The organism is Pseudomonas sp. TH04 (genome assembly GCF_016651355.1).
GTDB classification, from domain to species: domain Bacteria; phylum Pseudomonadota; class Gammaproteobacteria; order Pseudomonadales; family Pseudomonadaceae; genus Aquipseudomonas; species Aquipseudomonas fluorescens.
In genome coordinates, this window is the sequence record NZ_JAEKEA010000001.1 from 57,672 (window position 1) to 286,785 (window position 229,114).

204 protein-coding genes and 2 pseudogenes (2 of these 206 only partly in view) are annotated in these 229,114 nt (G+C 59.5%); 115 read left to right on the top strand and 91 right to left on the bottom strand.

All coding sequences use genetic code 11. The features are described 5' to 3' along the window. Positions 1-1,014: the 3' portion of an Ldh family oxidoreductase gene (locus tag JFT85_RS00195; protein WP_201228713.1), read on the top strand. The gene continues 24 nt to the left of window position 1, outside the view; only the last 1,014 of its 1,038 coding nucleotides appear in the window; its start codon lies off the left edge, out of view; its stop codon occupies positions 1,012-1,014. 38 nt (positions 1,015-1,052) lie between these two features. On the opposite strand, the gene JFT85_RS00200 is transcribed toward JFT85_RS00195, so the two are convergent. Beyond that, positions 1,053-1,373, bottom strand: a complete 321-nt coding sequence (locus tag JFT85_RS00200; protein ID WP_032887039.1) for a DUF883 family protein — start codon at positions 1,371-1,373, stop codon at positions 1,053-1,055. A 164-nt stretch (positions 1,374-1,537) separates the two neighbouring features. Between JFT85_RS00200 and JFT85_RS00205 the strand changes: the two genes are divergently transcribed. Further along, positions 1,538-1,792 (top strand): hypothetical protein, encoded by a 255-nt coding sequence (locus JFT85_RS00205; protein ID WP_003190904.1) that lies wholly within the window; start codon positions 1,538-1,540, stop codon positions 1,790-1,792. Here the strand turns inward: JFT85_RS00205 and JFT85_RS00210 are convergent. Continuing rightward, a complete protein-coding gene (locus JFT85_RS00210) occupies positions 1,764-2,684 on the bottom strand; it encodes a LysR family transcriptional regulator (RefSeq protein ID WP_053256788.1) in 921 nt (306 codons plus the stop codon). The genes JFT85_RS00205 and JFT85_RS00210 overlap by 29 nt on opposite strands. A gap of 90 nt (positions 2,685-2,774) precedes the next feature. Between JFT85_RS00210 and JFT85_RS00215 the strand changes: the two genes are divergently transcribed. Continuing rightward, positions 2,775-3,701, top strand: a complete 927-nt coding sequence (locus tag JFT85_RS00215) for a carbon-nitrogen hydrolase family protein (RefSeq protein ID WP_053256557.1) — start codon at positions 2,775-2,777, stop codon at positions 3,699-3,701. Between the two features lie 49 nt (positions 3,702-3,750). Here JFT85_RS00215 and JFT85_RS00220 read toward each other — a convergent pair whose 3' ends face one another. Genes JFT85_RS00220 through JFT85_RS00230 form a run of 3 tightly spaced genes read right to left on the bottom strand, consistent with a single transcriptional unit; the run spans position 3,751 to position 6,209 of the window. Beyond that, the gene (locus JFT85_RS00220) at positions 3,751-4,302 is read right to left on the bottom strand and encodes a GNAT family N-acetyltransferase (protein WP_053256556.1); all 552 of its coding nucleotides are present in this window, start codon (positions 4,300-4,302) and stop codon (positions 3,751-3,753) included. A gap of 5 nt (positions 4,303-4,307) precedes the next feature. Continuing rightward, on the bottom strand, positions 4,308-4,769 hold the full coding sequence (locus tag JFT85_RS00225) for an LEA type 2 family protein (protein ID WP_053256555.1): 462 nt from the start codon (positions 4,767-4,769) through the stop codon (positions 4,308-4,310). A gap of 12 nt (positions 4,770-4,781) precedes the next feature. Beyond that, the gene (locus JFT85_RS00230; RefSeq protein ID WP_053256554.1) at positions 4,782-6,209 is read right to left on the bottom strand and encodes a nucleobase:cation symporter-2 family protein; all 1,428 of its coding nucleotides are present in this window, start codon (positions 6,207-6,209) and stop codon (positions 4,782-4,784) included. Positions 6,210-6,443: 234 nt separating this feature from the next. Here JFT85_RS00230 and JFT85_RS00235 point away from each other — a divergent pair, with 234 nt between their 5' ends. Next, on the top strand, positions 6,444-8,069 hold the full coding sequence (locus JFT85_RS00235; RefSeq protein WP_187602385.1) for a methyl-accepting chemotaxis protein: 1,626 nt from the start codon (positions 6,444-6,446) through the stop codon (positions 8,067-8,069). Between the two features lie 35 nt (positions 8,070-8,104). On the opposite strand, the gene JFT85_RS00240 is transcribed toward JFT85_RS00235, so the two are convergent. After that, positions 8,105-9,220: a Gfo/Idh/MocA family protein gene (locus tag JFT85_RS00240; protein WP_201228715.1), complete on the bottom strand. Its 1,116-nt coding sequence runs from the start codon at positions 9,218-9,220 to the stop codon at positions 8,105-8,107. A gap of 285 nt (positions 9,221-9,505) precedes the next feature. Between JFT85_RS00240 and JFT85_RS00245 the strand changes: the two genes are divergently transcribed. Both JFT85_RS00245 and JFT85_RS00250 read left to right on the top strand, forming a co-directional pair. Continuing rightward, the gene (locus tag JFT85_RS00245; RefSeq protein ID WP_242486507.1) at positions 9,506-10,555 is read left to right on the top strand and encodes a YCF48-related protein; all 1,050 of its coding nucleotides are present in this window, start codon (positions 9,506-9,508) and stop codon (positions 10,553-10,555) included. A 15-nt stretch (positions 10,556-10,570) separates the two neighbouring features. Continuing rightward, positions 10,571-12,946 carry an efflux RND transporter permease subunit gene (locus JFT85_RS00250; protein ID WP_053256550.1) on the top strand — a complete coding sequence of 792 codons (2,376 nt, stop codon included), beginning with the start codon at positions 10,571-10,573 and terminating at the stop codon, positions 12,944-12,946. Between the two features lie 62 nt (positions 12,947-13,008). On the opposite strand, the gene JFT85_RS00255 is transcribed toward JFT85_RS00250, so the two are convergent. Beyond that, positions 13,009-17,310, bottom strand: a complete 4,302-nt coding sequence (locus tag JFT85_RS00255; protein ID WP_242486508.1) for a dermonecrotic toxin domain-containing protein — start codon at positions 17,308-17,310, stop codon at positions 13,009-13,011. A gap of 117 nt (positions 17,311-17,427) precedes the next feature. On the opposite strand from JFT85_RS00255, the gene JFT85_RS28355 reads away from it, so the two are divergent. The 4 genes from JFT85_RS28355 (at position 17,428) to JFT85_RS00270 (ending at position 20,162) form a co-directional block, all read left to right on the top strand. After that, positions 17,428-17,751: a hypothetical protein gene (locus JFT85_RS28355; RefSeq protein ID WP_242486509.1), complete on the top strand. Its 324-nt coding sequence runs from the start codon at positions 17,428-17,430 to the stop codon at positions 17,749-17,751. Between the two features lie 617 nt (positions 17,752-18,368). Further along, positions 18,369-18,665: a DUF5629 family protein gene (locus tag JFT85_RS00260; RefSeq protein ID WP_073638667.1), complete on the top strand. Its 297-nt coding sequence runs from the start codon at positions 18,369-18,371 to the stop codon at positions 18,663-18,665. Next, positions 18,652-19,827 carry a lactonase family protein gene (locus JFT85_RS00265; RefSeq protein ID WP_053256547.1) on the top strand — a complete coding sequence of 392 codons (1,176 nt, stop codon included), beginning with the start codon at positions 18,652-18,654 and terminating at the stop codon, positions 19,825-19,827. The genes JFT85_RS00260 and JFT85_RS00265 overlap by 14 nt, the downstream gene beginning before the upstream one ends. A gap of 155 nt (positions 19,828-19,982) precedes the next feature. Beyond that, complete coding sequence (locus JFT85_RS00270; RefSeq protein ID WP_073638665.1) at positions 19,983-20,162, top strand: hypothetical protein; 180 nt, start codon at positions 19,983-19,985, stop codon at positions 20,160-20,162. Positions 20,163-20,288: 126 nt separating this feature from the next. Here JFT85_RS00270 and JFT85_RS00275 read toward each other — a convergent pair whose 3' ends face one another. The 11 genes from JFT85_RS00275 to JFT85_RS00325 form a co-directional block, all read right to left on the bottom strand. Then, positions 20,289-20,882: a glutathione S-transferase N-terminal domain-containing protein gene (locus tag JFT85_RS00275; protein ID WP_201228719.1), complete on the bottom strand. Its 594-nt coding sequence runs from the start codon at positions 20,880-20,882 to the stop codon at positions 20,289-20,291. Further along, positions 20,879-24,517, bottom strand: a complete 3,639-nt coding sequence (locus JFT85_RS00280) for an AAA family ATPase (RefSeq protein ID WP_201228721.1) — start codon at positions 24,515-24,517, stop codon at positions 20,879-20,881. The genes JFT85_RS00275 and JFT85_RS00280 overlap by 4 nt, the downstream gene beginning before the upstream one ends. Then, on the bottom strand, positions 24,514-25,755 hold the full coding sequence (locus JFT85_RS00285; protein WP_201228723.1) for an exonuclease SbcCD subunit D C-terminal domain-containing protein: 1,242 nt from the start codon (positions 25,753-25,755) through the stop codon (positions 24,514-24,516). The genes JFT85_RS00280 and JFT85_RS00285 overlap by 4 nt, the downstream gene beginning before the upstream one ends. Before the next feature lie 173 nt (positions 25,756-25,928). After that, positions 25,929-26,228: a DUF6124 family protein gene (locus tag JFT85_RS00290; RefSeq protein WP_078828442.1), complete on the bottom strand. Its 300-nt coding sequence runs from the start codon at positions 26,226-26,228 to the stop codon at positions 25,929-25,931. 1,241 nt (positions 26,229-27,469) lie between these two features. After that, the gene (locus JFT85_RS00295) at positions 27,470-29,110 is read right to left on the bottom strand and encodes a BatD family protein (RefSeq protein ID WP_053255769.1); all 1,641 of its coding nucleotides are present in this window, start codon (positions 29,108-29,110) and stop codon (positions 27,470-27,472) included. Continuing rightward, positions 29,107-30,846: a tetratricopeptide repeat protein gene (locus JFT85_RS00300; protein ID WP_069553372.1), complete on the bottom strand. Its 1,740-nt coding sequence runs from the start codon at positions 30,844-30,846 to the stop codon at positions 29,107-29,109. Before JFT85_RS00300 ends, JFT85_RS00295 begins: the two co-directional genes overlap by 4 nt. Next, a complete protein-coding gene (locus JFT85_RS00305) occupies positions 30,843-31,931 on the bottom strand; it encodes a vWA domain-containing protein (RefSeq protein WP_069553373.1) in 1,089 nt (362 codons plus the stop codon). The genes JFT85_RS00300 and JFT85_RS00305 overlap by 4 nt, the downstream gene beginning before the upstream one ends. Continuing rightward, a complete protein-coding gene (locus JFT85_RS00310) occupies positions 31,924-32,418 on the bottom strand; it encodes a DUF4381 domain-containing protein (RefSeq protein ID WP_064452692.1) in 495 nt (164 codons plus the stop codon). The genes JFT85_RS00305 and JFT85_RS00310 overlap by 8 nt, the downstream gene beginning before the upstream one ends. Further along, positions 32,415-33,347 (bottom strand): DUF58 domain-containing protein, encoded by a 933-nt coding sequence (locus JFT85_RS00315; RefSeq protein WP_201228725.1) that lies wholly within the window; start codon positions 33,345-33,347, stop codon positions 32,415-32,417. Before JFT85_RS00315 ends, JFT85_RS00310 begins: the two co-directional genes overlap by 4 nt. Positions 33,348-33,352: 5 nt before the next feature. Further along, the gene (locus JFT85_RS00320) at positions 33,353-34,312 is read right to left on the bottom strand and encodes an AAA family ATPase (protein ID WP_003174327.1); all 960 of its coding nucleotides are present in this window, start codon (positions 34,310-34,312) and stop codon (positions 33,353-33,355) included. Between the two features lie 192 nt (positions 34,313-34,504). Further along, positions 34,505-34,858, bottom strand: coding sequence for a hypothetical protein (locus tag JFT85_RS00325; RefSeq protein WP_069553376.1), 354 nt, complete (start codon positions 34,856-34,858; stop codon positions 34,505-34,507). A 491-nt stretch (positions 34,859-35,349) separates the two neighbouring features. Between JFT85_RS00325 and JFT85_RS00330 the strand changes: the two genes are divergently transcribed. Further along, the gene (locus JFT85_RS00330) at positions 35,350-40,218 is read left to right on the top strand and encodes an NAD-glutamate dehydrogenase (RefSeq protein WP_201228727.1); all 4,869 of its coding nucleotides are present in this window, start codon (positions 35,350-35,352) and stop codon (positions 40,216-40,218) included. Positions 40,219-40,347: 129 nt separating this feature from the next. Here the strand turns inward: JFT85_RS00330 and JFT85_RS00335 are convergent, their stop codons facing one another. The 4 genes from JFT85_RS00335 to JFT85_RS00350 all read right to left on the bottom strand — a co-directional run bounded on the left by JFT85_RS00335 (position 40,348) and on the right by JFT85_RS00350 (position 43,980). Continuing rightward, entirely contained in the window at positions 40,348-40,977 is a 630-nt protein-coding gene (locus JFT85_RS00335; RefSeq protein WP_069553378.1) for a hypothetical protein, read from the bottom strand. Positions 40,978-41,046: 69 nt separating this feature from the next. Then, positions 41,047-41,763, bottom strand: a complete 717-nt coding sequence (locus tag JFT85_RS00340; RefSeq protein ID WP_053255776.1) for a GntR family transcriptional regulator — start codon at positions 41,761-41,763, stop codon at positions 41,047-41,049. Between the two features lie 18 nt (positions 41,764-41,781). After that, positions 41,782-42,483 (bottom strand): FadR/GntR family transcriptional regulator, encoded by a 702-nt coding sequence (locus JFT85_RS00345; RefSeq protein WP_053255777.1) that lies wholly within the window; start codon positions 42,481-42,483, stop codon positions 41,782-41,784. Positions 42,484-42,654: 171 nt separating this feature from the next. Then, a complete protein-coding gene (locus JFT85_RS00350; protein ID WP_232005473.1) occupies positions 42,655-43,980 on the bottom strand; it encodes a C4-dicarboxylate transporter DctA in 1,326 nt (441 codons plus the stop codon). A gap of 217 nt (positions 43,981-44,197) precedes the next feature. On the opposite strand from JFT85_RS00350, the gene JFT85_RS00355 reads away from it, so the two are divergent. Further along, entirely contained in the window at positions 44,198-44,827 is a 630-nt protein-coding gene (locus tag JFT85_RS00355) for a DNA-3-methyladenine glycosylase I (RefSeq protein ID WP_053255779.1), read from the top strand. A gap of 112 nt (positions 44,828-44,939) precedes the next feature. Here JFT85_RS00355 and JFT85_RS00360 read toward each other — a convergent pair whose 3' ends face one another. The 7 genes from JFT85_RS00360 to JFT85_RS00390 form a co-directional block, all read right to left on the bottom strand. Next, entirely contained in the window at positions 44,940-45,707 is a 768-nt protein-coding gene (locus JFT85_RS00360) for an SDR family oxidoreductase (protein ID WP_053255780.1), read from the bottom strand. A 10-nt stretch (positions 45,708-45,717) separates the two neighbouring features. After that, the gene (locus JFT85_RS00365) at positions 45,718-46,785 is read right to left on the bottom strand and encodes a phosphotransferase family protein (protein WP_053255781.1); all 1,068 of its coding nucleotides are present in this window, start codon (positions 46,783-46,785) and stop codon (positions 45,718-45,720) included. A 130-nt stretch (positions 46,786-46,915) separates the two neighbouring features. Further along, positions 46,916-48,772, bottom strand: coding sequence for a pilus assembly protein TadG-related protein (locus tag JFT85_RS00370; protein ID WP_053255782.1), 1,857 nt, complete (start codon positions 48,770-48,772; stop codon positions 46,916-46,918). 90 nt (positions 48,773-48,862) lie between these two features. Further along, on the bottom strand, positions 48,863-49,813 hold the full coding sequence (locus JFT85_RS00375; protein ID WP_053255783.1) for a 2-hydroxyacid dehydrogenase: 951 nt from the start codon (positions 49,811-49,813) through the stop codon (positions 48,863-48,865). A 93-nt stretch (positions 49,814-49,906) separates the two neighbouring features. After that, complete coding sequence (locus JFT85_RS00380; protein ID WP_053255784.1) at positions 49,907-50,434, bottom strand: cysteine hydrolase family protein; 528 nt, start codon at positions 50,432-50,434, stop codon at positions 49,907-49,909. A 309-nt stretch (positions 50,435-50,743) separates the two neighbouring features. Further along, a complete protein-coding gene (locus JFT85_RS00385; protein ID WP_201228729.1) occupies positions 50,744-51,190 on the bottom strand; it encodes a hypothetical protein in 447 nt (148 codons plus the stop codon). A gap of 71 nt (positions 51,191-51,261) precedes the next feature. Further along, positions 51,262-51,762 (bottom strand): DUF4822 domain-containing protein, encoded by a 501-nt coding sequence (locus JFT85_RS00390; protein ID WP_069553383.1) that lies wholly within the window; start codon positions 51,760-51,762, stop codon positions 51,262-51,264. 413 nt (positions 51,763-52,175) lie between these two features. On the opposite strand from JFT85_RS00390, the gene JFT85_RS00395 reads away from it, so the two are divergent. The 3 genes from JFT85_RS00395 (at position 52,176) to JFT85_RS00405 (ending at position 55,840) form a co-directional block, all read left to right on the top strand. Next, positions 52,176-53,453: a serine/threonine transporter gene (locus JFT85_RS00395; protein WP_053255786.1), complete on the top strand. Its 1,278-nt coding sequence runs from the start codon at positions 52,176-52,178 to the stop codon at positions 53,451-53,453. A 127-nt stretch (positions 53,454-53,580) separates the two neighbouring features. Continuing rightward, positions 53,581-54,198, top strand: a complete 618-nt coding sequence (locus JFT85_RS00400; protein ID WP_053255787.1) for a ParB-like protein — start codon at positions 53,581-53,583, stop codon at positions 54,196-54,198. Further along, a complete protein-coding gene (locus JFT85_RS00405; protein ID WP_073638630.1) occupies positions 54,188-55,840 on the top strand; it encodes a SulP family inorganic anion transporter in 1,653 nt (550 codons plus the stop codon). Before JFT85_RS00400 ends, JFT85_RS00405 begins: the two co-directional genes overlap by 11 nt. A gap of 50 nt (positions 55,841-55,890) precedes the next feature. Here JFT85_RS00405 and acnB read toward each other — a convergent pair whose 3' ends face one another. Beyond that, the gene (gene acnB, locus JFT85_RS00410) at positions 55,891-58,500 is read right to left on the bottom strand and encodes a bifunctional aconitate hydratase 2/2-methylisocitrate dehydratase (RefSeq protein ID WP_053255789.1); all 2,610 of its coding nucleotides are present in this window, start codon (positions 58,498-58,500) and stop codon (positions 55,891-55,893) included. A gap of 395 nt (positions 58,501-58,895) precedes the next feature. On the opposite strand from acnB, the gene JFT85_RS00415 reads away from it, so the two are divergent. After that, positions 58,896-59,366 (top strand): DUF1289 domain-containing protein, encoded by a 471-nt coding sequence (locus JFT85_RS00415; RefSeq protein ID WP_053255790.1) that lies wholly within the window; start codon positions 58,896-58,898, stop codon positions 59,364-59,366. Positions 59,367-61,010: 1,644 nt separating this feature from the next. Here JFT85_RS00415 and JFT85_RS00420 read toward each other — a convergent pair. The 5 genes from JFT85_RS00420 to JFT85_RS00440 all read right to left on the bottom strand — a co-directional run bounded on the left by JFT85_RS00420 (position 61,011) and on the right by JFT85_RS00440 (position 67,157). After that, a complete protein-coding gene (locus tag JFT85_RS00420) occupies positions 61,011-64,358 on the bottom strand; it encodes a hypothetical protein (protein WP_201228731.1) in 3,348 nt (1,115 codons plus the stop codon). A gap of 94 nt (positions 64,359-64,452) precedes the next feature. Further along, on the bottom strand, positions 64,453-65,598 hold the full coding sequence (locus tag JFT85_RS00425; RefSeq protein WP_053256251.1) for a MalY/PatB family protein: 1,146 nt from the start codon (positions 65,596-65,598) through the stop codon (positions 64,453-64,455). A 59-nt stretch (positions 65,599-65,657) separates the two neighbouring features. Further along, on the bottom strand, positions 65,658-66,251 hold the full coding sequence (locus JFT85_RS00430) for an FMN-dependent NADH-azoreductase (RefSeq protein WP_053256250.1): 594 nt from the start codon (positions 66,249-66,251) through the stop codon (positions 65,658-65,660). Next, complete coding sequence (locus JFT85_RS00435) at positions 66,248-66,688, bottom strand: GNAT family N-acetyltransferase (protein WP_201228733.1); 441 nt, start codon at positions 66,686-66,688, stop codon at positions 66,248-66,250. Before JFT85_RS00435 ends, JFT85_RS00430 begins: the two co-directional genes overlap by 4 nt. Continuing rightward, entirely contained in the window at positions 66,681-67,157 is a 477-nt protein-coding gene (locus JFT85_RS00440; protein WP_201228735.1) for a carboxymuconolactone decarboxylase family protein, read from the bottom strand. Before JFT85_RS00440 ends, JFT85_RS00435 begins: the two co-directional genes overlap by 8 nt. Before the next feature lie 131 nt (positions 67,158-67,288). On the opposite strand from JFT85_RS00440, the gene pdxR reads away from it, so the two are divergent. After that, positions 67,289-68,674, top strand: coding sequence for a MocR-like pyridoxine biosynthesis transcription factor PdxR (gene pdxR / locus JFT85_RS00445; protein ID WP_187602514.1), 1,386 nt, complete (start codon positions 67,289-67,291; stop codon positions 68,672-68,674). 45 nt (positions 68,675-68,719) lie between these two features. Here pdxR and JFT85_RS00450 read toward each other — a convergent pair whose 3' ends face one another. From JFT85_RS00450 to JFT85_RS00475, 6 genes are all read right to left on the bottom strand, one after another. Continuing rightward, on the bottom strand, positions 68,720-69,796 hold the full coding sequence (locus JFT85_RS00450) for a nucleoside hydrolase (RefSeq protein WP_069553398.1): 1,077 nt from the start codon (positions 69,794-69,796) through the stop codon (positions 68,720-68,722). A 28-nt stretch (positions 69,797-69,824) separates the two neighbouring features. Then, positions 69,825-71,135, bottom strand: coding sequence for an MFS transporter (locus JFT85_RS00455; protein ID WP_069553399.1), 1,311 nt, complete (start codon positions 71,133-71,135; stop codon positions 69,825-69,827). 323 nt (positions 71,136-71,458) lie between these two features. Continuing rightward, a complete protein-coding gene (locus JFT85_RS00460) occupies positions 71,459-72,091 on the bottom strand; it encodes an N-carbamoylsarcosine amidohydrolase (protein WP_078828180.1) in 633 nt (210 codons plus the stop codon). 11 nt (positions 72,092-72,102) lie between these two features. After that, positions 72,103-72,855, bottom strand: coding sequence for a maleate cis-trans isomerase family protein (locus tag JFT85_RS00465; protein ID WP_069553401.1), 753 nt, complete (start codon positions 72,853-72,855; stop codon positions 72,103-72,105). A gap of 14 nt (positions 72,856-72,869) precedes the next feature. Beyond that, entirely contained in the window at positions 72,870-73,667 is a 798-nt protein-coding gene (locus tag JFT85_RS00470; protein WP_078828181.1) for an alpha/beta fold hydrolase, read from the bottom strand. Continuing rightward, a complete protein-coding gene (locus tag JFT85_RS00475; protein ID WP_053256242.1) occupies positions 73,664-74,797 on the bottom strand; it encodes an FAD-dependent monooxygenase in 1,134 nt (377 codons plus the stop codon). The genes JFT85_RS00470 and JFT85_RS00475 overlap by 4 nt, the downstream gene beginning before the upstream one ends. Positions 74,798-75,102: 305 nt before the next feature. Between JFT85_RS00475 and JFT85_RS00480 the strand changes: the two genes are divergently transcribed. The 4 genes from JFT85_RS00480 (at position 75,103) to JFT85_RS00495 (ending at position 81,086) form a co-directional block, all read left to right on the top strand. Further along, positions 75,103-76,155, top strand: a complete 1,053-nt coding sequence (locus tag JFT85_RS00480; protein ID WP_078828182.1) for a 2,5-dihydroxypyridine 5,6-dioxygenase — start codon at positions 75,103-75,105, stop codon at positions 76,153-76,155. A 189-nt stretch (positions 76,156-76,344) separates the two neighbouring features. Further along, on the top strand, positions 76,345-76,779 hold the full coding sequence (locus JFT85_RS00485; protein ID WP_053256240.1) for a MarR family winged helix-turn-helix transcriptional regulator: 435 nt from the start codon (positions 76,345-76,347) through the stop codon (positions 76,777-76,779). Between the two features lie 291 nt (positions 76,780-77,070). Continuing rightward, positions 77,071-77,562 (top strand): (2Fe-2S)-binding protein, encoded by a 492-nt coding sequence (locus tag JFT85_RS00490; protein WP_053256239.1) that lies wholly within the window; start codon positions 77,071-77,073, stop codon positions 77,560-77,562. Further along, positions 77,559-81,086, top strand: a complete 3,528-nt coding sequence (locus JFT85_RS00495) for a molybdopterin cofactor-binding domain-containing protein (RefSeq protein ID WP_201228737.1) — start codon at positions 77,559-77,561, stop codon at positions 81,084-81,086. The genes JFT85_RS00490 and JFT85_RS00495 overlap by 4 nt, the downstream gene beginning before the upstream one ends. 658 nt (positions 81,087-81,744) lie before the next feature. Here JFT85_RS00495 and JFT85_RS00500 read toward each other — a convergent pair. Continuing rightward, on the bottom strand, positions 81,745-82,392 hold the full coding sequence (locus JFT85_RS00500; protein WP_053256237.1) for a TetR family transcriptional regulator: 648 nt from the start codon (positions 82,390-82,392) through the stop codon (positions 81,745-81,747). A gap of 159 nt (positions 82,393-82,551) precedes the next feature. On the opposite strand from JFT85_RS00500, the gene ggt reads away from it, so the two are divergent. Continuing rightward, positions 82,552-84,276, top strand: coding sequence for a gamma-glutamyltransferase (gene ggt, locus JFT85_RS00505; protein WP_053256236.1), 1,725 nt, complete (start codon positions 82,552-82,554; stop codon positions 84,274-84,276). 10 nt (positions 84,277-84,286) lie between these two features. On the opposite strand, the gene JFT85_RS00510 is transcribed toward ggt, so the two are convergent. From JFT85_RS00510 to JFT85_RS00520, 3 genes are all read right to left on the bottom strand, one after another. After that, positions 84,287-84,832 (bottom strand): AAA family ATPase, encoded by a 546-nt coding sequence (locus JFT85_RS00510; protein ID WP_169875506.1) that lies wholly within the window; start codon positions 84,830-84,832, stop codon positions 84,287-84,289. Then, positions 84,829-85,392 (bottom strand): nicotinamide riboside transporter PnuC, encoded by a 564-nt coding sequence (gene pnuC / locus JFT85_RS00515; RefSeq protein ID WP_053256234.1) that lies wholly within the window; start codon positions 85,390-85,392, stop codon positions 84,829-84,831. Before pnuC ends, JFT85_RS00510 begins: the two co-directional genes overlap by 4 nt. A 102-nt stretch (positions 85,393-85,494) precedes the next feature. After that, a complete protein-coding gene (locus tag JFT85_RS00520) occupies positions 85,495-87,129 on the bottom strand; it encodes a methyl-accepting chemotaxis protein (protein WP_053256233.1) in 1,635 nt (544 codons plus the stop codon). Between the two features lie 229 nt (positions 87,130-87,358). Here JFT85_RS00520 and JFT85_RS00525 point away from each other — a divergent pair, with 229 nt between their 5' ends. The 3 genes from JFT85_RS00525 to JFT85_RS00535 all read left to right on the top strand — a co-directional run bounded on the left by JFT85_RS00525 (position 87,359) and on the right by JFT85_RS00535 (position 89,976). Next, the gene (locus tag JFT85_RS00525; protein ID WP_053256232.1) at positions 87,359-88,189 is read left to right on the top strand and encodes an undecaprenyl-diphosphate phosphatase; all 831 of its coding nucleotides are present in this window, start codon (positions 87,359-87,361) and stop codon (positions 88,187-88,189) included. Further along, complete coding sequence (locus JFT85_RS00530; RefSeq protein WP_053256231.1) at positions 88,186-88,569, top strand: DUF1294 domain-containing protein; 384 nt, start codon at positions 88,186-88,188, stop codon at positions 88,567-88,569. Before JFT85_RS00525 ends, JFT85_RS00530 begins: the two co-directional genes overlap by 4 nt. Positions 88,570-88,689: 120 nt before the next feature. After that, complete coding sequence (locus JFT85_RS00535; protein ID WP_201228739.1) at positions 88,690-89,976, top strand: amidase; 1,287 nt, start codon at positions 88,690-88,692, stop codon at positions 89,974-89,976. Positions 89,977-89,980: 4 nt separating this feature from the next. Here the strand turns inward: JFT85_RS00535 and JFT85_RS00540 are convergent, their stop codons facing one another. From JFT85_RS00540 to JFT85_RS00550, 3 genes are all read right to left on the bottom strand, one after another. After that, on the bottom strand, positions 89,981-90,334 hold the full coding sequence (locus JFT85_RS00540) for an MmcQ/YjbR family DNA-binding protein (protein WP_053256229.1): 354 nt from the start codon (positions 90,332-90,334) through the stop codon (positions 89,981-89,983). Beyond that, complete coding sequence (locus JFT85_RS00545; RefSeq protein ID WP_201228741.1) at positions 90,331-91,239, bottom strand: LysR substrate-binding domain-containing protein; 909 nt, start codon at positions 91,237-91,239, stop codon at positions 90,331-90,333. The genes JFT85_RS00540 and JFT85_RS00545 overlap by 4 nt, the downstream gene beginning before the upstream one ends. 139 nt (positions 91,240-91,378) lie before the next feature. Further along, positions 91,379-92,551, bottom strand: coding sequence for an MFS transporter (locus JFT85_RS00550; RefSeq protein ID WP_201228743.1), 1,173 nt, complete (start codon positions 92,549-92,551; stop codon positions 91,379-91,381). 232 nt (positions 92,552-92,783) lie between these two features. Here JFT85_RS00550 and JFT85_RS00555 point away from each other — a divergent pair, with 232 nt between their 5' ends. Next, a complete protein-coding gene (locus JFT85_RS00555; RefSeq protein ID WP_053256227.1) occupies positions 92,784-93,395 on the top strand; it encodes an FMN-dependent NADH-azoreductase in 612 nt (203 codons plus the stop codon). Positions 93,396-93,635: 240 nt separating this feature from the next. Beyond that, entirely contained in the window at positions 93,636-94,673 is a 1,038-nt protein-coding gene (locus JFT85_RS00560; protein ID WP_053256226.1) for an alpha/beta hydrolase family protein, read from the top strand. Here the strand turns inward: JFT85_RS00560 and JFT85_RS00565 are convergent. The 6 genes from JFT85_RS00565 to JFT85_RS00590 form a co-directional block, all read right to left on the bottom strand. Further along, positions 94,667-95,842, bottom strand: a complete 1,176-nt coding sequence (locus JFT85_RS00565; RefSeq protein WP_053256225.1) for an MFS transporter — start codon at positions 95,840-95,842, stop codon at positions 94,667-94,669. The genes JFT85_RS00560 and JFT85_RS00565 overlap by 7 nt on opposite strands. A gap of 251 nt (positions 95,843-96,093) precedes the next feature. Continuing rightward, positions 96,094-97,680 (bottom strand): ABC-F family ATPase, encoded by a 1,587-nt coding sequence (locus JFT85_RS00570; RefSeq protein WP_073637695.1) that lies wholly within the window; start codon positions 97,678-97,680, stop codon positions 96,094-96,096. Between the two features lie 20 nt (positions 97,681-97,700). Beyond that, a complete protein-coding gene (locus tag JFT85_RS00575; RefSeq protein WP_201228745.1) occupies positions 97,701-98,894 on the bottom strand; it encodes a tyrosine-type recombinase/integrase in 1,194 nt (397 codons plus the stop codon). A gap of 271 nt (positions 98,895-99,165) precedes the next feature. Next, the gene (locus tag JFT85_RS00580) at positions 99,166-99,414 is read right to left on the bottom strand and encodes a hypothetical protein (protein ID WP_201228747.1); all 249 of its coding nucleotides are present in this window, start codon (positions 99,412-99,414) and stop codon (positions 99,166-99,168) included. Between the two features lie 49 nt (positions 99,415-99,463). After that, entirely contained in the window at positions 99,464-99,643 is a 180-nt protein-coding gene (locus JFT85_RS00585; protein ID WP_201228749.1) for a hypothetical protein, read from the bottom strand. Positions 99,644-99,692: 49 nt separating this feature from the next. Continuing rightward, positions 99,693-100,022, bottom strand: a complete 330-nt coding sequence (locus JFT85_RS00590) for a hypothetical protein (RefSeq protein WP_201228751.1) — start codon at positions 100,020-100,022, stop codon at positions 99,693-99,695. Between the two features lie 180 nt (positions 100,023-100,202). Between JFT85_RS00590 and JFT85_RS00595 the strand changes: the two genes are divergently transcribed. Further along, positions 100,203-100,928 (top strand): hypothetical protein, encoded by a 726-nt coding sequence (locus JFT85_RS00595; RefSeq protein ID WP_201228753.1) that lies wholly within the window; start codon positions 100,203-100,205, stop codon positions 100,926-100,928. A 306-nt stretch (positions 100,929-101,234) separates the two neighbouring features. Here JFT85_RS00595 and JFT85_RS00600 read toward each other — a convergent pair whose 3' ends face one another. Next, positions 101,235-103,283 (bottom strand): DNA cytosine methyltransferase, encoded by a 2,049-nt coding sequence (locus tag JFT85_RS00600; RefSeq protein ID WP_201228755.1) that lies wholly within the window; start codon positions 103,281-103,283, stop codon positions 101,235-101,237. Positions 103,284-103,338: 55 nt separating this feature from the next. On the opposite strand from JFT85_RS00600, the gene JFT85_RS00605 reads away from it, so the two are divergent. Beyond that, positions 103,339-103,980: a hypothetical protein gene (locus tag JFT85_RS00605; protein WP_201228757.1), complete on the top strand. Its 642-nt coding sequence runs from the start codon at positions 103,339-103,341 to the stop codon at positions 103,978-103,980. A gap of 356 nt (positions 103,981-104,336) precedes the next feature. Here JFT85_RS00605 and JFT85_RS00610 read toward each other — a convergent pair whose 3' ends face one another. Continuing rightward, entirely contained in the window at positions 104,337-105,368 is a 1,032-nt protein-coding gene (locus JFT85_RS00610; RefSeq protein WP_201228759.1) for a hypothetical protein, read from the bottom strand. Positions 105,369-105,466: 98 nt separating this feature from the next. Between JFT85_RS00610 and JFT85_RS00615 the strand changes: the two genes are divergently transcribed. Together JFT85_RS00615 and JFT85_RS00620 are read left to right on the top strand one after the other, a co-directional pair. Then, positions 105,467-105,838, top strand: coding sequence for a hypothetical protein (locus JFT85_RS00615; protein ID WP_242486510.1), 372 nt, complete (start codon positions 105,467-105,469; stop codon positions 105,836-105,838). A 195-nt stretch (positions 105,839-106,033) separates the two neighbouring features. Continuing rightward, positions 106,034-106,270 (top strand): hypothetical protein, encoded by a 237-nt coding sequence (locus tag JFT85_RS00620; RefSeq protein ID WP_201228761.1) that lies wholly within the window; start codon positions 106,034-106,036, stop codon positions 106,268-106,270. Here JFT85_RS00620 and JFT85_RS00625 read toward each other — a convergent pair. The 6 genes from JFT85_RS00625 to JFT85_RS00650 all read right to left on the bottom strand — a co-directional run bounded on the left by JFT85_RS00625 (position 106,259) and on the right by JFT85_RS00650 (position 110,246). Continuing rightward, complete coding sequence (locus JFT85_RS00625) at positions 106,259-106,600, bottom strand: hypothetical protein (RefSeq protein WP_201228763.1); 342 nt, start codon at positions 106,598-106,600, stop codon at positions 106,259-106,261. The genes JFT85_RS00620 and JFT85_RS00625 overlap by 12 nt on opposite strands. A 330-nt stretch (positions 106,601-106,930) precedes the next feature. Next, entirely contained in the window at positions 106,931-108,553 is a 1,623-nt protein-coding gene (locus tag JFT85_RS00630; protein WP_201228765.1) for a YqaJ viral recombinase family protein, read from the bottom strand. Beyond that, positions 108,550-109,356, bottom strand: coding sequence for a phage recombination protein Bet (gene bet, locus JFT85_RS00635; RefSeq protein WP_201230851.1), 807 nt, complete (start codon positions 109,354-109,356; stop codon positions 108,550-108,552). Before bet ends, JFT85_RS00630 begins: the two co-directional genes overlap by 4 nt. 91 nt (positions 109,357-109,447) lie before the next feature. Beyond that, positions 109,448-109,639 carry a hypothetical protein gene (locus JFT85_RS00640; RefSeq protein ID WP_201228767.1) on the bottom strand — a complete coding sequence of 64 codons (192 nt, stop codon included), beginning with the start codon at positions 109,637-109,639 and terminating at the stop codon, positions 109,448-109,450. Continuing rightward, complete coding sequence (locus tag JFT85_RS00645; RefSeq protein WP_094953501.1) at positions 109,636-109,827, bottom strand: hypothetical protein; 192 nt, start codon at positions 109,825-109,827, stop codon at positions 109,636-109,638. Before JFT85_RS00645 ends, JFT85_RS00640 begins: the two co-directional genes overlap by 4 nt. Next, positions 109,824-110,246 carry a hypothetical protein gene (locus JFT85_RS00650; RefSeq protein ID WP_201228775.1) on the bottom strand — a complete coding sequence of 141 codons (423 nt, stop codon included), beginning with the start codon at positions 110,244-110,246 and terminating at the stop codon, positions 109,824-109,826. Before JFT85_RS00650 ends, JFT85_RS00645 begins: the two co-directional genes overlap by 4 nt. 184 nt (positions 110,247-110,430) lie before the next feature. Between JFT85_RS00650 and JFT85_RS00655 the strand changes: the two genes are divergently transcribed. Next, positions 110,431-110,769, top strand: coding sequence for a hypothetical protein (locus tag JFT85_RS00655; RefSeq protein ID WP_201228777.1), 339 nt, complete (start codon positions 110,431-110,433; stop codon positions 110,767-110,769). Between the two features lie 48 nt (positions 110,770-110,817). Here the strand turns inward: JFT85_RS00655 and JFT85_RS00660 are convergent, their stop codons facing one another. From JFT85_RS00660 to JFT85_RS00680, 5 genes are all read right to left on the bottom strand, one after another. Then, a complete protein-coding gene (locus JFT85_RS00660) occupies positions 110,818-111,201 on the bottom strand; it encodes a response regulator transcription factor (protein WP_201228779.1) in 384 nt (127 codons plus the stop codon). Between the two features lie 659 nt (positions 111,202-111,860). Next, positions 111,861-112,112, bottom strand: a complete 252-nt coding sequence (locus JFT85_RS00665; protein ID WP_201228781.1) for a DUF1654 domain-containing protein — start codon at positions 112,110-112,112, stop codon at positions 111,861-111,863. A 163-nt stretch (positions 112,113-112,275) separates the two neighbouring features. Then, the gene (locus JFT85_RS00670) at positions 112,276-112,851 is read right to left on the bottom strand and encodes a hypothetical protein (protein ID WP_201228783.1); all 576 of its coding nucleotides are present in this window, start codon (positions 112,849-112,851) and stop codon (positions 112,276-112,278) included. Between the two features lie 125 nt (positions 112,852-112,976). Further along, on the bottom strand, positions 112,977-113,963 hold the full coding sequence (locus JFT85_RS00675) for a hypothetical protein (protein WP_058419782.1): 987 nt from the start codon (positions 113,961-113,963) through the stop codon (positions 112,977-112,979). Between the two features lie 107 nt (positions 113,964-114,070). Then, positions 114,071-114,739, bottom strand: coding sequence for a LexA family protein (locus JFT85_RS00680; RefSeq protein WP_201228785.1), 669 nt, complete (start codon positions 114,737-114,739; stop codon positions 114,071-114,073). Between the two features lie 87 nt (positions 114,740-114,826). Between JFT85_RS00680 and JFT85_RS00685 the strand changes: the two genes are divergently transcribed. From JFT85_RS00685 to JFT85_RS00735, 11 genes are all read left to right on the top strand, one after another. After that, the gene (locus JFT85_RS00685; protein WP_176992367.1) at positions 114,827-115,042 is read left to right on the top strand and encodes a YdaS family helix-turn-helix protein; all 216 of its coding nucleotides are present in this window, start codon (positions 114,827-114,829) and stop codon (positions 115,040-115,042) included. Positions 115,043-115,256: 214 nt separating this feature from the next. Continuing rightward, on the top strand, positions 115,257-116,114 hold the full coding sequence (locus JFT85_RS00690; RefSeq protein ID WP_201228787.1) for a replication protein: 858 nt from the start codon (positions 115,257-115,259) through the stop codon (positions 116,112-116,114). Next, entirely contained in the window at positions 116,104-116,910 is an 807-nt protein-coding gene (locus JFT85_RS00695; RefSeq protein ID WP_201228789.1) for an ATP-binding protein, read from the top strand. The genes JFT85_RS00690 and JFT85_RS00695 overlap by 11 nt, the downstream gene beginning before the upstream one ends. After that, positions 116,910-117,380, top strand: coding sequence for a hypothetical protein (locus tag JFT85_RS00700; RefSeq protein ID WP_201228791.1), 471 nt, complete (start codon positions 116,910-116,912; stop codon positions 117,378-117,380). Before JFT85_RS00695 ends, JFT85_RS00700 begins: the two co-directional genes overlap by 1 nt. After that, entirely contained in the window at positions 117,377-118,015 is a 639-nt protein-coding gene (locus JFT85_RS00705) for a recombination protein NinG (RefSeq protein WP_201228793.1), read from the top strand. The genes JFT85_RS00700 and JFT85_RS00705 overlap by 4 nt, the downstream gene beginning before the upstream one ends. Next, the gene (locus tag JFT85_RS00710; protein ID WP_201228795.1) at positions 118,012-118,557 is read left to right on the top strand and encodes a hypothetical protein; all 546 of its coding nucleotides are present in this window, start codon (positions 118,012-118,014) and stop codon (positions 118,555-118,557) included. Before JFT85_RS00705 ends, JFT85_RS00710 begins: the two co-directional genes overlap by 4 nt. A gap of 348 nt (positions 118,558-118,905) precedes the next feature. Then, positions 118,906-119,316, top strand: a complete 411-nt coding sequence (locus JFT85_RS00715) for a hypothetical protein (protein WP_207200999.1) — start codon at positions 118,906-118,908, stop codon at positions 119,314-119,316. A gap of 88 nt (positions 119,317-119,404) precedes the next feature. Next, positions 119,405-119,590, top strand: a complete 186-nt coding sequence (locus tag JFT85_RS00720) for a zinc finger domain-containing protein (protein ID WP_201228797.1) — start codon at positions 119,405-119,407, stop codon at positions 119,588-119,590. Between the two features lie 8 nt (positions 119,591-119,598). Further along, complete coding sequence (locus JFT85_RS00725) at positions 119,599-120,453, top strand: putidacin L1 family lectin-like bacteriocin (RefSeq protein ID WP_201228799.1); 855 nt, start codon at positions 119,599-119,601, stop codon at positions 120,451-120,453. Positions 120,454-120,576: 123 nt separating this feature from the next. Continuing rightward, the gene (locus JFT85_RS00730; RefSeq protein WP_099489835.1) at positions 120,577-120,912 is read left to right on the top strand and encodes an MFS transporter; all 336 of its coding nucleotides are present in this window, start codon (positions 120,577-120,579) and stop codon (positions 120,910-120,912) included. After that, positions 120,909-121,253: a hypothetical protein gene (locus JFT85_RS00735; RefSeq protein WP_201228800.1), complete on the top strand. Its 345-nt coding sequence runs from the start codon at positions 120,909-120,911 to the stop codon at positions 121,251-121,253. Before JFT85_RS00730 ends, JFT85_RS00735 begins: the two co-directional genes overlap by 4 nt. A gap of 50 nt (positions 121,254-121,303) precedes the next feature. Here the strand turns inward: JFT85_RS00735 and JFT85_RS00740 are convergent, their stop codons facing one another. Beyond that, positions 121,304-121,726: a hypothetical protein gene (locus JFT85_RS00740; RefSeq protein ID WP_201228801.1), complete on the bottom strand. Its 423-nt coding sequence runs from the start codon at positions 121,724-121,726 to the stop codon at positions 121,304-121,306. Between the two features lie 74 nt (positions 121,727-121,800). Between JFT85_RS00740 and JFT85_RS00745 the strand changes: the two genes are divergently transcribed. The 22 genes from JFT85_RS00745 to JFT85_RS00850 all read left to right on the top strand — a co-directional run bounded on the left by JFT85_RS00745 (position 121,801) and on the right by JFT85_RS00850 (position 138,671). Continuing rightward, positions 121,801-122,424, top strand: coding sequence for a putative metallopeptidase (locus tag JFT85_RS00745; RefSeq protein WP_201228803.1), 624 nt, complete (start codon positions 121,801-121,803; stop codon positions 122,422-122,424). A gap of 31 nt (positions 122,425-122,455) precedes the next feature. Beyond that, entirely contained in the window at positions 122,456-122,932 is a 477-nt protein-coding gene (locus JFT85_RS00750) for a DUF2280 domain-containing protein (protein WP_119739709.1), read from the top strand. Continuing rightward, the gene (locus tag JFT85_RS00755) at positions 122,907-124,229 is read left to right on the top strand and encodes a phage terminase large subunit family protein (protein WP_201228805.1); all 1,323 of its coding nucleotides are present in this window, start codon (positions 122,907-122,909) and stop codon (positions 124,227-124,229) included. Before JFT85_RS00750 ends, JFT85_RS00755 begins: the two co-directional genes overlap by 26 nt. Next, complete coding sequence (locus JFT85_RS00760) at positions 124,226-125,644, top strand: DUF4055 domain-containing protein (protein ID WP_201228807.1); 1,419 nt, start codon at positions 124,226-124,228, stop codon at positions 125,642-125,644. Before JFT85_RS00755 ends, JFT85_RS00760 begins: the two co-directional genes overlap by 4 nt. After that, entirely contained in the window at positions 125,619-126,704 is a 1,086-nt protein-coding gene (locus JFT85_RS00765; RefSeq protein ID WP_201228809.1) for a minor capsid protein, read from the top strand. Before JFT85_RS00760 ends, JFT85_RS00765 begins: the two co-directional genes overlap by 26 nt. 56 nt (positions 126,705-126,760) lie before the next feature. Next, positions 126,761-127,126, top strand: coding sequence for a phage protein NinX family protein (locus JFT85_RS00770; protein WP_201228811.1), 366 nt, complete (start codon positions 126,761-126,763; stop codon positions 127,124-127,126). Positions 127,127-127,209: 83 nt separating this feature from the next. Further along, complete coding sequence (locus tag JFT85_RS00775) at positions 127,210-127,938, top strand: hypothetical protein (RefSeq protein ID WP_201228813.1); 729 nt, start codon at positions 127,210-127,212, stop codon at positions 127,936-127,938. Positions 127,939-127,950: 12 nt separating this feature from the next. Further along, the gene (locus JFT85_RS00780; protein ID WP_201228815.1) at positions 127,951-128,916 is read left to right on the top strand and encodes a major capsid protein; all 966 of its coding nucleotides are present in this window, start codon (positions 127,951-127,953) and stop codon (positions 128,914-128,916) included. A gap of 47 nt (positions 128,917-128,963) precedes the next feature. Next, complete coding sequence (locus JFT85_RS00785; RefSeq protein WP_201228817.1) at positions 128,964-129,548, top strand: hypothetical protein; 585 nt, start codon at positions 128,964-128,966, stop codon at positions 129,546-129,548. 59 nt (positions 129,549-129,607) lie between these two features. After that, positions 129,608-130,111, top strand: a complete 504-nt coding sequence (locus JFT85_RS00790; protein ID WP_201228818.1) for a DnaT-like ssDNA-binding protein — start codon at positions 129,608-129,610, stop codon at positions 130,109-130,111. Between the two features lie 68 nt (positions 130,112-130,179). Beyond that, positions 130,180-130,506, top strand: coding sequence for a helix-turn-helix domain-containing protein (locus JFT85_RS00795; RefSeq protein ID WP_201228820.1), 327 nt, complete (start codon positions 130,180-130,182; stop codon positions 130,504-130,506). A 53-nt stretch (positions 130,507-130,559) separates the two neighbouring features. Next, positions 130,560-130,928: a hypothetical protein gene (locus tag JFT85_RS00800; RefSeq protein ID WP_201228823.1), complete on the top strand. Its 369-nt coding sequence runs from the start codon at positions 130,560-130,562 to the stop codon at positions 130,926-130,928. Beyond that, positions 130,925-131,521 (top strand): hypothetical protein, encoded by a 597-nt coding sequence (locus JFT85_RS00805; RefSeq protein ID WP_201228825.1) that lies wholly within the window; start codon positions 130,925-130,927, stop codon positions 131,519-131,521. Before JFT85_RS00800 ends, JFT85_RS00805 begins: the two co-directional genes overlap by 4 nt. Then, the gene (locus JFT85_RS00810; protein ID WP_201228827.1) at positions 131,518-131,934 is read left to right on the top strand and encodes a phage tail terminator-like protein; all 417 of its coding nucleotides are present in this window, start codon (positions 131,518-131,520) and stop codon (positions 131,932-131,934) included. Before JFT85_RS00805 ends, JFT85_RS00810 begins: the two co-directional genes overlap by 4 nt. A gap of 51 nt (positions 131,935-131,985) precedes the next feature. Further along, complete coding sequence (locus JFT85_RS00815) at positions 131,986-132,246, top strand: hypothetical protein (protein ID WP_080673241.1); 261 nt, start codon at positions 131,986-131,988, stop codon at positions 132,244-132,246. Between the two features lie 87 nt (positions 132,247-132,333). Then, the gene (locus JFT85_RS00820; protein ID WP_201228829.1) at positions 132,334-132,990 is read left to right on the top strand and encodes a phage tail protein; all 657 of its coding nucleotides are present in this window, start codon (positions 132,334-132,336) and stop codon (positions 132,988-132,990) included. Between the two features lie 3 nt (positions 132,991-132,993). Next, entirely contained in the window at positions 132,994-133,374 is a 381-nt protein-coding gene (locus JFT85_RS00825; RefSeq protein WP_053256732.1) for a phage tail assembly chaperone, read from the top strand. A gap of 47 nt (positions 133,375-133,421) precedes the next feature. Further along, on the top strand, positions 133,422-133,694 hold the full coding sequence (locus JFT85_RS00830) for a DUF1799 domain-containing protein (RefSeq protein ID WP_201228830.1): 273 nt from the start codon (positions 133,422-133,424) through the stop codon (positions 133,692-133,694). A 27-nt stretch (positions 133,695-133,721) separates the two neighbouring features. Continuing rightward, on the top strand, positions 133,722-136,796 hold the full coding sequence (locus JFT85_RS00835) for a phage tail tape measure protein (protein ID WP_201228832.1): 3,075 nt from the start codon (positions 133,722-133,724) through the stop codon (positions 136,794-136,796). After that, entirely contained in the window at positions 136,796-137,134 is a 339-nt protein-coding gene (locus JFT85_RS00840; RefSeq protein ID WP_201228834.1) for a phage tail protein, read from the top strand. Before JFT85_RS00835 ends, JFT85_RS00840 begins: the two co-directional genes overlap by 1 nt. An 11-nt stretch (positions 137,135-137,145) precedes the next feature. Beyond that, entirely contained in the window at positions 137,146-137,898 is a 753-nt protein-coding gene (locus tag JFT85_RS00845) for a phage minor tail protein L (RefSeq protein ID WP_201228836.1), read from the top strand. Positions 137,899-137,900: 2 nt separating this feature from the next. Beyond that, the gene (locus JFT85_RS00850) at positions 137,901-138,671 is read left to right on the top strand and encodes a C40 family peptidase (protein ID WP_201228838.1); all 771 of its coding nucleotides are present in this window, start codon (positions 137,901-137,903) and stop codon (positions 138,669-138,671) included. Here the strand turns inward: JFT85_RS00850 and JFT85_RS00855 are convergent. Continuing rightward, positions 138,658-139,122, bottom strand: a complete 465-nt coding sequence (locus tag JFT85_RS00855) for a hypothetical protein (RefSeq protein WP_201228839.1) — start codon at positions 139,120-139,122, stop codon at positions 138,658-138,660. The two genes, JFT85_RS00850 and JFT85_RS00855, sit on opposite strands and share 14 nt — an antisense overlap. A 509-nt stretch (positions 139,123-139,631) precedes the next feature. Between JFT85_RS00855 and dsr1 the strand changes: the two genes are divergently transcribed. Continuing rightward, positions 139,632-143,450, top strand: a complete 3,819-nt coding sequence (gene dsr1 / locus JFT85_RS00860) for an anti-phage defense-associated sirtuin Dsr1 (RefSeq protein WP_201228840.1) — start codon at positions 139,632-139,634, stop codon at positions 143,448-143,450. 428 nt (positions 143,451-143,878) lie between these two features. On the opposite strand, the gene JFT85_RS00865 is transcribed toward dsr1, so the two are convergent. Together JFT85_RS00865 and JFT85_RS00870 are read right to left on the bottom strand one after the other, a co-directional pair. Then, complete coding sequence (locus JFT85_RS00865) at positions 143,879-144,904, bottom strand: hypothetical protein (protein WP_201228841.1); 1,026 nt, start codon at positions 144,902-144,904, stop codon at positions 143,879-143,881. A 109-nt stretch (positions 144,905-145,013) separates the two neighbouring features. Next, positions 145,014-145,442 (bottom strand): Arc family DNA-binding protein, encoded by a 429-nt coding sequence (locus JFT85_RS00870; RefSeq protein ID WP_201228842.1) that lies wholly within the window; start codon positions 145,440-145,442, stop codon positions 145,014-145,016. Between the two features lie 121 nt (positions 145,443-145,563). Here JFT85_RS00870 and JFT85_RS00875 point away from each other — a divergent pair, with 121 nt between their 5' ends. From JFT85_RS00875 to JFT85_RS00935, 13 genes are all read left to right on the top strand, one after another. Then, the gene (locus JFT85_RS00875; RefSeq protein ID WP_201228843.1) at positions 145,564-145,725 is read left to right on the top strand and encodes a hypothetical protein; all 162 of its coding nucleotides are present in this window, start codon (positions 145,564-145,566) and stop codon (positions 145,723-145,725) included. Next, entirely contained in the window at positions 145,703-146,452 is a 750-nt protein-coding gene (locus JFT85_RS28360) for a phage antirepressor N-terminal domain-containing protein (RefSeq protein WP_242486512.1), read from the top strand. Before JFT85_RS00875 ends, JFT85_RS28360 begins: the two co-directional genes overlap by 23 nt. A gap of 1 nt (position 146,453) precedes the next feature. After that, positions 146,454-146,693 (top strand): hypothetical protein, encoded by a 240-nt coding sequence (locus JFT85_RS00885; protein WP_201228844.1) that lies wholly within the window; start codon positions 146,454-146,456, stop codon positions 146,691-146,693. After that, entirely contained in the window at positions 146,690-147,265 is a 576-nt protein-coding gene (locus JFT85_RS00890; protein WP_201228846.1) for a hypothetical protein, read from the top strand. The genes JFT85_RS00885 and JFT85_RS00890 overlap by 4 nt, the downstream gene beginning before the upstream one ends. After that, the gene (locus JFT85_RS00895) at positions 147,258-147,719 is read left to right on the top strand and encodes a hypothetical protein (protein ID WP_201228848.1); all 462 of its coding nucleotides are present in this window, start codon (positions 147,258-147,260) and stop codon (positions 147,717-147,719) included. Before JFT85_RS00890 ends, JFT85_RS00895 begins: the two co-directional genes overlap by 8 nt. Before the next feature lie 781 nt (positions 147,720-148,500). Further along, positions 148,501-149,103 (top strand): tail assembly protein, encoded by a 603-nt coding sequence (locus tag JFT85_RS00900; RefSeq protein ID WP_017528114.1) that lies wholly within the window; start codon positions 148,501-148,503, stop codon positions 149,101-149,103. 58 nt (positions 149,104-149,161) lie between these two features. Beyond that, positions 149,162-152,950 carry a TipJ family phage tail tip protein gene (gene gpJ / locus JFT85_RS00905; protein WP_201228850.1) on the top strand — a complete coding sequence of 1,263 codons (3,789 nt, stop codon included), beginning with the start codon at positions 149,162-149,164 and terminating at the stop codon, positions 152,948-152,950. A gap of 357 nt (positions 152,951-153,307) precedes the next feature. Beyond that, positions 153,308-153,970, top strand: coding sequence for a hypothetical protein (locus tag JFT85_RS00910; protein WP_207201000.1), 663 nt, complete (start codon positions 153,308-153,310; stop codon positions 153,968-153,970). Positions 153,971-153,992: 22 nt separating this feature from the next. Further along, positions 153,993-155,060: a pyocin knob domain-containing protein gene (locus JFT85_RS00915; RefSeq protein WP_201228854.1), complete on the top strand. Its 1,068-nt coding sequence runs from the start codon at positions 153,993-153,995 to the stop codon at positions 155,058-155,060. Continuing rightward, a complete protein-coding gene (locus JFT85_RS00920) occupies positions 155,060-155,389 on the top strand; it encodes a hypothetical protein (protein WP_201228856.1) in 330 nt (109 codons plus the stop codon). The genes JFT85_RS00915 and JFT85_RS00920 overlap by 1 nt, the downstream gene beginning before the upstream one ends. Then, positions 155,376-155,588, top strand: coding sequence for a hypothetical protein (locus JFT85_RS00925; RefSeq protein WP_201228858.1), 213 nt, complete (start codon positions 155,376-155,378; stop codon positions 155,586-155,588). The genes JFT85_RS00920 and JFT85_RS00925 overlap by 14 nt, the downstream gene beginning before the upstream one ends. 192 nt (positions 155,589-155,780) lie before the next feature. Then, positions 155,781-156,821 carry an acyltransferase family protein gene (locus tag JFT85_RS00930; RefSeq protein ID WP_201228861.1) on the top strand — a complete coding sequence of 347 codons (1,041 nt, stop codon included), beginning with the start codon at positions 155,781-155,783 and terminating at the stop codon, positions 156,819-156,821. Positions 156,822-156,875: 54 nt separating this feature from the next. Continuing rightward, positions 156,876-157,028 (top strand): hypothetical protein, encoded by a 153-nt coding sequence (locus JFT85_RS00935; protein WP_201228863.1) that lies wholly within the window; start codon positions 156,876-156,878, stop codon positions 157,026-157,028. A gap of 124 nt (positions 157,029-157,152) precedes the next feature. Here JFT85_RS00935 and JFT85_RS00940 read toward each other — a convergent pair whose 3' ends face one another. After that, a complete protein-coding gene (locus tag JFT85_RS00940) occupies positions 157,153-157,872 on the bottom strand; it encodes a class I SAM-dependent methyltransferase (protein ID WP_201228865.1) in 720 nt (239 codons plus the stop codon). Positions 157,873-158,074: 202 nt separating this feature from the next. Here JFT85_RS00940 and JFT85_RS00945 point away from each other — a divergent pair, with 202 nt between their 5' ends. Together JFT85_RS00945 and JFT85_RS00950 are read left to right on the top strand one after the other, a co-directional pair. After that, entirely contained in the window at positions 158,075-158,608 is a 534-nt protein-coding gene (locus JFT85_RS00945) for a glycoside hydrolase family 19 protein (RefSeq protein WP_201228867.1), read from the top strand. Further along, positions 158,605-159,120, top strand: coding sequence for a lysis system i-spanin subunit Rz (locus tag JFT85_RS00950; RefSeq protein ID WP_201228869.1), 516 nt, complete (start codon positions 158,605-158,607; stop codon positions 159,118-159,120). Before JFT85_RS00945 ends, JFT85_RS00950 begins: the two co-directional genes overlap by 4 nt. Here the strand turns inward: JFT85_RS00950 and JFT85_RS00955 are convergent. The 3 genes from JFT85_RS00955 to JFT85_RS00965 all read right to left on the bottom strand — a co-directional run bounded on the left by JFT85_RS00955 (position 159,101) and on the right by JFT85_RS00965 (position 161,387). Beyond that, positions 159,101-159,454, bottom strand: a complete 354-nt coding sequence (locus tag JFT85_RS00955; RefSeq protein WP_201228870.1) for a hypothetical protein — start codon at positions 159,452-159,454, stop codon at positions 159,101-159,103. The two genes, JFT85_RS00950 and JFT85_RS00955, sit on opposite strands and share 20 nt — an antisense overlap. A gap of 79 nt (positions 159,455-159,533) precedes the next feature. Beyond that, positions 159,534-159,743 carry a hypothetical protein gene (locus tag JFT85_RS00960; RefSeq protein ID WP_078826934.1) on the bottom strand — a complete coding sequence of 70 codons (210 nt, stop codon included), beginning with the start codon at positions 159,741-159,743 and terminating at the stop codon, positions 159,534-159,536. 405 nt (positions 159,744-160,148) lie between these two features. Next, the gene (locus JFT85_RS00965) at positions 160,149-161,387 is read right to left on the bottom strand and encodes an MFS transporter (protein WP_201230853.1); all 1,239 of its coding nucleotides are present in this window, start codon (positions 161,385-161,387) and stop codon (positions 160,149-160,151) included. Positions 161,388-161,541: 154 nt separating this feature from the next. Between JFT85_RS00965 and JFT85_RS00970 the strand changes: the two genes are divergently transcribed. Further along, positions 161,542-162,354, top strand: coding sequence for a class I SAM-dependent methyltransferase (locus JFT85_RS00970; RefSeq protein ID WP_201228872.1), 813 nt, complete (start codon positions 161,542-161,544; stop codon positions 162,352-162,354). Positions 162,355-162,489: 135 nt separating this feature from the next. Here JFT85_RS00970 and JFT85_RS00975 read toward each other — a convergent pair whose 3' ends face one another. After that, on the bottom strand, positions 162,490-162,876 hold the full coding sequence (locus JFT85_RS00975; protein ID WP_069552358.1) for a TIGR03067 domain-containing protein: 387 nt from the start codon (positions 162,874-162,876) through the stop codon (positions 162,490-162,492). Positions 162,877-163,251: 375 nt separating this feature from the next. Between JFT85_RS00975 and JFT85_RS00980 the strand changes: the two genes are divergently transcribed. Together JFT85_RS00980 and lpxO are read left to right on the top strand one after the other, a co-directional pair. After that, positions 163,252-164,595, top strand: a complete 1,344-nt coding sequence (locus JFT85_RS00980; RefSeq protein ID WP_201228874.1) for a Wzz/FepE/Etk N-terminal domain-containing protein — start codon at positions 163,252-163,254, stop codon at positions 164,593-164,595. A gap of 251 nt (positions 164,596-164,846) precedes the next feature. Further along, a complete protein-coding gene (lpxO, locus tag JFT85_RS00985) occupies positions 164,847-165,746 on the top strand; it encodes a lipid A hydroxylase LpxO (RefSeq protein WP_073637692.1) in 900 nt (299 codons plus the stop codon). Positions 165,747-165,764: 18 nt separating this feature from the next. On the opposite strand, the gene ligD is transcribed toward lpxO, so the two are convergent. Continuing rightward, a complete protein-coding gene (gene ligD / locus JFT85_RS00990; protein WP_201228876.1) occupies positions 165,765-168,239 on the bottom strand; it encodes a DNA ligase D in 2,475 nt (824 codons plus the stop codon). Positions 168,240-168,257: 18 nt separating this feature from the next. Beyond that, positions 168,258-169,133 carry a non-homologous end joining protein Ku gene (gene ku / locus JFT85_RS00995; protein WP_069552360.1) on the bottom strand — a complete coding sequence of 292 codons (876 nt, stop codon included), beginning with the start codon at positions 169,131-169,133 and terminating at the stop codon, positions 168,258-168,260. Positions 169,134-169,316: 183 nt separating this feature from the next. On the opposite strand from ku, the gene JFT85_RS01000 reads away from it, so the two are divergent. Together JFT85_RS01000 and JFT85_RS01005 are read left to right on the top strand one after the other, a co-directional pair. Further along, positions 169,317-169,631, top strand: coding sequence for a hypothetical protein (locus JFT85_RS01000; protein ID WP_201228878.1), 315 nt, complete (start codon positions 169,317-169,319; stop codon positions 169,629-169,631). A 12-nt stretch (positions 169,632-169,643) separates the two neighbouring features. Beyond that, entirely contained in the window at positions 169,644-170,801 is a 1,158-nt protein-coding gene (locus JFT85_RS01005; protein WP_053256216.1) for a PQQ-dependent sugar dehydrogenase, read from the top strand. 55 nt (positions 170,802-170,856) lie between these two features. Here JFT85_RS01005 and JFT85_RS01010 read toward each other — a convergent pair whose 3' ends face one another. After that, on the bottom strand, positions 170,857-171,336 hold the full coding sequence (locus JFT85_RS01010; protein WP_053256215.1) for a nuclear transport factor 2 family protein: 480 nt from the start codon (positions 171,334-171,336) through the stop codon (positions 170,857-170,859). Positions 171,337-171,389: 53 nt separating this feature from the next. Beyond that, the gene (locus JFT85_RS01015; RefSeq protein WP_069552363.1) at positions 171,390-171,953 is read right to left on the bottom strand and encodes a TetR/AcrR family transcriptional regulator; all 564 of its coding nucleotides are present in this window, start codon (positions 171,951-171,953) and stop codon (positions 171,390-171,392) included. Positions 171,954-172,077: 124 nt separating this feature from the next. Between JFT85_RS01015 and pssA the strand changes: the two genes are divergently transcribed. The 3 genes from pssA (at position 172,078) to JFT85_RS01030 (ending at position 181,037) form a co-directional block, all read left to right on the top strand. Further along, positions 172,078-173,421: a CDP-diacylglycerol--serine O-phosphatidyltransferase gene (pssA, locus tag JFT85_RS01020; RefSeq protein WP_187601687.1), complete on the top strand. Its 1,344-nt coding sequence runs from the start codon at positions 172,078-172,080 to the stop codon at positions 173,419-173,421. Between the two features lie 149 nt (positions 173,422-173,570). Next, complete coding sequence (locus JFT85_RS01025; RefSeq protein WP_201228880.1) at positions 173,571-177,047, top strand: hypothetical protein; 3,477 nt, start codon at positions 173,571-173,573, stop codon at positions 177,045-177,047. 411 nt (positions 177,048-177,458) lie between these two features. Continuing rightward, a complete protein-coding gene (locus JFT85_RS01030; RefSeq protein WP_342366869.1) occupies positions 177,459-181,037 on the top strand; it encodes a hypothetical protein in 3,579 nt (1,192 codons plus the stop codon). 57 nt (positions 181,038-181,094) lie between these two features. Here the strand turns inward: JFT85_RS01030 and efeO (JFT85_RS01035) are convergent, their stop codons facing one another. The 4 genes from efeO (JFT85_RS01035) to efeU are packed head-to-tail and all read right to left on the bottom strand — an operon-like array spanning position 181,095 to position 185,319. Further along, complete coding sequence (gene efeO / locus JFT85_RS01035) at positions 181,095-181,913, bottom strand: iron uptake system protein EfeO (protein ID WP_053256211.1); 819 nt, start codon at positions 181,911-181,913, stop codon at positions 181,095-181,097. Between the two features lie 25 nt (positions 181,914-181,938). Then, on the bottom strand, positions 181,939-183,246 hold the full coding sequence (gene efeB / locus JFT85_RS01040; RefSeq protein WP_053256210.1) for an iron uptake transporter deferrochelatase/peroxidase subunit: 1,308 nt from the start codon (positions 183,244-183,246) through the stop codon (positions 181,939-181,941). Between the two features lie 14 nt (positions 183,247-183,260). Next, positions 183,261-184,463 (bottom strand): iron uptake system protein EfeO, encoded by a 1,203-nt coding sequence (efeO, locus tag JFT85_RS01045; RefSeq protein WP_053256209.1) that lies wholly within the window; start codon positions 184,461-184,463, stop codon positions 183,261-183,263. A gap of 10 nt (positions 184,464-184,473) precedes the next feature. Further along, positions 184,474-185,319 (bottom strand): iron uptake transporter permease EfeU, encoded by an 846-nt coding sequence (gene efeU, locus JFT85_RS01050; protein WP_053256208.1) that lies wholly within the window; start codon positions 185,317-185,319, stop codon positions 184,474-184,476. 167 nt (positions 185,320-185,486) lie between these two features. On the opposite strand from efeU, the gene JFT85_RS01055 reads away from it, so the two are divergent. Further along, complete coding sequence (locus tag JFT85_RS01055; protein WP_201228882.1) at positions 185,487-186,512, top strand: AraC family transcriptional regulator; 1,026 nt, start codon at positions 185,487-185,489, stop codon at positions 186,510-186,512. A gap of 83 nt (positions 186,513-186,595) precedes the next feature. Beyond that, complete coding sequence (locus tag JFT85_RS01060) at positions 186,596-188,893, top strand: KAP family P-loop NTPase fold protein (RefSeq protein ID WP_201228884.1); 2,298 nt, start codon at positions 186,596-186,598, stop codon at positions 188,891-188,893. 140 nt (positions 188,894-189,033) lie between these two features. Here the strand turns inward: JFT85_RS01060 and JFT85_RS01065 are convergent, their stop codons facing one another. From JFT85_RS01065 to mexE, 3 genes are read right to left on the bottom strand one after another with little or no spacing between them, the layout of a single operon-like run. Next, positions 189,034-190,449: an efflux transporter outer membrane subunit gene (locus JFT85_RS01065; RefSeq protein ID WP_053256205.1), complete on the bottom strand. Its 1,416-nt coding sequence runs from the start codon at positions 190,447-190,449 to the stop codon at positions 189,034-189,036. After that, positions 190,446-193,625: an efflux RND transporter permease subunit gene (locus JFT85_RS01070; RefSeq protein ID WP_053256204.1), complete on the bottom strand. Its 3,180-nt coding sequence runs from the start codon at positions 193,623-193,625 to the stop codon at positions 190,446-190,448. Before JFT85_RS01070 ends, JFT85_RS01065 begins: the two co-directional genes overlap by 4 nt. A 15-nt stretch (positions 193,626-193,640) precedes the next feature. Beyond that, a complete protein-coding gene (gene mexE / locus JFT85_RS01075; RefSeq protein ID WP_069552373.1) occupies positions 193,641-194,882 on the bottom strand; it encodes a multidrug efflux RND transporter periplasmic adaptor subunit MexE in 1,242 nt (413 codons plus the stop codon). An 837-nt stretch (positions 194,883-195,719) separates the two neighbouring features. Between mexE and JFT85_RS01080 the strand changes: the two genes are divergently transcribed. The 10 genes from JFT85_RS01080 to JFT85_RS01125 all read left to right on the top strand — a co-directional run bounded on the left by JFT85_RS01080 (position 195,720) and on the right by JFT85_RS01125 (position 207,869). Then, on the top strand, positions 195,720-196,373 hold the full coding sequence (locus JFT85_RS01080; RefSeq protein WP_069552395.1) for a cysteine hydrolase family protein: 654 nt from the start codon (positions 195,720-195,722) through the stop codon (positions 196,371-196,373). Positions 196,374-196,409: 36 nt separating this feature from the next. Next, complete coding sequence (locus JFT85_RS01085; protein ID WP_201228886.1) at positions 196,410-197,321, top strand: LysR family transcriptional regulator; 912 nt, start codon at positions 196,410-196,412, stop codon at positions 197,319-197,321. Between the two features lie 32 nt (positions 197,322-197,353). After that, on the top strand, positions 197,354-199,423 hold the full coding sequence (locus JFT85_RS01090; protein ID WP_201228888.1) for a prolyl oligopeptidase family serine peptidase: 2,070 nt from the start codon (positions 197,354-197,356) through the stop codon (positions 199,421-199,423). A gap of 318 nt (positions 199,424-199,741) precedes the next feature. Next, a complete protein-coding gene (locus JFT85_RS01095; RefSeq protein ID WP_201230856.1) occupies positions 199,742-201,550 on the top strand; it encodes an ABC transporter ATP-binding protein in 1,809 nt (602 codons plus the stop codon). A gap of 208 nt (positions 201,551-201,758) precedes the next feature. Further along, the gene (locus tag JFT85_RS01100; RefSeq protein ID WP_201228890.1) at positions 201,759-202,706 is read left to right on the top strand and encodes an AraC family transcriptional regulator; all 948 of its coding nucleotides are present in this window, start codon (positions 201,759-201,761) and stop codon (positions 202,704-202,706) included. Positions 202,707-202,813: 107 nt separating this feature from the next. Then, a complete protein-coding gene (locus JFT85_RS01105; protein WP_053256199.1) occupies positions 202,814-204,190 on the top strand; it encodes a Rieske 2Fe-2S domain-containing protein in 1,377 nt (458 codons plus the stop codon). Then, positions 204,187-204,675 (top strand): benzoate 1,2-dioxygenase small subunit, encoded by a 489-nt coding sequence (benB, locus tag JFT85_RS01110; protein WP_053256198.1) that lies wholly within the window; start codon positions 204,187-204,189, stop codon positions 204,673-204,675. Before JFT85_RS01105 ends, benB begins: the two co-directional genes overlap by 4 nt. A 10-nt stretch (positions 204,676-204,685) precedes the next feature. Beyond that, entirely contained in the window at positions 204,686-205,708 is a 1,023-nt protein-coding gene (benC, locus tag JFT85_RS01115) for a benzoate 1,2-dioxygenase electron transfer component BenC (protein WP_053256197.1), read from the top strand. 10 nt (positions 205,709-205,718) lie between these two features. Next, positions 205,719-206,480 carry a 1,6-dihydroxycyclohexa-2,4-diene-1-carboxylate dehydrogenase gene (locus JFT85_RS01120; RefSeq protein ID WP_053256196.1) on the top strand — a complete coding sequence of 254 codons (762 nt, stop codon included), beginning with the start codon at positions 205,719-205,721 and terminating at the stop codon, positions 206,478-206,480. Between the two features lie 54 nt (positions 206,481-206,534). Continuing rightward, positions 206,535-207,869: an MFS transporter gene (locus JFT85_RS01125; RefSeq protein WP_201228898.1), complete on the top strand. Its 1,335-nt coding sequence runs from the start codon at positions 206,535-206,537 to the stop codon at positions 207,867-207,869. Positions 207,870-208,002: 133 nt separating this feature from the next. On the opposite strand, the pseudogene JFT85_RS01130 reads toward JFT85_RS01125, so the two are convergent. After that, positions 208,003-208,341, bottom strand: a pseudogene (locus JFT85_RS01130) (TetR/AcrR family transcriptional regulator); the annotation flags it as partial. 358 nt (positions 208,342-208,699) lie between these two features. Here JFT85_RS01130 and JFT85_RS01135 point away from each other — a divergent pair. From JFT85_RS01135 to JFT85_RS28365, 6 genes and pseudogenes are all read left to right on the top strand, one after another. After that, on the top strand, positions 208,700-209,368 hold the full coding sequence (locus JFT85_RS01135; RefSeq protein ID WP_053256194.1) for a GntR family transcriptional regulator: 669 nt from the start codon (positions 208,700-208,702) through the stop codon (positions 209,366-209,368). 77 nt (positions 209,369-209,445) lie between these two features. Next, entirely contained in the window at positions 209,446-210,255 is an 810-nt protein-coding gene (locus JFT85_RS01140; RefSeq protein WP_053256193.1) for an ABC transporter substrate-binding protein, read from the top strand. Positions 210,256-210,267: 12 nt separating this feature from the next. Beyond that, complete coding sequence (locus tag JFT85_RS01145; protein WP_053256192.1) at positions 210,268-211,044, top strand: amino acid ABC transporter permease; 777 nt, start codon at positions 210,268-210,270, stop codon at positions 211,042-211,044. A 2-nt stretch (positions 211,045-211,046) separates the two neighbouring features. Continuing rightward, positions 211,047-211,826, top strand: coding sequence for an amino acid ABC transporter ATP-binding protein (locus JFT85_RS01150; RefSeq protein ID WP_053256191.1), 780 nt, complete (start codon positions 211,047-211,049; stop codon positions 211,824-211,826). Between the two features lie 22 nt (positions 211,827-211,848). Further along, positions 211,849-213,459, top strand: a complete 1,611-nt coding sequence (locus tag JFT85_RS01155; RefSeq protein WP_069552381.1) for a gamma-glutamyltransferase family protein — start codon at positions 211,849-211,851, stop codon at positions 213,457-213,459. 152 nt (positions 213,460-213,611) lie between these two features. Then, positions 213,612-213,731 (top strand): annotated as a pseudogene (locus tag JFT85_RS28365) (SDR family NAD(P)-dependent oxidoreductase); the annotation flags it as partial. A gap of 124 nt (positions 213,732-213,855) precedes the next feature. On the opposite strand, the gene JFT85_RS01160 reads toward JFT85_RS28365, so the two are convergent. Next, positions 213,856-214,761, bottom strand: coding sequence for a LysR family transcriptional regulator (locus JFT85_RS01160; RefSeq protein WP_003236546.1), 906 nt, complete (start codon positions 214,759-214,761; stop codon positions 213,856-213,858). A gap of 96 nt (positions 214,762-214,857) precedes the next feature. Between JFT85_RS01160 and JFT85_RS01165 the strand changes: the two genes are divergently transcribed. The 3 genes from JFT85_RS01165 (at position 214,858) to JFT85_RS01175 (ending at position 218,656) form a co-directional block, all read left to right on the top strand. After that, on the top strand, positions 214,858-215,649 hold the full coding sequence (locus tag JFT85_RS01165) for an SDR family NAD(P)-dependent oxidoreductase (protein WP_169875379.1): 792 nt from the start codon (positions 214,858-214,860) through the stop codon (positions 215,647-215,649). A gap of 169 nt (positions 215,650-215,818) precedes the next feature. Then, positions 215,819-217,216 (top strand): aspartate aminotransferase family protein, encoded by a 1,398-nt coding sequence (locus JFT85_RS01170; protein WP_053256188.1) that lies wholly within the window; start codon positions 215,819-215,821, stop codon positions 217,214-217,216. A gap of 72 nt (positions 217,217-217,288) precedes the next feature. Next, positions 217,289-218,656 carry a glutamine synthetase family protein gene (locus JFT85_RS01175; protein ID WP_201228900.1) on the top strand — a complete coding sequence of 456 codons (1,368 nt, stop codon included), beginning with the start codon at positions 217,289-217,291 and terminating at the stop codon, positions 218,654-218,656. A gap of 265 nt (positions 218,657-218,921) precedes the next feature. On the opposite strand, the gene JFT85_RS01180 is transcribed toward JFT85_RS01175, so the two are convergent. Beyond that, the gene (locus JFT85_RS01180) at positions 218,922-219,836 is read right to left on the bottom strand and encodes a LysR family transcriptional regulator (protein WP_053256186.1); all 915 of its coding nucleotides are present in this window, start codon (positions 219,834-219,836) and stop codon (positions 218,922-218,924) included. A gap of 268 nt (positions 219,837-220,104) precedes the next feature. On the opposite strand from JFT85_RS01180, the gene JFT85_RS01185 reads away from it, so the two are divergent. The 4 genes from JFT85_RS01185 (at position 220,105) to pgm (ending at position 226,428) form a co-directional block, all read left to right on the top strand. Continuing rightward, complete coding sequence (locus JFT85_RS01185) at positions 220,105-221,127, top strand: zinc-dependent alcohol dehydrogenase family protein (RefSeq protein ID WP_053256185.1); 1,023 nt, start codon at positions 220,105-220,107, stop codon at positions 221,125-221,127. Between the two features lie 717 nt (positions 221,128-221,844). After that, positions 221,845-223,275 carry a hypothetical protein gene (locus JFT85_RS01190; protein WP_069551544.1) on the top strand — a complete coding sequence of 477 codons (1,431 nt, stop codon included), beginning with the start codon at positions 221,845-221,847 and terminating at the stop codon, positions 223,273-223,275. Continuing rightward, the gene (locus JFT85_RS01195; RefSeq protein ID WP_073637558.1) at positions 223,272-224,678 is read left to right on the top strand and encodes an aminotransferase-like domain-containing protein; all 1,407 of its coding nucleotides are present in this window, start codon (positions 223,272-223,274) and stop codon (positions 224,676-224,678) included. The genes JFT85_RS01190 and JFT85_RS01195 overlap by 4 nt, the downstream gene beginning before the upstream one ends. Before the next feature lie 106 nt (positions 224,679-224,784). After that, on the top strand, positions 224,785-226,428 hold the full coding sequence (pgm, locus tag JFT85_RS01200; protein ID WP_053256182.1) for a phosphoglucomutase (alpha-D-glucose-1,6-bisphosphate-dependent): 1,644 nt from the start codon (positions 224,785-224,787) through the stop codon (positions 226,426-226,428). Between the two features lie 68 nt (positions 226,429-226,496). Here pgm and JFT85_RS01205 read toward each other — a convergent pair whose 3' ends face one another. After that, entirely contained in the window at positions 226,497-227,192 is a 696-nt protein-coding gene (locus tag JFT85_RS01205) for a pirin family protein (protein WP_053256181.1), read from the bottom strand. A 218-nt stretch (positions 227,193-227,410) separates the two neighbouring features. Here JFT85_RS01205 and JFT85_RS01210 point away from each other — a divergent pair, with 218 nt between their 5' ends. Beyond that, a protein-coding gene (locus tag JFT85_RS01210; protein WP_069551547.1) for a UvrD-helicase domain-containing protein crosses the window boundary here: on the top strand, positions 227,411-229,114 show its 5' portion. The gene runs 747 nt beyond the window's last position; the window shows 1,704 of its 2,451 coding nt (coding positions 1-1,704); the start codon lies at positions 227,411-227,413; its stop codon lies beyond the right edge, outside the window.

Below are 229,114 nucleotides of genomic sequence, written 5' to 3' on the forward strand. Positions count from 1 at the left end.
GCCACGGCATCCACCTCAATCGGCTTCTCTGAGCTGGTGGCATTGCTACAACGGATTTTTATCAGGCATGGCACATCCCCGCAGGTGGCTGCCATCCTGGCGCACAACTGCGCCAGTGCTGAACGTGACGGTGCCCACAGTCATGGCATTTTCCGCATCCCTGGGTACCTGAGCACGCTGGCCAGCGGCTGGGTTGACGGCCAAGCCGTGCCGGTGGTCGCGGACGTCGCGTCCGGTTGCGTGCGGGTCGACGCCTGCAACGGCTTCGCCCAACCGGCGCTGGCAGCGGCCCGTTCACAGCTGGTAGCCAAGGCCCGCAGCGCCGGCATCGCATTGCTGGCTATTCACAACTCCCATCATTTCGCCGCGTTGTGGCCGGATGTCGAACCCTTCGCCGAAGAAGGGCTGGTGGCGCTGAGCGTGGTCAATAGCATGACCTGCGTGGTGCCCCATGGCGCCGATCGGCCGCTGTTCGGCACCAACCCGATTGCGTTTGCCGCACCCCGGGCGGACGGCGCGCCTATCGTGTTTGACCTCGCCACCAGTGCCATCGCCCACGGTGACGTGCAGATTGCCGCACGCAAGGGCGAGCGCCTTGCGCCGGGTATGGGCGTCGACAGCCTGGGCCAGCCGACCCAGGACCCCAAGGCCATTCTCGAGGGCGGAGCGTTGTTGCCGTTTGGCGGCCATAAAGGTTCGGCGCTGTCGATGATGGTCGAGTTGTTGGCGGCGGCACTCACCGGGGGCAACTTCTCGTTTGAATTCAATTGGTCGGATCACCCGGGCGCGCGCACGCCCTGGACCGGGCAGTTACTGATCCTGATCGACCCGAGCAAAACCGCCGGGCAACACTTCGCCGAGCGCAGCCAGGAGCTGGTGCGGCAGATGCATGCGGCGGGATTACGGCGGTTACCAGGGGATCGACGTCATCGCACACGGGCGAAGTCGCAGGAAACAGGTATTGAGCTTGACGCGAAGGACCTTCGGCAGTTGCAGGCATTAGCCGAGGGTTAAAAAAGGGGGCCGCTGCCTCAGGCAGCAGCCCCCGTCACTCAGTTGCGGCGACCGAGCAGCAGGCCGACCACCAGGCCAAAGCCTGCGGAAATCGCCACGGTCTGCCATGGATGGCCGCCGATGTAGGTTTCGGTGGCATCGACCACAGGCTTGCTGCGCTCGCGCACGTTGGACACCGAGTCCAGCGCTTGCTTGAGCTTGATGGCAACCTGCTCGCGCAAGGTTTCGCCTTCTTCGCCCACCAGGGCGGCGCTGCTCTTGAGCAGTTTGTCCGATTCTTCGATCAGCGCCGTCAGTTCACTGAAGGCTTGATCCTTGATTTGGTCTTCGACAGCTTGGGCGGCAGTTTTGCGGGCCATTGTGTGACTCCTTGCAGGTGAATGTGACAGTGAACAATGGAGTGTCGGGTGGCGGCAAAAGTTGCAGTTTTTTTGCCGGTAGCGTGGTCCCGAGCAAAATCCGAATCTGGAAGTTTCGACCTACCGTGTAAGATGTCACCTATTTGTGCAGCAGGTAATTCAACATGAGCTTCAATCTGGCCAACAAAACCCTCGCCGAACGCGCCGAGCTGGAAGATGAAAAGTCCCGCCTCTACGACCTGTGGCAAACCAACCTGGGCAAGGCCAAAGGCGAAGCGGCACGCTTGTTCGGCGAGCGCGCCAAGCGCAAGGGCAAGTGGGCTGAGTGGGTGCGTGCGGAACTCGACGGCATGTCGCCGCCGGAGTTTTCCAACATGGTACGCAGCGAAGTCAACAAGCTGATGGCTGCGGCCAAGTAAAGCACGCCACAATCGCCTCACGGACTTTAAGCAGCACCGGATCAAGCTGGGACTGGGTGCGCCAGCCCAGTTCCACCGGGTAGCGCGGCAATGCCAGCGGGCAGGGCAGCACGCGCAAACCGGTCATCTGCGCAATGGCCTCGGCGGCATGCCCGGGAATCGTCGCCAGCGCCTGGCTGCCCTTGAGCAAGTACGGCAGCGCGGCAAAATGGCTGGTGGATGCGCACACTTGGCGGCTCAGCCCTTGCGCCGCCAAACCTTCGTCGGTAATCCCGATAAACCCGCCCGACGACACCAGCACATGCTCGCGCGTGACGAATTCTTCCAAGGTGATGCCGTGCTGGCCTGGCGTCAGGCTTTGCGGGTCTATCAGGCAGCGGTAATCCCCGTCTCCCAGCACGTGCCGGCTCAGCCGGCGCTCGGCAAAGCCGCCAGCGGTAATCGCCAGGTCCAGGGTGCGGTCGAGCAGGGCGGCGGCGACGATTTGGCTATGGGTCTGGCGGAAAATCACCCGCAGTTTCGGCGCGCGTTGCGCTATTTCCGCCATCAGCCGACGGCCATGGGCGATCTCGAAATCATCGGACAAACCCAGCACCACCGACCGGCCCTGGTAGTTGGGATGGGTCGGATGGGTCATCGCCAGGCTCTGCCGACAGCGGTCCAGGGCCTCGCTGATGACCGGCTTCAGCTGATTGGCCCGCAAGGTTGGCGCCAAGCCCCGGCCGGTGCGCACGAACAGCTGATCGCCATACATTTCGCGTAGGCGCCGCAACCCCGCACTGATCGCCGACTGGGTAACACCCAGGCGCAATGCCGCGCGGCTGGCGCTCGACTCGTCGTGCAGGGCTTCGAAGGTTTTCAGCAGGTTCAGGTCAACCTGGGCGATATTCATCTGGTTCATATCATTCAGCACTGAAGTAGGCTTTATTCATGATCCAGGCTGGCCGGAGAATGGGCAACCCCCTTATTCGGAGAGTTCGTCATGCCTGTTTCTACCGTGGCTGCTTTGCAAATTGGCGCCCTGCCGGGTGGCAAGGCGCAAACCCTGGCGCAAATCCTGACCTATGAGCAAGAAATCCTGCGCAGTGGCGCGCAATTGGTGGTGATGCCCGAGGCCTTGCTCGGCGGCTACCCCAAGGGCGAAAGCTTCGGCACGCAGTTGGGTTACCGCCTGCCGGAAGGCCGCGAAGCGTTTGCGCGGTATTTTGCCAATGCCATCGACGTGCCGGGCATCGAAACCGAAGCACTGGCCGGGTTGTCGGCCCGTACCGGCGCGAGCCTGGTACTCGGTGTGATTGAGCGCAGTGGCAGCACGCTGTATTGCACACTGTTGTATTTCGAGCCGTCGGGCGGTTTGGTCGCCAAGCACCGCAAGCTGATGCCCACCGGCACCGAACGGCTGATCTGGGGCAAGGGCGATGGCTCGACCTTGCCGGTGATCGATGCAGCGGTAGGCCGCATTGGCGGCGCAGTCTGCTGGGAAAACATGATGCCGTTGCTGCGCACGGCGATGTACGCCAAGGGCGTGGAGGTGTGGTGCGCGCCTACGGTGGATGAGCGCGAGATGTGGCAAGTGAGCATGCGCCATATTGCCCACGAAGGCCGCTGCTTTGTGGTGAGTGCCTGCCAAGTGCAGGCTTCGCCCGAGGCGTTGGGGGTGGAGGTTGCCAACTGGCCGTCAGACCGCGCCTTGATCGCGGGCGGCAGCGTGATCATCGGGCCGATGGGCGACATCCTGGCCGGGCCGTTGCTGGGCGGGGCGGGGTTATTGACCGCGCAGATCAACACCGATGACCTGGTGCGCGCACGGTACGACTATGACGTGGTGGGGCATTATGCGCGGCCGGACATATTTGAGCTGGTAGTGGATGAGCGTGCCAAACCGGGCGTGCGCTTCATCACCGACTAAAACCCGTCGAGCACGCTGGGCGCAGGCAAGCCCGCGCCCAGCGTAAATTTCAGCGTGCGCGCGCGTGGGCTTCAAGCCATTCCTCGCGGGTCATCTCCCATAACTCGCGTGGCAAAGTCCCTTCTACAAACGCCCCGTAATCCGTGCGGATCAAGCGCATGCCGGTGCGCTCGGAAATCCGCCGTGACCCTCGGTTAGGCCCAGCCTTGGGCACGCGCAGCAGCGGGCGTTTGAGGGTATCGAACCAGTATTCGGTCACCGCCGCACTGGCTTCGCTCATCAAGCCCAGGCCGTGCCATTGCGGGCCGAGCCAAAAGCCACGGTTGTTGTCGTGTTCGTCCATCAGGCTGATAGTACCGATCAGTTGCTCAGGCGCGCTGTTGAGGCGGATCGACCAGTGCCACTCCTTGCCACGGGCCATGGCGGGCAGGGCGTGCTGTTGCAGATAAGTACGCGCGCCGTCGGCCGGGTAGGGCCAGGGCACCAAGGCATTGAGGTAGCGCACCACGGCCCAATGCGGGAATTGCTGCTGGATACCGTCGGCGTCGTCCAGGGTGAGTGGGCGCAGGATCAGCCGTTCAGTGAGCAATGTCGGTTGCATGGCCTTTACCAGGTCGCCGTGTTTGGCAGGTCCAACGTGCCGCGCTCCACAAAGCGCAGGGTGCCGAACAGCCCACCGGCCAGTTTGCCACGCAGTACGTACGGCAAGTTGTTCAAGCTCTGGGTCTGGCTCAGCCCCAGCGTTTGGCGTAATACCGAAAATGCGGAAACGCTGACTGGCACCATCAGCACCGCTTCGGAAAAGCGTGCAATGGAACCGGATTGATCACTCACCCCCGACGCCAGCGGCCGACCATTGACGTCCAGGTCCAAGGCTACGCCGCTGTAGTCGATTGCCGTTTCATTGGGGTTCTGCACCCGTAGCTTCACGGCGAAGCGTACTTCCAGGTCCTGGCTTTGCAGCGGCTCGATGCCGACCACCGTAATGTTGAGCGGGTCGCGGTTGGGGAACAGCGCGCAGGCGCTCAAGGTAAGCAGCAGTAGCGATAGAACCATGAGCTTGCGCATTAACAGATGCTCCTATTTCGTGACGTCCGGATCCTGCATGACCTTGAGGGTAGAGGACTCCGGATCAAATTCATCTTCTTCCAGCTCTAAGAACTCTTCCGGCAGGAAAATGTTCAGCACGATTGCACAGAACGCCCCCACGGTGATCGGCGATTCGAAGATGTTGTGCAGCGCCTTGGGCAAGTCGCGCAATACCTCCGGCACGGCGGCGACCCCCAGGCCCATGCCCAGGGAAATCGCCACGATCAGCACATTGCGCCGATGCAGCCCGGCTTCGGCAAGAATCTTGATCCCGGCCACGGCAACGGTGCCGAACATGATCAGGGTGGCGCCGCCGAGTACCGGTTTGGGCATCAGTTGCAGCACGGCGCCGATCATCGGGAACAGCCCCAGCAGCACCAGCAGGCCGGCGATAAAGTACGCCACGTAGCGACTGGCCACGCCGGTCAGCTGAATCACGCCATTGTTTTGCGCGAAGGTCACCATCGGCAGGCTGTTGAACGTCGCGGCCATCGCCGAGTTGAGGCCGTCGGCCAGCAGGCCCGACTTGATTCGCTTGATGTAGAGCGGGCCTTTGACCGGTTGCTGGGAAATCATCGAGTTGGCCGTCAAGTCACCGGCGGCTTCCAATGGCGAAATCAGAAAAATCACCGCCACCGGTATAAACGCCACCCAGTCGAACGAGAACCCGTACTTGAACGGCACCGGCACGCTGATTAACGGCACCTGCGGCAGCGCCGCCATATCGACACGTCCCATCCACCAGGCCACCACGAAGCCCAGGGTCAGGCCGATCACGATCGAACCCAGGCGCAGGAACGGGTTACTGAAGCGGTTGAGCACCACGATGGTCAGCAGCACCAGCGCCGCCAGCCCCATATTGCTTGCCGCGCCCAGATCGCTGGAACCGAAGCCCCCCGCCATGTCGGTGACCGCCACCTTGATCAACGACAAACCCATCAAGGTGATGATGGTGCCCGTCACTACCGGGGTGATCAGTTTGCGCAGCTTGCCGATGAACTGGCTGAGCACCACTTCGATAAAGGCTGCGAAAAAGCAGATGCCAAAGATCGTCGAGAGGATTTCATCAGTACCGCCGCCTCGGGCCTTGACCATGAACCCGGCACTCAAAATAACGCTGATAAACGAAAAACTGGTGCCCTGCAGGCACAGCAGGCCGGAACCGATCGGCCCGAACGTGCGCGCTTGCACAAACGTCCCGAGCCCGGACACGAACAGCGCCATGCTCACCAGGTACGGCACCTCGCTTTCCAGCCCCAGCACGCCGCCGACGATCAACGTGGGGGTGATGATGCCGACGAAACTCGCGAGCACATGTTGCAGCGCAGCAAAAATCGCTGCGGTGAAGTGCGGGCGGTCTTCCAGGCCGTAGATCAGGTCGGATTTATAGCGGGGGCGGGGCGCTTGAGCGTCAGACAAAATGCGGGCTCGGGTCAGAAAAGGGACGCGAAGGATGCCAGAAAGTGTTGGCTGTCAGAAGTGTGAAAAAATATTTCGAAATGTGCCCATTAATTTCTCAAGTCCGCCGATAGCCTGAATAGGCCCACACATCAATGACAACAGTGGCGCTTAGTGGTCCGAGTGGTGCGTTGACACCCGCGGATCGTGTCGCCGCAGGGATGCGCGCAAACACCCCTTTTTGAGAGCACCCCTATGTCCCTTCGTAATCTGAATATTGCCCCTCGCGCTTTTCTCGGTTTTGCGTTCATTGCGTTGCTGGTAGTAATCCTTGGCGTGTTTGCCGTCAACCGCATGACGACAATCCGCCAGGCATCCATGGACATGGGGGCCAACCAACTACCCAGTGTGAAATACCTCGGTAACCTCACAGAAAACGTTCTGCGCCTGCGCATTCTGTCCTTTCGGGTACTGATCAACCGCGAACCTGCGGCGCTCGAGGAAGCCAAGACGCGCATCGGCGTATTGATGGATAAGGTCAAGCAGGCTCAAAGCGCGTATTCGGTGATGCCGGCGGGTCCCGAGGAGGCGGCCTTGTACAAAACCTTCGCCGCGACCCTTGAGAGTTACTTCGCCGCTCAGGCCGAGATGCTGTCACTGTCCCAGCAAAACAACGTCGAGGCGATGCGCACCCTGATCAACACGCGAATCAAGAACGGTACCGACTTGATGGGCGAGCAACTCAACCAACTGATCGCGTTCAACGGCGCCGATGCCGACCAGGCCGGGCGTAATGCTGAGGCCAGTTACCAACAAGGCGTGACCGGGATCATCATCGTTTCAGTCGCAGCGGCGTTGTTGACCGTGTTGCTGGCCTGGCTGCTGACGCGCAGCATTGTTACGCCGCTGCGCAAAGCGGTGGAAGTGGCGCAAACCATTGCCGGTGGCAAGTTGACCAGCGTTATTGAAGACGATGGCAAGGACGAGCCGGCACGCTTGCTCAGTGCCCTGTCGGCCATGCAAGCCAACCTGCGCCAAACCATCCAGCACATCGCCGGTTCCGCCACCCAGCTTGCCTCGGCAGCGGAAGAACTCAGCGCGGTCACCGAGGAAGCCTCCAAAGGCCTGCAACAGCAGAACAACGAAATCGACCAGGCCGCCACCGCCGTCAACGAAATGACCGCTGCCGTGGAAGAGGTGGCGCGCAACGCGGTGTCCACCTCCGAAGCCTCCAGCCAATCCAACCTGGCAGCGCGTGAAGGGCGTGATCGCGTGGTGGAAACCGTCGGCGCGATTCAAACCATGACTCAGGATGTACAAAACACCTCGGTCATGATCGAAGGCTTGGCCACTCAGGGCCGCGACATTGGCAAGGTCCTCGACGTGATACGCGCAATTGCCGAACAGACCAACCTGCTCGCGCTCAACGCAGCGATTGAGGCGGCCCGCGCCGGTGAAGCCGGCCGAGGGTTTGCGGTGGTGGCCGATGAAGTCCGCGCCTTGGCTCATCGCACCGCGCAGTCGACCCAGGAAATCGAAAAAATGGTCGCCGGTATCCAGAGCGGCACCGGTGACGCGGTACAGTCGATGCAGCAGAGCAACCAGCGCACCCACGCCACCCTGGAAATGGCCCGCGCCGCCGGTGTGGCGCTGGAGCAGATCACCCAATCCATCAGCCTGATCAATGAGCGCAACCTGGTGATCGCCAGCGCCTCGGAAGAGCAGGCGCAGGTGTCCCGTGAAGTCGACCGCAACCTGGTGAACATCCGCGACCTGGCGACGCAGTCGGCGGCGGGCGCTAACCAGACCAGCGCGGCCAGCCACGAGCTGTCGCGCCTGGCGGTGGATTTGAACGGGATGGTCGCGCGTTTCGTGATCTAAGCCGAACGCGTGGGGAGCGCGCTGCTCCCCCGCATTTACACCTCGCTCACGTTGACCCAACGCGCCTCACGCGCGGCCAGGCGAATCGCCGTCGCCAGCCGCTCGACCTCCCACGCCTGGTCAAAGTCGGTGCCATCAACGCCCTGACCCGCCAGCGCCATGATCAATTCGTGTACTTCCAGCGTCTTCAACTCGTTGTAGCCCAATTGATGCCCGGCCGCCGGGCTGAACGCGGCATAGCCGGGCAGGGCGGGGCCCGCCAGCAACCGCTGGAAACCGTCCTGGCCGACACGGCACACACGCAGCTCGTTCAAGCGCTCCTGATCGAACGCAAGGGTGCCTTTCGTACCGCTGATTTCGAAACTCAGGTGGTTTTTGTAGCCATGCTTGAGCCAACTGCTGCTCACGGTGCCACGGGCGCCGTTGGCAAAGCGCAGCAGCGCATGCACCTGGTCATCCACGGCAATCGCGCGGTTCGTCGGGCTGCCGGCGGTGGCGGGGCGTTGCGCGTGGACGGTGTGGGTGTCGGCGCACACGCTGAGCACATCGCCCACCAGGTAGCGTGCCATCGACAGCAGGTGGCTACCGAGGTCCGCCAGCGCACCACCGGCATGGTCCACTTCACACCGCCACGACCAGGGCGAGGCCGGGTCGGCCATGAAGTCTTCGCTGAACTCGCCCTGGAAGCTGATGATCTCGCCCAGCTCTCCATTGGCAATCATCTGCCTTGCCAGGCTGATCATCGGGTTGTGCTGATAGTTATAGCCGACGCGCGTGACCACCCCGGCGGCACGGGCGGCGCGGCGCATCGCGTCGGCCTGCTCCAGGCTGACCGCTAGCGGCTTTTCGCAATACACCGCCTTGCCCGCCGCAATCGCAGCCATGGCCATGGGGTAATGCAGATGGTTGGGGGTGGTGATGGCCACCACGTCAACGCTGGGGTCGTTGATCAGCGCCTGCCAATCGCCATGGGCCTGGGCAAACCCCCACGCCGTCGCGCAACGCTGAGCGCGCGCGGTGTCGGCATCGGCCAGGGCCGCTAACGTGAGGCGTACCGGCAGTTCGAATACCGCCCGCGCATTATTGAACGCTAACGCATGGGCGCGCCCCATGAAGCCTGTGCCGATCAGGCCGATTCCGAGTTCACGCATAGCCGTGGTCCTTTGAATTATTGTTTTCAAGAACGCCATTAATGGAATAAAAATTCACTAAATTCAATAGATGGAATAAAAATTCATTAATCAGCCTGGGGAATGCAGCGATATTCAGGCCACGACCAAACGCCGTCAGTTAACAAAAGATAACGTAGCGCCGATTGTCAGACGATTCGAAAGCCCGATAGGATGGCCCTTGCTTCCTCCAGGCGCTCTAGAGTGCAGGTTTCAGAGCCCGGGAAGGCGAGACCACCTAACAATAATAAATGGGGAGAAAGGTCTATGAGTGAGCCTGTCATGGGTTGGGCTGTTTGCTGCCCGCGCGCCGCACGCAGGGTTGCGATGCTGGCCACAGCGCTCTCGCTGTTTGGAGTGTTATCGACTCCCACGTTCGCTGCCGGCGATACCCGTACGCAGCCGATATTCGCGATTGAATCCCCCAAGGCCAGCAAAGGCCTGATGATCGATGTGGTCCATGCCGGCAAACGTCTGGTGGCGGTCGGTGATCGTGGGCACATCCTCTATTCCGATGACCAGGGCAGCACCTGGACCCAGGCCAAAGTCCCCACCCGGCAACTGCTCACGGCAGTGTATTTCGTCGACGATAAACGCGGCTGGGCGGTCGGCCATGATGCGCAGATTCTGGCAAGCGTCGACGGCGGCGCTAGCTGGACCCAGCAATTTCAGGACCTCAAGCGCGAAGCACCGTTGCTCGACGTGTGGTTCAAGGATGCCGAACACGGTATCGCCGTGGGCGCCTACGGTGCGTTGATTGAAACCACCGACGCTGGCAAACACTGGGAAGACGTCAGCGACCGTCTCGATAACGAAGACCAGTTCCACCTCAACGCCATCGCCCACATCAAGGACGCCGGGCTGTTTATCGTCGGCGAGCAGGGCAGCATGTTCCGCTCCAGCGACGACGGCCAGACCTGGGAGAAGCTCGAAGGCCCCTACGAGGGCTCGCTGTTCGGGGTGATCAGCACCGCCCAGCCGCAAACCCTGTTGGTCTATGGCCTGCGCGGCAACCTGTATCGCTCCACGGATTTCGGTAGCACCTGGGAGCAAGTCCAATTGAATGCGGCGCGTGGCGCCCTGGAGTTCGGTTTGTCGGGCGCGAGTTTGCTCGATGACGGCTCGCTGGTCGTGGTCGGCAATGGCGGCAGCGTGGTGGTCAGTCACGATGATGGCCAGACCTTCAGCGTATTCAACCGCCCGGACCGCATCTCATTGTCGGCAGTCACTGCTGCAGGCAATGGCAACCTGATTCTGGTCGGGCAGGGCGGTGTACGCGTTGCTACGCCGGCCGGCGCTGAACTCGAAAAACAATAAGAAGGCGGGTAAAGAATGAGCAGTCATCACAACGATAAAGCGACCTTGCTTGAGCGCCTGATCTTCAACAATCGCCCGGCAGTCATCGTCATCTGCCTGCTGGTGAGTATTTTCCTGTTCTGGCAGGCGACGCTGATTCGCCCGTCGACCAGCTTTGAAAAGATGATCCCCCTCAAGCATCCCTTCATCGAAAAGATGATGGAGCACCGTAACGATCTGGCCAACCTGGGCAACACCGTGCGCATCTCGGTGGAGGCCAAGGACGGCGACATCTTCACCAAGGAGTACATGGAGACCCTGCGCCAGATCAACGACGAGGTGTTCTACATCTCGGGCGTTGACCGCTCGGGTCTCAAGTCGCTGTGGAGCCCCAGCGTACGCTGGACCGAAGTCACCGAAGAAGGCTTTGCCGGCGGTGAAGTGATCCCGCAAAGTTACAACGGCTCGCCGCAAAGCCTCGACCAGTTGCGCAACAATGTGCTCAAGTCCGGCCAGGTCGGGCGCCTGGTGGCCAACGACTTCAAGTCAAGCATCGTCGACATCCCGTTGCTGGAGTCCTACCCGGACCCGCAGGACCAGGGCAAATTGCTGGCCCTGGACTACCGCAAGTTCTCCCATGAACTCGAAGACAAGATCCGCGACAAGTTCGAAGCGCAGAACCCCAACGTCAAAATCCACATCGTCGGGTTTGCCAAGAAGGTCGGCGACCTGATTGATGGCCTGGTCATGGTGGTGATGTTCTTTGGTATCGCGTTCGTCATCACCCTGATTCTGCTGCTGTGGTTCACCAACTGCCTGCGCAGCACCGTCGCGGTGTTGAGCACGACGCTGGTGGCGGTGGTCTGGCAACTGGGGCTGATGCACTTTTTCGGTTTCGGCCTCGACCCGTATTCGATGCTGGTGCCGTTCCTGATTTTCGCCATCGGTATTTCCCATGGCGTGCAGAAGATCAACGGTATTGCGCTGCAATCCAGTGAGGCGGACAACGCGCTGACCGCTGCGCGCCGCACGTTCCGGCAACTGTTCCTGCCGGGGATGATCGCGATTCTCGCCGACGCCGTGGGCTTTATCACACTGCTGATCATCGACATCGGTGTCATCCGCGAGCTGGCCATCGGCGCCTCCATCGGCGTGGCGGTGATCGTGTTCACCAACCTGATCCTGCTGCCGGTGGCGATCTCCTACGTCGGTATCAGCAAGCGTGCCATCGCCAAGAGCAAAAAGGACGCGCACCGCGAACACCCGTTCTGGCGCCTGCTGTCCAAATTCGCCAGCCCCAAGGTCGCGCCGGTGTCTGTGTTGCTCGCGTTGATCGCCTTCGGTGGCGGCCTCTGGTACAGCCAGAACCTCAAGATCGGCGATCTGGACCAGGGTGCACCGGAACTGCGCCCGGACTCGCGCTATAACAAGGACAACAATTTCATCATCAGCAACTACTCCACCAGCTCCGACGTGCTGGTGGTGATGGTCAAGACCAAGGCCGAAGGCTGTTCGCGCTATGAAGCCATGGCGCCCATCGACCAACTGATGTGGAAGATGCAGAACACTGAAGGCGTGCAGTCGGCAATCTCGCTGGTGACCGTGTCCAAGCAAATGATCAAGGGGATGAACGAGGGCAACCTCAAATGGGAAACCTTGTCGCGCAACCCTGACGTCCTGAACAACTCCATCGCCCGTGCCGATGGCTTGTACAACAACAATTGCTCGCTGGCGCCGGTGCTGGTGTTCCTCAACGACCACAAGGCCGAAACCCTCGACCGCGCGGTGCACGCCGTGCAGGACTTCGCCAAGGAGAACAACAAGGATGGCCTGGAATTTATCCTTGCCGCCGGTAACGCCGGGATCGAAGCCGCCACCAACGAAGTCATCAAAGAGTCGGAGCTGACCATTCTGATCCTGGTCTACCTGTGCGTGGCCACGATGTGCATGATCACCTTCCGCTCTTGGGCCGCCACCCTGTGCATCGTGTTGCCGCTGGTGCTGACCTCGGTGCTGGGCAACGCGCTGATGGCGTTCATGGGCATCGGCGTCAAGGTCGCGACCTTGCCGGTGGTGGCGCTGGGCGTGGGGATTGGCGTGGATTACGGCATCTACATCTACAGCCGTCTGGAAAGCTTCCTGCGTGCCGGCCTGCCGTTGCAAGAGGCTTACTACCAAACGCTCAAGTCCACCGGCAAAGCCGTGCTGTTCACCGGCCTGTGCCTGGCAATCGGCGTGTGCACCTGGATCTTCTCGGCCATCAAGTTCCAGGCCGACATGGGCCTGATGCTCACCTTCATGCTGCTGTGGAACATGTTCGGTGCGCTATGGCTGTTGCCGGCGCTCGCACGGTTCCTGATCAAGCCTGAAAAACTGGCCGGGCAGAAAGGCAACTCGTTGTTTGCGCATTAAGTGCCATTAATCAAAAGCCGCACAGTGTGCGGCTTTTTTTTGCAGTGCTCAGCCTGTCAGTTTTACAGCTTCAGAAACAGCTTCTGATCCAACGGGGCGTTGATATCGGCGTTGATTATTTGCGCGACGACGCCGTTGCTTTTGGCTTCGGCAATCAAGTCTTTTTTGGTTTTGTAGCGTTGCGACGGGATTTTCAGATGCGCTGCTCTGTGATCATCCCGTGGCCAACCTTTCTGCGGGTAGTGGAAGTGGGCGTACCACACCACGTCGATCTTGCCTTTTTTACGCACCGCGTATTCGGTGAATACGTCGCCAGCTTTTGTGGGCACGTCCCGCCGTACCAGGTTGATATCGACAAACCCATGACGCCACAGGAAGTCGACATTTTCCGCTGTCGGCGGCTGAACCAGATAGCCATCTGCGGTGTGTTGTCGGGCCTTTTGCAGCATTTCATCTGCAGCGGTTCGCCAGCGCGCCACCAACTCGGCGGTTTCCGGCCTGCCACCGTGGTTGGCCTCGGCCTGCCGTGCGGTCTCCTTGAGTTGGTTAGCCACGGTCTCCAGCATCTCGTACCAATCCAGAGGGGAGACGGTGTCGCGTCGCTGGGGGTCGTCAAGTTTCTTTTTCTGGAAAAGAATCGATTGCTCGCGTCGCGTCGCGGCATCTATCGACTTTTGCGCATCGCTCTTATAGCTCGCCAAGGGCTTCGGCGAAGCGGCGGGAGACGTTTGCGTGGGCTGGCCGCGGATGATTTTCACCCATCCGCGCTCCTTGGCGTGTTCACTGTAGCTTGCGATAGGTTGGCCGCTTTGTGGGTCCAACACATCGATGATGTCGACGGTTCGGCCCGGCTCGGGCGCGCGTAATGTGCCAATCAAGGTCTCTTTATGTTCGGTCTTGAACACGCGCTGGTTCTGCGGTTTGGCCCTTTGGTCACTGCGCGCGGGCGCAGCCGGAATCAGAAACTGCTCCTCTTTGACGACCTGTGCCAATTCGGCCTGTGCATCGGCGATGAATTCACTCAGTAAAGCAGTGAACCGCTGGTGGTAGTCCGCCCGAAAGAGCTGTGGATACTCTTCCTGCAAGACAAGACTGTCGCTCAGGACCTGTTTGTATTTGGTGATAATGGTGTTTAGCGTCGCGTTTCGCTCGCCCAAGGTGAAGTCGTTGTATTGGCGTAGATCCTGGAGTGCTGAAGCTTCGGCTTTCAGATTGTCCTTTAAGAATCGCTCCATCTGACGGCGCGCGGCATCCTCTGGGAAGCGCGCACCCCATGTCGAGGTCAGTTGATGGAGAAACGACAGGTTGTTCAATTTCGTTGTAAGTTCATTGAGCGCGACAGTCGTGGTGTATCGCCTCTTGATGTAGCCCAACGCTTCCTTGTTGCCAAAAGGTGAATCGCTCTTCCACTCAGCCAACAGCGCGCCGACTGCCTGCCGCGACCGCAACAGTTGTTCATTGTTTTCATAGATTATTTTGTACGCTTCAGTCAATTGTTCGTAGGCTGGCTGTATGCCGCCATTGGCATGTGCTTCCAGCTCTGAGATTGAGGCGCCACGCACGCCGTACTGACGGGTGTCGTTAAACAGGCGAACGTAAAAGTTTTCTATTGCCGTCAAGGTGTGCAGCGTATTTTCGTACTCCACTGAACGGTTGTGCTTGAACTCCGATAGATCGTCTATCCCGCCCAACTTCCTCGGCGCAATGGTTTCAACAGTGGTTTTGCTGGCGGCCACGAGTGATTGCGTCAGGGGTTTGAGACGCTCAAGTTGTTGAGCAATCCTGTCCTTCAGCGCGTCGGTAATCTGCCGTTGCTGTGCATAAGGTTCGGCAAATCGAACGGCTGATGCCTCGGTGCTTGCCAGGTTGTAAAGGGTCTTGAGTTTCTTTCGGGCGCTTTCGTACTCGGTGAGGTCGGCCTCGATGTTTGCCATTGCAGTGTCATGTGTTTTTGAAACTTTCTTGCGCTCTTTCAGGTTGCGCCGATAGTCGGTCTCCGCCAGGCGCTTGGCTTGCATACTGTTCGCGAGTGAATCCAGTGGCCTGGCAGATTTTGGCATGCCGCCTCTGAGTTTGGGCGCCAGGTCAAAATGCCACTTACCCTGCGCGTCGCGTGTGATGGGCGGCGCTGTACGTGCCTTGTTGTGTTCATCGATGACGTAGGCGCCATCCAGGTCGTTTGCCACGCGGAACCAGTGATGGTCGATGTTGGCATAAAGCCGGTCATGAACGTTGTACAGGCCTTTTCTGGTGCCTTCGCCGATGGGCGATCCGGGATCCGTTGGCGCCGCTACTTTGAACGAGTCTATGTGCGCAAGCAGGCTTGGCGTTAACCCGCGTGGGCTCGATAATCGCACGTCAATGGCCGTGTTTTCGCCGCCAAAGCTGCCGGAGGCGGGCGCTGCCGGGGCCTGCCGGATGATGGCTTGGCGGGCAACGGGCTCATCGTCGTGACGGGGGCGTGGCCCGGCGCTGTCGGAATGGGCGTCTTGCTTGAATGGTTCAAAAGTGCGCGCGGGCTCGCCGGGCTCGGAGGCGGACGCGTGGCCCAGTGTCATGCCCAGGTTGACGAGCAGGTCGACCACCGCCGAAGACGGGTCCGGGTCGTTTGGTGTGGAAAGCCGCTTGATATCTTCTTCGCTGTTGGCCAGTTGCAGCAGCCAGCCCGCCATCGCCCCCGGCCCACGTAGCACCGGCAGCAGTGTGTTGAATAACAGCCAGCCAAGTTCCTTGTGCGAAGCCCAGCGGCTTTCCGCGTCGGAGGTGGATTGGCCTTCTGCCAGGGTGACCAGGCTGTCGGCATTGGTATGGAACCAGTGTTTCATCAGGTCGCCGTTGAGCACGTCCTGGCGTAGCGTGGTGGCGGTCGCATAACCGTCGACGGCAAGTGCGGTGGGGGTGGGCGTGGTGGGCGGGTCGAACTCATTGAATACCGAGTAGCGTGAAATATTGGGCGTTTGGAAGCCGCCGTTGCCATAGACTGCTCGGGCTTTGTCATCTTTCAGCCACGCCAGAATACTCTCCTGCAACGCGCCTGGCGTACGGATGGCCTCCAGCAGCGCGTCGCGGCTGGGGAACTCAAGCAGCGCCGGTTTCAGTAGGGGGCGATAGAGAATATGCGGGCCGCTGGTAGCGGCCAGCGGCTCGATCAGGAACATGTTTACGGCGACATCCGGTGTGGCCCCAGGCTTGCGCACAAAGGCCAGGGGCCGAACGGTAATCGCTTGGCCGTCCACCTGCTTGCTGCCTACGCCCGGGTGGGTAACCGCTTCGATAAAGCGATAACCCAGGTCGGTAATGCCAGCCTCGCCCTTGAGCTTGAGTTCCAGCGCCTGCATGGCGAGCTGGATCGGCACTTGCTCGATAAAGCGCGCGGTTCGGTCCCGAGCCGATGGGCTATCGCTTTGCAGCTCGCGGTTCAACAGTTGCGGGTAGTGGCTACCGATATCAACGCTGCTGACCAGGTTCTTGAGCATCTGCGGCATGTGCGGATCGCTGACCGGTTGCCCGCGCAGATAAACCTCCATCTGCCCCTTGGGCAAGCCCGCGAGGTTGTTCAGGGCCATGTCGACCAGGCTCATCTTCTCCCGTTCGATGTAGCCGCTGCCCAAGTCACCCACGGCGACCTTGAACACCACTTCCAGATCCTGCGCGGTGTAGCCTTTACCTGCCAATTGCTGGTCCAGCTGTTGCCGGGCAAAAGTGCGGATATCGGGGATGCCGTCGAGGAAGGTGCGCCCGTTGTTGCGCTGTACGCTGCTGGCCAGTGCCAGTGAATGATGCCGGTAGGTATCGCGTTCTGCATCACTCGCGTGACTGAGCCATGCCGGTAGATTGTCACGCAGCCGCCCAAGCTTGGTAGCGTTGGGGGTATAGCTCCCTGCAAACCATGGGCTTGGGTCGCTGGCCCGGGAAAATACCTGGTCCAGTTCATCAAGCGTGCCCGATGCCGGCAGTCGAATGGATGCGACGTTTTCCAACATGGCATTCAGGAGGGTCGCGGCTTGTATATCGAAAATATTCGCGTCGGGCGCCTGACGCTTCCAATCAAGGCTATCGAAGACGAACGCCTTCTCCAGATTTCGCCCCCAGGCTTCGCCGAAGGCTTGCAAGGAGTCATACGCGGTTACCACTCCGGCAGGCGTCGCATGCAGGACCTGCGTACGGCCGGCCACTTCTCGGGTGATCAGCAGGTCCGGGCTGAGCTGTGCGGATGCGCGATCGTCGTGGCGAACGGCGGCCTCAAGGATGAATACGCTGGCTGCCGTATCGCCTTTCGCGCGCACGCGTTGCGCTTGATTTGGGTAGCTGACGATTTGGTCAAGGGTGTCGCGTTGTTGCTCAGTCAGCCCGGGCTGTTTCAAGGCGGCGGTTCGCAGGGTGTCTCTGAGGGTGTCGCTGAGCCATAGCCATCGGTTGGTCTGTGCGTCGCCGGCACTTTGGGTGGTGTAGGCATTACCGGTGAAGTGACGAAGCAGTGCTTGCTCAAACCCACGCTTGAGGGCCGTACGCAGGCTGCGGATCGCCATCTCGATAGCCTGCATATCGATGCCGGGCACCAGTGCTCCCGCCAGGGGCGCCGGCTTGAGCGTATGACCGGTAGCTTGGTCGATCAACGTGCAGGCAATGCCTTCTTTATCGGTAAAGTCCAGTTCGCCGTCGGTCGTCAGGTGTTTGAGTGCGACGTCCAGCAGGGGCGTCAGGCAATATTGGGGCGGATTGCTCGAGATGGGTTCGGCCAGCGCGGTGTATTCGAGGTCGAACGCCAACGTGGGGTAGAGGGTTTTGAGCGCCTCGCTGAGTAAACCTGACACAACGGAGCGCAGTGTGGGGCGCTCGGCGAACTGCTGGGCGACCCTATTGGCGGTCAGCTCGGGTGAGCTGGCGGCGTTAACCGGCGCGGGCATTGCAAGTGTGGCAGCCGGGGCCGCGGAGAGTCGCGCAGCGGTCAGCCCGGCTGCTCGGCTGCGTCTGCGCAGGGGGTGCTCGTACTCTGCCTGGGACGAGGTCCCGGAGCCGCCCTCAATGGCTGCTTCACGGGCTTCACCCGGTTGGCGGGCACGAGGTGATGGCAATACAGGGCTCAAGGCGTAGTTGAACAGTGTTGGCGGGTGGTTTCCATGAATCATCGTGCAGCTTCCTTGTCGTTAAGATCTGGCTCGGTGTTGCGATTTAACCCTGGCCGCGCGAAGTGAGCAGGTGAGCAAAAGCTAACGATCGGTGCTTAGCCGTGAAATGAACAATGGGTAATAGCCTGTTTCCGAGGCCGCGCTATCCGCGCAAATCCTGATGGCGCCCAGGTCAGCAGGGGGCGCGGTAATTATGGCTGCATGTTAACGGGGCGAATCGATGAGCAGCGGGGTTTAGGTCGATGCAACAAATTGACCTATCATGACGTCTTTCCTTTTGATGATTGATGGTTATGACTGCCGACACCGCTACCTTGCTCGACGCGTTTAACAACTGCCAGATGGTCGAAATCGACGGGCTGCACACGTTCGATTTCGGCCTGGACGAGCATCAATTGCTGATCCGTTGCATGGACGGTCGTGCCGAGAAACGCTGGAGTTTCAGCCTGGAGCAAGTCAAGGCGGCGGTGTTTGATCAAACGCTGCAAAGTTGGACCCTTACCGGTGACTCGGGCGAGCATCGCCTGGTCTGCATGAACGGCGTCACCGGCAATAATAACGACGAGGATGAAGCGGATGATGATGCGTAAATTCTGGCCCCTGCTGATGGCGGGGAGTGTGGGGGCGATGTCGGTGCACGCCGCGCCGGTCGACACCTATGAACTGCTGGTGGGCAGCTACACGGCCGGCACCAGCGAAGGCATCTACCGCCTGCAATTTGACAGCCGTACGGGCCAGTTCAGTGGCAAGCCGGTGCTCGCGGCCAAGGCGGCCAACCCTTCGTGGCTGACGGTTTCCAAAGACCAGAAGCACCTGTTTGTAGTCAACGAGAACGGCCCGGGCCAGAAAGACCCGGTCGGGCGCGTCAGCAGCTACAGCATTGACCCGCACAGTCATCAGCTCACCCTGATCAACCAGGTGCAAAGCCTGGGCAATGAGCCGACCCATTCCAGCCTGGCCGCTGATGGGCGCTACCTGTTCGTCGCCAACTATTCGGTGCTGGAAGACCCGGGCGGTAGCCTGGCGGTTCTGCCGGTCGATGCCAACGGCAAGCTGTCGGCACCGGTACAACTGAGCGGGCACCCGGCGAGCCGCGTCAACCCTGAGCGCCAGGCGTCCAACCATGTGCACTCGGTGGTGTCGTCGCCGGATGGCAAGTACGTGTATGTGCAGGACTTGGGGGCAGACAAGATTTTTGCCTACCGCTACGACCCACAGGCCAACCACGAACTGCCACTCACTGCGGCTACCCCGGCCTCCGTGCCACTGCCACCGGGCAGCGGCCCACGCCACTTGCTGTTCAGCGCCGATGGCAAGCATGCCTGGCTGACCACCGAGATGAGCGCTCAGGTGGCGGTGTTTGATTACAAGGACGGCACGCTCAGCCAAACCCAGCTGGTGGATTTCGCTGCGGGGCAGCCGGTGTCCGACAAGGCGGGCGCGGCATTGCACGCCTCAAGCGACGGCAAATTCCTTTACGTGAGCAACCGTGGCACCACCAACCAGGTCCTGGTATTCAGCATTGACCCGGCCACCGCGCACCTCAAGGAGTTGCAGCGCCGTTCGGTCGAAGGTGACCATCCGCGCGAGTTCAGCCTGGACCCGAGCGGCAAGTTCCTGCTGATCGCCAACCAGAAGAGCAACGAAATCGTGGTGGTCGAACGTGACCCCAAGACCGGCCTGCTGGGTAAAACCGTGCAGAAATTGCCGATCGATGCCCCCAGCGACCTCAAGTTTCTGGTGCGTCAATAAGCCACAGGCCCCGCAGTGCGGGGCCTGACTCTTGTATTAATTCTATTAATAGCGGCTACTGTTTCAAAGCATTTCTAAGGCTCAGCCCTCGGGCGTAAGTTTGGTTTCAAGGCCTTCACCGGCCACCTAACCAAACGAACACAAGGGTTACCGACATGAACTTCAATCTCTTCTCGATCATCGCCGCTTCCGCTGTTTCCGCCACTGTGGCATTGCCTGCCGCTGCCAGCGTGGAAGTCTCCGGCAAAAAATCCAGCACCAGCGCCTACACCCAGAAATACCTGCAACAAAGCGCCAACTTCTATGCCGCACTGGACCACAAGACTCAGCACTGAGCTTGAGCTGAGCAACGGTCAAATGTGGGAGCTGGCTTGCCTGCGATGAAATCAACTCGGTGTATCAGTTGGACCGAGTTGTCGGCATCGCAGGCAAGCCAGCTCCCACATTTGATTGTGTTGGGCTCAGGGTTTTGCCATCACCGCAATAAACAGCGGCGACTCCAGAAAGCGCTGTAGCCAGGCTTGTAACTGGCGATATGGCGTCCCGGCAAACCACTCGCGATCCACATGGGCAAACTGGCGCACAAACGGCGCCAGTGCCACATCGGCCAGGCTCAACTGCTCGGCCAGCAAGTAGTCATTTTCCGCCAACAAACCTTCCAGCGTCTGCAAAAACACCTCCCCCTCGGCCCGGTAATGTTCCATCGGCTGCTCCGGGTAGCGTTCGGCGTACTTGTATCGATTCAAGTGATGTTTGAACACCTGATCGTTCTCGGCAATCAGCGCCAGCACCCTCGGGTCGCCTTGGCGCAACCAGCCATCCGGATCATGCTGCGCCAGCGCCCATTGCATGATTTCCAGGCTTTCCTCGATCACCCGGCCACCCACGCAGAGTACGGGCACCGTGCCCTTGGGCGACAGTGCGAGCATCTCGGCCGGCTTGGCCTTGAGGCTGACCTCGACAATCTGCACAGGCACGCCCGAGTAGCGCAACGCCAGACGCGCGCGCATCGCATACGGGCAGCGCCGAAACGAATACAGCAGCGCCTCGCTCACTTGACCTCCAGGGTGCTCAAGCCATTGCCCTGGCGCTTGACCTGGATCTGCACCGGGATGCGTTCGTGCATTTCCTGCACGTGGGAGATCACCGCCACCTTGCGGCCCTGGGCCTGCAGGCCGTCCAAGGCGTCCATCGCCAATTGCAGCGACTCGGGGTCGAGGCTGCCAAAGCCCTCGTCGATAAACAGCGACTCGATTTTCAGCGTGCTCGACGCCATCGACGCCAGGCCCAACGCCAGCGCCAGCGACACCAGGAACGTTTCGCCACCTGACAACGAGTGCACCGAGCGCAATTCATCGCCCATCTCGGTGTCCATCACCAGCAAGCCGAGCATGCTGCCGCCACGCTTGAGCCGGTAACGGCGCACCAGCTGGCGCAGTTGCACGTTGGCGTGGTGCACCAGCAGGTCGAGGTTGTAGGCCTGGGCGATCTTGCGGAAGGTGTCGCCGGTGGCCGAACCGATCAGCGCATTCAGGCGTGCCCAGCGCTGCCACTCGTCATAGGCCTTGGCGATGTGCTCGGCCAGTACATGGTTGGCCTCCTGGCGGCGCTGGTCTTCGGACTGGCGCGCACGCAATTCCGCGCAGGTTTTTTCAGCGTCAGCCAATTGCTGATTGAGCGCAGCCAGGGCGGCGTCCAGTTGTTCGGCTGCCAGGTTGCCATTGTGCAACGCCTGGTGTTCGGCCAGGCGTTGCTCGCGCTCCTGCAGCAGCACCTTGGCTTGTTCGACGGCTTTTTCGCTGTGCTGCACCTGCTGGCGCAATGCGTTGACGTGGCTGTCATCAAAGGCCAGCAAGCGCGTGAGCCCGTCGTCATGCAGTTCCGGGTGCAAGGCACGCCATTCGCTCAGGCGTTCGCCCAGGGTGTGTTGCTCGGCGGCCAACGCCTGTTGGCGATCCTGCTGCGCCTTGAGGTCGGCAGCCAATTGAATCAGGGCGTTGCGGGTCTCTTGCAACTGGTGGTTGGCGTCGGTCTCGCTCTGGCGTGACTGGGCCACCGCTTGGTCCAGTTGCTGTTGCCACTGTTCGGCACTGCTGTGCTCGCCGAGCAGCGCGCGGAGCGTGTCCTGGGCGGCCTGTTGCCGAGCAGACAGCTCGGTGACCTGCTGGAGCAAGGCGTCCAGTTGCTGCTGGCGATGCTGCTGATGGGTGTGTTCTTTCTCGATGGCCTGCTGGCGCTCGTGCTGCTCGGCCAGTTCATCGCGCTGGTGGCCCAGTTGCTCAAGGCGTTGGCTGACGTGCTGGTCCAACTGCATAAACGTCGCCGCCGGTTCGCGACGCAGACCTTCGAGGGTTTCTGCGGGCAACAGGCTGGCGAAGGCATGGAGTTCTTCGTCGAGGCGTTCGCGGTCGTTGGACAGCTCGCGCTGCTGGTCCACCAGCAACTGGCGGGCTTGCTGGCTCGCGTCCTGGGCGGCTTGCAGTTGTTGCTGCATGCGCCCGGCATTTTGCTGAAGGTTGAGCAGGGCGCCCTGGCGTTGTTCGTCCTGGCTGATGCTTTGCGTCAGCTGCGCCAGTTGCTGGGCCAGCCAGGTGCTGCGTTTGGCGGCATCCTGATTGAACAACGAGGCGGCCAATGGGTGCGCTTGCAGGCTGGGTGTCAGGCCGTGTTGCTGGGTTGCCAGCAGCTCCTGCTGCTGCAGGAACTCTTTTTGCTGGGCAATCAGGCCGCCGACTTCGCCACGCAGCTCGGTGAGTTTTTCCTTGAGCGTGTCGACCGCTTTCTGCGCTGTCGCTTCTTCGTTTTCATCATGGCGGCCGAGGCTGTGCAGCAACGCTTCGGGCTGGTGATACGGGTGCTCATGGCTGCCGCACACCGGGCACGGTTGGTCATCCTGTAACTGCGCGCGCAACTCTTCGACGCTGGCACTGCGGGCCAGGCGCTGGCGTTCCAGCAGTTGCTTGGTCACCGTCAGGGTCTGTTCGGCCACCGTCAGTTCGGCCTTGGCCTGCAGGCCGATCTGGTTCAGGTGTTCGCGTTGCTGTTGGGCGTGCGCGAGCTTTTGCGTCAATGCAGCCGCCTGTTGGTCCAGCTGTTGCTGGCTGTCCCACAGGCGAGTGAGGTCTTCGAAGGCGCGCTGTTGCTTGCGGTTGTCTTGCAACAGGCTGGCGAGTAATTGAATCTGCTCGGCGACCGCCTGCGGCTCGGCACCGGCTTCCTGGTACAGCAGGTCCAGCGCGTCGCGTTGCTGGGCGAATGTTTCGGCAGCGCTGCTGGCGCGCTGTTCGAGTTGCGGCAGCTCGCTCTGGCCCTTGTTGAGGCGGTTGCCGATCAGCATCAGCTGTTGCAGGCGGTCGCGGTAGGCGCTCCAGGCGTCGCTCAACGGTGCCAGCGCGGCACTGCGCTCAAGCTCGGCCGCCAGGCGTTGCAGGCGCCCGGCCACTTGGGTTTGCTTCTCCTGCAACCCCGTGAGCAAGGCCTGGCCTTCTTGGCAGGCGCTTTCCTGTTGCTGTTTGTCGTCGCTGCGCTTGGCCAGGTCTTGGGTCAGGTGGGCGAGGGTGCTTTGTTGTTCGAACGCCTGACGCAACAAGGGCACGGCGTCGGCCTGCTGTTTCAGGGCGTCAGCCAAGGCGGCCTGGGCGGCGGACTGCTGCTGTTGCGCCTGCTCCTGACGCGCTTGCAGCGCGGTCTGCTGCTCAAGGTGCTGCTGAATCTGCACGGCGAGCGGCGCCAGCAACGTGGCGAGTTCAGCCTGGCGCGCAAACTGATGGCGCTGCGGTGCCAATTGCTCCAGGCGGCTCAGGTCCTGACGCTGTTGGCCCTGGCCTGCCCAATCCGCTTGCGCTCGTTGCAATTGCTCAGTTGCATCTTGTTGGCGCTCCTGCCACTCGCGCAACTCCTTGAGCCAGGTGTGCTGCAACTCCAACTGCTTGAGCTGGGCCTGTTGGGTCTTGAGCTGTTGCTGAGCCTCGGCCAACTGCTGGTCGAGTTCGGCGCGGGCTTCGGCGGGCAACGGCACCACGCCGGTCGCCTGGTCTTGCAGCTGTTTATACGCGTCCTTGGCCTCCTTGGCCTTGTCGAAGGCGCGGCGGCCGAGCTGGGTGTAGAGCGCGGTGTCAGTGAGCTTTTCGAGCAGCTCGCTGCGCTCGTTATCGTTGGCCTTGAGGAAGGCACTGAATTCGCTCTGCGCCAGCAACACTGCACGGGTGAACTGTTCGAAATTCAGGCCCAGGGCCAGTTCCAGCTGGGTTTTGTATTCGGTCTTCTGGCTGGCCAGCAGTTGGTCGCTGTCGAGGTCGATCAGGCTCTGTCGGCTGTTCTGCAACTTGCCGCTGGCCTTGTCACGGGCGCGGTTGGCTTCCCAGCGCGCGCGGTAGCGACGGCCGCTGACGCCGACAAAATCCACCTCGGCATACCCACCGCCGGTGCCGCGCCGCAGCAGGGTGCGCGGGTCGCCGATGGAAATGTCGCTGTCGGCATCCGGCATTTTCGCCTGGCCGGTATCGCCAAGGCGCGGCACCGCGCCAAACAGCGCCAGGCACAAGGCATCCAGCAAGGTACTTTTGCCTGCGCCGGTCGGCCCGGTGATGGCGAACAACCCGGCGCTGGCCAAGGGCTCGGCGGTAAAGTCGATTTCAAACGGGCCCGCCAGTGAGGCGAGGTTTTTCAGGCGGATGGCGAGGATCTTCATGGCTGTTCGCCCTCCTGTTGCACTTCCTGGAGCAGCACGGCGAAGTCCTTCAAGGTTTGTTCATCCACTTCGCTGCCGTAGCTGTCCTGCCAGGCGCGGCTGAACAGTTCCTGGGGCGTGAGCTGGTCGAGTTCGATCAGGCGCTCGTCGTCAGTCTCGTCGCTGCCGCGTTTGCCGGCATATTCGGCGGCAATGCGCACCAGGCGAACGGCCTTGCCTTGCAAGGCGGTCTCGATTTGCTGGCGCAGGTCCGGTTGCGGCTCGTCGAGGCGCACGCGCACTTCCAGCCACGGGTGGCGCTGGGTTTCGGCGAGCAGGTCGATGTCGGGCAGGTCCGCCAATTGCTTGAGGATATCTGCCAGCGGCGCGGCTTCCAGGCGTTGCAGGTTGACCGAACGCGGAATCAGGCGTGGCTCGACACTCACCAGGCATTGGCCCTGAAAGGTCACATCGAGAATTTGGTGCTTGTAGCCGATTTCGGAAAACGACAAGGGAATCGGCGAGCCACTGTAGCGAATCCGTTCCTCACCATTCACCCGTTGCGGCTTGTGCAAATGGCCGAGGGCCACATAACTCACGCTGGCATCAAACAGGCTGGCGGGCAGCGCTTCGGCATTGCCGATGATCAGGCTGCGTTCGGAGTCTTCCGACACCGAACCACCCGCCATGTGGGCATGGCTGATGGCAATCAGCGCCTGGCCTTTTTTGCGTTTGGCATTGGCGGCGGCGATCAGCCATTCGTGCACCTGGCTAATGCCGCGCAAGTAATCATCGCCCAGGTGTGCGCCAGTGACTTCCGCCGGGCGCAAGAACGGCAGCGCCAGGCACCAGGCGGCGATCTTGCCTTTGGCGTCAGGCAGCGGGATCAGCAACCGCTCGGCATCCAGTTGGCCGTCATCCAGCCACAGCACTCGCCCCAGGGCATGCGTGCGCAAACGGCGCATCAACGGCGCCGGCAACTCGATACGCGAGCCGGAGTCGTGGTTGCCGGCGATCATCACAATCGTGAGTTTAGGGTTTTGTTCGTGGGCGCTGATGATGAAGTCATACAGGCGCTCCTGGGCCTTGAGCGGCGGGTTGACCGTGTCGAAAATATCCCCGGCGATCAGCAACACATCCGGTTGCTCGGCTTTTAATTGACTCAGCAGCCACGCGAGAAAGCAGGCGTGTTCGAAGTCGCGTTCCTGGCCATGCAGGTTTTGGCCGAGGTGCCAGTCGGAGGTGTGGAACAGACGCAAGGCGAACTCCGTGGAGAAGATGAAAAGGAGGGGAGTTTACCTGTAAAAGGCCACACCGTGCCCGCGGCTGACCCAGATCAACTGTGGGAGCTGGCTTGCCTGCGATGGCATCACCTCGGTGTGACAGAAAGACCGAGGTTGCTGTATCGCAGGCAAGCCAGCGCCAACAGGGGTTATGCGGCGTGCAGGCAGTTCAGGGCGCGGTCGGCGAGGGCTCTGGCGCTGTTGATCAGGTGCTCGGTGGCGCCGGCGATGTGGCGTTGATCGCCGTTCAATCCTTGGCTGGAGACGGCTGCGGTGGCGGCTGCACAGCGTAGCAAGTCGCAGATTTGGGCGAGGGCGTCTTCGAAGCTGAGGTCTGGATGTGGGGTGAAGGACGGCGGTGAGTCGGGTTGTAGGTAGTGGCTCAGGGCGCGTTCGAAGATTTCTCGGTCGAGGGTGAAGCGGGGTGGGTCTGGGACGATTTTTTTCATGAATGATTTACCTACTGGGTTGGGCGCCTTTCTTTTGCCGATCTCACACGTCAAAAGGGTGGCAGCTATGTACGGGGTGAGATACCGGAACCAGTAGGTAGGAGCACCCGGCCAGACCGAAGTCTGCCCGCACACAGCCGCCATAGAGCATATTGCTCGTGGCGCCTAAAGGTTCACGGGATCTCACACCCGATCGCTGATATGCAGCGACGGAGCGAAGGCTAGCCAGTGGACTGAGCAGGCGCAAGGCCAAAGGATTGTCTAGGAAACTTCCCGCAAATTAAAGGGATATGGATTGCTGGCCTTTAACAATGCATGTCGATCAGGCGTTTAGGTAGATATGAGTACATATCCGTTGCTGCGGTAACGGCGGCTTAGGGTTCCGCTCTTACAGCGGGTCACTTTTTTACAAGCGCCTAAAAAAGTAACCAAAAAACGCTTTGCTCCACCACTCGGTGCCTCGCTTAGGCTCGGCATGCCCTCACTCCGGCTTGAATCCGTGGGCCGCCGCAATGGGCCATCCCTGGCCCAGTGCGGCTAACCCGGCGTCCTGCCGGGTTACCCACGGATTCAAGCCTGCGTTCGGCCAGCGTGGTTAACGGGGCCTGTCAGATCAAGGTCAACAGCAGATCAAAAGCAGAGCACGGCGGCCTGACAGCCGACCTGAGTGGATGAAGCAAAAGCGGGGCAAAAGCACAGCAACAGCACTTTTACCGGATGAAATGAGTTCCAAATGTGGGAGCGGGCTTGCTCGCGAAAGCGGTGGGTCAGTCGGCTTATTTGTAACTGACCCACCGCTTTCGCGAGCAAGCCCGCTCCCACAATTTGATCGAGTTTAACTGCCAGGCCGCTGCGCTGTGCTTTTCTGTGGGAGCGGGCAAGCCCGGCTTCCAGACAAGCTCGCGCCCATAGAGGTTCTTTGGTGTGAGGCAGCCCGAGCGTTACTTGGGATACAACGGCGGCAAGCTGGTGGTATCCGTCGCCGGGTCTTGTTCGCGCAACACCACGTTTACCGGATGAAATGAGATCCAAATGTGGGAGCGGGCTTGCTCGCGAATGCGGTGGTTCAGTTACAAATGTGCTGACTGACCCACCGCATTCGCGAGCAAGCCCGCTCCCACAATTTGACCGAGTTTAGTTGCCAGGCCCGAGGCGCTGCGCTTTTCTGTGGGAGCGGGCAAGCCCGGCTTCCAGACAAGCTCGCGCCCATAGAGGTTCTTTGGTGTGAGGCAGCCCGAGCGTTACTTGGGATACAACGGCGGCAGGCTGGTGGTATCCGTCGCCGGGTCTTGTTCGCGTTCAGCGGTGGGAATGGCTTTTATCGCGCGCCATAGGTCTTCGCCCAGCCAATATTGGCCGCTTTCGCTGTACAGCGCGCCGTTCAGTCCGTCCAGCGCATCTGACAACGGCACAAACCGCGCGGCCATATCCGCCAGGGTTTCCGGCTGTTGCCGCGCCCAGGCGTCGAGGGCCTGGCGTGTGGCTTGCGGGTCGTTGGCCTGGGTGGCGCGCTTGAGGTCGTCGAGCAGTGTGCGTGGGCTTGGGCCGGTTTGCGCGGCACGTTGCACCGCCGGTTGCCGACGTGCACGCCACCACAGGCCGAAACCCAGCAGTGTGGTGCACACAAAGATCAGGGTGCTCAGTTGCCACAGCCACAGGCGGTCGTCGTCCGGCGCAGTGATCACCGTCGGCGTGGCGGGGGTGTCCACCACCAGGCTCGGGTTGGTCGCCACTTGAAGGGTGCGCGCGGGCAGGCTGGTGCGTTCGAGGTGGTCCTCGTGGGTGTTCCACCACACCACTTCCACGGCCGGCAGTTCCATGGCGCCGGCGCGGGTCGGCACCAGGGCTTCGCGGTCTTCGCGGCTGCCTGTCAGGCCGTGGTCGTTGCTCTGGTTGGCGAGCACCGGTTGGTCGGGGTAGCGGCGCAGGCCGTTGATGTCGGTGCTGGGCAGCGCCGGCAGTTGCGCGCTGGAAAGGCCCTCGGCCTTGACCGTGAGGCTGCGGGTCAGGGAGTCGCCGACTTGCACGTGATCAGGCTCGGGGTTCCAGGCTTCGCTCAGGCTCAGGCTGCGCGCAGGCAACCACGGCGCATCGGCGGGGTAGAACTCCGGCTTGGGTTTGACCGTCAATGGCAACTCGGCCGAACTGACATGAATCAACTTGCCCGGCTTGGTGCCTTGCAGCGTGTTCTCTTGAGGCGGGCGCGACTCCACCAGGGTCGCACTGAAAGTCTGTGCCGGAATCATCAACGCGCCGCTGTGCTGCGGGTAGATCGCGTAGCGGGTTTCGATCACGCCATGGCGAATGCTGTTGATGACTTTCTCGTAGGTGCGCGACTCGCCCAACTGCTCGATGCGTGCATCGGGAATCTGCAGCGGGGTCAGGCTGCTATCGTCATACAGCGACACCGAATGATAAACGCGCACCGTCAACAGGGCCTGGGCCTGCACGTACACAGTGCTTTGGTCGAGGTTGGTTTCGATGAACACCGGGGCCAATTCGGCGCTGGTGTTCTGGCTGGCAGTTTCGACCACTTGCAGGCTGATCGGCTGGGTCTTGAGCTCACCGACTTGCAGCGGCGGAATCACCACGGTGCCGTTTTCCTTGGGCAGCAGGGTGATGATCCAGCGCGTGGTGGCGTGGTTATCGCCGCCCAGGGTGGTGAGTTGGTTGATCTGGCGGGTGCCGCTGACTTCGAACTGTGCGTCGAGGGGCGACAGGTCGGGTTTGCCGAATTGGGTGACGTCGCTGGACTCCACCGTCAGTTCCACCGTTTCCCCGGAATTGACACGGCTGCGGTCGACGCTGGCGACGAGGTTCGCCGCCTGGGCGTGGCCTGCCGACAGCGCGAGCAGGAGCAGAAGGGTGGTGCGGCGGCTCATCGAGTCTTGTCCTGATGTTGTTGCTGTTCGTACCAGAATTTGCGGCGCAGCAGTTCGCCGGGGTTGTCCGGGATCTCCTGCAACCATTGCTCCAGAGCCTGACGGTGCTCACCGTCGATGCTGGCATCGGCAGGGCGCAAGGGCGGGGTGGTGGTTTGCTCATCCCCTAACTCGCTGCCCGGTACGTCGTTGCCGCCGGCCTTGGGTGCAGTGCCCGGCGGGGTCTCGCCGGTGCCGGTTTCACCCTGGTGTTGGGGCGATTGCTCGCCACCTGTGGCACTTTGCCCGGCGTTGCCCGGTTGCGCAGTTTGGCCGGGTTGGGTGGTTTCGTCATCTTCGTTTTTTGCCGGCTTGGTCGGTTCGGGCTGTGCCTGTTGCTGCATCAGGCTTTCCACCAAGGCTTTGTTTTTCAGCGCCGGTTGCAGGTCAGGCTGGGCTTCCAGCGCCTGTTCGTAGGCGTCGATGGCCGCTTCCAGTTCGCCGGATTTGGCCAGGGCATTACCCCGATTGTAGTGGGCGTAGGCGTCATTGCCTTGGGCAAAACGCTTGATGGCCTCGGCATAGTTACCGGCCTCGTACAGCGCGACGCCTTGCCATTGCGGGTCCTCGAAGCGCTCGGCCGCTTCGGCGGGGCGCTTGTGCTTGAGCAGGTACTGGCCCTGCTGGTCGGGGCGCAGCCACAGGTCCTGAAGTTCAAAGGCGTAACTCGGTTGCGGCGCCCCCAGTAACAGCAAAGGCAAGCAAAACAGCCAGCCACGGCGCCCGGCGCAGGCGGCGAGCAGTAACAGCGGCAGGAGCAGCCAGTAACCCTGGTCGGCCCAGGCGTCGAGGTGCAGCAGTTGGCCATCGTTGCGCAGGGTTTGCGGGCCGTCGAGCAGGTTGAGTTGACGCAGGTCTTTGTCGTCCAGGCGTGCGGCGCGGTAACGGCCGCCCATTTCAGTGGCGAAGGCCTTGAGGGTCGGGCTGTCGAGGCGCGGCACCAGAATCGCGCCTTGGTCATCCTTGAGGAACTCGCCGCTTTCCTGGGTCACCGGTGTGCCTTCGCGGCTGCCGATGCCGAGGATCGACAGCGTCGGCGCCTGTGCACTTTGCAACTGCAGCCGAATGCCTTGGCGTTCCTGTTTCGACAGCGATGAGCCCACCAGCAGCAGGCGGCCCTGACCGAGGCCGCCCTGCTTGAGCAAACCCAGCGCCTTTGCCACTGCCAGGTCGGCGCGATGGCCGGGCTCGGGCATGATTGAAGGGCGCAAGGCTTCGAGCAGGTTACGGCTGGTGGCCAGGTCATCCGACAGCGGCACCAGGGTGTGGGCGCTGCCGGCATACACGACGATTGCGGTCGGCGCATTGTCGCGGGCTTGCAGCAAGTCATACAGCTTGCGCCGCGCTTGCTCCAGGCGATTGGGCGGGCTGTCGGTGGCGAGCATTTCCGGGGTCAATTCCAGCAGCACCACGACCGGGTCGGAGGGTTTCTGGCTGGACTGTTCAACCCGTTGCCAGCTGGGCCCCAGCAACGCCAGCACAGCCAATAGCCAGCCGACACCCAGCAGCACCCACGGCGATTTGCTTTCGCGACCGCTGCCACCACTGAGCAGCACCGCATGAAAGGCCGGTGGCAGGATCATCTGCCAACGCCCGGCGCGTTTTTGCCGGTGCCACAGTTGCCACAGCAGCCAGCCGAGCAGCGGCAGCAGCAATAGCCACCAGGGGCGGAACCAATGCGGCCAGAGGTCGATCATCGACGCCTCCGCAAACGCAGGCGTTTAAGGCGTTGGCGCCATTCGGGGTGCTGTTGCAGGAAAATGCCCTTGGTCGAGAGTTTATTGAAAAAGCGTTGCAGCGCGTTGTTGGGCCAGCGTTCCTGGACCACCAGCAACAGGCTCAGGATCAAGGCCAGGGCCAAGGGTGCACTGTAAAGCGCCTGGGACGGGCGGGCTTGTGTCGGTTGTTGGGCGACGGGCTCTAGCTGGTCGAGGGTGTCCTTGATTTTTTGCAGTTCGTCGCCGTCACGGGCGCGGAAGTAGCGGCCACCGGTCGCCTCGGCAATCGCTTTCAGCGCGGGTTCGTCGAGGTCCAGGCTCGGGTTGACGCCCAGAATGCCCAGGGAGCCGGTTTGCTCGGGGTCGGCGCCAATGCCGATGGGGTAGATTTTCACGCCTTCTTCAGCCGCCAGGCGCGCGGCGGTCAACGGGTCGATTTGCCCGGCGTTGTTGGCGCCATCGGTGACCAGGATCAGCACGCGGCTTTGCGCCGGGCGCTGGCGCAGGCGTTTCAAGGCCAGGCCAATCGCATCACCAATGGCGGTGTTTTTGCCGGCGATGCCGATGCGCGCTTCGTCCAGCCACGCACGCACGGTGCGCCGGTCGAAGGTCAGCGGCGCTTGCAGGTAGGCCTGGCTGCCAAACAGGATCAGGCCGACGCGGTCACCTTCACGGCTTTCCAGGAAGTCGCCGAGCAGGTGTTGGACCAGGCTCAAGCGGCTGACCTCATCGTCTTGCCAGTGCATATCCGGGAAGTCCATGGAGCCGGACACGTCGACCGCCACCAGCAAGTCGCGGCCGCTGGCGGCAATCGGCAGGGGTTCGCCGAGCCATTCCGGGCGGGCGGCGGCGCTCAGCAGCAGCAGCCACAGCACCACGAAGGGCGCTTGCTGGCGCCAGCCCGGCAGGTTGACGCGCGCGCGACGGCGGGCCAGGCCTTCGAGGTCGGCCAGGTAGCTGACTTTCAAGGCGGGCTCGCCGCTGTCGGCCACGGGCAGGATCAGCCGCATCAGCCAGGGCAATGGCAACAGGGCAAAGATCCACGGCCAGGCGAACTCAAACATGTTTGCGAATCCAGGTGTCGACGGCTTGGGTCAGGCCGGCGATGGCCTTGTCGTCGAGTTTGCATTCGGGTTTGTAGGCGCCTTCCACCAGCACCATCCAGCGGGTCAGGCCGGCAGCAGGGCAGCGGTTGTCGAGGAACGCCAGCCATTTACGGCCGTTGAGGGTGTGGCTCTGGCTGTAAGGGTAGTCGTTGCGGCACAGGCGCTTGAGCAAACCGTTGAGCTGCTGCAGCCAGGCGCCGGCGGGGGCGCCGTCGTAGGGTTTGGGCATGAGCGCCAGTTCTGCCAGGGCGGTGATGCGCAGCGGGTCCAGCGGTTGTTCGGCACGCGCCACCGGGCGGCGCGCAGGCAGGAAACGGCGCAGCCACCACAGCCCCCAGGCGCAGAGCGGAATCACCAGCAGCAACAGCCACCAGCCCGGCGCAGGAGGCCAGAAACCAATGGCCGGAGGGGCGATCAGGGGTTGCAGTTGGTCGAGGCTGCTCATTGCTTTTTAACCGGGCGTTGCGGGTTGAGGTATTCGCGCAGCTGCTCGACCATTTCGCTCTGGGTGCTCAAGGGCATCAATAGAATCCGCAGCTTCTGTGCGAGCAGCTCCCAGCGGGCGATGCGCGCTTCGGCCTGGGCCTTGTAAGCCTGGCGTAAGTCAAAGTTAAGCGTGTCCAGCTCCAACTGCGCGCCGCGCTCGGCAAAGCGCAACAACCCCGCAGCGGGCAGGGCGTGGTCCAGCGGGTCGGAGATCGGCAGCAGCAACAGGTCGCAATGCCGGGACAGCAGGCTCAGCTGCTGTTCGGCACCTTCGGTGAGCGCGCGTTCATCGCAGATCACAATCACCAGGCTGCCCGGGCGCAACACTTCGCGACCACGCCGCAAGGCCATGCCGAGGGCGTCGGCTTCGGGGCGGCTTTCGGTGTTGAGGCTCTGATTGACGCGCACCAGGCGGTTAAGCAGTTGCAACAGGCTTTGTTTGCTGCGTCGGGGCTTGATTTCGTAGTGTTCGCTGTCGCCGAATACCAGCCCGCCAACGCGGTCGTTATGCCCCAGAGCTGCCCAGCCGAACAGGCTGGCGGCTTGTGCGGCCAGTACCGACTTGAACATCTGGCCAGAGCCGAAAAACAGCCGGCAGCTTTGCTCGACCATGATGAAAATCGGCCGCTCGCGTTCTTCGTGGAACAGTTTGGTGTGCGGTTCCTGGGTACGCGCCGTCACACGCCAGTCGATGGTGCGTACATCGTCCCCGGCCTGGTACACGCGCACCTGGTCAAAATCCACGCCACGCCCACGTAACTTGGAGTGGTGCAGGCCGATCAACGGGCTGCGCTGGCTCGGCGTGGAAAACAACTGCACTTCGCGCACACGGTGGCGCATCTCAATCAATTCGCTGAGTGTGACGCGGATTCCATCGCTGGCGTTCATGGGTTTCAAGCGACGGCAACGACGTCGAGAATGCGTTGCACCACGCGGTCCTGGTCAATGCCGGCCGCTTCGGCTTCGAACGACAAGATGATGCGGTGGCGCAGCACGTCGAACAGCACGGCCTGGATATCTTCCGGGCTGACGAAATCGCGGCCGGCCAGCCAGGCGTGGGCGCGGGCGCAGCGGTCCAGGGCGATAGAACCGCGCGGGCTGGCGCCGTAGGCGATCCACTCGGCCATTTCCGGGTCGAACTTGGCCGGCGTGCGCGTGGCCATCACCAGTTGCACCAGGTATTCCTCCACCGCATCGGCCATGTACAGGCCGAGGATTTCCTTGCGCGCGGCGAAAATCGCCTGCTGACTGACGCGGCGTTCGGGCTTGGTTTCACCGTTGAGCGCTTCGCCTCGGGCTTGTTGCAGGATGCGGCGCTCTACCGCTGCATCCGGGAAGCCGATCTTGACGTGCATCAGGAAGCGGTCGAGCTGGGCTTCGGGCAAGGGGTAGGTGCCTTCCTGCTCGATAGGGTTTTGCGTGGCCATCACCAGAAACAGCGGTGATAAGTCGTAGGTGCTGCGCCCGACGCTGACCTGACGCTCGGCCATGGCTTCGAGCAATGCCGACTGGACCTTGGCCGGCGCCCGGTTGATTTCGTCGGCCAGCACCAGGTTGTGGAAAATCGGCCCCTGCTGGAACACAAAGCTGCCGGTTTCCGGGCGATAGATCTCGGTGCCGGTGATGTCGGCAGGCAGCAGGTCGGGGGTGAACTGGATGCGATGGAACTGCGCCTCGATGCCTTCGGCCAACTCTTTGATGGCTTTGGTCTTGGCCAGGCCTGGTGCGCCCTCGACCAGCATATGGCCGTCGGCAAGCAGGGCGATCAGCAGGCGATCGATGAGTTTTTCCTGGCCGAGAATCTGCGTAGAAAGAAAGGTTCGCAGCGCGAGCAGCGCTTCACGATGTTCCATCGATGACGGTTCCTGGAGAGGTGAGCCTGGGCGTCGAGAAAAAACGCCGGGCCTGGGGCGCCTACTTTAATGCATCGAGGGGGGTGGCGACTAACGGCGTGACGGGTATTTTTGGCAAATCTTGTAGGAAATTTGTATGGGAACACGCTCAATGTGGGAGGGCCCCCTCCCACATTTGATCGTGGGTGCAGCTTAGATTCGGGCGAACGTACCCGTGCCCTTGAGGATGTTCTGCAAGGTTTCCTCAACTTCAGCCAAATCCGCCGCGGCGGTGCTGTGGATGATCTGCAACTGATCCTTGCCGCCCAGCGCGTCGGCATCGCCCGCCGCCAGTTCAATCAGCAACGTCGTGTCGCTCAGCGTGACCTTCAGCCCGTCCAGGGTCGACGGCTCGTAATCCCAGGTCAGTTCGACTTCATCTTCGTCCGGGTAACGGGTGAGCATGAACATCTCGCCGTTTTTACCGTGGCAGCACAGCATGGCCATGTTGTCTTCTTCGTCGTCGCACGGGGTGGCCATCAGCGCGTCGGTGTTCAGTTGCAGCATGGGAAATCCTGTTTGGGGGAGGGCGCAGCGGGGCAATTGTGCCATTGCGGCGAATTTTGTGCTGCATTCTGTGTCAGACCCAGGGTATGACTTGACGGACTGTATCAGTCATTTTCGGTACTCACGGGCCTGAAAATAGCCGGTTTTTCTGCGCAACAATACGGGTTGCTCAAGTCGTAACCCCAGGCCTGCGTACCGATGACCGAATATGTCGCAGCATCGCAAGCAGCCGTCTTCCTACACTCGTTAAGCTGCGCAACGGATGTGCCCTGTGCCGGGAGTCTGACCTGCCCGTCGTACCGTCGCCCAGCATGCGGCCTATCTTATGGGCGTTGTATGTGACCTCATTGTCTTGTCCAGCTTCACCCACCTGTCACCCTGATTCGTTTATGGTGCTATCAGCCGTATCGACGAACAGCGCTGACGGTCTCCCCGCAAGGGGATAACACGCGACGCTTCCATCAATAACAAGCCCAAGCGGAGTACCACAGATGGCGTTCTTCACCGCAGCCAGCAAGGCCGACTTCCAGCATCAACTGCAAGCGGCACTGGCGCAGCACATCAGTGAACAGGCACTGCCACAAGTGGCGCTGTTCGCTGAACAATTTTTCGGCATCATTTCCCTGGACGAACTGACCCAACGTCGTCTTTCCGACCTGGCTGGTTGCACCTTGTCTGCCTGGCGCCTGCTTGAGCGCTTTGATCACACCCAACCGCAAGTGCGGGTCTACAACCCCGATTACGAACGTCATGGCTGGCAGTCGACCCATACCGCCGTCGAAGTGCTGCACCATGACCTGCCCTTTCTGGTGGACTCGGTCCGTACCGAGCTGAACCGTCGCGGTTACAGCATCCACACCCTGCAGACCACCGTTCTCAGCGTGCGCCGTGGCAACAAGGGCGAGCTGCTGGAAATCCTGCCTAAGGGCACCCAGGGCGAAGGCATCCTGCAAGAATCGCTGATGTACCTGGAAATTGACCGCTGCGCCAATGCCGCCGAACTGAACGTGCTGAGCAAAGAGCTTGAGCAAGTGCTGGGCGAAGTGCGCGTGGCCGTGGCCGATTTCGAGCCGATGAAAGCCAAGGTCCAGGACCTGCTGGCCGGCATTGATGCGAGCCAGTTCAGCATCGACGGCGAAGAAAAAGCCGAGATCAAAAGCTTCCTGGAATGGCTGGTGGGCAACCACTTCACCTTCCTCGGCTATGAAGAGTTCGTGGTACGTGACGGGGCGGATGGCGGTCATATCGAATATGACGCCAATTCCTTCCTCGGTCTGACCAAGCTGCTGCGTGCCGGCCTCACCGCCGAAGACCTGCGTATCGAAGACTACGCCGTGGCTTACCTGAACGAGCCGGTTGTGCTGTCGTTCGCCAAGGCCGCGCACCCAAGCCGCGTGCATCGCCCGGCTTATCCGGACTATGTGTCGATCCGCGAGATCAGCGCCGACGGCAAAGTCATCAAGGAACACCGCTTCATGGGCCTCTACACCTCTTCGGTGTACGGCGAAAGCGTGCGGGTGATTCCTTATATCCGCCGCAAGGTTGCGGAAATCGAACGCCGTTCGGGCTTCCAGGCCAAGGCTCACCTGGGCAAGGAACTGGCACAAGTCGTTGAAGTGCTGCCGCGCGATGACCTGTTCCAGACCCCGGTCGACGAGCTGTTCAGCACCGTGATGTCGATCGTGCAGATCCAGGAACGCAACAAGATCCGCGTGTTCCTGCGCAAAGACCCCTACGGTCGTTTCTGCTACTGCCTGGCCTACGTGCCACGTGACATTTATTCCACCGAAGTGCGCCAGAAGATCCAGCAAGTGCTGATGGATCGCCTGAAAGCCTCGGACTGCGAGTTCTGGACCTTCTTCTCCGAATCCGTGCTGGCCCGTGTGCAACTGATTCTGCGGGTTGACCCGAAGAACCGCATCGCCATTGACCCGCTGCAACTCGAAAAAGAAGTGGTGCAGGCCTGCCGCAGCTGGCAGGACGACTACTCCAGCCTGGTCGTGGAAAGCTTCGGCGAAGCCCAAGGCACCAACGTGCTGGCGGATTTCCCGAAAGGCTTCCCCGCCGGTTACCGCGAGCGTTTTGCTGCGCATTCGGCAGTGGTCGATATGCAGCACCTGAACAGCCTGACCGAAGCCAACCCGCTGGTGATGAGCTTCTACCAACCGCTGGGTCAGGTCTCCGGCCAACGCGAGCTGCATTGCAAGCTCTACCACGCCGATACGCCGCTGGCGTTGTCGGACGTCTTGCCGATCCTGGAAAACCTCGGCCTGCGCGTGCTGGGTGAGTTCCCGTACCGCCTGCGCCATGCCAATGGCCGCGAGTTCTGGATCCATGACTTTGCGTTCATCGCCGCCGAAGGCGTGAACCTGGATATCCAGCAGCTCAACGACACCCTGCAGGACGCGTTCGTGCACATCGTTCACGGCGATGCCGAAAACGATGCGTTCAACCGCCTGGTGCTGACCGCCGGCCTGCCGTGGCGCGACGTGGCTTTGCTGCGTGCTTACGCGCGTTACCTCAAGCAGATCCGCCTGGGCTTCGACCTGGGTTACATCGCCAGCACCCTGAACAACCACACCGACATCGCCCGCGAGTTGACCCGGTTGTTCAAGACCCGCTTCTACCTGGCGCGCAAGCTCACCGCCGATGACCTGGAAGACAAGCAGCAACGTCTGGAACAAGCGATCCTCACCGCCCTGGACGACGTTCAGGTGCTCAACGAAGACCGCATCCTGCGTCGCTACCTGGACCTGATCAAGGCCACGCTGCGTACCAACTTCTACCAGACTGACGCCAACGGCCAGAACAAGTCGTACTTCAGCTTCAAGTTCGACCCGCGCGCCATTCCCGAGCTGCCCAAGCCGGTGCCGAAGTTTGAAATCTTCGTGTACTCGCCGCGTGTCGAAGGCGTGCACCTGCGCTTTGGTAACGTCGCGCGCGGCGGCCTGCGCTGGTCCGACCGTGAAGAGGATTACCGCACCGAAGTGCTCGGCCTGGTAAAAGCCCAGCAAGTGAAGAACTCAGTGATCGTGCCGGTGGGCGCCAAGGGCGGCTTCCTGCCACGACGCCTGCCATTGGGCGGCAGCCGGGACGAGATCGCGGCCGAGGGCATCGCCTGCTACCGCATCTTCATTTCCGGCCTATTGGACATCACCGACAACCTGAAAGACGGCGCCCTTGTGCCGCCGGTCAACGTGGTGCGGCATGACGACGATGATCCGTACCTGGTTGTGGCTGCGGACAAGGGCACTGCGACCTTCTCCGACATCGCCAACGGTATCGCCATCGACTACGGCTTCTGGCTGGGCGATGCGTTCGCGTCCGGTGGTTCTGCCGGTTACGACCACAAAAAAATGGGCATCACCGCCAAGGGTGCGTGGGTCGGTGTGCAGCGTCACTTCCGTGAGCGCGGCATCAACGTGCAGGAAGACAGCATCACGGTGGTGGGCGTCGGCGATATGGCCGGTGACGTGTTCGGTAACGGCCTGTTGATGTCCGACAAGCTGCAACTGGTCGCGGCCTTCAACCACTTGCACATCTTCATCGACCCGAACCCGAACCCGGCGACCAGCTTCGTCGAGCGTCAGCGCATGTTCGAGCTGCCGCGTTCGGCGTGGACCGACTACGACACCAGCATCATGTCCGAAGGCGGCGGTATCTTCTCGCGCAGCGCGAAGAGCATTGCCATCTCGCCACAGATGAAAGAACGCTTCGACATCCAGGCCGACAAGCTGACCCCGACCGAACTGCTGAATGCCTTGCTCAAGGCGCCAGTGGACCTGTTGTGGAACGGCGGCATCGGTACTTACGTCAAGGCCAGCACCGAAAGCCATGCCGACGTGGGCGACAAGGCCAACGACGCGCTGCGCGTCAACGGCAACGAGCTGCGCTGCAAGGTCGTGGGCGAGGGCGGTAACCTCGGCATGACGCAGCTGGGCCGTGTGGAATTCGGCCTCAATGGCGGCGGTTCCAACACCGACTTCATCGACAACGCCGGTGGCGTGGACTGCTCCGACCACGAAGTGAACATCAAGATCCTGCTCAACGAAGTGGTGCAGGCCGGTGACATGACCGACAAGCAGCGCAACCAGCTGCTGGCGAGCATGACCGACGAAGTCGGCAACCTGGTGTTGGGCAACAACTACAAGCAAACCCAGGCATTGTCGCTGGCCGCCCGTAAAGCCTACGAGCGCGCCGCTGAGTACAAGCGCCTGATGAGCGACCTGGAAGGCCGTGGCAAGCTGGACCGCGCCATCGAGTACCTGCCGACCGAGGAGCAGCTCTCCGAGCGCGCCGCGACCGGCAAGGGCCTGACCCGTCCGGAGCTGTCGGTGTTGATCTCCTACAGCAAGATCGACCTCAAGGAAGCACTGCTCAAGTCGCTGGTGCCGGATGACGACTACCTGACCCGTGACATGGAAACCGCGTTCCCACCGAGCCTGGTCGCCAAGTTCGGTGAGGCCATGCGTCGCCACCGCCTCAAGCGTGAGATCGTCAGCACCCAGATCGCCAACGACCTGGTGAACCACATGGGCATCACTTTCGTTCAACGACTCAAAGAGTCGACCGGCATGAGCCCGGCGAACGTAGCGGGCGCGTATGTGATTGTGCGTGACATCTTCCATCTCCCGCACTGGTTCCGTCAGATCGAAGCCCTGGACCACCAGGTCTCCGCCGACGTGCAATTGGAGCTGATGGACGAGCTGATGCGCCTGGGCCGCCGTGCTACGCGCTGGTTCCTGCGCAGCCGTCGCAACGAGCAGGACGCTGGCCGTGACACCGCGCATTTCGGTCCACACCTGGCCGCGCTGGGCCTCAAGCTCGACGAACTGCTGGAAGGCCCGACCCGCGAAGGCTGGCAGAACCGCTACCAGGCCTACACCGAAGCCGGCGTGCCGGAGTTGTTGGCGCGCATGGTTGCAGGCACGACTCACCTGTACACCTTGCTGCCGATCATCGAAGCCGCCGACGTCACCGGGCATGACGCCGCTGAAGTGGCCAAGGCCTACTTCGCCGTGGGCAGTGCCCTGGACTTGCCGTGGTACCTGCAGCAGATCAGCGATCTGCCGGTGGCCAACAACTGGCAGGCCCAGGCACGCGAAGCGTTCCGCGACGATGTGGACTGGCAGCAACGGGCGATCACCATCGCGGTCCTGCAAATGGCCGATGCGCCACAAGACATGGAAGCCCGCGTGGCCCTGTGGCTTGAGCAGCACCAGGACATGGCCGATCGCTGGCGTGCAATGATGGTGGAAATTCGTGCAGCGGTTGGCACGGACTACGCCATGTACGCGGTGGCTAACCGTGAGTTGTTGGACCTGGCATTGAGCGGCCAGTCGGTGCTCGCGCCGGCTTGATCCCGCGGTAAAACCAAAGCCCCCGTATCGTGAGATACGGGGGCTTTTTGTTGGCGGCCGATTTACCCAACACCTGGATTAATTGTGGGAGCAGGCAAGCCAGCTCCCACAGTGGTTTGCGCGCAAAAACTAGCGCAGCGTCGCGCTGGCGACACCCCGGCAAGCTCGGAGGATTTTGTTCAACCCGGTGTTGTTTTCTGGGAGTACGAACGTTGCGGTCAACGGCGCTGCACCTGCTGTGGCAGGTGCCAGCGACAGGGTCAGTGTTTGGCCCTGTGAAGCATCGCTGAGCCAGTAGGCTAATTCAGCGGGCGGAACAGCGGCGCTGAGCACAAAGAGTGTACCGATCTGGAAAGCCCCGCCGTCAGTCCAAACCCCATTTACCGGGAGTTCGATGCTTGCGCGTGTGCCGGTGGTAACACGCAACGGACCGTTTGCGCTGGCGTCTTTACCCTCAAACGGATCGCTGTCGAAACCGAGTGACTGCGGGGCGATCTGCAGCGCAAGGCTGGCCAGCGGGTTCTGCGGGTAACAGCTGATCTCCAGGCTGGCCTTGACGTGAAAGCCGCCGTAGGCGCTGACCCCGACGGTGCGTGCGGTGAGCTTCGGGCTGTCTGCGTAGGGTTGCTCGAGCAACCACACTGGGCGCGCTGGGGTGATGATCGCCGCGCCAAAACCTGACGCGTCGCCTGCCTGTGCGTCGGCATGAAGAGGTAGCGCGAAAAGGGCAGCGAACAAGGTAGAGGTGAAGGCTCGCATGGCAGTATTCATCCGTGTGTAAGGCGTTAGCTAAGGGATGAATGCATTCTGCCGCTCAGCCATAACCGATTATGTCGGCTTTTTCGCAAACGTATCGCGGTTCAGTAGCTTGGTTTCCAGGTGATCCAGATGCCGCGTCATCAGGCTGACTGCGCTGTGCGCATCCTGTTGCTCGACCGCGTCGACAATGGCTGCGTGCTCCTGCCACGCACAGTAAGTGCAGGCGTGCGCCTCATATTGGGCAATGATCAGCGAGGTTAGCGGCACCAGGCTGTTGAGAAACTGCGCCAGGGGCGCATTGCGCGCCATCGCGGCCAATTGCAGGTGGAACTCCCCGGACAGGCGAATCGCCGGCCCGCGTTGATCGCGATCGATGCACTCACGTTCGCGAGCGATCAGCTCACGCAAGTGGCGAACCTGCGTCGGTGTGGCGTGCGCACAGGCCAGTTGCACCACGGTGATTTCCGTCAGGCGCCGCGCTTCCAGAATCTGTTGGGTTTGCAGGGCGTCCGGCGCGGCCACTTGGGCGCGCTGGTTGGGGCGCAGAATGATGACTTGCTGGTGCGACAGCTTTGCCAGTACCCGGCGAATCACACTGCGGCTGACACCAAACGTTTCGCCGAGGCTTTCTTCGGTAAAACGGCTGGCGGGGGCGATGCGTTGTTCCAGAATGGCGTCGAACAGGCGCGGGTAGATGTCTTCCACCGACGGCTTTTTACCGGCTACCAGGCGCATCGCGGGCAGGGCGGTGAAGACTGATTTGCGGTGCAGCGCGTGAGCGGTCATGGCCTGTCTCCAAAAAAGTCAGCTGCCCAGATGGTCGTCCGGGATGTTCAAGCGAATGCCCATGCGCAGGCCTTCCTGGAGGATGTGCCGACGCATTTCGGCACTTGCCAGGGCGCTGTTCTTGTTGCGGATCGCGCGCACCACGGCCTCGTTTTCCTGCAGACGTTCGGCCAGGTGTTCGGGTGAGTTACGCAACACCTGGGCGCTCTGCTTGAGGGCGTTGCTGGTCTGTTGCACCACGTTCTGGAAGATCGGGTTGGAGGTGAGGGCGAACAGTTCTTCGTGGAAGCCGATGTAGGCGTTCATGCCCGCTTCGGCATCGCCTGCATCCAGGGCTTCGCGCATGTCCATGAGCGTCAGGCGCAGTTGGCCGACTTCCTTGCTGCTGATGGACTGGGCGACCAGGCCGACGATGAAGGGCTCGAGGGTGTAGCGCAGTTGCAGAATGTCTTCGAGGCTGGCGTCCGCCACGGCGTCGCTCGATTGCGGTTCGCTGAGGCTGGTTTCCAGCACTACCACGCCCTTGCCCGGCATCGAACGCACCAGGCCGAGGGTTTCCAGGACGATCACGGCTTCACGCAGGCTCGGGCGGCTGATGCCCATCTGCTCGGCCAGTTCGCGCTGGCCGGGCAGCATTTCGCCACGCCGCCACTGGCCCCGCGCCAGGGCGGCGCGCAGTTTTTCGACGACTGAGTTGACGACGGTTGAGGTGCTGATCACGTCTACGTCTCCTTGATAGTGCAAATACGGTGGCCAAACTGGCGACGATCAAACTGTGGGAGCGGGCTTGCTCGCGACGGCGTTGTGTCAGCTAAATAATAGGCTGACTGACACTCCGTATTCGCGAGCAAGCCCGCTCCCACAGTTGATCGGTCTCTCACATGGAATGGGTCAGAACTCCTGATGCGCCGGCAACACCGGCTTCTTGGTCTGAAAGGCATAGCCTTGCTCGCCGTGCAGCACCTTGTTGGCGCGCTGGATATCGATGTCTTTTTCCCAGCGTGCAATGGCCACGGTGGCGACACAGTTGCCGATCAGGTTGGTCAGCGCGCGGCCGATACCCATGAACCAGTCCACCGCCAGCACCAGCACCAGGCCCACCACCGGAATCGCCGGAATGGCCGTGAGGGTCGCCGCCAGAATCACCAGCGCCGAGCCTGGAATCCCATGGGCGCCTTTGGAGGTGATCAGTGACACCAGCAAAATGGTCAGCAGGTCGGTCATCGACAACGGCGTGCCGGTGGCATTGGCGATAAACACGATGGCCAGGGTCAGGTAGATCGAGAAGCCGTCGAGGTTGAACGAGTAGCCGGTGGGAATCACCAGGCCGACCGTCGAGCTGCCGATGCCCAGGTGTTCAAGCTTGCGCATGATCTGTGGCAGCACGGCGTCGGACGACGCAGTGCCCATCACGATCAGCAGCTCTTCGCGCAGGTACTTGAGCAGCGGCAGCATGCGCAGACCGGACAGGCGCATCACCAGGCCCAGCACCAGCCCGACAAAGGCAAAGCAGGTCAGGTAGAACAAACCCACCAGGCTGCCCAGGTGTTGCAGCGAATCCAGGCCATAAGTGCTGGTGGTGAAGGCGATGGCACCGAACACGCCGATGGGTGCCAGGCGTACGATCATGCCCATGATGCGGAAGATGACGTGGCTCAGCTCGTTGATCAGCCGCGAGATCCCGGAAGCGGCCTCACCCACCAGGTTCAGCGCGCTGCCGAACAGCACCGAGAACAGCAGCACTTGCAGCACATTGTTGTCGGCGAAGGCGCCGATCACCGAGTTGGGAATCAGCTCCATCAGGAACTGGCTGGTGCCGCGGATATGTTGGCCCTTGTCGGCCAGTTCATTCAGGCCGGCCGAGGACAACTGCTCCAGGTGGATATTGGCGCCGGTGCCGATGCCGGTGCTGAAGGCCATGATCAGGCCGATCACCAGGGCGACGGTGGTCAGTACTTCAAAATAGATCACCGACTTGAGGCCGATGCGTCCGACTTTCTTCAAGTCACCGGCCCCGGAAATACCACTGACCACCACGCAAAACACGATCAGGCCAATCAGCATCTTGATCAGCTTGATAAAGCCGTCACCCAGGGGTTTGAGTTGTGAGGAGAATTCGGGGAGGGCGAGGCCGCAGACGATGCCGAGCATCAGGCCAATCACGACTTGCAGGAAAATCGAACGCGAGCACCATCTGAGCATGGGAGGGATCTCTATTCGGTGCCCTGGTGGTTCCAGGGCTTAATTGTTGTGGTCTTACCGGTAAGTCCAGTGCGCGGCCAGTCTACGCTCGGTTTTTTTGAAATCACAAGTAAATATTCGCGGTTTGACCGGTCCCGGTCTGACCAGTTGGTCGGTGATGGCGATGCTTGAGCGGTTGGCGGGTCGGAAAAATTTTCGCTTATCATCCACCGCTTGTTACGCGAGGTGATGGATGGACAAACCAGGACTGACCACGGATGCCACGGGGCTGACCCACTGCACCTGGCGCACAGCGGCGCCGGAGTACCCGCGTTACCACGATGATGAATGGGGCGTGCCTGTCGCCGACGATACCCAGCTGTACGAGAAGATTTGCCTGGAAGGTTTTCAGGCGGGCATGGCCTGGATCACCATTTTGCGCAAGCGCGCGCAGTTCCGCGCCGCGTTTGACGGCTTTGACTTTCGCCGTGTGGCGCAATACACCGAGGCCGACATCGTGCGGCTGCTGAATGACCCGGGCATTGTGCGCAACCGCGCGAAGATCGTCTCGACCATCAACAATGCGCGCAGAGCGTGTGAACTGGTGGAGGAAACCGGCTCGCTGGCGCGCTGGCTGTGGGCATTTGAACCGGCTGATGAGGAGCGCCCACCGGTGGTGGACATGGCGTACTGGACAGGCAACCCGACATCACCGGCGTCGGTGCGTTTGTCGAAAGCCTTGAAGAAGCGCGGCTGGACCTTTGTCGGCCCGACCACGATGTATGCGCTGATGCAGGCCATGGGCATGGTCAATGACCACTTGGAAGGGTGTGCCTGCCGACCTCGCATCGAAGCGCTACGCCAACAGTTCACGCGCCCCTGAATCAACCGGCTTCAAGCTCGTGCATGATCGCGCTGTGCCGGTCAATCCAATGGCTGGCACGCCGCTGTCGCGGGCGTGCCAGCCCTCCTGGGGAGTTGGTGGTTCCGGGCGGTCAGGACAGGAAACCACCGTCCACATTCAGTGATACGCCGGTGGTGTAGCTGGAGGCATCGCTGGCCAGGAACAGCACTGCGCCGGCCATTTCGCTCGGGTCCGCCACGCGCTTGAGCGGGATCTGCGCGAGAGCCATTTTTAGGATCGCGTCATTCTTCACCAGCGCCGAGGCGAACTTGGTGTCGGTCAGGCCGGGCAGCAGGGCGTTGCAACGGATGCCGAATTCGGCGCATTCCTTGGCGAACACCTTGGTCATGTTGATCACCGCGGCCTTGGTCACCGAGTAGATACCCTGGAATACGCCTGGGGAAATACCATTGATCGACGCCACGTTGATGATGCTGCCGCCGCCGTTAGCGCGCATCAGTTTGCCGGCTTCCACGGACATGAAGAAGTAGCCGCGAATGTTGACGTCAACCGTCTTCTGGAACGCACCGAGGTCGGTGTCGAGCACGTTGCAGAACTGCGGGTTGGTCGCAGCATTGTTGACCAGGATATCCAGGCGCCCGAACTGTTCGCGGATGCCGGCGAACACCTCGGTGATCTGTTCCATTTCGCCGATATGGCAGGCCACGGCCGTGGCCTTGCCGCCTGCGGCGATGATCGCATCGGCCACGTGCTGGCAGCCTTCCAGTTTGCGGCTGGAGACGATGACATGGGCGCCTTGCTGGGCGAGGAGCTTGGCGATGGCTTCACCGATACCGCGGCTGGCGCCGGAAACAAACGCAATCTTGCCGTCGAGGTCGAACAGGTGAGTCTTGGACATAAGGTTTCCTTCAGAGGGCGGATTTGTCGATGACATTCAGGCTCATTTGCTCCAGCAGCTTGTTCATATGAATGAACTGCGCAAAGCGTTTGTCCTGGGTTTGGCCGTGGAAAAAACGGTAATAGATCTGCTGCACGATACCGGCCAGGCGGAACAGGCCGTAGGTGTAGTAGAAATCGAAATTGTCGATCCGGATGCCGGCGCGCTCGGCGTAGTAATCGACGAACTGACGGCGCGTGAGCATGCCGGGGGCGTTGCTCGGCTGGCGGCGCATCAGTTGCACGGGCGCCGGGTCAGCGGCTTCGATCCAATAGGCGAGGGTGTTGCCCAAATCCATCAGCGGGTCGCCCAACGTGGTCAGTTCCCAGTCGAGCACGCCGATGATTTGCATCGGGTTGTCGGGGTCGAGGATCACATTGTCGAAGCGGTAGTCGTTGTGCACGATGCTGGAGGTGGGGTGGTCGGCCGGCATCTTGTCGTTGAGCCATGCACGCACCGCTTCCCAGCTTGGGGCATCGGGGGTCAGGGCTTTTTCGTAGCGGTCGCTCCAGCCGCGAATCTGGCGCTCTACGTAGCCTTCAGGCTTGCCCAGGTCGGCCAGGCCGCAGGCGCTGTAATCGACCTGGTGCAGTTCAACGAACTTGTCGATAAAGCTTTTGCACAGGGCTTCGGTCCTGGCCGCATCCAGGCCCAGCTCAGGCGGCAGGTCGGAGCGCAGAATAATCCCGTTGACCCGTTCCATCACATAGAACTCGGCGCCGATCACCGACTCATCGGTGCAATGCACATAGGCTTTGGGGCAATAGGGAAAGCCGTCTTTCAGCTGGTTGAGAATGCGGTACTCGCGGCCCATGTCATGGGCAGACTTGGCCTTGTGGCCAAACGGCGGGCGCCGCAGCACGAATTCCTGGCCTGGGTATTCGAGCAGGTAAGTCAGGTTCGACGCGCCACCGGGGAACTGGCTGATGTTAACCGCGCCGCTCAAGCCCGGAATGTGGGCCTTGAGGTAGGGATCGATCAGGCTGGCATCAAGTTCTTCGCCTGGGCGAATCTGGGTCGATTGGTCGTTAAGCGCCATGCTTATCCCTTCTGCTTATTCTAAAGGCCTTGGACTATTGGCTAATCTAATGCGCACCGCCGCCCAGCGACAAGGTCGGGGCGGCTTAATAGGTTAGCGTGTTGGATGATGATCAGCGGGCTTGATGTGTTCAAATCACCAGCATCGCCCGGCCACCGGGGTTGCAGGACAGGTTGGCACCTATTTCGACTTTTGCCAGGTCGATGCCCAGGCCGGCGAGCAGGCTGTTGACCAGTGGGTCGAGCAATGGGCTGAGCACGCTTGAAATGACACCGCTGAGCAGGTTCAGCACCTCGGTCAGTATGCCGACCACCAGGCCGAGCACTAAGCCCAGCAACCCGTCGAGCGTCGGTGTGTGGCTGGTTAACCGGATACCGTTGAGGGTGTTGCTCAGGCTGCCGATGACGTTAGTGGAACTGAAGCTGTAATAGCTCGGCGGCTGCTTCACCTCCGCAGGCGCCACGTAGACATGGTCGCGGGTGGTCTTGGCCACGCTGCTGTCGACCCTCAGGCTGAGGCCGCCGACTGCGTAGGGTTGCCTGGGCTCGCACACGCCCCGGCTGCATTTTTTGACGCCGAGGTCGAGCAGCGCAAAGTCGTCGACTTTGAGGGTTTCGGTGGAGGAGAACAGGTTTTTCGGATCTATCTGGCCCACCATCAATCTCACCGCCGACGTGCTGCCTGTCACGGCCAATGATTTGTCGGCGGGGCCGTTGCAGCGGTAGCCGGTGACGTAACTGCTCCCGCTGGCAGCTTCGAGGGCGATGTCGATTTGCGTGCCCGGCACCGGGTCGAGTGAGCTGCCCAGCAGCAAGCCCACCACATCGGTGACCAGACCGATCACTTTGTTGAGCACGTCGATGACGGGCAACTTCAAGGAAATCCAGGTGCGGACTTGCGCGGTCCGCACAAAAATCGGCTGGGTGTCGATCAACTGCGGGTTGCCAATCGCAGAAATTTGCGCGGGTTCGATGACACGTGTCTTCACCGTGATATTCAGCAGCCCCAGTACGTCCACCGGCAACTCGACGGCCACCGCGCTGGCTTTGTTGGACAGCTGCACAAAGCCCTGAATCAGGTTGAACAGTTGCAGGTTGACGTCCAGGGCGCTCTTGTCCGTGCCGTTTTGTATATTGATCAGGTCGCCCAGGTGCAGGATCTGCGTGCCTGGGGCAATCAGCTTGATTGCTTCGAGGTTATTGATCACCACCTGGACCGCATTACCGCCCAGCTTGAGCACATCGATGGCGGCCTGGATCAACTGGCCGACGGTCGCGTCGGTCTTGAGCAACTGGTCGTAGTTGCCGGCGCTGACGTTGAGGCGGATGGCCAACGCGTCCAGATAGCTGAGCAAGCTGATGTCGGTGTTGATCAAGCCTTTCCAGCCCACTGCATCGATCTGCAATTTGCCCCCCAGCAAGCCGCCGATCAAGCCGTTGAGTGCCGCCGATTTGGTGCTGTCCACCGTCAGCAAGGTACTGCGAACGGTCAGCGTCGCCACAGGCGGCGCGGGTGCGGCGGCGACCGCCGTGGCGCTCAGAAGCGAGGTCTGGCTGAGGGTTCGCGCCGAGAACAATGTGTGGATGGCGTCGCCGATGCTGGTGGCGACGCGATGGGTGGCGATGACCCGGATGGCGTCGGCCTTGGTGGGGTCGGCGCTGAAGGTGCGCATGAAGTCTGCCCCTGTGGCCAGGGTGCCGCAGGCGATTGCCAGCGTGCGATCGGCATCGACTTTGAAGTTGTTGCGTTCCGCGCTTTGCGTGGCAAATTGCGCGGCATTGTTATTCGGCGCCGCGCAGGTGCCGCCGCGGCTCACCGCTTCCAGTGCCGCGGTATCGGCCACACGTTGTAACTTGCGCTTCTCCAGGTACAAACGACCGCTGTCGACCACCAGCAACACAAACAACAATGCGATCCCAAGGGTCACTGCGCCCACCAGACCGATGGCCCCGCGTTGGCGGGCCGGGCCGAGTCCATGGCCAAACATTGTGCGTTCCTTCGCCGGTCATGCACCGACGTCCTGAGCATCCCCGACAACAGTGTAGTCAGGTTTTGCGCAGGCGCTGGCTAATCGCTACTAGTTGCGTGGTGGCAAGGTAACGGGGGTCAGCACGGGGCGGCCCGCGAAGTATTCCACCAGGTTGTCGGCCACGCGCTGCACGGTGTCATGGGCCGCTTCCGGGGACAGCCCGGCCACATGGGAGGTGAGCACGGTGTTGCTCAGGCGTTTGAGGGCGTCGGGCACTTTTGGCTCATCGTCAAACACGTCCAGCGCGGCGCCGCCGATACGCCGCTGCTCCAGGGCGGCCACCAGGTCTGCGGTCACGACCACACTGCCGCGCCCGATGTTCACCAGGTAACCGTGCGGGCCGAGGGCGTCCAGGGCGTGGCGATCAATCAGGTGACGGGTGCTTGCGCCGCCGGGTGTCGCCAGGATCAGGAAGTCCGATGTGCGCGCAAGCTCCACGGCCGTTGCGCAATAGGTGTAGTCGACGTCATCGCGGGGCTGGCGGTTGTGGTAACTCACCTCCATGCCGAACCCGAGGGCGGCGCGCTTGGCGATTTCCATGCCCACCGCGCCAAGGCCGAGAATGCCCAGGTGTTTGCCGCCCAGGGAAGGGCGCATCACCTTGGGCCATTCGCTGCGCCGCACAGCGGCATCCGTTTGCGGAATGCCGCGCACCAGCGAGAGCAGCAACGCCATGGCGTGGTCGGCCACCGACGGTGCGTTCACGCCCGCGCCGTTGGTCACAACAATCCCGCGATTGCTCGCCGCCTGCAGGTCCACATGCTCGTAGCCGGCGCCGATCACGCAGATGATCTCCAGCAGCGGCAGCGCAGCGATTTCCTCGGCATACAAGCCCAACGGCCCACGGGTCAGCACCGCCTTGATCTGCCCACCATGAGCCTTGATCGCCTGGGCGCGCTCGGCTGGCGTCGGCGCCAGAATCACATGAAAGTCGTTGCTCTCAATGATTTGCAGGTATTCGTTGATGGTTTCAACCAGGACCAGAACAGTGGTGGGCATCGGAAGGCTCTTCCTGAAGGGTTTGAGAGGATAAGTATGCGCGATTTGTAAGACAGAACGTTTTGTTCAGTCACAAAAAATCCCGCCTTGGTATCACTGGAACTCAATAGTCTGCGCTGTCACCCGCTTCACGAATGCCCCGGCCAAGGTCGCATTGTGATGCGCGATGATCGCCTCGGCCGACAACGCCGGCGTGTCCATGCAAGTATGGCCGTCCTGCGGCAATACCACCGAAAACCCCAGCTCCGCCGCCACTCGGCAAGTGGTGTCGATGCAGAACTGGGTCTTCATCCCGACAATCACCAGCTCATTGACCTGCGCGGCGGCCAACTGATTCGCCAGATCGGTCCCCAGGAAGCAACTGGGCCGGGTTTTATTGAACAGGTGGTCGCGCGCTTCGTCGACGTCCAGGCCGTGCCACAGCTGCCAGAGCGGGCTGCCGGCTTCAATCGGCGAGCCTGCCGGGCCAGTGTGCCGGGCAACAAAGATCGCTGCGTTGGCGCTGCGGGCGCGATGAATAAGGTGGTTGATGGTGTCGAGCACCCGTTCGCGCTCGAAGGGTTTCTCCGGCCCATCGTATAAACCGGTTTGCATATCGATAATCAGCAGGGCGTTTGCCATGGTCTTGCTCCTTGCAGTGGCCAGCGGGCGGAGCAATAAAAAGGCCCCGTCCATTACTGGCGGGGCCTTGGGTTGTTTCTGGGGGGCTCTAGTTCACGCACCCACAGCAACCGCACGACCCGCCATAAGCGGTCGTGGTGGTGGTGCGGGTGAGGGGGCGCTGAATAAAGTTCATGGCCCGATCATGCTGGCGTGTGCGCGCGACTGTCAACGGGGGCGTCGAGTCTTTTGGCGCGCTAATGGGGGTTTTTCACGGCGTTAAGGAAGTCATCTGTCGCATGAGACACAGTCGTCCAGCCGTGAGAACGCCTATTGCGTCGCGTCAGCCTGTCGCGCCTTGATTTGCGCTGCCTGTGCTATCGGCATGAAATCATAGGTGGGGAAGAATTCTGTATTGTAGACGCCCCAGGCGGTGTTTTCGATTGCTAAATTGACCTCAGCCAAGCGCGAGGCCGGAAGGCGCAGGACGATGACCTGTCCGATGCCCATGGTGATATTCCAACTGACGACTTCCACGCCGGCGGGCGGGAATACCTTGTGAAATTCCTGCTGGGCCAGTTGGGTCTTCAACGCACTTAACGGGCGTGACTGATCGTGTTTAAGGAAGACGGTCAACATGACGGCGTTGTCGGCCGTGGCGGCAATGTGTTTGGTGCTGGAAGTTGTGTTGGTTTGTGCGATGACCATGCTTGGAAGCAGGAGGGTCGTAAGCAGAGCAGGTAATAACAGTGACTTGCCGGGTTTATGTATGTTCATGGTTGGGTACCTTGTTTGTTGTTTTTATAGAACGAGTTAGTCCGGTATTTCAATGCGGCGCGTGAAGTTGGTTAGTTGGACATGGCTGTCTTTAGGGGCCCTTTGTAAGGGGCGTGCACCACATATATGCGAACCGTCGGCTGGTTGGCTACGCTGTCGCGTGGTACTTCCCGAGAGTAGGTGAATTCGCTGTTGTCCAGCTTTTCCAGGCGCCTGACAACCGTTCTGACAGGTCCCACGTCAGGCACCAGAATGTGGGTTTTCCTGTCGCCCGTGATCAGGAAATACCCGCCACCGCCATCCGCGTACTTTGATCGACCGGTCTCGGTGTAAAAGAACTCATAGCGATTTCGTTGAGGGTCCCACATCGATATGCCGACCACGCCGGGGTAGTTTGCCTTGACGTCTTTATCCGGTTCCCCCTCGATATAGACCTTGGTGGTTAACCATTGAGGCGAGGACGCCAGTGCGCGGATATCCCGTTCAGGCTCCACTGGTTGTGCATGACTATTGGGCGGGTTGAATATCCCTGCCAGAAGCAGACCGGCAAATACGACAGTGAGTCTTCGCATATATAACCCCCGTGAACTCAGTAAGTGTTTACCTCAAGTGCGTGGGGGATATTAGGTTGGCGGGTTGAGTTTGCTCAATGGCTATGAATGTTCCTGTAACAGTTAAAGTGGTGTTTTAGTGAAAATATAATTTAGATGCGGGCAGTGTCTTGTCGTGCTGTAGGGTATTTCTTGAAAAGCTCGAACTCCTAAAGGGATGCGCGCTGTGTATGTGCCGTGTTTACGCGACTCCTCAGTGTTCACAAACCGCAGCCAATGCTGTCCGTGCACGCCTGCCGCGGCTAACCATTCCTCTGCTAAGTCTTTGCTTATTCACAAGAATCCCGGACAATCGCGCCCCTGTTATGGTCGGGGCGCTGCCTGTCAGGTTTTTCTGACTCGCCCCGGCCGTGAAAATGCGGAGATCCGACCGGATGAATGATCAGGCCAATAGCGTCGACGAACGCTATGCAACGACACCTGCAACCCTCACAAGCTGGAGCCGCCAGGACACCACCTGGATGCTTGGGCTGTTCGGCACCGCCATCGGCGCCGGTACTTTGTTTTTGCCGATCAACGCGGGCCTGGGGGGCTTCTGGCCACTGGTGATCCTGGCGCTGCTGGCATTTCCGATGACCTTCTTTGCCCACCGTGGGCTGACCCGTTTCGTACTGTCCGGCCGCGAAGGTTCCGACATTACCGACGTGGTTGAAGAGCATTTCGGGCTCAAAGCCGGTGCGTTGATCACCTTGTTGTACTTCTTTGCCATCTTCCCGATCCTGCTGATCTACAGCGTGGCGCTGACCAACACCGTCAGCAGCTTCATGGAACACCAACTGCACATCCTGCCGCCGCCGCGGGCGATCCTGGCATTTGTGCTGATTCTGGGGTTGTTGGCGGTGGTGCGTTGCGGCGAACAAGTAATCGTCAAGGCGATGAGCCTGATGGTCTATCCGTTTATCGTCGCCTTGCTGTTCCTGGCGGTGTACCTGGTCCCGCATTGGACCGGCGGCATCCTCAGCACCGCCAGCGAGGTGCCGGCGCCGTCGGCGTTGCTCAACACGCTGTGGCTGGCGATTCCGGTGATGGTGTTCTCGTTCAACCATTCGCCGATCATCTCGGCGTTCGCGGTTGACCAGAAGCGCCAGTACGGCGCCAATGCCGATGAGCGCAGTTCGCAGATCCTGTCCCGTGCGCACCTGTTGATGGTGGTGATGGTGCTGTTCTTCGTGTTCAGCTGCGTGCTGACCCTGTCGCCGGCGCAGTTGGCCGAAGCGAAAGCGCAGAACCTGTCGATCCTGTCGTACCTGGCCAACCACTTCGACAACCCGACCATCGCCTTCGCCGCGCCATTGATTGCATTCGTGGCGATTGCCAAGTCATTCCTGGGCCACTACATCGGTGCCAGCGAAGGCCTCAAGGGCCTGGTGCTTAAAACCGGTCGCCGCCCGGCAGCCAAGGCGCTGGACCGCATGACCGCTGCGTTCATGCTGGTGGTGTGCTGGATCGTCGCCACGCTTAACCCGAGCATCCTTGGCATGATCGAAACACTGGGCGGCCCGATCATCGCGTCGATCCTGTTCCTGATGCCGATGTACGCGATCCGTAAAGTGCCGGCCATGGCCAAGTACCGTGGGCAGGCCTCCAACGTGTTTGTCACCGCAGTGGGCTTGGTTGCGATTACGGCATTGATCTACTCGCTGCTGTCCTGACGGCAGGCTGCACCCACCAGGGCCGATTCGCGCACAGCGTGAATCGGCTTTTTTTTCGCGTGGGAAAAACTCGCCCATCAATGAGGGCTAAGCTGTCGGCTTATTGGTTCCCTATTTGGAGGCACCCATGGCCCGGCCCCGTCCGCAACTGGTCACAGGCAAGCTGGAAAAGTTGCACCCCACCCAATTGACCGTGGGTCTGGCTGAGGTCACCACCAAGCGCGAAGCCTGGACCAAACTCAAGCGCAAGGAGCGCACTGCGGCGCTCGACAAGCACTGGTTTCCTTGCGTGCTCGGCCCGGACGAGCGTTATTACATCACCGATCATCACCATTTCGGGCTGGCGCTGCTGTTGGAGGGCGTCAAGAGTGTGTCGCTGTTGATGCTCAAGGACCTGTCATTTGTGGACCGCAACACGTTCTGGAACGTCATGGCGTTCAATCAGTGGGTACACCCTTACGATGCGCGTGGCCTGCGACGTACCTACGAAGCCATTCCGCGCAAGATTACCGACTTGCAGGACGACCCTTACCGCAGCCTGGCGGGCATGTTGCGCACGGCTGGCGGTTACGCCAAGGACGCGACGCCGTTCAGCGAGTTTCTGTGGGCGGATTTCTTGCGCAGCCGCATTGGCAGCGACGTGGCCAGCCAGCCAAACGCCAAGGTGTTAAGCAAGGTCATGCTCCTGGCACGCAGCCAGGAAGCGCGTTATTTGCCAGGATGGGTTGGGCCGATTGAAAACTGAAACCGAAACGCCTGTTGTCGTATCCCCCAATCGTACCCAAGACATTCTCGCCGGGTTGTCCATTGCCGGTTTACTGCTGCCGGAAGCCGTGGCGTATTCGAGCATTGCCGCACTGCCGCCGCAGGCCGGTGTGATTGCCTTGTTTGCCGGGCTGGTGTGTTACGGCCTGTTCGGCACCAGTCGCTTTGCAATTGTCTCGGCGACGTCATCGTCTGCGGCGGTGTTGGCGGCAGCCACTGCGAGTCTGGCAGGCGATGACCCGGCGCTGAGGCTGTCCCTGGCGTTCGGGCTGGTGTTGATCACCGGGGGGCTTTTCCTGTTGGCCGGGTTGTTCAAACTCGGCGGTGTGACGTCGTTTATTGCCAAGCCGGTGTTGCGCGGCTTTGCGTTCGGCCTGGCGCTGACGATCATCCTCAAACAGTTGGCCAGCGTGGTGGGTGTGCACCTGGTCGATAACAACCTGATCCGCTTCCTGCCGCAGTTGCTGGAGCAACTGCCCCGTTGGAACTGGCCGGCTGCGTGGGTGGCTGCGGCTGCATTGGGCGTATTGTGGCTGTGCGCGCGGATACCGCGTCTGCCGGGCGGGCTGTTGGTGGTGGTCCTCGGTATTGGCGCCGGGCAGTACCTGGATTTACAGGCCCATGGTGTCGCGCTGATCGGTCTGATCGACCTGCAGCTGGAATTGGGCCACTTGCCGGTCCTGCCGTTCGCGGACTGGTTGCGCCTCGGCGAATTGGCGTTTGCCCTGGTGATGATCCTGTATGCGGAGTCCTACGGCTCGATCAGTTCGTTCGCGCTTAAACACGGCGACCGGGTGTCATCCAATCGCGACCTGCTCGCGTTGGGTGCAGCCAACCTGATCTCCGGGTTATTCCACGGCATGCCGGCCGGCGCGGGTTATTCGGCGACGTCGGCCAATGAGGCCGCCGGTGCCAGTTCACGTCTGGCCGGTATCGTTGCCGCGCTGGTGGTGTTGGTAATTGTGTTGACGGTGTTGCCGTATGTGGCGCTGACCCCGGAGCCGGTGCTCGCTGCCATCGTCATCTATGCACTGGGGCGTGGCTTGAGCCTGCAACCCCTGGGCCGTTACTTTGTGTGGCGGCGTGACCGTTTGCTGGTGATCTGTGCCGTGGCAGCCGTGCTGTTGCTGGGCGTACTGGACGGGCTGCTGGTGTCGGTGGCGATCAGCGTAGTGTTGATGTTGCGTCAGATGTCAGCGGCGGATATTCAGGTGCTGGGGCGTTTGGCTGACAGTCACGACTTTGTCGATCGCCAGCACCATCCGGATGCGTTGGACGTACCTGGCGTGTTGATCGTGCGGCCCAACGAAGCCCTGTTTTTCGCCAATGCCGAACGCATCCTCGGCGCGGCGTTGCGCCTGATGCGTCAATCGCAGGTCGAGGCTGTGGTGCTCAGCCTGGAAGAGTCGCCTGACCTCGATGGCACCAGTATCGAAGCGCTGGCGGCGTTTTTTGCGCAAGTGCGCGGGGAGGGCAAGCGCCTGGTACTGGCCCGCGTGCGGCATGAGGCCCGCGAGGTGTTGCAGAGCTTGCCTGAAGCCTCGGCGTCACAGGTCTTGCTCAGTGGCTTGAGCGTTGACGATGCAGTGCAGCTAGCGCTGAGTGTCAATTCCCAGGCATAAAAAAACGCCGCGCATCTTGCGATACGCGGCGTCCTTTACGTCAATACATCTTAGGCTTGAATCACCGGGATGTTGGCGCTTGCTGCGATTTTGCGGAACTCGGCGATCTGGTCGAAGTTCAGGTAGCGGTAAACGTCACTGGCCATGGTGTCCAGTTTGGCCGCGTAGCCCATGTACTCTTCCACCGTCGGCAGGCGGCCCAGCGTGGAAGCTACAGCCGCCAGCTCAGCCGACGCCAGGTAGACGTTCGCGCCATCACCCAGACGGTTCGGGAAGTTACGCGTCGACGTCGACACAACCGTCGAGTTCGGCTCTACACGTGCCTGGTTACCCATGCACAGCGAGCAGCCCGGCATTTCCATGCGCGCGCCAGCCTTGCCGTAGATGCCGTAGTAACCTTCTTCGGTCAGTTGGTGAGCGTCCATCTTGGTCGGCGGCGACAGCCACAGACGGGTTGGCAGCTGACCCTTGACCTGTTCCAGCAGCTTACCGGCAGCGCGGAAGTGACCGATGTTGGTCATGCACGAACCGATGAACACTTCGTCGATCTTCTCGCCGGCAACGCTGGACAACAGACGGGCATCGTCCGGGTCGTTTGGCGCGCAGAGGATTGGCTCGTTGATTTCGGCCAGGTCGATTTCGATGATTTCGGCGTATTCCGCGTCGGCATCGGCTTCCATCAGCTCCGGGTTGGCAACCCAGGCTTCCATCGCTTGGGCGCGACGTTCCAGGGTACGTGCATCGCCGTAGCCTTCGCCGATCATCCAGCGCAGCAGGGTGATGTTGGAGTTCAGGTACTCGGTGACGGAATCTTTCGACAGCTTGATGGTGCAACCGGCAGCCGAACGTTCAGCCGAGGCGTCGGACAGCTCGAAAGCCTGTTCCAGCGTCAGGTCGTTCAGGCCTTCGATCTCCAGGATGCGGCCGGAGAAGGCGTTCTTCTTGCCTTTCTTCTCTACGGTCAGCAGGCCAGCCTGGATCGCGTAGTAAGGAATGGCGTGAACCAGGTCACGCAGGGTGATGCCAGGTTGCATTTTGCCTTTGAAGCGCACCAGGATCGATTCCGGCATGTCCAGTGGCATAACGCCAGTGGCTGCAGCGAAGGCGACCAGACCGGAACCGGCCGGGAACGAGATGCCCATCGGGAAACGGGTGTGGGAGTCACCACCGGTGCCGACGGTGTCCGGCAGCAGCATGCGGTTCAGCCAGCTGTGGATGATGCCGTCGCCTGGACGCAGCGATACACCGCCACGGGTCATGATGAAGTCAGGCAGGGTGTGGTGGGTGGTCACGTCGATCGGCTTTGGATAGGCCGCGGTGTGGCAGAACGACTGCATGACCAGATCGGTCGAGAAGCCCAGGCACGCCAGGTCTTTCAGTTCGTCACGGGTCATAGGACCGGTGGTGTCCTGAGAGCCTACGGTGGTCATTTTTGGTTCGCAGTAGGTGCCAGGACGAACGCCTTTGCCTTCTGCCAGGCCACAGGCACGGCCAACCATTTTCTGCGCCAGGGTGAAGCCCTTGGTGCTTTCAGCCGGCGCTTCCGGCAGTTTGAACAGGGTCGAAGGTGGCAGGCCCAGCTCGGCGCGCGCCTTCTCGGTCAGGCCACGGCCGATGATCAGCGGGATACGGCCGCCGGCACGCACTTCGTCCAACAGCACCGGAGTCTTCATTTCGAAGGTGGTCAGGACTTCGTCAGTGCCGTGTTTGCAGACTTTGCCAGCATGCGGGTACAGGTCGATCACGTCGCCCATGTTCATGTTGGTCACGTCGAATTCGATTGGCAGAGCGCCAGCATCTTCCATGGTGTTGTAGAAGATGGGAGCGATCTTGCTGCCGAAGCAGAAACCGCCGGCACGCTTGTTCGGCACGTAAGGCACGTCGTCGCCGAAGAACCAGAGTACCGAGTTGGTCGCCGACTTACGGGACGAACCGGTACCGACCACGTCACCGACGTAGGCGATCGGGAAGCCCTGGCCGCGCATCTCTTCGATCTGCTTCATCGGGCCGGTCTTGCCTTGCTCGTCCGGCACGATGCCTTCACGGGCCATTTTCAGCATGGCCAGGGCGTGCAGCGGGATGTCAGGACGGGACCAGGCATCAGGCGCAGGGGAGAGGTCGTCGGTGTTGGTTTCGCCAGTCACCTTGAACACGCGCAGGCTGATCTTGTCGGCCAGGGTCGGGCGGTTCTTGAACCACTCGCCGTCGGCCCAGGACTGGATCACGGCTTTGGCGTGTTCGTTGCCGTTCTTGGCTTTTTCAGCCACGTCGTGGAACGCATCGAACATCAGCAGGGTGTGCTTGAGTTGGGCGGCAGCTACCGGTGCAAGCGTGGCGTCGTCCAGCAACTCGACCAGCGTCACGATGTTGTAGCCGCCTTGCATGGTGCCAAGCAGTTCAACAGCGCGTTTCTTGTCGATCAGGGGGGAAGTGGCTTCGCCCTTGGCCAGGGCGGACAGGAAACCGGCCTTGACGTAGGCAGCTTCGTCAACGCCTGGTGGAATGCGGTTGGTGATCAGGTCAACGAGGAATTCTTCTTCGCCAGCCGGAGGATTTTTCAGCAGCTCGACCAGGCCTGCGGTTTGTTCGGCGTTAAGCGGCTGGGGAACGATACCCAGTGCTGCGCGCTCTTCGATATGTTTGCGGTAGGCTTCAAGCACAGTTATTACCCTCATCAGTGGTCCCACGGGACGCTCATCCAGAAATGAACGGCACGCATGCGCTCGGGGGCTTTTTGGGCCGCAAAGCCAGCGCTGCCGGCATTCCTCACAGAAGCTGCTTTCAAAGTTTTACGCCTGCAGAACGGAGCTGATGAGGGTTGGCGCGGGGTCTGACCTACCGGGTCAAATCCACGCCAACACCGTTCTGAAGGAACGACTGTGCTCGTGACGCTTTGAAAACAGCTTCCAGCGGATTATTGGCGCCTTACAAGGCCGGATGATTCTACGGCAAAAAAAATCTAAAGGTAAGTTGCCTAACCAAGTTTGCTGGGTGATCAATCTTAGACAAAGGGCTAACATGGCGCATTGTTTCGCTGATTTGCGTGTCGTTACCCATGCCCAACCAAACCATCAAGACCCCCTGCGTAGGCCTGTGCTCCACGGTGTACGGTGATCTCGTGTGCCGTGGCTGCAAGCGCTTCCACCACGAAGTGATCCTGTGGAATGGCTATAACGAAGAAGAAAAACGCGCGGTTTGGCTCAGGCTTGAGCAACTGTTGGTGCAGGTAATGGCCGGCAAACTGGAAGTCTTCGACCCCAAGATGCTGCGCGGGCAGTTGGAGCAGCGCAAGATTCGCTTCGTGCCGCACCAGTCGGAGTACTGCTGGGCATACCAGTTGATTGCGCGTGGTGCACGGGTGATTTCTAACCTGGAAGCTTACGGGATGGTGCTGTTGCCGGAGTTTCGTGACTGGGCGTTGCCGGAGCTGCGGGATGCCATTGATCGGGAGTTTTTTATCCTGTCCGAAGCGCATTATCAGCGTTATATCGCGCCGGGGTTTTTGAAAGACGCGCTGGGGCGCTGACTGCACAGGTCAATGTGGGAGCTGGCTTGCCTGCGATGGCTGTCTGCCAGGCGACACATCTTTGACTGATCTACCGCTATTGCAGCATAGGTATCTACGCAACTCTATTAGGTTGCTCTGAGCCTGTGAGGCGTTTAGGTAGATTGAGTACATATCCGTTGCTGCGGTAACGGCGGCTATGGGTTCCGCTCTTACAGCGGGTCACTTTTTTACAAACGCCTAAAAAAGTAACCAAAAAACGCTTTGCCCCACCACTCGGTACCTCGCCCAGGCTCGGTATGCCCGCACTCCGGCTTGAATCCGTGGGCCGCCGCAATGGGCCATCCCTGGCCCAGTGCGGCTAACCCGGCGTCCTGCCGGGTTACCCACGGATTCAAGCCTGCGTTCGGCCAGCGTGGTTAACGGGGCCTGTCAGATCAAGATCAACAGCAGATCAAGATCAAAAGCAGAGCACGGCGGCCTGACAGCCGGCCTGAGTGGTTGAAGCAAAAGCAGGGCAAAAGCACAGCAACAGCACTTTTACCGGATGAAATGAGTTCCAAATGTGGGAGCGGGCTTGCTCGCGAAAGCGGTGGGTCAGTTAGCTCATCTGTCACTGATGCGCCGCCTTCGCGAGCAAGCCCGCTCCCACAATGTTGACCGAGTTCAGTTGCTAGCACCGCAGTGCTCTGCTTTTCTGTGGGAGCTGGTTTGCCTGCGATGCAGACACCTCGGTACATCAGGCAAGCCCAGTCGCAGACCCCATGCCATCTCCCAGATTGACCCAACACAGTCCGAAGAGCAGCCCACCCTCTGCCTGATGTACCCAGTTCCAAATGTGGGAGCGGGCTTGCTCGCGAAAGCGGTGGGTCAGTCGGCTTATTTGTAACTGACCCACCGCTTTCGCAAGCAAGCCCGCTCCCACAATGTTGACCGAGTTCAGCTGCCAGCACCGCAGTGCTCTGCTTTTCTGTGGAGCTGGCTTGCCTGCGATGCAGACGCTTCGATACATCAGGCATACCCAGTCGCAGACCCCATGCCAGCTCCCAGATTGACCCAACACAGTCCGAAGAGCAGCCAACCCTCTGCCTGATGTACCCAGTTCCAAATGTGGGGCTTGCTCGCGAATGCGGTGTGCCAGTCACCCACTCCATCAACTGACACACCACTTCGCTTGTGCTTTTGATCTAACCACTCAGGTCGGCTGTCAGGCCGCCGTGCTTTGCTTTTGACTTTGATCTTGATCTTAGGCGCCCCGTTAACCACGCTGGCCGAACGCAGGCTTTGGAGCGTGGGTAAACCGGCAGGACGCCGGTTTAGCCGCGATGGGCCAAGGATGGCCCATGGCGGCGGCCCACGGTCCAAAGCCGGAGCGAGGGCACACCGAGCCTAGGCGAGGTGCCGAGTGGTGGGGCAAGAGCCCTTTGGTTACTTTGGGGCTTTTCCAAAGTGACCCGCCGTAAGGGCGGAACCCATTGCGGCCGTGACCCAAACAACGGATATGCACTCAGCGCCCCCCGACAACCACAGCACTCAACCCGTAAAGAAAGATGTGTAGATACCTATGCTGCGATAGCGGTTTATCAGTCACATGGATGGTGAACGCGAAGCCGTCATCGCAGGCAAGCCAGCTCCCCCATGGAGAGAGGCCCGCCTGCCTGGCCGTTAGTTAAGGCGCGGGCCACCGCCGCCGGGTGCATGGGGTTGTGGTCGCTCCGGCGGCGCATCGCTCGGCAAGCTTTTCGGCGGTGTGTTCGGGTCTTCGTAGTGCTTGTGCAAGTCCCCGTCCAGTCGGTTACTCGAGGAGCCACCTTTTTGCGGGGTCGCGTCAAAGTGTTCCCACTCCGATTGCTGGAAGCGAAAAATACTGTCGTCGGTCGGCGTGTCGCGGCCTTTGTAGTGGTGGATTTCGTAATGGGCGTATTCGACCTTGTCAGCCCAGTTGTCCTGCAATAAACCGTCGCCGGCCAAGTCGCGGTACCAGTCGTTTTCTTTCTCGGTGGCTTTCTGTTTTTTGTTGTGGTCGACAAAGTAGCCGATGATCCCGCCGACCACCGCCAGCACCACACCCACCAGGAACAGCGGCCCGGTCAGTGCCGCCGCCGTGCCCGCGCCAAACAGTGCGGCGGCGCCGAGCACCCCGGCCGATGCGCCGAACGCACCGCCCGCCACTTGCAGGCCACCCGCGGCCTGGGCCAGCGGGTCTTTGCTGTCGACCCCACTCTTGATCGCCAATGCGCCCAACACGATATCGGCAAAACCCCCGACGATATCCGTGGCCGGGCCCAGCACCTTGATCACCGAACCGGCAATCTTCGCCGACTTGGACGCGCCCAACTTGGCCGCACCTGCCGCCGCGAGGCCGTCATCCAGGTGAGTGGCCAGGCCTTCGGTGGCCTCGGTGACGGCTTTGTCGCCCTCGCCGAACATTGTCGAGATGCCGTCGTATTGGCTGTCAGGCACCGCATCGAGGGCACTGGTAATCTTGGCTTTGACGTCGCTTGGCAGCTCGTTGACGCGAAACTCGAAGTTAGGCTCCTGCAGCCCGTTCTTGCCCCAAATCTCCGGCAGGGTCTTGTCCAGGCCGAGGAAGTCCACCAGGCCGCCTTTGCCCAAGGTCTCGCCGATCTTGTCGCCCAGGCGCACAAAGTGGCTGGAACCGCCGGCAAAGCTCAGGAAGTCCTTGGCAATCGACATCCGCTGCGCCGGGGTTTCACCGAGCTTGCCGCCTTTGCCCACCAGTTGGTAAATCGCCGAAAACAGCGTCACGCCGGCGCCGAGGGAGCCAAGAATGCCCTTGCTGTTCAGGGTGTTGAAGACCTCGCCGAGCATGCCGCGATCGGCCACCGCGATATAGGGTTTGTTCAGTGCGCTTTTCAGGTCGGCTTCGCTGATGGAGCCGTTGTTCTTGTAGACCTCACCCAACTCTTCCAGAGCCTTGGTCACCCCGGCCGACTTTTCCTTGCCCTGCAAGCCTTCGTTGAGGAACTTCTCGAGGGTTTCCTGGGTACGGCGCGGCAGGTCGAGCAGGGTGCCTTTCAATACACCCTTGAGCAGGCCGAATAGGTCCTTGGTGGCCAGTTCCTTGTTCTCGTCGGAGATCTTGCTCGGGTCCGAAAGAATCGCATTGAGGTCGGTGGTCAAACCATCGGCCTGGATATTCTGCGCCGCTTTGCTGGCCGCTTCGGGATCGAACAGTGACAGCGAGGTCAGGGTGTCGCTCAGGTCTTTTTGCGCCTCGGAGGTTTTGCCCTGGTTTTGCAGATCCTTGAGGTACAGCACGTAATCCGGGTTGGATGTGAGGTCCAGCAGCTTCTGCTTGATCTCGTCCTTGTTCGGCAGCTTGTTGATCGCGTCGTCCATCTTCGACTTGTAGTCGGCCTGCACGGTCGGGTCTTTGAACAGTTCGCCGATCTGCTGTTGCACGGCCTTGCCGTCGATGATGTCGTGCATGTCGGCCGAGGTCAGCTCGGTCTGCTTGTCATCGAACTCGCGCCAGGTGGTGTTGAACGGACGCTTGGATTCTTCGTAGCCGGTGATGCCGTGGCCATTCTGGTAGGCGGCCTGGGCTTCCAGGGCGCGGACCAGCTTGGCCCGCGGGTCATCCTTGGGAATCGAGCCGTCTTTGACGCCGGCGCGGTAGGTGTCGATCAGTTGGGTGGTGGCCAGTTCGCTGACGCTGAGGGTTGGCGACTTGTCGTCTTTTTCATCGGCGTGCACGCCGGTGTCCATGTTCAGCACATCCAGGTCAGCGGACTTGGGCAGGTTGTGCTTCGTGCGGGTGTCATCGACTGCGCCGGCACTGAAGGCGTCCCACTTGGCCTTGACGTCATCGTAGAGCTGCGGGCTCAGTTCCTTGGACACGATGACTTTGCCTTCGCTGGTCTCGTAGCGGATCAGGCCATCGCCCAGTTCATCGGGGGAACCAAAGGTGATGTCGGTATTTTTCAGGAAGTCATTCGGCCCCGCCAGCTTGTAGCCTTCGCTTTCGCTGGTGTGGATTTTGTCCCAGGTGTCATGCGCGGTGGCGACGCTCTTGAACAGCTCGGGGCTGACATTCGAGGACACCACCACCTTGGTGCCGTCATGGAGTTCGTAGGTGAGGATGCTGTCTTTCTGGTCGTTGTTCCAACTGAACGTCTTGTAGTCATTCAGGCCCGGCACTGGCGTGTTGGCGTCGGCCAGTGTCGCGCCGTTATTCAGTTCGCCTTCCACCACGGCCTTCTTGCCCGGGTCGGTATAGACCTCGTGCAGGCCGGCCAGGTAGTCGAACAGCTTGGGGTTGTCATCACGGGCCACGACCATTTTCTGGCCGTTGCTTTCGAAACGGATCAGCCCCGGGCCGACTTCATCGACCGGGCCGACGGTGGTGCCACCATACGGCGGCCACACTTCGTTATCGCTGGCGCGCTTGTAGCCGGCGTCTTCGCTGCTGGTGAGGCCGCTGAAACTCGCATAGTCGTCCTTGGCTTTCTGGAAGGCTTCGGGGTTGTCACGCTGGCTGATAACGACCTTGGTACCGTCCTGGGTCTCATAGCGGATCACGCCGGGGCCGGTTTCATCCGGCGGGCCGAGGGATTTGTAATCGGCGAGTTTTTCCGGGGCCTTGCCGTCCGCGCCCAGGCTCTGGTAACCGGCGTTCTGGCTGGCAACCACGCCGGAGAGGGACTTGAAGTCTGCGCTGACTTGCTTGAACAGGTCGGGGCTGTCCTGTTCGCTGACGATGACCTTCTTGCCGTCCTGGGTTTCATAGCGGATCAGCCCCGGGCCGACTTCATCCGGCGGGCCGATGGCCTTGTAGTCAGACAGCGCAGGTGGCGGCGTGGCGTCCTTGGCCGCCAGTTCGTAGCCTTGTTGCTTGCTGGCATCGAGCCCCGATGGCGTCTTGTCCTGGGACTCGACTTTTTTGCTTGCACTGTTTTTGAGTAGCACATGGAACGCTGCGGCTGACTTAAGCGGCGTACCGGGAAGGGATTTGGGGTCGGACAAACGATCAAGGGGCTGGGTCGCCATGCCATGGAACTCCTGCTGTTGCCGGTGGGACTGAAAGGCAAAAACAGTAACAGCAGGGGTTCGGCACTCGCTGCGAAACGTTGTGAATTGCGCCCTAACGGTGACGCAGTGCGTGCGCCATGCGTTGCAGGCCTTCTTCGAGCATCGCCCGTGGGCAGCCGAAGTTCAGGCGTACAAACTGCTGGCTGTCATCGCCGAATTCGATGCCTGCGCTCAAGCCGACCTTGGCCTGTTCGAGGAAGAACTGCTGCGGGTCGTCCAGGCCAAGCGCGCTGCAATCCAGCCACGCCAGGAAGGTGCCTTGCGGGGCATGCATCACCACACCCGGCAAACGGGTGTGCACGGCATCGAGCAGATAGTCACGGTTGGCTTGCAGGTAATGCACCAGCGCGTCCAGCCAGTCGCTGCATTGGCTGTAGGCCGCGCGGGTGGCTTCCAGGCCCAGCGGGCTGACACTGTCGACCATGCCGCAGCGGGCATTATTGAAGCGCTCGCGCACCTCGGCGTTTTGCACCACGGCGAAGCAGGTCTTCAAACCAGCGACGTTGTAGGCCTTGCTCGCCGACATCAGGGTAATGGTGCGCTGGGCGATTTCAGGGCTGAGGCTGGCGGTCGGGATGTGGCGGCGGCCATCGAAACACAGTTCGGCATGGATTTCGTCGCTGATGATCAGCGCGCCGTTTTCCAGGCAGGCGTTGGCCACCGCGAGCAGTTCTTCGCGGGGGAACACTTTGCCCATGGGGTTGTGCGGGTTGCTCAGCAACAGTGCACCGGCGCCGGTCAGTGCCTGGCGCATCGCGGGCATTGGCGTGAGGTATTCGCCGTTGATCAGGTCGAACGGCACTTCGATACGCGGCAGGTTCCAGTGGCCAGGTGCCAAGCGTATCGGCCGGTAATTGGGGGTTTGCAGCACCACCGGTTGGCCAGGTTGCACAAACGCATGCAGGGCCATATTAAAGCCGGGCTCCACGCCGGGCAGGAACAACAGCTCTTCAGGCTGCACGCGCCAGGCGTATTTGGCCCACAGGTCAGCGACGATGGCTTCACGCACGTCCGGGCCGGCGACGCTGTAGCCGAGGATTTGCTGGTCCAGGCGAGCATGCAGCGCTTGCAATATTGCCGGTGGCGCGGCGATATCCATGTCGGCGATCCACATCGGCAAGATGTCTTGCGGGTAGCGGCTCCACTTGGTGCTGCCGGTGCCGAGGCGGGGGTGGATCGTGTCGAAATTAAAGCTCATGGGCGGCTCGTATCAGAGAGGCGGGTGCAAGAATGGCGCTGATTCTAGCGCCATTAATTTTATAGGCCAGTGCTGATTGCCTGCGACAATTGTCGGTGTGCCTGTTCCACCGCCAGAGCGACCGCCTCTTCACCGCGCACCATCGCGCCCAGGTAGACGAAATCGACCCTGCGGATGCCCACCGTCGACAGGATCGCGGTCAGATACGGTGTGAGGAAATCCGGCTCATGCCCCTTGCGTGAATTGCCGCAACTGACCAGCACAAACGTGCGCCGATCCTTGAGCAGTCCGACTTTTTCGAACTGTGCATTCACCGTGAAACTGCGATGAATACGCACCACATGGTCGATCCAGCCCTTGAGCGCCGCCGGCACAGTGAAATTGTGCACCGGGGTGCAGAGGATCAGCAGGTCACAGGCTTCCAGCTCAACAATCAATTGTTCCGACAACGCGGTCGCGTCGCCGCTCAATCCGCCAGGCGTGGTGAGTGCATTCGCATACTCGCGGGTCAGCGGCGGCAATGCCTGGCCGCCGTAATCGCGCTCGATGACCTCGGCGCCCGGCACCCAGTCATTCAGCAGCGCGCGAGCCAGCTGGAAGGTCTGCGCGGCCTTGCCGTGGGGGCTGAAGCTGAGCAACAGGGCGCGGGTCATTGGCTCAAATCCTGGGAGAAATGCATACCGCGCGGCAGCAGGCCTTGACGGAAGTAGAAACGCTGGGCCAGGGCCATGTGCATGCCGGTGTCCAACACCAGGTAGCGATAACCCCGGGCGCGGGTTTCTTCGCGCACCCGGTCGAGCAGTTGCTCGCCCAGGCGTCGACGTTGCAACGCCGCATCGACCACCAGGTCATCGACGTAGATAAACCGCCCGTACAGGGTGTTTTCGGTCAGCCGGTAGCCGGCCAGGCCGATGACCCGGCCGTGCTCGCGCGCGGCCAGCAAGTGGTAGCCATTTTGGCGCTGGCGCTGGACTTGTTCCGCGAAGCTGATGGCGTCGGTCAGGTGCGGCCGCAGTTGCTGCATCAGCGCAAAGCTGGCGATGCAGTCGGCCTCGGTTTCCATCGGCACGAATTCGACATGCTCATTCATCGTTGAGGTGCTCCTGATGGGCCTTGACCGCCGTCGGCACTTTGCGAAAGCTGATGGCGACGCGGTTCAAGGCGTTCATCAGCGAAATCGCCAGGGTCAGGTCAGCGACTTCCTTCTCGCTGAACATCGCCGCCACGCTGACGTAATCCGCTTGTGGCACTTGGGTTTGCGCGACCTGGGTGACCACCTCGGCCCAGGCCAGGGCGGCACGTTCACGCGCGGTGAACAGCGGCAAGGCTTCGTGCCAGGCGGCCAGCAGCATGATTTTTTCCAGGCTCACGCCTTGCTTGAGCAGGTCGCGCGAATGCGAGTCCAGGCAATAAGCGCAGCCGTTGAGTTGCGAGACCCGCAGGTACACCAGTTCAATCAATTCTTTCTCCAGGCCGCAGCCATGGATATAGCTGTGCACTGATCCCAGGGCTTTGTAACCTGCAGGGGCGGCTTTGGCGTAATCGAGACGATGGTTCATGGGCGATCCTTGTTTGTGTAAGGGATGCGCCATTTTCGGTGGCGGCACGGCCACTCAACAGGGGCATGATTGGACAAGTGGGTTGGGACATGATCAGACTCCGCTTTGTCATTCTGCCGAGCCTGTTTGCGATGTCGTCACTGCCCAAATACCAGGAAATCTACCGCCGCTTTCGTCTGGCCATTGATCAGGGTCAGCTTGGCCCGGGTGATCGCGTGCCGTCGGTGCGCAGCCTTGCGCTGGAACTCAAGGTGGCGCGGGGCACGGTGGAAGCAGCTTATCAACTGTTGGTCAGTGAGGGTTTTTTTGAGGCGCGGGGGCAGGCGGGTACCGTCATTTCCAGGGCATTGCCGCAGGTGGCGATGAAACCGCAGCCGGCCGCACTGCCGCAGGCCTCGGCAACCCCGGCGTTGCAAATGGGTCAGCCGGCGCTGGATGCGTTCCCGCGCAAGCTGTGGGCACGACTGGTCACCCGGCAGGTGCGCCGCACCGATGCCGACAGCCTGGGCATGGGCGACGTGCGTGGCGCCCAGGCGTTGCGTGTGGCGATTGCCAGCTACCTGGCGTTGTACCGGGGCGTGGAATGTACGCCACAGCAGGTATTTGTGTGCTCAGGCTATGCGGGGTGCCTGACGCTGGTGTGCGATGCGCTGCAGATGGCGGGGCAGCGTTGCTGGTATGAAGACCCGGGTTATTTGCACGCACGGCAGCTATTGATCCATCAAGGTGTTGAGCTGGTGCCGGTGCCGGTGGATCGGGATGGGCTGGATGTCGAGCAGGGCATGCAGCGTGATCGGCAGGCGCGACTGGCGGTCGTGACCCCGGCCCATCAGAGCCCCCTGGGCGTGGCGTTGAGCGGGGCGCGGCGGCAGGCTTTGCTGGCCTGGGCGCAGGAGCAGGGCAGTTGGGTGGTCGAGGATGATTACGACAGTGAGTTTCGCTACCAGGGTCAGCCGTTGGCGGCGCTCAAGAGTCAGGATGTGCAAGACCGGGTGATCCATGTCGGGAGCTTCAGCAAAATGCTGTTTCCGGGGTTGCGCCTGGGCTATCTGGTGGTGCCCGCTTCATTGGTGGAGGTGTTTGGGCGCAGTGCTGAGGCGTTGCAACAGCGCAGTGCGCAGTTATTGCAGCTAACGGCAGCGGATTTTCTGGAGCAGGGCCATTTCACCCGCCACCTGAAAAAGATGCGCCTGTTGTATGCGCAGCGCCGAGGGTTTTTAGTGGAGGCGTTGCGCGTGCATTGCGCGGCGTTTTTGCGCGTGGATGAGCAAGCCGGGGGAATTAATCTGTTGGCGCGGTTGGTGGTGGCGGTGCCGGATCACGTTGTCGCCGAGGCGGCGAATCGCGAAGGCCTTGCCCTTCAAGCGTTGTCGCAGTGGATGCTTGAACCGGGGCGCGAGCAAGGCTTGTTGATGGGCTTTACCAATGTGGTGACGGCGCAGCAGGCCAATGCGGTGGCGCTTAAGTTGTCCGGCATTCTGCAGGCGTGCCTCAATCCAACGCCGGGCCGTCCGTGACTGAAAGGATGGTCGCTCCCACGCCAGGTGGGAGCGATCCGCCGGTCAGCGTTTGACCGGGGTTGGCAATGTCACGAGGTTGACGTAGCCGTCCCAGAACTTCTGCTGATCGACGCCAAACACCACGTTGGCTTTCTGCGTACCGACCGGTGCGCCTTTTTTGTAGCCCAGTGCACGGCCGTAGTCGGCGCCGAAGGTCGCGTCTACGTCCACCCACAACTCGCGGGATTCGGTGACGATTTGCGGGTTGACCAGGAACAGTGCGGGCAAACTGTCCCAGGTAAAGCTGTGGTAGCTCGGGTCTTTGTCGAACAGCGGCCCGAACTCGTGCTGGTAGAGGTCGGCAATCGCGCCTTTCTGGGCAATCACGCGCTGGTAAACCGATTTGTCGAAGGTGACTTTCTCGCACACATCATTCGGGAAAATCACGTGTTCGATCGGTGAGCGCAACACGATCTTCGCGGCCTCCGGGTCGAACCACCAGTTGAATTCCGCCGCCGGCGTGGTGTTGCCCGGGATCTCCAGGGCGCCGCCCATGTACACGATGCGCTTGATCAGCGGCACGATGTCCGGCGCCGAGCGAATCGCCAGGGCGACGTTGGTCAAAGGGCCGACGGCGAGAATGGTCACCTGGTGCGGGTTGGCCCGCACGCTTTGCACGATGAACTGCGCGGCGGTCTCGCTGCGCAGTTGGGTGTGAGTGGCCAGGCCATCCGGTGGCGCGATCAGTTGCGAGGGCGAGGTAGGGCGCGGGTGTTTGAACGCCCCCGGCCAGCCGGCGCCAAACAACGCTTTCTCGGCCTCGTAGGTGGCGTAGTCATGCAGCAGCGGGTAGGCGGCGCCCGAGTAGACGCCCACCTCTTTTTCCACGCCCATGCGTTCCACGGCCTTGAGGGCATCGACTTGCTCCTGGTCGACCCAGGCATTACCGCTGACCAGGGTCATGCCCAGCAGGTCGATGCGTTTTTGCGCATGCAACTGGGCAAGCATGATAAAGGCCTGGCCGTCATCGTTGAGCACGTTGAAGTCGGTGTCGAAAATGACTTTTTCGGCCGCCTGCGCAGTGCCGGTACACAGGCCGACGGCGACAAACAGCGCACAGCTTTTAAGGAAAGCTTGCATGGTGATTCATCCGCAAGAATTGTTGTTGTTAACGGTTCACCAGTTTCGCCGGCAAGGCGATGACCAGGAAGCTGCTGAGGATCAGGCAGCCGGCGAAGAACCACAAGGCGCCGGCGCTGCTGCCTGTGACGTCGATCGCCACGCCCATCAACGAGTTGCTCACCAGGCCGGCGATATTCGCCAGCGAGCACGCCAGGGCGAAACCGGTAGCCGCCGCCGTGCCTTTGAGAAAGGTCGCCGGCAGGCTGAAAAACACCGGTACGGCGCCGATAATCGCGGCCGAGGCGATGGCGAACAACAGCACCGTCGCAACCACGTTGTGGGTGAAGAATGTGCTGGTGGCCATCGCTGCTGCGCCGATCAGGAACGGCACGATGATGTGCCAGCGGCGTTCACGGTGTTTGTCCGAGCTGGCGCCGATCAGCAGCATGCCGAGCAAGGCCGCCACACTCGGCAATGCGGTGAGTATGCCGATATGGAAAGTATCGGTAATGCCCGCATTGCGGATGAATGTCGGCATCCAGAACCCCATGGCATAGGCGCTGAGCAGGATCGAAAAGTCGATACCGCCGAGCATCCACACTTTGAGGTTGAAGAACCCATCGCGGAAGCTGTGCTTGCTGCCGCTTGCGTCGGCGTCGTCCTTGCGCAGTTCGCTTTCAAGCAAGGCCTTTTCCTCGTCCGACAGCCATTTGGCTTGCTGGAAGCTGTTAGGCAGCGCCCAGAAGGTCAGCACGCCGAGCAACACACTGGGCACCGCTTCAATCAGGAACAGCCACTGCCAGCCACGCAACCCGCCCATGTTGTCGAAGTGGCCCATGATCCAGCCGGACAGCGGGCCGCCGATCACGCTGGACAGCGGCAGGCCGATCATGAACAGCGCGATGATGCGCCCGCGCCGATGGGTGGGGAACCAGGTGGTGAGGTAATACAGCACGCCGGGCAAAAAGCCCGCTTCGGCGGCGCCGAGCAGAAAGCGCAGGATGTAGAACTGGGTGGTGGAGGTGACCAGCATGGTGCAGGCCGAGAGCAGGCCCCAGGTGATCATGATGCGCGCGATCCAGAGCTTCGCGCCGACCCGTTCCAGGATCAGGTTGCTCGGCACTTCAAAGAGGATGTAGCCGACGAAGAACAAGCCGGCGCCGAGGCCAAACGCGGTTTCGCTGAAGTGCAACTGGTCGAGCATCTGCAACTTGGCAAAGCCGATGTTGATGCGGTCGAGGTAGGCGGCCAGGTAGCAGAAACACAGGAATGGAATCAGCTTCCAAGTGATCTTGTGGTAAAGCGTGGTAACGGGGTCGGCGACCGTGGTCGCGGGCGCTGCATTCGCAATGGGCATTGGGGTGTCTCCCGGCGTTGGCTTATGGTTTTTATACAGCCGCTTTTGTTCGAGCACTTCGGAGTGCTGTAAAAGCGACTTCCAAAGGCAGTGTCAGAAGACTGAGATATTTCTGGTTTGGCATTGACCTGTGGCGAGCGAGCATCTGTGGGCGCTGGCTTGCCTGCGATGGCATCGGCGCGGTGTAACAGTTACACCGCAGCGTGCGCATCGCGGGCAAGCCCGGCTCCCACAGGGATCGGCTCCCATTAGGTGAATGCATTTCCAGGCCGGACCTCAGTTTTTTCAAGACCACGCTCTATGGCGCAGTTCTTAATAACGTCTTATTGCTCCCTGAACTTGCGCATCGCCTCCTGCTTGCTCACCACGTCGCCATACTTGCTGTCGATATCGAACAAGTTGGCTTCGTGGGGCGCGGGGTGTCGGTCGCCGACGCATTCGCGCACGACGATGGTGCGAAACCCGTGTTGCACCGCATCCACTGCGGTGGCACGAATGCAGCCGCTGGTGGAGCAGCCGGCCAGCACCACGGTGTCGATGCCTTGGGCGTGCAGCATCGGGGCCAGGCTGCTGCCGAAAAATGCACTGGCATATTGCTTGGTGATCACCACCTCATCGGCCCGGGGCAAGACCTCGGGGCAGAACGCCGCGAGTGGGTTGCCGTCGACCATGTCCTTCATCACCGGGGCTTTCTTGACCCAGATACCGCCGTCGGCGAAGTGGCCGGGATGGTAGCGGATATTGGTGTGCACCACCGCAATCCCCTGCTTGCGGGCAGTGGCCAACAGTTCGACGCTTTCAGTCACGGCAATTGCAACCTCGGGGGCGTATAGCGGCGCGCCTTCGGTGGTGTAGCCCTGCATGAAGTCGATCATCAGCAGCGCGGCTTTTTTGCCGAAGCCAATGCGGTTGCCCCATACGCCCTGGTAGTTGGCGTCGGCGGATTGTTCGCTCATCGCAAAACTCCTCAATACGCGCCGGAGAGCAGGGCGCCGGCCCCTGGAACGATCGGCTCCAGGTTGAGCGCCTTGAGCATGGCGTAGGTGGTGGCGATGGCGGCGGTGAGCACCGGTTTGCCGGTTTGCGCCTCGACCTTGGCCACCACCGGCAGCGACTGCATCTGCACGCAGGCCGAGAGCACGATCACGTCGACGCCTTGCAGGTTCATACCCGCGACGATGGCCGGCAGGTTGGCCGGGTCGTGGCGCGCCACGTCGAGGTTGTCGGGGATCTCCAGGGCGCGCCAGTCGACCACGTCAAAGCCTTCTTCGCGGATGTAGTTCACCACCAGCTCGGTCAGCGGCTTCATGTACGGCGCGACAATCGCGATGCGCTTGGCGCCCATGACTTTCAGGCCTTCGATCAGCGCACCGGCGCTGGTGATGACCGGGGCGTTGGCATCGTTATCCGCCGTGGCCTTGCGCAGGCGCTGCTCGGCGTTGCGGTGATAACCGAGCCCCATGGCCATGATCGCCACCAGGCAGGCGTAACCCAGCACGTCGACCTTGGCATCGGACAGTTCAACGGCGCAACGGTCGGATTCGCCGTCCATCGCCGCCAGTTCTTCTTTGCGCACTTGCTTCATGCGCATGCGGCTGGAGTGAAAGGTAAAGCGCTCGGGGCGAATCGCCTGGCGCGCGGTGAGCATCGCCGGGATCTCGGTTTCCATGGTGGTGTTGGAACTCGGCACGATCTGGCCGATGCGGTAAGGCTTCTGCATGGTGGTCTCCATTCTTATTGTGTGAGGAAGTCGCCGAGGGCGTGGAAGAAACCCTCGAGGTCATCCCACGGAATCATGTGCCCGGCGTTGGGTACGCGGGCGACCTGGATGGCCGGTTGCAGGTCCTGGATTTCGGCGACGTCTTCGTCGAGGATCACCCCGCCGCGTCCGGCCACCATCAACAGGGCAGGGGCCTTGAGGTGGGGCAGGTCCTGGTGGAAGTCCACCGTGTGAAAGTCATTGAAGGCGCGCACGATGGCGGGTTCATAGCAGGTGTGCAGCCATTCGGCGCGCAGCTGCAGTTGCTCTTGCGTCCAGGTGGCGCAGAAAGCGCGCATCGCCGCGGCATCCATCCCAAGCAGGGACTGGCGGATCGAATCGACGTACCACGGCAGTTTGCTCGGGTATTCACGCCGACCGGGGCCAGACACCGGCGGGTCGATCAGCACCACGCGGTTTACGCCCTGGGGATGTTTGACGGCACTGCGCACGGCAAAGCGCGCGCCCATGGAATGGCCGACCAAGTGGTAGCGGTCGAGGTTCAGCGCATCGGCAAACGCACCGATATCCTCGGCGCAGGTGTCCGCGCTGTAATCCAGCTCGGGGCCGGTGGACGACAGGCCGCGTCCGCGTACATCCAGCACATAGGTATCGAACTGCGCGCCCAGGCGCTGCGCGACAAACCCCCAGGTAATCGCCGGGCTGGTGATGCCCGGGATCAGGATCAGCGCCGGGCCTTTGCCGCCGTAACGCAAGTAGTGCTGGCGAATGCCATTGGCCTGGACGTTACCGCCATACAAAAAGGTGCTCACGCGGCCACCCCCGACTTCAGTTCCTGGGCGTACAGGTCATAGCCGTAGACCCAGGCCGGGTCTTCCTGGGCGCGCAGCCAGGTGTTGGCGTTGGACACCGCCTGTACGCGGGACGCGCGTTCCTTGCGGTTGGCTTCATACAGCTCGAACGCCGTGCGGTAATCGCTGATTCCGGTTTCCTGCAGGCAGCGCGTGAGCATGGCGGCATCTTCGATGGCCATGCCGGCGCCCTGGGCCATGTGCGGCTTCATCGGGTGGCAGGCGTCTCCCAGCAATACCAGGCGGCCACGGCTCCACAGCGGTAACGGGTTGCGGTTGCGCAGCGGCCACTTGGTCACGCTTTCGGTGGACTCGATCAGTGCCTGCACGGTGGGGTGATAGCCTTTGAAGGCAGCAAACATCTCTTCGCGGCTGCTGTCGACGAACGCGCCCTGGAAGTCCCATTCGGCATGGGGCACGCCGGTGACGTAGTAGTACTCGTCACGTTTGCCGGTGGTGTAATAGACCATCATGTGACGGTCTTCGGTCCACCACTTGATGCAGTCTTCGAACCTGAGGTCGTACTTGGCCAGTTGGTCGCCACGGATCAGCGCGCGGTGCGCCACCCAACCGCTGTACAGCGGTTTTTCCACGCCGAGCAGTTCTTCGCGAATCTTCGAATTGATGCCGTCGGCGCCGATCACGATGTCGGCGTAGGTCACTTCACCGTCGGCAAAGGTCAGGCGCACCTGGGTGTCGGTTTCCTCAAGGGTTTCCAGGCGCTTGTTGAAGTGCAGCGTGCCGGGTTTGAGGGTGGACATTTGCAGGGCATGCAGGTCGCCACGGTGCACGGTGATGTAGGAAGCACCGTAGCCAGTGAGGGGAATGCGCGAGAGGTAATCGCCGGTTTCGCCGCAACGGCTGAACCAGTGCTCGGGGTGTGAGCCCATCAGGTCCAGCTGTTGTTCGATGCCCATGCGGCGAAAGATTTTCATGATGTTGGGGCCCATGTGGATCCCCGCGCCCAACCGGGAAAACGCTGGCGCCTGCTCGTAGATGTCGACGTCAAAACCGGCTTGCTGCAACAGGGTGGCCGCTGCGGCGCCGCCCAGGCCGGCACCGACGATAGCGATTTTTTGTGTGCTTCCCATGGGGCGTGATCCTCTCTTGGTGATTTCGGGCGGCGTCTGTCCGCAAGGTTTTTAAAGTGTATACGCTCATTTTTTAAAATGGGAAGCCTGTGCTCGCAAAATAATTTTTGGCGCGCAATTGTCATCTGTAACGCTTTTATCCCTTTATCTGTTGGGCTTGTTTCGTATGGTAACGTTGTGGCGCGCTGCTTGCAGTCCGCCAGCAATTCAGGTCTTATCGTTATTAATTGGCGTATACGCTATAAAATTGCACTAAAGTGAAGCGCAGTGCTTGAACGTGGTGCAGCCCAACAGGAGACAGGAAAATGCCGGTAAGCGATTGCGAACTGACCCAGATGTTTGAACACGTGTTGACGCTGTCGAAGGTCGACCCGACCCAAAGCGTTGCCGTGCTCAAGAGCCATTACTCCGACCCGCGCACCGTGCGCGCTGCGATGGATGCAGCGCAGCGCCTGGGGGCCAAGGTGTATGCGGTGGAGCTGCCGGCGTTCAACCATCCCAGGGCGATGGGCAATGACATGACCGCCTACTGCGGCGATACCGCGCTCACCGGCAATATCGCCGCCCAGCGTGCGCTGGAAGCCGCTGACCTGATCGTCGACACCATGATGTTGCTGCACTCGCCGGAGCAGGAGCAGATCCTCAAGACCGGCACGCGCATCCTGTTGGCCGTGGAACCCCCGGAAGTGCTGGCGCGCATGCTGCCCACCGAAGCAGACAAGGTGCGGGTATTGGCGGCCGAGCAACGGCTCAAACAGGCGCGCTCGATTCACGTCAAATCCCGTGCCGGCAGTGACTTTCGTGCGGCATTGGGGCAATACCCGTCAGTGACCGAGTACGGTTTTGCCGATGAGCCGGGGCGTTGGGACCACTGGCCCAGCGGCTTCCTGTTCTCCTGGCCGAATGAAGAAACCGCCGAGGGCGTGCTGGTTCTGGACGTCGGCGACATCCTGCTGCCGTTCAAGACCTACGCGCGCGAGAAAATCACGCTGGAGATCGAGAAGGGCTTTATCACGGCTATTCACGGAGGTTTCGAGGCTGAATACCTGCGTGATTACATGAAGTATTTCAACGACCCCGAGGTGTATGGCATCTCTCATATCGGCTGGGGGTTGCAGCCACGGGCGCAGTGGACGGCCATGGGGCTGCATGACAAGAACGACGGCATGTGCATGGATGCGCGGGCGTTCTATGGCAATTTCCTGTTCTCCACCGGGCCCAATACCGAGGTGGGCGGCACACGCAAGACGCCATGCCATATGGACATTCCGCTGCGGCATTGTGATGTGTATCTGGATGATGAGGCTGTTGTAATAGCCGGTGACGTCGTTGCGCCAGCCGCCTCACTGGCGCGCTGAAGACCAAAGGTGGGAGCGGGCTTGCTCGCGAAAGCGGTGTGTCCGTTAGCCGATGCAGTGGCTGAACCAGCGCATTCGCGAGCAAGCCCGCTCCCACAGGGTTGTCCGGGTTTCTTCAGTGAGAAGCTTGAGTCCATGCATCATCCCCGCCATCATGCCTCCCATTGCTAATCACCCGCCGAGCCCGCCGTGCCTGATTCCTACGTTTTCTCTGAACAAGTTGGCCACCTGCTGCGCAAGGCCTACCAGCGCCACCTGGCGATCTTTCAGCAGAATGTCGGCGACTCCCAACTCACTGCGGTGCAGTTCGTCACCCTGTGTGCGCTGCGCGATCACGGTGCAAGTTCGCTTACCGAACTGGTCAAGGCCACCGCCGTAGACCAGGCGACCATTCGCGGTATTGTCGAGCGGTTAAAGGCCAAGGAGCTGATTACCCTGGAGCCGGACCCGCAGGATAAACGCAAGGTGGTCGTCGACCTTTCCGCTGCCGGTGCCGTGCTGGTAGATCAAACCGTGCCCTGCGCCGCGCAGATCAGCGAGCTGACCATGAGCAACCTCAACCCGGCCGAACGGGTGGCGGTGCTGTTCCTGCTGCGCAAGATGATCGACGATCCGCAGGAATAACTGTGGCGAGCCGGCTTGCCGCGCGTTGGGCGGCGCGGCAGCCCTGAACTAAGCCCGGCGCTGCTTTCTCAGCGCCACAGCACGCTGCCTGAATGGGGCCGCTTCGCCTCTCCACGCGAGGCAGGCCCGCTCCCCACCGCGCGTGTATGCATTCTTTGGCATCGTTTTTGCTCTCGGTTCATGTAGTAGTCACTTCACGCATCAAGTGTGTCGCAAGGCCCCAGGCCGGCGACGCTTTTTTTTGACTGTTTCGTGTAGTAGGCACTTCACCAACTGATACAGGCGAAGCGAATGATCAGCCCACTCATCACGGTAGCGCTTGAGGTCAACGGCGATACCCGAGAAGTCAGCGCCATGGCGGATACGCCGCTGTTGCTGGTGTTGCGCAATGACCTGGCGCTCAATGGCGCCAAATACGGCTGCGGCCTGGGTGAGTGCGGCGCCTGCACCGTGATCATCGATGGCGTGGCGGCGCGTTCTTGTGTGTTCCCTTTGTCGGGTGCGGCAGGGCGAGCGATCGTCACCCTCGAAGGCCTGGGCACCCGCCAGGCGCCGCACCCGGTGCAACAGGCGTTTATCGATGAACAGGCCGCGCAATGCGGCTACTGCCTCAACGGCATGATCATGACCGCCAAGGCCTTGCTCGACCGTAACCCCAACCCCAGTGAAACCGAGGTGCGCAATGAACTCTCGGGCAACCTCTGCCGCTGTGGCACCCATATCGAAATCCTGCGCGCAGTGCTGCGTGCCGCTCACCTCTTGACCGTGGATGGCCGACCATGACCGACACCCCACTTTCCCGTGACCAGTGGCTGGCCAAGGCCGGCGTGTTGCTGGTCGTCGATGATGTGCTGCCGCCTTCGGGCCCGGTGGCCAAGGGCGGCACGCCCACAGTTAAGCCCAAGGAGCTGGGGCTGTTTATTGCCGTCAACGATGACGGCGTGGTCTATGCGTTCAATGGCCATGTGGATCTGGGCACCGGCATTCGCACCTCACTCGCGCAGATCGTCGCCGAAGAGCTGGACCTGAGCCTGGACCAGGTCAAGATGGTGCTGGGGGATACCGAGCGCGCGCCGAACCAGGGCGCGACCATTGCCAGTGCGACTGTGCAGATTTCCGCGATTCCCTTGCGTAACGCGGCGGCCGAAGCGCGACGTTTTTTGCTGGCGCGGGCGGCGGGCCGTTGGGGAGTGAGTACGGGCAGCCTCAAGGTTGAAGCCGGGGTTATCCGCGCAGACGACGGGCGCAGCACCACCTACGGTGAACTGGTCAGCGGCCAGCACGACCAGTTGCGCATCAGCGGTGATGCACCGTTGAAGGCTGTCGAGGATTACCGTCTGGTGGGCCAGGGCGCTGCGCGCGTGGATATCCCCGGCAAGGCCACCGGTGAACTGACCTACGTGCACGACCTGCGCGTGCCGGGCATGCTCCATGGCCGGGTGGTTCGCCCGCCGTATGCCGGGTTGGATTGCGGGGACTTTGTCGGGAACAGCCTGCTGAGCGTGGACGAGGCGTCTATCGCGGATATCCCCGGGATCGTCGCGGTGGTGGTGATTCGGGATTTTGTCGGCGTGGTCGCGTTGCGTGAAGAGCAGGCGATCAAGGCCGCCCAAGCGTTACAGGTGCACTGGAAACCCTGGAACAACGCCTTGCCGGACATGAGTGATGTCGAGCAGGCCATCCGCGACAACCCACGGGTGCGGCGCACGGTGCTTGACCAGGGCCATGTTGATGCCGCCCTGGCCGGCGCCAGCCAGCGCATGCCGCGCAGTTACCTGTGGCCGTACCAGATACATGGCTCGATTGGCCCATCGTGTGGCGTGGCTGATTACCAGGCAACGGGCAGTCGAGTGTGGTCCGGCAGCCAGAACCCCCACCTGTTACGGGCGGATCTGGCCTGGTTGCTTGAGTGCGACGAAAGCCTGATCGACGTCATCCGCATGGAAGCCGCCGGTTGCTACGGGCGCAATTGTGCCGATGATGTGTGCGCCGATGCCTTGCTGTTATCCCGCGCGGTGGGCAAGCCGGTGCGCGTGCAACTGACCCGCGAACAGGAACACCTGTGGGAGCCCAAGGGCACGGCGCAGTTGATGGATGTGGACGGCGGCCTCAACGCCGACGGCAGCATTGCCGCCTATGATTTCGAAACCAGCTACCCCTCCAACGGCGCGCCAACCCTGGCGCTGTTGCTCACCGGCCGCGTCGAGCCGGTGGCGGCGATGTTCGAGATGGGCGACCGCACCTCGATCCCGCCGTATGACATCGAGCATATGCGCGTGACCATCAACGACATGGCGCCCATCGTGCGCGCGTCGTGGATGCGCGGCGTGTCGGCCTTGCCCAATACCTTTGCCCACGAATCCTATATCGACGAACTGGCGTTTGCCGCCGGTGTCGACCCGGTGGAATACCGCCTGCGCTACCTCAAGGATCAGCGCGCCATCGACTTGGTGAAGTCCACGGCTGAACGCGCCCGTTGGTCACCGCGCACCGCGCCGATGCAAACCGCCAATGAAGACCACCTGCTGCGCGGCCGGGGCTTTGCCTACGCGCGTTACATCCACAGCAAGTTCCCCGGTTTTGGCGCAGCCTGGGCGGCCTGGGTGGCGGATGTGGCCATCGATAAGCAGACCGGCGACGTGTCGGTAACGCGCGTGGTGATCGGCCATGACTCAGGGATGATGATCAACCCGGCGGGCGTGCAGCATCAGATTCACGGCAATGTGATCCAGTCTACCAGCCGGGTGCTCAAAGAGCGCGTGACCTTTGAAGAGTCGACCGTGGCAAGCAAGGAGTGGGGCGGTTACCCGATCCTGACGTTCCCCGAAGTGCCGCAGATCGATGTGCTGATGATGCCGCGTCAGGACCAGCCGCCGATGGGCGCCGGTGAATCGGCGTCGGTGCCGAGCGCGGCGGCAATTGCCAATGCAATTTATGACGCCACCGGCATTCGTTTTCGCGAGCTGCCCATCACGCCCGAGCGGGTCTTGGCCGCGCTGAACGCCGGGACGCTGGGCGAACCTGCCAAGTCGCCGGTAACCCGCAAAAAATGGTGGTTCGGCGCAGTGTTCGCAACCTTGGGCGCGGTGCTGGCCACAGCCTGGCCGTTTCACCCTGAAATCGCGCCGATAGCACCGCCCAGTGCCGGCACCTGGTCCAAGGCCACCCTGGAGCGCGGGCGTTTGCTGGCGGCGGTGGGTGATTGCGCGGTCTGCCATACGGCGCCGGGCGGGGCGACCAACGCCGGCGGGCTGGCGATGCAGACGCCCTTCGGCACGTTGTACAGCAGCAATATCACCCCCGACGTGAAGACCGGGATCGGCGCCTGGTCCTACCCGGCATTCGAGCGGGCGATGCGCGACGGCATTGGCCGCGATGGGCGCAATTTGTATCCGGCGTTTCCCTATACGGCGTTTCGCAATATCAACGAGGCGGACATGCAGGCGCTGTATGCCTACCTCATGTCGCAGGCGCCGGTTAGCCAGGCGCCGACGCCGAATGCGCTGAAATTTCCGTTCAATATCCGCCCGTTGATGGCCGGTTGGAATGCGCTGAATTTAAGGCGCGCAGAAATGACCCCGCAGCCTGAACGCGGTGAGCAGTGGAACCGCGGCAATTATCTGGTCAATGGCCTGGGGCACTGCGCGGCGTGCCATTCGCCGCGTAACCTGTTGGGCGCGGAGAAGGGCGGTAAGGCGTTCCTCGCCGGTGGCCGTGTCGATGGGTGGGAGGCGCCGGCATTGACCGGTTTATCGAAAGCCCCGACGCCGTGGACTGAAGAGCAGTTGTTCAGCTACCTCAGCACCGGTTATTCCGACGCCCATGGCGTGGCGGCGGGGCCGATGGGGCCGGTGGTGAGTGAGCTGTCGAAGTTGCCCAAGGCGGATATCCGCGCGATGGCGGTGTATTTGGCTTCGCTCAACGGCGAAGCGGTGGCGCAAGTGCAGGGTGTGGCAGCGGCGGCTGTGCCGAATCCGAATGGTCGTCGGGTGTTCGAAGGGGCGTGCAAGGCGTGCCATGCTGATGGCGTGGGGCCGAAGTTGTTCGGTGTGAGTCCGTCTTTGGCGAGCAATACCAATGTGCACAGTGACCAGCCGGATAATTTGATCAAGGTGATTCTGCAAGGCATCAGCGCGCCGGCGACCAAGGATTTAGGGTATATGCCGGGCTTCAAGGACAGTTTGTCCACTGCCCAAGTGGCGGATCTGGTGGCTTACCTGCGTGGGCAATTTGCGCCGAATGCGCCGGGCTGGGAAGGGCTGGAACAGACGGTTGCGCACTTGCGGGCCAATCCTGGTACTCACTGATGTTTCAAGGTGGATGACGGTCGGTTGCTTTGAGCCTGTGAGGGGGGAGGTGGATTGAGTACATATCCGTTGCTGCGGTCACGGCCACCTATGGTTCCGCTCTTACAGCGGGTCACTTTTGGCAAACGCCCCAAAAGTAACCAAAAGGTCTTTGCCCCACCACTCGGTGCCTCGCTTAGGCTCGGCATGCCCTCACGCAGGCTTGAATCCGTGGGCCGCCGCAATGGGCCATCCTTGGCCCAGTGCGGCTAACCCGGCGTCCTGCCGGGTTACCCACGGATTCAAGCCTACGTTCGGCCAGCGTGGTTAACGGGGCCTGTCAGATCAATATCAACAGCAGATCAAAGTCAAAAGCAGAGCACGGCGGCCTGACAGCCGGCCTGAGTGGTTGAAGCAGAAGCATGGCAACAGCACAGCAACAGCACTTTTACCGGATTAAATGAGTTCCAAATGTGGGAGCGGGCTTGCTCGCGAAAGCGGTGGGTCAGTCGGCTTATTTGTAACTGACCCAGCGCATTCGCGAGCAAGCCCGCTCCCACAATGTTGACCGTGTTCAGCTGCCAGCACCGCTCGACAACCAGAGCACTCAACGCGTAAGCAAAGATGTGTAGCGACCTATGGCTATCGGCAAGCCAGCACCCACTGTTTGAGCCAATTTCTACAGCGAGGTCGGCGTGACCCCGCGCACGACCAAATCGCTGATAAACCCCAGCCAATCCTGCTGCTGCCCTTTAGCCGACAGGTCTTCACCGAGGAAGGAGCTTAAGGTGTGGCGGTTGGAGTTATAGAAGTAGCACAGCGAAGCGATCATCAAGTACACGTGTTTGAGGTCGATGTCCTGACGGAATACGCCCTTGGCCTGGCCGGCTTCTATGATCGGCCGCAGCACGCCGACGGCTTCTCCTGACAGCCGGCGCATTTCGCCGGATTGCTGGGCATGTTTGCCGTGGTGGAGGTTTTCGATGCTCAGGATTGCCACGAATTCGGGGTGTTTGACGTAGTAATTCCAGATAAACGCCACCAAGTCGCGCAGCGCCTGTTCCGGCGTATTCAAGTCCAGCTTGAGTTTGCTTTCGGCTTTATTGAACTGCTCGTAGATGTGCTCCAGCACGCAGATGAACAGGTGTTCCTTGCTGCCGAAATAGTAATAAAGCATGCGGTCGTTGGAGTCGGCCGCTTTGGAGATAGTGTCCACGCGCCCACCGGAATAACCGTCGCGGGTGAACACCTGGACCGCTGCCTGCAGGATGCGCGCACGGGTCTGGTCGGCCTGTTGGGCGCGAATACCGGTCTTCTTGATCACCATTAAAAAGCGCCTTACCGACAGTCAAGGCGCGAAATATAGCATGGGCATTTTTGCGGCCGTTCTGTGACCGACAAGTTCTGTAATAAAAACGCCATTGCGCTGGGGATTGGAATCCAGTCGGGCTATTTTGGTGCGTCTTAATAACTAGAGTAGCCATGGATGAAATACCAACCCTTCAGCCGTACCCTGATTGCCACTGCACTGGTGTTGACGGTCAGCGGTGTGCAGGCCGCTTCCCAGGCCCCGGTGGCCGGTGAAAATGGCATGGTGGTCACGGCCCAGCATCTGGCAACTCATGTGGGCGTCGATGTGCTCAAGGCCGGCGGCAACGCGGTCGATGCGGCCGTGGCCGTGGGCTATGCCCTGGCCGTGGTATACCCGGCAGCGGGCAACCTGGGCGGCGGCGGGTTCATGACCGTGCAATTGGCGGATGGGCGCAAGACGTTCCTCGACTTCCGCGAAAAAGCCCCGCTGGCGGCGACGGCCGACATGTACCTGGACAAAGACGGCAAGGTCATCGACGGCCTGAGTGCCAAGGGCCATTTGGCGGTCGGCGTACCTGGCACGGTGTCCGGCATGGAAACCGCCCTGAGCCAATACGGCACCCTCAAGCGCGCCCAGGTGATTGCGCCGGCGATCAAGCTGGCGGAAAACGGTTTTGAACTGGAGCAGGGCGATATCGACCTGCTGCACACTGCCACCGGCGAGTTCGAAAAAGACCAGGACCTGCGTGCAATCTTCCTGCATAACGGCCAGCCGATGCAGGTCGGCCAGAAGCTGGTGCAGAAAGACCTGGCCAAGACCCTCAAGGAAATCTCCGCCAAGGGCACCGACGGTTTCTATAAAGGCTGGGTCGCCAAAGCGCTGGTGGACTCCAGCCAGGCCGGCAAAGGCATCATCACCCAGGCTGACCTCGACACGTACAAGACCCGTGAACTGGCGCCCATCGAATGCGATTACCGCGGTTACCACGTGGTCTCGGCACCGCCGCCAAGCTCGGGGGGTGTGGTGATCTGCCAGATCATGAACATCCTTGAAGGCTACCCGATGGCCGACCTCGGCTATCACTCGGCGCAAGGCCTGCACTACCAGATCGAAGCGATGCGCCACGCCTACGTGGACCGTAACAGCTACCTGGGCGACCCGGACTTCGTGAAGAACCCGGTCGCGCATTTGCTGGACAAGGACTACGCCGCCAAGCTGCGCGCCGCCATCGAGCCGCAGAAAGCCGGTGATTCCCAGGCGATCAAGCCGGGTGTGTCGCCCCACGAAGGCAACAACACCACGCATTACTCCATCGTCGACAAGTGGGGCAACGCCGTTTCGGTGACCTACACCCTGAACGACTGGTTCGGTGCCGGCGTCATGGCGAGCAAGACCGGGGTGATCCTCAATGATGAAATGGATGACTTCACCGTCAAGGTCGGCGTGCCGAACATGTACGGCCTGGTCCAGGGTGAGGCCAACGCCATCGCTCCGGGCAAGGCGCCGTTGTCGTCGATGAGCCCGACCATCGTCACCAAAGACGGCAAGGCGGTGATGGTGGTGGGAACGCCAGGCGGCAGCCGGATTATCACGGCGACCTTGCTGACTATCCTGAATGTCATCGACTACAAGATGAACATCCAGGAGGCCGTCGACGCCCCGCGTTTCCACCAGCAGTGGATGCCTGAGACCACCAACCTTGAGGCCTTCGCCGTCAGCCCGGACACCCAGAAGATCCTGGAAAGCTGGGGCCACAAGTTTGCCGGTCCACAGGACGCCAACCACTTGGCCGCGATCCTGGTGGGCGCGCCGTCACTGGGCGGCAAGCCGGTCGGCAACAACCGTTTCTACGGGGCTAACGACCCGCGTCGCAACACCGGCCTGTCCTTGGGCTACTAAACGCCGTCAATTACTGCAGGAGCGAGCCCGCTTGCTTCTGCAGCAGCTGTTCGACAGCGGCGAAGGCTTTGTCGCGGCGCGCCTGCCAATCCCCACGAATCACGACCACCGGCTGGCGGTGCTGTTGCAGCCAGTCCAGGCTGCCCTGGAAAAACGCCCGGCGGTCCGCCAGTTCCGGCTGACAACGCTGGCCGTCGGCGGTCCATTCCACATCCTCGGGCGACAGCAGAAGGTGCAGGTCGTATTGCCGCGCCAGCAATTCGCTGTCGAGCCATGCCGGGCAGTCGCCGAACAGGGTCTGGCTCCACAGCGTGTTGGTCAGCAGGTGCGTGTCGAGGATCAGCAGCCGGGGTTGCTGGGCGCGCGCGGCGTCCTCCCAGGCCAGTTGGCCATGGGCAATCGCAGGAATATCCGCCAGGGTGGTGTCACGCTGATAGTGGTCGATGAAATACCGCACGTATTCACCGACCATCAGCCCGCCGAAGTGTGCCTGCAGTTCCGCCGCCAGCCAGCTTTTGCCGCTGGATTCCGGGCCGGCCAGTACCACGACTTTCATGCGTGCAACGCCGGGTCGGCGCGCCATTCACGCCAGCCTTGCACGGCAATCACGGTGAACAGCGCGTAAAGCGCGGCTGTCAGGTACAGGCCTTTATAGAGGAACAGCCCCACGAAGATCACATCCACAGCAATCCACAGCGGCCAGCATTGCACGCGTTTTTGCGCCATCCACAGTTGCGCCACCAGGCTGAAGCCGGTGAGGGCGGCGTCGAGCCAAGGTTGGGCGGCATCGGTCCAGTGCGCCATGGCGGCGCCGAGCAGCAGACTGAAGACTGCGCCAACGGCCAGGCTGATCATGATCGAAGGCCAATCGAGGCTGCTGACCTGGCGCCCTTGCTTGACCTCACCAGCGCGGGTCCATTGCCACCAGCCGTAAAGTTGCAGGACGGCGTAGACCACCTGCAGCAGCATGTCGGAATAGAGTTTCACGTCGAAGAACACCCAGGTGTAAAGCAGCACCATCACCAGGCCGATCGGCCAGCACCACGGGTTCTGTTTGACCGTCAACCAGACAGCGATCACCCCCAGGGCGGCGGCGAACAGTTCAAGCCCGGACATGGCGGTTCCTTGGGGACGTGGGAGAGGGCGGCGATTGTAACTTCAAAATGCCGAAGGACCAATGTGGGAGGGCGCAAGCCGCCTCCCACAGGCTGAACGGTGCTAGACCTTGAACTGGCGCAGCAGCCCATTGAGCTGTTCACTCAATTCGCGCAGATGTGCGCTCGCCACGCTGGATTGCTCCGCCGCCAGCGCTGTGCTGTGCGACAAGCCGGCGGCCTGGGTGACGTTCTGGTTGATGTCTTCCACCACATGCGCCTGTTGCAAGGTTGCGCTGGCAATCGAGGCATTCAAGCCATTGAGGTTATGCAACGCCTGGCCGATGGCGTTAAGGCTGGCACCGGCCTGGCCGGCTTGCTCGATGGTGAGTTGCGAGGCGCTATGGCTGTCGCTGATCACCTTGACGGCCGCCTCCGAATGACCTTGCAGGCGCTCGATCATCGCCTGGATCTCTGCGGTGGATTTTTGCGTACGCTGGGCCAACAGCCGCACTTCGTCGGCCACCACGGCAAACCCACGGCCTTGCTCACCGGCGCGTGCGGCTTCGATGGCGGCGTTGAGGGCCAACAGATTGGTCTGGTCGGCGATGGAGCGAATCACTTCGAGCACGCCGCCGATCTGTGTGCTTTCACTGGACAGCGTGCGGATCACCTCGACGGCCTGGCTGATGGTGCCGGAGAGCTGGTCGATCTGCTGCATGCTGCTGTCGATGTTCACCTGCCCCTGCTGCGCCTGGGCCTGGGCATCGCGCATTTCGCTGGCGGCGTGCTCGGCGTTTTTGGCCACGTCCTGCACGCCATAGGTCACTTCGTTGATTGCCGTCGCCACCAGCTCCATCTGCTGCGACTGTTGCTGGCTGCGGTCATGGGCCTGCTGGGCGTTGGTGCCCAGCTCCGTGGAGGACTGGCCCAAGGCGTTGGCGCACACCTGCAAGTGGCTGACCACCTGGCGCAACTTGGCCGTAAAGCTGTTGAAGTGCTGCGACAGCTGGGTGACTTCATCACGCCCATGGGTGTCGAGGCTGCGGGTCAGGTCGCTTTCACCACTGGCGATGTTGGCCATTGCGTCCACCGCCGCCTGCAACGGCCGCACGATGCTGCGGGCGATCAACGTGACCAGCGCCGTCATGATCAGTGCAATGACCAGGCCGATCAGCGAGGTTTTCCACACCTGGACTTTGAATTCGGCCTGTACATCATCCACGTACACACCGGAGCCGATAATCCAGCCCCAGGGTTCGAACAGCTGGATATAGGAGGTCTTTTCCACCGGCGCTTCGGCGCCCGGTTTCGGCCAGCGGTAGTTAACGATGCCGGCGCCCTTGGCTTTGGCCAGGCTCACGAATTCGTTGAATATGGCAAAACCGTCCGGGTCGCGGATCGCCGAGAGGTTTTGGCCATCCAGCTTGGGGTTGGCCGCGTGCATGATCATCACGGGCGTCAGGTCGTTGATCCAGAAATAATCGTCGTGGTCGTAGCGCAGGCCGCGTACCGCGCTGAGGGCCTGTTTTTGCGCCGCCTCGCGGGTCATTACGCCGGTTTTCTCGAGGTTCTGGTAATAAGCCAACACGCCGCTGGCGGTTTGCACCACGTGTTGTGTCTGCTGGCTTTTGGCTTGGTAGAGGTCACCATGGATCTGCTTGAGCATCAACAACCCAAGGGTCAGCAGCATCAACACGGCGACTATCAGGATCAGCCAAAGACGGCGGCTGATCGACATGCTGCGCAAACTGTTCATCGTCCTGTCACTCCGTGCTTTTTATAATAGTGGGCGCTGCATCGACATTTACGGCTTGTCTGATAGGCTTTCGGCCTGTAATCGAAAAACCTGAGTACTCCCTGATTTTTCACGAAATTTTTGCGGCCCGATGTTGAAAATCCACACCGGGCTTTAAGTGTGCTCGTCGTCAGTGAACTATTAAAAAGACAGACAAGGCATGCCGTCGCGCATGACCTTTGGGGGAAACATGGACTTTTGGACCGCCATACAGGCATTGATTCTTGGCGTTGTGGAGGGGCTGACGGAGTTCCTGCCGATTTCCAGCACCGGGCACCAGATCATCGTCGCCGACTTGATTGGCTTCGGCGGCGAACGCTTTGAAGCGTTCAACATCATCATTCAGTTGGGCGCGATCCTGGCGGTGGTGTGGGAGTTTCGACGCAAGATCCTCGACGTGGTGATCGGCTTGCCGACCCAACGCAATGCCCAGCGCTTCACTGTCAACCTGATCATCGCAGTGCTGCCGGCGGTGGTGCTGGGGGTGATTTTTGCCGACCTGATCAAGCATTACCTGTTCAACCCGATCACCGTGGCCACCGCCCTGGTGGTGGGTGGCGTGATCATGTTGTGGGCCGAGCGCCGCCAACATGCGGTGCACGCTGAAACGGTGGACGAAATCACCTGGAAAGACGCACTCAAAGTCGGTGTTGCTCAATGCCTGGCGATGATTCCGGGGACCTCGCGTTCCGGCGCCACCATCATTGGCGGCCTGTTGTTCGGCCTGTCACGCAAAACCGCGACCGAATTTTCGTTCTTCCTGGCCATGCCAACCATGGTCGGTGCGGCGGTGTACTCGGGCTACAAGTACCGTCATCTGTTCCAGCCCGATGATGTGCCGGTGTTTGCGATTGGTTTTGTCACGTCGTTCATCTTCGCGATGATTGCGGTCAAGGCCTTGCTCAAGTTCATTGCCAACCACAGCTATGCAGCCTTTGCCTGGTATCGAATCGCGTTCGGCCTGGTGATCCTGGCGACCTGGCAGTTTGGCTGGATCGACTGGACGGCGGTCAAGCCATGACCATTCAGTACCCGCGCCTGAAGGCGTTGCTCTTTGTGGTGTTGTGCGCCGCGCCGCTGATCGGCGCGACGCTGGTGTGGTACCGCGGTGAGTCGGTGATTCCGCTGGCGGCCTACGGCGTCGTCAGTGTGGTGGCGTTTTTTCTGTACTGGGGTGACAAGCGCAAGGCGCAATCGGAGGGCCCGCGCGTTCGCGAAAATATCCTGCACGCCGTGGAGCTCGCGGGCGGATGGCCAGGGGCGCTGATTGCCCAACAAGTGTTTCGCCACAAGACGCGCAAAGTGTCTTACCAGGTGCTGTTCTGGGTGATCGTGTTGCTGCATGAGGTGTTCTGGCTCGATCAACTGTTCCTGGGCGGCACGCTGCTGGCGCTGTTGTAGGGGGGAGGCGCTTGGGATGTACTCTGCCAGCCTGCGCCAAGCGCCTCACGCAATCGACGATATGCATCAGCGAAACACCGGCTTTTTGCTCAAAGCACCGAGCGCATAGGGGGCACACGGATGTCTTTATCCGATTCATTGCTACGCCATTCGGCTACCGAGCTTGGCGCGTTGATTCAACAGCGCAAGCTCTCATCTACCGCCATTGTCTGCGCCTACCTCGCACGTATCGAGGCGCTCAACCCGTCGATTAATGCCTTGGTTCAAGTGTGTGCCGAGGCGGCGCTGGCGGGCGCATGGGCGGCCGATCGTGCAGTCGCCAACGGTGAATACTGGGGCGCGTTACACGGCGTTCCTTTTACGGTCAAAGATGTTTTCGACACGCGTGGCGTCGTGTCGGCGGTGGGTTTGCCGGAGCGGGCTCATTACCGGCCGGAACAGGACGCCACCGTCGTGACGCGCATGAAAGCAGCCGGCGCCATTTTGCTTGGCAAAAGCAACTGCCCGCCAGGTGGCGGTGGCGGCGTCACCGACAATCCGGTCTACGGCGCCACGCGCAACCCGCACGCGCTTGCCTATAGCCCCGGCGGCAGCAGCGGTGGCGAAGCGGCGGCGATTGCCGCTGGGCTTTCACCGTTGGGGCTGGGCAGCGACTCCGGTGGCAGCTTGCGCGTCCCCGCGCATTTTTGTGGTGTCTGCACGTTAAAACCCACCAGCGGCCGCGTGCCTAACACCGGTGTTTTCGATCACCTGGGCGGGTTGAGTGACTATCGCAGTCAGATCGGCCCGATGGCCCGGCATGTCGAAGACCTGGCCTTGGCGCTACAGGTCATTGCCGGTGAGGATGGGGTCGATGCCGGGGTGATTCCGATGCCGCTGCGCGGTATGCAAACTCAAACGCTGAAGGGGTTGCGAGTCGCCTGGTACAGCGATGGTGGCATTGAGCCCGTTGACGCGCTCACGCACACCACATTGCAGGCGGTCGCCGATCTATTGGACGCTGAGGGCGCCTTGATCCGCCCGGCCTTCCCCTCGGCGTTGAGCAATGCCCGTGACATTACCGAACGCTATTGGGCAATGAGTCAAGGCTCCGGCGCGCAGTCGATCCAGCTGTTTTCAGATTGGGATCAGTTCCGTACAGCCATGCTGGGGTTCATGGCCGACTACGACATTATCCTGTGCCCTGTCGATGCCGCGCCGGCGACCCAACTGGGAGAGACGCGGCCAGGGCTGTTCAGTCACACGCTGCCTTATAGCTTGGCGGGTTGGCCTTGTGTGGTGGTCCGGGCCGGAACGGATAGCGCGGGTTTGCCGGTTGGCGTGCAGATTGTCGCGCGACCTTGGCACGAGCCTGTCGCGTTGGCAGCAGCAGCGGCCATTGAGCGCGCGCTGCCGTTCACGCGTTGAGGTGTCACGCAAGCTTGAGTCCCACCTGGGTGCGCTTGGGCAGCTTGCTGACGACTAACTGGTGTGAGCGTTGCAACAGGCCACGCAGTTCCTCGGCGTTGAGCGGGTAGGGCGTGTTCATGATGATCCACTGCGCCCGCGCCAGGTAGGGCGCCGGGTGGATGCCGGGGCGGTCCACATGGCCCAGGAACAGGTCTTTGTCGACCTTGAACGCCAACGAATCGCCGCGCAGGTTCTGCACGGCAAACATCTTGTTGCCGGCGATGGAAAACACCCGCACGCCGCCCCATTTGTAGTCTTCGCGCGCGCCGGGCAGGCTCAGGCAGAAGGTGGCGACTTGTTCTTCGGTCATTTTCATAGCAAGCGGTCTCCGCAACCCTTGAAGGCTTCTTCCAGGTAGTCGATCCAGGCACGGATGGCCGGCAGGACGCCACGCCGGTGCGGGTAGACCGCCTGCAGCCAGCCGCCGGGTGACGACCACTGCGGCAACAGCTGCACCAACTGGCCGCTGGCCAATTCCTCTTCGCAATACATCATCGGCAGCACGGTAAAGCCCAGGCCCTTCATGGCGCAGGCTTTGCGCACGATGAAATCGTCGATACCCAGGCGGGCTTCCAATGCCAGGTCTTCGGTGTTGCCTTGCGGGTCGATCAGGCGCAGGTGCACCAGGCGGTCGGCTTCCAGGGCACCGAGCACCGGCAGTTGCTTGAGGTCGTCGAGGCTGTCGATTTGCCGCCCCTGCATGAACTCAGGGCTGGCGACGAGGATCGTCTGGGCCTGGCGCAAGCGCTTGGTCACCAGCAGTGGGTCTTCATCGCCCAGTTCGCGCACGCGCAGGGCCACGTCGATGCCCTCGGCCACCAGGTCGACACGGCGGTTGACCAGGGTCATTTCCAGTTGCACAAGCGGGTGCGCAGCCAGAAAGCCGGCGACCATGTCCGGCAGCATGTGCTGGGCCATGCCCACCGGGCAACTGACCCGCAAGCGCCCGCGCGGTTCGCTGGACATGCTGGCCACGGCTTCGTCGGCCATTTCCGCTTCGAGCAACATGGCCTGGCAATGGCGCAGGTAGCGCTCACCGACGGCGGTAAGGGTCAATTGGCGGGTGGTGCGCTGCAACAGGCGTGCACCGAGGCGTTCTTCCAGCTCGGCAATGCATCGCGACAACCGTGACTTGGGAATCCCGAGCAGCCGCCCGGCCGCCGCAAAGCCGCCGGCTTCGACGACTTTGGCAAAATAGTAGAGGTCATTGAGGTCTTGCATGGTCAACCCGTTGTCCTGTCAGTGGGACGAACTATCCGCGTCTGACGAGGGCAAATCCACTACAAAAAAGCCAGCGCCTTGTGGACGCTGGCTGTGACAGCGGCGGCAAGCCGGCCACACGAGGGCCGTCGCCACAGGGTTATGTACGTGGCCTGAACACCGTGAGCAACAGGGCGAGCCCGGCAAACGCCGCACCGGTGAGTGCCTGGCCCTGCCAGCCGTAGAGCTGCGAGGCGAGCGCACCGGCCGCGGAGCCCAAGGCGCCGCCGATAAAATAGACCACCATGAATACCGTGTTGAGGCGGCTGGTGGCTGACGGCTCCAGCGCCAATACGCGGGTCTGGTTGGCCAGTTGGTTGGTGCGGTTCCCCAGGTCAAGAAAGGTCGCCGCGATCAGGATCGGCCACCACCAACCTTGGGGACCCAAGGTGTAAATCAGGATAAACGCCACGAGCACGATGGTGATGCCGACGCGCTCCAGCAGACGGCCATGGCTGCGGGTATGTTGGCCGATGGTCGAGGCGCAGAGAATGCCGACGATGGCTGACAGGCCCAGCAGCCCGGCCTGCGCGCTGGAAAATCCATACGGCGGCAACGCCAGCAGCGCGGCCATAGAGCCCCAAAACACATTCAAGGCGCCAAATACCAGCGCGCCCTTGAGCGCCGATTGGCGCAGGGTCGGGTGTTGCCTGGCCAGACCCCACAGCGATTTGAGCAGCGCGCCGTACGCAAGTTTGCTGGTGGACATCGACACGGGCATGCGCGTCAGGATCGCCAGGAACAGCACCACATCCAACGCCGCCGCCATCGCGAACATGCCGCGCCAGCCCAGCCAGCCGCTGACCACACCGCTGACGGTCCTGGCCAGCAAACCACCCGCAGACAGACCGCTGACCATCAGGCCCAACACCGCGCCTTTCTGCTCGGGCGCGCTCAGGTCCGAGGCGGCGGGAATGATCACTTGCGCGCTGATGCCCGACAGCCCCAACAGCAAGCTCGCGATCAGCAGCCAGCTATAAGACGGCGCTGTGGCCGAGGCCAACAGGCTGATGAAGTTGATGCACAGCACGGCCAGGATCAAGGTGCGCCGGCTGATCCGGTCGCCCAGTGGCACAAACAGCAGCAGGCCGCAGGCGTAACCGATTTGCGTGAGCATGGCGATCTGCCCGACATGCGCGGTGGACACCTCGAAGGTGTTGGCAATCAGCGGCAGCATGGCCTGGTTGTAGTAAATCGTGGCCACCGAAAACCCGCAGCAGATGGCGAGAAGCAGGCTCAGCCCTTTGGTCAGGGTGGGGGAGTGTGTGTGCATAGCGTGCCTGGTGGCTGTCGACTCTGCGGCGAGAATGAAGTGAAGTGCGCGTTAAATCCAGCGTCGCAGAGGTTTGCGCAACAACGCTGTGGGGCTGGGTGTTGGCTGAAGTTGGATTGTCCTGCTGACAGGACAAACAATCGCGTTTCAGCCCTCTAATCGAACATTCGGTTCATGTGTAGCATCAACCTCACTCGGTCGCCTCGTCGCGATCCTCACTCGGAGATCCCACATGAAACTGTTGCATATCGATTCCAGCATCCTCGGCGACAACTCGGCTTCCCGTCAGCTCAGCGCTGGTGTGGTCAAGGCCTGGCAAGCGGCTGAACCGGGTGTGGAAGTGACTTACCGCGACCTGGCAAGCGAAGGCATCAGCCACTTTTCCGGCGTGACCCTCGGCGCGCTGGGCACCGCTGCCGAGTTGCGTGATGCGGTACAAAAGCACGAAGCCGAACTGAGCGCTTCGTCGCTGGCTGAATTCATCGCTGCCGACGCCGTGGTGATTGGCGCGCCGATGTACAACTTCTCGGTGCCTTCGCAGCTCAAGGCCTGGATCGACCGCATCGCGGTCGCCGGCCAGACGTTCCGTTACACCGAAGCCGGCCCCGAAGGCCTGTGCGCTGGCAAAAAACTCATCATTGTGTCCACTGCGGGCGGCCTGCACGCCGGCCAGGCGAGCAATGTCGGCCACGAAGACTACTTGAAGTTGGTGTTTGGCTTCCTCGGCATCACTGACATCGAGTTTGTCCGCGCCCAAGGCCTGGCCTACGGTGAGGAAGTGCGCAGCAAAGCGCTGAGCGACGCTAACGCAGTCATCAACGAACAATTGTTCGCCGCCGCGTAAGGCTTGTGTAAATTCTGCCTTCGCTCGGTTCCAATCCGAGCTCAGGCGCCTAAACTCTGTACTCTGATCGCCCACAGCGATCGGAGTACGGAGTTTTTTCGTTTACCCGTTGTCATTACTTTGGCCCAGGTTATGCACGCATGGGTTTATCACCCGGTGTGAGTGCCTTGAACCATGGACTTTTCAAATCGATATGCGGCGGGTGTCAGGTGTGGTCGCGCAGCAAAGGTGGACATCCACATGATGCGTCTTTGTGCTGTTTTGGTTCTTTCCCTGCTCGGTGGCCTGATTTCAGTGCACGCCGCGCCAGCGCCGCACCCGCATTGGAGTGTGGGGCTGCACCGCATGACCTTTCTCGACCCGCTGGATCAGCAGCCGATGAATGCCATCGCGTTCTATCCCTCTACCGACGATGACCACAGCACGCAGTTGGGGCCTTATCACGTCGCAGCCACTGAAGACGCCAAGATCGCCATTGGCCGCTTCCCCATGCTGATGTTGTCCCACGGCAACGTAGGCACACCGCTGGCGCTGCATGACCTGGCGACCTCGCTGGCGCGCAAAGGCTTTGTAGTGGTGGCGGTTTTGCACCCCGGCGACAACTATAAGGACCACAGCCGACTGGGTACCGTGAGCAACCTGTATGGGCGGCCGATCCAGATTTCCGCAGCGATCACGGCCACCCTCGGCGACCCGATGCTGTCGCCGTTCGTCAACGTTGAACAGGTGGGGGTTATCGGTTATTCCGCCGGTGGCGAAACGGCCTTGATCCTCGCGGGGGCCAAGCCGGATTTTGACCGTCTGCGTCGTTATTGCCATGAACGCCCGGAAGACCGTGACGCCTGCACGACCAAAGGCGAGTTGGTCATCGACCGCGACGACTTGCAGCCGCAGGCCGACCCGCGTATTCACGCCTTGATGCTGATGGCACCGTTGAGCCTGATGTTTGGCCGCCATACCCTGGCCGACGTGCATGTGCCGGTGCTGCTCTACAGTGGCGATGGCGACAAGCTGGTGGCGGTGGACAAAAACGCCGCCGCACTGGCGCGCAAACTGCCGGAACCGCCGGATTTCAAACTGTTGGCCGGGGCAGGGCACTTCGTGTTCATGGCGCCGTGTGACAGCGATCAGTTGGCGACAATGCCGGCCATCTGTACGGATGCCGACGGCGTAGACCGCGAAGGCATCCACCGCGACCTTATTTCAGAGGCCGGGCGCTTCTTCGTCCACACCCTCGGCCAATCGACTCGCGCCGGTCTGCAGACCGCCGATCAGTAAGCACGGCGCTTGAGCAGTACGGTCAGGCCCAGCGCTGTAACGGACAGTAGCGCCGCGAAAAAGAAGATCCACCCATAGCCGAGGTTCAGCGCCACGGCGCCCATCAACGGCCCGGCGATCGCCAGGGCCAGATCAAAAAACACCGCATAGGCACTCAACCCGGCGCCACGGCTGCTGTTGGGCACCTGTTTGATGGCTTCCACGCCCAGCGCCGGGTACACCAATGACAAGCCGAAACCGGTCAGGCCGGCACCGATCAGGGCGACCCCTGTGGAGGGTGCCAACCACAGCAGCGTCAGGCCCATCGTCTCGATGGTCATGCAGGCAATCGCCGCCGTGAACCCACCAAAGCGGCCGATGGCCGAGATAAACACCAGCCGCGAGAGGATAAAGCACACGCCAAACACCGTGAGGCAGTACGCCGCGCCGGCCCAGCCGCGATTGAGGTAGTACAGGGTGATAAAGGTGGTCAGCGTGCCGTAGCCGATCGAGGCCAGGCAAAGGCTGGCGCCAAACGGAGCAATGCGGCCGAACACCGCCCAGAATGGCAGCCGCTCGCCACGCACCACCGGCACCGACGGTTTGTTACGGATCAGCACCAGGCCCACTGCCGCCAACACTGACAAGGCAATCCCGAGGCTGGTATAGCCGTAGTCCGCGACCATGACGACGCCCAGCGGCGCGCCAATCGCGATGGCGCCGTAGGACGCGATGCCATTCCAGGAAATCGAGCGCGCTGTGTGTTCGACGCCGACCGCGCCCATGCACCAACTGATGGTGCCCACACCGATCAGGCCCTGGGCGACGCCGAGCAGCAAGCGGGCGACGATCAGAATGCCCAGGCTCAAGCCGGGCAGGCTCTCGACCAACGTCGCGAAGAACGTCAGCACGCCGCTGGCCAGGATGCCCGACAGGCCCAGCACAATCGCGCGTTTGGTGCCGACGTTGTCCGACATTCGTCCGGCCATGGGGCGGCTGAGCAGGGTGGCCAGGTATTGCGAACCGATGGTCAGCCCGGCCACCACCGCGCTGAAACCCAGTTGCTCATGCACATAGCCGGGGATGACCGCGATCGGCAGCCCGATGCAGATAAAGGCGATGAAGGTGTAGAAAACGATGGAGACGATCTGCAGGGTGATCGACAGGGACGTGGGGGCGGCGGCAGGCATGGTCACTCGTTCGCGGGCGGTGAGAGCATGATGGCAAGGGCATGGGGGAAAAGGAAGCAGGCTAACTAGTTTGTTTGAGGGGCAGGCCTACGTGGGCACTGCGCGTGTTGTGGCGAGCAGGCTTGCCCTGCGCGGCAGTCCGCATAAAAAAACACCGCGTTCTGCCTGGCAGATCGCGGTGTTGGGTTTCAGGGCCGCTTCGCAGCCCAACGCGAGGCAAGCCCGCTCGTCACACTGGCGTTTTGAGTGACTTAGAACACCACGCCTTGGCTGCGCAGGTAGTCATCATAGGTGCCGCTGAAGTCAATCACGCCGCTCGGGCTCAGCTCGATGATGCGGGTGGCCAGGGACGATACGAACTCCCGGTCATGGCTGACGAAAATCAGCGTGCCCGGGTAGTTTTCCAGCGCCAGGTTCAGCGCTTCGATGGATTCCATGTCCAAGTGGTTGGTCGGTTCGTCCATGATCAGCACGTTCGGCTTTTGCAGGATCAGCTTGCCGAACAGCATGCGACCTTGCTCACCACCGGAGATGACTTTGACCGACTTGAGGATCTCGTCGTTGGAGAACAGCATGCGGCCCAAAGTACCGCGAATCATTTGTTCGCCCTGAGTCCACTGGCCCATCCAGTCGAACAGGCTCATGTCGTCTTCGAAGTCAGAAGCGTGATCCTGAGCGTAGTAACCCAGTTCTGCGGCGTCGGTCCACTTGATGCTGCCGGCATCCGGCGTCAGTTCGTTGACCAGGGTGCGCAGCAGGGTGGTCTTGCCGATGCCGTTCGGGCCGATGATCGCAACACGCTCGCCCGCTTCAACCTGGAAGCTGAAGTCTTTGAACAGTGGCTTGCCGTCGAAACCTTTGGCCATTTTTTCGACCATCACCGCCTGGCGGTGCAGCTTTTTGTTCTGATCGAAACGGATGAACGGGCTGACGCGGCTCGAAGGCTTGACCTCGGCCAGCTGGATCTTGTCGATGGCCTTGGCGCGCGAAGTGGCCTGCTTGGCTTTCGAGGCGTTGGCCGAGAAGCGGCTGACGAACGATTGCAGCTCGGAGATCTGCGCTTTCTTCTTGGCGTTGTCCGACAGCAGTTGCTCGCGGGACTGGGTCGCCACGGTCATGTACTCGTCGTAGTTGCCCGGGAACAGGCGCAGCTCGCCGTAGTCCAGGTCAGCCATGTGGGTGCACACGCTGTTCAGGAAGTGACGGTCGTGAGAGATGATGATCATCAGGCTGGAACGCTGGGTCAGGATGTTTTCCAGCCAGCGGATGGTGTTGATGTCCAAGTGGTTGGTCGGTTCGTCGAGCAACAGCACTTCTGGGTCGGAAAACAGCGCCTGGGCCAGCAATACGCGCAGTTTCCAGCCTGGGGAGACTTCGCTCATCGGGCCGAAGTGTTGTTCCAGAGGGATACCCAGGCCCAACAGCAGTTCACCGGCACGGGATTCGGCGGTGTAGCCGTCCATCTCGGCGAATTCGGTTTCCAGCTCGGCCACGGCCATGCCGTCGTCTTCGCTCATTTCCGGCAGCGAGTAGATGCGGTCGCGCTCGGCCTTGACCTTCCACAGTTCCTCGTGGCCCATGATCACGGTGTCGAGTACGGTGAATTCTTCGTAGGCGAACTGGTCCTGGCGCAGTTTACCCAGGCGTACGTTCGGCTCCAGCATGACCTGGCCGCCGGACGGATCGAGGTCGCCGCCGAGGATTTTCATGAAGGTCGACTTGCCGCAACCGTTGGCACCGATCAAACCATAACGGTTGCCGGCGCCGAACTTGACCGAGACGTTCTCGAAGAGCGGCTTGGCGCCGAACTGCATGGTGATGTTAGCTGTGGAGATCAATTACTTTACCTATCAATAGCTTAGGGTGCGCTTATTTGAGCTGGGACCAATTTGGGACCAATCTGGAGCTTTTCCATTTCGCTCCAGTCCGAGCTTGAGTTGATCCAACGCGCATAAGTCGAGAGCAGCATCTGCACACTATGGCCGAGCTGCTGGGAGATGAAGGCGGGGTTCATGCCAGACATAATGCATATTGTCGCATAGGTGTGACGACAGTTGTATGGCGGCCGACGACGGATATTCAGAGCCTTCAGCGTCGGAATCCACTGCTTGTGCAGGTCAGATGTCTGTTTCACGTACTCCGAGTTCTTTGATGGCGGGAAAATGAAGGGCGTTTCCAGCACTTTCCCTTTGCCTTTTTTCCGACGCTCCGCATACGCCCTGGCAAATTGCAGGGCGTGCATGGCCCGGTCGTTCAACAAAACGAATCGATCTCCGCCGGTTTTCGTACGCTCCACCACTTCCCCTAAGGCGATCCCGCGACACACGTGGGCCGTCCTCTTCTCTTCGTCAACCGCATCCCAGCGCATCGCCAGGGCTTCGGATAGGCGCATCCCCGTAAAAAAAACAAACTCAAAAAATGCCGCATAGATCGTACTGGGCCAGTGACTGTGCTCGTACATTTTGGCGATGATCTGGTTTGCCTCGTCCAGGGTGAAGGGGTCGATTTCCTTCTTACTACGCTTGGGCAGCTCCAGGATCGCCGCCGGATTCTTTGGGATCAACTCCTCAGACACAGCGGAGTTCAGTATTGTCGACAGCTTCGAGATCGCGTTGCGCTTCACCCCTGGCGACTTCCACTCCCTGGAAGCCATAACCCGGCGGAGCAGCGTGGTGGTGATCAGGTCGATCCGCACCAGAGCCAGCCCAGGCATCCAGTACCTGTTTAGCGCTCCCTTGTAGTTCCCCTTCGTGCCGGCCACTACCTCACGGCTATCCAGCCAGAGCTGAGCGTACTCGCCGAAGTTGATCTTCCCGCCTGCGACGTTGCTGGAGCTGGGGAATAGCTCGGCGTACTTGTCGTCGTCGAGCAACCCCAGCTTGATCAGCCCCTTTACCTGATCAACAACCTGTGAGGCTGATTTGATTCCTTTCTGTGTCGCGGGATAGGGGAGCGTTTCACTGCGCCGGCTGCCGTTCCACATAAATCGGATGCGGATCGATCCGTGGTGGAGGTCCATTCCTGCGGGCAGACCCACTGACTTTCGAGCCATTCGTAATATCTCCTGATGCTGTAGATGATCCTGCTGCCATGCTTATTCCAGACGCCAAGAGGTATCTGGTTCCTGGCGCGCTTTGAGCGCAGCGCCGCAATGGTGGTGCCGAGGATTTCGGCCATTTGCGCCTCGGGAACCTTGTCACCGGTGACGCCATCGCTGAGTTGTTCTGCCGCTGACATATCTACCTCCCGCCGGCCGCAGTGGGCCGCGCTGTCTTGATGATATTCATGGGGTGTCCTTGCCGCGCTGGGCGGCAGAAGGTGGGTTAGGAGGGGAGCAGGCCTTTGGCCTTCGCTTCAGCCAGGCACTGCGCTCGGAACTGCCGAGCGGACTCCGTGGCCTGCTGCTTTGTGGATGCCTTCCAGGCCGGACCGATTTGCACAAACTTCTCGCGTAGCTTTCCGCACCAGTGATTGACGAAATTGCCGATTTCGATCTGGCTGATGATTCCCGCGGTGGCTTTCGGCGCTGTCGCGTAATCGACCAGTTTTTGTTCGTACGTTAATTCGGGCATGGGAATACCTCGCCCGCCGCTCACCGGCAGGCATGTAGGGGGTTAGGGGTTAGGGGTAGTTCTTGCTGATGCGCTGGGCAATAGCGTCGAGCTTTTCGGCCATGTACCACATGTCGTTGTTGTCGCGGCGGGATACAACTGGTGCGCGCTGGGCGTTGCGATCAATCAGGATCTTTGCTGCCAGCAGGATCAGCCATGCCTCGACCTTGCGCCGGAAGAACCGCTTCATGGCCTGTGGTCTCGATAGATGAAGACGTAGGCGAACCAGAGGGTGGCGATCATGGCGTCACCTCGCGGTGCGCCCACCAGCAGACTGGGCCGTCATCGGTGTCATGAATCGCCAGGCAGAACCAGCCTTCGCCGTCAGGCCGATCCGGCTCCCAATAGCTGCAGTCCGGGTCGCCGGCTTCGAAATAGCGCTCAGAGACCGCTTCGTCGCTGTGGTATTCGAGTGACACCATATTCACCTGCAAGCCCTGTGCAGCGATCCAGGCCTTGCACTTATCACCGTCGCCCTCGTCGAAGTCGGGCATGTCGGGGTGAGCGAACATGCCGTATTCATCGCGCACGACCGGGGCTGGCTGGATCAATTTTATTTCTTCAGGCATGACTTCGTCCTTGCCGCTATAGCGGCTGACTGTGAAGATAGGGATTTATCAAATATGCTACGTTCTGATTTCGAAAAATCAGAAAATTAGGGGGCGTCTTGTGTATCGATTTTCTGATCTTGGATGCCCGCTAGATTTAAATGCTGTGCTTTACGTTTATTAATACAAGGAGGAATGTAAATGAGTGATGGGACTGGTATTTACTCAGCAATGATTGATCTTGCGAGCAAAGCTGCTGCTGCAGTTGGGCTTATATTGGGGCTTGCATATGCAACAGGCTTTTTCTTCAATATAATTCTTTTTAGTGTTTTAAAAAGCTCTTGGGTTATCGCGCTGATAGATTTGCAGGGGATGATAAAGGATGGGTTGCCGCTTGTGATGCTCTTTCTTTTGATTATGATCTCGTTTTTGATTTTCCTGAGATCTCAAAAAGGGAATCGTAATTTACTGATAACACTATGTATTGCTATATCTTTCGCATTCGTGATTGCTTGGTTTTCTCCAGCTATTGGCGGTGAGTTCAGCTTCCAAACAAAGTTGTTAATTTACTCGGTAGTGATCGTTGGTGTATTAGGGATGGGGATGCTCTCTTGGAGTTTGCACGGATTCATTGAGCAGAAAAAACCAAGGGCTTCTTTAATGGGCGGGTTATTAGGAATGGCTCTTTCATTTTCCGTGGTTCCTGCAATGATTGGCTATCTTACTGCAAAAGATCTTATGTTTGACAGGGAGAAAGCCTCCGTCGTTTTTAATGAGAAAAAAGAGGCTGTAGGGCTTTTGGTTGGCGTCCTTGGAGGTAAATTTCTAATCATGGACTGCGTTGTCCTGAATCAACTTTGGTTAGAGGCAGTCTCTTCTAAATATAAAGTTCGAGAGGCTCCGGGGCTGTGTAATCCTAAGTACTGATACGAATAGGGACTAGGGTTTCTGGATGGTATCGAGGATCTCGGCGGCGCTATCAGTTGAGCGATGTGATCGGGTGCAAATAGCTTGGTGACGATGCGTTGGAAAGCCTTCTTGGGCGGCGAAGTTGATTGATTTGAACTGCTTTTTCCAGCAGTTCCGAAACACCTACCACCCGGGGGGGCATCGCAATGACTGAAGAAAAGAAGAAAGAACCCGCAGGGAACGCCCGCGCATTCCACTGAGAAAAAGCGGGAGCGCCTGAAGGGCTTCAACAAAGACGGCATTCCACCTGGTGCTTGCTGAGCATCACGCGGCCTCTGCCTGACGTTCCTCAGAGCGCCATGGATCGTTGGCCCGAGCCAGCGCTGCCATCGGGGGAGGACTGACGCTGTTGCCGCACATGTGCACCTGCTGGGTCTTGGTGAAAGGCTTGCCGTCGGCGCCGTGGCTGATGATGTAGTCGGCCGGGAAGCCCTGGGCCTTGTACAACTCGGTTGGCTTCAGCATCCGAAGGCAGATGTCGACGATTACGTAGGGCGTGCCCTTGACCATCACGGTGACCATTGCCAGGCGGTCCTTGGTGGTGATCGTCGGCGCCGGCGAGTCGCATGCGCTGATGTTCTCGGTATCGTAGTAGCTGATCAGGAAGGCGGCGACGCGAAGGGCTCCGGCTTCGTGCTCAGGCGACAACGTGAGCGACACCAGCGAGCTCTTGCCACCGCCGCCGGCTGTGATGGTCGGCGCCGGTTCTTCCAGGCCCTGGTCAATGCTGCCGCCGAATGCCCGCTCCATGAATGCGCTGGCCAACCCGTGGTGCTGGCCGCCAGCGCTGATGGTGTGCAGCGGGTCGTTCACGTCACGTGCATCGCAGTTGCCGCGCAAGTGCACCAGGTTCGCGACTGCCAGTTGCTGCTGGCTGCCGGTGTTGGTCACCGTGGTCATGGGTTCGTGCATGCCCTTGGCGTGCGTGGTGTTGAATCCGCCGTTCGCCTGGATCATCACCGTCGTGCTGACGGACTGCCCGCTACCGCTTGCAGTGACGGTGCCCACCGGCCCGCAGATGTCATTGACCCCGTGGGAGCGGCGTTTGTTTGCGCCAGAACCTTCGCCGTGCCCGGCCTGGACGATGCAGGCCGAAGCCAGCGCTCGGTGGTTCTGTGTCATAAGCGTGCCGGTTGGCTGGTCGACGCTCACCGGCTTGCCGGAATACTCAGGCCCACCGGCTCCAACCATCAAGGGGCTGATCAGTGTCAGCTCGCCGCGATTCGCGCACGTTACCGTGGGCAGCGGCTCAAGCGGGTCATTGATTCGATCGCTGCCCTGGTGCGTTGCCGGTGCGATGATTGGGCTCACCACCGAGAAGGCGCCGCCCTTTGGGTAGGAGGTGATGGTGCGCAGCGGCTCGTCGGCAGACTGCACGGTTTCCCCTGACAAGTTGGCTATCGGCACAATGAACGGCGCCGCGCTATCGATGACGAACTTCTTCATGCCCTTGGCAACACGGCGCAGGGTGGCCGGGGCCAGGTCTTTCTTGCGGCCGAAGATGCTTTTGCCCAGGTCGGTGAAGTCGATGCAGTCAGCGGCTGTTTTCCATTTCTGCTGGCCTTTGGCGGGGTTCTTGGCGTGGGTCGGCTCCGGCCACACGATTGGCTGGCCGTCGCACCGGGCGATCATGAACAGGCGTTCCCGGCTGGTTGGCGCGCCGAAGTCGCAGGCCTTGACGACTTTCCACTCAACGACATAGCCCATGCCCTCGAGCAGGGCCACGAAGCGGCGCCAGGTTCGGCCGCGCTGCTTGGGGTCAGGGATCAGGAACTGCTGGCCCACCGGCACGACCTCACCAGGTGCCGCAACGTCGCCGCCAAGTTTCACCACGCGGCCGGTGGCCTTGTCGCGCTTGGCGATCAAGCGGCCCCACTGAAGGATCTGCTTCACGTTCTCCAAGCTGATCACCCGGGGCCGCTTCATGCCTGCCCACTTGAGGCCGATCCACGAAAGGTTGCGGATCTCGCGCTTGCGCGGTTGGCCGCCGGCCGCCTGGCTGTGGTGCGTGCAGTCCGGTGACATGTGGAACCAGCCGACGGCCTTGCCACCACACTCGGTGTCCGGATCACCCTCGAACACGTCGGTAGTGAAGTGCCGGGCGCCTGGGTGGTTGACGGTGTGCATGCTAATCGCTTGCGGACTGTGGTTCTTCGCCACGTTCACCGCGCGGCCCAGGCCAATCTCCAGGCCGGTACCGGCACCACCACCACCGCAGAAGAAGTCGACAACGATCTCATCGTCCTGAGGGTTGAAGCCGAGTCCGTATTGGGTTTTGAAATCGAAGGGGTGTTTCTTCTGTTGTGCGGACATAGGGGATCCTTCAAGATATGCAAATACGATAGGGAAATTAATTAAGGCTGACTCAATGAAAGAAGCTCCATTTGTATCCGCGCTATTAGAGCGTTCATTGAGGTTTGGTTTAATAGGAATACTCGTGCTGCTGCTGCTTTTCACGATTACCTATTTGAGTGTTTTTAATAACGGTCTATCCCAGTCTTCTGACAGCTGGGCTGCATTTGGTTCTTTTTTTGGTGGTGTCTTTGGGCCTGTTGTTTCACTTGTAACGCTTTTCGCTATACTAGTAACTATCGAACTTCAAAAGGGTTTGTTAAGTACTCAAAGGCGAGAGTTTGATCTTCTTAATGATCAGCAAAGGTTGTCGCATCAGGTGCAACTTCAACAAGCTGAATTTTCAAAGCTTTCGGAGTATAAATCTCATCAGCTTCAGCTTCTGGATCAGCAGGTAAACATGTTTGAGCGAATGCTCGATAGATATAATGCGGAAGGTGAGCGTCTTTTCGAACTTGGAGAGAGGACAGGGGTTCCTCGTACAGGTAAACTAGAAATAGTTGATGAAAACATTAATGAGGTTGAAGGTCAGGTGGGGAGGCTTATCCAGCTTTCTGTCGAGATATCACTTGGTGAGTACAGCACTGTTGAAGAAATTAGTAAGAGAATGAAGGAGGAGCTTCAGGACATAGCACCTAAGTTTTTTAAGTTTTCGTAAATTAATTTCGAGATCATCAGCAGGCTTAAGCTGAACCGTTCAGATATCTCATTCCGTAATATTTCGTGGTATTTTGGATTGGAGTGGGATATTACGGGTGACCGGCATGGAGCCGGATCAAGGAGAGAAGCAAGTGGGCATAAATGATTGCTGCGAGGCGTCTATGAATCAAATCGAGGACGGTAAGTCAGCCGACGGATTTGTTAAAACCAGTGAGCGCAATCCAATAGGTAAGGACATGGCGTTCTATACCTGCTCCGAATGCGGAGTGCGCTGGTGCCACACCCAACAAACATTTGATCCGTTTAAGTCCACCTGGGCCGAAGTGAATTAACTGAAGCCCTGCTGAATGTTGATTAGGCGGCGTGAGAAATTGGCACGGCCTTCATGTCGTCTTTTACGTCAGCATCACCGAGGTAAGGCTTCAGCTCCGCGCGGGTGTACTTGCCAGCCCTGATCGTGTCGTTTGTGTATCCGCTGTAGTTGGGCCGGAAATAGACCCCGTCCTTCACATTGAGGATCATGAACAATGGCTCAGGCTCAGGGAAAAGCACCTTGCGCAAAACCTCGGCCCGCTGATAGTTCATCCCGGCCACTGCTCTGGCGATCATGTCTTCCAAGCGCTGTCGGCGGGCCCGCTCGTTTTTCTTGGTCCTGATGTCTGCCGGCCGGTCAACAAATAGCTCAAAGCACGCCTTGTTGGTGTATCCGTATTTGCCGTGAGCCACCCACCAAATGTTGTTGATGTTCACGAATGCTGTGCCCTGGTACCAGCGGCCTTTGCGGTCAGTGGTCCAAACCTTTGCGCCATGCTCAATGGTTTTCTTGTCACCCGATCCCGAGTTGTAATCAGCGGCGGGAATGGTCGGCGGACCGAAGCGGCGCTTACTTACATAGTCGGCATTGATCCAATCGACGTTGGTCAAACCGCCTAAACCGCACTTTCGATCTGACGCCTTGAATGTGTAGCCGGCGAAGACGTTGCAAAGGTAGTCACGAATGCGCGTGCGAGTGCGCTGCATTTCCAGACGCGCCAGGTAAGGCATGTGCTTTTCTTTGTCGCTTTGGTACCGACCGCCATGGTCTGCGCGATCCGGGGTGTTCACGGATTGGAAAAATTCCAACTCAATGCTGCGCCCGCTAATCTTGAGATCGGCTTGCAGATCGCCTTTCACGCAATGGCGTGAATTGTTGTCAGTGAAGATATGGGTCTGCTCGCCGACGGTCCAGCCGATCCGATTGAGCGTTTGAATGATCCGCTTGAACACTTCCCGCTTGAACTTGCGCTCCCAGATCACCTTGGCGTCCCACTCGCGAGGAATACCTTCCTCCCACACAGCCAGGCGCGCCTCGCCGAACGACACGCAACCTTCGCGTTGAATTTGCATTGGATTATCTCCAGTCAGTCGCCGCCCTCCGGTTACCGGTGGTGGCAATTTGATTTGGGGTGGGGTATTAATGCCGAAATTTTTGAAGGATCAAAACTATGCGTACTTGGATTGGCTCACTGATGCTGCTCACCTCTGCTGTAGCGCTCGGTGATGAAGCCCAGATGAAGCAGTGGGAAAAGATGGATCGCTGCTCGAATGCGGCCTTTATCGCCTTACAGATCCTGGAGGAAAGCGCAGACACATCCAAGCAGGCGATTGCTCTACTTGGAGCTGTAGAAGGACTCAAAAACAACACAAAATTGAAAGAAACAACACCTACAGGAAACGAGCTCAGTGGTGCCTATAACTTTGCGCTTCGGATCTCTTACGGGATGCCTCGGCCATTCGCAAAGCGTGATCATGATTGGCTTATTGCCCAAGCTGCGACTTCGTGCACTTTATGGGTTCCAAGCGTTAGCGCCCAGTAACCAAAGCTAGCGGCTGGCCGGCGTTTATAGATCGAGCCAATGATCAATTCGGATCATTTCTCTACTTCATATTTACGGTACTTCCAGCCCAGGCGATGCGATCCGGTTACCGGGTGCGGCGAGTAGGGCGGGGGTATACAAGAAGCCGAGGAAGCGGCTTAAGGTCTGATCTCTACTCATAAAGCAGGTGCAGCGATGAACGATAAAGTCAGCCGCGAGACTCGCAAATTCAAGGATTACGAAATACTCGTTGTGGTCCATTTTCCGTCCGAGAAAACCGCAGAAAAATTCACGGTTCAATACCAGGTATCGAAGGATGGTTTACCCGAGACTGAGCTTCTTGCATCTCATGAGCCGCAAGCCACCCTTGATGAGGCTTTCGAGCATGGCTACTCAATGGGACGTAGCTACATTGAAACGCTAAACGCCTGAATTGTGCGGCTCTATGATCTCGTCGCCCGGATCTTTCTGGATGGCGAGCAGGCTTTTATTGCGGAATGCCCGCGCCACGTTTTGCGATGGTTCGTATTCGTGGCGCGGCGGATTCAGTAGAGGCTGGCACTTCGCAGCGCCCATCGCATGCAGGTGATGAATCATCAGCGTCATTGCCTCGCCCTGCTCAGTGATGCCTGACCACTCCATCAGGTCGGCCAGCGCCTGGCGCGTGCCGGGGCGAACCCTGAGCCTCAATTCCTCTTCGGCAGCCGCCACGCGCTTCCTGGCAGACTTGGCCGATCGTTCTTTCTGCGGTACTGCTGCCATGGCCTACCTCTTCTATTCCGCTGGCCGGCAAGTCCAGCCAGGTTAGTGCAGTTAGCTTCAACAGCCCGTGATCCGCTTCGAAAACATAGATTGAAGTGATGGCTAAATGCGACTACGATGCCGCCCTTTTAAAAAGGGAGTTACATAATGTTTCCAAGGTATTTTCGCTGGATTTCCGGGCTGGGTGTCATTGGTGCGTTGGTGGTATTCGTACTTTCTGGCCTGCGCGTCTGGTCTGGTATGGCGCCTACCACAGATCTGATACAGCCAATTGTTATGGCGATGTTTTTAGGCTGGATGTTCACTCAATCGACGAAGGCGTGAGACTGGTCACGCCGCCACCTTGACTAGCTTCACGCCGGCCAGGACGAACTTGTTGCCCTGTGCTGCAACCATCGCATCGAGTTTTTCCCAGTCTACTGTCAGCACCGAAATCGGGGCGTGGCCACCAGCGACGGCATGGATCAACGCTTCCAGATCGAAGACTTCAGCTTGCAGGTTTATCAGCGCCGCATTGGTGGTTGCTGGCTTCGCGGCAGCCTGAACCGGCGCAGCGACTGTCACCGGTGCTGGGCTTGCAACTGGCGCGGGTTCGATCGGTGCCTTGACTTTCGCCTCGTCTTCGATTCGCTTCAGTTCCTGTTGGCGAATCTGCTCCCGCTGCGCTTCGGCTTTCTGCTCCTCCGCCGTCTGGTGTTCCGAGATCCGCACCTTGATCAGCGCGACCAGGTCGTCGTTCGCCTTCAACACCAACTGCTGCACGTCGTTGAACAGGAAGGCGTAATCAACGGCGAGCTCCGCCAGACTGGTGAGGTTCAAGCGAATGCTGTCTGCTGCCTGAGTTGCATCGATCTTCGCCCGGGCCAGCTCGGTATCAACTGCGTCCTGAAGGCTGGCGATAGTGCGCTTGTTCTTCATGGCGCCGGCGAAGTCCGAAACGACATGAGGCAGCGTGACTTTGCCAAGGGTCTTGTTGATTGCGGCGATGTGATCCGCCAGTGCCAGCTCGGCTTTTTGCTTGATGTTGGTCTTCACCAATAGCTCTTGAGCCTTCACCAGCTTGTCGACTTTCAGGCGAGTCTCGCGAGCATGGGCGCTGATGCGATCCAGCGACGAAAACAGTTCGTCGATGCTTTGGGTCTGAGACAGGGCCTGCTTCTTGGCGGCTGCGACAGCTTCCTCGACATCACCACACCACTTGACCGCCTTCTTTGCGTCGGCGAAGTCCTGGTCGGTGGAGAGCGTGGTTTTCACCGAGTCGATAACGGCTAGGGCCGAATCTTCAAACACCTTCAGGTTGCTGGCGGTAACCATGCCGGTAAGTTCGATGCGCAGCGCTGGCAGCTCATCAGGTGCCTTGCCGACTACGATTGAAGGAGCGTCGGCCATTTCGAAGTTGGTCAGGTCCGCCTCGAACTGTTTCCAGCCCTCGATCAACTGGGCCGCGCGCCCGGCCACCGGCCGGTATTCCATGTGCACGAAGTTCTCCGGCGTGCCGTCCGAGCAAACAAAGATGACCCGCTCAGCGCCGCTCACCAGCAGTTGCTGCTCGAGCTGCCAGTAGTAGTGTGGGGCCAGGTCGCCAGCCTTCACCTGAGCCACGACCGATTCATTCCACAGTTTGTGCTCAAACAGGGTCTCGCCGAGCATCGTGGCGCCGTCCATCGAGGCGAGCAGGTTGCCTGAAGTCCCAACGACCGGATACAGCTCTTCGCCGATCATCACCTCAACCAGGGGGCGAGCCATCGCTTCGGTAGCGTGGCCTTTGTCGAAGATGTACTGCTGCGACTGCGTGACTTCTGGCGCAATGCCTGTCTTCTTCAACGTCAGCAGGTCGGTACGGGTCTGGTACTTCGAGGCGCCCATCATTGCCGGCGCTTCGGATGCGGTGAAGTGCTTGCCGCGCAGCGCATGCCACTCGGCGGAGCCTTGAGGTACGTTATGGATTTTCATGCGGACTCTCCGTCGATAGGTGTCATTCGATTGATTCGGTCGATTTGCGCTTCGCTGAGCGTGTATCGGGATTGAAGAAACGCGATCAGCGTCTCCGAGTTGGTCTTTCCTTGGTCAATGCCGGCCTGCCAGGTCGGAAGCATCGTTTCGAACTTTTCGTCCGAATAGCTTGGATTTGCTTCAGTCTCTTTGGCCGCCGACGGCTTTGGCGTTACATCGCGCGGCGCTTCCTCGAAGGTCTTGCCTTCCATTTCGTCGGCGGTTGGCGCCGATCCGACTTCAGGGAATGCTTTGCGCAGGGCCTGGGCCTCGGCGCATTTGGCGAGCTGGGCAAATGCTCGACGCTTCCACATTGCGTTGGGCGCCGCGGTGTCCTTACTCGATGTCGCGTAGTTTTCAAGCCAACGCTCATTGGCCGTGTATTCTGCAACCAGTCCGTTGCTCATCTGCCGCTTGACCGTCACGCGGCACCATTCGGGATACGTGACTTCTACGCCGCTCAGCTTCGCCGTTACTGGAGGGCCATATTCCGGCTCGCTGATTCCGGCGTACTGGCCGGTGCGCGCCGCCTGGATGCGGTACAGGCCGATGCCAGGCATCACCGTGTCCTGCATCTTTTTCGTCTTCAAGTTCCAGATTGGGACGATGTGCACCGGCTTCAACATTGGGTCCAGGTGCGCGGCCTGGCAGTAAGCCAACACCATCACGACTGAGTTCTTTTCTGCACCGGGGTAGAGGCTGCTGCTCAGCACTTCAACGAGCGCAGCCTCCGACATTGCAGGCGTGTTGTCGTCCTGCTTCATTACTGCGGACATGGGGATTCCTTGCCGCGATGATCGCAGCGTTCAAAATGACTGGGGGCTGTTGGGATAGAGGTGCTGACCTGGCGCAGGTTCAGCTCTGCTGCTGAACCCGATATCGGAGTACTTGAAGCACTCGACCGCCGTAACCAGGCTCTGCGTATTGTTCAACCGGTGCTCCGAAGAAGCCGCGGCGCTCGGCCAGGCTGTAGGCCTCACGCAGGTTGTGAGCACTGATGTCCTCGAGCTGTTCGTCGATCAGGGATTTAACCGGTGCGGTACTCATTGAATCTCCTTACGCCGCCGGCTGACATCCAGTAGGCGGGCGCTATACCAGTGGAATTCTTCTGCGTTGATGGCGCCCGAAGTGAAGTGGCGCACGATCAAGCCTTCAGTCAGGGTCTCGTCGATTAAGGGCTTGTCTGGATCTTCAAGAGCAAACAGTGCTTTATCGATCTCAACGTATGGGCTCACAGTTCGTTGTCCTCGGCCTGGGCGATCAATGCATCGTCTGCCAGATCCTTAACAAGCCCTCTGGCGATGACCTTGAGCTGTTCTTTGGGGTCGGCTACCGCCATCAAGGCTTCGGCGCCGTCGCGGGCCAGGAACCGATCACCCAACAGTCCGGCAATGACCATTTCACCAATGGCGCACTGGCTTTTGCTGTCGCTGGTAATCGCGAACTGCTCTACCTCAGCGGCGAATGCTTTGAATGTCACGCCCTGCGGTGCATGCAGCCGACGCTTGAACTGCACATCGCCGCGCCGATCAACGAGCGTTTCGACCGCGTTGTCGATCCACTCCTTGCGGGAAATCTCCACGGCCGACTCGCTCACTGGTGGAGGCAACTGAGCGTCGTAACGCTCTTGGCATATCTTCAATACTGAGTTCATGGTCGCCTCCAAAGTGGCGGGTTGTACACCTGTATTCGTCAACACTCATGCCTCCCGCTGTTTGCCGATGGGCGCGGGGGAGGAGTGCTGATGGATAGAGGTGGAAGAGGGTATTGGTTACCCAAGCCACAAGTCCCCGTGCAATCATGTAATGAACTACAGCGATTTGAGGTTTTGAGTGGAAATGAAAGGGATCTGGACAGGTGTCGAGAAGGGTTTCGAGCGAGTGATTAATTTTTTGTTTTCTCTCACCGGCATTCCTTGGGCAACGAGAACCGCCAGCGGCGCTCTTATGAGAAGAAACAAATTTTTTGCTGCAGCTGTTTGTGAAACGCTGCTATCACTTGCCAGCATTGCCCTAATCGCTTGGGTGACACACGACGTTTGGGCCTCAGGCGACAAACTCCGAATGACTGTGGTTGTGTTAGGGATTTTGCTGGCAACGATGAAATATTTGTTTGCGCTGCAGGAAAAATACGACCTTCTCCTGACCGGAGCGAAACAAGCAGGCGATCGGGTCTAAACACCTGCATTGCAGTTAACCAGAACGTCCTTTACCCAGTAGCTCTATTCACGCCATTAGCTCGACACACTCAGCCCGGCGCACAATCCGCACCTGAGCCATTCGCCTTTCCGGCGCCCGGCGATCACGACGCAGCGAGTCGTCACTGATCATCGAATGCATCGCGATCAGCGCCGCCAGCACAAAGCAGACCGGCGTGATGATCTGGCGCTTCATGGCCTCAGCCACCAAAGCAGTACGCTTCGTCACGCCCAGCTTGAACATCGCATTGGTCAGGCGCTTCTTCACGGTGCCTGCCTCAATGCCCGCTTCCCGGGCGATCTCTTTCGAGGTGAAGCCCTGGGCAATCCAAAGAAGGAACTGAAGCTCTCGCGGCGCAAGGCCACGTCCGAGGTGGCCTTTCCATGAACCGTTGATGATTGTTGCTTCCATCGTGGTAACCCTCGGTTGGTTTCCCGTTAGTCCCTGCTGCCAAGGACTATCGGTGAAACCCCCGACCTCGCTACTGGCGTCAGGCCGGGGTTGTTGCGTCAGCGGTGTGGCCCGTTGCCCGCTGCTGATTGCAGGGCTGACCGGTCGTCTTCGGTGTGGGCTTCGAGCTTCCTACTCACAGCGTCAAACAGCATCTGTTCGCCATGGATCACAGGTCCTTACAACATGCACGCTACAGCTCTGAATGCCCTGGTTGAGTGGGGCAGGGTGCATGAGGTCCGGCACCCCTCACAGCCGAAGCTCAGGGCGCTAATTCAGTTCAGTTGGATCTCCCTTCTGCCGCCGGGAGTCGCGGGGCGCATTGCTTGCCAGGTCATTCGCACGGTTCGAGCGTTTCGCTCTCGATCAGCCGTCCAGGGTTCTCCTGTCGTGGGCGGGCTATCTGACCCGTCTAATCGCCGGTCGCCGGTAGAGGCAATGCGGTCTGTTGGTATTTCTGTATTGCGCTGACTGTTAAAGAGCGGCGCAGCTTTCGCTGCTGGCCGGCGGTGTTCATTGCTGGCGTGGATGCAAATATAGGTACTCCCATATATTTCGTCAATGGGTATTCCCATATTTTTTATAGGAGACAATAAAAACCCGCTCGGTGGCGGGCTTATTTAGGAATCGCAGTACTCGCGCCAGCCGATTCGGACGGCGCCGTCATCCAGATGCTCGATCCTTATGCCTGCGGTGTCGGCGATGTCTTGGATGACCTGGCGCCATGCTTCGGGGCTTTCGTCGTCGCGCCGGGATACCTCGACCCGCTGAATCCTCTGTACTTGAGGAGAGGCAATTATGCGTTGCAGGCGATGGCCCACAAGCTCGTAGGAGTTTCTCGGTTTAGGTGTGGGGTAGGGTGTCTGGATCATGCGTCGCTCCTTGCGATTGCTGTATGCATACACAGTATTGGCGCTGACATATGTTGGCAATAGGGCGACAAGAAGTTTCATGCATAAATGCATATTTTTTGGGCGAGCCTTCTGGCAGGCAACAAAAAGCCCGCGCGTGGCGGGCTTAATTGACCTGCATATGTCAGTCGGTAACCGGTGGGTACTTGCCGCTCACCGAGTCCCTGTAGACGATTTCGCTAAATAGCCTGGGGCCATCACGCATCGCGACAAGTGCCTGCTTGGCCTCTTCCTTGGTTTCAAATGGACCAGCACCTACGGCCAGGCCGATCATAGAAACAACTGGAAGCCCGGCACTGGAGATGGCGTCCATTGCTCGCTGCTGCTCTGCTTCGTCACGACATGCTGTGGAGGCTACCCAGCCGTTTTTCAGCCTAGGCGCTGCGACAGGCTCGACGTCTGCACCACAGTGCTTGCACTTGACCGCGGCAGCCTTGATGCTCTCGGCACACATAGGGCAAGGTCGCGTGTCTTTCTCTGTCTGGGCAGCAGCAGCTGCGCTTTTGCCGCCCAGCAAAACCATAAGCAGGCCGGCGAGCGCAATCACTCCGCCAACAATCGTGTGCACCTGGCGGTCCGCCATGAGGCCCAGGTTGTTCACCCGTCCGCCGGCACCAGTCGGCACGGACACATCCATGCTCAGCGCGAAGATCAGCCAGCAGACGCCGACGATGAGTGCAAACGTCCCAAATCCTTTCATTGGATCCCTCCAGTAATTGAGCCCGCACTTTACCATTCGTGGCTTACAGCCACCATCGAAGGGTAGGGCGCACAGACAACAAAAAGCCCGCTTGGCGGCGGGCTGTTTCCTAAAACTTCAATCAGCTACGGCGCGGATTTGGCCTGGCTGAATGTTATGTCGTCAACGGCAATCACATCCGTTCTCAGGATTCGGTTCTTTTGTTCGGACGAATAGTGGAAGAGACGAATAGGGCTAGAATCGCGAAGCGAGTCAAATAGTTGATTGACCTTTCCTTGATCAAATTTAGACAAGTCAACTCGGCCTGGGAAAGTGTAATTTGACCCTGGTAACCTCAGGGTCAAAGACAAATAGTCCGGGTGACGTTTCACCATGTCGATGTAAACGTCTTCCCTGCGCTCCTGGCGGCTCTTCGGCTGGGGCTCCTGCGTCCTTATCTTTTCTAGCTCATCGGCATTGAAGTGCTCACCCTGGATATCCATCGACGTGGCGTCCGGAGCCCCAGCTACGATGGCCCTATATCCTTCGGCCGCTCTATCCTTAATAGCGACGGCCTCGGGCGGCAGATTCTTAGAGGCAAGCGCGTCAGCCAGCTTACTGATGAGCATTGCCTGCGTAGTCGATTGTCGCTCCACGCTGGCAATTTTAGCCTTTTCCAAGTCTGATTGATTCCAGCCCGAAAAGACCATGTAGCCCGCCAAGCACAACACGGCAATGATTAGCAGGGCTGTGACGTTGCCTCCGCTCATCTTGTGCATGGGCAGCGCCGAAATGATTTTGTTAAGGACTTCATCGAGCGGACCTTGCCCATTAGTGCTTCCCTTCGTGATCGCTAAGACTATCTCAAGATCTGCCTTGTCAGCAGCGCTCAGCTTACCAATAGATGAAGACCCATAGCGAATCTCGGCGTACGTGCGCAGCAGTTGGTCCTGAAATTCAATGAGCCCCGCCATTAGCTTGGGTGTCAGCGTGCCCTTGTAGCGATCGCCTTCGACCTTTACATCGAATTTAGGCCACCCGCTGAAAATTGGGAAGGATTCGCCGAGAAGATCCATGCGGTCCAAAGCAGCCAAGAAGGATTCAGGTCCATCAACGACAACAACATCACTCATTGAATGCATTCCATGCTCGGTTGTTAAAGCTGCAGCCAGCTTTCAGGTAGCGGCGCATCTGCTAGTTTGGTTTGGTGAGGGGCGTAGCTCCCCCGCCCTGGAAAGCATCAGTAAAACTTTTGCAGCGCCTGCACAACCACGCCCACGATCCGGCAATTCTCGTCAACTGCCTCGATCGGGTAGCTGGGGTTCAGCGGCTTAAGGAACAGCCGGCCGCCGTCGCTGACCAGCTTCTTGAATGTCGCCTCATTGCTGTCCGGCAGCTTGGCCACGACCAGCTTACCTGGTGCGACCTCAGCCTCTGTGTCCACCAGGATCAGCGTGCCCTCGGTGATGCTCTGGCCGGCGGGCGCCGTCATGGAGTCGCCTTTAACTGTCAGCCAAAACGCCGGGCCTTTGGAGTCGTACTCCGAAAACTCGTAGGTGTCCGAGATTCCAGCAGGGTAGGGCTCAACTGCTTCCGCCCAGGCGCCGGCAGCAACCCAGCTGACTACCGGGTAGCGGAATGATTTGGTGGGCTGGGCGGCAGGGGAGATGTTCGATTCACCAGGGCCGGAGGTCGACCCAGGGGCCAGCATTGGCCCGATCTCGTCTGAGAGCCATTTGGCGCTCACCCCGCATGCGTCGGCAATCTTCACGACGTGCGCGGTGGCTTTCGATTTTCCACGCTCAAGGTCAGAAATCGACGTCTGCGTGATACCAGCTTTAGCGGCCAATTCGCCCTGGTTGAGCTTGGCGTGCCGGCGCGCTGCCTTTAAGCGATCTTTGAATTCCATCCGGCGAGTATTACGGGTGCTCCCATATCCTTGCAAATCGGTATTCCCATAACCTACTATATGGGTATTCCCGTATGGAGGGGCGATATGAACAGTATTTACAAAGACCTCGTTGCCTTCATTGGCACTCAGGAGGTCACTGCTGAAAAGCTCAAGGTTGATCAAAGCACCGTTTCCGGTTGGGTTCGCGGGAAGCACGGCATGTCTCCAGTGGTTGCCAAGCGAGCGGAGGCGGTGACCGGAGGTGCGTTCAAAAAAGAGTCCCTTTGTCCGTCGTTTCCCTGGGCCGAGATGGCCGCCTAAGCGAGGTCTCTATCCGCAAATCCGTGTACCCAGTATCGGCCCAGACGGTCTGCGAAGTAAGAAACCTGAAGTCGCTGGAGTTTTATCCAGTGGGTTTTGAAAGAGGGAAACGGGGAGTAGGGCGGGGACGTTGGCGCTTCAGTGCCGAATTCCAGGCAATAAAAAAGCCGACGTACGAGGTCGGCTTCTTCAACAACTTTATGCGAGAGAAATCATGCCAAACATTGTTGCGTTACACAACCCTCGGGGATTCACCCGTATGGACAATAGCCTTATGGAGGCTTTGGCTACGGTTGATCTGCCAGCGCGTGAACTGCGCGTTCTCATGGCCATTGCACGCCAGACCATCGGCTATCAACTGGAAACCAAACGCCTGACTGCCGACGATATCGGCAAGCAGACCAACTTGCGCCGCGACGTCACTTCGAAGGCGATCAGCCACCTCCTTGAGCGGCGCATCATTTTCCGCGTTGGCGGGAGCCGTGGCGATATCGGTATCGCGCCGGTCCGCGAGTGGTCTTTCTTCGAAGAAAAACAACCGAGTCTCACTGAGACCAAAACGTCTCACTCAGACAATATCGTCTCACTGAGACCATCTGCGAGTGAGACCAAAACTGCTCACTCCCTTCTTTATACAAAGAAAGAACCCCTATTAACTCTTTCTACGAAAGAGATTAATTCGCCCCAAGAGCCAGTCGAACCTCCGAAGCCTGATCGCAAGACTCCGTTCGGCATGGCGCAGTTGTTGGCCGACAACCCGCACAGCGTCCCTGAGCAACTGCTCGCCGACTGGCTGATACAGCGCAAGGCCAAGCGCGCCGCAGTGACCGCCACCGTCTGGTCAACTGTGAACACAGAGTTGGCCAAGTGCGCCGAGGCAGGGATCACCGCAGACGACGCAATCACCGAGGCGCTTAATTCCGGCTGGCAGGGTTTCAAGGCGTCCTGGGTGATCAAGCGCCTCGCTGAAGCTGCACCAACTCCGCCCCCTCAGTCGCGCCACACCGGCTTTGCTGAACGCAATTACACCGACGGCTTGATACAGCGTGAGGACGGTTCCTATGCGATCTGAGCCAGTTCAAGCAACACCAGAATTGCCGCCGGGCACCCGGAGCCAGCCCGCCGAATGCGAGACCCACGGCCACTATGACCAGAAGATTTTCCCGGTGCTGGGCAAGGAGCTGAAGAGCGGTTGCCCTGAGTGCGGAAGGATAATTCGCGAGAAGGCCGACGCTGCGGAGTTGGCCAACAAGGCGATGGAGCTGCGCATGGCTATGGAGCGCAAGCTCGGCGCCGCACTGATCCCCAAGCGCTTCGCCAGGAAGACGCTGGACGGCTACATCGCCACCACCACGGAGCAGCGAAAGGCGCTGAACACCTGTCGCCGGTATGCCGCTGAGTTCGCGCAGATCGCCGAATCGGGCCGCTGCCTGTTACTGCTGGGCAAGCCCGGTACCGGCAAGACGCATCTGTCCGTGGCGATCGCCAACGAGATCATGGCCAAGTCGAGCGCAACCGCGGTGTACCGCACCATCGGCGCCGTGCTGCAGGCCATCCGCGCGACCTACGACCACTCCAGCCACCAGAGCGAAAGCCAGATCTTGTCGAGCCTGATCAGTCCCTCGTTGCTCATCCTGGATGAGATCGGCGTCAGCAAGGAGAAGCCGAGCGACTTTGAGCTGACCACGCTGTTCGCGATCATCAACGGTAGGTACGAGCAAATGCGCCCGACTGTGATCGTCTCCAATCTCGATGCCAAGACGTTGCCAGATGCATTAGGCGAGCGCTGCATTGATCGGTTGCGAGAGGGCGGGGTGATCGTCATCCCGTTTGAGTGGGAATCGCAGCGTGGCAAGGAGGGTTTCTGATGTCCGACAAAATCTCAGTCAACTGCCAGGCCAAGCTCTCCGAAGTCATCACCAAAATCAGCGCCATGTACAAAGACAAGAAGTATGTCGTCGTGACCCTGCGCCCGGGCAAGGACCGCACGCTCGACCAGAACCGGTTGTGGTTTGGGATGTACAAGCGCATCGCCGAAATGACCCAGATTGGTGATGCTGCTGACGCCCGGCGCTACTGCAAGCTGCACTTCGGCGTGCAGATCCTGCTGAACGAGGATGCCGGGTTTCAGGCTGAGTGGTACCGGGTCATGCGCCATCTGCCGTACGAAACGAAGCTGGCCATGATGGGCGAGTGCCACTTGTTCGGGCCGGATGGCTTCCCTGTGACCAGCCTATTTAATCGCGCCCAGGGCATCAATTACACCGACCACATCGCTGCCTACTTCACAGAGAAAGGTGTGGTTTTCACTGATCTGCTCAGCAAGGAGGCTGCATGATCGCCAAGCAACCCAAACCGAAGAAGTGCAAGAACCCTGCATGCGGCATCAGCTTCCCGCCGCAGCGCCTGGGCCAGGCCGTCTGCAGTCCGAAGTGCGGTCTGGCAACCAAGGATGTGAATCAGGCGAAGGCGCGTAAGTCGCTAGCTCAGGTCGAGCGTCGCGAGATCAAGGTCCGCAAGGAGAAGCTGAAGAGCAGGGCGGATCATCTCAAGGATACAGAGAAGGCAGTACGCGACTACCGCCGCACCTACGAACTTAGCATCGGCAGCGGATGCATCAGTTGTGGTAACTCGCAGGAATCGATTTTGGCCGCCCAGGGCTGGAAGACTGGCGGCGCGTTCGATGCGGGGCACTTCCTCGGCAAGGGCGCCCGGCCCGAGCTGAGGTTGGTGCCGACTAATATCTGGCTTCAGTGCAAAAGCTGTAATGCGGGCTCATCCAAGTTCGCCCGCAAAGGCGAGACGGTTTCGCAGGGGTTCCGTACCGGCCTCATCGCGCGCATCGGCCTAGAGGCTGTCGAGGCGCTGGAAGCCGACCACACGCCGCGCAAAGAAACAGTAGAGCAATTGAAAGCCATCACGGCCGAATACCGGGCAAAGACCAGAGAACTGAAAAAAGGGGAGGCCGCATGACCTATCGCAACGTTGTTTCAGCAGTAGTTCGGGCGCTCGCGGCCGAGACCATTACATCCGCCGGCGGCTGTGACTTCGAGCCGAAGGTGCAGTGCGCCAAGCAGAAGGGTGAGATCGTCGGCAAGGAGGCGGAGTTCCTCCAGGACTGCTGGGTGTTCGGTCGCCTGCACAAGGCTTTGACCCCGGCGCACTGGCGTGCACTTGTGGCGAAGTACTCAACGCACCAGGAGCGCAAGCACGGCGCCATTTTGGAATTGCTCAACTCGGTGAAGACGCCTGCGCCGAAACGCTTCCGGGAGTGTGCCGTGCTGACCTGGGCCATTCCGCAAGTTGCCGGTGCCGAGGGTAAGCGTTCTGCCGCAGTGCTGCCGGCCGCCTGGTACGACATCACGAATTGGGATAACGATGGTAAGCCAGAGTCGACTCGGTACCGGTGGAGGTCAACGATCCGCAAGACGCTCGATGACCAGGTGAACGACGCGCTGACCGCAGCTCAGGAACTGCTCGACGCAGAGGGATTAATCGAAAGTTGCGCTGCGTAGCAAATCGCTATTGCAATGAGTGAGAAAGTGAGAGAATATTTACCCATCCTGTCGATCTTGCGCGTTAGGGATTAATACTGAAAAGCCTCGCCAATGTGCGGGGTTTTTTGCATTATGGGGGCGGTGACCGAGCGGCTTAAGGTTGAATGAGTGCGCATAGATATCGCACCGGTAGCTAGTCGTTGAGGTGCCCACTACGGGGCTAACCCAAGGCGACCATGGGTTCGAACCCCATCCATCCCCACTTATCCCGAGCCCGGCCAAGCGCCGGGTTTTCTATGCTGGAAATTTGTTCTAAAGAACGCTCGATCGCTGTCGATAAATCCTTATCGTGCATTCAGGGAGCGGATGAATATGTTCGGATTTTTGGCCGACAAGGCGAAGGCATTGTCAGAAGCGGTTAGCGAGACGGCGATCTCAGCGAAGGATGCCGTCCTTAACTCTGTTGGAGAGGGTGCAAGCGCAGCTACTGAGTATTTGGAGAAAAATTGGCCGCAGATAGAGCGCGTCGTGGTTGATGGCCTGCTTACTGTTACGCATGATCGCATCAAGGATGACGAAGCGTTTTTGCTTGTTGCGGAAAAAGCTTTTGAGCTTCTGCCTGCGCCGGTACGTCTTTTGCTCCCAAGGTCCGCATTCCTCGCACATACCGAAAAACATCGGGTTTCAATTGTTGAGTTGCTAGAGGAAAAGCGACAGCAGCGGCTTGCGCTTGAGGCTCCTGCAGCTGTAGTGACTGAAGTGATACCTGCTAGCTAAGGGGCTCACTACTTAAACTCAAACCCGGCCATTGCGTCGGGTTTTTTGTTGCCCATGGAAAGGGCGATTCAGCAAAAGGAATTTGCAGATGTTGAAAGAATTCAGATGCGGTAACTGCAACCGACTTCTCGCCCGCACGGGTGGGGTTACAGAGCTCCAGATCAAATGTTCCCGATGTGGGACGCTGAATCATGTGAAGGCCACGAGCCTCGAGCAATCGCCTTTGAGCGACATGAAAGCGGAATTCTCCGCGACAAATCATTCGACTCAATAGGTGAAAAAATGGCTTTTTCCGTCGCCCCGTTCACAAACAACGGTAGCTCCGTACTTCCGCCTCGGACAATTATGCGCCAGGGCCAGTATTTGGAGTCTCCAGACAAGCGCTACAAGTTGATCCTTCAAGACGACATGAACTTGGCACTTTACGACCATGGCGCCGTAGCGTGGGTGCTTGATTACAACACTCCGTACACATACCAAGATCGCAACCCAAACTCCGACCTCGGCAACTGCTTCTATACCCAAGGCAGCGCGATCATGATGGACCAGATCCGGAAGCGCTCCGTAATCACCACCAGGGGTGTACCTCTGGGTAGTGAGGAGGGGGCGCCGGATCGCATGTATTTGCAGCTTCAAAACGACGGCAACGTTGTGTTGGTTGATGCGGTTCCTCTGTGGGCGAACAACGCAGCTATTCCAATTTCGTATGATCAGCCCTCGATTACTATTCCGCCTGGCACTTCATTGGAACCTGGCAAACTTTACGGCATCGGGAATGTCGCTTTGGTGTTCCAGGGCGACGGCAACCTGGTCGTTTATGGTCCAAACAGCAGCGTCATCTGGGCAAGCTATTCACAGAACAAAGGCGGCACGAAATGCATCATGCAGGGCGACGGCAATCTGGTGATCTACACCGATAACAACGTCGCGATTTGGCACACTCACACCGGTGGCAACCCTGACCTTGCACTCCGCGTCCAGGCCAACGGCCGGATGTCGATTGTGAAAGAGCTTCCAGTGTGGGCGCGTTTCGGCTACGTCCCAACGGTCAAGCCTCGCCGCCCGGTCTTCTATCCGGATCACGGTACAGGTGACCTCCCGACTTACGGAAGTTGGACCTGGAACAACGTTTTGTAACTCGGCCAAGAGCCCCGCCATCGTGCGGGGCTTTTTCGTTTTCGGCCCCACCACCCCTTCGCTCTGAGCTGGGAGTGCCGCTGGGGCCGACCTATTTCAAACATGCCCCACGGAGTCGAGCGCATGGAGTATCTACAGCGCCTGCTCGACAAGATCGACAGGTTCGAACTATTGATTGCGGGCCTCGTTGGGGCGGTGATCGCTAGCTGGTGGCACAAGGACGACTTGAACGACTGGCGTGCCTGGATGATCTTCCTCATCACCGGCATGGCCTGCTCGATCTACCTGACAAGCATGGTCAGCACCTATCTGGGCGTGACCGAGCCGAAGATCGTCGCCGGTATCGGCTTCCTGCTGGGGGCCTTCGGCGGCTCGCTCCTGGCGGCCATCAATCGAGCTATAAAATCCGCTGACCTCTGGGCGCTCATTCGCCAGCGGTTCGGGGGAGGCAACCCATGAATCTTGAACTGATCAACTCCATCGCCTGCGGCCTAATTGCGCTGTGGGCAGCATGGTGCGTACTGAGCGGGAAGGTGAGGGACGGCATCCTCGGGAAGCTGATTTACTCGACGATCGCCATCAGCGGCTTCGTCGTCATGGCGCGCAGCCAGAACATCTTCTTCGGCCCGACCAGTGCAGGCCTGACGCTACACGTCGCCCTGGCGCTGGCCGGTGCCCGGCACATTTTCATGGTCACGTACTGGCAGCGGGTGAAGGTCTGGCTATGCCGGACGCTGAACTGCGAGCACTGCCTGCACTGTGACAAGGCACCTGGTCGTGCCGAGAGTCGCAAGCAGTGATCATCACCACGTACTTGTACGCTGAACAGACGTGGCGATGATTCTATCGATTAAATGCCGATGATTTTTGTGCCGTATGGGTCAGAAAAGTCGTATTCAGTGTTGGCAGTAGCGATGGAGCCCCATAAATGCTGAATGGAGTTAGCGTTCTTCAGGCTGGTCAGTACGGGTACTGTTGCGAACCCTAACGAATCTAAAGTCAGCGCGCGATGCCTGCCGTCACTGAACTCAACACTACCGTCGTAATTGACGTGCAGCATTGGAATGTAAAGGGTTCCTGTAGTTGAGAGTGTTCGGTGATTTTCGGTTAGGCGTTTTGGTAGGGTTCCATTGGTGTGAAACTGGTCCATAGCGACCTTCGCAGCTGCCTTGGCGTCCAGAATCAAAATCACTGGCACATCCTTAGTTGAGAAATGCAGGACGGTAGCGGAAGGCGGCCAACTATTTTTAGTGAGACAGATCATCTTTGCCATCTTGCTGGAGCTCCTTTTGGTGTTCGGGGGAGCGGATGGTGGCACATAGGAGCTGTCTCAACTAGGGCAGATAAATGCATAGACCTTATCCCCCGTTATCGTTGATCGAGATGTCAGAGCTTTCCGACTTCGGCATTCGCCTAACTCCGGCTCCCGAAGTATGGAAATGGCTCCAGGCCGAGATCCTTGCCGACACCGGCAGCATCCACAACGAAGACCATGCTCACTTACTGGATGCAGACATCCGGGTTATGTGGGCGTCGTCGAGCTTCGAGAAGCAGGGCCGCACAGTTCTGGGCCAGGCCGAGCAGGTAGCGTTCCGCGCCGGTGGATGGCAGAAAGCCCGGATGGAGCAACAGATGCGTGATTGGTTCGGCGACGTGCCAGCCTTCATCATCACTCTTGCTGCTGACCACTGCGCCCAGTGCAGCGACCTGGAGTTCTGCGCGCTGATTGAGCACGAGCTGTATCACCTGGCTCACGCGACCGACAAATACGGTCAACCAGCATTCACCCAAGACGGTGCACCAAAGATCAAGCTGCAGGGCCACGACGTTGAAGAGTTCGTCGGTGTCGTCCGCCGCTACGGTGCAAGCCCTGATGTACAAGCGTTGGTGGATGCTGCAAACAGTCCTGCTGAGGTGGGGAAATTGAACATTGCGAGGGCCTGCGGAACCTGTCTGCTGAGATCGGCCTGATTCTTGACAGGCTCTAGACGGATGAGAATTTATGGCAGCCCTGAAAAATGAGGTGAAGAGCTTCATCGTTCAGGCGCTGGCGTGCTTTGACACCCCATCCCAGGTGGTGGAAGCCGTCAAGAACGAATACGGGGTTGTGGTGAGCCGCCAGCAGGTGGAGACGCACGACCCAACCAAGTCCGCGGGGAAGGGGCTGGCCGTGAAGTGGGTGACCCTTTTCCACGACACCAGGAAGCGGTTCCGAGAAGAGACCGCAGAGATCCCGATTGCCAACCGCGCCTTCCGGCTTCGTGGCCTGGGGCGAATGGCTGAGAAGGCCGAGAACATGCGCAACCTGGCGCTGACCGCTCAGTTGTACGAGCAGGCCGCCAAAGAGGTAGGCGACGTCTACGTGAATCGCCGCCTCGAACCTGAAAAACCACTTGGCTCCCATGCGGACCAGCAGCACGCCGTTGCTGAATACACGCTGGAGCCTGATGAGAATGTCCCGACTTCCCCGCACCTATGATCCACCGGTCAAGCTGACGCCCAAGCAGGCGAACATTTACTGCTGGGGTTTTCAGCCTGAGGCCCGCTTTCGCGATGCGGTGTGTGGTCGCCGGTTCGGTAAGACGTTCCTGGGCAAGGCTGAGATGCGCCGCGCTGCACGTCTGGCTGCTGAGTGGGGCGTGAGCGTTGAGGACGAGATTTGGTACGGCGCGCCGACGTTCAAGCAGGCTAAGCGCGTGTTCTGGCGGCGCCTAAAGCAAGCCATTCCCGAGGCATGGCGCGCGCACCGCCCGAATGAAACGGAATGCTCGATCACGCTCAAGTCTGGCCACGTCATGCGCGTGGTGGGGCTCGACAACTACGACAACTTGCGGGGCTCCGGTCTGTTCTTCGTCCTGGTGGATGAATGGGCAGACTGCCCGTGGGCTGCGTGGGAAGAAGTACTGCGGCCGATGCTATCGACTTGTCAGTACCAGATTCCAGGCGTTGGTATGCGTAAGGGCGGGCATGCGTTGCGAATCGGCACGCCCAAGGGCTTCAACCACTGCTACGACACTTATCTGGACGGTAAACCAGGCGGCGAACCGGACCATAAGAGCTGGCAGTACACGTCATTGCAGGGCGGCAACGTTCCTCCTGAAGAGCTTGAAGCGGCTCGCCGGAAAATGGACCCGCGCACTTTCCGGCAAGAGTACGAAGCTGGCTTTGAGAACTACGCGGGCGTCGTCTACTACACGTTCAATCGCGACGAGTGCCGAACCAGCGAGCGAATCAAGCCGGGCGAGGCGTTGCACATCGGTATGGACTTCAACGTCATGAAAATGGCGGCCGTCGTCTATGTCGTGCGTAACGATCTGCCGATGGCCCTGGATGAGTTTCACGGTGTTCGGGACACGCCGGAGATGATCGAGAAGATCCAGACACGGTTCCCTGGGCATTCGGTGGCGGTATATCCCGACGCCAGCGGGCAGAACACCAGCAGCAAAAACGCGAGCGAGTCCGACTTGTCGCTGCTGAAGAAAGCAAAATTCACGGTGATCGTCGACTCCACAAACCCAGGCGTGAAAGACCGCGTGAACTCGGTGAACGCCATGTTCCTGAACGCCTACGGCGAGCGACGACTGAAGGTCAACATCGACCAGTGCCCTCAGCTCACCTTGTGCCTTGAGCGACAGACCTACACCGACAAGGGCGAGCCGGACAAAGATCCGAAAAAGGGTCACGACCATATGAACGACGCCGCCGGCTACTTCATCGCCAAGCGCTATCCGATCAAAGCGATCGTCACTTCTATCAAAATGGGATACGCCCGATGAGCAACGACGTCTCCTTCAAGCGGGCGGAATACACGGCAGTGCTGGACCGCTGGGCGACCGTTCGCGACGTCTGTGCGGGCCAGCACCGTGTTGTCGATCGGCTGCCGTACATCAACGCGCACGACAAATCGCCGGAGAACCAAGATCGAAACCGGGCTTACCGCGAGAGAGCGGTGTTCAAGAACGCCACCGGGCACACCCGTAACGGGCTGCTGGGCCTGGCCTTCCATAAAGACCCGACACTCACGGTGCCGAAGAAGCTGGAATACCTTCAGGACAATGCCAACGGCTCCGGGGTGAGCATTTACCAGCACTCACAAGGCACGCTTGAAAAGGTACTGGAGGCTGGCCGTCATAGCCTATACGTCGACTATCACCAGGATGACGGCATCGGCGGTCACTCGGTGATCCTGTCGTACTGCGCCGAGGACATCATCAACTGGCGCACTGGCATGGTGAACGGCCATAGCGTGTTGACTCTGGTGGTGCTGCGGGAGTCTCCGGAGATTCCTGACGGCTTCGGCTACAAGACAGCTGAGCAGTATCGCGAATTGGCGCTCGAGGAGGACGGTTTTGTCTGCCGTGTCTGGCGTCGGTCCGGGCCGAAAGGTGGCGGGCCGCTGGCAGTCATCGACGAGTTCAAGCCCGAAGGTGTAACCGGTCGCCTCAAGGAGATCCCATTCACCTTCGTCGGCGCGCAGAACAACGACCCAACCATCGATGAATCGCCGCTCTACGACATCGCCATGATCAACCTGGGCCATTACCGGAACAGCGCTGACTACGAAGACAGTGTCTTCTGGTGTGGTCAGGCTCAGCCGTGGATCAGCGGCCTGGATGAGCAGTGGCGCGACTGGATGGAGAAGAACGGCGTTTATGTTGGCTCCAGGGCTCCCATGATGCTGCCGGCTGGTGGTGCATTCGGCTACGCGCAGCCGGCGCCGAACACGCTGGTCAAGGAGGCAATGGCCGATAAGAACCAGATGATGATCGAACTCGGCGCACGGATGGTGGTGGCTTCACTTGCCACCAAAACCGCTACCGAGTCCCGAGGCGATCAGTCGGCATCCACTTCGGTGCTCGCAGGCTGCGTGGCAAACGTCAGCGAGGCCTACACCCGAGCAATCATGTGGTGCTGCGCCTACATGGGCATCGCTGACAAGAAGGTTGCGTACCAGGTGAACCAGGAGTTCGTTGAATTGACGGCTGACCCGCAGATGATCGCGGCGCTGGTGGGGCTGTGGCAGCAACGCGGATTTGCTAAGGCAGACCTTCGGGCCTACCTGCGTAAGCTGGGCTTGATCGCGCCGGAGCGGACTGACCTGCAGATCGACGGTGAACTGGAGGAGCAGGGCGACGGCCTGGACTTGGACGACGAGGACAAACCAAATGGCGGTAAATCCGGCGGTACTTGATGCCACGATCCGGCACGCGGTCTTCCTCGAAAAGCTGAAGGCGGGGGAGGCGGGCAAGTTTGCCCCCTTCCTCAAAGAGATTGACCGCTCGATAAGGGATCGGCTCACCCAGTCAGACCTGACCGAATACAACACGAAGCGCCTTGAAGCGTTGCTGAAGGAGGTCGATAGCCTGTTGCTGGGCATCTTTGACCGCTACAGCGCGCAACTGAACCTCGACTTGGTGGACATCGCCAACTACGAGGCTGAGTTCGAGGCGACCAGTCTTGCCAGATCGGCGCCGGTTGGCGTGTCGCTCGATGTGGTGGCACCAACGGCGGCAGCAATCCGAACCGCAGTGCTGACGAACCCACTCAGCGTGCGCGGCACCGGCGGCGGGAAGCTGCTGAAGGCCTTCATCAAGGATTGGACCGGTGCAGAGCGTGAGCGCGTCACTGGCACGATCCGGCAGGGCTTCTTCGAAGGGCAGACGAACTTCCAAATCATCCGCAGCATTCGAGGCACCAAGACTGCCGGCTACAAGGATGGAATTCTCGCCACCACCAATCGCAATGCCAGCACGGTCGTGCACACCGCGATTCAGCACGTGTCGTCTCAAGCGCGAATGGAGGTGGCCAAGGCCAACACGGACATCGTGCAAGAGATCCAGATGGTGGCCACGCTGGACAGCAAGACCAGCCAGCAATGCCGCTCGATGGACAAGCGCAAGTTTCCAGTGGATTCCGGTCCCAGGCCGCCATTCCACCCGAACTGCCGTACCACGTTCATCTTGCTGACCAAGCTCAGCGCCATGTTCGCCAAGGGCGCTACGCGGGCTTCGGTGGGCGCAGACGGCGGCCAGCAGGTCAGTGCTGACCTCGATTACTACCACTGGCTCCAGCAGCAGCCAGCAGCGTTCCAGGACGTTGCCATCGGCCCTGTCCGGGGCAAGCTGTTCAGGGAGGGCGGGTTGACCGTGGAGCGTTTCGCCGAGCTGCAGCTTGATCGCAACTTCGCACCGCTGACGCTCTTGCAGATGAAAGGACTGGAGCCTCTGGCCTTTGAGCGTGCAGGGATTTGACCCGAGCGGATTGAGCATGTATTGATTGCGCTCCATAAACAAAGGAGTGTTTCTCAATGGGGCAGAAAGCTGTAGGGATAGAGGAACTTGAGGGGTGGTGGATTGATTATGTGGTCGGCCAGCAAGTGTGTGACCGCAAGCCGCATATTTTCTGGGCTGCAGGTGGGGCTGGAATCATCCATCTCAAGTTTCAAGAGCGAAATAGTGAGGCGGTAGAGTTTTCCCCGAGCACGCGCTGGGCAGACGGAGGGCCTCTTCTCGAGCAATTCAACATATCTCTGAGGTGCGATGGTGTTTCTGGTTGGACAGCCAGCGTAGAAGGCGGGAAAAGTTGGTCAGATTTTTTTCCTCTACGTGCAGCAATGCTCGCCTTGATTGCATCAAAGATTGAGGGCGACTGCTACATACCGACCTACAAGTAACAACGATTTTATGAGGCCCCGCCAAGTGCGGGGTTTTTTTATGCTCGCAAAGCGGGCGACACATACCCAAGGGGTGCATCAACGTGGCAGAAGAAAACGAAATCGACCTGGAAAACCCGGCAGTCAAGGCCGCTATCGCGACTGCCGTTGAAGCATCCGTTTCGGGTTTGAAAACCAAGAACTCGGAGCTGCTCGGCAAGCTGAAGGAAACCTCCGGAAAGCTGACCCAGTTCGAAACCCAGTTTGAAGGCATCGACATCGACGCCGTCAAAGGCCTGCTCAGTCGTGCGGGCCAAGACGAAGAGACCAAGCTGCTGACCGAGGGCAAGGTGGATGAGGTCTTCAACCGCCGCACCGAGCGCTTGCGCGGTGACTACGACAAGCAGTTGAAGACCATCAGTGAGCGTGCAGAGAAGGCTGAATCCTTCGCTGCTAAGTTCCAGGGCAAAGTCTTGGGCGACTCGGTGCGCGGCGCAGCACTGAAGGCCGGCGCGCTGCCGGAAGCAACAGACGACATCATCCTGCGCGCCAAAGGCGTGTTCACCCTTAACGAAGATGGCGATGCAGTCGCCGTTGATGAATCCGGCCAGATCATCCTCGGTAAAGACGGCAAGACCCCTCTGACTCCGCTCGAATGGGCGGAATCTCTGCGCGAAAGCGCACCTCACCTGTGGCCAAGGGCTTCAGGGACATTTGCCCCGGGCGGGGGTGGCGGCAAGGCTGCATTCAAGCGCTCCGAAATGACCTCCGAGCAGAAGCGCGACTTTCAGCGCAAGCACGGCCAAACCGCATATCTCGCATTGCCCAAGTAAGGGGATTGACCCATGGCTACAACCGTTAACAGCGACCTGATCATCTACAACGATGAGGCGCAAACCGCATACCTCGAGCGTGTCCAGGACAACCTGGATGTGTTCAACGCATCGTCCAACGGCGCGATGGTGCTGGACAATGAACTGATCGAAGGCGACTTCCGCAAGCGCGCTCTCTACAAGCTGAACGGCTCTCTGGAGCACCGCGACGTCAACTCTGACGGCAAGGTAACTGCCAAGAAGATCTCCGCCGGCGAAGCTGTTGGCGTCAAAGCTCCATGGAAGTACGGTCCATACCAGACCACCGAAGAGGCGTTCAAGCGCCGCGGTCGTCCGGTCGAGGAGTTCTCCCAGATCGTCGGTGCCGACGTCGCTGATGCGACCTTGGAAGGCTTCATTCAGTACGCAACCGCTGGTCTGCGCGCTGCCATCGGTTCCAACGCTGACATGGTGGTTTCGGCCAACATCGAAACCGACGGCAAGAAGACGCTGACCCGCGGCATGCGCAAGTTCGGCGACAAGTTCGGCCGTATCGCCCTGTGGGTTATGCACTCCAGCGCTTACTTCGACATCGTCGACGAAGCGATCACCAACAAGATCTACGAAGAAGCGGGTGTCGTGATCTACGGCGGCCTGCCGGGCACCCTGGGCAAGCCTGTACTGGTGACCGATACCGCGCCGGCGGATGTGATCTTCGGCTTGCTGCCAAACGCCGTAACCATCACAGAGTCGCAGGCCCCGGGCTTCCGTTCCTACGAAGTGAACGATGAAGAGAACCTGAGCATCGGCTACCGCGCTGAAGGCACGGTGAACATCGATGTGCTGGGTTACAGCTGGAAAGCCACTACCGGCGGTTCCAACCCAACCCTGGCTGCCGTCGGCTCCGCTGCCAACTGGGTCAAGCACGCGGGCAGCAACAAGGTCACCGCCGGCGTGATGATCAAGCTGACTACAACGCCTCCTGCCACTGGCGACTAAGCCTTAAACTCAATGCGCGGTCAGCGATGGCCGCCCTGGAGAAACACATGGAACTGACTTACAGCAACCAGCTGAACGGCTTTGATCCGGAGAAGCGTTACCGAAACCCGGAACACTTCGATAAGCCCGAAGCCGGTGTGACCAGTGTGCTGGTGATTGGCGATTGGCCGAGCGTGGTCGAAGCGTATGAAGCGGTCGGCATCGACGTGTCGGTGAAAGAAGCCGAGCGCGTGCAGATTGTTGGCGCGGCCCATCAGGCCGAATTGGAAAAAGTCATCTCGGCTTTGCGTGCTGAAAAGGGATCGATCGAGATCCTTGTTGGGGGCTTGGAAGTGGGTGAGATTCACCGCCCGGAGTCCGGGGAGCTGGCGTTGCGATTGTTTGAAGTGCTGGGCACCATCCATGCCTCGGTTGGTGAGCTGACCTCTGAGCGTGACGGCCTAGCCTTGACTGTCGACGCACTGCGCGGCGAGATTGAAGCGCTGAAGAAGGCTGCCCTCACGCCGCCGGCCGATGAGGCCGGTGAAGTCGCGGCGCTGAAAGCAACGCTCGACGAAGCCAAGGTCCAATATCGGGCAAACGCCTCCAAAGAATCCCTGGAAAAGCTCGTCGCTGATCTGCCCAAGGAGTAATGCTGCGGGCTGTCGGTGATCCGGCGACCAATCTACAAACCATTCTAGAGAGCTGACGCATGACACTCATCATCGAGGACGGCACCGGCAAGCCTGACGCAGAAAGCTACGCGAGCGCCGAGGACCTGGTCATGTACGCCATGAAGTTCGGCACGGTCATCCCCGCAGACGTTCTCGAGCAGGAAGCTTTGCTGCGCCGGGCAGCCTTGGCAATGGATGGCATGACCTGGAAAGGGCGCAAGACGAATAGCGAGCAGGGACTGTCCTGGCCGCGCCGGGAAGTGCTGCTGGACCACGAGATCAAGCCGAACAACTACCTGCCGGCGCGTATCCAGTACGGCCAGATGGCCCTGGCCGCTGAGATTCATCAGGACGATGTCGACCCCGTGGAGAAGCGGAAGGGGGCGGTGCTGCTTGATCGTGTTGAGGGCGCGGTAACGCGGCAGTACGCGGCTATCCCGTCCACCAGCAATCGGCTGTTGCCGGCGGCGCCGGATCGGCCGAGCGCAACGCAATTTGCCGACTATCTACAAAAGCGTGGGTTGTTTGCGGTAAGAGTGTGAGTAAGTGTTGCTCTCCTACTAGTAAGAGAGTATCGTGCGAAAACTCTTACTGTTCTTGGAGATAGACAATGTTGCCGAACGCTCAAAGTCCAAATTTCGTATCCGCTCTCCGCGAAGCGCGGGTTGGGAAAAATATGAGTCAGCGTCAGCTGTCATTAGCTGCCGGGTTCCATTACGGCACGGTTAGCCTGTACGAGCGCGGGGTTCACAAGCCCGAGCCTGAAAGCTGGAAAAAACTAAACGACATACTGTTTGCGGACTCTGACGGCTCTGTATTGCATGAAGTGGGAAATGAGGCAGATGCAGAGGTGACTTTGTCGGAAGCCACTGTCGAAGCGATACTCGATGAACTAAAAGGTCGGGGATTCACGAAAGTGACCCTCGCAAACGGCTGAAGCCAATTCCCCTAAACCCGCTCATTAGCGGGTTTTTTCTTGTGAGAGCTATCATGGCCTTCTACGACGAAATGGCCGTGATGGCTATGGAGATGATCACAGAGTTCGGCCAGCCCGTGACCATCAGTAAAACTGAGCCGGGCGAGTACGACCCGGAGACGGGTGGGGAAGCGCCTGGTGCAACCATCGAGCAGATCGCCCAAGGCATCCTGCTCGATTTCACCGGTATCGAATTCCAAAACAACAGCCTCATCCGGCAGGGCGACAAGAAGCTCAAGATCGCCGCGCAGGGCTTGGCCTGGGTGCCCGGCCTGCTCGACAAAGTGGTTGCCCAGGGCCGCACCTGGTCAATCGTTCCTCCGCTAAAAGAGGTCAACCCTGCCGGTACGGCGATCCTGTATGAGCTGCAGGTGCGGTCGTGAGTCGGGCAGGCGCTGGCCAGTCCGGCAGTTTCGCCCTGAGCCTGGCCGAGTTCGCCGCTCAGACAGGTGAAGCCATCGATGCCAGCGTGCGTGAAATTATCATCGAGGTCGGCAGCAGCCTGATCCGGATGTCCCCCGTGGGTAACCCGGAGATTTGGGCGCAAAACGCTGTGGCGACCCAGTACAACAAGGCCGTCGACGATCACAACAGCGGGCTGCGTAGCGATCCGGACAACCTCACGAAGGGCGGTAGGCTCAAGAAGGGCCGAAAGCTCAACGACGGCATGGACATCAAGGCGCCAGAGGGCTACGTCGGCGGCAGGTTCCGTGCGAACTGGCACATCTCGCTTGGCATGGTCGAGAACGTCACCTTCGACGAGGTGGACCCAAGCGGCGCCGAGACTACCGCGGCGCTGGTAGCCGCGATGAGCGACTTCACTGCCGGCCAGATGGCCTACATCATCAATAATTTGCCCTACGCGATTCCGCTGGAGTTCGGCCATTCCACCCAGGCCCCTGGCGGCATGGTCCGGGTAACTGTGGCTCGCTTCCAGCAGATCGTGCTGGAGGCCATCAGGAACAACCAGGTATGAGTCACGCAATCATCGCTTCAATCTACGAGGCAAAGCTGGTCGCCTGGAACGCTGCCAGGTCGGAGAAGTTGAAGATCGTGTTCGAGAACACGGCCTACACTCCGGCGGCGGGCGAGACCTACCTGCGAGCCTTCACTATCCCGGGCGACACCGCGAGCAACACGCTCGGCGGCGATCACCGGCTGTTCACCGGAGTGTTCCAGGTAAGCATCATCGCGCCGGCGGGCACTGGGAAGACCAAGACGAACCCCATTGCGGTCGAGCTGGTCGGCTTGTTCCCGCTATACGCCAGGGACACGAAGGGCTCGGTCACCGTGGCGACCATGTCGCCAGTCGACCCGGGCCCTGGCATCACCGGTGATTCCACCTACACCGTTCCAGTCTCGTTCTTGTACCGAGCCGACACCAATTGAGCGGCTCGCGCTAGAATCGCTCCATGTAAATGGGTAGGTAGGGGCGTCACCATGGATGAAGATACAAAAGCGCGATTACAGTGGCTGGATGAGTCGGCAGATGATCACGCCTGGAACAACCGCGACGAGATTATTGCCAGCGACAGGTGCATCTGTACTGCGTGCGGGGAATGGTCTACGCCGAGTCAAATTACGAAGTGGTATCTGGAAAAGCATGCCTGTTGTCCTTCCTGCGGCCTTACCGGCGTCGTCATTGGTTCAAAATCTGGGCTGCCTCTTGAGGCTTATCAAGACTGCCGTAATCCTGAATAACGGAACCGCCAAATAATTCGCCCATTGGGCAATCCCAAGAACCCGCCATTGAGCGGGTTTTTTCACATCTGCAAAGAGGAAACACCCATGGGCTACAAACTCCCGAACGGCGGCACCTTCCAGCACGCCGCAACCTACGGCGCGGCACTTCCGTTCGCTGCCATCAGCAATGCGAGCGAGGCGGTGGCTACTGTTGTAGGTGGCACCATTTCTGCCGGCGATATCGTTCTGCTCACGTCCGGCTGGAGCAAGCTGGATAGCAAGGTTGTACGCGTGAAGTCGGCCACCGCGACGGCTATCACCCTGGAAGGTATCGACACCACCGATACTCAGGTTTTCCCGGCAGCAGGCGGTGCAGGAACTATGCGCAAAGTGCTGACCTGGGTGCAGATCCCGCAGATCTCCGACGTTGCCTTCTCCGGCGGCGAACAGAACTACCTGGATGTGGTGTTCCTCGAGGATGACCAGGGCAAACAGATCCCCACCGATAAATCGGCGGCAAGCATGGTGCTGACCATCGCTGACGACCCGGCGCAGGCATTCAACAGCGTTCTGCTGAAAGCTGACGCCGGCAAGCAGATTGAAGCAGCGCGGCTCAACCTGCCCGGCAATGACACCCTGCTGTACGGCACCTACACGTCGTTCTCCAAGCAGCCGGCGGTCTCCCGCAACAACCTGTTGACGCGCACCGTCAACCTGGCGCTGCAGGCCGAGCCGACCCGTTACCTGACTGCGGTGGCATAACCCATGGCAAAGATCAGAATCGCCCAGAACCCGACGTTCAAGGCCTTCGTGTCGATCCCTATCGTTGGGGGCGAGCCCGAGAAGATCGAGTTCACCTTCAAGTATCGGGATCGTCCAGGGCTTGCCGCCTTGTTCGATGAATGGACCCTGAAGCGCGACGAGGCACAGGCCGCCCTCGGCGATAAGCCTACGCTTTCCGAAATCGTAGCCGCTGACACTGAGCAGCAAGCGCAGCAGATCAAGGACCTGGTGGTCGGCTGGGGCTTCGATGACAAGTTCGACGATAAGAGCATCCTGGCATTGGTGAAGTCCTGCCAGGGCGCTGCTGAGGCAGTTGTGAACGCCTACCAGAACGCATTCAGCCAGGCCCGCCTGGGAAACTGACAGACGCCGCCCGTGCACTCTACGCGCCGGCGGCACCTGCTGAACTGATGGGTCTGTTTGGGCTTTCCCCGGGTGACCTTGAAGAGGTGACCGAGGTATGGCCCTGCAACTGGCCAGCGCTTTACCTATTCAACAGGATGTCGACGCAATGGCGTGCTGGTGCCGGCGGCGCGATCGGTCTCGACTACAACTGCATCCGCGATGTGGCCGGCTTTCTCGGCATCAAGAAAAAGAAACTCGCTCAAATCTTTCCTGACCTCCAGGTGCTGGAAGGCGAAGCCTTGCGCGTCATGGCGGAGGAAAGGGAAAACAGCCCGTAACCACGGGCGCTTATTCAAGGTGAGTCGATGAACATTGCAGAACTCGGCGTCAAGATCGACTCGGCCGATGCAGTCCAGGCGAAAACGAGCCTGGATGAAATGGCGAAGGCCGGCGGCCGGGCCGAGCAGTCCGCTGTTTCGCTGATGAGCGAAATGCAGGCGCTGGAGAAATCGCTTTCTACCAACGCCAAAACCACGCAGGACCTGGCAAAGCAGCGTGACGCACTCGCCAAGCTGACCAAGACTGGCGCCTATGGCGAGGCTGAGGCGGCGAAGATCTCCGCGCAGCTCGACAAGCAGCAAGTTGCATTGGCCAAGTCGGCCATGGATGAGCAGAAGGCCCTTAACAGTCTGTTGGGTGCCATCGACCCGGCTCGCGCGGCCCTGGCCAAGCTGGATACCCAGGTAGAGCAACTGGGCAAACATCTGGATGCTGGGCGCTTGAGCCAGGAGGATTACAACAAAGCCCTGAGCAATATCGATAAGGATTACGCAAAGCTCGAAAAAACCAATACCGGTTTTGACAAGCTGCGCCTGGGCACTCGGCAAGCTCAGGAAAACGTTGTTCAGTTGGGCAATGCATTGTCTTCGGGCGACTGGGGTAGTGGTGTTCGCGCCGTGGCTCAGTTGGGCGCTGGCGCGGGTGCAGGGGCTGTTGGCTTGCTTGCCATCCTGACACCGCTGGCTCTGGCTACCGCAGCCGTAGGCGGTCTTGCATACGCCTACCATCAAGGCAGTGAGGAGCAAGATAACTACAACAAGGCGCTGATCCTCACAGGCAATTACGCCGGTGTGAGTGCGGGCCAACTGAGCGATATGGCGCGTCAGATCAGCGCAACGGTCGGTACTACTGGCCAGGCCGCAGAGGTGCTGTCGACGCTGGCAGGCAATGGAAAGATTGCGGGTGCGAGTTTCGTTGAAATTTCAGAAGCCGCCTTGGCGATGGAGAAAGCGACGGGGAAGTCTGTAGACGCGACGGTAGCTGAGTTCGTCAAGATTGCTGAGGATCCAGTTGCTGCTGCGAAGTCTCTGAATGATCAGTATCACTTCCTGACCGCCTCGGTCTATTCACAGATTGTTGCGCTTAAGGAGCAGGGCGACACCATTGGTGCAGCGAAGCTCTTGACCGACACTTACGCCGACACCGTAAAGGGCAGGGCTGGTGAGATCACTCAGAACCTTGGCACTATCGAAAGGGCGTGGAAAGGCATCACGGATGAGGCCAAGAAGTCCCTCGACGCGATAAAAAATATTGGTCGCGATGAAGGTCCGGCCAAAAGGATCGCTGAGCTTACCCAAAGTGCGGCTTATGCTCGAAGCGTGCTCAAAGCTGATCCGGATGACACCGACGCCAAAAAGAAACTCGCGGCTTCTGAGAAGGAACTGTATCAGCTTCAGCTTATGGTCTTTGTTGGCGGCCAGCGAACCAAAGCTCAAGAGGATCAGGTGCGTGTTCAGCAGGAAGGGATTGAGGCCGAGCAGAAGCTCAAGGCAATCAGCGATTCAAACCTGACCAATGCAGAGAAGCGCAATAAGCTGATCAAAGATTACCAGCGGTCAGTCGAAAATCTCCGCAAAGCAAACCCGGACAGTCCGCTCGTCCAGCCAGATTATGTGGCTAAGACGATCCAAAACATTAAAGACAAGAACAAAGACCCCGCGGTTGCTGCCGGCAGCGTGGATCTGACCGGCTTCAATGACGCGAAGAACAACCTCGCGGCCATCGCTACCGACTACAAAAACTACCAGAAGCAGTTGGACGCGGCGCAAAAGTCTGGGCTTATTTCAGAGGCAGACTACCTGTTACGGCGCCAAGCCCTGATTGGTAATGAGCGCGACCAGGTAACGGCGGCCTACGAGGCCGAGATATCCGCTCTGGAGGACGCCAAGGGCAAGAAGTCCACCACTGCCGCGCAGAGCATCCAGCTGGACCAGAAGATCGCTGACGCGCGCGCAGGGATGGTCAAAGCGCAGAAGGACGCTGACAGTCAGCTTGAAGTCCTGGCGACCAACGAGACCGGGCGCCTGGCCAAGCAAGAGCGCGCGATCAGCACCTACGTGCAGGCTCTGGGCCAGCAACAGCGAGCCCTGGAGCTTGCCGGCCAGCGCGCGGTTCTCGGCGTGGGTCAGGGTGACCGCCAGAACGCACTCAGCGGCGAGCTGAACAGCCAGCAAGACCGGTTTGCTCAGCAGTCGCTGGAGCTGGCCAACCAAAAGTCTGACCCGTCGCGGAACATGTCGGAGGAAGAGTTCAAGCGTAAGTCGCAGGCGCTCGCAGACGCGAATAAGGCTGCCACTGACCAAATCCGGCAGAACTACGCGGATGTGGAGAACGCCCAGGGCGATTGGACCAAAGGTGCGACAGCAGCGTGGGATAACTACCTGGACTCGGCACGAAACGTCGCCGGGCAGACGAAAAGCCTGTTCGGCAACGCCTTCAGCTCCATGGAAGACGCGGTCGTCAACTTCGCCACGACAGGTAAGTTCTCGTTCGCTGACTTCACGAAGTCGGTTCTCGCTGATATGGCTCGCATTGCAACACGCCAGGCGAGTTCAGCATTGCTGAGCAGCCTGGTGGGTTCGGCAGCGAGTTACCTCGGTGGTAGCGCGGCCGGTGGCAACGGACTGGCGGCTGGGTCTGCGGGTGCCGCGTCTTCAAACCTTGGGGCCTCGGCTGGCGGCTATTCCGGCTCGTACTTCCCGCAAGCCTTGGGTGGCGCCTGGTCGGGCGGTGTACAGATGTTCGCCGACGGCGGCGCCTTCACCAACTCCATCGTCAGCAAGCCTACGGCGTTCGGCATGGCCAACGGCAAAACCGGGGTCATGGGTGAGGCTGGGGCGGAGGCGATCATGCCTTTGACTCGCACGTCCAGCGGCAAGCTGGGTGTTATGGCCATGGGGGGCAGCGGGGTGGGGGCAACGCAAATCAATGTCGAGGTACATATCGACGGTGACGGCAATGCGTCGTCCACTGCTGACACGCCCGGGTATGACTTGTTCGGCAAGGAGCTGGCCGTGTTCGTCGAGCAGAAATATCAGCAACTGCGCAACAAGGACATGGGCCAGGGCGGCGTCATCAACAAAGCAATCAAGGGGCGCTGATGGCAATCGAACGATTCACCTGGGCAACGGAGAAGGGCGCGGAAGGAGAGATTAACCAGCGCGTCCGGACCAAAAAGTTCGGCGATGGCTATGAGCAGTCGGTCGAGGACGGACTGAATAATCAGTCGGAATCCTGGCCGGTGACGTTTACCGGTATGGCCGCGCGAATCCTGGAGATCAGGAAGTTCCTCGACAAGCACAAAGGGGCAAAGGCGTTTCTCTGGACGCCACCACTTGGCGTGCTTGGGCTCTACAAGTGCAACGGCTACAAGCCTGTTCACCGAGGCGGCCAGGTCTACGCCATCACCGCCACCTTCCAGCAAACCTTTCACCCCTGAGATAACGACCCATGGCACTGATCACGGACATCCAGAAACTGGAGCCCGGCGGCGAGATTCGCCTGTTCGAAATTGACGGTACCGAGTACGGCGCCGATTACCTGCGCTTTCACGGTCACGCCATTCCGCACACACCGGAGGAATTGCTGGCTTACGAGGGATCTGAAGAGGACCTGCCAGCGAAGTCGATCTGGTGGCAGGGCGTCGAGTACGCGGCCTGGCCGGTGCAAATTGAAGGCATCGGTTCCAGCAGCGACGGCACAGCCACTCGCCCGACATTCGTCGCTGGCAACGTCAACGGTCGCGTGACGGCGCTGTGCCTGGCGTTCGAGGACATGCTGAAGTTCAAGCTGACGGTCCGCGAGACCCTGGCGCAGTATTTGGATGCGGCGAACTTCCCCGACGGCAATCCAACTGCTGACCCGACCCAGGAATCGCTGGAAATCTGGTACATCGACCAGAAGACCAGCGAGGACGGTGAGGCAGTGATTTGGGAGCTGTCTTCCCCTGGCGAGATCGACAACCACGGACTGCCCGGCCGGCAGATGACGACTTTCTGCCACTGGGCCATGACGAATGGTTACCGGGGGCCTGACTGCGGCTACACCGGCGCGGCCATGTTCGACGACGAGGATAATCCCACTGATGATCCGGCCTTGGACCAGTGCAAGGGCTGCCTGTCGTCTTGCAAGTTGCGCTTCGGCGAGAACAACGAACTCTCATTCGGTGGATTCCCCGCCGTTTCGCTGATAGCCCGGAGCTGACCATGCGCAAGCACATCATCGCGGCCATCCAGGCGCACTCGGCGGCGCAGTACCCGAAAGAGTGCTGCGGCCTGCTGCTGGGCGTCGGGCGGTCCCAGAAGTACTTCCCGTGTCGGAACATCGCTACTGAGCCGAACGAAGAGTTCCGGCTTGATCCCCAGGACTATGCCGCGGCGGAAGACCTGGGCGAAGTGATCGGCATCGTTCACTCCCACCCGGACGCAACCAGCAGGCCTTCACCGCATGACTTGGCGATGTGCGAGGCCACTGCCTTGCCCTGGCACATTTTGTCGTGGCCCGAGGGCGACATGCGCACGATAACGCCCACGGGCAGCACGCCGCTGCTCGAGCGACCGTTCGTGCACGGTGCATGGGACTGCTGGCAGGTCTGCGCTGACTGGTACCTGCGGGAGTGGGGGATCGAGTTTGAGGCCTTTCAGCGCGCCGATGGTTGGTGGGAGAGTGCGGAGAACGCGAGTCTGTACGAGCAGCACTTCGAGGCTGCGGGTTTTGTGCGTGTCGACCGACCGCAACGTGGGGACCTGATCGTTATGCAGGTCGGCCGGACAGTTCATCCGAACCATGCCGGGATATACCTGGGCACTGATCCGTCGTTACCTGACGAAGAGTCGGGAACCTTCGGCCCCGGCCCATTCCTGCTGCACCACCTGTACGGCAGGCCGTCCGAGATCATCGTCTATGGCGGTCCTTGGCATGACAGGACACGGCTAGTGCTAAGACACTCAATCAGGATGAACTCTAAAAATTGCTAGGTTTCATTGTTGCGCATCTTCTAAGTTGCGTGGCCAGTGCGGCAACAATTGCGCTGTTATCAGCCTCGGGTGATTCTGCGGTCTTTTTCTGGTAGTTGTCGTAAATTGTGTCGTCGAGATATGCAATCGTCTGTATTTTGAGTCTCCCTATTGCAGGTATTGCTGCGGCTTTCACTTCAAGGTTCCTGTCACCGTATGCAATCACGGCATCGCCAAGATTTTTGTATAAGTTTTTTGCTTCATTGCAATATTGGGATCGAACTTCAAACACTTTGTTTTGCAGGGCTGTATCTTTTTCTTGTGTCGATTTCATAGATTCAAGCGTTATCAAGTGTTCCTGCTTGAGCTTTTCTAACTCCCTGTTTGTCTGGTTGTTTTCGTAAGTTGCATACCCTGCTGTAAGGGAAGTGAAAAGCACAGATGCAGCTGCAACCCAGTTAGAACCGCTCATTCGATACTCTCTATCCATTAAAAAAACGGGTGCCTATGGCGATCAGCCATTCTTGGCGTGCAAACTTAATCGAAATTCCTTGCAGGTGGCAATTCTTCTTTTGTGCCGCCAGTGCTACAGTCCCGCCAAACCAAAGAGAGCAGCATGTGAATCTCCTGCAAGGTGTTGCGGGATGTAGCAAGGGTAGGGGGCACCTAGCCAGGCAGACGAAATTGGTGACGTCTACTTTCGACCCAAAGCTGACCTTCGCGAAAGACGGCAATCGGCTCCCAATGAGGATACATGGATTGGGTCACGTTTTTTACGCAACTGGCATGTGATCTGATGCTGATGAGTCTATCCGCTTCCGTCGTTCGAGGACCGCGATCTACCCAGAGCAGTCGTGAGATCAAGGCAAACAAGAGAGAATTGTTATCGTTATATTAGGATAAATGGCGTAAAGGCCCCACCCGTGATACACAACGAGTCAACAGATGGCTTGTCGCCATCAGATACAAGGTGGGGCAGGGATGCAATTTGTAACGAACGGTCCAGATATTCCTGATGAGCTGCTCCAGGCCCATGAAGAAGGCAGGGTCATTTTCTTTTGTGGGGCAGGTGTTTCATATCCGGCAGGGCTCCTGGATTTCAAAGGGTTGGTGAAGCTCATCTACAAGGAAGCGTCGACCACCTTTAATAGCGCAGAGCAGAAAGCTTTTGATAACTACCAGTTCGATGCCACGCTGGATCTACTGGAGCGTCGCTTGCCGAATGGGCGCGGTGCTGTTCGAGAGGCTTTGGCGCGGGCTCTCAAGCCCAAAACTCGGCTCAAAGGCGCAACTGACACGCATGCGGCATTGCTGAGATTGGGAAAGAGCCGGACCGGTGAAGTGCGTCTCGTAACCACAAACTTCGACCGGGTGTTCGATGCCGCAGGTCGGCGTACAAAACAGCGTTTCAATTCTTACTCAGCCCCAATGCTTCCTCTTCCCAAAAAAAGTCGATGGGATGGGGTCGTTTACCTGCATGGCAAGCTGCCGGATAAACCCACCATTTCCGAACTCAACCGGCTGGTCATCACCAGCGGTGACTTTGGACTTGCTTACCTAACTGAACGTTGGGCTGCCCGATTCGTAAGCGAATTGTTCCGTAACTACGTGGTTTGCTTCGTCGGGTACAGTGTCAGCGACCCGGTTCTGCGCTACATGATGGACGCATTGGCGGCTGACAGAATGCTGGGAGAGGTTACCCCCCAGGCGTGGGCGTTCGGATCTTGTGCGCTAGGAGAGGAAAGCCAGAAGACCGATGAATGGAAAGCAAAAGGGGTTTCTCCCGTCCTGTACCACATTCAGCCTGGCGCGAACTCGCATAGGGGGCTGCACCAGACTCTGAAAGTATGGGCCGAGACTTACAGTGACGGAACCACGGGTAAGGAGCGGATCGTAACCACCCATGCTCTCTCCAGGCCTTCGGCCAGCACCCGGCAAGATGATTTCGTGGGGCGCATGCTGTGGGCGCTTTCTGACAAGTCAGGGCTGCCGGCGCGGCGGTTTGCAGATTTCAACCCTGCTCCGCCCTTGGAGTGGCTACTGGGCGCCTTTAGTGATTCCCGCTACTGCCACTCAGATCTCGCGCGTTTTGGTGTTCCTTGTCACGCTGAGCCAGATCCTAAGCTCAGCTTCAGTCTGGTTCAAAGGCCCTCGCCTTATCATTTAGCGGCGCCGATGACGCTGGGAAGCGGGCGCACGGGTCACTGGGATAATGTGATGTTCCAGATCGCTCGGTGGCTTGTTCGGCATCTCGACGATCCAGACCTTCTACTTTGGCTTACTGCGCGGGGCGGATGTATCCACGAGCGGCTTGCATTTCTTATTGAGGATCAACTGGGGCGCACTGCCAAGCTCCATAGTGAAGGAAACACCACTGAGTTGGATGCGCTTCGCAAAAGCTCACCTAACGCGATACCTGGGCTTCACATGCGCAAGCTGTGGGGACTGTTCCTGGCTGAACGAATCAAGTCGCCCTGGAGAGACCTGGACCTCTATAGCTGGTTGGAGCGGTTCAAGCGAGATGGTCTGACTGCCAGTCTTCGACTGCAACTCAGGGAGCTGCTTTCGCCTGTGGTGTCGATCTCCCGGCCGTTTCGATTTTCAGAAGACCAGGATGTCTCAGCAAAAAACCTGCGCGATCTGGTGAACTGGGATTTGGTTTTAGTCTCCGATCATGTGCGATCCACGCTCTCTGAGTCGTCTCGTTCGGAGTGGGCATCGGTCTTACCGTTGCTGCTTGAGGATCTCCAGGCATTGGTTCGTGATGCGTTGGATCTTTTGCAAGAATTGGGAAGTGCCGATTCCTTCCAGGATCGTTCATATTGGGATCTGCCGTCTGTCAGTCCTCACTGGCAGAATCGCGGTATCCGCGAATGGGTCGTGCTCGTGGAACTGCTGCGGGATTCGTGGCTGGCTAATTTCGGAGAACATCCTGAGGCTGGGGCGAAGATTGCGCACAGGTGGTTTGAGGTTCCCTATCCAACCTTCAAACGCTTGGCGTTCTTTGCAGCCAGCCAAGATGGCGCCATTCGTGCTGATGAGTGGGCTGAATGGCTACTTGTCGAGAATGGTCATTGGTTGTGGTCCACCTCCACTAAACGCGAGGTCTACCGCCTGCTTGTGTTGCAAGGGCGCATGCTGCCGCTTGCTGCTCAAGCAAGGCTAGAGGCGCAGATTCTGGCCGGGCCTCCCAGAGCAAATTTCGGGGAAGACATTACAGATGATCGCTATCAGGAGCACGTAGACCGGGCGGTTTGGAGGGGCTTGGCGAAGCTTCAGTACGGTGGGCTTGTGCTGGGTGATCAGGCTCAGCAAAGACTTGATGTTCTGTCCGCAGCCTACCCACATCTACGCTTGGCAGACAATGAGAGTGATGAGTTTTCTCATTGGATGAGTGGGACCGGAGACCCTGATTATCAGCAACAGCGTGTAATCAAACCTGCACCATACAAGCGTGAAGCATTGGTCCAATGGCTTCGAAATGTCCCGGCAGCTGATGAGTATTTCGATGAAGACACCTGGAGAGATGTGTGCCGAAAGCACCTTCTCAACAGCTTGTATGCTTTGGGTGATCTAGCGGACGAGGGCCAATGGCTCGTGAGTAGGTGGCGGGAAGCTTTCCAAGCATGGAGCGAATCAGGCATTGCTCGAAAATCATGGCGTTATGTTGCTCCTTGGATCAATAGGATGCCAGATAATGACCTTGAGCAGATAATTCATTATGTAACTCGCTGGCTTGATGAGGTATCCAAATCAGAACTTCAAGATATGGATTTGTTTTTGAGGCTTATTCGTAGGGTGATGCAACTGCCCCTGGAAGCGGATACGGGGATGACCAGTAATGGTGAACCGATCAATCAGCCAGTCACTGAAGCCATCAATCACCCTATTGGGCACGTTACCCAGTCTTTGTTGAATATTTGGGAGAGATCAGGCCTCAACGATGGTGGTGGTCTGCCAGGGTGGATGGGGCAGATTTTCACCGAGCTGTGCGACCCAGGAGTGGAGCGATACCGTCATGGCAGGGTTCTACTTGCTTCAAGACTTATTGCTCTGTTCCGGGTGGATGAGGTTTGGACAAGGGCAAATCTGCTTCCTCATTTTAGCTGGGCTCGTAATCCTGCTGAGGCTATGAGGGTCTGGGAAGGCTTCTTGTGGTCGCCGCGCCTGTACCGTCCACTTCTGTTGGCCTTCAAAGCTGAGTTTCTCGATACTGCACGCCATTATGCGGATCTGGGTGAGCACGGGGAACAGTTCGCGGCGATTTTCACTTATGCAGCCTTAGGTCCACTTGAGGGGTATGCCAGGGAGGAGTTCCGTGAGGCCTTTGCAACGTTTCCACTGAAAGCGTTACAAGAGGCGGCTCAAGCTTTATCACAAGCGCTGGAGGGGGCAGGTGAACAGCGGGAAGAGTATTGGCAGAATCGGGTCCTGCCTTTTTGGCAACATATCTGGCCAAAATCTAGGGACCTAGTGACATCCAACATTGCTGAATCATTGGTCCGGATGTCCATAGCGGCCGGAAAACAATTTCCTGACGTCCTGAATGCGATTTACGACTGGCTGGTGCCCATCGAGCATATGCACTATGTCATCCACCTGCTTTGTGAATCAGGTCTCTGCACAGTTTTCCCTGAAACAGCGTTACGCCTGCTGGCTGCGGTCGTCGACGAGCAGGGTTGGCCGTCTTCTGAACTTCGCCTTTGTATGGAGGCGATTGCAGAGCAGCAGGCGAATCTTGCTGAACGTCCTGAGTACCGGAGTTTGATGGAATACATGCGTAGCCGTGGCCAGGCCTAGCGCGAATAAACCGATGCAGCGGCTGAATTGATTTTGTACAAGGAATCGGGCTGCGGAGTAATTGGATGAGTGTTTCTAGCCGGTAGCTGCCTCCGGGTTACGGAGATCGTAAACCTATATTTTCTTTAACGTTGAAGCTTAACGACAAGGCAGGTTTACCATCACTACGGGCTTCACCGGGCGTCCACTTTTGGCCGAAAGCGCCTCGTGTTGCGTCATCGGGACGTGAAGTGAAGTTGAAGGCGGTGTGCCATATTGGCGCCCGCTAACCCGAATTTATCCACACCATTTTTCGCAAATGACGATCTTCTTGGGATGCCCGCCTTATATTCGCAGGTCTGAATCCAGGTCAAGTACTGAGCGAGGGCGAATCAAACTTACATAAAGGTAGTGGGTGTTGCCCTAAAAATCCTCCAACTAATCCGAACCTATTTAATATTTATGCTGTTATGCGCGAGCTTTTCTATAAAATTTCGGAATGCTCCAAATACTTTTTTGGAGATTGGGCGGGGCTTCAAGGCACTAACGCCAATTCGAAAAACATCGCCATCTAGTTGTTCTGTGAATCCTTCACACGACGCGAGCTCTTCGTCGTGCTTGAGAACTTTTTCTGCGAATTCTCTGGCAAAAGGTAGAGCATGTTCGTCGAGGTAAGTGCTCAGGTAGTCTTCGTGAACTACATCAATGGCCCAAAAGCGGCTCTTGTTGCGATCGTAATTGTCGCCATCATATTCATGGCGAGTAACTCTTACCCAAGGAGTGAACTGAGTTTCTCCGTCTGACCTTGTAATCACCATTGGAGCACTCAATACGGCGACAGGAAGGGTCAGTTTGGCTTGAAAGTATCGATATGTCGGCTTGGGGTATTCCGAAATCTCATAATGAGTAGCCGCTTTTATTAGAGGCATGACTACGCTGTTATATGCGTCCTCTCCTGAAAGCTCCAGTGAACTTCCGCGACGACCGCACTTGCTAAAGGTGTTGGAGAAAGGAGGGCGCGTTATGAAGTCGTGATTGCTAAGTCCCAGAGCTGTTAAGATGGAAAAAATGTATACAGAACGGTCTTCGTTAGTTGCAATTTCAATGCTATGGCTTTTCAGTCCTGCTATTGGAGGGAAGCCAGTTAGTCTGGCGGGGTGTTCAGTTTCAAAAAATATGAATGGTAGTTCTGACTGTTTGCATTCCAATAAGATGCTTAGGTGAGGCGAAGTGCGTGGTTGGGGGGCGCTATAATCGACTAGCGGCATATTGGCGAAGATATCGAGTGCGCGTAAAGTGCCGCTGTCCCTATCTTTGAATGACCACTCTTCATGGAGGTTGAAGCGGTCGCTTAATTTTTTCGCTACTCTCGTCTGTAGTGGGTATCCAGATTTTTTTATTGCTTCTAGTAAATCCGCCTCTTTGATTCCCTGGGGTAGGTTGTTTTGAATAGGGTTGTTCGGTGTGGCATCCATGAATTAAATTCCATATTTCTTTATTGCTAAGGAGGCACAGAGCAAGTGGGTGAAAGCGCCGAACGCTCGAAATTCGGTGGTTAACAAACGAGCGGCTCTAGAGGGGAGATCACAGGTCGTCAAACCAGATGGAGAGATGCTCCGAACCATCCCATTCAATTCGATATCCGGCTGTTTCCAACCAGTTCGTGAAGGCTTCCATGATGCCGTTCATGTCTGCCTCAGGCATCGCCTCAATCTCTAAGTCCTTCAAGTCAACATGGGCAGAAGCATGGCCCATCGCAACAGCCTGGTTGATACCGTCCAGTACGCGCTTCTTCACGACGCTAGGAACGCTCTGGCGTGCAATCGTCGCCATCTCCTTGGCTCTTGATGCTGGGATCAGCTCTTGCTGAGGCGCCTCACCAATAAAACTCAGCTCAAGCCGAGCAAGTATTTCGGCAGTCGCAGAGCGGCCTTTCTCTTTCGCGGCAGCCATAACCTGATCACGCAGGGCTTCTGGGATTCGGAGATTGAATTGTGGATCGGTGCGGCTCACGAATACCTCGAAACAAAAAGTTTACAGTCATTCGTCAAGAATGCATCACGGTGGTATTGACGACAATGCATCACCGTTATACATTTGAGTTATGAACAACGGTGATGCACAAGGTGAGAATATGAAAGTCAGAGAAATGCAGCAGGTGATTTTTCGTGCGGAGCCAGAAATTAAGGCTTGGCTGGAAAGGAAATCGCAGCAAGAGGAGCGCAGCCAGAACTGGCTGGTGGGGAAGGCGCTAAGGGAGGCGATGCAACGAGATGAACAAATCAAGCAGGCATAAAAAAACCCCAGCGCTGGCCGGCGCTGAGGTTGGGGTTAACGAGATCAACTTCGAGGAAGAAATCGTCATGAGTGATACTAGCACAGCCGTAGCGAAATCCAATGTCATCCCTTTTCGTGCAGCCAAGCTTTTGCTCGTCGAGCACGGCGGTCATCCATACGTTCCAATGAAACCGGTTGTTGAGGGCATGGGGCTGGATTGGAAGACCCAGTACCGGAAGCTACAGGCCGGCCGATTCAAGTCAGTTATGGTCATGATGACCACAACTGGTTCCGATGGGAAAACGTACGAAATGTCATGCTTGCCACTTCGCAAGCTGGCCGGTTGGTTGATGTCCGTCCATGCGAGCAAGGTCCGAATCGATCTGCATGAGAACGTATTGGCGTATCAAAATGAGTGCGATGACGTTCTCTGGGCTTACTGGAATGAGGGCGCCGCCGTTAGCGAGCGTAGCCCTGGCCAGGGCATGACACTCATCGGACAGACCATTGGCACCGATGGTTTTCACATGCTTGGATCTGTTGTAAAGGGGAAGGTAGCAAACCTGCCAGTTGTTGCTCAGCGGCGTGCAACAGCGAAAATCTGGTCGCAAACTCACTCAGCATTCGGCGTTCGTTCAGCTGCCGATATTCCTGCTGAACAGCTCGATGCTGCGAGAAACTTCATAGCCTCATACAGCTTTCATGAGGGTGAATTCATACCGAAAGGGGGGGGGCGCAGGAGTTGAGTTGCCGGCAGAGCTTTCCCCCACTCAGCGTTTTCTTGTGTTTGCTGACGGCGCCGGAAATAGGCAGGTTCAGCCCATACCGATTGATGCTTGCGTGATGACCCATCGGGAGTTGATTCAGGCCATGCTCCATACAGGCGGTGTTCCGGTATCTGCTGATGAAATGCTTGAGTTTGCGATGGCGGCACTCACTAATTTGAAGGCTCGCTTGGCAGTCGTAGCAAAGAGGGAGGCGGCATGAGCATGGAGCTTCTCACTCTGAAGGTGCGCGGGACTTCTCCGCTGATGATGCATAGCGATAAGTTGGCTAACCCGCTGAATCCTGCAACCAAGGCTCACAAAGAGTTGACCGGCAAGCGTAAGAAAACGGATGACGATCATCTGGCAATCGCTCGCTCAGAATTCATCGCCGGCGCCTACTTCGACGAGCGCTCCGGTTTTTATGTGCCGGGTGCGAACTTCGATGCGACATTCCTGGCGGGAGCGAAGCTTCAGAAGCTAGGAACACAATGGAAGCGCGGTGCGGTCGTGATGACTGATAAGGCAAATCTGGAGTTCTCTGGGCCGACAACACCCGATTCTCTTTGGGAGGATCAGCGATTCGTTGATTGTCGCGGGGTTAAGGTTGGACAGGCGAAGATCATGCGTTACCGGCCAATCTTTCTTGAATGGTGCGTCGAGCTGGAAGTCGCAATCAACGCTGACGTACTCAACATTGAGGAGGCAAAAAAGGCCATCACCGATTCAGGCCTACTGATTGGCGTTTGTGAGTATCGGCCGCGATTCGGTCGTTTCGAGGTGGAATATGTCTGAGCTGACAAAGCACCCGAACTATAAGCAAGCCGTCGAAGACTTCCTCAAGGAGTTCAAATACGGTGATTTGGTCGGACATGAATGGCTGGCGGTTCGTTTCGGCATGCCGTCAATGACCGATTCGAAGTCGCTGACTGTTGAGAAGTTTCGTGAGCGTCAGTTCGAGTGGCTGGCGAACGTCGAGGCATTCAAGTCGGACTTGCTCAAGCATCACCAGGTCTGCCTTCAGTCAGTAAGAGGGCGCGGTTACCGCTGGGTGCCGCCTCATGAGCAAACAGAAGTTGCGGTAAGTGAGCTGGGCCGGAATGTCAGGAAGGCTTTTCGCGGGAGCGGAGAAAAGCTTAGGAATCTGAGGATAACGGAGCTTACCGATGATCAGCGACGGGCAAACCTTGACGCTGTCGCAAAGTTTTCCGCGCTGCAAGGCATGACGCGGAAGGCCCTAGCCCAATAGCAACGTAAAGTCCTTTCGATGAGAGGGCATTGCGGTGCGAACGCATCATGTGGCGTGGCGAGACAAGGTTGGGCGAGGCCTGGTTAGGTCGGGCATGTCGAGGTGAGGGCTGACAACAGCGTAATGCCGATTGGAATCAGTCGGCATTGCGGTGGCAGAAGCCGCTGGCAGGTTCTGGTCCGGCAAGTCGCGGCTAGGTCCGGCGGGGTGTGGTTTGATTTGGTATGGGCTGATAACAGCGTAATGTCTCTTCTTGGAGGAGGCATTGCAGTGTTAAAAGTTTTCGATTGATATAGCCCGCATTGCGGGCTTTCGTGTTGCTCTCTGCTTGGTGATAAAGTCTCGCCATATCTCAATGAGGGAACAGCATGAAATTGTTCGTAGGGGCATTGGCGCTGGTATCGATGGCAGGTTGCGCAAGTGTAGGTGACACCCGTAGCAACCCCCCGCTCTTATCGCTGCAATCAAGTAAACCAGCGAAAGTTGTCGCGGAATGCATACGCGACGGCTGGCAGGGGACTACCGTGCTGGGCGCTGGAATCGGCGGGATTCTGCAAACATCTGGTGACCGCTATACGATCTTGGCGCCGGATGCTCAGGCCCCACTGCACTTGGTCGATGTGATCCCGAAAGAAGGAGGATCAAGCGTCCACTATCACTTCTACAGAACCTGGCAGTCTCCGCTTGAGAGAGTCGTCGATGTAGTGAGGTCCTGCGCCAAATAGGCAAGGAAAACAAATAAGCCACCTCCGGGTGGTTTTTTATTATCTGGAGAAAAGCTATGGCTGCACTTGCTATCTACTACTCGCCGATGGAAACGATCCGGCTCGGGGGAATGCTGCGGCAGTTCGGAAAGCAGTACAGGCTTTCTATTCGTACCCCAGCAGAAGCGATAAAGGCGCTTTGTGTGCAAATCCCAGGCTTTGAAAGGTTCCTGTCTAACGCCAAGTCGAGGGGTATGGAGTTCGCTGTTTTCCGAGGGAAGAAAAACATCGGCGAGGATGAACTCTGCTTTCAGGGCAAAGGAGAAATCAGGATCGTCCCCGTCATTACCGGCTCGAAACGTGCGGGCTTGCTACAAACCATTATTGGGGTGGTAATCGTTGCGTTGGCGTGGTGGAACCCACTTGGCTGGTCGGCAGCTACGGCGCTTGCGGTAGGAATGGGTGGCGGCTCAATGGCTATTGGTGGCGCCATTCAGATGCTCAGTCCTCAAGCTGGCGGCCTGAAGATGAGTGCGGCCCCGGAAAACCAACCGTCTTACGCATTTGGATCGGCGAGAAATACCACCGCGTCCGGCAATCCCGTACCGCTTTGCGCTGGTAGGCGGCGATGGGGTGGCGCAATCATCAGTGCCGCCATTTATTCCGAAGATAAAGCCTAGAAATAGGATGTAGCACCGCACCGCCCAAGAGGCGGTTTTTTATTGCCTGGAGAAAAGCATGGGCGCAGCACACAAGTTTGATATACACGGCGCCAAGGGCGGGGAAGACAAGCCAAAGACGCCGACCGAGGCGCCGGACAGCCTGCGCTCTGTCGCAATTGCCAAGATGCTGATCGCCGTGGGCGAGGGTGAGTTTGAAGGCACACCGACTGCTCGCGATATTTGCCTCGACAACACCCCACTGCAAGATCCTCAGGGCAATATGAACTTCCCAAACGTGAAGTGGGAGTGGCGTACCGGGGCCGTGGATCAAACCTCGATTGGCGGAATTCCTTCAGTCGAAAACGAGACGACGATCAGCACAGAATTGCGCAGCGGAACACCCTGGGTGCGCGCCATAACCAACACTCAGCTTTCTGCTGTTCGTGTGCGGTTTGCGTGGCCAGCCCTTCAATCCGTTGACTCTGGCGGCAACATTAATGGCTACCGCATCGAGTACAAGGTTGAATTGGCTACCGACGGCGGCGCCTACCAGCAAATTCTGAGCGAGGCTGTCGACGGCAAGACCACCAGCACCTACGAGCGCACACGTCGCATTGACTTGCCCAGAGCGACAACTGGTTGGCTGATGCGCATCACCCGCCTGACGATCAACCAAAACAACAACAAAATCTCCGACACCATGCAGATCGCCGGGTTTACCGAGGTGATTGACGCAAAGATTCGTTACCCGAATACGGCCCTGCTCTACATCGAGTTCTCGGCCGAGCAGTTCCGCAATATCCCAGCTGTCACCGTTGAATGTGATGGTCGAAAGTGGCAGGTGCCAAGCAACTACGATCCGCGCTCCCGCAGCTACGCCGGAATTTGGGATGGTACGTTCAAGGAGGCGTGGACGGATAATCCCGTCTGGCACACCTACGGCATCACCACAAGCGATCGGTTCGGCCTTGGTCGGCGCATTAAGCCGTGGATGGTCGATATTTGGGAGTTGTATCGGGTTTCCCAATACTGCGACCAACTGGTACCGGACGGGAAGGGTGGCATGGAACCGCGCTTCATCTGCAACCTGAACCTGCAGAGCAAGGCTGATGCCTGGTCCTTGCTGCGTGACATCTCGGCGATCTACCGGGGGATGACCTATTGGGCCCAGGGCCAGGTATTTACCCTGTCGGATATGCCGCGCACCACTGACTTCGACTTCGCCTACACCCGGGCGAACGTCATCGATGGCAAGTTCACCTACTCGAGCGCATCGGAGCGCACCCGCTACAGTAGGGCCCTAATCAGCTACGACAATCCGCTGAACAACTACGACACCGACGTCACGGCCGTGACCGACCAGAAGCTGCAGCGGCGCTACGGCGACAACCCGCTTGAGATCAGCGCCATCGGCTGCACGCGTGAGTCCGAGGCGCAGCGCCGCGGCAAGTGGGCTTTGCTCACCAACTCCAAGGACCGGGCTGTGACGTTCCGCGTTGGCCTGGACGGGCGTATCCCGCTTCCCGGCTACGTCGTTCCGATCGCGGACGAGCTGCTGGCTGGCCGGCCCGTGGGCGGGCGCATCTCAGCCGTAAATGGCAAAGTCATCACCCTGGACCGCGATACCCAGGCCAAGCCCGGTGACCGTCTGATCCTCAACCTGCCCGACGGCAAGTGCGAGGGGCGCACCGTGCAACTGGTCAGCGGCCGGCAGGTCACGGTCACCACGGTGTACTCCGTGGCACCTGAGCGGGAACTGGTGTGGGCTCTCGACGCTGACGACCTGGCCATCCCGCTGTACCGGGTGACCAGCGTTTCCCGGCCAGAGCCTGGCGTGTTCGAAATCTCGGCTATGCAGTACGACCCGAGCAAGTTCGTGCACATCGACACCGGCGCTCGGCTGGAAGAGCGCCCAATCAGCGTTATCCCGATCACCGTCGTTCCGCCTCCGGCGAGCGTCACGCTCACTTCGAGTTACGCCGTAAACCAGGGCATTGCCATCAGCACCATGAACATCTCGTGGCCTGCTGTGAACGGCGCGGTCGCCTATGACGTGGAGTGGCGCAAGGACAGCGGCAACTGGATTAAGGTGCAGCGCACAGGCTCGACGAGCGTCGACGTCACCGGTATTTACTCGGGCGCCTATATGGCCCGTGTGCGGTCGGTGAGCGCCTTCGAAATATCGTCGATCTGGAAGAGCTCCAACCTGACCAATCTGCAAGGCAAGGTTGGCCTGCCGCCGGCGGTTTCGTTCCTGCGCACTACCAGTCTGGTCTACGGCATTGGCATCCAGTGGGCTTTTCCACCTGGTGCAGAGGACACGCAGCGGACAGAACTTTGGTACAGCCAGTCGGCTGACCTGACTACGGCGGTCAAGCTGAGTGACTTCAGCTACCCGCAGGCCAAGCATGAGATGCACAGCCTACTTGCTGGGGCGAGCCTGTTTTTCTGGGCGCGCCTAGTGGATCGGTCCGGCAACATCGGGCCTTTCTTCCCCGTTACCGGTGCAGTGAGTGGCCGGGCCAGTTCCGACCAGACCGAATACGACAAGTACTTCGCTGAGAAGATCGGTAAGGGGGCGCTGTACCAGAGTTTGAGGGAAGAGATCGAGTTGATCACAGGCGATGGCCCCGGCTCGGTGAATGAGCGCCTTGAGGAGGCCAAGAAGGAGTTCAACGACCTCATTAACGAGATCGTCGACGCTCTGGAGTATGACCCGGCCAAGACCTACGCCAAGGGCGACATGGTCCGCGTTGGCCAACACCTGTTCCAGGCGACTAAAGCGGTACCGGTCAATACCACGCCGCCGAATGCCACCTACTGGTTCGACATGGGCACCATCGCCGAAACCAACGAAGCCATGGCCCTGGAGATCAGCAAGAACAAGTCGGCCATCGATAACGTGAACGGGAAGGTCACAGCCACCGCTGAGAAGCTGGACGGCGTTTACGCGACGATCAAGGCAGAGTCGGCAGGGAACGAGGCGGGCAGTGCAGGTGACACCACTACATCCGTCGGTGCCTGGTCGCTGATGTCTGTGATTGCAGATCGGGACTTTGCTCAATCGCAACGGACAGACGGCCTTGATGCAAAGGTAGGCCAGAACGCGGCGAGCATCATCGACGTGGCCAGGGCATCAGCGAACGCCACTGAGGCTGTTGCATCCAGAGTTACGGCGATGGACGCCAAGGTCGACAGCAATGCTGCGGCTTTCAAGTATGAAACAACCGTCCTGGCCAATGCTGACAAAGCACTGGGTGAAAGGATAGAGGCGGTACGTGCGACAGCGGGCGCCAATGCCTCTGCAATTCAGGACACGAACCGGGTCATGGCTGACGCAGACAAAGCCCTGGGCGAGCAGATTAGAACTGTCCAAGCTACTTCGGGCAAAAACACGGCTGCAATTCAGGAGACCAATAAGGTTGTCGCCGCAACCGGTGACAAGGTGTCGGCAATGGTCACTCTCAAGGCTCAGACCATCGTTGGTGGTAAGACAGTAACTTCCGGGTTTGCGTTTGGATCGGATGGTGAGCAGGCAGAGTTTCTGATCTTTGCTCAGCGATTTGCCGTGGTCGATGAAGTAAGTGGTGCTGTCGTACCGATGTTCGTGGTCCAGAACAATCAGGTGTTCATCAATCAAGCGATCATCAACAAAGCATTTATTCAGGAGATCATCTTGGGTATGACGTTGCGCTCTGAATCCGTCGACTCAAAAGGTCGCCCGCTGCTGGAAATCAATGTCAAGGCGGGGACATTCACGCTGCGCAGTTCTGGATCTGGCGGGTCATCACTTCTCAATAACGACGGTCTGTCTGTATTCGACGCTGGCGGCGTTAAGAGGACTATGGTCGGGAGGCTTTCATAATGGACCAATACGGGCTTTGGACATGGGGGGCGGCCGGAGAGCCGCAACTCTCTCCGACCGCATTTACTATGAGGGTGGCATACACTGCTGACATAAACTCAAGCGCATACCCAGCTGGAAAATACTTTGATATTTCTATCGAGGGGGTTAACTCGAGTAACTCCGCTGCTTTTTGCATTCCGAATAAATCAATAGATAGAAACTCTGATAAGCAACTTGAGCCAGAAGTTATAAGTGGCGGCGTCAGAGTGTGGCGTACTATACGGGGTGACCCATATGGCACATCTTCATACTCTAATGCTGGAATGCGATTGGTCGTGGTGAGATTTAAATAAAATGACAGACTCGTATGGGCTGATGTTTCAAAATGCTGATGATGATCGGGTGATTCTAGACTCTGAGTTTGTACGGTTATCTATTCTGTACTCTGGAAGCTATGCACCTAACGGTGCGAATGGTACAGCTCAAGTCTATTTTCCTAGTCCAATAACGACACAAGAGCAGCCGTTTGTTTTCATAAGGCCAGACCCGGCTAATGGTCCGATTAGCATGCTTCCAGGCCTGTTTGGCTCTCCCGGAAATTGGACTGGTTTTGGTATTGGTAAGTACAGTTTGTATAATATAAACCCTGCTGGAAAGTGGTATGTTGCTGGGTTCGGTGCTAAGCCTGTAAGCGAATATGGCTTAAGGCTCTCTTCATCTTCTGGGGTGACATTGTTTGATAGTGGTACACCAAGCGCTCTTTTTGTAAGAAGTACTAACACTTGGACTTATACTGGTTGGAACTATGACTCTCAAGGAATTACTCGGTGTTATTTTAAGGCGCCCTTTGTTTTGGGTGGTGGCGAATATGTATTAATAAATAATCTCGAGATGCCTCTTTGTGGCTCAGAATTTCGACCAAGGCAGCTATATTTTGTTTGGGATTATCCAAATAATCAAATTACTGCAATCACGGTAGGGGTTGGGAATACAACGTATTTAGGTATTCCCTTAATGGTTGGCAAAATGGTTGTGTGATATTAATTAGAGGCGTTATTAAATGGCAAGACAAGAGATCATCCTAGGCGCAGCACCAAATGGCTTTGGTGGTGATCCTCCGCGCACCGCAAGCTCCAAGATCAACGCCATGACCCAAGAGCTTTACCAGGGCTTTGACACGACAAACAAAACTGGCTGGGGTAAGAGTGATGCTGTCCGTCTACCAGATGGCACCAACATGAACAACCTGCCGTACATCAACGCCATTTACACGCTCACTGGTACCAACAACACTAACGTACCCGAAGGCACGCAGAACGGCCACATCATGGTTCAGTGCGCAGACATCTTTGTCCGGCAGACATTCCGGCAGATGGGGGCCAGCGTGACGTGGGAGCGCGGCGGTCAGCAAGGAGGTGGGTGGTCAGCATGGGTAAGATTGGCTCAGTTCGGTGGTAACGTTGGGAATGGCCTGGGCGGTCCTAACGACTTCAATGGCAACGTCGACACGATAGTTGGCAGTGCACCTCTGGGACTTTCCACCTACAACCTTACAGCACTGGCAACTGGCAGCCTTCCTCCAGGGTTCGTTAATAACTCCCCTTTCAACGGCTCAACACTGATGTGCCTCAAGTGGAGCGGAGACTGGTGTCGGCAATGGTTGAGTGGAGGTACTGGTGGTAATGGCGGTTCGGTTGGCGGTACGTACACGCGCCTTATTGCTGGTGGGTCACAGGGGCCCTGGCTACTCGAGTACAACATTCAGAACGCGTTAAACCCCGTGGATAACTCAAACGGCAGAACCGGAGTGATGGACGACAGGGCGCTTGGCCAGTGGCGCGCTAATCGGTTTGCAAGCGGGCTCATGACGGTGTCAACCCAGCTCAACCCAATATCTTTGGCGTCCAATGAGATAAAGGCCACTGACTTCACGCTCCCAGTCTCTTTCCCTGACTGGGGCAAGACCTCGGTGCGAGTTACCGCGGCGCCTACCGGCTCGGCAGACTGGTACGGAGTCACGTCAGCCACTATGAGTAGCCCGACAGCTGGGTACTTCCATATGAGGAACGGACCATTGGGGCAAACAATTACTGAGGTTCGCATAACCGTTCAGGGGTTCTGGAAATAATGAAAATCACACTCTATCAAGTGCTGTCTCACGAAAAAATCGAAGCCTCAGTCTCTGGCGACACTATCACCGTCAACGGCGAAGCTATCGACTTGTCAGTAATTCCGGACGGTTACCGGCTGCCGGCCACTGCTGTAAACAACCCGTGGTTCGTTGCCGGGTCGTATGTCGATCGCGTCGACGGACACTTAAGCATCACGCTTCGATTCCCCGTCGAATGGGACAGCCCAGAAGAGGTAAGGGCTCCAGAGACGCCTATTATCCTTGACGTGAAGAGTGGACCGGTAAAATTCCCAAGCGTGGAGCCAGTAGAAAATGATCAACCTTGAAATGCTGGAGCAGAAAAGGACTGACGAAGATTTGTCGAAAGAAGCTGAGTATCGCGATGCACTGGCCTATTTGCAGTCGACAGACTGGCAAGTGATCGCCAAGTACGAGCGCAAGCGCCCAATCCCCGGTGAGGTCCAGAAAAAGCGCAAGGCGGCTCTCGAAGTTGTGACAGCCGAGTCAACCTTCGAAATCCAATGAGTGAGCGGCCTCAACCTTGACAAACTGAGTATTTTCTTGAAAAGCCTTTGATGGGCAAGCTCAAGCAGGCCATGCGTGCCTGATAGGCTAAGGTTTACTCAGTACAGGAGCCATCCTTGATGAGGAATTGCAAAAACTCTTGGTTCCTACCTTCGCTAGTGCTTCAATGTTGCTATCAAAGGTAGGATCGTTATGAAAAAAAACATTCACTATGCTGGGGCGGATGGCATCCGTGGCTTGGCTTGCCTAATCGTGCTTTGTGTTCATGCAATGGCGCTTTTTTTTAGCGCTTCATACATGCCGCTTGTGGGGACCGGAAAGATAGGGGTTTGGTTGTTTTTTGTTTTGAGCGCTTTTTTGCTAACTGGTAAGTTTGAAGTAGGCGGGTTTTCTCTACGCGTAATTTTGATTTATGCGCTTGGAAGATTTCTCCGTATTATCCCTTTGTTTGCTTTAGTTGCATATCTCTATTATTTGCTGGGTACTATTCAAATAAACACTATTTTGGATCTTCAGAATGCGATTCTGTTACAGCAGGGGTTTGGCCATCTCTGGACTATTCCTGTTGAGTTTAAGTTCTACATATTTCTTCCGATAATTGCTTTTGTTTTAATAAAGGCTAAAGGCTATGGTGGATATAGTGCGACGTTTTTTATGGCGGCTGTTCTAATCCTTATGCAGCAGTGGTTATGGCCATATAGGGATGTTGTTGGAGGTAGCATATCTACTCGCGGGTACCTTTCCAGTTTCACGATCGGGTGTTACTTTGCAGTATCGTTTGAATTCTATCGAAAATATATCACTGCTATGTTTTCAACGATTGTTGGATTGGTTGTAGTGGTTTTGATGGTGCTTTCTAGTCCGTATATGCGAAATTTATTATTTGGCATGCCTATGGATGATTGGCTTGTAAATAAGTTTTTTTATCTGAGCCTGTTGTGGGGGCTGTTTATCGTGGCTCTTGCTGATGGGAAAGGCGCTATTGGGACGATCCTTCAGTCGAAGATTATGAAGAGGCTCGGTGCGTGGAGCTTCTCTATTTATCTAGTTCACTGGTATTTTTATGCGAAGTTTAGTCTTGCAAACCCTAATAGCATTTTATGGATGTGTATTGCTGTTGCGTGCGCAGTATTGTTCGGCGCGATTCTCCATTACGCAGTGGAGGCGCCAATCGAGAAGTTCCGCCATTCAATTCAGGGTCGTATTCGGCCAACGATAGTCGCTTCTTTGTAAGTACTCACAACCAAGAAACTCGCTTCGGCGGGTTTTTTCGCTTGGAGAAACTCAATGCCTTATATCGTTATTAATTCAGCCAACGCTTTTGATCCTGCCAATCTGATTGAATTTGTTACAGCCGAAGAAGCGGATACCAAAGCACGCGATACCATACAGTCGCAACCTCAGGCCATGGTTCAAACGGCTCTGGTGATCAATACCTAAAGCGCCAAAGTGACTGTGAAAGTCGAGCAATCCACCGATGTGCCAAGAGTATAGGCATTACTGATGCCGAAAGTTTGAGCAGTGCCCGCCATTGAGCGGGCTTTTTCATCTGCATAAAAAAAATTTATTTTTTGGAGGCGATGAGATAGATTTCAGAGTTAAGCTGCGGCCCCAGCAAGGCAAACGGACTGCAAACTTTATTTTTGAATTGAAATTTTTTAATAATCTCATGCCTCAGTTGGCGATAGTCAAAGCCCGTATGATGAGGGTGATAACGAAGTCCGGCGGCGATTTCAATAGAAGGCCGAACGCTAAACCTACGGCCTAGGGTGCCTCTTAGAATGTTACCTATCCTTGCGTCAAAATCTCCGCGCCGTCGAGCCATGCGGAAAAGACCCTTTGGCAGGGCAGGCAGCCCAATTTCGATAGGTACACCGACAATCATCCAGCCTCCGCTTTTGAGGATGCGATGTATCTCGTCAAGTGCGAACTGTCGCTCCACATCTGGTAGATGTTCAAATACTTCAAGGCAATAAACTACGTCCGCAGACCCCGAGCATATGTCGCCACTGCTGGCAGTAGTGGTTATATTAGAAATGTTTCCTACCATATCTTTTGCTTCTTGTAGCAAATCTCCCGGCTCATAACACGTAATACTAGATTTTGGGTATTTCCGTGAAAGACGCATCGATAGCTCGCCGTTCCCTGCGCCGAAATCAACAATTGTAGGAGTTGATGTGGATAGCGAGGGCGGAAATAGTTTCATTGCATCTGCAAATCGATGTTCTTGAACGAATCGCTTTAGTCTGCTTCGATCTTTTAATGTTAATTCCGCATAGCTCATATGTACGCTACTCCTTTGAATTTTACAGACATCTGGATTCGCCGCTGCATGGGCGTAGCGACCATGCTGAACGCTTTTGGCGTTTTTATGCTGGTGATAACCCTGCTGGTTAATCTTGTCCGTTGGCGGCAAATTCGAGCCTTCGAACGTAATGAAAATAACTGACCGTCATTGTGCAGTTTTTTTGCGCATGGAGAAAGGTATGCCAATCACCGAGCAGCAGTTGCTGCAGATCCTCCCGAACGCCGGCCGCCAAGCCGGCGTTTTTTTACCTGTGCTGAATACGGCCATGACCAAGTACGGAATCGTCACTCGACTGCGCATCGCAGCCTTCATCGCCCAGATCGGGCATGAATCGGGGCAGTTCCGCTGGCTGAAAGAGTTGTGGGGGCCCACGGCGCAGCAGGCCGGGTATGAAGGGCGCGCCGATCTTGGCAATACGGTCAATGGCGATGGCTTCAAATACCGTGGCCGTGGCCTAATCCAAGTGACCGGCCGGGCCAACTATGCGGCGTGCGGCGATGCCCTGGGCCTGGATCTGATCAACAAGCCCGAGCTGCTCGAGCAGCCGCAGTACGCGGCAATGTCGGCGGCGTGGTTTTGGTCCTCCCGCGGGCTGAACACCCTGGCGGATCAGGGTGAGTTCACGAAGATCACACGGCGCATAAATGGCGGGCTCACAGGCAAGGCCGATCGCCAGGCGCTGTACGACAAGGCGCTGAAGGTGCTGGCGTGACGCCGGTGCAGAAGCTGGTCGGGATGGTTCTGCTGATCCTGGTGCTGATGGCGGTATCTGCTGGCGCCGCCTGGCAGGTGCAGGACTGGCGGATGGGCAAGCAGCTCGCCGAGCAGGCCGCCCTTCACAAGGATGACCTGTCATTGATCAGTGCCGCCGCCGCCAAGCAGTACCGAGACGAAACCGACAAGCGCCTGACCCTGGAGAAAACGCTCGACGGCCAAGACCAACAACACACCAAGGAGTTATCCGATGTCCAGCGCAACCAGGCTCGCCTGCGTGACCAGCTTGCTACTGCTAATGTCCGGCTGTCAGTCCTCCTTTCCGACGATCCAGCCAGTGGCTGCAACGTGCCTACCGCCGCCGGCGCCATCAGCGTGGTTCATGCAGCCCGTCGAGCCCAACTTGACCCAGCGCATGCGCAACGAATTATCGCCATCACCGACGATGGGGATAACGCCGTGATCGCGCTACGTGCGTGCCAAGCGTACGTCAGGGCTGTGGCTCGGTAATCTTCTTCAGCTCTCCCAGCAATCGTTGATTCTCTCTGAGAAGGTAGTCGCGCTGTTCGGCAACGAGCTTAATACTGAGGATGGCAGGCTCTGAGCATCGCTCTTTGAGTTGGCCGATCTCCAGCTGTCCCGCCTTGAGGGATTCCGCCGCCTCGGCCAAGCGGGTGGCCAGTACATCATTCATCTGGACCAGCCCGGCGATGTTCTTCCGTGCCTTGCGCAGCAACGCCTGAGTCTCGCTGAGTTCGTCCTCGAGCAGAGAGCACTGGTGCTTGTACATTTCCAGGGGCGTAGGGCAGCCAAGCCACGCTGAGGTGTCTTCGTCGATGTGCATGATGGGTAAATCCGAATGCTGTATGTGCATACAGTAATCGAGGTTTTGCCGTTGCGTGATTTGAGGCGACGAGAGGCGGTCAGTCCGGTGTCATGAGGACAGCTAGGGTCAGCTTTATGAACTCTTCGTTCTCGTCGATCGTGTGCAGGGCACCGCGCACGTTCTCTGCGACTTCAGCGGAGCCGCGCTGCTCCACCCAGTTCGATAGCTCCATGATGGAGGCTTCGAGGGCAAGTTGGTTTTCATAGAGTTTCGAGAGCAGGGAAGGGATCAGGTCTGAATTCGGCATCGGTGTTCCTCCAGGGAGTGAACAGCGTACCAGTTGATGCGATTTAGGTGGTTTGTGTTCGGTCGGCAGGACGCCAGGGAGGTGGGTTATGCAGTTCCGGCATGAGCCGGAATTTCCCCGTTGGGACCACTTCTGGAACCAACGGGTGCATTTCTGTGCGTTACGGGTGATTACTCATGACGACTTGGCCCAGCAAACACTGATCATCAGCAATCACCGCAATGCATTTTATACTGCATGGTGATGTTAGCTGTGGAGATCAATTACTTTACCTATCAATGAGTTGCGAGCGTGGCGGCAGGAGCCTTCAGGCATGCGTCAACAGCGACATCAAGGCGCGAAACCCGGTCGCTGAGCAGAAAATTTTGGCTGTGTGTTGGAATTTGGCGCGCATTGTCGCATATGTCAGGCGACAGTTGTATGGCGAGCGAGGGATGGTTTCATCAGCGTCTCCGGCATGGCCAGCCATAACAAGGCTAACGCCACCGCAGCCACGCCCGCCAGCGTCAGGAACGCGGCGTTATAACCTGCCTGTTGCACGACGAAACCGGCCAGGCTGCTGCTCAGTGCCGCGCCCAGCCCAAACACCGTGGACAGCGCGCCGAGACTGACGTTGAACCGGCCGGTGCCCTGGGTCAGGTCTTTGACGATGACCGGGAACAACGCGCCGAAAATCCCCGCGCCGATGCCATCGAGCATCTGCACGGCGACCAACCAATAGGGGTCGCTGGACAGGGTATACAGCACGCCGCGCAGCGGCAGAATCATGAAGCCGGCCAGCAGCAACGGCTTGCGCCCCCACAGGTCGGCCTTGAGCCCCACCACCCACGCCATCGGCACCATCACCAATTGCGCGGCGACGATGCACGCCGAGGTCAGTGGCGTGGCCATGTGCAGGTTGATCTGTGACAGCTTCTGACTGACCAACGGCAGCATGGCGGCATTGGCCAGGTGGAACATAGCGCAACAGATGGCGAACAGCAGCAGCGGGCGATTGCCGAGTAATACCTTCATGCCGGAGGGTTGTTCGTGATCGCTGTTGTGAGTCGGGTCAAAGCCCCGCGCAACCTCATGGTCTATCGCCTTGGCCGAGACGCAACTGACCGCCACAACACTGGCCAACGCCATAAAGGCCATCAGGTAGAACACCACCACTGGGCCGAACAGGTACGCCAAGCCGCCGGCCAACAGCGCCGCCACGGCGTTGCCGGCGTGGTTGAAGGTTTCGTTGCGCCCGGTGCGGCGAGTGAACGCGCGCGGCCCGGTGATCCCCAACGAAATTGCCGAAATCGCCGGGGCGAACACCGAGGCGGCGACGGCACTGGCGGCCTGGGTCAAGGCCACCCAACTGAAGGCGCTGACAAACGGCAGCGTCAGGCAACTGACGGTTACGAGGATGGCGGCCACGGCTATCACCGCGCGTTTGCTGCGCGTGCGGTCAATCAGCGCGCCTGCCGGGCCCTGAGTGAGCAAGCCGGCGATACCTGCGAGCGTCATCACCACACCGATGCTGGCCGGGTCCCATTGATGCACGGCCAGCAGGTAGATCGCGAGGTAAGGTCCGAGCCCGTCGCGGACGTCGGCCAGGAAAAAATTCAGGCTGTCCAGGGACAAGGTATTACGCAGATCAGCGTGATTGGCCACGGCGAGTTCTTCGGAAGGGGCATTCAACGGCTGAACGCTCATTGGCTTACTGACCTGTTGGCTTCGACAGAAGTTTCGCCGCCGCCGAGGGTTTTGTCCGACAGGTAAATGGCTTATGTTCCTGAATTCGCTTAAACGACAATCGGGAGACGCAATGGACATGCCCTCAGCCCAACAGGCCATCGCCAGCAACAAAGACGCCTGGGATGCGTCCGCCACACTGCACAAAGACAGCCCTCACTGGAGCGCACTGCTGGCCTCGATTGCCCGTGCGGACTTTTCATGCCTGGACCCGACCATCACGGCACTGCTGCAAGAGGTCGGCGTGGCCGGCAGGGACGTGGTGCAATTGTGCTGCAACAACGGTCGCGAAAGCCTGTCGCTGTTCGCCTTGGGCGCGCGCTCCGTGGTGGGCGTCGATCAATCCCGCGCCTTTCTCCAGCAAGCGCGGGAACTGGCCGACATATCGCCGCACAACCCCACGTTTATTGAAGCCGACATCCATCACCTGCCTGAGGGCTTACAGGGGCGGTTCGATGTGGCCCTGGTAACCATTGGCGTACTGGGCTGGATGCCGGATGTGGCGCTGTTTATGCGGCATGCGGCCGGTACGCTCAAGCCCGGTGGCACCCTGGTGATCTATGAAACTCACCCGTTCCTTGAAGTGTTCGACCCGCGGTCTGCCAATCCGCTGCTGCCTGACAGTTCGTACTTCCAGCGCGATCCGTTCGTGTTGCAGGAGTCGATTGTCTATGAAGGGCTGGACGAGGTGCCAGGGCCGACGTCCTATTGGTACGTGCATACCCTGGGCAGCATCGTAAGCGGTTTGGTTTCGGCGCAGTTGCAGATTGACCATCTGCGCGAGTATCCGCATTCAAACCGTGAGGAATTGTATGACCAATACGAGCACCAACCGGCCCAATTGCCGCTGTGCTTCACCTTGACCGCCACCAAGCGCGCCGTCTGAGCCGTTCGGCTGCGCAAAAAAAGCCCGCCAAAAGAGGCGGGCCAAGGGATTCACTGGAGTAGGTAGGCCTTACCCTATAGGCCGGGAAGTGAAGGCCATGTGAAAACTGTGTCGGCAGTTCGGATGGCGCGCGGTTCAGGCTCGGCGCACAAAAGTGCGCATGGTTTGCCCGGGCCCGGTGCTGAATACCGCCGGGCGCGGCATGCCTTCATCCGCCGCGATAAACACAAAATCTTCACCCTCCAGACGATAACTGGCGGGCAACGGCTTGCCGGCGTCATCGCCCATGGAGTCAACCCAGGTAATGCTTTTGGGTTGGGTGCTGCTGTCCAGAGAAAAACTGCCGGCGAGCAATATCTCGCCATTGACGGTTTTCACTTCGAATTGATCCCCGCTAATCGTGGTAATCGCCCCGGGTGCGCTATGCGCATCAACCGGGTTGAGCACGCCATTGTCTTCCAGGGATGTCTGCTCCCAAGCGCCCTGCAGCATTTGATAGTCCGGGTCTGACAGCGATTGCATACAACTTCCTTACTGCAGAGGGGTGAAGTGCTGTGTGAGCACCTGTTTACGCGCGGTTAATCGGCCAATGTGTAACGGTATGGCGACTGACAGGTGGCGCAAACCGCGTTTTTTCGTGGTTTGCCAGCGATTTAGTCATCGATTGACTACGCTGATTGCATTCTGAGTCTTACATAAGGGACGACCTTGCTTGGTCATCGACATGAAACAGAAACAATCTCTAATAGTATCGGATTTTTCGCCATACCCAGTGGTCTGAGTGCCATAGGTCATTTGTATTCAGGGCGTTGTCTCTGAGTTTCCATGCCTGTCGGGCGTCAAGTCCGAATTTCAGGGGTGGTGGCTTTCTATTGTCAACTTTAGAGTGTTCTTACTTTGAACCAAACTTCTCCGCTCAATTCGCCGGCACCGCCAGATGAAATTGACCTGTTTGAATTGTTCCATGCCATGTGGCGGCAAAAAAAACTAATAGTGGGTTGTACGATTCTTACCGGAATACTCGGCGCGGGTTACGCGTTTCTGGCACCCAAGCAGTATGAGGTCAGCAGTGTGTTGCGCCCTGCAGCCATCAATGAGCTGGATGCGCTGAACCGCTCCGAGGTCTATAAATTGCCTCCCGCTGATGCACTGGCGAAAGTCGGCACGCAGCTGGATTCCTATGAGGCGCGCCTGGGCTTCTTTAAAAGCCATGAGCAATTGTTCGAGGCCTACCAAAGGCCGGGACGCAGCCTCGAGCAGAGCTTTGAAGATTTCAATCGAAGCTCAATCAATGTGATCCAGCCGGACCCCAAGAAAGCCGATCCCCTGAGTAATTCCATTCGCCTGGCGTTGCAATACCCGAGTGGCGTAGACGGCGTTGCAATCCTCAACGGTTTTGTCGACTACGCCATTGCCGCGGAGCGCGAGCAGGTCGGCGCCGACCTTAAGGTAATCGTCAATAACCGCCTCAGCGAACTCAAAGGCAAAATCGACGCTGCCCGTGCCAATTACGAAACCGAAAAGGAATCCAAAATTGCCACCCTGCTGGAGGCCGACCGGCTCAAGCGTGCCCGTTTGCAGGATGAACTCAGTGCGCTGCGCCTGCAGATGAAAATGGAGCGCACCGACCGCCTGGCAGAACTGGCCGAGGCGATCTCGATTGCCAAGTCCATGGGCATCAGGAAGCCGACGACGCCATCCTCCATGGCCGATACCACGCGATCCGGCTCCAATCAGGTGGTGCGCACCGAGATCAGCAATCAGAAGGTTCCGTTGTACTTCCTCGGCACTGAAGCCCTGGAGGCCGAGCGAACCGCGTTGCAACAGCGCACCAGCGATGATTTCACCAATAGCCGTGTTGCAGAAATTGGCAAAGAGCTCCAACTGCTGGAATCCAACCGTGAAGTTGAGATTCTGCAAAAGCGTGGCAACGAAGATATCTTCTTGCGGGATGTTGAACCGCTGCGGGCTGAAACTGCCAGGCTGCGCGGCCTTAACATCGACATGAGCCATTTGAAACTGGTAGCCGTCGACCGCCGCGCCCAGGAGCCGCTGGGCTCGATCAAGCCGAAAAAACTGATGATCATCGCGGTGAGTCTGGTGGTGGGCGTGTTCCTGGGCTTGCTGGCCGCGCTGCTCCGTCACTTTATGCTCGTGCACCGCCAGGCTGAACCGTACGCCCCGGTGGGCGGTGGCCGTTTCCAGCGTGGCGAGCGCACAGACGATCACACTCCGCGGTAAGTACACCTGCAATGGGCCGGTACCCGGGCCGGTCCTCGCGTGCGTATGACGTTTTGTAGACAGCTTTTCACAATTCTTAGTTAACCTTTGGTTACAAACTGTGGCTAAATAGCCACCAATGGCAGTGGTCCGGGCAATGACCCGCGATTAACTGCCAACGTGTAATTGTGATTTCAGCTGCTGCTTACTTATCCTCGGCCGTTGTGGGCTTGCAGGAGCAGCCTGTTCTCTTCTGACGTGTGACGAATCCCTTGAAACTCATTATTGTTGTTCTCTACGTTGCCTCCATTGCGTATGTTCACCTGCGTGGCAGAGTGCGGCACAAGTTGGGCCGCCAGCTTAGCGACCACTCGACGTTCCTGGCGCCGGTCAACTGCTTCCTGTACTTGTTTTCCAAGCAGCCAAGCCGTCCCTTTCTGTCGCCCAGCGATTTTCCAGACCTGACTCCGCTGCAGGAGCATTGGGAGGAAATCCGCCAGGAAGGCCAGAACCTGATGCGCGCAGGCGAGATCAAGCGCTCTGACCAGTACAACGACGTGGGTTTCAACTCGTTCTTCAAGTCCGGCTGGAAGCGCTTTTACCTGAAGTGGTACGGCGACAGCCACCCGTCCGCCATGAAGCTGTGCCCGCGCACCACGGAACTGGTGCAAGGCATTGGCTCGATCAAGGCGGCGATGTTTGCCGAGTTGCCGCCGGGGTCCAAGCTGGTACGCCACCGCGACCCGTATGCCGGTTCCTACCGCTATCACTTGGGCCTGGATACACCCAATGACCCTGGCTGCTACATCAATGTGGATGGCGAAAGCTATTACTGGCGCGACGGCGAGCCGGTGATGTTTGATGAGACCTACATTCACTACGCGGAAAACACCACGGCGCACAACCGCATCATTCTGTTCTGCGACATCGAGCGCCCAATGAAGTACCGCTGGGCGGCGGCGTTCAACCGTTGGTTCAGCCGTAACGTGATGGCGGCTGCCGGTTCGCCGAATGATGATGGCGACAAGACCGGCGGTTTGAACCGCGCGTTCACGCGCCTGTACAAGATCCGGCTGCGTGGTAAAGAGCTCAAAAAGCGCAACCGTGCGCGCTACTACCTGGAAAAGTGGGCGATCTTCGCTGGTCTGGCATTGATCTTTATCCTGATCTAAATCACCCACGGGCGCGAATCACTGCGGTGGTTTCGCGCCCAGCTTGTCCCACATGGTCTTGCTGATCTTCTGCCGGTGGGCATAACCGGCCCACGGATCATCCTTGAGCTGCTTCAGCCTCTCGTGCAGGTTGGCAATCGTCCACTGTTGGGCACTGCGTAACCCTTTCAACTCCTCGCGACTCACCGGCACCGATACCGGCAGGCCAGGTCGTGCCCGCACCGAATAGGCCGCCACGGTGCTCGCCCCACGGGCGTTACGCAGGTAGTCGATAAAGATCTTGCCGACCCGGTTCTTTGGGCCTGAGGTTGCGCTGAAACGTTCGGGCAGTTGCTGCGCCATGAACTGCGCGATGGCTTTGGCAAACGCCTTGACGGTCTCCCAGCCGTCCCGGCGTGCGAGCGGTACAACCAGGTGCAGACCTTTGCCGCCGCTGGTCTTGACGAACGCCTGGAGCCCAAGCTCATCCAATACCGACAGTGTCAGTTGCGCCGCCTCCAGCATGGCTTTCCAAGGCAGTGCCGGGTCCGGGTCGAGGTCGAGCACAAACAGGTCTGGGGTTTCAATGTGGTCCGAGGTGGCGCCCCAGGTATGCAGCTCGATCGTGCCCATCTGCACGGCGCCGATCAGGGCGCTGGCGGTGTCGATTTCCATCAGGCGTGCATGGCCTGGGTCAAGCGTCTGGTCCAACTGTTTGATGTGTGCAATGGCGAGTCGCTCTGAATGTTTTTGGAAGAACTGCTCGCCTTCGATGCCTTGCGGCGCGCGCAGCAGCGACACCGGGCGGCGGCACAGGAAGGGCAGGATCCATTCACTGATGCTCTCGTAGTAGGCGGCCAATTGCTGTTTTTGTGTACCCGTCTGCGGGTCAATCACCCGGTCTGGGTGGGTGATGTTCACGCCGCTGCTGACGCGTTTTGCCGGCGTGGTTTTCTTCACGGACTTGGCGCTCCGCGGCAGCTCACGCGTAATCTGCGTCACTGGCTTATCGGTGCGCAATGCCACGAATGACGCCTGGCGCACCACGCCTTCGCGGGTCCATTCGGTGAAATTCACCTCGCCGACCAGCGAGGGTTCAACCCAGTGCACGCCGCGCGCCTGAGTGCTGGTCAAGGCCTGTTCCAGCGGTGAGGTTTTACGCTCCAGGCGGGCGAGTTGCGCGTAGATCGACTTCAGCGCCGCCTGGTCAAACCCGGTGCCCACGCGCCCGGCATACACCAGCCCGGCGGCGTCATTGACGGCCAGCAGCAGCGCGCCAAACCCGCTGCGCGAGCCTTGGGGCCGCGTGTAGCCGACAATCACGAACTCCTGGCGCAAACGGCACTTGAGTTTGATCCAGTCGGCGCTGCGGCTGCACACATAAGGGCTGCCTGCGCGCTTGCCGATTACCCCCTCCAGGGCGAGGTCGCAGGCGCTTTCGAAGATGTCGCGCTGGTTGGCGGCAAAGGCTTCGGAGAAGCGCAGCAATTTGCTGCGGCTGCCGGACAGCGCCGCTTTGAGCGCAGCACGGCGTGCCTCCACGGGGGCTTCGCGCAGATCCTGGCCTTGCAGAAAAGGCGCGTCGAACAGGTAATAGACGATGTCCAGGCTGCGGCCGATATCGAATGCATTTTGCAGCGCCTGGAAGTCCGGCAAGCCGTCGGCATTGAGGCTGACCACTTCACCGTCCAGCCAGCTGTCCTTGAGTTTGAGCGCCTGCAGGGCTTTGACTTGACGCGGCAGGCGGTCAGTCCAGTCATTGCCATTGCGGCTGAACAGGCGTACTTCGCCGTCGCGGATGCGTGTCAGCATGCGGTAACCGTCGAATTTGATTTCATACAGCCAGTCGCCGGCCGGTGCGCGGTCAACCAGGGTCGCCAATTGCGGGGTGAGCTGTTGGGGCAGGGCGGTGGCGGCTTTCTCGTGCTTCTTTGGCGGCTTGGGTGTACCGACCACCGCGCCACTGAGCACACTTTCCGGCTGGTCCCGGACGATATCGTAGTCAGCGGCCGGCCTGGCTTGCGGGTCCTGTTCCTTGATCAGCAACCACTGTTGCTTATCGCCGCTGCCCTTGAGCCGGGTGCGAACCAATGCCCAATCGCCGGACAGTTTTTCACCGACCAGGGTGAACTTGAGTTTGCCGGCCGCATACGCCTTGTGTGGTTCGTCATGGGGTTGCCAGATACCGCGATCCCACACGATCACATCCCCGGCGCCGTATTGGCCGGGCGCGATACTGCCTTCGAAGGCGCCGTAGCTCAGAGGGTGGTCTTCGACGTGGACCGCCAGGCGTTTCTGGCTCGGGTCCAGGCTCGGCCCTTTCGGCACTGCCCAGCTCTTGAGTACGCCATCAAGCTCCAGGCGAAAGTCGTAGTGCAGGTTGCGCGCGTCATGTTTTTGAATCACGAATGACAGCGCCGACGCCTTGCGTTTAGCGGCCGGCGCTTCGCCTGCGGGCTCTGCGGTAATCCCAAAGTCGCGTTTGCGGTTGTATTCACTCAGGGGCTTTGCCATGGCGTGCTCCGGCGGGTGTCAGGCTCTGGAGGCCTTTTTGGAGGACGTTTTCGCGGCTGGCTTTTTCGATGCGGCCTTTTTGGTCGCGGGCTTGGCGGCGCTGGCCTGGCCGGCAAGGCTGCGTTTGAGCAGCTCCGTCAGGTCGATGACATCGGCCGATTTACGCGCCTCGCTGCCTTCCTGGCTTTCCACGTCTTCGATCTTGCCGGCCTTGGCCTTTTTCGCCACCAGCGCCATGATCTTTTCCTGGAAGCTGTCGCGGTACGCGTCGGGCTGCCAGTCGGCACTCATGTCTTCCACCAGGCGCTTGGCCATGTCCAGCTCGCCCTTGGTCAAACTGGGTTTGGTCACATCGCTGCCCAGTTCCAGTTCGTCAAGGCTGCGCACCTCGGCGGGCCAGCGCAGCATCACCAGAACCAGTGCCGAGTCCAGTGGCATCAGCGCCGCCAGGTGTTGCTTGGTGTGGAGGACCACATTGGCCAGCGCGACCTTGGCGGTTTTCTTCAGCGTTTCGCGCAGCAGGGCGTAAACCTTGCCGCCTCGTTTGTCCGGGGCCAGGAAGTAGGGGGTGTCGATGTTTTGCAGAGGGATCTGGTCGGCCGCGACAAAGGCGATGATTTCGATGGTTTGGGTCGATTTAGGGTGAGCCGAGCGGATTTCTTCTTCGCTGAGCACCACATAGCGGCCTTTCTCGTAGGCCACGCCCTTGACGATATTGTCCTTGCTGATTTCCTTGCCGGTGGCCTTGTTGATGCGCTTGTAGCCCACCGGGTCCATGCTGCGTTTGTCCAGCCAGTCAAAATCAACGCCCTCGGAGGACGTCGCCGAGACCAGTGAGACCGGGATATGGACCAAGCCGAAACTGATCGCGCCTTTCCAGATTGCCCTTGGCATGCTCGCGTTCCTTGAGAAGAGTCGGTGTTCTGGTGACTGACAGGCGTTGGCAAAAGTTTCGGCGGGCAGATGCGCGGACAGATTGTGTTACATCTGATGAGAAACTATTTAATGTCGAAAGCCGAACCCAAGGCGTAGCGTGTTATCGAAAGCAGGTACCACTCGCCGCCAAGAGGCTTTGTCATGAACAGCTGTGTGCGTCATCTTGCAGTGCTCGCATTGGGGCTGGCGCTCGCGCCATTCGCCCAGGCGCAGAACCTGCCCGGCAGCAAGGACTCCAACAACAGCCCCATTCATCGGGCCAACCCCAACAGCATGCAGGGCGCCCAGCCCAATGCGCCGGCCGTTCGCGGTATCCAGACCGGGCCGACCAGCCCCGCACCCACCGTCGAAAATGGTGGCATCGGCAATCGCTACCCGAAACGCGATGCTGCTCCGACCCGCCCCGCGACCGACACCAAAGCGCCCACTTACGATGCCAACGGCAATCGCCGGTAAGGACTCTGTCTTATGTTTCTACGCAAAACCCTTCTAGCCGCACTTTGCGCAACCACGCTGCTGCCCATCACGGCCGTTTGGGCGGCTGATGCCCAGCAGTTCCCCAGCGAGCAAGGCAGCATCACGGCGACCCCCATCGCCAAAGGCCTGGACCACCCGTGGGCGGTGGCGTTTCTGCCGGACAAACAAGGCTTCCTGGTGACCGAGCGTCCTGGGCATCTGCGGTTTGTCAGCCCGGACGGCCAGCTTTCAGCACCATTGACCGGTGTGCCGCAGGTGTGGGCCAAAGGGCAGGGCGGGTTGCTCGATGTGGTGCTCTCGCCAGACTTCAAGCAGGACCGTATGGTCTACCTGTCGTACGCCGAAGGCGGTGGCGAGGGTGGCAAAGCCGGCACCGCCGTCGGGCGTGGGCGTCTGGCCGATGACTTGAGCGGTTTGAAAGACTTTAAAGTCATCCTGCGCCAGGAGCCCAAGCTCTCTACCGGAAACCACTTCGGCTCACGCCTGGCCTTTGATCGCGATGGCTACCTGTTCGTGACGCTCGGTGAAAACAACGACCGCCCGACGGCCCAGGACCTGGACAAGTTGCAAGGCAAAGTGGTGCGGATCTTCCCGGACGGCCGCGTGCCGGATGACAACCCGTTCGTTGGTCAGCAGGGCGTACGCCCGGAAATCTGGTCCTATGGGCAGCGCAACCCGCAAGGGCTGGCCATGAACCCGTGGAGCGGCACGATCTGGGAAAATGAACACGGGCCGCGTGGCGGCGATGAAATCAACATCATCGAGCGTGGCAAGAACTACGGTTGGCCATTGGCAACCCATGGCATCAACTATTCCCTCACGCCAATTCCCGAAGCCAAAGGCAAGACCGTGGAAGGCACCGTGGCGCCCCATCACGTCTGGGAAAAATCGCCGGGCATCAGTGGTATGGCGTTTTATGACGCCGATCGATTCAAGGCGTGGCAGCACAACCTGTTTATCGGCGCGTTATCCAGCCAGGAGTTGATCCGCCTGCAGTTCGATGGTGACAAGGTGATCCATGAGGAGCGTCTGCTGGGTGGTTTGCACGCGCGGATTCGCGATGTGCGCCAGGGGCCGGACGGCTACTTGTATGTGCTGACCGATGAGGACAAGGGTGTGTTGTATCGGGTCGGCCTGAATCAGGACTGAACACCTTCGGCCGGTGGGAGCAGGCAAACCGGCTCCCACCGGTTGAGCGCGGGAGCTATAAACCCAGGTCAGACAAGCCTGGGTGATCATCCGGGCGCCGGCCCAACGGCCAGTGGAACTTGCGCTCGCTGTCCTTGATCGGCAGGTCGTTAATGCACGCAAAACGATTCGCCATCAAGCCGTTCTCGTCGAATTCCCAGTTCTCATTGCCATAGGATCGGAACCAGTTGCCGGAGTCGTCGTGCCATTCATAGGCATAACGCACGGCGATACGGTTGCCGGTAAACGCCCACAATTCCTTGATCAGCCGATAGTCCAGCTCCTTGGCCCATTTGCGGGTGAGGAAGCCTTTGGCTTCTTCGCGGTTGTGCGCAAACTCGGCGCGGTTTCGCCACTGCGTGTCCGGCGTATAAGCCAGGGACACGCGCTGCGGGTCGCGGGAATTCCAGCCGTCTTCGGCCAGGCGGACTTTCTCGATGGCTGACTCGCGGGTAAACGGCGGCAGCGGTGGGCGGACTTCAGTGTTGGATGACATGGGGCAGCTCCTGAACACAATAAGGGTTATCGAAAGTTGCTACGCGTGTGCGTTCAAAGCGCCAATAACGTTCGCGCCATGCATTGCGCATTATCAGCAGCCGTTGCATCACCCATCACCAAAGCAACGGTGATGGCGCCATCGATCAGGATCAGCAGTTGCGCGGCCTGCTGTTCGGGGGCGGCGGTGCCATGGGCTTCACACAGTTCAAGTGCGTACTCGAACAGTTTTTGTTTGTGCGCCTTGGCCAGCAGACGCACCGGGTCTTGCGGGTTGCCGGTTTCGCCACTGGTGTTGATAAAGGCGCAACCGCGAAAGTCCGCCGAGCCAAACCAGACCTTGAGGGCGCTGAACAGCGCCAGCAGGCGTTCGCCACTGCCTTCGCTGCGTTGCACTTCACCGCGCAGCCATTGCATCCAGCGCGCGTCGCGGCGTTGCAGCGCGGCCATCACCAATTCGTCTTTGTTGGCGAAGTAACGGTAAATACTTTTGCGCGAGACACCGGCCGTCTTCACCAGCAAGTCCATGCCGGTGGCGGCGATGCCGTGGCGATAGATCAGCTTTTCGGCGACGTCGAGGATAATGTCGCGGGTTTCATTCAGGGTAATATCATTCATGCCGGCAACAGTAGAACGATCGTTCTCCTTGGTCAATTGAATTTTTCCTCGCTGCGACAGCGAGACCTGAGCACCCCCATGGTGTAAGCTCGGGGCCTCTTCGGATTCGACCATTGCGAGCCTTATGCCGTCGTTCTTCAAACGCTCCCTGTTGCCCAAGCTGCGCGGTTTCCCACTGACTCCCGATGCCATCGAGGTGCTGTCCGGCGCTGATGCGTTTCGCCGTTGCCTGCTGGAAAAAATCCCCCAGGCCACACGGCGTATCTACATCGTTGCGCTGTATTTGCAGCAGGACGAAGCAGGCCAGGAGATCTACGACGAGCTGCACGCCGCCAAGGCTGCGCGGCCCGAGTTGGACATTGTGGTGGTGGTGGATTCGTTGCGTGCCCAGCGCGGGCTGATTGGTGCCGGCAAGCAGCCGGGCAACAGCGCCTGGTACCAGGCCATGACCCAGACCCACGCCAGCAACGTGCCGGTTTACGGCGTGCCGGTGCAAACCCGCGAACTGTTCGGCGTGTTGCACCTCAAGGGGTTTGTGATCGATGACACGGTGCTGTACAGCGGTGCCAGCCTGAACAACGTGTACTTGCACAAGTTCGACAAGTACCGTTTTGACCGCTATCACCTGATCCACAACCCGCCGTTGGCTGACTCGATGCAACACCTGGTGGAGCACGGGCTGGTCGCGTCGAAGGCCGTGCACCGCCTGGACTTGCCCAACCTGCCGACCACCCGCAGCCTGCGCAACGACATCGGCGATTTGCGCAGCCGTTTGAAGCACGCCGCCTATGACACCACCACGGGGCTGTTGCCCAATGGCCATTTGTCGGTGAGCCCATTGCTCGGGGTCGGCAAGAACAACCCGTTGAACCGGGTGATCCTCGAGCTGATCGCCAGTGCCCAGCATCAACTGACCATTTGTACGCCGTACTTCAACCTGCCGCTGCCGGTGACCCGCGAAATCAACCGGGCCCTGGCGCGTGGGGTGAAGGTCGACATCATTGTCGGCGACAAAACCGCCAATGATTTCTACATACCGCCCAGCGAGCCGTTCAAGGTGATCTCGGCGCTGCCTTACCTGTATGAAATCAGCCTGCGCCGCTTCGCCAAACGCCATCAGCCGATGATCGACAGCGGCCAGTTGAACCTGCACTTATGGCGTGACGGTGACAACACCTACCACCTCAAGGGGATGTGGGTTGACCAGCGTTACACGTTGCTTACGGGCAATAACCTCAACCCACGGGCCTTCCGTCTCGATCTCGAAAATGCCTTGCTGATCGACGACCCGCAAGGCCAGTGGCTTGAGCCGCGGCGTACGGAGCTGGCGCAGATTTTTCAGCACACCACCCGCATCGAGCGTTACCAACACTTGCAGACGCTGCTGGAGTATCCACCTGCCGTGGGCAAGTTCCTGCGGCGGGTCAGCCGGGTGCGGATTGAGCGGTTGCTCTACCGTATCCTGTAAAACGGCGTATTTCTTACGACAACTCTCTGACTTCCTTCGCAGTTTTGAGAGTGTGCTTGCTCCTGTAGCAGACGTGAATTCGTACAGTTCCTCTCGACAGTTCTTAGGGACAAGAACTCTTACCCTTCAACGGTACAGAGGAACTAGAAATGTCGAACATCTCGCCAGCCCCTCAGGCTCGTACGTTCACGCCAGCGGCGCTGCCGTTTTCACCCGCACCCGTCGCCAACCCTGCCATCGACACGGCTGTTCGCACCAAGCGCAGCCCCGCGCCTCAAACACCCGATACACAGACCCCCGCGTGGACTCTTCAACCCTTAGTCGCCCCCACCGCTGAAGCCGCTTCCAGGGCCGACCGTGTGCTGCAGACCTCGCTGGGAGGCTCGGCCCTGCGCGGTGCAGCAGACAAGAAAGTGCAGGTTCCACGCGATGCAACGATTTTCCCGCTCTACGATGCCTACCGCAGCGCGCTGAATACGCCTGAAATTCAAGCCTGGTTACTGAGCAAAGGCTTTGCGTTGTCGACGCTGGTGGTCAAGCAAGGCTCGATCAGCGGCAGCATCACCCGCGATGGTGTCTCAAGCGTGCAAACATTTACCACCGACGATGCGTCCGGTTGGCGGCAAGTCAGTGCAAGGTTGCGTGCCGCTGTGCAGGGGCTTGATCCTGACGGGCAGGGCGTGCCGTACGTCAGCGATGACAGCGATAGTTTTTCGCGCAACATGCTCCTGCGCTGGTATGGCGTGCAGCCACCCACCGGCGAGGGTGATGTAAAACGGGTCCAACATGCGCTGTCGACAACCGACTGGTCGACACTGCCTCCCAGCCGAAAGGCAGAGCTTGAAGGCCGGGTGCAAACGGCCAGGAACGCTATCGGCGCTTTGGATGAGCGTGCTCACCTGGCAAACGTCTTGACACAACATCTCGCCGATAAGTCCGATGACGAAGCAGTGGCACTGGCCGGCCTGGAAGTGCAGGTCAGCAGTGCCTCGGCGTTGGCCCGCAACACCAACGGCAAGGTCCTGCTCGACGATGCCCTGCGTTCTCACGGGCAGGTACTGCCCAAGACGGCGGGCGAGTTGCGCAATGCCATCCGTTGGCTCACTGCTGCATTGCCACCGCCTCCCGCCCAGGGAAACTACTCCCATCTGCTCGCAAACGCTTGGGCCCCCGGGCTTTTGTCGGCTGCCGACAAGCGTGTTCTGGCCGAGCTGAGCAACGATGACGAGGAGGAGGATGAAGGCGAGTCGAGCGGGCTCAACCTCCTGCGATTGTTCGGGGTTGACGGCATCCTGGAGCGCAATACCCCTGAAGCGTTGCGTACTCAAGCGGATCACTTTCTCGACCGAGTGTTTCGAGACCCTGTTGCATTGTTCTGGGGTGACCTGCTTGCCCGGGATCGAAGTTTTCTCGGGGCCTCTGGCACCTCGCAATTGTCCGACATTGAGCGCGCGCAGTGGGTAATCGCCGCCATCAAGCTGCAGTTTGATCCTGATGCCCCCGGGCGCGCGGGCACTGTCGCCGGCTATGACCTTTATCAGCCTGGCAACAGCGGGCGAAGCCTGGCCGAGGTGCGTGCGGATGTCGAAACCCACCTCAAACAAAACAAGCTGCTCGACCCCAAGGCCGCGCCACTCGTAGCCCATCTATTGCTGGCGAGTGCGGCGCCCGAGTTTCTGGTGCCAGGCACTCCCGCTACGCTGCGCATAGGCTCCACGCAATGGGCAGACTTGCGTCTGAGTGTCATGTTCGCCGAGCGCCTGGGCGGTGCGGGCTGCTCCCGCGCCATGCCTTATGAGGAGATCATGGCCCTCAGCCGGTTGGATGCGCGAACGCCGGAAGAAGCAGCGGTGCTGGATAATTATGGGGTCGACGTCGTGCTCGACTGGGCCCTGATGCGCGGGCTCTACGCCAGGCCGGCGGACGGCCGATACACGCCGCAGCATTATCAGCGAGCGATACAGGCCTTCGATGCCGAACGTAAGCAGAAGGTAGAGGCCCTGACGTTATTCAACGCAGCGATGCCGACACGCGAAGACCTGGCGATCACAAATTTGCAAAAGGTGTTTGCGGACCTCAGTGTTAAGCAGTTGAAAGCGTTGAGGGTGTGCATCGCAGACCCGAATGAGCGCCGCAACCTAAAAACTTCAGAGCCGCGAACACGCTCTTTGGTGGAGACCTACATGTCCGGCGACCTTAAGCGAGATCGCTGGATGCTGTTGGCCCCCCGGGAGCAGCCGCCGCAACCTGCGAGGAAGAAGTCACCGTATGCGGCTGAGCCGGTGCTGGGTGCCGCCGAGCAAGCCGCTGTGGATAAAAACGTCCAGGCGTTGAATGCCAAAATTGCGCTTTTGCCGAATGTGCAGGACCAGGTCCCCGGTGCGGTCGACACCTATCTGGCCAATTTGAAGCAAGCGCTGAGCGTCATGACACGGCGAATGATTGCGGACCTGCCATTGCCTGATCGCCAGGCGTTGGAATATGGCGCTACCGAGTTGTTTACGCTGCGCGAGCAAACCGATCAAGTGCTGACGCTTGAAGAGACGCCCGGTCGGGTCGAAGAGCGACGAGGACGCAAAGGCACGTTGTTGCGCAACGAATACAACGGCGTGATTCGGTTTTTTGAAGTGTTCCCGGAAAAGCAACTGATCGTAAAACGTGATGACTTGACGGCGCCGTTATCGCTAGGAGGCACCCTCCAGGAACACAAGATAACCTATGGGCCTTGGGCGCCATCGACCGTACAAACGCAGAACGGTCAGGAGCAGCCGTTTGATTTCGCCGCCTACACCTCCAGCGACAGGCCTCGGCCGGGTGTCACGTCCGCACGCATCATTATTGAGAAACTGGGCGACACGTTGCCCGCAGACGTATCCGCGACGCCAAGTAATAGCGCTGGTTTGGTTCCCGACAGTTTTTCTTCAGAGCGAACGCAGGAAATCGTCCGGCGCATCATGCACGGGAACTTCGTGCATCACCGCGATACAGTGCTCAAGCTCGCCCAGGGCGAATTGCCGCTGGAGCAACAGCGCGAACTGTTGCGTCAAAAGGACCGCATTCTGTTGGGTATGATCCCCTTCGTAGGTGCAATCGTGGAACTGACGAAGGGCAATATCGTTGAGGGTACACGCGGGCTGATCCTCGATACGGTGGGTGCTTTTGTAGGCGGCGCCGGCTCAACCTTGCGGCCATTGATCAAGTCCACAAAAGTCGTGGCGCCTTTCGGTGCCAAGGCTTTTCGTGTCCTGGAAAAGGGCGTTCTGGTCGTCAGTGGCTTTTTGAATCCGCTGGACGGCTCAGCGAGCTTGCTGAACGGCGCGGCAAGAGGCGTCTTCGCCGTGCCTAAGCTATTGAGCAAAGCGCTGCGGCCATCGGTGTTGACCACGTTAGGGTCCGTGGAAGAAAAGCTGCGCCTGTGCCTTGGCGTGCACAGCAGCCTGTTCAGTCGTTCACCGATGACTCAGGGTGGCAGTAGCCAGCCTGCCGCTCACGTTGGGCGCAATCATTCGGTGCCCGTGAACGCGGTGCAGGTCGATGGGCAGTGGTACGCAATCAACCCGAGCACCGGTTTGCCAAACGGTACGCCGTTGGACGGGTTTGAACCATTGGGCACAGAGGCTGCGTAAGCACAACGCCCCGGGCCTTCTTGAGGTGCGGGGCGTTACCTGGCCGTTTCAGCCTAGATGTTTCCCTTTGTATATCGAGAAATATCCTATGCGCTATGCGTATGTTTCTTAATACTTTTGTAGTCGATTGTTTTTACGGACAAGAACTCTCATCACTTCAATCTGTAGAGAGACAGTGTAATGTCGACAATCCTTGCGAAAGGTAACGTCACGCTTCTTAGCCAGCCCATCAACCCTCAAGTACCCGCACCGCCCTTACACGCCCCCGATGAACCTCCTGCTTTCATGGCGCCCGCTGTAACCCCGCGCCCCAGTCGGTCCGAACCCTTTAATACCACGTCACTGCGTCAGTTGAAGCTGCAGGAACCGTCTGGCCGCACCCGACGTGATACTGCCACTCAAGGTGCAGACGTGCCCGCCAACCGTGGAAAAGGCCGTCTCCGATACCCGGCTGCGGCTGACGCTGCAACGGCCGACACGGCACTGCAAAAAAAACTGCAGCAGTGGTTGAACACGGGCAAAACGAATGAACTACCTATTCCCAGGAACTCATCGGTTGCACCGTTTGTGGAGATGTACAACGACGCGATCAATGAGGCATCCGTCCAGGCCTGGTTCAGCGCTCAAGGCTTGAAGCCGCAAACCATTCGAGTATTCAGTGATTGCGTAACGGGCGTCGTGGTGCGCGACGGAAAAGAAACGTTCCAGCGTTTCTCGATCACCGATGGTTCAGGTTGGGGCCAGGTGAGTAAACAGGTCAGCGCCTTACAAAAAGTGCTGTCGCCGAATGACCTGGGGTTACCCGGTGTCCCTGGTCCGAGCCTTAGTGCAATGGGACGCGATGTGCTATTGGATTTTTATGGGGTAACGCCGCCACACAATGACAAGTCTGCGCCGGTACTGGGCAAGCAACTCAAGCACCACGGATGGCCCAAGATTGCCCAAACCAAACGCCAGCAGTGGGAAAACCAGTTCAAAGAGCTGTTCGAGTGCCGGCAGGACAACGCCGTACGCACGCGTCTGGTAGAGCAATTTCGATCTCAGTTCACCAACGAACCTGACGATAACGTGTTGAACCTGAACGAGCAGCCCGTGATCGTCGAGCCCGGCGCGGCCTTGGACCAGCGCAGTAAAAAAGCGCGTAATCTATTTCTCGAATTCCTGGGTTCAGCGACATTCCAGGCCTTTCTGAAGAAGGCCGGATTTGATCTGCCCGGCAGCGAGTTCAGGATGAGTGAGTTCAGGCTGTCGGAGGGCGAACTGCAGATGCGCAATCTGGCAGGTGACTGGGTCTCTCTCCAACAACGCTTCGACGAAGAGATTGAGCGGGCGTCGAGAACTGATGACGTAGAAGGGCATAGCGCCCGCAAGATGAATACTGATTTTGATCAGTTAGTCAAGATGAGCAAAAAAACCGGAGATGCGCTGTACTCAACGCGCACTTACGATGCACGTCAGGCCCTGGCGTTTTATGCCCCTGACGTCCCGCAAACCGTTGGCCAGTTACGCGTAACGTTGTCATGGTTGGAGACTCGATTGCCGCAGGCCCCATTGGCGGGTGACTATGCGAGCATGACGCCCTACGGGGAAGGGCAGGCAAGTTTGTCCGATAAAGCCCGTGAAACGCTCACAGGCGCATCAGTCCGGGTCATGGCATTGTTCAAGGACTTTTCCAGCACTTCGCCAGGTTTCCAGTCCCATTCCGACCCGGACAGTCAACTCGCTGCGTTTTTTGATTCGCCGCAGGCCATCGTCCTGGCTGAAGAGATCGCCAAGTCGCTTAAATTGTTTGCAGTGGCCGATGGTCAGGTGCTTCCAAGGGCTGACCGTCATCAGCTCTTGGCAACGGCACTCAAATTCAACGTGGATACAGCTGTGCCAGGCAGGCGAGGGACCGTGGCTGGCTACGCGTTGTATCAGCCGGAAAATCTGGGCCGTACGCTTAAAGAGGTGCGCGAGAGCGTCGAGAAACATTTGGAAGGCAGAGGTGTCGACGCCAAGGTCTCGGCATTGATGGCCCACCTTTTTCTCGCCCAGTCGGCACCCGAGATGCTGGTCAAGCGAGACCCCACCGTACCTGCCGATACCGCGCAAGTACTCAACCGCGACCCGGAATTCATCAAGGTCGGCTCTACCGGCTGGATGAACTTGCGCCTTGGCTGTGCGATAGCGGGCGATGCACGGTTGAACCTCACACAAGCCATGGCTCTGGCTCGCAAGGACGCCGCAGGGCCTAACCAAGAGGCGTTGATCAAGGAGCTGGGCGTCCAGCCGCTGCTGGACTGGGCAGTGATGGCGGGCGTTTTTCCCGCGACTTCAGATGGCAAATACTCTGCGGGGGACTACGAGGCTGCGGCGAAAGCGTTCACCGAGCGCGAAAACCAAACGCGCGAGGCATTCGGCATTTTAATGAACGATCCGCCCACCGAAACAAGCATTTTGATCCAGCAACTGGCTTTGTTATTTCCAGAGATGACCAAGGATGAGATTAGTAACCTCACGCTTGACGGTATCCCTAATTTAGAATTTTCCGCAGGGGCCATTCGAGCGGAGCGAAAAAACCGTGCTAATAAGCGGTTGACCGATGTGATTCTGATGAATCAAGCGAACGATAAGCCGTTATTGGGTCAACAGGATAGTTGGACGGATAACGCATTTATTCATCGCGACGTTTCGATGGCCACCTTTAAAGAGCGCCTCAAGCAACTGCCAAACATTAAGTCGTTAGTGCCCTCCGCAGTTGACAAATACATCACCGAGGCCCGACCAGCCCACTTGACGGCATTGAAGCTGATGTTCACGGAATTACCCCTCAAGCAGCGCATGGCGTTGGAGAGGTCGAAGGACGTTCAGCTCTATAGTTTGCGCCAAGCGACCGGAGACGACCTGGCGCAAGACAGTCAGCCAGATTCAAAGGTAAGCAACAGCCGGGGTGTCCATGGCGTCTTGTTGCGCTACGAAACAGGCGAGGCCACGCCCAAGTACGGTTATTACGAGGTTTTCCCCAACTCGAGAAAGATGATTGAGCGCACGGATTTGCCCGATACGTTGATGCTCGACGGTGAGATCAAAAAGGGTGTGAAACCCTACGGACCTTTCGCCAGCGTCAATACCCAATACCGTAAGGGCACGATGTTGCCGTTCGATTTCGACGCCTATCGGTCAGGCTCCGCGCCACGCTCCGGGGTGAAATCGGAGGTGATCATCGAGAAGCTTGGCGATCCGTTAGAGAGGCCTCCAGCCCACACTCACCATCGCGTACCCGATACCTTTACGTCTTCCATCACTGCTCAAATAGTGCAAAAACTGCAGGCCTATAGTTTTGACGAGAACCGTGTTGGGCTGATCGACTATGCCAACCAACCGACAGCGTTGCACCGACGTACTTTTCCGTTTTCAACGAGCAGCTTGTTCACTGCCGAGAATGCTCGAATGGTACTGAGCCTGATCCCTTATGTGGGCGCCATTGCTGATTTGGTGGAGGGCAACATAGAAGCCGGCGCGAAAGGCCTGGCGATTGACCTTCTGTCTTTTCTTGCCACGGGCGGGTGGTCGGGGGCAAAGAATTTTGCCAAGGGTTTGAAAATGTTGATTCCTTTTAACGGCAAGCCATTCACCATGGCCGGGCTGAAAGGGGGCGCGTCATTGATTCGCGGCCAGTTCAATCCGTTGGAAAGCATTCCTGAGCTATTACGGGTGGGGCCGAAGGGCGTTAAGGTGCTGAGAAAGATCGCTAACGGCGCACCGTTTCATATCGGTTCGAATGTTTATGTGCCGGCCAAGGCTATCGTGCAGTGGAAATGGACCCTGGACGCTTCGGGTACCCAGTTTGCCCGCCCATCGGACGGACAATTTCCAGGCGCCCGCAAAGGCTTCAGCGGGAAGAAGCAAGTCTTGGCAGTGCAGAAGAACGGCTCGTGGTACGCGATCAATTCCATTAGCAACAGGCCTGAAGCGACGCCGCTGGAGCAGTTCACCCCTGAATCCTGACAGCTGCCCCAGGCGTTCGGAGGCCCTTGAGGGCCACCCGAACGCCTGGGCGCCGTGTCAGTTCAAACCCAGCTTGCCACGCAGGGTCGAGAGGTCTTCAGCCAGGGTGTTGACCGGACCCACGAGTGCCTTGCGGTCGTTTTCCTTGACCTTGTCGTAGGTCTCATAGCCGCCATCCTTGGTTTTGTATTTGGCCAGGATCTTGTCCACGGTGGCGAAGTTCTTGTCGACCTTGGCCAGGAAGGCCTTGTCTTGTTTCTCGATCTGGCCACGGAACAGGTCGACGATTTTCTTCGCGCCGTCGATGTTGCCCTGGAAGTCATACAGGTCGGTGTGACTGTAGCGGTCCTCTTCACCGGATATCTTGGTGGCGGCGACTTCTTCGAGCAATGCGGCGGCACCGCCGACGACTTTTTCGGGGGGGAAGGTCAGGCCATCGACACGGGTTTTCAAGTCGTTGACGTCGGTGTTGAGCTTGGCGGTCAGCGTCTCCAGGCCTTTGGTGGTGTTCTGCGAGAACAACACGTATTCGATGCGGTGGAAGCCGGTGAAGTCTTCGGCGGTCACGCCTTTTTCGTGGTCATCGACGCGCGAGTCGATTGAGGCGTCGAGGTCGCTGAACAGCTCGGCAATCGGCTCGATGGACTCATAGTGCACGCGGGTTGGCGCGTAGAGCTTCTTGGCGGTGGCCAGGTCGCCTTGGTTGATTGCATCGGTGAATGCTTTGGTCTGGGTGACCAGCTCACCAATTTCTTCGGTGACGTAGATCTTGTAGTCCGAAACCGGGCCGACCAGGTCCAGCGGCGCAGTCGCGGCGAATGCAGCGAGCGGCGAAAGGCTCATTAACAACGACAACGCAATAATCGACTTCTTCATGTGACGTATCCGCTCTGAGTTTGTTTTAAGTGTTGGCAGTGGTTTGAGGGTGCGTTGCAGCAAGTAGCGTGCGCCCAATGAAATCCTTGGGCCCGACGACCCCCGGCAAGGTGAAGAAGTACCCGCCGCCGACCGGCTTGAGGTATTCCTCCAGAGGCTCGCCGTTGAGCCGGGTTTGCACGCTGATAAAGCCTTTCTCCAGGTCAGCCTGGTAGCAGATGAACAACAGCCCCATGTCCAGCTGACCGTTTTTGTTGACGCCGTTGGAGTAGTTGAACGGCCGACGCAGGATCAGGTTGGCCTGAGTCTGCGGGGTGCGTGGGTTGGCCAGGCGGATGTGGGCATCGAGCTTGGTCAATTTGCCTTCCGGATCCTTGCTGTAATCAGGCACCTGGGTTTCTTTGTCGCCGTCCATCGGCGCGCCCGTCGGTTTAACGCGACCGATGATGCTTTCCTGTTCTTGCAACGGTGTGCGGTCCCAGCGCTCGACGAAGTTGCGGATGATCCGCACGGCCTGATAGCTGCCATTGGCGGCCCAGGCCGGTTCGTCGTTGCCGGGCTGCACCCAGACAATCTGGTCCATGGCCTTGTTGTCGTTGGAATTGGGGTTGGCCGAACCGTCACGAAAGCCCAGGAAGTTACGCGCGCTCTGCGCAGGCTCGCCAGGCTTGGCGGGGGCCTGTGGCGGTACGCTGCCTTCCTGTTTCCAGCGCACCAGCAGCAGGTCCGGCAGGTTCTTCACGATGTCGCGCAGGGCGTGGATATTGGTGTCTGGCGTGTTGGAGGAAAATTGCAGGCTCAGGTCGCCGTGGCACTGCGCCGGTTCCAACGCGTCATTGGGGAAGCCGACCATGCGGATCAGGCGCTTGGGTTTGACGGCGCTGAGGCCGAAGCGCTCATCGAAGAGCGACTCGCCGACGGAGACGGTGATGGTCAGGTTATCCGGTGTCACGACCGGGCCGAGAATGCCGGAGTCGGTGGGCGGCAGTTTCGGGTCGACTTGCGGCACGGTGCCGCCGGTCATCAGGAAGCGGATGCGCTCGTTCAACGTGCGGAACAGGCGCTCGAGGTCTTCGCGGTCGCTGGCCAGTACGTCGAACGCGACCAGCATGCCGCAGGCCGGGCGCGGTGTGACGATGCCGCTCTGGTGCTTGCCGAAAAAGTCCTGGTGGTCCTGGGTCTTGTCACTGCGCGGTGCGGTGGTGACCTGTTCGGCGGCGGCGGCCGCCATGGCCGGGCAGGTCAGGGTGCTACCGGCAATCGCGGCACCGGTGGCGGCCATGCCCAGCAGGACACGGCGGCGTTGCGCTGAAAATTGTTCTGAATCACTCATGTGTTAGCTCGTCTTCACTGCAGGCCGGAAAGGCCAAGGGCGGGGTCGATTCCATCGAGTGCAACGGCCAGAGCCTTGGCCTTGTCGGCGATCTGCTTGCGCTGATCGGCGGTAACGCTGTCATACGCGCTATAGCCGTTATCGGTCTTCAAACCATTGAGTTCGGCGTCGAACGCTTCGAGAGCGCTGTCGATTTTCGGCAGCACGTCAGGCGCGGATTTGCTCAGCAACGGGCGCATCAACTCCACCACCTTGTGGGCGGCTTGCAGGTTGGCGGCAAAGCCATTCAAGTCGATATGGCTGTAGCGTTCCTCTTCACCGCTGGCGGCACGAACATCCGCCAGGCTATTGAGGTTGCGCACCACAATGCTCACCAGTTGCTCAGGTGGCAGCGACTGGGCCAGCAGTTGTTGCTTGAGCGCGGTGACGTCGCTGAGCAGGCGTTGAGCGACCGGCGCCAGGCCCGCCAGATTGCGCTGCTCGAACAGGCTGTATTCCAGGCGGTGGAAGCCGCTGAAGGCGGGGTCCTGCTCGCGCTTTTCAAAGTAGTCGGCGCGGGCGTTGATCGCGTTATCCAGTTCGGCCAGGCGCTGCGACGCCGGCGCCAGTCGCTGATACGCCTCACGGGCTGGCACATACAGCGCCTGGGCCTGGGCCAGGTCGCCGGCCTGAATGGCTTGCTCCAGCGCGGTCACCGCCTTGATCAGTGCACTGCCCTGGCTGCTCAGGTACACGCGAAACTCCGACAGCGGGCCGATAAAGGCCACCATCGACGGCTTGGCCTTGGCCTGGGCGTCCGACTCCGCGGTCGGTGTGACGTGCAACGTACCGCGTGGGTTGCTCAGCAAGCCGCACGTGATCGCATAGTCGCCGGGCTGCAGGTTGGCGTTGATGATCTGGCTTAACCCCGGGGCGATATTTTCGCGTTCTTCGATCACCAGTACGCCGTCGAGGATTTCCCATTCCACCGCCCGGTCGGAGCGGTTGATGATGCGAAAGCTCGCGCGCCCGGCGGGCACGGTCAATTCATTGGGTTCGCAGGCATGCCCATGGATGGTCACGGCAATTTCATTGTGGTTGGTCTGGCGTTTGGCGGCCGCCAACTGTGAGGCGTAGTAGAACAGCGCACCGGCGGCGATCATCACCACCACTGAGCCGGCCACCGCCCAGCGCAGGGCGCGGGAAGACGGTGCCGGTTGAGGGGTTTGGTTGGACAAGAGACGGTCCTTACTGGCTGGAAACGGAAGAGGGTTTGGTGACAGGCCTGGCGGGCGCCGAGGGCAGGAAGAACATCACCAGCGCCACCACCAGATAAATCAGATAGGCACCCAGGGTGCTGACCGTCGGCGCCTCCTGGTACCCGAACATACCGGCCAGGACTGAGCCCAGCGGGCTGTCCATCGGCAGTGCGGTACTGAAGTCGAACAGCACGGTTTGCAGGTGGTTCCACACGCCGGCTTCGTGCAGGGCTTGCACCGAATTAGCCAGGATGCCGGCGGCTACCACCAGGATGAACAGGCCGGTCCAGCGGAAAAACGCGCCAAGGTTCAGGCGCATGCTGCCGCTGTAGATCAGGAACCCGACGATGATCGCCAGGATCAGGCCGAGCAGGGCGCCAATCGGCGCGCCCGGGCCTTCGCTCTGCTGGAACACCGCCAGCAGGAAGAACACCGTCTCCAGGCCTTCGCGCGCCACGGCGAAAAACACCATGGCGATCAGCGCAATTACCTGATGCCGGGAGCCGGCGAGCGCGTGGTCCAGGGATTCGTGCAGGGAATGCTTGATGGAGCGCGCGACTTTGCGCATCCAGAACACCATGGAGCTGAGGATGCCCACGGCCACCAGGCCTACGACACCTTCGAACAGTTCCTGCTGTTTTTGCGGGAATTCAGCGCTGACCAGCTCCAGGCCACCGCCTACCAGCAAGGCGAGGGCGGCGGCGAGGAATACGCCGATCCACACGGCGGGCATCCACTGGCCGCGGCCGGTTTGTTGCAGGTAGCTGGCGATGATGCCAACGATCAACGCAGCTTCAATACCTTCGCGCAGCATGATTAAAAAGGGAACGAGCATTCGGCACCGTATCAAGACTGTTGAAGATGCTAATTTGTAACATAATGATACTCATTACTAAACAGTGAATATTGACCTTTGCTGAACTGCGGCTGAACGGTGGTGGCGAATCGCAACCGCCCTTATGATGCTCATCCTCTTTTGTAGCGTTGAATAGCCCAACTCCCATGGCGGAAAAAGACACCATCTCCATCCATCTGGTCCGTGAGGCCTTGCTGCAAAGTTGCGCCCCCGGTGCGGCCACGGTTGAAGTGTTGAGCAAGGTCGGGATCGCCCCGGCATGGCTGCAGCAGCCCGACGCTCGGGTGCCGGCCACGGCGTATGCGCGCTTGTGGCGCTTGCTGGCGCGGCGCATGGATGATGAGTTTTTTGGTATGGACCCGCGCAAGCTCAAGTCCGGCAGCCTCGCGTTCCTGTGCCGCGCCGCGATGGCGCAGCCCAACCTGGGCGCGAGCCTGGAAACCGGCCTGGGGTTTCTATCCCTGATGCTTGAGCAGATGCCCGCCGAGCTGGTGCGCCAGCAAAGCCTGGCAGAGATTGTGCTGCTGGAGCCCGAGTTGACGCCCCAGCGTGCGTTTACCTATTTCACTTATTGGATGATCTCCCACGGCGTCGCCTGCTGGCTGGCGGGGCGACGCATTCCGATCCTGGCCATTGAACTGCGTTGCCCGCAGCCCGACTTCTGTGACGATTATCGTGTGATGTTCTCCGACAACCTGCGGTTTGATCGGCCGCGCACGCGCATGATCTTTTCTGCCGACTGCCTGGACCTGCCGATCAAGCGCAGCCCGGAAGAACTCAAGCGTTTTCTCGCACATGCGCCGGCCAACATACTGGTCAAGTACCGTGATCCGGATAGCCTGGCTACGCGCATCAAGCACGACCTGCGCCAGATGCCTGCCGATACCTGGCCGGAAACCGAGGGCCTGGCGGCCAACTTGTGTATCTCGGCGTCAACCCTGCGGCGTCGCCTGGCGGATGAGGGCCAGACCTATCAGGGCCTTAAAGACAGCGTGCGCAAGGAACTGGCGATTGTCTGGCTGGCCGAGCCGCACATCAGTTTTGCCGAGATTGCCGCGCGGTTGGGCTTTGCCGATGCCAGCTCGTTTTATAAGGCGTTTCGGAAATGGTCGGGGTCTAATCCGGGGCATTATCGCAGTTTGATTCTTAACGAGGATGCCGTAGGAAAGTGACGGCGGGCTTTAAAACGAAGATGTTTCAGAGCCGCGAGTGGCACGTTTCAACGCGAAAGACCGTGCCAAGGAAGGAGTAGTGAATGTTATCGACACTCAGGAAGTGGAAAAAGCCGCGCGTAAAGGTTGAAAGAGAGGAGCCAACGCTCGTCACTGAAATAGAGGAATCAACGCGTGTACAGGGTGTTGAGTTTGCGAATTCGCAACCGGGCCATGACGCTGCCAGATTGCTTAGGTCAGAGGATTATCTCGACCGTTGGCCGGTAGCGCAGTCGATGTACCGGGCTATCAAGACAGCGCCTGCCGGGTTTTCCACGCGCATCGGTTTGTACGGCGAGTGGGGGGCAGGAAAGACCAGCGTGTTGAACTTTCTGCACAACATTGCGATGGCCAATGAGGACGTGGTCGTCCATGTATCTGCAGGGCGCGCGGCAGATGTTGACAGTTTTATAAGCACTCTCTGTAACAAGATGAGCGTCGAAATAAAACGCATGGGGCTCAAGCCGTACGGGCCCGCGGAGCGCAGGCGAAAGCTTGCAGCTGTTTCGTCGAGTGCCGCGGCAGTCACCAGCGCAACCGGTCAGGTAGTGGGCAAGATGGACGGCGATATCGCCACGACTATCTCCATGGGCGCAGCGTTCGTGGCAACTGTCGCAACTACCATGATGGACCGGTTGAAGCTGACCCTGGAGGAGCTTGAAGGTCTGCGTGAGGTCCTGGCCAAGCGTGGCGCCCGAGTCATTGTTTTTATCGACGATCTTGATCGAGCCGATCCGGCTATTCTGCCAAGCACGCTGATGACCTTGCGTGATTATCTCGACTGGCCGGATTTTGCATTTGTGCTGGCGTTCGACAAAGACATCATTACGTGTTCGCTCAAGGAGTATTCCACCGCGTTTTCTTCTTCTCGCCAGCCATTCCTTGACAAGATTGTCGACCTTGCATTTGAACTGGAACCGCTATCTGCGCACCAGTGTAAGCATCTGAGCGAACGGGCCTTGGCAGAGTGTTGCGACTTCATTCCTGAGCAGGCCAGGACCAATACGGCGCAGTGGTTTCCCGACAACCCGCGCAAGGTGCGTGCCATTGCACGTGAGTTGGGGTGCCTTCGTGATGTTGCAGTGCGTCACGGTGACGGCGAGCTTAAATGGGAGGCGATTATTCTTCAGACGCTGCTCAGGCGCGAAGTGCCAGCGTGCGCAAAAATTGTCGAGCAGAGGCTGTTGGGCAAAGGCAAGATGGCGCTCGCACTTTCTTTAGGGCCTGATAGCAAAACAGAAGCCTTTGCGGTGCACCAGGCGGTCTTTGAAGCATCCGGATATGGGCTGGAAAGTGCAGCGCTCCATCGCTTGCGTCAACTGATCGAGAAATTGCAAGGCTTGCGCAACTTTCAAGAGTCCGAGCAGATCGACTACGAAATGAGCCTGGTAACGCACGTGCCTTGCTTCACCCAACGTGAACTTATGGATGTAATAACGCAGTGGTCCATGAGTCATCGTGATGCGTTGCCGGATGAAGCGCTACGAGCGGCCGCGTTCAGAGGCCAAACGACTCTGGACATTTGTGCCTCGCGCTTTTTGAACATGACCCTTGATCAGTATGCAATTTGCAATAGAGAACTCAAAGGGCAGACATTCAAAGCGCAACACAACAAGACTCAGGAACACGCTCTAGCAATCATCCATTTTCTTGAAAAACTGGTTGCACCACAGCGAGGTGCTGCGTTGGTAAATGCAGCGAGCAGCCTTCAGATATGCAGTCGGATGTTGGACCTGTTCACCACGCATTCCAGTGTTGCTGACTCTGAGTTACGCAGTGCCGAGCTGCGCATCCTCGAGTGTGTCGCGCAGCGCTGCGTGGACAGGGCGCAGTTGTATTACCAGTGCGTGCGGTACCGGAGCGAAGCGCCACTCCCTCAGCTTGTTCAGAGCGTCAGTGATATAACAGTGGGTGCAGCGGTGGACGAAGCGTTGGCGCTATTTACAACCGCCAGTGGCATGAGCCTGTGCCGAATGCAAAGCGCGCCGAATCCACTTCTGGAGATAGTGCGTCGTCACGATTCAGCGCTTTACACCGTTGAGAACAAGGAACGGTTGCGTCAGTTGCTGCTGGGTGACGAGGGCGAAGAGCGTCGTAGCGTAATGGCGTGGAACTGCATGGAATATTTGCGAATACTAATAGATCGTTCAAATGATTTTTCACTGTTTTGCACGCACCATCGACCAATGCTAGAGGCGTGCTGGAGTGCTGTCATCGGCGAGGAATGGGTTTCCAGTGGTGAAGAACAAGTGATGTCCTTGCATCACCGTCTCTGCCTGTGGATCGGAGAGTCGCTTCCTCTTCCTCACTGGGCTAAGGCGTCTCAGCCCACGACTGCATAGTCCACTCCCATCGGTTGTCAGTGATTTACTCCCGTCAATCCGTGAAGGTCATTGCAAACATCAAAAAAAAGCCCCGCGACCGAATGGACCGCAGGGCTAAAAAATTGGCTGGATGCGACCAACCAAAGGAGCTCTTTACCTCACTGGCTGCTGGCGACGACGGTGTCCGGCTGCCAGCCGCCACCGAGGGCTTTGTAGATCGCGACAATCCCGCGATACAAATCCACTTCGGCCTGGGCCTGTGAGTCTTCCGCCGCCAGGCGCTCACGTTGCGCGTCGAGCAGCACCAGGAAGTCCACGGTGCCTTCGCGATAGCGGATCGCGGCAAGGTCGGCGGCGGCGCGGCTGGATTCACTTTGACGAATCAGCGAGACCAGGCGCTGCTGGCGTTTGCCGTAATCACTGAAGGCATTTTCCGATTCTTCCAATGCCAGCAACACGTGCTGCTCATACGTCGCCAGGGCGCCATCGGCCTCGGCATTCGCGCCGCGCAAACGCGCACGCACGCTGCCCAGGTCAAACGCTGCCCAGGTAATGCTCGGGCCGAGGGACCAGGCATTTGCCGCCGCCGAGCCGATCTGCGAACCGCGCCCGGCGGTAAAGCCGAGGAAGCCGCTGAGGCTGACCCGTGGGAACAGGTCCGCCTTGGCTACGCCGATACGGGCGGTGGCGGCGGCCAGTTTGCGTTCGGCACTGAGAATGTCCGGGCGACGTTGCAGCAGTTGCCCCGGGTCACCGATTGGCAACGCCTTGGCAATCGCCGGCAGGTCTTTCGGGCTCAGGTCCACGCTCAGCTTGTCGGGGCGCTGGCCGAGGAGGGTGGCGATGCGGTTACGCTCGCGCACTTGCTCGGCTTGCAGTTGCGGCACGCTGGCTTCAACTGCCGCCAGGCGCGCATCGGCGCGTTCCACGTCGAGCTGGTCGCCGACGCCTGCATCACGCAGGCTGACGGTGATGGTGCGCGATTCCTGCTGGTTCTTCAGGTTGTCCAAGGCGATACGTTCGCGCAGCTGGGCGCCGCGCAGTTGGCCGTAAGCGTCTACCAATTCGGCGATCATGGTGACTTGCAGTTGGTACAGGTCGGCTTCCGCCACCTGTTGGTCAGCGTCGCTGGCTTCGAGGTTGCGGCGGATGCGGCCGAACAAATCGACTTCCCAGGCCATGTCCAGGCCCAGGTCGTAGCGTTCGCTGTTGACCCGTTTGGTGGTCTGGCCCGGGATCTGGCCTTTGCCCACATCACTGCTGGCGCGAGAGGTAACGACCGGCATGATGTCGGTGGCCACGTCATCACGGATGGCGCGTGCCGCCCGCAGACGGGCGAAGGCCACCCGCAGGTCGCGGTTACCGCTCAGCGACTGAGTCACCAGTTGGTTGAGGGTCGGGTCCTCGAACTGCTGCCACCAGATCCCTTCGTACCGGGCGTGGTCATAGCTTTTGGTGTCGGCGGCGGCCGTGATATTGGCCGCCTCCAATTTTTCGGTTGTGTAGTCCGGGCCGACGGCACAGGCGCTCAGCGCCACTACCAGCAGGCTCGGCAGAAAGACTTTCACACTCATTGCTGTGTCTCCAGCTTCAAGGCCTTGGCCGCTTTGCGCGCTTCGCTGCGCTCCACATAGCGACGGATCAATACGTAGAACACTGGCGTCAGCAACAGGCCGAAGAAGGTCACCCCGATCATCCCGGAGAACACCGCCACGCCCATGGCATGACGCATCTCGGCACCGGCACCACTGGACAACACCAGCGGCACCACACCCATGATGAAGGCGAACGAGGTCATCAGGATCGGCCGCAGACGCAGACGGCAGGCTTCCAGTACCGCAGCGAGCGGATCGAGCCCCTCGGCCTGTTTATCCTTGGCGAACTCGACGATCAGAATCGCGTTCTTGCATGCCAGGCCCACCAGTACGATCAAGCCGATCTGGGTAAAGATGTTGTTGTCGCCGCCGGAGATGATCACCCCGGTAATGGCCGACAGCAGCGTCATCGGTACGATCAGGATGACCGCCAGCGGCAGGCTCCAGCTTTCGTATTGGGCCGCGAGTACCAGGAACGCCAGCAGTACGCAGAGCGGGAACACGAACAGTGCAGTGTTGCCCGAGAGGATTTGCTGATAAGTCAGGTCGGTCCACTCGTAGGTCATGCCGTTGGGCAGTTCCTCTTTCAGCAGCTTTTCAATCGCCGCCTGGGCCTGGCCGGAGCTGTAGCCCGGTGCGGCGTTGCCGTTGATTTCGGCAGTGATAAAACCGTTGTAGTGCATCACACGGTCCGGCCCCGAGGTGTCGCTGACCTTGATGAAGGTCGCCAGCGGGATCATCTCGCCTTTGTTGTTGCGCACTTTCAACTGGCCGATCTGGTCTTCATCCTGGCGGAACTGCTGCTCAGCCTGCACGTTGACTTGATAGGTCCGGCCGAAGCGGTTGAAGTCGTTGGCATACAACGAACCCAGGTAGATCTGCAGGGTGTCGAAGATGTCGCTGACCGCCACGCCGTGGGTCTTGGCCTTTTCGCGGTCGATGGCGGCATCGACCTGGGGCACGTTGACCGTGTAGCTGGTGAACAGGCCGAACAACTCCGGCGTGGTACGGCTCTTGGTGATGATGTTCTGCACTTCTTTGTACAGCTCGTCATACCCCAGGTTGCCACGGTCTTCGATCTGCAGGCGGAACCCGCCAATCGTGCCCAGGCCCTGTACCGGCGGCGGTGGGAAGATCGCCATGTAGGCTTCTTCGATGCTGCTGTACTTGCCGTTCAGTGCACCGGCAATCGCACCGGCCGACATGCTCGGGTCTTTACGTTCGTCGAACGGCTTCAAGGTCACAAACACGATGCCGCTGTTCGGGCTGTTGGTGAACCCGTTGATCGACAGGCCCGGGAACGCTACTGCGGCTTCGACACCCGGTTGCTTCAGCGCAATGTCGGACATGCGCTTGATCACCTCTTCAGTGCGGTCCAGGCTCGCAGCGTCCGGCAATTGCGCGAAGGCCACCAGGTATTGCTTGTCCTGGGCCGGTACGAAGCCGGTGGGGGTGTGGGCAAAACCGAACCAGGTCAGCACCATCAACCCGGCATACAGGAACAAGGCGATACCGCTGCCACGAATAACCCGGCGTACGGTGCCGACGTAGCCATGGCTGGCCTTGACGAAGAAGCGGTTGAAGGGACGGAACAACCAGCCGCCGAAGATCTTGTCGAGCACCTTGGAGAAGCGATCCTTCGGCGCATCATGACCGCGCAGCAACACGGCGGCGAGGGCAGGGGACAAGGTCAGCGAGTTGAAAGCGGAAATCACCGTCGAGATCGCGATGGTCAACGCGAACTGCTTATAGAACTGCCCGGTCAAGCCGCTGATAAAGGCCGCCGGAATGAACACCGCACACAGCACCAACGCCGTGGCGATGATCGGGCCGGTCACTTCGCTCATGGCCTTTTCAGTGGCCTGGAAGGGTTGCAGCCCCAACTCGATATTACGCTCGACGTTCTCCACCACCACGATGGCGTCGTCCACCACGATACCGATCGCCAGTACCAGGCCGAACAGCGACAGCGCGTTGAGCGAGAAGCCAAACAGGTGCATCACCGCAAACGTACCGATCAACGATACCGGCACCGCCACCAACGGAATGATCGAGGCGCGCCAGGTTTGCAGGAACAGAATCACCACCAGCACCACCAGGATCAGTGCTTCGAACAGGGTGTGCACCACCGCTTCGATGGAGCCACGCACGAAGATGGTCGGGTCATAGACGATGCTGTAGTCCATCCCTTGCGGGAAGTTCTTTTTCAGCTCTTCCATCTTGCCGCGCACTTCGTTGGAGATCTCGATGGCGTTGGAGCCCGGGCGCTGGAAGATCGGGATCGCCACCGCCGGCTGGTTGTTGAGCAACGAACGCAGGGCATATTGGCTCGAACCCAGCTCGACCCGTGCGATGTCCTTCAGGCGGGTGATTTCACCGTTATCGCCTGCGCGAATAATGATGTTCTCGAACTCTTCCTCCGTCACCAGACGGCCCTGAGTGTTCACCGACAACTGGAAGCTGGTGGCATTCGGCGCAGGCTGCGCACCGAGGGCACCGGCGGCCACTTGGCGGTTTTGCTCGCGGATCGCATTGACTACATCAGTGGCGGTCAGGTTGCGCGACGCGGTCTTGTTCGGGTCCAGCCATACACGCAGGGAGTAGTCGCCCATGCCGAACAGCTGCACATCACCCACGCCGCCCAGGCGTGCCAGCTCATCCTTCACATTGAGCAAGGCGTAGTTGGACAGGTAGAGCATGTCGTAACGCTGATCCGGTGAGGTCAAGTGCACCACCATGGTCAGGTCGGGGGAGGCCTTGTCCACGGTGATGCCGATGCGCGTGACTTCCTCAGGCAGTTTCGGCTGAGTCCGCGTCACTCGGTTTTGCACCTGCACCTGCGCGTTGTCCAGGTCGGTGCCCAGGGCGAAGGTGATGGTCAGGGTCAGCTTGCCGTCGGCGGTGGACTGCGAGGACATGTACAGCATGTTCTCGACGCCGGTGATGGCTTGCTCCAGGGGCGCGGCCACGGTTTCACCGATGACTTTGGGGTTGGCACCCGGGAAGTTGGCGCGGACCACGACGGTCGGCGGCACGACTTCCGGGTATTCGCTGATCGGCAGTTGGAACAGCGAGATTGCACCCGCGATCAGGATCAACAGCGACAGCACCGCTGCGAAGATCGGCCGTGAAATGAAGAACTTGGAAAAATTCATCTTGAGTTGTATCCCTTAACCGCGTGGAGTCGCGACGGCTGCGAGCTTGGGCGCGGCTTTGTTCGGCGCCACTTGCTCCAGGTTGCTGGCTTCAAGCGCTTGTCGTTGTTGTGCCAAGGCGGCGAGGGTTTCCTTGCTGGCCATCGGGATCGTTTCCGGTGCAACCGGCGAACCCGGGCGAATGCGCTGCAGGCCCTTCACGACGATGGTGTCGTCCTTGTTCAAACCGCTGCGCACGATGCGCAGGCCTTCGATCTTCGGCCCCAGTTCCACCGAGCGATAAGCCGGTTTGTCGCCGTCCATCACCAGCACGAACTTCTTGCCCAGGTCGGTGCCGACCGCTTCGTCGTTGATCAACACCGCGGAGTAGGTCCCGCTGCCGACCAGCTTCAAGCGGGCATACAGGCCAGGGGTGTATTCGCCCTTGCTGTTATCGAACACGGCACGGCCACGGATGGTGCCGGTGGCCGGGTTGACCTGGTTGTCGACGAAGTTCATCTGGCCCAGGTGCGGGTTGCCGGTTTCATTCGACAGGCCCAGGTACACCGGTGTGGTCGCGCCACGGCGGCCTTCGCGGGCCAGTTCGGTGTACTTGAGGTACACGCGCTCGTCGGCGTCGAAGTAGGCGTAGACCTTGTCGGTGGACACGACGCTGGTCAGCGGCGTGGTGTCGGCGGTCACCAGGTTGCCGGCGGTGATTTCGGCACGGCTGACGCGGCCGCTGATCGGCGCGGTTACGCGGGTGAAACTCAGGTTCAGCTTGGCGAGGTCCAACTGCGCCTGAATCCCGGCGACAGCCGCGCGGGCTTCCTGGGCAGCGGTGGTGCGCGAGTCGGCCAGTTCGGCGGAAATCGCGTTGCTCTGACGCAGGCGTTCGCCCCGTTGCGCTTCATTATCGCTACGGGTCGCGGCGGCTTTGGTTTGGGCAAGCTGGGCTTCGAGACGGCGCACTTCAGCCTGGAACGGACGCGGGTCGATCTGGAACAGCAAGTCGCCTTTCTTCACCAGGGCGCCCTCGATGAAAGCAACCTGGTCGATCTGGCCGGACACCCGCGGACGAATCTGCACGGTTTCCGGCGCTTCCAGGCGACCGGTGAATTCATCCCACTCGTTGACCGGTTGTTCGAGCACCTTGGCCACGCTGATTTTCGCAGGGGGCATGGCGGCCGCTTGTTCCGGAGTTTTGCCGCACGCGCTCATGACCACCACGGCCAAAATCGCCAGGGGGAAGCGCAAATGTTTGAGTGACTGTTCCATGGAGTGCATCCGCCAATGTATTTGAGATGGGCGGATCATGCGCGGCGAGGTGCTATGTCACGAATCGAATGAAGCAAAGGTAACTATCATTCGGAATGATATAAGCGCGAGATTAGCCCTCTAGGATGCGGGTTTCGTTAGGCAGCTATCAATGGGCTTGATGACAAAGGTCTATTGCGCAGCGTGCAAGGAACACGGCCATCGTCGTGCTGTGCCGGCCAATGGCATTCAAACCGCTCGACCCATTGATCCATCCCAACGCGCTTATTCCGACGCGTTGACGGTGACCGCAGCCGAAATCGAAACGCCCAGTCAATACAGGCGTCCACCGCCGATGATAAACAGCACCAGCATGCCGAACATGTAATGCGCCGGCTGCGTTGCCAGCAGCCCTGCGCACAGCACGGGGCCCAACCGAACCCGCCTTGGCTCGCCACTGCAGCTCACCGCTGGGCGCGACCTTGAGCCGCGTCGGTGCATCGCCTATGGCGGGTTTGACGGGCGCATCAGCGCGTGGCGTTGTGGCCTGGGTTAAAGGTCGTCAAGCGTAGCCCAAGGTCCGCACGGTAGTTGATGCACGGGTGACAGGGCTGGGCGCGCTTGAGTAAACGTTCGCGTGACTTCGCATCTGTGCATAAACAGCACAGGTATTGTTTGCTTATGTGCGTGGATCAAACAGCAGGGCCTGCTTAAGCTGGCCTCGTCAACCCGACGACTGCTTAAGGAAACCCGCTCATGTCCCATGCCATCACTGCTGCTCAAACGACCCTGCGCGCCGCAAACGCTGTCAGCGTGCCGCACGTGCTTAAATCCGTCATCGCCGGCCTTGGCCTGCTGATGAGCCTCGGACAATCTGCCGTCGCCGCCGACGCCCTGGCCAATGCGCAGCCGACCATCCGTGCCATGTTCGGTGCCAAGCCGACCGACCAGTTGGACCCGAAAACCACCGCGTTGCTGGTGATCGACTTCCAGAACGAATACTTCACGGGCCGCATGCCGATCCCGGATGGCATGACAGCGCTGGCCAACACCCAGCGCTTGATTGCGTTTGCCGACAAGCAACATATTCCGGTGATCCACGTGCAGCACTTGGCTGCGGAGGGCGCAGCGGTGTTTGCCAAGGGCGGTAAAACGGTGAACTTCCACCCGTTGATGCAGCCGCGTGCACAGGACAAAGTCATTCAAAAAACCACCGTGAGTGTGTTCGCCAGCAGCGATATCGACGCCCAGTTGAAGCAAGCCGGAATCAAGACGCTGATCATTTCCGGGCTGATGACCCACGCCTGTGTCGCCGGTGCTGCGCGTGACGCGGTGCCGTTGGGCTACGACGTTGTGGTAGCATCCGATGCCACTGCCACCCGCGCAATCACTCGCGCCAATGGGGATTCGGTGTCCAAGGACGCGTTGCACAATGCGGCGCTGGCGGAAATCGAAGACACCTTCGGTTCGGTGCTGAGCACTGCGCAAATCGTCGCCTTGCCCGTGCACTGATCCACCGGACTGCTCGCCTGGAGTCACACTCGCTTCATGAACCAGTTATCTGCCATGCGCGCCTTTCGGTGCATCGTCGAGGCCAAGGGCTTCTCTGCGGCGGCAGAGCGGCTCGACACCACCCACTCGACGATTTCCCGGCAATTGCAGCAACTGGAAGTGGCGCTGGGCGTTCAGTTGATCAACCGCAACACCCGGCGTTTCAGCCTGACCAGCCCCGGTGAGCACTACTTCGCAGCGTGCGTCGATATTCTCGATCGCCTTGATGCGGCCGCCCTGGCCATGGCGCAGGGGCACCAGCAACCCAAAGGCCTGTTGCGGGTCAGCGTGCCGCTGGTGGTCGGCACGCTGGACTTGCCGCACTGGCTGCCGGGTTTCCAGAAGCGCTACCCCGATATCGAACTTGAGCTGTGCTGCGACGATCAGTTCGTCGACCTGGTCGCCGAAGGGTTCGACGTGGCTATCCGTATCGCCAGTGGACTGGCTGACACCACGCTGGTCGCACGCACCCTGACGGTTTCAAAGTTGGTCCTGGTGGCGTCGCCCGCCTATGTAAACAGCCACGGTTTGCCACGCACGGCCCAGGAACTCGACGGCCATCGCTTGCTGGCGTTTATCGGCGCCTCATCCGACTGGGAGCTGTGCCCGCCGCGTGGTGCGCCGGTCAAGGTCACGCCAACGGGGCAGTTCAACACCAACACCCTCAGCGCCTTGCACGCCGCTGCACTGGCCGGCGCCGGCATTGCGTGTTTTACCCAGGCCACCGTGCGCGCTAATTTTGCGCAAGGGCAACTCGTCTCCATTCTGCCCAACTATTCGCTGGGCCAACGGCATTACTTCGCGCTCTATCCGCAATCACGGTATCTGGCGCCCAACGTCAGGGCGTTTGTCGATTACATGGCCGACTTCTACGCGCCGCAAGGGCAAACCGTGAGCGCTCACGGGTAATTTTTAAGTACCGCTTTCGACAGGATTCGATCATGTCAAACCTCCCAACAGAACCCACCACCTTCCACGATCCGTACCAATGGCTTGAAGAGGTCGACAGTGCCAGGGCGCTGGACTGGGTACGGGCGCAAAACCAGAAGACCGCTACACGCCTCGCGCAATCGGACAGCTTCAAGGCGCTGCAAGCCGAGCTTCTGGCGGTGCTCGATAGCGACAGCAATATCCCTTTCGTGGAAAAAATCGGCACGCACTATTACAACTTCTGGATTGACGCCGCCCACCCACGCGGACTGTGGCGTCGCACCACGCTGGAGGAGTACCGCAAGGCCCAACCCGCCTGGGAAACTGTGCTGGACATCGATGCGTTGAACACCCTTGAGGGCGAGAACTGGGTATGGCATGGCGCCAACTGCCTGCGACCGGGCCATTCGCAATCGACCTATCAGCGCTGCCTGATTGAACTGTCCCGTGGCGGGGCGGATGCTAGCGTCACGCGCGAATTTGATCTGGTCGGCAAAACCTGGGTTGAAGACGGCTTCCAACTGCCGGAATCCAAGGGCGGAATGGGCTGGATCGACCAGGACAGCGTGTACGTGTTCACTGATTTCGGTGCGGCCAGCATGACGCGCTCGGGCTACCCGCGCATCGTCAAACAGTGGCAGCGCGGAACGCCGTTGAGCGCGGCCACTGTTGTGTACGAAGGCCAGCACGACGATATGTATATTGCGGCGATGCACGACAGTACGCCGGGCTACGCGCGTGATTTTGTCAGCCGTACGCTGGCGTTCTACAACGATGAGCTATACCTGCGGGCCGACGACGGCAAACTGCGCAAAATCGACGCGCCTGACTCAGCCGAAAAGTCAGTGCACAAAGACTGGCTGCTGCTGAAATTACGTGACGACTGGCCAGTGGGTGATGGCTATGTCGCCGGCTCGTTATTGGCGATCAAGTTTGAACAGTTCATGGCCGGCGGGCGCGATTTCGACGTGTTGTTTGCGCCGTCTGACAGCACCTCGCTGGCGGACATGGACTGGACGCGCAATCACTTGGTGCTGAACATTCTGGATGACGTCAGGAATCGTCTCAGCGTGTTGACGCCCAGCAATGAAGGATGGACGCGCAGCGCATTTATCGGCGCGCCGCCGATGGCGACGGTGGACGTGAGTGCGGTCGACAGCGATGACAGTGACGCGGTCTGGCTGGTCACCCGGGACTACCTCACGCCGGTCACGCTTTCACTGGCTGAAATCGGCGCTGAACCGCATGCGCTGAAAGCCATGCCGGCGTTCTTCGATGCAAGTCGCCATGTGGTGCAGCAGCATTTTGCAGTGTCGAGGGATGGCACCCGTGTGCCGTATTTCCTGGTGCATGAGCAAGGGTTGCAGTACGACGGCAGTGCGCCAACCTTGCTCTATGGCTACGGCGGTTTCGAGTATTCGCTGTGCCCGGAATATTCCGGCGGGCTGGGCCGCGCCTGGCTTGCCAAAGGCGGGGTGTATGCCGTCGCCAACATTCGCGGCGGTGGCGAATACGGGCCGCGCTGGCACCAGGCCGCACTCAAGCACAATCGCGCGCGTGCCTACGAAGATTTTGCCGCAGTGGCGCAAGACCTGATCAGCCGAAAAGTCACCGCGCCCCGGCACTTGGGCGTGCAAGGTGGCAGCAATGGCGGCCTGTTGGTCGGCAACATGCTGACCCAGTACCCTGAACTGTTAGGCGCCGTAGTCGTGCAGGTGCCGTTGCTCGATATGCAGCGCTATCACCACTTACTGGCCGGGGCTTCGTGGATGGAAGAATACGGCAACCCGGACGTACCCGAAGAGTGGGCCTACATCCAGACGTTTTCGCCTTACCACCTGTTCGACCCGGCGCAGACCTACCCGCCAGTGTTGTTCACCACCTCGACCCGTGATGACCGCGTACACCCGGCCCACGCCCGCAAGCTGGCGGCCAGGATGATCGAGGCCAACCAGGACGTCACCTATTACGAGAACATCGAAGGCGGCCATGGGGGGGCGGCGGATAACGCGCAGAGTGCGTACATGAAAGCGTTGGTCTACCGCTTTTTGTGGGAGCGGTTGAGCGTCGGCGGGGCTTGACCGACGCCGGCGGCTCAGAGGCTGTCCGCGTCGCCGAGAACATTGTGACGGGGCTCTAGAGCGGTAGCGTCAGGCGAAAAAATGGCGTTAGTCCCCATTTACACCTCTAACGCCGCCACTATGCGCGTGATCAAAGAAGCCTGACGCGCCCGAAGTGTCCTACCCTCAGCAATCCTCTCCACGGGCGTTACAAGGCGGTGGGCAGGCGCAACTAGCTGGGCGCTTCGGCGTCGCGCGCGCCGTTGGATGTGCGCAACACCGTCGCCTGCCATAATCCACCCGTCTCACCCCAGCCCCCACACGGAGTCCATGCCATTCATGGTGCTGTTCAATCGATTGAGCGCGTTTTCCAGCCAGGCGCGCAGGGCGCTGAAGTTGGTGTGGGGGACGTCGCGTCCCTTATTTATAGGCTTGCTGTTGGCCACCATCATTGCCGGTCTGTTGCCTGCGCTGGCTGCCTGGATCGGCCAGCGTATTGTCGATGGCGTGGTGCACGCGATGCAGATTTATGCAGCCGGCAGCCAGGCGCCCGTGTGGCCAGTGATGCAGTACGTGCTGGCCGAGGCGGGCGTGTTGGCGCTGCTGGCCGCCGCCCAGCGTGCATTGTCAATGCAGCAATCGTTGCTGCGGGTGCAGTTGGGGGTGAAGGTCAACCTGATGATTCTGGAGAAAGCCCAGACCCTCTCACTCCTGCAATTTGAAGACGCCGAGTTTCACGACAAGCTGGTGCGCGTGCGGCAGGGCGCGTCGACACGGCCGCTGAGCCTGGTCACCAAGGGCCTGGGGTTGGTGCAGAACCTGATCGCGCTGATCAGCTTTGCCGTGCTGTTAGTGCACTTTTCGCCGTGGGCGCTGGTGATTCTGGTGGTCGGCGCCTTACCGGTGTTCTTCGCCGAGACGCATTTCTCGGGCAATGCATTTCGCCTGTTTCACCGGCGCGCGCCCGAGACCCGTCAGCAGAATTACCTGGAATCGCTGCTGTCCCACGAGACCCATGCCAAAGAGGTCAAGCTGTTCGGCCTGGCGCCGCTGTTCCTCCAGCGCTACCGCGATAACGCCCGGCGCTTGTACACCGAGGACCGCCAGTTGACGGTGCGTCGCGATGCCTGGGGCTTTGCCCTGGGCCTGCTGGGCACCGCGGCGTTTTATGTGGCTTACGCCTGGGTGGTGCTGGACACCGTGCGCGGCCAGACCAGCCTGGGACAGATGACCATGTACATCGTGCTGTTCAAGCAGGGGCAAAGCGCGATCACCGCCAGCCTCAGCGCGATTGCCGGCCTGTATGACGACAGTCTGTTTCTGTCGGACCTTTATGAGTACCTGCTAACCCCCGTGGTCGTGCCGAGTGGCCGGCTTACCCAGGGCGCGCGTCCCGGCGACGGTCTGCGCTGCGAGCACGTGGGGTTCAGTTACCCCGGCGCTGAGCGGCCGGCATTGACGGACATCAACCTGCACTTGGCGCCGGGGCAAAGTCTGGCCCTGGTGGGCGAGAATGGCTCGGGCAAAACCAGCCTGATCAAACTGCTCACGCGCCTGTATACCCCACACGAGGGGCGCATTCTGCTGGATGGCAGCGACTTGCAAGACTGGGATGAACAGACACTGCGCCAGCGCATTGGGGTGATTTTCCAGGATTACATCCGCTACCAGATGACCGTCGGCGAGAACCTTGGCGTGGGTGACGTCGATGCGCTGAACGACGAGGCGCGCTGGCGCACGGCCGCCACCCAGGGGGTGGCCGCCGAGTTCATCGAACGCCTGAGCAAGGCCTACGGCACACCGTTAGGGCGCTGGCTCGGCGGCCAGGAGTTGTCGGGTGGGCAATGGCAGAAAGTCGCCTTGTCACGCGCGTATATGCGCCAGGAAGCGGATCTGCTGATTCTTGACGAGCCGACGGCCGCGCTGGACGCCGGCGCCGAGGCGGCGGTGTTCGAGCACTTTCGCGAACACGCCAAGGGCCGCATGACGTTGTTGATTTCCCATCGATTCTCCAGCGTGCGCAATGCCGACCACATCATCGTGCTGGACGGCGGGCGAATCCTTGAGGAGGGCAGCCATCACCAGCTGATGGCGGCGGGTGGGCGCTATGCCGAGTTGTTCGATGTTCAGGCGCGGGGGTATCGCTAGGTCCCCGCCCAATCCGGCCAAGGGTATTGTTTCAAAGTTTTAGCACGCCATGCCCACCTCAAGCCCTGTGCACCCCGATGCGCCGCTGAAAGCCTGGCGCAGAACGCCTGACAATACCTCCAGGGTATCCCTTCAGACTTTTTCCATATTGGACGCCCCCGTACCCAGGCGTCAGCCTGAGCCCAATAACGATAAAAGAGTCGCAACCATGACCGTGCTATTGAGTGAGCGCAGCCAGATTTTCCGGGGCGCCGATGCCTACGCGGTGTCGGACTACGTCAACCAGCACGTGGGCAGCCACTGCATTCGCCTGCCTCCCAAGGGCCGGCCCCGGGCGAGTATCAGCCATCGCACCTTCGCCAGCCTGGACCTGTGCCGCATCAGCTACGGCGCACCGGTACGGGTCACATCGGTGGCGCTGGAGACCATCTATCACCTGCAGATCCTGTTGCGCGGGCATTGCCGCTCCAGTTCGCGTGGCGAGGATGACGTGTTCGGGCCGGGGGAAATCCTGCTGATCAACCCGGACGATCCGGTCGACCTGACCTATTCCGCCGACTGCGAGAAATTCATCATCAAACTGCCGGTGCGCCTGCTGGAAAACGCCTGCCTGGAGCAGCACTGGAGCCTGCCGCAGGTGGGCATCCGCTTCGCGACGGCGCGCCACGCGCTCAGTGAAATGGGCGGCTTCCTGCCGTTGCTCGGGCTGATCTGCCATGAGGCGGAAAACGCTGCCGAGCCCCACACGCAGGGCCTGTACGAACGCATCGTGGCCAACAAGCTGCTGGCATTGCTGGGCAGTAATGTGTCGCGGGTGATCCCCCAGGCTGCCCATGGCGGTGGGTTTGAAGCGGTGCGCGAATTTATCCAGCAGCACCTGGGCGAAGACATCAGCGTCGAGCAGTTGATGGCCGTGGCCAACGTCAGCGAACGTTCGCTGTACAGCCTGTTTGCGCGCCAGGTGGGGTTGTCGCCGCGCGAGTATGTACGCCGCTGCAAGCTCGAACGGGTGCACGCACGCTTGCAACTGAGCAGCACGCGCAGCGTGACCGAGGTGGCTTTGGACCATGGCTTCATGCACTTGGGGCGGTTTTCCGAGGCCTATCGCAAACGCTTCGGCGAACTGCCGTCGCAGACCTGGAAACGCCATCGTTAAGCGACGTGCGCCTGGCGGATAGCGATGTGCAGGCAGCGGATATTGACGCGCAGGGCGAACACGTACGGTGAGGGCGCCTGATACAAGAACAACGGAGGGCCCGCCCCATGATCAGTACACTCGACCGACTCGCCTGCCAATTGCGCGAGTCCGTACAGGAAGACCCCGCCACTGGGGTGTTCCGCTGCCGCCGCGACATCTTTACCGACCCCGACCTGTTTGCCCTGGAGATGAAACACCTCTTCGAAGGCGGCTGGATCTACCTGGCCCATGAAAGCCAGGTGCCGCAGATCAACGATTACTTCACCACCTGGATCGGCCGCCAGCCGGTGGTCATCACCCGTGACAAACACGCCGTGCTGCATGGCCTGGTCAACGCCTGCGCGCATCGCGGCGCCATGCTGTGCCGGCGCAAACAAGGCAACAAGGGCTCATTCACTTGCCCCTTCCATGGCTGGACGTTCAGCAACGCCGGCAAGCTGCTCAAGGTAAAGGACGCGAAGACCGGCGCCTACCCGGACAGCTTCGACTGCGACGGCTCCCATGACCTCAAGCGCCTGGCGCGCTTTGAAAACTACCGCGGTTTCCTGTTCGGCAGCCTCAGCGATGCGGTGCCGGAACTCTGCGATTATCTGGGCGAAACCCGCGTGATCATCGACCAGATGGTCGACCAGGCGCCTTTGGGCCTGGAGGTGCTGCGCGGCAGCTCATCCTATGTCTATGACGGCAACTGGAAGCTGCAAATCGAAAACGGCGCCGACGGTTACCACGTCAGCTCCGTGCACTGGAACTACTCGGCGACCATGGGCCGGCGCAACTACGAAGCCGAAGGCACGCGCACCGTCGACGCCAATGGCTGGTCGAAAAGCCTGGGCGGCGTCTATGCCTTCGACCACGGGCATATCCTGCTGTGGACGCGCCTGCTCAACCCCGAAGTGCGCCCGGTGCACGCTCACCGCGAGGCCTTGGCCGAACGCCTGGGCCAGGCGCGCGCCGACTTTATCGTCGACCAGACCCGCAACCTCTGCCTCTACCCCAATGTGTACCTGATGGACCAGTTCTCGACCCAGATCCGCGTGGTGCGCCCCCTCGCCGTGGATAAAACCGAAGTGACCATCTATTGCATGGCGCCCATCGGCGAAAGCGCCCAGGAGCGCGCCACGCGGATTCGCCAGTACGAAGACTTCTTCAACGTCAGCGGCATGGGCACCCCGGACGACCTTGAGGAATTCCGCGCCTGCCAGACCGGTTACCAGGGCGCGAGCACCCTGTGGAATGACTTGAGCCGTGGCGCCAGGCAGTGGGTCGAAGGCGCGGACGACAATGCCTTGGCCATGGGCATGCAACCGCAGCTCAGCGGGGTCAAGACCGAGGACGAGGGCTTGTTTGTGCGCCAGCATGCGCACTGGGCCCAAAGCCTGCAGCGTGCGATCGAGCGCGAGCAGCAAGGGCTGATTGCCAGCGACCGCGAGGTGCAGCCATGAGCCTTGCCCGTGACCACCTGCTGGATTTTCTCTACCGTGAAGCGCGCCTGCTCGACGACCGCCAATGGGATGACTGGCTGGCCTGCTATTCGCCCAAGGCCGAGTTCTGGATGCCCGCCTGGGACGATCACGACACCCTCACCGAAGACCCGCAGCGCGAAATCTCGCTGATCTACTACCCCAACCGTGACGGCCTGGAAGACCGCATCTTCCGCATCAAGACCGAGCGCTCCAGCGCCAGCACGCCCGAGCCGCGCACTGTGCACATGCTGTGCAACCTCGAAGTGCTGGCCGCCGACGGCGCGCAGGTGGACCTGCGTTTCAACTGGCACACCCTCAGCCATCGCTACAAAACCACCGACAGTTATTTCGGTACCTCCTTCTATCGCCTCGACATCGGTGCCGAACAGCCGCTGATCACGCGCAAGAAGGTGGTGCTGAAAAACGACTACATCCACCAGGTCATCGACATCTACCACATCTGAGGACACCGCCATGACGTATGCCATTGCCCTGAACTTCGAGGATGGGGTGACCCGCTTCATCGACTGCAAGGTGGGGGAAAAGGTGCTCGATGCCGCCTTCCGCCAACGCATCAACCTGCCCATGGACTGCTCGGACGGTGTCTGCGGCACCTGCAAATGCCGCTGTGAAACCGGCACCTACGACTTGGGCGACGACTATATCGACGATGCCCTGAGCGCCGACGAAGCGCAGGCGCGCCAGGTACTGACCTGCCAGATGGTGCCGCAGTCCGACTGCGTGATCGCCGTGCCGGTGCCGTCCAGCGCCTGCAAGACTGGCACCACGCACTTTGCCGCGACGCTGGCCGGCATCACCCGACATGCCGATGCCGCGCTGGAGGTGAGTTTCGCGCTGGACCAGGCGCCGGTATTCCTGCCCGGCCAGTACGTGAATATCAGCGTGCCCGACAGTGGGCAGACACGCGCTTACTCCTTCAGCAGTCGCCCGGGCGACACGCGCGCCAGCTTCCTGATCAAACACGTGCCCGGCGGGTTGATGAGCAGTTGGCTCGAGCGCGCCCGGCCGGGCGACAGCGTGGCGATCACTGGCCCACTGGGCAGTTTCTACCTGCGTGAGGTGGCGCGGCCGCTGCTGTTACTGGCCGGTGGTACCGGCCTGGCGCCGTTCCTGTCGATGCTTGAAGTGCTCGCGCAGCGCCAGGAGACCCGGCCGATCCGGTTGATCTATGGCGTAACGCGGGACCAGGACCTGGTGATGGTCGAGGCGTTGCAGGCGATTACCGCGCGTTTGCCCGACTTCAACCTGGTGACCTGCGTGGCGGATCCGCACACCACTCACCCGCGCCAGGGCTATGTGACCCAGCACATGGCCGACGAAGCCCTTAATGGCGGCGATGTCGACGTGTACCTGTGCGGCCCGCCGCCGATGGTCGATGCGGTGCGCGAGCACTTCAAGCAGCAGGGCGTGACCCCGGCCAGCTTCCATTACGAGAAATTCACCGCTAACGCCGTCGCCACGTGCGATGCCGCCTGAGGACTGCCGCATGACTCAACGGTTTAACAACAAGGTCGCGCTGGTCACTGGCGCTGCCCAAGGGATCGGCCGACGGGTCGCCGAGCGTTTGCTGGAGGAGGGCGCCTGGCTGGTCGCGGTGGATCGCTCCGAGCTGGTGCATGAATTGCCGCATGAGCGAGCGCTGCTGCTGACCGCCGACCTGGAACACTACAGCGAGTGCGCGCGGGTGATGGCCGCCGCCACGGCGCGTTTCGGGCGCATCGACGTGCTGGTCAATAACGTCGGCGGGACTATCTGGGCCAAGCCTTTCGAGCATTACGCCGAGGCTGAAATCGAGGCCGAAGTGCGCCGCTCGCTGTTCCCTACGTTGTGGTGCTGCCATTGCGTGCTGCCCTACATGCTGGAGCAGGGCGCAGGCGCCATCGTCAACGTGTCTTCCGTGGCGACGCGTGGGGTCAATCGCGTGCCGTATGGCGCGGCCAAGGGCGGCGTGAATGCCTTGACGGCCTGCCTGGCCCTGGAGACTGCCGGCAGCGGGATTCGCGTCAACGCCACCGCGCCCGGCGGCACCGAGGCGCCACCACGGCGCATTCCGCGCAACAGCCAGCCGCAGAGCGAGCAGGAGCGGGTGTGGTACCAGCAGATCGTCGACCAGACCCTCGACAGCAGCCCGATGAAACGCTACGGCAGCATCGACGAACAAGCTGGCGCGATTCTGTTCCTGGCGTGCGACGAGGCCTCCTACATCACCGGCGTGACCTTGCCGGTGGGCGGCGGCGACCTCGGCTAAGGCGTTTTCCAGCAGCTGACACTGACTCACAACAACAATAAAGAGAGCACTGCCATGCGTAGCCATGATGTCCATTCGATTATCGATAATGCCCCGTTCAACCGCTTCCACGGGTTGATCGTGAGCCTGTGTGCCTTGCTGTTGATCTTTGACGGCTATGACCTGTTTATCTACGGCGTAGTCCTGCCGTCAATCATGCGCGAGTGGGGGCTGACGCCGTTGCAGGCTGGCGCCCTGGGCAGCTATGCGCTGTTCGGCATGATGTTCGGTGCGCTGATTTTCGGCACCCTGGCGGACCGTTTCGGGCGCAAGAAAGGCATCGTGTTCTGTTTCACCCTGTTCAGTCTGGCCACCGTGGTCAATGGTGTTGCCAGCAGCCCAACCGAGTTCGGTCTCTGCCGTTTTATCGCCGGGCTCGGCTGCGGCGGGTTGATGCCCAACGCGGCGGCGCTGATCAACGAATACGCGCCGAAGAAATTCCGCAGCACCTTGATGGCCTTTATGTTCAGCGGCTATTCCCTGGGCGGCATGCTCGCCGCCAGCGTTGGGATTTTCATGCTGCCGGCCTATGGTTGGCAGTCGATGTTTTTTGTGGCGGTGATTCCGCTGCTGCTGTTGCCACTGATTGTGTACGGGCTGCCTGAATCCATCGGCTTCCTGATCCGCCAGGGCCAGCAAGACAAGGCTCGCGCGCTGCTTAATCGGTTGTCGCCAGGCACCAGGATCGAGGTCGACGATGCGCTGGTGATCGCCGACAGCAAAGGTACAGGCGCCTCGGTGGTGGAGCTGTTCCGCCATGGCCTGGCGGTGCGTACGGCGATGATCTGGGTCGCGTTTTTCTGCTGCCTGCTGATGGTCTACGCATTGAGTTCGTGGCTGCCCAAGCTGATGGCCGGCGCCGGTTACAGCCTGGGGTCGAGCCTGTCGTTCCTGATCGCGCTGAACCTGGGCGGCATGGCCGGGGCGCTGCTCGGCGGCCGGTTGGGCGACCGCCTGAACCTGGTGAAAGTGGTGATCTGCTTCTTCGCCGCGGCCATGGTCTCGATCAGCCTGCTGGGCATCAACAGCCCGATGCCGGTCCTGTACCTGCTGATCTTCGTCGCGGGTGCCACCACCATTGGTACGCAGATCCTGCTGTACGCGGGGGCTGCGCAGCTCTACGGCTTGTCGATTCGCGCCACGGGCCTGGGCTGGGCGTCCGGCATCGGTCGCAATGGCGCGATTGTCGGCCCGCTGTTGGGCGGCGCGCTGATGGCGATCGAACTGCCTCTGCAACTGAATTTCATGGTCTTTGCGATCCCCGGCGCGATTGCGGCGCTGGCGATGACGGTATTTGCCCTGAATGAGCGGCGCACCCGTATTGCCTTGCCCGCCGCCGCCGCGCTGTGACTGCCAAATGCTTACGGGCAATGGTCCAGTGCGTCGCGCGAACTGCGTGGAGGGTGATGTCGCACTTTGCCCGCATACGCTCAAAGGACTTGAGCATGGCGCTAGGGTTGATCGGCCGAACAGCCTTCCAGACGATCCTTTGTATGACCGCATCGGCGCTGGTCTTTGTGATAAGCCGACGCTGACTGTTATCAACCTTCGGGCTCAGCCCTGTGGGTAGGCTGTTCAGCATGGGCAAAATTGCAGTGAGCGCACCCTCGCGCAACAGGCCGCCGGGCTGATGGCCCAACTGGCCGACCCACTTCATGAGTGCTGACTCATAGGCGGGCCTTAAACGCTCAACGCTTGCCTGCAGCGGGGCGCCCAGGCAATTGGCATCCATGACCGCTAACTTGAAGTGCCCGCTCATCTGTTCAGGCAATTTAAGATGGCCTTCGATCAGTTTTGTCAGGCGTTGCGCGAAGTCAAGGCGGGTAGCCGTATGGCCATACCCAAATTCAGCAAGGATTGAATGTCGGACCTCGGGGCTGAGTAAACGCTGAAGCCTTCCCGCCACGTCCGCCGTCATGAGCAACTGCTGGAAGTGCTCCAGAAAGACCGCCTCGGCGCGGGTCATCTTTTGTCGCACACCCGCTACTTCTTTGCACAGAAACAGACCGCCGCTGTGCCATTTAGTAGCACATGGCTATTTGTTCTTGCGGCATCGATCCCGCGTATAAACCAAAGATCGCATTCGAATCAGTCAGTTACCCGCACCAAGGGTTGTTGGCACGCCCCGTGCTTTATTGCATCCATGGATAATTGGATACAAAAATACAAAGAGGCTGCCAATGCAATTTTCCCCCACGTATGGTGACCGCCAGCCTCTCACTGCCGAAGAGGAGGCCTACAACTTCCTCCTCGACGCCATCTGCGGCGGTCGTTTGCGCAAAGGCGATCGGTTGATTGCCGAGGACATCGCCAGCGAGATCGGCATGAGCCGCATGCCAGTGCGCGAAGCCTTCCGCCGCTTGGATGCCCAGGGCCTGGTGACTTTGCGGCCCAATCGCGGCGCTGTCGTCGGTGGCCTGGATATCGATGAACTGCACGAAGTGTTCGAGATGCGCAGCGCTCTCGAAGGCCTGGCAGTGCGTGTGGCAGTGGCACGCATCGGCGAGCGTCAATTGGCTGCACTGGAACGTATGCTCGATGAGATGGACGACTACCGTGACGAAAGCGCCGCCTGGGTCAGCCGGCACCGCGCGTTTCACGAATACTTGTGCAGCCTCAGCGGGCGCCCGCGGTTGATGAAGCAGATCTCGGCGCTGTACTCGCTGGTCGAGGCGCCCATGCGCCTGTGGTTGCAGCACGGCGAGAAACCCCTCAGCGCCCGCCAGGAACACGCAGTAATCCTTGACGCCATCCGCTCCGGCGACGCGGCCCGCGCCGAGGCCGTAGTGCGCGAACACATCGAAGGCACCGTGCCGGCGCTGATTCAATTCCTGCAATCGGAAAAATAACCAGAGGTGGGCCCGAGCCCGCCCGTGTTTTGACTTTGAGTCCTGCCCCGTTAACCAACGAACTGGAGTGTCTGGTCATGCATAAACAACGCCGCGCCTTGCTGGTGGCTGTAACCCTTGGTCTCTGCACACAATGGGCGGCGGCTGCGCCCCAGGTACCGGAGCGATTGCAGAAAGTCGACAAACTTGTCTACTGCTCGGGGATGGATTCACCGCCCTTGGTGTCCTTCGACGAATCCCAGAAGCCGCGTGGGCTCACCGTCGACCTGGGCCTGGAAATCGCCAAGCGCCTGGGCAATAAAACCGTGCAATGGCGGGTCATTCCGTTTTCCGGCCTGGTGCCGGCACTGCTTGCCCAACAGTGCGACATGATCGTCGACCAACTGTTCGACAAGCCCGAGCGGCGCCAGGTAATCGATATCGTCAACTACATGTATTCCAGCCAGGCGGTGGTGGTGCCCAAGGGCAACCCCAAAGGCATCAAGACCCTGGATGATCTGTCCGCGCACAAGGTGGCGGTGCTCAACGGCTCTACCATCAAGACCCTGCTCGACACTCAGAACGAGAGCCTCGCCAAGGCTGGCAAGCCACCGATGAAACTGGTGGTCTACAACACCGACACCGATGCGTTCCAGGCGCTGCGCATCAGCCAGGTCGACGCCTATGGCACCACCGTGGAAACCGCCGGTTACTACGCGGCGATGGCCCCGGAGCTGTTTCAGGAAGGGGTGCCTGCATTCAGCCGCATCCTCACCGGCCTGGGCATGCGCAAGGACGACCCGCAACTGACCGCCGCCGTGCAGCAGATCATCAGCGACATGCGCAGCGACGGCAGCTATGTGCAATTGCTCAACAAATGGCATGTCAGCAGCGACACACTTGACTGAGGTTCCACCACGATGAATTTCAATTGGGATGTGTTCTGGCAATACCTGCTGCAGCCCAGTGGGGTCTACCTCACCGGGCTGTGGCTGACGTGCCTGATCAGCGTGCTGGCGATGCTGCTCGGCTGTGTGCTGGGCCTGGCGGCGGCGCTGTTGCGTCTGTCGAAGAACCCGCTGCTGCACCTGCCGGTACGCCTTTACGTGTGGCTGATGCGCGGCACGCCGTTGCTGGTGCAGATCGTGTTTTTGTACACCGCACTGGCAGCGGGCGGGATCTTCCGCTTCGAGGACATTGAGCTGTTCGGGTTGATCATCCCCGGCAATATCCAGGCGGCGATCATCGCCCTGGGCCTGAATGAAGGCGCGTACATGGCCGAAATCATCCGCGCCGGCATTGGCGCGGTGGACAAGGGCCAGTACGAAGCCGGGCGTTCCCTGGGCATGGGGTTCGGCAAGCTGATGCGGCGCATCGTGCTGCCTCAGGCGTTTCGGGTGATCGTGCCGCCGCTGGGCAATGAGTTCAATGTGATGCTCAAGAACACCACGCTGGTGAGTGTGATCGGCGTGCAGGAGTTGTTGCTCAGCACGCAGATGGTGACCTCGGCGACGTTTCGCGTATTCGAGTTGTACCTGGTCGTCGCGATCTACTTCCTGACCTTGACCACGCTGTGGGGCTTTTTCCAACGCTGGCTCGAAAACCGTTTCGGCCAGTCCGATCGACCTTCGGCGCCACCTCCGGCCGCCAGCCGCATGTTCGGTCGCAGCACCCTGAAACTGCTGAGGGGACGTTAACCATGGCGCACCAAAGTGAAGAGCTGATCATTGACGCACAGGATATCCAGAAGTCGTTCGGCGAGTTGCAGATCCTCAAGGGCATTTCCCTGCAAGTGCGGCGCGGCGAAGTGGTCGTGCTGATCGGCGCCTCCGGCTCCGGCAAGACCACCTTTATCCGCTGCATCAACCTGCTGGAAGACATCCAGGGCGGGCGCATTCGCGTCAATGGCCGCGCCATGGGCTATCGCGAACGTGCCGATGGCAGCCTGGTGCGCGATTCGGAGCGCAACATCGCCCGTCAGCGCCGCGACATCGGCATGGTGTTCCAGCGCTTCAACCTGTTCCCGCACATGACCGCATTGGAAAATATCATCGAAGCGCCGATCCAGGTGCTCGGCGTACCGCGTGCCCAGGCGCTGGAACAGGCTCGGGGTTTGCTGGCGCGGGTCGGCCTGGCGGACAAGGCCAGCCACTACCCGTCGATGCTCTCCGGCGGCCAGCAGCAGCGGGTGGCGATTGCGCGTGCCCTGGCGATGAAACCCCAGGCGATGTTGTTTGACGAGCCCACCAGCGCCCTCGACCCGGAAACCGTCGGCGAAGTGCTGCAGGTGATGAAGGAGTTGGCCGAGGAGGGCATGACCATGGTGGTGGTCACCCACGAAATGGGCTTTGCCCGTGAAGTGGCCGACCGCGTGGTGGTGCTCGACCAGGGCGAACTGATCGAACAAGGGCCGCCGGAGCAGATTTTCAGCCATCCCAGCCATCCGCGGACCCGGGCGTTTCTCAGCCGCGTGTTATGACCTTTTTTGAAGAGCCTTTGCCATGTTGAAATTTTCCGCTCACGAATACCCCTATCCGTCGCAACGCCAGAGCGTGTTCGCGCGTCGCGGCATGGTCGCCGCTTCGCAACCGCTGGCGGCCCAGGCCGGTATCGAAATCATGCAGAAGGGCGGTAACGCCATTGATGCCGCCATTGCCACCGCCGCCGCGCTGACCGTGGTCGAGCCCACCGGTTGTGGCCTGGGCGGCGATGCCTTTGCGCTGGTGTGGTGCAAGGGCCAGTTGCATGGCCTGAACGGCAACGGCCATGCGCCGGCCGCCTTGAGTATCGAGGCGGTCAAGGCGGCGGGGCATCAGCAGATGCCGCTGTACGGCTGGACCTCGGTGACGGTGCCCGGTTGCCCGTCGGCGTGGGCCGAGTTGTCCAAACGCTTTGGTAAATTGCCGTTTGCCGATTTGCTGCAGCCGGCCATCAGCCTGGCGCGCGACGGTTTCCCGCTGTCTCCGGTGGTTGCCCATCAATGGCAGATCTCCTTGAACGAATTCAGCCCGCACCGCGATGAGGTGCTGCAAGCCTGGTTCGACACCTTCCTCATCGACGGGCGCGCGCCTCGGGCGGGGGAGATTTTCCGTAACCCGGCCCAGGCCCGCACCCTGGAAGAACTCGCCGCCACCGGCTGCGAAAGCCTGTATCGCGGCGCGCTGGCCGAGCGCCTGGATGCGCATTCGCGCGCCAGCGGCGGCTACCTGCGCGCCAGCGACCTCCAGGATTACCGCGCGCAGTGGGTGGAGCCGATCCACATCAATTACCGGGGTGTGGATGTTTGGGAAATCCCGCCGAGCGGGCAGGGCCTGGTTGCACTGATGGCGCTGAAGATCCTCGAAGGTTTCAACTTCGATCACCGCGACAGCCAGCAAACCTGGCATCGCCAGCTGGAAGCCATGAAGCTGGCCTACAGCGACGGCCTGCATTACATCACCGACCCCGCGCACATGCGCGTGGCGGTGGCCGACCTGCTGAGTGACGACTACAGCACCCGTCGCCGTAGCGAGATCGGCGAGCAGGCGCAGCCGCCCAAACCCGGCGCCCCCCATGCCAGCGGCACGGTGTACCTGGCGACCGCCGACGCCGAAGGCAATATGGTTTCGTTCATCCAGAGCAACTACCACGGCTTCGGCTCCGGCGTGGTGCTGCCCGACAGCGGCATCGCCTTGCAGAATCGCGGGCAGGAATTCAGCCTCGATGAGTCCCATTCCAATTGCCTGGCACCGGGCAAGAAAACCTTCCACACCATCATCCCGGGTTTTCTCAGCAAAGACGGCCAGGCCCTTGGACCGTTCGGCGTGATGGGCGGCTACATGCAGCCCCAGGGCCATGTGCAGATGGTGATGAACCTGGTGGACTTCGGTCTCAACCCCCAGGCGGCATTGGACGCGCCACGCTGGCAATGGCTGGGCGACATGAAGGTCGGCATCGAACATGGAGCTTCGCGCGACCTGGTCAATGCGCTGGCACGGCGCGGGCACAAGGTGCAGACCGACAGCGACCTGACCGACTACGGGCGGGGGCAGATCATCCTGCGTGACCCGGCCACCGGCGTGTTGTGCGGCGGCACTGAGCCAAGGGCGGACGCACATATCGCGGTTTGGTGAGCGGCTACACACGCGCTGAGCCAGACGGCTAATAATGACGGGGTGATGAGTTGTTTGATCTTCGCGACGGCGGCTTAGCGCCCGCTGAAGCAATGATTGAACCTCACAACTCAGACCCCTGTTCGATCTGCTCTGTGACGCTCGACCTCCTTTTTATCCAGCCGGAAGAAGTCGCCGAGCTGGCGTTTTTCCTATCCCAACCCGGTGCGCGATCGATCACTGGCGCGGACATGGCGATTGATTGCGGCGCCTGCGCTGGAAACTGCCGGTGACCCATTGATGCCGATATTGGACAAGAGGTTATGATCATGTCCAAACGTGGAATGGGCGAGTCGGCGGTGGTTGTTTTTACTGCGAGTGGGCGCCGCCGCAAGCCTCAATGTGCACGTTTACTCATCAAATACGACGAGGCTCGCCTTCCGTGATTTCGCGTATCAGGCTCAGGTAACGAAGCGCGCCCAGTCCCAGGGGCCGGTTTTTTACCCAGATGATATCGACCCATAGCCGCATCTGACTCGGCATGTAGTCAAACACCACCTCCGTCAATGCGCCTGACGTGATGAGAGGGTGTACCAGCGATTTTGGAAGATAAGCCCAACCTAATCCTTGCTGCACCAGGTCCAGCGTGGCCAGATAATTGTCGCTGTGCCAAATCCGCCGCGACAGCACAACACGTGGGTCAGAGTCTGCAGGGCCTCCTGTAGCGACGATGATCTGCCGAACGTTGACCAGTTGCTCCTCACTTAAGGGGCTTTTCTTGCCGGCGGCCGCAGGGTGATCTGGAGCCGCAACCGCGACTAACAACTGGCTCCCCGCCTCAAGAAATGTTTCCCGCTCATCAAGCCCTGGTCGTTCAAATCCAAGTGCCAATTGCACACGCCCTTCATGGAGCATGCGCATAGCCTCCGGATGGGACGCGGAGCGAATCTCGATTTCAAGCGTGGGAAACTCCCTGGCGATAATCGACAGCGGACGATTCCATACGCCTGTTTGCAACTCCGGCGCCATCGCAAAGACCAAGCGTTCCTCCAACCCCTGATGGAGTTGGAGGGCATGCGCATCCAGCAGGTTGATCTGGCTCGCGACCTGTCGTGCCTGGGGCTCAAGCGCCTTGGCGGCGGCCGTAGGAATGGCTTTGCGAGTTGATCGGTCAAACAGCAACAAATCCAGCTCTGCTTCAAGCTGCGACACCGCCATGTTGACGGCCGAGGGGACCCGGCCTAATTTTCGCGCCGCCGCCGAAAAGGATCCGCTGTCGATGACCGAAAGGAAAATCTTAAGTGACTCACTGGTAAACGCCATGGGGGTTGTCAGATTTTCTGATGATGATTGTCTTTATGTATCAGATTTATTCGCCTAGTTTCTACTCTCTTTCAAATGAAGTACGTGGGGCACACCATGTTGGATACGCAATTGAGAGGGTATGTTGCACTCGTCAGTGGTGCCGGGAGTGAGTCCGGGATCGGTATGGCTATTGCTCGCAGGCTAGGTGCATCCGGAGCGAAGTTGATCATCACTGCCAGCAGCAACCGCATTGTGGATCGGGTTAAAGAGCTGCGCCGTGAAGGGTTTGAAGTTGAAGGCCGGCCTGTTGACCTTACTGATGAAAACGTGGTGCGTGAATTCAGCCTGTGGGCAGAGTCAGTCTGGGGACGAGTCGATATTCTGGTGAACAATGCCGGGATGTCCATGCACGGCAGCCCTGAGATTTTCTCGGAATTGGCGTCGATGGAACTCCATGATTGGAACCATTCACTGGCCCGAAACCTGACCACCGCCTTTCTGCTGACCCGAGCCGTGTTGCCCGGTATGAAGGCCAGAAGTTACGGGCGCATTGTCAATATCAGTTCTACCACTGGCACCCGAGGGAGCAATCCGGGGGAAGCCGCTTATAGCGCCGCCAAGGCAGCGATGGTGGGCATGAACATGGGACTTTCGCTTGAAGTCGCCAGGCAGGGGATTACCGTCAACAGCGTGGCCCCCGGCTGGATCACCACGGGCTCAACCACCCCGGTTGAAGCCGAGGCGGGGCGCTTCACCCCAATGGGGCGCGCAGGCAGCCCCCGCGAAGTGGCGGCGGCGGTTGCATTTCTGGCATCGCCTGACGCCAGTTACATCACAGGGGAAGTCCTTGTGGTGGATGGCGGGAACTGTCTGGTCGAGAACAAAGCCCCTCACGGCGATCAGTAAGTTTGAATACGCGCCAGCGCGCTCAATCCACGATTGTGGGCGGGGGGCGATAACCGAGATTTATACAAGCGCGATGTATCAAAGAACCTATGAGTGCTTTGAGCCGTATTCGGCTGTCAGTCAGCAACGGACTTTTAATTAATTTGATAATTAACATGGGGTATTGATCATGTCGAACAGTGGAATTAGTGAATCAGCGATTGCTGCTTTTACCGCCTCCGAGCGTGCCCGGTTTATAGAAAACAACCCCACTTCACTGGCGCTGGCCGAGCGCGCCCAGGCGAATCTGTTCAACGGTGTGCCCATGCACTGGATGAGCGATTGGTCGATGCCTTCGCCGCTCTTCGTCCAGCGTGCCAAAGGGGCGCGCTTCACCGATGTCGACGGGCATGAATACATCGACTTTTGCCTTGGCGACACCGGGACGATGTTCGGCCATTCACCTGATCCTATTGTCCGCGCCATAACCGAGCAGGCGAATAATGGCTTGACCACGATGCTGCCGGGCGAAGACGCGGTGGTCTGCGGCGAGTTGCTGGCTGAGCGATTCGAGCTGCCTTACTGGCAAGTGACCGCCAATGCGACTGACGCCAACCGTTATGTGCTGCGCTGGGCGCGCGCTATCACCCAGCGCAACGTCTTGCTGGTGTTCGATGGCTGCTACCACGGCACCGTGGATGACGTGATGGTGCGCTACCGCGACGGCAAAACAGTGCACCGTTCAGGTCTTGTGGGCCAAGCCTACGACTTGAGCCAATACAGTCGATCCATCCCCTTCAACGATGTCGCCGCACTGGAGGCGGCGTTAGCCCAGGGCGATGTGTGCGCGCTGATGTGCGAGCCGGCGATGACGAACATTGGCATGGTCCTGCCGGATCCGGGGTTCATGCAAAAGTGTCGAGAGCTGACCCTTAAATATGGCAGCCTGTTGGTCATTGATGAGACCCACACTATTTCCACCGGCCTCGGTGGATGCACGCGCCACTGGGCGTTGAAACCCGACTTTTTCGTGGTGGGTAAACCCATTGCAGGTGGCGTGCCTTGCGCGGTGTTTGGCGTTAGCGAGCCAGTCGCCTCGGCCATGCGCGACGTCCAGAAGACCATCAGCGAAGAGAGCGGCGGGCATGGCCACAGTGGCATGGGCACGACGCTGTCCGCCAACGCACTGGCGATGCGCTGCATGCGTGTCAGTCTCGAAGAGGTCATGACCGAGTCTGCGTACCAGCATATGTTGCCCCTGGCCTCACGGCTGGCGCAGGGATTTCGAGCGCTGTTCAAGCGGCACCAACTGAACTGGTCGGTAACAGAGTTGGGCGCTCGTTGTGAGTTTCAATTCTGTGCCACACCGCCAAGAACAGGCGCGCAAGCCGAGGCGGCTTTTCACGACAGCCTCCAAATGGCGCTGCATCTCTATTTGATCAATCGCGGAATCCTGATCACGCCTTTTCACAACATGACCCTGTGCTGTCCGCAGACACGTGATGCGGATATCGACAGGCTGATCGCTGAGTTGGATAACGCACTGACCACGCTGCTTGCCCTGCCTGGCGCGCGGGTTATCGCGTGATAACGGCACGTCTGAAAACGCCATTGTTCTTAAATACTGCCAGTCGCTTGAATGAGCGCTAAGAGGTTTGACATGCAATTTGCGGATAAAAAAGAGGCCCTGGATTATCTGGCCGCCCACCCTGAAGTGCTGAGCATCGAGTTGTTCCTTATCGACGCGAATGGCGTTCCACGGGGCAAACTGTTGCATCGCGACGAACTGCTGGCGATCTACGAAAATGGCCGGCCATTGCCCAGTTCCATTCTCGCCTTGACCGTGCAGGGTGAAGACGTAGAAGACACAGGCTTGGTCTGGGAGGTTGCCGACGCCGATTGTTGGACATACCCCTTGGCGGGAAGCCTGACCTTACAACCCTGGCGCACCAACCCCACCGGTCAAGTGCAGGTGAGCATGCACCCGACCCAAGGTATTCCCGCCGCACCGGCGGACCCGCGCCACGTGCTGGTGACCACCATCGAGCGGCTGAAAGCCGATGGATTCCATCCGGTCATGGCCGTTGAGTTGGAGTTCTACTTGCTGGACCGACAACGCGACGTCAACGGTCGGCCGCAGCCGGCGTTGCAGGCCAATGGCGTACGCCCTGTTGCTCCACAGGTCTATGGCGTATACGAGCTGGAGCAGCTTCAACCGTTTCTGGATGACCTCTACGCGGCGTGCGCGCTGCAGGGGTTGCCGGTACGTACGGCGATATCCGAGTACGCGCCAGGCCAGGTCGAGTTGACGCTGGAGCATCGTTTCGACGCACTTCAGGCCATTGATGAAGGCGTACGTTACAAACGCCTGGTCAAAGGTGTGGCCAACAAACATGGGCTGCAAGCGTGCTTCATGGCCAAGCCATTCAGCGACCAGGCCGGCAGCGGTATGCACCTGCACGTCAGCCTTGCCGACGAGCACGGGAATAACTTGTATGCGAGCGAAGACCCACAGGGTACGCCGCTGTTGCGGCACTCCATCGGCGGGATGATGGAGACCTTGTTTGACTCTCTGGCGATATTTTGCCCCCACGCCAATTCATATCGACGCTTCCAAACCGGTAGTTACGCGCCGCTGGCTAAAAGTTGGGGCGTCAACAACCGTACTGTGTCGTTCCGCGTGCCCGGCGGCGCTGCAATCAGTCGGCATATCGAACACCGCATTTGCGGTGCCGATGCCAACCCCTATCTTGCCGCTGCCGCGTTACTTGCGGGCATTCACTACGGCATCACGCATCAAAGCGATCCCGGCGCGGCGATTGTGGGGAATGGCTATGAACAGGCGACCGATTTTCTACCCACCGACTGGCTGACAGCGTTGCAGGCACTGCAACGTTCAACCTGGGCACGTGAAGCGCTGGGCGCTGAGTTCCTGAAGGTGTTCCTGGCGATCAAGTGGCGCGAGTTCCGTCAATTCAATGCTGAAGTCGGGGAACAGGACTGGCGCTGGTACCTCACTCACGCATAAAGGTTGGCCCGTCAGCGCATCTTGAAATGGACTGCTGGAGAGTCGCTGACAACTAAGATGCGTACCGCACATCCTGCGCATTTCACAGTGACTCATCATTATGAGCCGCAGGTCGTATGCCCGCGGCTCGGATCGTAATCACGCATACGATAGGGTCGGGAAAAGTCTACGGGAGCGGGGGCAGTCCAATCCGCTGGAAGTGAATGGCGCTCCATGGTTTGTGCAAAGGCAGAAATGATCAGCCGCACAGCCTGCCAGACGATCCCTAAAGACTGTCAGGGTCGCCAAAAAACATCTGGATCCGCGACCGCAGCCAGCGCTCCCCTGGGTCGTTATCCTGCGACCCGCGCCAGGCCATATGCAGTTCAAAAGTGCGCACCGGCAGCGGTGGGTCCTCTGCCCGCAGGCCGCCCGCCGCTGTGAGTGCCTCGGCTGCGTAGTCCGGCACGGTGGCCAGAATGTCGGTGCCCGCCAGCAAGGTGCCCAGCCCATTGAACTGCGGCACCGCCAGTACCACGTGGCGTTTTCGATTGAGTTTTTCCAACTCTTCGTCAATAAACCCGCTCAGGTCGCCCGCGAAGGACACCAGGGCGTGGGGGCGTGCGCAGAAGTCGTCCAGGCTCAGCGAGCCGGGTACGCTGTCGGCCCGCAGCAGTTTCGGCAGGCTGCGACGCAGTACTTTGCGCTTGGCATTGGCCGGCAGGTCGGCGGTGTAGCTGACGCCGATGGAGATCTCACCGGAGGCCAGAAGGCCCGGCATCAGGATGTAATTGACGCGGCGCACCACCAGCACAATGCCCGGAGCTTCGGCACGCAGGCGTTTGAGCAATGGGGGGAGCAGCGCGAACTCGACGTCGTCGGACAGGCCGATACGGAACACCGCGGTGCTGGTGGCCGGGTCGAACTCGGCGGCACGGCTCACGGCGGTGGAAATCGAGTCCAGGGCCGGGGAGAGCAGGGCGAAGATTTCGACGGCGCGTGCCGACGGCTCCATGCTGCGCCCGGTGCGCACAAACAATGGGTCATCAAACAGCCCGCGCAGACGCGACAACGCCGCACTGATGGCCGGCTGGCCGAGGAACAGCTTCTCGGCGGCGCGGGTCACGCTGCGCTCATGCATCAAGGTTTCGAATACGATCAAGAGGTTAAGGTCGACACGACGCAGGTCGTTACGGTTCATCTTGTGTCCTGGAAGAGTCAGCAAACTTGACGTGAACGGCCATATTCAGAACCCTCAGGTTCCACTTAGACGCATGACCGGCATGAATCTTACGGGGAAAGGCTGGTACTCTGCACAAGATAATTGAGTTTTCCTATAAGAGTTGAGGTCTATTCCTCGGTTGCGGAATCAATGACAGGCATGTCGACTATTAACGCCGACCGATGGCCTTCGCTGGAAAGCCCAGATAGAGTTCATGGCATTAGAGGTTACTTTGACGAGGTTTGCGATGTCCCGCACGATCCGTTTTCACAAGTTTGGTCCGGCCGAGGTGCTCAAATGCGAAGAGCATGCAGCCGCGCAGCCCGCACCGGGCGAAGTGCAGGTGCGTGTCGAGGCGATTGGCATCAGCTGGTATGACATTTTGTGGCGTCAGAACCTGGCGTCTTCGCATGCACGTCTGCCGTCCGGCCTTGGTCATGAGATGGCCGGGGTGGTTGTCGCCCTCGGTGAGGGCGTGGATGACTTGGCCGTGGGCGATAAAGTGGCCAGTTTTCCGGCCGAGAGCCCCAATGATTACCCGGTGTATGGCGAGCTGATCGTTCTGCCCCGTTCGGCCTTGACCCGCTACCCGGATGTCTTGAGCCCGATTGAAGCCAGCGTGCACTACACGCCGCTGCTGATTGCCTACTTTGCCTACATGGATCTGGCGCGGGTCAAGCCCGGTCAATTTGCGCTGGTCACCGACGCCAGCCACTGTGCCGGCCCCTCGTTCGTACAACTGGGCAAGGCCCTTGGGGTGCGGGTGATTGCTGCGACCAAGGACAGCGCCGAGCGTGAGTATTTGCTGTCCCTGGGGGCGGAGAAGGTCATCGTCACCGAAGAGCAGGACCTGCTCATGCAGATCAACAAGTACACCGATAACCGCGGCGTTGATGTGGTATTCGATGGCTTGGGTGGCCCGCAGATGTCATTGCTGGGCGACGTATTGGCCCCGCGTGGCAGCCTCGTGCTCTACGGGTTGCAAGGCGGCAACCAGACGCCATTCCCGGCGTGTGCAGCCTTCCAGAAGAACATCCAGTTCTTCGTGCACTGTATCGGCAACTTCACCGGTAAGCCGGAGCTGGGCATCATTCAGGACCATGTGGCGCTGCAACGTGCGTTGCGCGATATCAACCAATTGACCGCCGATCGCGTGCTGGTGCCACTGAAAACCACGGTATTTGCGTTCAATCAGTTCGTTGAAGCGCACCGTTATATGGACGAATGTCCGTGCCGCGAGCGTGTTGCGTTGCAGGTTGAAGCTGTTTGAGTTGTAGGAGGATTCGCAAATTCGTCTTCAAAACCCTGGACGCATGGGGCAAATGCGCCATTTGACAGGGTTTAACCTGCGCGTTGACTGAAGCGCGCAGGGGCCGTTCCGTCCTGTAAACGATACCTTTCTCCCCGTCGCCGCCCTGAAATTCAGCGCGGCGTTTTTGTGCGCGCGTCTCCAACGCAGTGCCCGATAACTAACTGAACTGGTTTTCGGTCAGGTTCTGTATCTGTTATTCATTATTTCAGCCCTGATAATTGGTGCTTCACTTTCAACTCAAGGACTGAGTAATGAATGACCAATTGAAGTGGCAGTGGGTACTTTCTGTCATTGCGCAGGGTGCAGTGTTTGCAGGCCCCCGCGGACGGGTAGATTTTCACGGCAGATATCAATCCACACCCAAGCGAAGATCGAAGTTTAGTGAGTTTTGTTTGTCGGATAGATCTTTGAACTTATTGTTAAGGCGTTGTAGGAACTTGTCTGAATGTTCCTAGGAGCACTGCCGCAGTGCTCTGGATGCTTGTCGTACGGACGTTCGGTGCCGCAAATGCGCTCGGACGTGGGAAGTACGCAGTCCGTCGATTTGTTGCAAGATGCTGGTGTTTATTTATCCCGAACACTGCGCTGCGGGCAACGTTATTACACATGCAATAGATCGGGCAGCTACGCTCGGTAGTTGTTTGAAACTGATATTTCAACTCAGGTAGTAGAGCTATGAGCGCTATTCACGAACAGGCTATGAATTACGTATACCAGCAAGTTCAGCAACGCTTAGTTGGGTACTTCACCCGTGCAGAACGCACAGCACTTCAATTGTTGATTCAGCGTATCGTCGTGGCCGCCGGTGGTATGGAGCAAGTAGGGAGTTACAAGGTGCTGGTGGCCCATGGCGGCGGCGAAGTCAGCAGCTACACCCTGGCAATGCTGCGCGCCGCACAACTGAGTATCGCCGGGCGCTCGCCCAGAACATTTCAGCTACGGGTCGCCACGCTGTGCCACGCGGGCATGACTCAAGACACCCTTGACGCGATTCATCGCGGTTACAGCCGACTGTTTTTCCATGACGACCCCCGGGTCGAGTTGTTGATGGTCGATAATCAACACGTGCTGCCCTTCAATCACCAACATCCGGTATCTGGCCGGGCCTGTGATACCCACCAGCGCAACATGCTAATGGTGGGGCATCTGACTTCCGGCGATATTCGCGCCACCCTGTGCAACGAGACCTACTTGGCGCTGGGTGATTTCTATCAGCGCGTCACCGCCTGGAAAGGCGGCGTACATGCATTGGTCAGCGGCGACTCTACGCGCAAACAGAGCCAACTCCTCGCCTGGCTGAAAAAGGCCGCTCAAGCCAAAGGTGTCAGCCCTTCGAAGGGCCAGCCAGCTTCGCTCAACGGCCTGTTCACGCGCATGGATGAATGGAGCGGCGACTTCTACCGCGACCTGTACGGTGAGCATTATGTGCCGAAGGCCGACATCAGCCCGGGTGGGCACCGCCACTTGGCGTACATCGGTATTGCCGACCTGCTTGAGGGGATCGATCGCCCCCGCGCGCCCTTGCTCACCGAGTTCATGGCCTACACACCCGACCCGCTGGGCTTTCATTTCAGCCACCCAGCCTTTGCCAATCCGCTGCTGATGGCCCACCTGCGCGGCCTGCAGGCCGAGTGCCTGCGCGAATTGCGTTATGAGGAAGGCGTCGATGAGTTCCTGGTGCTGGCGCGTGAGTACCTGCGTCGGCGGCACGTTCCCGAGGAACTGGTGACTCGGGCCGTCAACCGCGAGGAGCGCGTCGTGTCGAGCACGTACGCGCAGCAGTTCTTCGGCCTGGATGAAAGCCAGCTGATCTGCCTGCTGTTTTCGCCGTTTATCCATCACGGCGAGCGACTGGAAGGTTACTTGCGCCAGTGCCACCCGGGAATGTTGGTGGCGTTGCCTGAACTGCACAAGGTGCTGCAGGGCAAGCCGGCCGCCGAGATGTTGCAGCAATGGGTGACCGATGCCAGCGGGCTGCCACTGCCTTTGCTTCAGCATCTGTACCGCAAACGGCCGATGACGCTTGCCCCCGGTGGCGTACGCAACGGTCCAACGCAACGGCCCCTGGCCAGTGGCAGCATGGCCTGTCAGCTGTCCGGGCGATGACGCTGCGGGGGGCGCGGCAAGTAGACTTCGCTTATCAGGCGGTCTATCGCTACATGATCAACCTGATCAATGAGGTCAGTAGCGATACGCGGGTGAAACTGCCGTCTTTGCGGCAGTTGTCCCAGCGTTTGAATGTATCGATCTCCACCATTCAATACGCGTACTCGCTGTTGGAGAAAGAGGGCCGGGTGTACTCGGTGTCGAAGTCGGGCTATTACGCATGGCCGCTGGCGGGTAGCCCGGTGAGCTGGCCCAGTGGCGATTTACTTGAACGCCTCTATGTGGCCGCGCGGCGCCCGGGCATGGTGGTACTCAGCGGCGACGAGCCTGCGTTGCTGGCGTCGCTGGACGGCACATTGCTGGGGCTGGAGCGCGAACTGGTGCGCCAGTACCCGCGCCATTTGCAGCCGTGGTCCCAACCCTGTGGCGTTTGGGAGCTGAGAGCGGCGTTGGCGGCACGCTATACCACGTCGCCGACGCGTTGTTGGCACGCCGACGACGTGTATATCGGTGCCGACCTGCGCGGTGTGCTCGACATCCTCATTGAGGTGTTGGGCTTGCGCGGCTCCACGGTGATCGTCGAGTCACCCTGCGACTGGCTGATCCTGCGTGTGCTACGGGATGCCGGGGTGCGCATCCTCGAGCTGCCTTGGTCGGACGAGGGCAGTCTGGACCTGGTGATGCTCGAAGGCATGCTGCGCAGTGAACCGGTGCACCTGGTGTTGCTGTCATCGTCGGTCAGCCTGCCTTCGGCGGTCGCGATGCAGCCCCGCGACCGCCAGGGCGTGGCGAAACTGCTGGACCAGTACGCGTGCTGGCTGCTCGAAAACGACAGCTGTGGTGAGTTGGGGTTCAAGCAGCCCCAGGCGCCCCTGCGTGACCTCGTCAACCCCGAGCGATTGGTGGTGTTTTCCTCATTCGAGAAAATACTCGGGCCAGAGGCGCCGTTTGGCTACGCATTAGCGCGCCACAGCAGCGGCGAATTGCAACGTCAGTTCCTGTTGCGCGCGTTCCGGTTGTCCTCAATTCGCCAACGTGCGATTGCCCGTGTGTACCAGAGTGGGCGCATCGACCAGCACCTGCACGACTTGCGCCGGTTGCTGCGTGAACAGGCGGGCGAAATGAGCCAGTACCTGGACCGGTACCTGGGGGATCAAGTGAGCTATCGGATGCCCGCAGGGGGTGGCGCTTTCTGGTTAGGCTCCACGCAACCCGTCGACATGCGCCAGGCATTCCAGTATTTGCTGGCGCGGCAGGTGGTGGTGGCACCGGGAGAACTGTTCAGCGTCAGCGGCCTGCATCACCAGCACCTGCGGTTAAGTCATACTTTCCATGGCCAGCCCAACCTGGAGAGTGCCCTGGAGACACTCGGCGAGGCGCTGCGACAGGCACAGATAGCCTAAGCGCATGAAATTTCTCTCGCTGCTGTAGGATCGATACCGTCGCGCAGTAGTCCAACTCTCAGTAAACTGTCATTTTTTCCGAATCCTTCCTTCTCGAGGTTTATGCATGACAATCAGTCCTTTTGCGGGCAAGCCGGCCCCAGCTCAGTTGCTGGTGGATATCCCGCGACTGGTCACGGCCTATTACACCGGCCAGCCTGATGCAGCGATCTCCACACAGCGTGTGGCCTTTGGGACCTCCGGGCACCGTGGCAGCTCGTTTGAGCTGAGCTTCAACGAATGGCATGTGCTGGCCATCAGCCAGGCCATCTGCCTGTACCGTGAAGCCCAGGGTATCAATGGTCCTTTGTTCGTTGGCCTGGACACCCACGCGTTGTCGACACCTGCCGGTGCCAGCGCCCTGGAAGTGCTGGCTGCCAACGGTGTACACGTCATGCTCGCCGAAGGCGATGAGTACACACCGACCCCGGCCATTTCTCACGCGATCATTTGCTACAACCGTGGCCGTACCAGCGGCCTGGCCGACGGCATCGTGATTACGCCGTCGCACAACCCGCCACAAAGCGGCGGCTACAAGTACAACCCGCCCAACGGCGGCCCGGCCGATACCCACGTCACCAAGTGGATCGAAGCCAAGGCCAACGAGCTGCTTGCCAACAAGCTGGCCGGGGTTAAACGCATCACGCACGCCCAGGCGCTCAAGGCGGATACCACCCATCGCCATGACTACCTCAACAGCTACGTGGCCGACCTGGTCAATGTGATCGACATGGACGCGATCCGCAGCGCCGATCTGCGCCTGGGTGTCGATCCGTTGGGCGGAGCAGGGGTGCGCTACTGGTCGGCAATTGCCGAGCACTACCGTTTGAACCTCGACGTGGTCAACACCGAAGTCGACGCCACGTTCCGTTTCATGAGCGTCGATTGGGACGGCCAGATCCGCATGGACCCGTCCTCCAGCTACGCCATGCAAGGTTTGATCGGCCTCAAAGAACGCTTTGACGTAGCCTTCGCCTGCGACCCTGATCACGACCGCCACGGCATCGTCACGCCGTCCGGTGGCCTGCTGGCACCGAACAACTACCTGGCCGTGTCGATTGATTACCTGTTCCAGAACCGTCCGGACTGGCGCGCCGACGCGGCCGTCGGCAAGACCGTGGTCAGCAGCGGCTTGATTGATCGCGTCGCCGCGCGTATCGGTCGTCGCCTGTACGAAGTGCCGGTCGGCTTCAAGTGGTTTGCCGATGGCCTGTTCGAGGGTTCGCTGGGCTTTGGCGGCGAAGAAAGCGCCGGCGCCTCGTTCCTGCGTAAAGACGGCACCGTGTGGAGCACCGACAAGGACGGCTTGATTCCGGCGTTGTTGGCGGCAGAGATGACCTCGCGCAAAGGCCAGGACCCCAGCCAGATCTACCGTGGCCTGACCGACGCCCTGGGCGAGCCGTTCGCGATTCGTGTCGACGCCAAAGCCACTCCGGCGCAGAAGGCCTTGTTGGGCAAGTTGTCGCCGGAGCAGGTCACGTCCACGCAATTGGCCGGGGAGAGCATCCAACAAATCCTCAGCCATGCGCCGGGTAACAACCAGGCCATCGGCGGTTTGAAAGTGATGACCGAGAACGGCTGGTTCGCCGCGCGGCCATCGGGCACCGAGGATATCTACAAGATCTACGCCGAGAGCTTTATTGGCGAAGATCACCTCAAGCAGTTGGTGGAAGAAGCCCAGGTGCTGGTAGACGGCGCTATCAGCCAATAACCACGCCAAACCCACTGTGGGAGGGGGCTTGCTGCCTCCCACCGTGTCGGTTGAAGCAACGCGTCACGTCAGGCCAGGTCGACCAGCACGATTTCACTGTCTTCCAGCGCCGTCACCCGCAACACCTGCTCATCCGCAATCGCCACACCGTCGCGCGCTTGCGCCCGTAAGCCATTGACTTCAATCACCCCCGTCGCCGGCACCAGATACGCCCGACGGCCGCTGTCGAGCCGATACTCGGCACTTTCACCCGCTTTCAGGTTGGCTGCCACCAGGCGTGCATCGGCACGAATGCGCAGGCTTTCGCTGTCACCGGCTTTGCCGCTGGCCAATGTCACAAACCCCTCGCGATCACCTTTCGGGAATGGCTTGGCACCCCAGGAGGGCGGCAGGCCGGCTTCATTCGGGATAATCCAGATCTGAAAAATCTTGCTCGGGGTGGCTTCCAGGTTGTATTCGCTGTGGGCAATCCCGGTGCCGGCACTCATTACCTGCACGTCGCCCGCCTCGGTGCGGCCCTTGTTGCCCAGGTTGTCGGCATGGCTGATGGCGCCTTCACGCACATAGGTGATGATTTCCATGTCGCGGTGCGGGTGCTGCGCAAAGCCGGTGCCCGGCGCGATGATGTCGTCGTTCCACACCCGCAGGTTGCCCCAGTGCATGCGCTCGGGGTCGTGGTATTCGGCAAATGAAAAGTGATGATGGGCGTCGAGCCAGCCATGGTGCGCGCCGCCCAGGGAATTGAAAGGTCGAAGTTCAAGCATGATCGTCTCCTGTTGATGGGCTCATCATCCTGCAGTGCAAGATCGATAAAAAGCGTAAAAAATGCCTGATTCCTATCAGTTGAATCGATTGATTGCTGGGGTTTTAACTTTTACTTCGTCGCCTAACTGCATGACGTCAAAGCAATTGGCTGGAACTGAGCGCCGATTCCGGCCACCATGGCGGCTCCGCCAAAACCAACCTCATCGCTGGAGTCCGCGTGCCGCAACAAACGCCTGATCTGCCCCCCGAACTGCGCCCGTTAAACGAAATGCCCTTGCTCAAGCGCCTTGCCGCGCGTTTGTTTGGCCATGGCCTCACGCGCCTGCGTGCGCAGCATCGGTTTTCGTGGCTGCACGGCCAGGCCGATGGCTTCCGCAGTGGGCATGAGGCGGGCGTCGAGTACGGTTATCGCGAGGGCAAGGCCGACGGCATCGAGGAAGGTCGGCAGGTGTTGCTGATCCGCGACTTTCGCCCTGAGGAGCACCGCGCCCCTGGCGTGGATGACAGTTTGTTCGACGACTGGCGCCTGCCACTCAGCGCCGAGGTAAAGAAGCGCATGAAGGCTGATGTGGCGCGCTTGCTGCCGGCCCATGCACAGCCAAGTGCGGCGCAGTGGAAGATGATCTTCAGCGACACACCGTCAACCTCAGTGATTGCTGGCGCGGGTGCCGGCAAGTCCACCTCGCTGGTGCTGCGGATCCTGTTGCTGACCCATTACTTGGGCTTTGAGCTGAGCTCGATGACCGTGGTGACGTTCACCCGCGAGTCGCGCAAGGACTTCATCAACAAGTTAATCGAAATTCTCCAATTGTGGGGCCAACCCCTTGGCTTTAAAGACGCTCAGGCGGTGGTGCGCACCTTTCACTCGCGCATTTTGCCGATGGTCCGCAGCCTGCCGGGGTTTGAGCGGCTGCAAGCCTTCGAAAACCTCAGCAGCGGCGTCGAGGACGCCGACAGCAATCCGTTCGACCTGCGCATCAGCGACGCTCAGCGCCAACAGATGAATGCCTGCTATCACCGGCTGCATGGCCGCCACGCGCGCTTCCGCGAGCTGATTGCGCCATTAGCGCGTCACGGCCTGCAACTCAAGGAACTGGAGCGCGACCACCCGGACGTCCAGAAGCGGGTGGCCGTGACCGAACTGGCCGCCAAGCGCGATGAAGAACTCTGCGATGTGATCGAGGACCTGTGGTTTCGCGCCGGCGCCTGGCCGATCAAGGGCATCGAGCCCAGCCGGCAGACGTTTGAAATCAATGGCGCGCACTTCCATTGCCACGGCTATATCGCGGAGCTGGATGCCTGGGTCGTGCTGGGCTTCGATTCGCGGGAAAACGCTCAGATCAGTCGGCCAAACGCGAAGCTATCGGTGCGCGCGGAGTGGGCGGTAAAGCGCACCTTGTTTCAAGCTTTCTGTCGCAAGCCTCTGATATGGTTGGATAGTTACGAATCTTCAAAGCGCCTTTTAAGCAGCTTGGCCGGTGACGCCGCCGCCGGACCCGGTTTTGATTACAAGGTGAAAGGTGAGCTGTCCTCGGCGCCGCTGTTGGACAGTTTTGTCATGGCCGCCGGGTTTATCGAGAACCTCGGGCTGGACGTACCGACGGCGGTTGGCCAAATGAGCTTCGCCAAGGATGACCCGGACCGCTTCTTCTTTGAAGCCCTGAGTATTTTCTGGAAGGCCCTGGAAGATCACCTGCTCGATCAATCGCCGCCGATCATGACCTACAACCGGATGTTCTCGCTGTTCGGCGAAAACACCCCGGAAAACCTCAAGTTGCTCAGCGACCCGCTGCTGCGGCCGATGTCGCACCTGATGATCGACGAGTTTCAGGACGTCTCACCGCAGATCGTCTCGTGGCTGCGGGCCAGCCTGCGCGAGATCCGTAGCCGTGGCCCGGCGATGCACGTAGGGCGTGGCGCA

Excerpts from the sequence above, each read along its gene's own strand:
- JFT85_RS00200 (WP_032887039.1), bottom strand. The coding sequence starts at position 1,373 with ATGGCCCGCAAAACTGCCGCCCAAGCTGTCGAAGACCAAATCAAGGAT.
- JFT85_RS00205 (WP_003190904.1), top strand. The coding sequence starts at position 1,538 with ATGAGCTTCAATCTGGCCAACAAAACCCTCGCCGAACGCGCCGAGCTG.
- JFT85_RS00210 (WP_053256788.1), bottom strand. The coding sequence starts at position 2,684 with ATGAATATCGCCCAGGTTGACCTGAACCTGCTGAAAACCTTCGAAGCC.
- JFT85_RS00215 (WP_053256557.1), top strand. The coding sequence starts at position 2,775 with ATGCCTGTTTCTACCGTGGCTGCTTTGCAAATTGGCGCCCTGCCGGGT.
- JFT85_RS00220 (WP_053256556.1), bottom strand. The coding sequence starts at position 4,302 with ATGCAACCGACATTGCTCACTGAACGGCTGATCCTGCGCCCACTCACC.
- JFT85_RS00225 (WP_053256555.1), bottom strand. The coding sequence starts at position 4,769 with ATGCGCAAGCTCATGGTTCTATCGCTACTGCTGCTTACCTTGAGCGCC.
- JFT85_RS00235 (WP_187602385.1), top strand. The coding sequence starts at position 6,444 with ATGTCCCTTCGTAATCTGAATATTGCCCCTCGCGCTTTTCTCGGTTTT.
- JFT85_RS00240 (WP_201228715.1), bottom strand. The coding sequence starts at position 9,220 with ATGCGTGAACTCGGAATCGGCCTGATCGGCACAGGCTTCATGGGGCGC.
- JFT85_RS00245 (WP_242486507.1), top strand. The coding sequence starts at position 9,506 with ATGAGTGAGCCTGTCATGGGTTGGGCTGTTTGCTGCCCGCGCGCCGCA.
- JFT85_RS00250 (WP_053256550.1), top strand. The coding sequence starts at position 10,571 with ATGAGCAGTCATCACAACGATAAAGCGACCTTGCTTGAGCGCCTGATC.
- JFT85_RS00260 (WP_073638667.1), top strand. The coding sequence starts at position 18,369 with ATGACTGCCGACACCGCTACCTTGCTCGACGCGTTTAACAACTGCCAG.
- JFT85_RS00265 (WP_053256547.1), top strand. The coding sequence starts at position 18,652 with ATGATGATGCGTAAATTCTGGCCCCTGCTGATGGCGGGGAGTGTGGGG.
- JFT85_RS00270 (WP_073638665.1), top strand. The coding sequence starts at position 19,983 with ATGAACTTCAATCTCTTCTCGATCATCGCCGCTTCCGCTGTTTCCGCC.
- JFT85_RS00280 (WP_201228721.1), bottom strand. The coding sequence starts at position 24,517 with ATGAAGATCCTCGCCATCCGCCTGAAAAACCTCGCCTCACTGGCGGGC.
- JFT85_RS00290 (WP_078828442.1), bottom strand. The coding sequence starts at position 26,228 with ATGAAAAAAATCGTCCCAGACCCACCCCGCTTCACCCTCGACCGAGAA.
- JFT85_RS00295 (WP_053255769.1), bottom strand. The coding sequence starts at position 29,110 with ATGAGCCGCCGCACCACCCTTCTGCTCCTGCTCGCGCTGTCGGCAGGC.
- JFT85_RS00300 (WP_069553372.1), bottom strand. The coding sequence starts at position 30,846 with ATGATCGACCTCTGGCCGCATTGGTTCCGCCCCTGGTGGCTATTGCTG.
- JFT85_RS00305 (WP_069553373.1), bottom strand. The coding sequence starts at position 31,931 with ATGTTTGAGTTCGCCTGGCCGTGGATCTTTGCCCTGTTGCCATTGCCC.
- JFT85_RS00310 (WP_064452692.1), bottom strand. The coding sequence starts at position 32,418 with ATGAGCAGCCTCGACCAACTGCAACCCCTGATCGCCCCTCCGGCCATT.
- JFT85_RS00315 (WP_201228725.1), bottom strand. The coding sequence starts at position 33,347 with ATGAACGCCAGCGATGGAATCCGCGTCACACTCAGCGAATTGATTGAG.
- JFT85_RS00320 (WP_003174327.1), bottom strand. The coding sequence starts at position 34,312 with ATGGAACATCGTGAAGCGCTGCTCGCGCTGCGAACCTTTCTTTCTACG.
- JFT85_RS00325 (WP_069553376.1), bottom strand. The coding sequence starts at position 34,858 with ATGCTGCAACTGAACACCGACGCGCTGATGGCCACCCCGTGCGACGAC.
- JFT85_RS00330 (WP_201228727.1), top strand. The coding sequence starts at position 35,350 with ATGGCGTTCTTCACCGCAGCCAGCAAGGCCGACTTCCAGCATCAACTG.
- JFT85_RS00335 (WP_069553378.1), bottom strand. The coding sequence starts at position 40,977 with ATGCGAGCCTTCACCTCTACCTTGTTCGCTGCCCTTTTCGCGCTACCT.
- JFT85_RS00340 (WP_053255776.1), bottom strand. The coding sequence starts at position 41,763 with ATGACCGCTCACGCGCTGCACCGCAAATCAGTCTTCACCGCCCTGCCC.
- JFT85_RS00355 (WP_053255779.1), top strand. The coding sequence starts at position 44,198 with ATGGACAAACCAGGACTGACCACGGATGCCACGGGGCTGACCCACTGC.
- JFT85_RS00360 (WP_053255780.1), bottom strand. The coding sequence starts at position 45,707 with ATGTCCAAGACTCACCTGTTCGACCTCGACGGCAAGATTGCGTTTGTT.
- JFT85_RS00365 (WP_053255781.1), bottom strand. The coding sequence starts at position 46,785 with ATGGCGCTTAACGACCAATCGACCCAGATTCGCCCAGGCGAAGAACTT.
- JFT85_RS00370 (WP_053255782.1), bottom strand. The coding sequence starts at position 48,772 with ATGTTTGGCCATGGACTCGGCCCGGCCCGCCAACGCGGGGCCATCGGT.
- JFT85_RS00375 (WP_053255783.1), bottom strand. The coding sequence starts at position 49,813 with ATGCCCACCACTGTTCTGGTCCTGGTTGAAACCATCAACGAATACCTG.
- JFT85_RS00380 (WP_053255784.1), bottom strand. The coding sequence starts at position 50,434 with ATGGCAAACGCCCTGCTGATTATCGATATGCAAACCGGTTTATACGAT.
- JFT85_RS00385 (WP_201228729.1), bottom strand. The coding sequence starts at position 51,190 with ATGAACATACATAAACCCGGCAAGTCACTGTTATTACCTGCTCTGCTT.
- JFT85_RS00390 (WP_069553383.1), bottom strand. The coding sequence starts at position 51,762 with ATGCGAAGACTCACTGTCGTATTTGCCGGTCTGCTTCTGGCAGGGATA.
- JFT85_RS00395 (WP_053255786.1), top strand. The coding sequence starts at position 52,176 with ATGAATGATCAGGCCAATAGCGTCGACGAACGCTATGCAACGACACCT.
- JFT85_RS00400 (WP_053255787.1), top strand. The coding sequence starts at position 53,581 with ATGGCCCGGCCCCGTCCGCAACTGGTCACAGGCAAGCTGGAAAAGTTG.
- JFT85_RS00415 (WP_053255790.1), top strand. The coding sequence starts at position 58,896 with ATGCCCAACCAAACCATCAAGACCCCCTGCGTAGGCCTGTGCTCCACG.
- JFT85_RS00420 (WP_201228731.1), bottom strand. The coding sequence starts at position 64,358 with ATGGCGACCCAGCCCCTTGATCGTTTGTCCGACCCCAAATCCCTTCCC.
- JFT85_RS00425 (WP_053256251.1), bottom strand. The coding sequence starts at position 65,598 with ATGAGCTTTAATTTCGACACGATCCACCCCCGCCTCGGCACCGGCAGC.
- JFT85_RS00430 (WP_053256250.1), bottom strand. The coding sequence starts at position 66,251 with ATGACCCGCGCCCTGTTGCTCAGCTTCAGCCCCCACGGCAAGGCCGCG.
- JFT85_RS00435 (WP_201228733.1), bottom strand. The coding sequence starts at position 66,688 with ATGAATGAGCATGTCGAATTCGTGCCGATGGAAACCGAGGCCGACTGC.
- JFT85_RS00440 (WP_201228735.1), bottom strand. The coding sequence starts at position 67,157 with ATGAACCATCGTCTCGATTACGCCAAAGCCGCCCCTGCAGGTTACAAA.
- pdxR (WP_187602514.1), top strand. The coding sequence starts at position 67,289 with ATGTCGTCACTGCCCAAATACCAGGAAATCTACCGCCGCTTTCGTCTG.
- JFT85_RS00450 (WP_069553398.1), bottom strand. The coding sequence starts at position 69,796 with ATGCAAGCTTTCCTTAAAAGCTGTGCGCTGTTTGTCGCCGTCGGCCTG.
- JFT85_RS00455 (WP_069553399.1), bottom strand. The coding sequence starts at position 71,135 with ATGCCCATTGCGAATGCAGCGCCCGCGACCACGGTCGCCGACCCCGTT.
- JFT85_RS00460 (WP_078828180.1), bottom strand. The coding sequence starts at position 72,091 with ATGAGCGAACAATCCGCCGACGCCAACTACCAGGGCGTATGGGGCAAC.
- JFT85_RS00465 (WP_069553401.1), bottom strand. The coding sequence starts at position 72,855 with ATGCAGAAGCCTTACCGCATCGGCCAGATCGTGCCGAGTTCCAACACC.
- JFT85_RS00475 (WP_053256242.1), bottom strand. The coding sequence starts at position 74,797 with ATGGGAAGCACACAAAAAATCGCTATCGTCGGTGCCGGCCTGGGCGGC.
- JFT85_RS00480 (WP_078828182.1), top strand. The coding sequence starts at position 75,103 with ATGCCGGTAAGCGATTGCGAACTGACCCAGATGTTTGAACACGTGTTG.
- JFT85_RS00490 (WP_053256239.1), top strand. The coding sequence starts at position 77,071 with ATGATCAGCCCACTCATCACGGTAGCGCTTGAGGTCAACGGCGATACC.
- JFT85_RS00495 (WP_201228737.1), top strand. The coding sequence starts at position 77,559 with ATGACCGACACCCCACTTTCCCGTGACCAGTGGCTGGCCAAGGCCGGC.
- JFT85_RS00500 (WP_053256237.1), bottom strand. The coding sequence starts at position 82,392 with ATGGTGATCAAGAAGACCGGTATTCGCGCCCAACAGGCCGACCAGACC.
- ggt (WP_053256236.1), top strand. The coding sequence starts at position 82,552 with ATGAAATACCAACCCTTCAGCCGTACCCTGATTGCCACTGCACTGGTG.
- JFT85_RS00510 (WP_169875506.1), bottom strand. The coding sequence starts at position 84,832 with ATGAAAGTCGTGGTACTGGCCGGCCCGGAATCCAGCGGCAAAAGCTGG.
- pnuC (WP_053256234.1), bottom strand. The coding sequence starts at position 85,392 with ATGTCCGGGCTTGAACTGTTCGCCGCCGCCCTGGGGGTGATCGCTGTC.
- JFT85_RS00520 (WP_053256233.1), bottom strand. The coding sequence starts at position 87,129 with ATGAACAGTTTGCGCAGCATGTCGATCAGCCGCCGTCTTTGGCTGATC.
- JFT85_RS00525 (WP_053256232.1), top strand. The coding sequence starts at position 87,359 with ATGGACTTTTGGACCGCCATACAGGCATTGATTCTTGGCGTTGTGGAG.
- JFT85_RS00530 (WP_053256231.1), top strand. The coding sequence starts at position 88,186 with ATGACCATTCAGTACCCGCGCCTGAAGGCGTTGCTCTTTGTGGTGTTG.
- JFT85_RS00535 (WP_201228739.1), top strand. The coding sequence starts at position 88,690 with ATGTCTTTATCCGATTCATTGCTACGCCATTCGGCTACCGAGCTTGGC.
- JFT85_RS00540 (WP_053256229.1), bottom strand. The coding sequence starts at position 90,334 with ATGAAAATGACCGAAGAACAAGTCGCCACCTTCTGCCTGAGCCTGCCC.
- JFT85_RS00545 (WP_201228741.1), bottom strand. The coding sequence starts at position 91,239 with ATGCAAGACCTCAATGACCTCTACTATTTTGCCAAAGTCGTCGAAGCC.
- JFT85_RS00550 (WP_201228743.1), bottom strand. The coding sequence starts at position 92,551 with ATGCACACACACTCCCCCACCCTGACCAAAGGGCTGAGCCTGCTTCTC.
- JFT85_RS00555 (WP_053256227.1), top strand. The coding sequence starts at position 92,784 with ATGAAACTGTTGCATATCGATTCCAGCATCCTCGGCGACAACTCGGCT.
- JFT85_RS00560 (WP_053256226.1), top strand. The coding sequence starts at position 93,636 with ATGATGCGTCTTTGTGCTGTTTTGGTTCTTTCCCTGCTCGGTGGCCTG.
- JFT85_RS00565 (WP_053256225.1), bottom strand. The coding sequence starts at position 95,842 with ATGCCTGCCGCCGCCCCCACGTCCCTGTCGATCACCCTGCAGATCGTC.
- JFT85_RS00575 (WP_201228745.1), bottom strand. The coding sequence starts at position 98,894 with ATGGCTCGAAAGTCAGTGGGTCTGCCCGCAGGAATGGACCTCCACCAC.
- JFT85_RS00580 (WP_201228747.1), bottom strand. The coding sequence starts at position 99,414 with ATGCCCGAATTAACGTACGAACAAAAACTGGTCGATTACGCGACAGCG.
- JFT85_RS00585 (WP_201228749.1), bottom strand. The coding sequence starts at position 99,643 with ATGAAGCGGTTCTTCCGGCGCAAGGTCGAGGCATGGCTGATCCTGCTG.
- JFT85_RS00590 (WP_201228751.1), bottom strand. The coding sequence starts at position 100,022 with ATGCCTGAAGAAATAAAATTGATCCAGCCAGCCCCGGTCGTGCGCGAT.
- JFT85_RS00595 (WP_201228753.1), top strand. The coding sequence starts at position 100,203 with ATGAGTGATGGGACTGGTATTTACTCAGCAATGATTGATCTTGCGAGC.
- JFT85_RS00600 (WP_201228755.1), bottom strand. The coding sequence starts at position 103,283 with ATGTCCGCACAACAGAAGAAACACCCCTTCGATTTCAAAACCCAATAC.
- JFT85_RS00605 (WP_201228757.1), top strand. The coding sequence starts at position 103,339 with ATGAAAGAAGCTCCATTTGTATCCGCGCTATTAGAGCGTTCATTGAGG.
- JFT85_RS00610 (WP_201228759.1), bottom strand. The coding sequence starts at position 105,368 with ATGCAAATTCAACGCGAAGGTTGCGTGTCGTTCGGCGAGGCGCGCCTG.
- JFT85_RS00615 (WP_242486510.1), top strand. The coding sequence starts at position 105,467 with ATGCGTACTTGGATTGGCTCACTGATGCTGCTCACCTCTGCTGTAGCG.
- JFT85_RS00620 (WP_201228761.1), top strand. The coding sequence starts at position 106,034 with ATGAACGATAAAGTCAGCCGCGAGACTCGCAAATTCAAGGATTACGAA.
- JFT85_RS00625 (WP_201228763.1), bottom strand. The coding sequence starts at position 106,600 with ATGGCAGCAGTACCGCAGAAAGAACGATCGGCCAAGTCTGCCAGGAAG.
- JFT85_RS00630 (WP_201228765.1), bottom strand. The coding sequence starts at position 108,553 with ATGAAAATCCATAACGTACCTCAAGGCTCCGCCGAGTGGCATGCGCTG.
- bet (WP_201230851.1), bottom strand. The coding sequence starts at position 109,356 with ATGAAGCAGGACGACAACACGCCTGCAATGTCGGAGGCTGCGCTCGTT.
- JFT85_RS00640 (WP_201228767.1), bottom strand. The coding sequence starts at position 109,639 with ATGAGTACCGCACCGGTTAAATCCCTGATCGACGAACAGCTCGAGGAC.
- JFT85_RS00650 (WP_201228775.1), bottom strand. The coding sequence starts at position 110,246 with ATGAACTCAGTATTGAAGATATGCCAAGAGCGTTACGACGCTCAGTTG.
- JFT85_RS00655 (WP_201228777.1), top strand. The coding sequence starts at position 110,431 with ATGAAAGGGATCTGGACAGGTGTCGAGAAGGGTTTCGAGCGAGTGATT.
- JFT85_RS00660 (WP_201228779.1), bottom strand. The coding sequence starts at position 111,201 with ATGGAAGCAACAATCATCAACGGTTCATGGAAAGGCCACCTCGGACGT.
- JFT85_RS00665 (WP_201228781.1), bottom strand. The coding sequence starts at position 112,112 with ATGATCCAGACACCCTACCCCACACCTAAACCGAGAAACTCCTACGAG.
- JFT85_RS00670 (WP_201228783.1), bottom strand. The coding sequence starts at position 112,851 with ATGAAAGGATTTGGGACGTTTGCACTCATCGTCGGCGTCTGCTGGCTG.
- JFT85_RS00675 (WP_058419782.1), bottom strand. The coding sequence starts at position 113,963 with ATGAGTGATGTTGTTGTCGTTGATGGACCTGAATCCTTCTTGGCTGCT.
- JFT85_RS00680 (WP_201228785.1), bottom strand. The coding sequence starts at position 114,739 with ATGGAATTCAAAGATCGCTTAAAGGCAGCGCGCCGGCACGCCAAGCTC.
- JFT85_RS00685 (WP_176992367.1), top strand. The coding sequence starts at position 114,827 with ATGAACAGTATTTACAAAGACCTCGTTGCCTTCATTGGCACTCAGGAG.
- JFT85_RS00690 (WP_201228787.1), top strand. The coding sequence starts at position 115,257 with ATGCCAAACATTGTTGCGTTACACAACCCTCGGGGATTCACCCGTATG.
- JFT85_RS00695 (WP_201228789.1), top strand. The coding sequence starts at position 116,104 with ATGCGATCTGAGCCAGTTCAAGCAACACCAGAATTGCCGCCGGGCACC.
- JFT85_RS00700 (WP_201228791.1), top strand. The coding sequence starts at position 116,910 with ATGTCCGACAAAATCTCAGTCAACTGCCAGGCCAAGCTCTCCGAAGTC.
- JFT85_RS00705 (WP_201228793.1), top strand. The coding sequence starts at position 117,377 with ATGATCGCCAAGCAACCCAAACCGAAGAAGTGCAAGAACCCTGCATGC.
- JFT85_RS00710 (WP_201228795.1), top strand. The coding sequence starts at position 118,012 with ATGACCTATCGCAACGTTGTTTCAGCAGTAGTTCGGGCGCTCGCGGCC.
- JFT85_RS00715 (WP_207200999.1), top strand. The coding sequence starts at position 118,906 with ATGAATATGTTCGGATTTTTGGCCGACAAGGCGAAGGCATTGTCAGAA.
- JFT85_RS00720 (WP_201228797.1), top strand. The coding sequence starts at position 119,405 with ATGTTGAAAGAATTCAGATGCGGTAACTGCAACCGACTTCTCGCCCGC.
- JFT85_RS00725 (WP_201228799.1), top strand. The coding sequence starts at position 119,599 with ATGGCTTTTTCCGTCGCCCCGTTCACAAACAACGGTAGCTCCGTACTT.
- JFT85_RS00730 (WP_099489835.1), top strand. The coding sequence starts at position 120,577 with ATGGAGTATCTACAGCGCCTGCTCGACAAGATCGACAGGTTCGAACTA.
- JFT85_RS00735 (WP_201228800.1), top strand. The coding sequence starts at position 120,909 with ATGAATCTTGAACTGATCAACTCCATCGCCTGCGGCCTAATTGCGCTG.
- JFT85_RS00740 (WP_201228801.1), bottom strand. The coding sequence starts at position 121,726 with ATGGCAAAGATGATCTGTCTCACTAAAAATAGTTGGCCGCCTTCCGCT.
- JFT85_RS00745 (WP_201228803.1), top strand. The coding sequence starts at position 121,801 with ATGCATAGACCTTATCCCCCGTTATCGTTGATCGAGATGTCAGAGCTT.
- JFT85_RS00750 (WP_119739709.1), top strand. The coding sequence starts at position 122,456 with ATGGCAGCCCTGAAAAATGAGGTGAAGAGCTTCATCGTTCAGGCGCTG.
- JFT85_RS00755 (WP_201228805.1), top strand. The coding sequence starts at position 122,907 with ATGTCCCGACTTCCCCGCACCTATGATCCACCGGTCAAGCTGACGCCC.
- JFT85_RS00760 (WP_201228807.1), top strand. The coding sequence starts at position 124,226 with ATGAGCAACGACGTCTCCTTCAAGCGGGCGGAATACACGGCAGTGCTG.
- JFT85_RS00765 (WP_201228809.1), top strand. The coding sequence starts at position 125,619 with ATGGCGGTAAATCCGGCGGTACTTGATGCCACGATCCGGCACGCGGTC.
- JFT85_RS00770 (WP_201228811.1), top strand. The coding sequence starts at position 126,761 with ATGGGGCAGAAAGCTGTAGGGATAGAGGAACTTGAGGGGTGGTGGATT.
- JFT85_RS00780 (WP_201228815.1), top strand. The coding sequence starts at position 127,951 with ATGGCTACAACCGTTAACAGCGACCTGATCATCTACAACGATGAGGCG.
- JFT85_RS00785 (WP_201228817.1), top strand. The coding sequence starts at position 128,964 with ATGGAACTGACTTACAGCAACCAGCTGAACGGCTTTGATCCGGAGAAG.
- JFT85_RS00790 (WP_201228818.1), top strand. The coding sequence starts at position 129,608 with ATGACACTCATCATCGAGGACGGCACCGGCAAGCCTGACGCAGAAAGC.
- JFT85_RS00795 (WP_201228820.1), top strand. The coding sequence starts at position 130,180 with ATGTTGCCGAACGCTCAAAGTCCAAATTTCGTATCCGCTCTCCGCGAA.
- JFT85_RS00800 (WP_201228823.1), top strand. The coding sequence starts at position 130,560 with ATGGCCTTCTACGACGAAATGGCCGTGATGGCTATGGAGATGATCACA.
- JFT85_RS00810 (WP_201228827.1), top strand. The coding sequence starts at position 131,518 with ATGAGTCACGCAATCATCGCTTCAATCTACGAGGCAAAGCTGGTCGCC.
- JFT85_RS00815 (WP_080673241.1), top strand. The coding sequence starts at position 131,986 with ATGGATGAAGATACAAAAGCGCGATTACAGTGGCTGGATGAGTCGGCA.
- JFT85_RS00820 (WP_201228829.1), top strand. The coding sequence starts at position 132,334 with ATGGGCTACAAACTCCCGAACGGCGGCACCTTCCAGCACGCCGCAACC.
- JFT85_RS00825 (WP_053256732.1), top strand. The coding sequence starts at position 132,994 with ATGGCAAAGATCAGAATCGCCCAGAACCCGACGTTCAAGGCCTTCGTG.
- JFT85_RS00830 (WP_201228830.1), top strand. The coding sequence starts at position 133,422 with ATGGGTCTGTTTGGGCTTTCCCCGGGTGACCTTGAAGAGGTGACCGAG.
- JFT85_RS00835 (WP_201228832.1), top strand. The coding sequence starts at position 133,722 with ATGAACATTGCAGAACTCGGCGTCAAGATCGACTCGGCCGATGCAGTC.
- JFT85_RS00840 (WP_201228834.1), top strand. The coding sequence starts at position 136,796 with ATGGCAATCGAACGATTCACCTGGGCAACGGAGAAGGGCGCGGAAGGA.
- JFT85_RS00845 (WP_201228836.1), top strand. The coding sequence starts at position 137,146 with ATGGCACTGATCACGGACATCCAGAAACTGGAGCCCGGCGGCGAGATT.
- JFT85_RS00850 (WP_201228838.1), top strand. The coding sequence starts at position 137,901 with ATGCGCAAGCACATCATCGCGGCCATCCAGGCGCACTCGGCGGCGCAG.
- JFT85_RS00855 (WP_201228839.1), bottom strand. The coding sequence starts at position 139,122 with ATGAGCGGTTCTAACTGGGTTGCAGCTGCATCTGTGCTTTTCACTTCC.
- dsr1 (WP_201228840.1), top strand. The coding sequence starts at position 139,632 with ATGCAATTTGTAACGAACGGTCCAGATATTCCTGATGAGCTGCTCCAG.
- JFT85_RS00865 (WP_201228841.1), bottom strand. The coding sequence starts at position 144,904 with ATGGATGCCACACCGAACAACCCTATTCAAAACAACCTACCCCAGGGA.
- JFT85_RS00875 (WP_201228843.1), top strand. The coding sequence starts at position 145,564 with ATGAAAGTCAGAGAAATGCAGCAGGTGATTTTTCGTGCGGAGCCAGAA.
- JFT85_RS28360 (WP_242486512.1), top strand. The coding sequence starts at position 145,703 with ATGAACAAATCAAGCAGGCATAAAAAAACCCCAGCGCTGGCCGGCGCT.
- JFT85_RS00890 (WP_201228846.1), top strand. The coding sequence starts at position 146,690 with ATGAGCATGGAGCTTCTCACTCTGAAGGTGCGCGGGACTTCTCCGCTG.
- JFT85_RS00895 (WP_201228848.1), top strand. The coding sequence starts at position 147,258 with ATGTCTGAGCTGACAAAGCACCCGAACTATAAGCAAGCCGTCGAAGAC.
- JFT85_RS00900 (WP_017528114.1), top strand. The coding sequence starts at position 148,501 with ATGGCTGCACTTGCTATCTACTACTCGCCGATGGAAACGATCCGGCTC.
- gpJ (WP_201228850.1), top strand. The coding sequence starts at position 149,162 with ATGGGCGCAGCACACAAGTTTGATATACACGGCGCCAAGGGCGGGGAA.
- JFT85_RS00910 (WP_207201000.1), top strand. The coding sequence starts at position 153,308 with ATGTTTCAAAATGCTGATGATGATCGGGTGATTCTAGACTCTGAGTTT.
- JFT85_RS00915 (WP_201228854.1), top strand. The coding sequence starts at position 153,993 with ATGGCAAGACAAGAGATCATCCTAGGCGCAGCACCAAATGGCTTTGGT.
- JFT85_RS00920 (WP_201228856.1), top strand. The coding sequence starts at position 155,060 with ATGAAAATCACACTCTATCAAGTGCTGTCTCACGAAAAAATCGAAGCC.
- JFT85_RS00925 (WP_201228858.1), top strand. The coding sequence starts at position 155,376 with ATGATCAACCTTGAAATGCTGGAGCAGAAAAGGACTGACGAAGATTTG.
- JFT85_RS00930 (WP_201228861.1), top strand. The coding sequence starts at position 155,781 with ATGAAAAAAAACATTCACTATGCTGGGGCGGATGGCATCCGTGGCTTG.
- JFT85_RS00935 (WP_201228863.1), top strand. The coding sequence starts at position 156,876 with ATGCCTTATATCGTTATTAATTCAGCCAACGCTTTTGATCCTGCCAAT.
- JFT85_RS00940 (WP_201228865.1), bottom strand. The coding sequence starts at position 157,872 with ATGAGCTATGCGGAATTAACATTAAAAGATCGAAGCAGACTAAAGCGA.
- JFT85_RS00945 (WP_201228867.1), top strand. The coding sequence starts at position 158,075 with ATGCCAATCACCGAGCAGCAGTTGCTGCAGATCCTCCCGAACGCCGGC.
- JFT85_RS00955 (WP_201228870.1), bottom strand. The coding sequence starts at position 159,454 with ATGCACATCGACGAAGACACCTCAGCGTGGCTTGGCTGCCCTACGCCC.
- JFT85_RS00960 (WP_078826934.1), bottom strand. The coding sequence starts at position 159,743 with ATGCCGAATTCAGACCTGATCCCTTCCCTGCTCTCGAAACTCTATGAA.
- JFT85_RS00970 (WP_201228872.1), top strand. The coding sequence starts at position 161,542 with ATGGACATGCCCTCAGCCCAACAGGCCATCGCCAGCAACAAAGACGCC.
- JFT85_RS00975 (WP_069552358.1), bottom strand. The coding sequence starts at position 162,876 with ATGCAATCGCTGTCAGACCCGGACTATCAAATGCTGCAGGGCGCTTGG.
- ligD (WP_201228876.1), bottom strand. The coding sequence starts at position 168,239 with ATGGCAAAGCCCCTGAGTGAATACAACCGCAAACGCGACTTTGGGATT.
- ku (WP_069552360.1), bottom strand. The coding sequence starts at position 169,133 with ATGCCAAGGGCAATCTGGAAAGGCGCGATCAGTTTCGGCTTGGTCCAT.
- JFT85_RS01000 (WP_201228878.1), top strand. The coding sequence starts at position 169,317 with ATGAACAGCTGTGTGCGTCATCTTGCAGTGCTCGCATTGGGGCTGGCG.
- JFT85_RS01005 (WP_053256216.1), top strand. The coding sequence starts at position 169,644 with ATGTTTCTACGCAAAACCCTTCTAGCCGCACTTTGCGCAACCACGCTG.
- JFT85_RS01010 (WP_053256215.1), bottom strand. The coding sequence starts at position 171,336 with ATGTCATCCAACACTGAAGTCCGCCCACCGCTGCCGCCGTTTACCCGC.
- JFT85_RS01015 (WP_069552363.1), bottom strand. The coding sequence starts at position 171,953 with ATGAATGATATTACCCTGAATGAAACCCGCGACATTATCCTCGACGTC.
- pssA (WP_187601687.1), top strand. The coding sequence starts at position 172,078 with ATGCCGTCGTTCTTCAAACGCTCCCTGTTGCCCAAGCTGCGCGGTTTC.
- JFT85_RS01025 (WP_201228880.1), top strand. The coding sequence starts at position 173,571 with ATGTCGAACATCTCGCCAGCCCCTCAGGCTCGTACGTTCACGCCAGCG.
- efeO (WP_053256211.1), bottom strand. The coding sequence starts at position 181,913 with ATGAAGAAGTCGATTATTGCGTTGTCGTTGTTAATGAGCCTTTCGCCG.
- efeB (WP_053256210.1), bottom strand. The coding sequence starts at position 183,246 with ATGAGTGATTCAGAACAATTTTCAGCGCAACGCCGCCGTGTCCTGCTG.
- efeU (WP_053256208.1), bottom strand. The coding sequence starts at position 185,319 with ATGCTCGTTCCCTTTTTAATCATGCTGCGCGAAGGTATTGAAGCTGCG.
- JFT85_RS01055 (WP_201228882.1), top strand. The coding sequence starts at position 185,487 with ATGGCGGAAAAAGACACCATCTCCATCCATCTGGTCCGTGAGGCCTTG.
- JFT85_RS01060 (WP_201228884.1), top strand. The coding sequence starts at position 186,596 with ATGTTATCGACACTCAGGAAGTGGAAAAAGCCGCGCGTAAAGGTTGAA.
- JFT85_RS01065 (WP_053256205.1), bottom strand. The coding sequence starts at position 190,449 with ATGAGTGTGAAAGTCTTTCTGCCGAGCCTGCTGGTAGTGGCGCTGAGC.
- JFT85_RS01070 (WP_053256204.1), bottom strand. The coding sequence starts at position 193,625 with ATGAATTTTTCCAAGTTCTTCATTTCACGGCCGATCTTCGCAGCGGTG.
- mexE (WP_069552373.1), bottom strand. The coding sequence starts at position 194,882 with ATGGAACAGTCACTCAAACATTTGCGCTTCCCCCTGGCGATTTTGGCC.
- JFT85_RS01080 (WP_069552395.1), top strand. The coding sequence starts at position 195,720 with ATGAGCCTCGGACAATCTGCCGTCGCCGCCGACGCCCTGGCCAATGCG.
- JFT85_RS01085 (WP_201228886.1), top strand. The coding sequence starts at position 196,410 with ATGAACCAGTTATCTGCCATGCGCGCCTTTCGGTGCATCGTCGAGGCC.
- JFT85_RS01090 (WP_201228888.1), top strand. The coding sequence starts at position 197,354 with ATGTCAAACCTCCCAACAGAACCCACCACCTTCCACGATCCGTACCAA.
- JFT85_RS01095 (WP_201230856.1), top strand. The coding sequence starts at position 199,742 with ATGGTGCTGTTCAATCGATTGAGCGCGTTTTCCAGCCAGGCGCGCAGG.
- JFT85_RS01100 (WP_201228890.1), top strand. The coding sequence starts at position 201,759 with ATGACCGTGCTATTGAGTGAGCGCAGCCAGATTTTCCGGGGCGCCGAT.
- JFT85_RS01105 (WP_053256199.1), top strand. The coding sequence starts at position 202,814 with ATGATCAGTACACTCGACCGACTCGCCTGCCAATTGCGCGAGTCCGTA.
- benB (WP_053256198.1), top strand. The coding sequence starts at position 204,187 with ATGAGCCTTGCCCGTGACCACCTGCTGGATTTTCTCTACCGTGAAGCG.
- benC (WP_053256197.1), top strand. The coding sequence starts at position 204,686 with ATGACGTATGCCATTGCCCTGAACTTCGAGGATGGGGTGACCCGCTTC.
- JFT85_RS01120 (WP_053256196.1), top strand. The coding sequence starts at position 205,719 with ATGACTCAACGGTTTAACAACAAGGTCGCGCTGGTCACTGGCGCTGCC.
- JFT85_RS01125 (WP_201228898.1), top strand. The coding sequence starts at position 206,535 with ATGCGTAGCCATGATGTCCATTCGATTATCGATAATGCCCCGTTCAAC.
- JFT85_RS01135 (WP_053256194.1), top strand. The coding sequence starts at position 208,700 with ATGCAATTTTCCCCCACGTATGGTGACCGCCAGCCTCTCACTGCCGAA.
- JFT85_RS01140 (WP_053256193.1), top strand. The coding sequence starts at position 209,446 with ATGCATAAACAACGCCGCGCCTTGCTGGTGGCTGTAACCCTTGGTCTC.
- JFT85_RS01145 (WP_053256192.1), top strand. The coding sequence starts at position 210,268 with ATGAATTTCAATTGGGATGTGTTCTGGCAATACCTGCTGCAGCCCAGT.
- JFT85_RS01150 (WP_053256191.1), top strand. The coding sequence starts at position 211,047 with ATGGCGCACCAAAGTGAAGAGCTGATCATTGACGCACAGGATATCCAG.
- JFT85_RS01155 (WP_069552381.1), top strand. The coding sequence starts at position 211,849 with ATGTTGAAATTTTCCGCTCACGAATACCCCTATCCGTCGCAACGCCAG.
- JFT85_RS01160 (WP_003236546.1), bottom strand. The coding sequence starts at position 214,761 with ATGGCGTTTACCAGTGAGTCACTTAAGATTTTCCTTTCGGTCATCGAC.
- JFT85_RS01165 (WP_169875379.1), top strand. The coding sequence starts at position 214,858 with ATGTTGGATACGCAATTGAGAGGGTATGTTGCACTCGTCAGTGGTGCC.
- JFT85_RS01170 (WP_053256188.1), top strand. The coding sequence starts at position 215,819 with ATGTCGAACAGTGGAATTAGTGAATCAGCGATTGCTGCTTTTACCGCC.
- JFT85_RS01175 (WP_201228900.1), top strand. The coding sequence starts at position 217,289 with ATGCAATTTGCGGATAAAAAAGAGGCCCTGGATTATCTGGCCGCCCAC.
- JFT85_RS01180 (WP_053256186.1), bottom strand. The coding sequence starts at position 219,836 with ATGAACCGTAACGACCTGCGTCGTGTCGACCTTAACCTCTTGATCGTA.
- JFT85_RS01185 (WP_053256185.1), top strand. The coding sequence starts at position 220,105 with ATGTCCCGCACGATCCGTTTTCACAAGTTTGGTCCGGCCGAGGTGCTC.
- JFT85_RS01190 (WP_069551544.1), top strand. The coding sequence starts at position 221,845 with ATGAGCGCTATTCACGAACAGGCTATGAATTACGTATACCAGCAAGTT.
- JFT85_RS01195 (WP_073637558.1), top strand. The coding sequence starts at position 223,272 with ATGACGCTGCGGGGGGCGCGGCAAGTAGACTTCGCTTATCAGGCGGTC.
- pgm (WP_053256182.1), top strand. The coding sequence starts at position 224,785 with ATGACAATCAGTCCTTTTGCGGGCAAGCCGGCCCCAGCTCAGTTGCTG.
- JFT85_RS01205 (WP_053256181.1), bottom strand. The coding sequence starts at position 227,192 with ATGCTTGAACTTCGACCTTTCAATTCCCTGGGCGGCGCGCACCATGGC.